Origin of the sequence: Neobacillus sp. 114, assembly GCF_030127045.1 — a bacterium.
In the GTDB taxonomy this organism is placed as follows: Bacteria; Bacillota; Bacilli; order Bacillales; family Cytobacillaceae; genus Neobacillus; species Neobacillus rhizophilus.
In genome coordinates, this window is the sequence record NZ_CP126144.1 from 6,098,570 (window position 1) to 6,329,255 (window position 230,686).

Below are 230,686 nucleotides of genomic sequence, written 5' to 3' on the forward strand. Positions count from 1 at the left end.
AGGACGAGCAGCTGAAATTGAACGGCCTGGACAGGGCTCGCACCTGCAATGATTTGGCCGCTCATCATCCCAGGGAGCTGAACTAGTCCAATCGTTTTTTGACTCTCAATGGTCGGAATCATACTTGCTTTGATGGAGGTCATCAACTGGGTGTGGACGGCCTGTTTAGGTGTTCCTCCAAGAGATAGGATCAGTTCTGTCTGGTCCTGATGGGACTCGGTCTCCGCAATAAACCGATTAAGAAACAGGATGGCCAGCACCATTCCATTGCCAATCATCATTCCGCTGATTGGAATGATATATTGGGCGGTATGGGGTGTAATATTAAACCCCAGTAAGATGCTTTGCGTTAACACTTCGATAAAAATTAACGTAACAGCAATTTTCCACGTAATTCCTTTAATTGCTGCTCCTTTTTTACGGGCATTCAAAGTCGCTGCAATAATCATAACGGCAACCATCAAGAAAATATAAAGAATACTTTCGGAATCGAACACAAATTTAAGAATATACCCAACAACAAGCAATTGGATGATGGAGCGGATGACGGCGATCGTCGCATCTTTTTCCAGCCCAAGGTTCAAGGTCTTCGATAATACGATCGGAATAAGAACGAAAATGAGAGAAAAGATTAAGGCCATGGCGCTCATCCCAATTCCCCCTTCACAAACTGCCTTACTCGCTCATTGCTTGGCGATTCTAATAATTCACTTTTTCCCGTTTCAACGATTTCCCCTGCCATCATCACCCATGTATAGGTCCCGACATGTAAAGCCTGTTTTAAGTCGTGTGTGATCCAAACAATCGTCACGCCATACTTCCGGTTGATTTTGACAATCAAGTCCTCAATCTCCTTCTGCGAAACTTGATCGAGAGACGAAGTAATTTCATCCAGTAATAATATTTGCGGATGATTCACCAACGTGCGGGCAATCGATACTTTCTGACGCTGCCCACCTGATAATTCCCTACTGTTCCTTTGTAGAAAATCCTCTGACAAACCCACATCATTTAATAAATCTATGGCTTGTATATCTGGAAGCCGTTTCCCTTGCAGTTCCAGGGGCAGTGCCAAATTTTTATGTACACTTCCATCAATCATCGGTGCACTTTGAAGTGCCATCCCGACCTTCCTCCGCAACTCCACGGGGTCATAATCATGTATGTCTTGGTCATGAACCATAATATGTCCATCGTTTGGCGACAACAGCCAATTGCACAACTTAAGCAGCGTCGTCTTCCCAGCCCCCGAAGGGCCCACCAAAGTCGTAATCTCCCCATCATAAAAAGCCCCTGAAATATTCCTCAAAATTGGCTGACCATCAATAGAGTAATTGACATCTTTAAATTGTATAGCTGGTTTCATTCTGTTCACTTCCTTATGAAGCATGGGGACGGTTCTCCTGCCTCATATTTATTCTGGCGACAGGCACCTCTTAGGCAATCTTACCAAAAACTCACTCCCGTTTGCTAGTTCACGCTTTGCTTCTATTGTGTGTCTCGACAGAAGTGGCTTAATGAAGCAATAGGAACCAGGTTAACGAGTTCGGTTTTAGAGCACAAAAATAAAAGGTTCAAATCATATGCGATTTGAACCTTTTATTTTTGTAGATTTAATTTTATAAAATAACTGAACGTTGATTTCGCTGTGTTTGAAAAATAAACGTAAAATTCCGTTTATATTGGGAAATATCCCTATTTCCCTAAAAATAAAGGAAGTTTTTTCGTTTATATGATCCAAATCTTTAGATTTTGTCTTATTTAGAGCAATTAATCGGAATTTATTCGCTTATATCTGCTTTTTAAGCTTCCTTTTTTACATTAGCCGAAATTTCTTCGCCTATGAATTCTTATACCTAGATGAAAATCAACAATGAATAATAACAGCTAATTCTCCAATGCAAGTTATGCAGATATCTTTTCACAAGGACGGTTCTGATCGGCTCAAGAACCGTCCCCTCGGTCACATCCCTATGATCACTTCCCGCCTGGGTTTACTCCAAATGCATAATCAGGAATCGCATCATACACGGCAGGGTCTACATTCTCAATGGAACCATCGGCCAAGCTGTTGAGGACAGCCATGACTGGCACTTTCGCTGTTTCCTTCAGCATTCCGTTTTGCTTTTGGCCCAATGTCTGCGTCTGACCTTTGATTTCAATTAGCATCGTAGCCGTGCCATTTAACTGAATCGCCCCCAAACCTGAGCCAGGATAGTTCACCTGAGGGTATTTTTGAATGGCGCCAAAAGATGAGTTTCCGCGTTGCAAGGATTCATAAGCAACGGCGTTCACTTTTTTGCTGAGTGTTTCCACCGCTGGATCGACCGTATACGTTCTTCCACTAAAAGGATCGGTGTATGGCTTCGTCGTAAATAGGCCTAACAGCTGAATAGAAACAGAACGGCTGTCTTCTTCCGATAATCGGTTGAATCCACGGTGATGAATGTCGATGGCGACATCCGGATCAAATTCCTTTACCAGTTTAGTCAAGGCGCGTGTTTCCGGCGAGAAGACCAGTGCTGCCTGTGAGCCGTTGTTTGTACTTGAGCTATTCAAGATAGCCGCCACTTTCTGCGGATCTTTCTTTATCTCTTCGTTTACGTCAAAGTCATAATTGGGGTTGAAATCCCGGTTCAGGTCAAACCCCGGAATGCCATAAACAACGGATCCATTATTATTGACAGCCCGTTCACTTCCAATTGCATTGTAATACCAAGGAGCTTTTGTACCTTCCGGCAGACCTAGTTTTACTGGATCAAATGTTTGATGGGAGTATCTTGTAGGGTAAGGCTTTCCTTCATATTGATTGGCGGTCCCGTCCGGATTGATACGAGGGACGAACCAAATGTTCAGCTTGTCCAAAATTTGCCCAGCTTCTTTTCCGCCGGCAGAAAGTTTTTGGATTAATTCGACTGCCGCTTCCGTACCAAGCGGCTCATTTCCATGGATTTGCGTATAGACCAATACGCGTTTCTTGTTTGGATTATTGTCTCCCAGCTTTGCCACATATAGCGGGTAGCCGTCGTTTGATGTTCCAAATTGCGAAAGCTGTACTTTTCCTTTGGATGCTTGCACCAATTGCTTCAATTTGGCTTCCAATTGCTCATTCGACATCAAGCCTTCAAAGGAAAGATTTTGCTGGTCCTGCACCCAAGGTCCGTTTGGTGTAGTCGTTGGTTCGGCAAAAACCGACGTTGCCCCCAAAACAATTGTCGAGGCCAATACCCCGCTGGAAATTATGTACCCAAGTCGTTTCTTCTTTTTCATACTTATCCTCCTGGAATAATTTGATTATTCAAAATAATAACACGATTATAGTTATCAATAAACTACTAATCTGTAAAATTTTGATAATAATAAATAAATAGAACCAAATGCCTACGTCGATAGAGTAATCGAGAAGATAACAGGATAACAATCATGACTTTTGTCGCTCAAGGAATTTAATGCAATTAAAATCGAAGCACAGGAACCGTCCGTGACCACTGAAAAATGCATCTTAAGAAGCTGAAGCGCTGCTATTCTTGAGCTCTCAGGAAGAATAGTAGCGCTTATTTTTACCGGTGGGCTACTTTCCTGGCGCTCACGGGCAGAATAGATCGCTTATTTTTACCGGCCCCCTACTTTTCTAGCGCTCACAGGCAGAATAGATCGCTTATTTTTACCGGTGCCCTACTTTCCTGGCGCTCACGGGCAGAATAGATCGCTTATTTTTACCGGCCCCCTACTTTTCTAGCGCTCACAGGCAGAATAGATCGCTTATTTTTACCACGGCCCTTCTTTTCTGGCACTCACGGGAAAAATAAACCGCTTATTTTTACCGATGCCCTTCTTTTCTGGCGCTCACGGGTAAAATAGACCGCTTATTTTTACCAGGGCCCTACTTTTCTAGCGCTCACGGGCAAAATAGACTGCTTATTTTTACCGGCCCCCTACTTTTCTAGCACTCACGGGCAGAATAGACCACCTATATTTACCAACACCCTTCTTTTCTGGCACTCACGGGCAGAATAGACCGCTTATTTTTACCAGGGCCCTACTTTTCTGGCACTCACGGGTAAAATAGACCGCTTATTTTTACCGAGGCCCTACTTTCCTGGCGCTCACGGGCAGAATAGACCGCTTATTTTTACCGGGGCATTACTTTTCTGACACTCACGGGCAGAATTGGACGGCCCCCAATTCTCATTCCCCTTTAACCCCATGCAACAATACCGCTTTCAGGCAAAAATCCTGTGGAACCCCCTCCTCATTGAAGGTAATTTGAAATGTATCCCTGCATATTGGCGTGGCGTTCTCGAGTATCGATAGAATTTTCTTTTGTGCGTCAGCTGATGTACCTGCCCTTTCAATCCAGCTAGCGTATTCAAGGGGCAAATTCCACTTTAATCGCTCCGAATAATATAATGAGTTTTCAACAAACATTTCCCGCCATTCAGAAAGGGAGCTTTCACGTACTTGTGAGGGATCGCGGAGCTTATTTACTGTGTTGATGAAATGATCGAGAACCTTGTCCTCCGGGGCGTAATGATCAACAAGTAAAAAATGCCCTCCCTTCTTCAGAACACGAGAAATTTCTTTCACCGCTTTTCGTACATTTGGAAAGTGATGGGCTGCATAACGGCAAGTAACGATATCAAACATTGCATCAGGAAAAGGGAGAGACTCGGCGTCTGCCTGCTGGAATGTTACATTTTCGCAACCTCGTTCCTTCGCATAATCTGTCGCCACCTTCACCATTTCTTCCGTGATGTCGACTCCCATGCACTTCTTAACGAACGGTGCAAAGGCGAGCGCCGTATGCCCGGCAGCTGTGCCTATATCGAGTACGTTTTCCTCACCTGTTAACGTTACTGCTTTAACCATTACGTCCAGTTCCTGACCTGCAGCAAACAGCTTCTCGTCCCGGTATTTCTCGGGATTTTTTGCAAACTGCTGCTGGACCGTATTTTTCGCATCTGCCATCGTTCATTCCCCCTAAAATTAACCTGTTCTTACATGTATATTAGCGAATAGACACGTATTCGTCTAAGATATATAATCTATGAAAGTCATAGATTTAAACTATGGAGTTGGTATAGATGGAGATACGCTTATTACAGTATGCAGTGGAGATCTATCGAAAAAAAAGTTTTACAAAAGCAGCCGACAGTTTACATATCGCCCAGCCGTCGTTGAGCCAGCAAATCCAAAAGCTTGAAAAGGAAATCGGGGTCCGTTTATTTGCACGCGGACAAGGAGGAGTTATTCCAACACCTGAAGGCATACGTTTCATTGAGAAAGCGCAGCAGATCTTAAGGCAGCACGACGACCTTTTACGTGAGATGCGCGAAAATAATGAGGGCATCGGATCTGAATTGACAATCGGTGCTCCTGCCGTCACAGGTGGTCACGTGCTGCCATTGCTAATAAAAAACTTTCTGAAGCAATACCCGCAAATGAAGGTGCGTCTTATTGAGGAATCAACCGAGGAATTAGAAAATTTAACAACTCGGGGTGAAGTGGACCTGTCGATTTTGCCTTTACCGATAGAAAATAACCAGTTGGCCACTCGTCTGATGCTGACAGAACCATTGCTGCTTGCTGTTCCACGAGAAGAAAAAGACTGGATGTCGGAACAAATCCGCCATTTCGTTCGTTCTGCGGCTGAACATGACCAAGTCACGGAGGGAACAGTTCCTTTGGCAGAGATGTCCTGCTCAACGTTTATCTTATTAAAACAGGGATTCGGCTTTCGGCGGATTGTGTTGGATCTCTGCGCTGACAGCGGATTTCAGCCGCAAATTGATTTCGAAACAAGCAATATTGAGACAGCTCAATCCCTTGTCGCATCCGGATTGGGAGTGACAATTGTTCCAAAAATGGTCATGCGGCAACATGCAAATTTTAACCCGTTGTATATACCACTTCAATCACACCCGACTCGAACTGTTGTATTTGCTTATTTAAAAGAGCGTTATCTAAGTCTGGCGGCAAGGGCATTCATGGACGTTTATGAATCGCAAAATCCGGTACCATAAAACAAAAAAGATGCACCGAATGATACACCTTTACAAATCTGGCTCCATATGTTTTCTAATCCAATCAAACGAAATATAGGTGCTAAAAATTTTCCCTTTCCCCCATTTTCGTTACTTGGTCAAAGGCTCATTATTCCGGAATATAGGGCAAGTCACCACTTTTAGGAACAGTTAAGACATGTTCTTCTGTATAAGCGACGAATGACCCCGGACCGAACTCCCGGCCAATACCGGATTGCTTCACGCCGCCAAATGGAAAGCGGATATCAAATCCTTGTAAAGCGGCGGTATTAATCATGGTAACACCTGCCTGAATTTGGCGCGCAACCCGAATGGCGTGTTCTTCTTCACCCCAGACAGAAGAAGTAAGGCCATACTCAATTTTATTTGCTTCTGCAATCGCTTGTTCCTCGGAATCATAAGGCAAGATCGGAACAGCTGGACCAAATTGCTCTTCTAATACAATGCGGCTATTGTAATCGGCCCCCAGGACCAGTGTCGGCTGTAAAAAGTAGCCCTTGTTAAAGAGCTCTTCATCAACAATTCTTCCTAGCTTAATGATCTCACAGCCATTATTTTTCGCATCATCCACGAGACTTTGAACAAATTGAACTTGTTTTGAATTATTGACGGGTCCAACTGTAACCTCGGGGTTGAGTGGATCTCCTATGCGAATCCATTTATTTGCCGCCTCAATGTATTTTTTGACAAATTCATCATAAATTGAGCGATGAACGTAGACTCGCTTTGCAATCATACAAATTTGACCGCCGGTGAGGAAGTTTGCGATGACCATGCGCCGTAAAGCTTTTTCATCATTAAGATCAAAGTCTTCCAGAACAATCCCCGGATCATTGCCACCTAACTCCAGGGTGATTTTTTTTATGGTGTCTGCGGCAGCTTTCATAATGGTTGACCCGGTTTTCGTACCTCCGGTAAAGGCAACCTTCAGTATTTTAGGATTGGAGGTAAGTTCCGCGCCAACTTCACCTCCGCCATGCACGATGTTAAGGACACCTTTAGGAAATTCAGCAGCAATGATTTCTATAATTTTATGAATCGCAAATGGCGCAAACGGAGAAGGTTTGACGACCATCGTGTTCCCGCAGAGCAAAGCCGGGACGACTTTTACTAATGATAATATAATTGGATAGTTCCATGGAGTGATCGCACCAACAACCCCAACCGGGTCATGCGCGACAATCACCCTTCCGTTTTCATCCTCAAAGACGTAGTCTTTAATTTGTTCCTTGACGATGCCGCTTTGATAATCCATCCAGATCGTTGAAATCGTGATTTCACCCTTGGCATCATACAAAGGCTTCCCGTGCTCACGAGCTAAAAGAACACTGAGTTCATCCATTTTTGCTTTGATTTTTTCGGAAGCTGACTTCATCATGCTGATTCTTTCATCAACAGAAGTCTTGGACCAGGTTTTAAATGCCTCCGCAGCAGCATCAATTGCTGCTTTTGCTTCCTCAAGTGTATTGTCCGGATAATATCCTACAATTTCATCCGGATTCGCTGGATTTTCTCGTGGAATATGCTTACTCGACTCAACATTTTGCCCATTAATATAGGCATTGACTGTAATAGGTGAGCTATTGTTTGCAGGCACTGAATTTTCCCTCGTTTCATTTTAGGTTTTTACTACTTTAAGCTTTTCTTATTTGTTGAAAACTATTCAATAAAAGAACGAGAGGGACTTGCATAATTTTGCAGGAGCTCAATATGTAGATAACATAAAGAAAAGGCATCTTTTCTCGATGCCTTCTGTATTTATTTAGTTATGCTTGATGTCTCTTAATCATATCGACGAACGCATCTACGAAGGATTGCAGAAATTTAACCGTTCCTTCATCTTTAATCTTGCCACCTTCATCCAGTAGATCAGCTACATTTCCAATATAAGCTTCAGGTTGTTGAAGTGTTGGCATATTTAAGAATACTAGTGGTTGACGTAAATGGTGATTAGCACCAAAACCACTCAATTTACCAGGAGATTGGCTGATAATGGCGGCTGGTTTACGATCCCATACACTTTCACCATAAGGGCGAGAACCAACATCCAATGCGTTCTTTAATACAGCTGGTACAGAACGGTTATATTCAGGAGTAACAAATAAAACGGCATCCATTTCTTTCATCTTTTTACGGAAGGTAGCATATTCTGATGGAGCGTTGTTTTCATCGTCATAATCCTGATTATATAAAGCCAAGTTTCCTATTTCTACAATTTCCGGATTATATCCTTCGGGAAATAGAGGGGCAACATTTGCTGCAAGTTTTTTTGAAAAAGATTCTTTCCGAAGACTACCAATTAAAATAGCCACTTTTGTCATGTTAAATTTCCTCTCTGATTTTTTTAAATGGGACTTAATAACATAGATTACCTATTTATTATCTCTTGGAGTTTTGGGATTATTCTTTCAAAAAGATTGCTTTTGTCCCCTCAATGGCTACAAATATTTCTCCATGATCACGTAGGATTTACCCTGTTTTATAAAGCTGGAGTTTGTTTCTTTTAAGCCGAATTTTTTATAAAAATTGACTTTGTTTTGTCTGGCGTTACACCAGATTTTCTTCACATCATTGTTCTGTGCTTCCTTTATAACATAGTCCAACAAAGTGCTTCCGTAGCCCTTACCTTGTTCTTGTTCAAGAGTGGCAAATTTGCGGAACTGACATACTCCATTGTTGATAAAAAGGGAGATGACCGAAATCAAAATAGACCCTTTAAAAAGACCATAATGAATACCTAGATCATCATCATCTAATTTTATATAGTCAAAGGGCTTTTCCGGCCACATAACTTGATGCCTTAATTCCCAAACGTCTTCCTTATCTACTTTTCTAATTGTAATTTCCATAGTCCTCTCCTTTATTGCTTCACTATAAATATGATAGTAACCTTTTTTTAGGAAAATTAATCTTAAATAAGATTGAGTAATGCCTGTTGGGTAAATCTTTATAAATACAAATATTTATTTATATTTGGCCACTCGTCTGATGCTGACAGAACCATTGCTGTTTGCGGTTCCACGGGAAGAAAAAGACTGAATGTCGGAACAAATTCGCCGTATCGTTCGTTCTGCAGATGAAAATGACCAAGTCTCGGAGAGAACAGTTCCTTTGGCGGAGTTGTCCTGCTCACCGTTTATATTTATTAAAACAGGGATTCGGCTTTCGGCGGATTGTGTTAGATCTCTGTGCAGACAGCGGATTTCAGCCGGAAATTGATTTCGAAACTAGCAATATCGAGACAGCTCAATCTCTCGTCGCATCCGGATTGGGAGTGACAATTGTACCAAAGATGATTTTAATCCATAGTATATTCCGCTTCAATCACACCCGACTCGAACAGTGGTATTTGCTTATTTGAAAGAGCGTTACTTGAGTCTGGTGGCAAGGGCATTTATGGACGTTTATGAAATGGAGCGACAGGAAACTTCCAGATAATTTTCCGTATTCTCCATTGTTAACTAGGATTATTTGAAGATGTAAAACGTCAAAAAGAAGCTGGTTATACAACCAACTTCTTTTTGTTCTCTCTACCTTTAATAGAAAGATGATTGATAGAATTAGTTACTTTCCTAGCGGATTGTTAACGTACGATCGGTTTCACGTCCAAAGCCATCTACTTCTATACGGTCTTTGTAAACCTTTAAAATAGAATATGCATTTGTATCAGCCGTATCTACCATTCCCTTAAGGTTTAAATAGTGAATCCCATTTTTATAACCATAATTCCCTGCATGGTTATGTCCATTAATGTATGCAACCACATTGCCGGCTGCCTCGAGTTCTGCCATGACGGCATCGGAATTCCACACATTATGCTCATTGGCAGGGTAAACTGGCATATGGGAGAACACAACAACTTTTTCATGGGCTTGAGCCGCTTTTTTGAGCACATCGCGAAGCCATGTTAGCTGCTCTTCGCTGACTCCACCATTCCAGGTTTGGGCGTTGATTGCGTTCTTTTCCTTTAACGAATTATACATATCTTGGGCCTGTTGATATTTTTCAGATCCTGCAGGATTGGCGTAAAGGCTAAGGTCATTGGTGTCAAGCGCGATAAACCGCCAGTTCTTGTATTTGAAATCATAATATTGATTCGGCATTTCTAGTATATCAGTGACTTGGTCTGTATATACAGGAAAGTCATGGTTACCAAGCAGATGATATTTCGGACCCTCAATCGTATTGAAGTATGGAAGGATGGTTGAGAAGCTGGAAAGATTACGGTCGATTAAATCACCGGTTTGCATCGTAAAATCTACATCTTGCTCGTTAAATGTTTGTGAGGCCTCCATCAGCTTGTCAATAGAGTTGCGGTAAAAGCGGGTTCCGTTGTCGTTACAGTCACAGTACTGAATATCCGGAACAACCCCAATTGTAAACTTTGGCTTCTCTTCAGTTTTTGCGAACGCTGAGGAAACAGGGCTGACAGCGGTAAGGGAAATCCCAAGGGCAGCAGCGGCTGCCAAGCATTTTAGCTTCACACCTAGTTTCTGTTTTGTTTTTTGTCGATTTAACATAAAAAATCCCCTTTCCATTTCCAATGACAGGAAGAAGTTTGATTAGTTTTAATAATAGACTATTAAAATATCGAAAAGGGAATATTTACAATCTCTTTAAAGTATCTTTAATTGTTTAACACACTCTAGTAAATCTCTTTAAAAATAATAGTACTTTTTTATCTTTACTTTTGTAGTTGCTAGGTAAAATTACAGTATAGGCACGGGGAAGGTTCAAATTAGACCACAAGGACCTCCCCCACGGTCCGGTCACCTCGCGCACCGACGGTTTGCTTAATCACTTCCTGCCTAGGCTTACTCCCAATGCATAATCAGGAGAAAAAAGACACTTCCGGCTGGTCTGGGTCCACGATTTGAACGCAGAAATCCTCTGCCTTTTTCGGGGGGGCGATTAACCGGTATCGGTTTTGTCGAAGAAACATATATAAACTGGACATTGAGTGACAGGCACCTTCCAGAAAATCTCCAATTAACAGCTTGTTTCGTTAAAATTATGTTTTTCTATTGGAATCCGTGTAAAATGGTTTTAATAATTATCAACATGAGGTGGTTACTATGGCTTGGAAAGTTAAAAGTTCAACTAAGGATAAGGTAGACCGTTTTCAAATAACAATGGATCAGGTCGTTCTCCCAAATGGGGAGGAAAAGGCGTTTTCCTATATAGATTTTGCTAAAGGTGTGTGTATCCTCCCGATTACGGATAACAATGAAATCCTCTGTATAAAACTATATCGCCACGCCATGAAAAGCTGGCAATGGGAGCTGCCAGCGGGAATGATTGACGATCACGACCCTACTCCTCTGGAAACGGCAAAAAGGGAACTAGAAGAAGAAACAGGCAACAAAGCTGAGCATTGGCTGGATCTAGGAAGCTTCTACCCTTCTCCAGGCTCTACAAGCGAGGAGATTCATTTATTTGCAGCTGCAGGGTTAACAGCAACGAAGCAAAACCTAGATAACAGCGAACAAATTGAAGTACATAAAGTCTCGATGAAAGATTTAAATAACCTAGTTAAATCTGGTGAATTCAAGCACGGCGCAGGGCTGGCGGCTATTTTGCGATATAAATTAATTGTGGATTAAACAGGAACATTAATTTAGTGCTATGACTCAAAAGATCCAAATTTCATCTATTTCTATAAAAAGTAGTAGAGTAAGAAACTGATTTCAGAGGGATAGCCTTTCGGCTATCTCTTTTACTTTCAGTTCCTCCTCATCAAACCGTACGTGAAGTTTTCCCTCATACGGCTTTCCGACGTTCTTCTTTCTTTGGCTTTACGGAGACTAACTAGCCAATTTCACTAATAAATGACCAATTTCTTTTCGTACGTCTATTAAATTCCCATGTTTCATACGACTATTTCTTTTCTTGTTATAGAATAATGTTAGGCGTTCTAACACATACCAATCAATCCGATTAAGCCATTTCTTTGCATTAAGTGATATGAGATAGTAATTTTTGAAACCTTGTAGTTTCTTGTTTAATCCGATCACCAAGTCATGAATATCCATGTACAATTTTGCCCTTGGCTCAGTGTATGCCTTAATTTTTGCACGCATTTTCTTCATTGCGTTCTTTTTCGGGATGTGTGACATCACAAATAATGTGTAACCGCCTTTCCGACGGATTGGAAACTTCCTATTATGAAATCCTAAGAAGTCAAAACCCTCTATATCATCCCAAAGATGAACCAATCTTGATTTATCTCGATTAATTGAAAGGTCCAGTTTTCCCATTATTGCTTGAATAACTTTAATGCTTTTAAGTGCATGTTGTTTAGTGTTGCACATGATGACGAAGTCATCCGCATACCTGACCAGTTCACCTAAATGATTAAATCGCTTCTCCCAAATTTTATCCATTGTGTTTAAATAGATATTCGCTAACAGCGGGGAGATAACACCACCTTGCGGTGTTCCAGAAATCGGATTTCTAATCTTACCTTCTTCCATGATGCCCGCCTTCAGCCACTTACGAATTAGCTTTAGAACTCTGCGGTCACTGATACGTTGTTCGACCAATTTCATCAATTTATCTTGGTTGATGTTATCAAAATATCCTTGGATATCGACGTCTACTACCCAAAAACATTTCTTACTCGCTTTTCGTATCTTTGCCATGGCTTGATGAGCATTACGTTTAGGACGAAAACCAAATGAGCAATCATGAAAGTCAGCCTCAAAAATAGGTTCAATAACCATCTTAGTAGCCATTTGTGCAACTCTATCTTTAATGGTTGGGATTCCTAATGGACGTTTCTTCCCGTCATCCTTTGGTATGTAGGTTCTTAGGACTGGATTGGGATGATATCTGTTCTCTTTCAACTCTAGGTAGAGTTCGTTCAAGAACTTCTTCTCTCCGTATTCCTCGACGATATTTACAATCGATTGTCCATCTACGCCCCCACTGCCTTTCTTTCGTTTCACACGTTGCCAGGCTTCCCATAGGATATCAGGACGATAAATTTTGTCATATAAAGCATGAAATCTACGGCTAGTGTTTTCCTTGGCACAAAGATATAACGTCTTCCAGAGTTCTTGAGCTTTTACTTTATTGGTGTAGTTAGCCATTTTCTTGGCATTCACTGACTCTTACCTCCTTCCAACATATGAACGAAGTAGGGTATTGGCTTTTGCCGTCCTTCCCTAGACAATGTTATGTTGTCATTGTCATCATTGGTACTATGACCCCCTCCGACTCCCTCTCATCCATTCACCACTTCGTTTACACTTATAGGTTTCTGCTTTACTTTCGTATGAAAGTGACGAGGAGGGTATCCCCAGTTCCGTTAATTACTTTCCTAACATGTCGCTCCCCTTACCCCGAGAGATTCCTTGGTGCTGCTTTCCCAAGTTCTTCACACCTTCCATGGTCTTCGCCCATATACTCAAGGCTCGACTTCTCTTTAGCCACCGACGGTGGGTTCCTTTGACGAGACGGCAGGAATCACTTAATGTTACAACCTGTTAGTTTGCTCGCACTCTGCTAGAGAGTTACTTTGTCACAGGGCTTCAACCTTAGAGTTTCTTCACCAGTTGCCTGTCAGCTACTGAGCGTCTTGGTACTTACTCAGATTGGACTTTCACCAATTAGCAATTAACGGCTTGCTGGGCACGCAATAAAAAAAAGAGATTGATTAACTACAATATGTAGTTAACCAATCTCTAATCAATACACTCTCTCTTTCAGCACCTCGAACCATCCCCATGGTTAGTGCATGGCTACACCGGTGCACTTATATTCGTCTTGGTACCAGATTCATAGCCTAATTCATTTACCATTTCAGTGAGATGGAGAAACTGTGAGGCTGTTTTCATTTCATATGTTTCAAGGGCATCCTCCAACACGGTTTCATAGATTTCCTCTATTTCTTCATCCAATGTTCTCTCATAATTAACTACTTGTTCAAGTGAAAAATAACCGCGCTTCCACCCATTAACAAATGCCATGAAGAAATGTTGTTCGTATATTCTGTCGGCAAACATCGATGTTGAAAATTTCCTATACTCTTCGCGAGAGGTCCACTGAACCCTATCAAGCATTTCTTTTAATATAGGGCGACATTGTTTATATAAATCTGGAAGAAATGGAGTTACTAATGAATCTACATAATATCTTTGTTTTGCATAATCGTACCTTGTTTTAGAATTACCTTTTATTTGACTCGTACTATTAGTGTAAGACGTATCTTTTATGGCTGATTCATCATCTTTTTTCAAATTATTATTTACTTTATTTTCATGAATGTATATACCATTCTGCAGAAAGTAGTTATCTGTAGACTCAACAACAACTCTTCTTGTACCAAAGAATAGTATGAGTCTGCCAGGTGTACTGCTCTTTTTAATATCTGTAATTTTTTGTTCTTCTCCAGAACTAAGTTTGATCTTGTCATTAACTCTCAGTGAGGCTGCTGAAATTTTTTTGCGATTTAACGCTTGATTACTAGATGGTTCAGAACTCAAGTTGCTACGGCTTCTTTCTTTATTTCCTGTTACTTCGTTATTTCCGTAATTTCGCCAATAAAAACTACCATCTGCTTCTCTTAATATATTACCGGATTGCAAATAACTATTTAACATGTTTACTTCCAACAGTATTTCTTCAACCTCAGAAATAAGAGATTGTGAGATCTGACCTTTTTTCTCCCATTGCTTTAATAAATGAATGGCATATTTAGTTTTTTCTTCAATACTAGAGCCTATTTGAGCGTCCGGGTAAAGCAACTGGCCTTTATATGCAATATCCTGTACTATTATTTCTTCATGTCCGTCAAAGAAAAAAATATCAATTTGGTTTCCTAATGTTAGGATGCCATTTGTATATGTTTTAATTTCTTTTCCGCCCACCTTAAGTAAACCTTCAACAGCATTGATTTGTTTAAACTCTGAAGAAGGATCTCTAGGCATTAAAACAGATGACTGATCTCCATAACTCAACCATGAAAAACCTTCTTCATCGGAATGTACTATATTTCCATTGCGAATATATTTATTTAGAATATCAACCTCTAAAACAATACTTTCCGCTTCTAAAACTAACGATTGGTCGATTTGGCCAAAATTAGACTTCTTCTTTAATGATTGAATAGCATAATCTGCTTTACCTATATAATTTAAACCTTGTGGTGCTTTTGAATAGAGCGATTCCTCATACAATTCAATATCCGTAATGGTAACTTCCCTGCTACTTTCAAAAAAAGTAAAACCTATTTTTTCAGCTAATAAAAGAGATCCAATGTTATAAGTTTTTATCTTTTTATTATCTACTGTAAGAATACCTTCAACGTCATTTATACGCTTATAGTTTCCAACTCGTTTTCCCTTTTCCACTTTTGAATCTTGACCTAACTTTGGTAGAATGACGAATGCAAAATATAATATACCAGCCATAACAATGAAAAACAGCACTAGATAAGCCTCCTAATTAAACCTTTATTCCAATTTCCTACTAACAAAAAAGTCTCCCGACTGAAAAATAACCTAATTTTTAATTACGAGCCTCTAGGGCTATTCCTTTTTACCTATTTCATATTATAGCAGGAAACTAACCTTGTTTTAATCACTGGGTATAATTGGAGTTTAGGAGCAGAAAAAGAGTGGATGTAGAACAGTCTTTAGCGATTCCTATAAATGAACCAGCATAAAGAAACTATTAATCTTTTAAAAACCAATATTCAAAAGATTAATAAACGTAAAGGCTTGTCTGAGTAACAGCCCAAAAATGAAGCAAGAGAACCGTCCCCATGCATCATTTATTTGCAGCTGCAGGGTTAACAGCAACGAAGCAAAACATAGATAACAGCGAACAAATTGAAGTACATAAAGTCTCGATGAAAGATTTAAATAACCTAGTTAAATCTGGTGAATTCAAGCACGGCGCAGGGCTGGCGGCTATATTGCGATATAAATTAATTGTGGATTAAACAGGAACATTAATTTAGTGCTATGACTCAAAAGATCCAAATTTCATCTATATCTATAAAAAGTAAATAAAAAAAGAGATTGATTAACTACAAAATGTAGTTAGCAATCTCTAATCTTATCATGAAGATAATATTGTATAAATAGATCTTGGGCGCCCCTTCGTTAAGGGGGTCTCTTGACCTATAATTTTGGCAAGGCCATGTTTTTCTAAACCTAGCAAAATTCTTCGTGCATTGCGAGATGTCATCTCCAATTGCTCTGCAACTGAAGATGCAGTAAGACTAACATTGGATTGGCTTTGGATATATAAAAGTTTATTGAATGTCGATATATTCACTCCTGCCTTCTCCAACCTATTGCTTAAATCTTCATTTTCCGTACGATATCCATAAACAAATGAAGTATCTTGATTTGTCAACTCGTGAATTTTACCTTGCTCATCAACCGTTACAATGATATGACCATTCTTTTGTTGAGCGTGATATTGTGCCAAGCTGGCATGTTTCTCTGCAGAAAAGGATGTAGTCCCATAGCCAATCCCTATAGATACGGTCAAATCGGACAAAATTCTTAACTTTTCTAACAGATTCAACCCACTCAATTCATTTGCTTCAATTTCTCCCCGAGTAGAGAAAATGGTAAACGTCCCTACGCCCTTTTGAGAAAAGGAACCAAAGATCTTTCTGGTATAGTCTAAAATAATTTCTTGGCATTTTAAATTCAACTGGTGCACATCATAGGCCATTAGCCCTTCCCCTTTTAGATGAAATAGTTCATCCACTTGAATCATGACCACGGCAATTTGAGACTTTTTAAAGTGGGATAATTGGCCATTCTTAGTAATACGGTCAAATGCCCTCAAAATTGATGTTCTAGTCGGAGCTAAACGAAAAGATGGCACCTGCTTATTTTGAAGCTCCTGGTATACAGAATGAAGTGCTGTAACACAAACATCTACCTTTTTTTGTTCATATAAGGATGTATGAAAGGAAACAATTTCTTGGTGAGTTAGACTAGAAACAAATGGCAACAACTGAGTTTGGCTGCTTTCAATGGATAGATCTTGGTACGTTTCCAACAACTCATTTTCTGAAATAGTGTCGAAACTGACTCGTTCCAATTTATAGCCAAAATTATAGGCTATATCAAGCAGAACCGTAGAAAGACTCATCCCGCTTAATTCCAAAAAGTACCCATTTTCAATGAGGCCTTTTTCTTTTACCATATTATAGGTCATTTCCCCTGTAAAAAGCCAAATGTCCACCATTGCTGAATTCTTTTTTACAATTTCAATGGTTTCTTCAAAACTAGAATATTGTAGGGGAATCACTTCTAGGTTGTACTTAGTATCTTCCAAGACTTGTGAGACCAATTTTTGAGTATCTTCTGGCCCAACAACCCCGATTCTTTTCTTTTTCATATAACCATCCTCTTTACAGACCCATTGCTGGCAGTTATTTATTCTGTCTCGTTCCCTTATGTTTTAATATATGCCCCATAAAGTTTAACATAGTCATAGCTGCTACACGAGGCGTCCCTCCGGTCGGATCGTATTGCGGAGCCACTTCAACTAAATCAAAGCATACAATTTCTCCCTTTTTCGCCAATCCTTTTAAAATATCATTTAGAAAATCAAAGGAGAAGCCTCCTGGTGATGGTGATCCTGTTCCCGTGGCAAGAGAGATATCAAAGCAATCAATATCAATGGTTACATAATATTTATCGCCTTCTGGAATTTTAGCTATTATTCCTTCTACCCCCATTTCCATGGATTCTTTAGCTGATATTAATACACTATTGAATTCCTTAGCAGCATCAAAGTCTTCCTTCCGGCTGCTGCCTAATCCTCGCAAACCGATTTGAGCCATCCCCTTGATATGCTCCATTTCAGACATGCGTCGCATAGGACTTCCATTTCCCCATCTTTGTCCTCCGGGAGCATCCGACCAATCAAGGTGCGCATCGAGCTGAACCACGGTTACCGATCCCTCTGGTTCAAGTGCGCGGGCAATCGGGATTGAAATGGAATGATCGCCGCCCATAATGGCTGGTATGGCACCCTTTTCCCGAATCTTGCGGACAGCCCATTCGATACGGTTGAATGATTCTTGAATGTCACCATGAATGACATCCGCATCACCGCAATCTACAATTTTAAGTGGAGCTGCAAGAAATACTTCATCAAGCTCCGGATCATAGAATCCTGCATCTCCACGACTATAATGAGTGGAGACCTCCCTTATGCGGCGCGGGCCAAAACGGCATCCTGTTAAAAATCCTACCCCTAAATCATAAGGTACACCAAGGACCGCCATGTCTGCATCTAGTTTTTCTAAATCATCACAAATAGGGTATTTTGCAAATGAGCATATTCCTGTTATAGGCATGTTTATCTTATCCATTATTAATTCCTCCTGTTAATTGGTTAGCTGTTTGAATACTCCCCATGTAGGGCATATGGTTAATTTGTTTGGTATGTTCAAATCACTTCTTACCTTGATAGTTAAATATTAAACTTTTAATCTATTTTCCAAATTTCTTGACCATAGAGAAAGGGGATAACAAATGATGAAATACCCCGCTAAAACTAGTGTATATAGCATAAAAACGGCTGTATTATTGCTGCCCATCATCGTAATCCGCTCAATCGTAATTTGAGCCGACTTTAAAAACTCCACATTCCCGATTAGCACAGTCAAAGAAGTGGATTGGACCAAGTTGGTCAAAACTCCAATAATAGAAGGTAGCACACGCTTGGTCGCCTGGGGGATAATGACATACATCATCGTATCAACATAATTTAAACCAAGAGCATAGCTTACTTCTGTTTGTGTCTTTGGAATCGATTGGATGGATCCACGGACTGCTTCTGCAACATTGGCAATCGCCCAAAGGCTTAATCCAATAAGAGCAGACAAAAAGTTAGGAAGTTGAAAACCTATGGTCGGCAACAGGAAAAAGACTAAAAATAAAACAACTAAAGTCGGGATACCTCTAAATACGTCAATGAATATTTTACTGGCTAAGCGAATAACTGTATTTTCAAGTGTCCGTAACACTCCGACGATCACCCCAACGAGAACAGACACTACAACACAGCAAATACTCAGCCAAACAGTATAGCCAAATCCCTTTAACAGAAACGGCAAGCTTTCTATTATGGCATTCATAGTCATCCTGCCTTTCCATAAGTTTTATTTGCCATTTCTTTAAAACTAGATAATGCCTTTTTGGCAGATCGGCGTTTAAAATCTAATTTGCGTTCAATTAACGCAAACAGAAAGGATAGAACCCAGACGATTAGGAGGTAGATGATCCCTAATGACAAAAACATTTCGATATATTTGAAACTAACCGCAACCGAATTGAGTGCAGTAAAGGTCAATTCCAAAACGCCAATACCAGCCAAAAGGCTTGAGTTTTTAACGACAGACATGGCCGTATTACTAAAAGACGGGAAACTTACTCGAAATCCAATTGGAATGATAATGTGGCGATACACGTGGTACGTGTTCAAACCAAGAGAATATCCCGCCTCATTCAAACTCTTTGAAACAGATTTAAATCCCCCCCGGAAATTCTCGATGGCATACGCTCCTCCCCATAAACTAAGAGCAACAATTCCCGTTACGGTTCCTGACAATTTCAATCCGATAAATGGAAGGCCAAAATATAAAAAGAAAATTTGAACAAGCAATGGCGTATTTCGAATGAGCTCCACATAGCCGATGATAATGGGGCTAAGAATCGGCACCTTCAAAATGCGAATAACAGCACCCGCTATGCCAATCAAAAGTGAAAGAACCAAGCTGGCAAAACTTAATAATAAGGTCATTTTCAGCCCTGTCATTAAATACGGCAGCTGGTCTATGATAAAGGCAATATCAAATTTCAACGGTCTATCACCTTCCTTTCATTTATTTCAATACGTTTCTTAGGAATGCTTTGGTCCTATCTTCTTTAGAATTTCCAAACACTTCCTCTGGTGTCCCCTCTTCGACAATGACACCCTGGTCCATAAAGATGATTTTATCGCCCACTTCTCTTGCAAAGCCCATTTCATGGGTGACGATTACCATTGTCATACCGCTTTTAGCCAGATCCTTCATGGTTTCAAGAACATCGTTAACACGTTCTGGGTCAAGGGCTGACGTTACTTCATCAAACAACATTACTTCGGGCTCCATCATGAGTGCTCTTGCGATCGCGACCCGTTGCTGCTGGCCGCCAGAAAGTTCCTCCGGATAAGATTCCGCTTTTTCCTTCATGCCTACCTTGTCAAGGAGGGAATATCCTAGCTCCATTAATTCATCTTTTGACTTGCTTGTTTGAAGCTTCGTGGGAGCAAGTAATAAGTTCTTCATTACACTGAGATGAGGAAAAAGATTGAAACTCTGAAAGACCATGCCTACTCTTGTTCTTAGTTTTTGAATGGGAATATCCATAAAGGATTGATCATCCAAATAGATCGTTCCCTCATTAATGGACTCCAAACGATTAAGGCAGCGTAACAAAGTGCTTTTTCCTGACCCACTTGGACCAATAATAACCGTAGCCTCTTTTTCTGAGATTGAGGTCGTGATTCCACGTAAAACGGAGGAGTGGTCAAAGCTCTTGTGTACATTTTCTATTTTCATTTTTGTTTTCGTCATCAGACCCTTCCTTTCTATTAAACTATTACCCGAAAAGAGGACTCATATAAGCAGGGCTCCCCTTTTCGGGCCCATCTTGATACAATAATTCACTTAAGGTCTAGGTAATAATTGAGGAGTGTTTTTGAATTCTGGGAACCAGTTTTTGAACCATTTGTAGAAGAGGTCTTGTGATGAAACTTCCTTGATGGCAGCATTTAGCCAATTTAAATATTCTGTATCCCCTTTGCGAACGGCAGCAGCAATAGCCATTGGTTCGAATGGTTCTCCCACTATTTTATAGGAGGAATCCTGATCAACAATTTTGTAAAGCACAGATTCATCTTTAACCATCGCCACGCCACGATCATCTTTAAGCGCTTGCAATTGCTCAGCAAGTGTTGTTAATTGCAGCTGTTGGGCAGAAGGCACGGCTTTTTGAAGAGCTAAAGCCTCTGTAGAACCTTTTAATGTAATGACTGTTTTACCTTCTAAATCCTTTAATTCCTTAATGTTACTATCCTTCTTCACCAGCGTTAAGTTGGATGTACCAAAATATGGATCTGTGAAATCAACTACCTTTTTCCTTTCGTCTGTCGCAGCTAGGGATGCAATCAATAAATCAACTTTTTTTGAATTTAGGAACGGTATACGATTATCACTTGTAACCGGGACAAACTCAACAGCATTAGCATCTCCAAATGCAAATTCAGCTAATTTCTTGGCAAAATCAATATCATATCCAACATTTTTCCCGCTTGCATCCATAGAACCGAAAGGCGGAAAATCTACCTTTACCCCAATAACCAATTTTCCCTTTTTCTTAATGTCATCTGGCAAGTCAGGGAGATTGCTGGCTTTACGATCAGCAGAAGAACTCTTATCTGAAGGACTGCTGCTAGTAGATTCTGAATTGGAACCACAAGCAGTAAGAATCAAAAAGGCAAAAATAACGATAAGATTTAAAACGAAAAACGGTTTTCTCATGTCTTACCCCCTCATTTTATTTCCTATTTAAGGAATATTTCCGTAAATATACCGTAAATAAAATAAAAAAAATCACAATTCCTTCTCACTATTCACTTCATACAATTGCAACATCAATTTCTACCAACCGTTTCGGCAATGTCAGCCTGTATACTACAATTCGGCCTCAAGATGATGACTTTCCTCTCCCAAATGTTTCGGGAAAAAATCTTTAGTTTTATACGTTCGAAAGCTCTGGTACTTTATACTTTTTGCCCCCCTTTTCAATATGATTTAAAACATAATTAGATATTATGTTATAGACAAAATATTGTCAATATTATGATAAAATAGTAATTTTATAATTTTCCGAAATAGTTTAATGGAATTATCTAAACACTTTTTAGAATATGCAAAAGAAAAATGACTAATGGTGCACTCGAAAATTAGCGCCTGATGTGATATGTGCAAGCCCCATCGCCTTAAAGTCATCGCTTCCCAGATAGCTGAATCACTAATAACCTCTTCCCCTTTAAGGTCTGATATCGTACGGGTCAAAGAGATAATTTTGATTTGGACGCGGTTGCTCCAGTTTGCTTTACGGCAACGTTCAAATTAAGTCTTTTTACTTTTTCCACGGCCTATATTGACTGACATCCAAGAACTTTCGATGGATTTCAACAAATTGTTGAACCCGTGCAACCTAATCAAACGTTTATGTAATCCGATTGAAATTTTTTTCGCTGGCAGATTTTTCCCTACGCTAATACGGAAATGCTTGTCGGTCAGACAAACGTTTGAGTAAAGTGAGCCACAACCTTGTTACGTCAATGTTTCTGCTGCCTTTTCCAAAAAAATATTGATGAATGTTGCAAGATTATGGCGGTTCACTTCTGGCCCATGGTTCATAACCTCAGGAAATCACTAATTTTCACCAAAGTCTAACACTGCTTTTCCCATTTAAACGTTTGGTTAAAAGCTAAAAAACTATCGATATTATAACCTTTTACTCTCAATTCCGGTAAAAAATTTGGCATTTAACCAAACGATTGTTTAGGAACTGTGTGAATTTTCCCCTTAACTGGATTTATATTGATTTTGGCAGCAGAAGAGTGTCGAAGTCTTGTAAAAAGACTTAAGATGTAACCCGACTCCCACACCTCAGTCCAAATCAACTGTCATATCATACATACATTTTAATTTTTATCTGAAAGCCTACATATGACATAAGCATTCTGCCGACTTCTTCCCATGAAAGTGGCTACCCATCGATAATCAATAGGAATTTAAACCAAGCTATTGCAATACTTCTCCCTCCCTTGCTCCTCTGTTCCGTCGTAATAGTTTAATAAAATGATCCATATTCATATAACCTGGCGTTTGGTAGTTTCGGTATTCGGGTGGTGACAGGCACCATACCTGATTAGTAAAATAGAAGTGTACCTTGTTTGTGAGGGGGAAGCAAATGAATCCAGTCCGAATGATACAATCCTTTTTTAATACCGAAAGTCTCCAAAAAGCTTCGATCGCTACTATTAAACCGGGACAGCTGATTTATGGAAGAGTGGAGAAACTTTTACCTAATAATACAGCCGTGGTCCAGATTGGCAATTTAAAATTATATGCCCACTTAAAAACAGCATTATCTGATATGAATGGACATTGGTTTGAAGTCCAAGCTAACGAAAGAGATGAAATTCATTTAAAAGTTGTAGAGGGGGATGGGCAACAGCTCAGCCAGCCGTCCATCCAATCATTATTAAAGCAATTGAAGCTCCCAGAAACGGCTATTAATGTAAACCTATTACAATTTTTTTCATCAAAAAATTTGGCATTTACAAAAGAACATCTCATTAAAGCTGAAAGCTGGATTAATAAAAATACAGATTTCCCCAAAGCGGCCAAGGCGATTGAATTTATGATAAAAAGCGGCTTACCGTTTACAAAACAAATCTTTCAATCGTTAGTTGCTGTTCAAAATTCAGAATCCTTCTATAGTCAATTAGAACAAGCAGGAGTCTATTTAGACGATCCGAAATTTGCATCATTTAACTCTATACAACAATTAAAACAGAGGATTTCTACTATTTTAAGGAATCATCCAATTGATGCTCAGAATCTCCAAGATTTATCGAAGAACATTCAGTTAGACTCTGGGTTAGAAGTAAAACGAATGCTCAAATACTTGATCCAATCATTGGGGCTTGAATATGAGAAAGATATGAAATCATGGTTGAAGGACCATCACCCGTCATCAGAATCGCTTAATTCCTTAAAACCACTATTAATGAAAGCTATGACTGAGCTTGGGAAGAATGGAAAGGAACTGGAACCGATTTTAAATAGATTAACCGGAATGCAATTAATCTCTCACGAATTTAATGAACATGTGCTGCAAATGATAATGCAGCTGCCTATATCATTTGGAGAAAAGAAATCGGATTTAACCCTTCAATGGACCGGACGTAAAACCAGCAAAGGGCAAATTGATCCCCATCATTGCCGAATCTTATTCTTTTTAGATTTACAGAATATCCATCTTACTGTGATTGATATGCAGATTCAAAATAAGGTTGTTCATGTGAACATCATAAATGATAAAAAAGAAATGGCCTCAGTCGTTACGAATTTTAAACAAATCTTAAAAGAAAACCTAGAAAAGATTGGTTATCAGCTTTCCTTCATAAAAGTTATTCCATCTTTTGAAAAAACTAAGATAGACTCCCTTCAGATGGAGCCTATCAATTCCGTTATCGAGTTGTACAATGGAGTGGATATAAAAATATGAGTGAACAAGAAAAATTCAAGCCATTACAGGCTGTCGCGCTTTCCTATCATGCAAGCAATCAGCATGCCCCAAAGGTTGTCGCCAAAGGCAAAGGGAATGTGGCCAAAAAGATTATCGAAACAGCAAAAGAACATAAAGTGCCAATTCAAGAGGATTCTACATTGGTCGAGTTATTAAGTCAGCTGGAGATAAATGAGACAATTCCAGAAGAACTGTATCAAGCAGTAGCAGAGGTTTTTGCCTTTATTTACTTAGTTGATCGGCAATTTTAAAGCAGGATACGGCTATTATCATTTTTGCGAAAAGCTAAACCCTTTTATACAAGTATTACAATCCGAGAGATGGTGCTCATCCAAACCTGCTAATTACTTTCCATCTTTTTATAATTGCAAGGCGGCAGCAAAAAAGATGCTACTGCCCAACCTCTCGACTAGTAAGGGAATGTGGGCGGCGCTAGGAACAAAAAAAGCAGAGAGTTCCTGTTCTCTCTGCAATAGTTTACACCCTCTAAATTTGACCGTTCTTTAGCGCTGGCACATAAGTGTTTTAAGGCAATACCATCCTGGTACTGACATTGCTTAGATAAGTGCTCGGAATATCTGATTTAGTACACCTTATAAAGGTGAATGACTTTACGTTGGGATCCCCATGAAATCCATTTTTAAACTCTATCACGATCTGATTCGCACTTTGAATAATGATGGCGTCCCCTTCAGTATCATATAGTTTATTACCCTCTAGTTTGATGGAATTCCGCCGGAGACCGTCTTCCCAGAAGGAGGAAAACATGGTATAGTAATAACTTTTCGCAAGGTAATATACTAAAAATGAATTTTTACGACTGTCGGAAGAGTTTTCGTTAATAACAGCATAATTCAGATACCTAGAATCAGCATCATTCAGACTGACATTTTTCCAATAACCTTTCACACTGGACATTAACGTGATCATCTGCTCGACATCACGATCTTTTTGGGCTTGATCTGCCGAACTGTCAACGGCTTCATTATTAGCTTGATTGGCAGAATTAGAAGATCTGGTTCCAGTAGTATTGTCCGACTTACTAGGTTGTTGGAAGCCTCTTGGTACCACTATGGAATCATACGCCGCTTCACTGCTGTACTCTCCTGATACCGCAAAGACAGCAAACCAGTATTCAGCTCCTGTGGAGGTAATGGGAATAACGATGGATGTCTCTTTAATAGTAGATACCTCTTCGTAATTTCCAGTATTTTTTTGCATCATCACCTTAAACTGAGTATCCATACCTGGAGTAGACGGGTAGCTCCAACTTAAATGGATTGTTCCGGAATTTTCATCAATCTCAGCATTTACTTCGCTTGGTCGTTCGAGTACCAGCTTTGTTACAACCGAAATCTTGACCTTCTTTTCTGCACCCTTAAACGAACTTATGCTAATTTCAACTTCCCCGGGTTTAACACCCTTAACCTCTCCCTGATCTGTCACAGTGGCAACTGAGCTGTCGGAGGAGCGATAGCTCAACGGATAATACTCTCCATCTTCAGGAGTTGTTTTTACAACGGGTTGCAATGTTAATTTCTTACCAACTTGGACCTTTACATCTTCAGGAAGGTTAAACGTAATATCCTCCACTTTTGCATACGAATAAATGCTTACACTGGATTCTTTGGTTCCAGCCATCACGGTAATCTCTACTTCACCAACACCAAGTGCTTTAATATTTCCATTGTCATCTACTGAAATGATATCAGGTTGATTGGATTGGTATGTAACCTTTGGCGATTTTGCTTGATCATAATTCATTTTTAAATTGACACTAATATTCGACGTATCACCTACAACCAGCTTAGTGTCGGATGCACCGATTGTAAGATCTGAAATTTCCGGGTTTACCACTTTAAAGGGAGCGGATGCAAGAACCTTTCCCCCTTCTACCAATTGGACTGATGTAGAGCCCAATCGCAATCGCAATCCCTTGATTTTGCCTTCGCTAGTCACTTTAGCTATTTTTGGGTTATCAATTTTGTACTTTATATCTGGTTTCTTTGCATACAAAGGGAATAGGCGGTAATGATGGCTAACCTTCATGGTTTCACCAATAAAAAGGATGTCATCCGTTTCTATTGTTTCTCCATACACAATCGGTTTTACCATTCCGGTGGCAAACGTGACAAATTGGCCGATGAAAAATATCACCACCACCGATACTGCTGTAATCAACACCATTTTCAATCTTTTTAAGGAACGAACCCGTTCCTGATTCACTGGAGCAAAAAATTCTGGATTAATGGCCGCGGCCCTATTAAAATATCGATTTGCCTTCGTAAACCGCTTTTCATGATCATAGATTAATCCTTTTGTGTACAATGCTTTTGCATCTTGAGGCTCCTTCTCAAGTATTGAATCTAAGACCAGCATGCATTCTTCATATTTGTTCAACTTGTACAATACATCAACCTTTAATTGCAGGAGCTCCAGATGAAAAGGATAGGATGCCAGTCCCTTCTCAATCCAGTTCTCGGCATCAGAAAAACGGTTCAGATTCATGTGAACATCAACGATTTCAGTAAAAACAGCAAGTATAGCATTTCGGTAACTTGCTGCTTTCGTATAATGGGAAATGGCACTTGAGAACTGACCCTGCGCTTTATAAATCCGTGCGTTCAGGAGACATAAATTGGAATCCTCACCATACTTATCTTTCATGAGCGCAGTTAATCCAAAGGCATCAGCGTATTGTCGGTTTCGCAAAAAGTCCTCTGCCATACGTTTAAAATCTTTTTTCGATGCTTTTCCTGACTGATATACCTTCAACAAGATGGAAGGAATCCCATTCTGTGTGAGAATGTTTGAAGAATCAGAGATCTGAAACCGAAGGAACTTATCCAATCGTTAAGGAAAAGATGATTGAAACCTTCGGTGAACAAAATATTCAGATTAAACTTAAAACCTTTAATAACGCGTCAACCCAATTTATTAGCAACAATATAATAAGTGAGCTTTCTAAAGAAGATGCTGATTTAATCATTTTAGAGCCATTTATTTTACTTTAATAACGGGAAAGTAAGTATGGAAAAAACCTTAAAAGATGCACAAAAGATTATTGATGAGATAATAAAAAGAAGCCTGAAACTGGTTTTATTCTTCAACCATCCTATCCGCTTTATAAAGCAAAAATATACCCTTTACAGGTTGAAGGACTTAAAAGTTATGCAGAGGTAAAGAAGATTACCTATCTTGATCATTGGTCAGCATGGCCGGATGCAAACACAGAAGACTTTAAAGACTATCTAAAGCCCGACCAAAGTGCACCTAGTGAAAAAGGAAATCAAGTGTGGAGTGATTATTTAATAAAGTTCTTGATTAGTCAGTAGGTTTAGATTCTCTAAGTATAAGCGGGCGAATGTTCGCTTATATTTTTTTGCAAAAAATGATGTTTTCCGTAAAACAACAACAAAAAAACTGCTGGATTCTATTCCAGCAGTTTATCTATTAATATGGAGACATCAAATGTTTAAGGTCCGCTTTTAATTCCTCGATTAATTGAGCAAGGGATATTTCATTTTCTCGCATGGCCCTGTCGTATGTTTTTTTGACAATCTCTGAAAAGTCAGCCTTCATGCTGATGTTTTCTACATTCTTCTCCACTCCGACCTGTCCCTCCATCATCTCATTGTTTTTCATAATAATAGAAAAGTAGCGGAATGTAAATAGATTTCCAGTTGATTTTTGTAGCAAATTTGTGAATATTGTAGAATTTTCTGCAGTAGGTGCTCTTTTTTGTTAATTTCTCACAAATTTTTTGACTTTCGAACAAAAAATTAGCAATCTATGGTAAAATACATAGAAAAATAGAATAAAAGAGGTGACTGCTACGTGAGTAAAACCGTCGTTCGGGCTCTGTCGACAACCGCCCTTCTCTCCATCGCCTATGCGGGTGCGGCCCATGCGGATACATATAAGGTTCAAAAAGGCGACACCTTATCGAAAATCGCCAATACATATAAAACGACTATAAATGATATTAAGTCGTTAAACGGGTTAAGTTCTGATCTCATTTATGCTGGACAAACATTGCAGATTCCGGGTCCTGGGGCTAGTGCAGCTCCTGCTCCTGCACCTTCTCCATCTGTGCAGCCAGCGGCTACTGCTACTTATACAGTTGTGAAGGGTGACGCCCTAATTAAGATTGCCAACCGCTTCAGCGTGACGGTCGGCGAGCTTCAACAGTGGAACAGCCTTAGCGGCACGTTGATTTTTCCGGGACAGGTTTTGAAGGTATCAAATCCCAATGCTGGGGGTGCTCCGGCTCCTCCGCCTGTGGTGGTTGTACCGCCGCCGGCTCCTTCGACTCCGGCTCCGGCCCCTAGTGCGGCTGCGACGCAGGATTATACGATTGCCCCAGGCGACAGCCTGAGCAAAATTGCGCTAAAATTCGGGACTACCGTGTCGCAATTGAAGTCTTTGAACGGGTTAAGTTCTGATATGATTTATGCCGGACAAACACTGAAGGTCCCTGGGCAGAGTGATGCGGCACAGCCATCAGCTCCAGCCGTTCCCGCTGCACCAGCGCCGGTGACCCCGCCTCCAGCGGCATCGGACGTTTCCGATTATGTGATCAAAAGCGGTGATACACTTGGTGCCATAGCTGTTAAATTTAACATCACTGTTCAGGATCTGAAAGCGCTGAACAATTTAACTTATGATATGATTTATGCCGGCCAGACGCTAAAGGTGCCAGGCCAGACTTCGGTACCGGCGCCAGCTGGTGATTTGGGCACGCAGATGATTTCCGTGGGTAAAAGCTTAATGGGCATCCCGTATGCCTGGGGCGGCAGCACGCCGTCCGGCTTCGACTGCAGCGGCTTCATTTATTACGTGGCCAACCAAGCCGGCTACAAAATCGGCCGCACTTCCGCTGCCGGCTACTATGACCGCTCGTATTATGTCGACCAGCCTAAGGTTGGCGATCTGGTCTTTTTCCAAAACACCTATAAACAAGGTATCTCCCACATCGGGATTTACCTGGGCAACGACCAGTTCATTCACGCTAACGACGGCACCGGCGTGACGATTTCCAATTTAAAAAGCACGTATTATGCATCGCACTTTGCTGCGTTTAAGCGGCTCTATTAAACTAGTTTGCAAGCCAGCCCTGTTAGTTATGGGGCTGGTTTTTTTGTTTGGAAGTAAGTTGGGGTTTTTGGAAAGTAAACTATTGAATTTGGAAAGTATTTTGTTGGAGTGGGTAGTAAATTGTCTATTTTGGAAAGTATTTTTATAAAGAGGGAAAGTATATCCAAAAATAGGTAATTCCGAGAAGTCTCCCCCACTAACTTTAAACGATTTGGAACCATATTCTACACGCTCCTCCTATTTAATTACCATTGGGATTTACTCGTCACTTTATCGGGTTTATTCGTCTATTTTGCAGATTTACTCGCCAGATTTTGTTTTTTACTCGCCTAATTTCAGGATTTACTCGCTAAAATTTGCATTTTACTCGCCTGACCTATTTTTCGACAGCTAAAAAGCCAGGCGGGCAGCCTGGCTCTGGTAATTTTCCATCTAATTAAGTTGCTCGCATCTTCTTCCTTTTGTTTTTCCGATATACATTGTTTTCCAAAAGCTGCCCGATTAATCCCATCACCAGGCCGAAGAAGATTCCGTTGAACACTGGAGCGTCGAAAAGCGGCAAACTTTTCAATATGGGGCCGTCATGCCAGAACAGGCCGAAATCCATCCCGAGGACGATTCCGAGAAAAAATCCTGACAGATAGGTCCTGTTCTCCACATTTCCTTCCAGTTTCTGATTATTCGTCTTGGCCGTGTTGTAGGCGTGCCAAATGGCGAAGCCATAAAGTGACGGATAAAACAATCCCCAGCTGTAATCGATAGGTGGCTTGGCCTCCGGCAGGTTCCCATCAAATGAGAAGATTATGGCAAGATTTAATTTCGCTTTCACATTGATGACGAATTCCAATATCAGTAACGTAAATCCCATTATATAATCGCGGTTGTAAAATTGGCCGAACCCCGGCAGCACCGTCGACCACAACATCGCGGCATAAGGAGATCTATATTGGTGGGTAGTTCTCATTCGGTCTTCCTCCCATAAGAAGTATATTTATATAATTTCAGCGCAGAAGTGGAAATCTCCTTCTAAATTCACAAATTTTGGGAATTTTGACATACAGCTTTCTACTACTTAGGAAGTAGTACCTAAGGTGTAAAGAGAAAAATTTATCAGCATCGGCAAATGACACCAAGATTGGTGCAGTGTTTGCTTGGATTGTCCTCCCCACGTGGACAATTTCTATGGCCAAGTGCCTTACACTTTTGTGGGAGCGACTGACACCCTTTTTGGGGAAATGACACTGTTTTTCTAAGAGCATTGAGCATTTGCTCCTCGTGTTGCGGATTTTTGGGTATAATAGAGGAATATGGATTTTTTGGGTAAAGGGAGCGATGCCTGTGAACGAGGTGTTACAGGGGCTTGCGGATGAGTTGAAAGATTTGCTAAATGCGAATGCCGCGGATGATGCACGGCTGGTTCAGAAGGGGATGATGCTGTACCGGCAGGGTCTGGTGACGCAGCTTCGCTTTGAGAACGGGGAGTATACGGCGGTGGTGCAGGACGTATCGCCGGCGAAGGTGCGGTTGGACCCGGAGTTTTTGGGGATGAGTGATTGTTCTTGCCCTGGTGACGAGCTTTGCCGGCATCAGTTGGCCGTGTTTTTTGCGGCCTACTCAAAGGAAGCGAGTGTTTCGGATTGGCTGGCGGAGTGGCGCGAGCCTGTGCGGGAGACGAAGTCGGTGGCGAGCTGGGGTCTGCAGGCTGCGAAGGATTTGGTGAAGGCGGCTGGGCTTATGAAGCCGGACTATGACCGCTGGGTGCAGTCGTTTGAGTCAAGTTTTGATGCGCTGGTTGCCTCTAAAAAACATACGAACCCGTATGTGGTCTCAGAGCTGTTTGTGATTCATATGAAGCGGGTCGGGGCAAGTGCGCCGGTGGAGAAGGAATGGCGCCTGCTGTATGAGCTGGTTGCGTCGGTCGTGTCGTTTCGAAAGCTTTTGGTGTTGAGCGAAGAGCTTGGTTTTGATGAGTATACGGTTCGCCGCGCTTATGGACATTGTTTTGAAAATTTGCTCGAGGATACGGCCGATTTTGTGGAACGGTTGGTCGTGCAGACGATGCCATTTGCGTTTGATGAGTTTATTGAGCGGCTGCGGGATGAGTCGTTTGAGGTCTTGACGTGTGTTGCGGGGTATGAAATTGACCGGGTATATATGCACCGCCAGTTGTGGACCGAGCTGTTTCGGAAGAAGGAGTGGCGGCAGGAGGAAGCTATAAGGATTGGCGCACGGCTGAAGGCGCTTGAGGAATCGGAGAATCCCCTGCCTTTTTCGGCTGCCATGATTCATTTATATTTCCTGCTTGGGAATGATGATCTGGCGTTGAAGCTTGCTGGCGGTGTGCCGGATGTTCGGTTTGTACCTTATATGGTGTACTGGATTGATTATTTTACAGGTGCGAAGCTTTGGCGCCGCGTGGAGCCTGTGATTGAGATGTTTTTGGGCAGGTTGAAGGAGTATTTGGATGGGCTTGAGTCCTATCAGAGCTGCTCTGCTTTTGTGCGGAGTGTGATGCGCTCCATCGCCCCGTATTGCTCGGAGAACGGAAGGCTAGATTTGTATGAGCGGGCTTTATTGGTGTCACTCCCCTACAGCTTTGCAGATTATGAGTATTTGTTGTTTGAGCGCGGCGATTATGACCGCTGGGGCGAGCTCCAGGCATTTGTCGGGCTGGATTTTTATGATTTGCCGAAGGACCGGGTGAAGGTCGTTGAGAAGGAGCGGCCCGAGGTACTGCTGGGGATGCTGCATCAGACGGCGCAGCGGGAGATTGACCAGAAAAATCGTTCGAGTTACCGGGCGGCGGTGCGACACTTGAAAAAGCTGCGGACGCTGTATAAGAAGCTGAAGCGCGTTGATGACTGGGAGTATTTTATTGAGGGTTTATTGGAACGAACGAAACGTTTGCGGGCTTTTCATGAGGAGTGTCAGAGGAGTAAGTTGATATAGGGCTGGTATCAGGCACCCTTCGTGGACATTTGTTCGAGTGGGGTGGACAGTTTGGGGGCTTGGGCTCTTGATTTGTTGTCGGGAGCAGTGCCTTAGACTTTATGCGAATTTGAGGATAAAGCAGATGATTTCGATTCGCCAATAGAACATGAAAATTCGCCAATAGAAGGCCTAGATTCGCCAATAGAACTCGTCAATTCGCCAATAGAATGCGAAAATCCGCCAATAGGATGTAGTTTTTTGCGGACGAAGAACTTTTTTGCTGAAAACAGGTAACATATAAGGCTTTTTTGCAGGCAATTTTAGATTAACTTACATACATTTATTTTTAAAATACCTTTTTTAAAGAAAAAGGTATTAGAGGGCCGCCTTCTAAAGGGTACCTCCTATAAAGGAGCACGTTTTCCATGCTTAAAACCAGGTTTTTGAAATTGCTGACAACTAAATTAGGTGATGATCGGTTTCTGCTGACTGCCCAGGATGAGCGCGGCCGGGTTTTGATTCCCTCTAGGTGGAAGAATCTTGTCTTCAGCAGCCACGAGGAGAGTTTTTTCGGGACGGTACTAGAGGAGACAACAGTGGATGGTGTCGAAGGAGTGGTGGTGAACGGCTGGCAGCTTGTGTCGCTTTTTGCCAAGGAGTCGTTCAACCGCTTTATTGAATGGGACTGGAATGAAGAGTCCGAGATTTGCTTGGCGGCCGCCAACTCCATGTACGAGGGCATTGTCGAAAAAGACTGGCACCCGGACTTTTCCGTGTGGGGCCCGGACGGTGAATTCCGCTGGAAACTGCCAGAGCGGGTCAAAGATGAATTTAATCCCGAGTTTTGGGAGCAAATGGTGCATGGGGACGGTTCTCGTGCATCATCAGAGGCAGATGAAGTGAGGCATGAGAACCGTCCCCATGCCTCACCTGAGCCGGAGGCTGGCGAGGAAGCAATGGATGCACCGGCCCACACCGCTCTCTACTATATTTCCAATTTATATAACAGTGCGCTGGATTCTTTTTTGACTAGGAATAATGCAGCGAAGGAGCTGTTTGGACCGAAGCTTGATTTATTGAAGAAACAAAAGCTGTCGGGCTTGGAGCTGGCGCGTTACTTTGATGAGGAAAGCTGGCTCGAGTGGGTCGGAATCAAGGAGAGCGAAGCGCCGTTTACGATTGGCTTGCGGCTGGATGAGCCTGAAGACGGCGAAGGAGACTGGAGCCTGGATGTATTTTTGCGCGGGAAGAAAAATGTCGATGAGATTGTCGATGTCGAGGATGTGAAGCGGATTCCAGCCAGATGGCGGCCGTTTTTGGATAAGGTTGACCGTGAGCAGGCCCGCTGGGTACGGCTGTTTCCGTGGCTGGGCGATGGGGCTTCGACGGATGTGGACGACGAGAGCAGCCCTGCGGCTTTGAAAACGGAGCTCACCGAGGAGGAAGCGTGGATGTTTTTGACAGACGCGAGCGAGACGCTGCTGGCGCTGGATGTAGAAATCCTCCTCCCTTCCTGGTGGCAAGCGATGAAAAATGCTAATTTGCGTGTGAAGGCGTCTCTTAAGGGAACGTCAAGCCACCGGCCTTCGTTTGTCGGGCTGGATGCGATGCTCGATTTCAACTGGCGTTTTTCGATGAATGGTGTCGATTTGTCCGAGGATGAGTTCCATCAGCTTGTCGAGGAGAAGCGGCGGCTCGTCTATATTCGCGGCCGCTGGGTGAAGCTCGACCCACAGTTTATTCGACAAATTCAGGATTTGATGAAACGTGCCGAAAAAGAGGGCCTACAGGTTCGCGATTTGATTGAGCAGGAGCTAGTGAATTCTGGTGAGGGCAGCGAAGAGGAACTAGAGAATCCGAAGGCGTTCGCGAAGATTCAGATTGAGCTGAACCGGCAGTGGAAGCAGATGGTGAAACAGCTGTCGGAGACGAATGAGATTCCGCTCGTGGATGTGCCTGAGGGCTTGAACGGAGAATTGAGACCGTATCAGCAGCTAGGGATGAGCTGGCTTTGGTTTTTACGGCAGTACGGGTTTGGTGCCGTGTTAGCCGATGATATGGGGCTTGGGAAGACAATTCAGTTGATTTCTTATTTGTTGAAGGTGAAGGATGAAGCTGGGGACGTGGTGAAGGTGGTTCCGGGAGAAGTTGTGGAAGCGCCAGTTGTGGCTGATGACCTAGTTGAGGACAATTCGCCGGATAGTCAGGCCACGGCATCAGACACAGAAACCGCCCCCTCCTCCCTGCCTATTGCACCCGCGGATACAAAACCGCGGCGGAAGAAAAAAGACGATGCCGGCCCTGCCAAGGTACCAACAAACGCATCGTTAATCATCTGCCCTACTTCCGTGCTTGGCAACTGGCAAAAGGAAATTGAGCGGTTTGCTCCGGAGATGAATGTGTACCTCCACTATGGCTCGAACCGACTTAAAGAGGGTGGCTTCACGGAAAAAGCCCGAGATGTGGATATCGTGTTGACCTCCTACGGGCTGAGCCATCTTGATTCCGAGGAATTCGAGTCCGTTCAGTGGAGCACAATTGCCATCGATGAGGCGCAGAACATTAAGAATGCCCAAACGAAGCAATCAAAAGCGGTTCGAAGATTGCGCGGCCGCCATCATGTGGCCCTGACCGGGACACCGATGGAAAACCGCTTGTCCGAGCTGTGGGCCATTTTTGATTTTACCAATCATGGCTATCTCGGCAGCCTAGGCCAGTTCCAGAAACGGTACATCATCCCGATTGAAAAGGATGAAAAGAAAGATAAAATACAGCAGCTGCAGTCTTTGATTCGGCCGTTCCTGCTGCGGCGGACGAAAAAGGATGAGGAAGTCGCGCTGAACCTGCCTGACAAGCTGGAACAAAAGGAATACTGCCCGCTTACGGCAGAGCAAGCATCGCTTTATGAGCAGCTCATTCACGATACATTTGAGCAGATTGAAAAATTGACCGGTTTTGAACGCAAGGGGTTAGTCTTGCAAATGCTGGGCCGTTTGAAGCAGCTGTGTAACCACCCTGCCCTCTACTTGAAGGAAAAGTCAGCGAGCCGGGAACTTCTTGAGCGATCGAACAAGTTGGAGAAGCTTGTCGAGCTGGTAGATTCGGTTTTGGACCAGGGCGAAAGTTGTCTGATTTTCACCCAATATATCGAAATGGGCGAAATGATTCGGAGTACGTTGAAGAAGAAATTTGGCATCGAGGTGCCATTTTTAAACGGAAGTGTGCCGAAGACGCAGCGTGATACGATGATTGAGCGATTCCAGAACGGGGAGTTCCCGGTGTTCCTGCTGTCGTTAAAGGCGGGCGGAACTGGGTTAAATCTGACGGCGGCGAACCACGTCATCCACTACGACCGCTGGTGGAACCCGGCCGTTGAAAACCAAGCAACTGACCGGGCCTATCGGATTGGCCAATCCCGCTTCGTGCACGTGCACAAACTAATCTGCACCGGCACACTCGAAGAAAAAATCGACGCCATGCTGGAGAAGAAGCAATTTTTGAATGACCAGATTATCCAGAGTGAAAACTGGATTACGGAGCTTTCTACGGATGAATTAAGGGATTTGGTGCATTTGGGGTAATTTGGTGGTGTCTAGTCGCGTCAGGCACCGCGCGTGGACATTTGTCCACTTGGGGAGGACAGCGGCTATAGAGGCCGCTGTTTTTTTATTTCGTTTCTGTAAGTATAAAGCTCCTAATTTTTGTTAGGTTAAGGTGGCTCTTTGTTTTTTAATATTCCATAAAGCACTACACAACAATTATGTGAATTATTTAACATACCATTATACAGAAACTAATTCTAATTATTAAAAATGTCATAATTGAAAATGACTGAATAAATAGTAGGAGTAGTTATATGATGAATACAGAATGAAAGGATGGAAGGATGGAATCAATGTGATCCCATCCTTGGTCTGTTTTTGTCAGGATTCCTTAAAATCATGTGCTCCTATTCCACTTTAAGTGTCTTTTCTTTTCCTGTAAATCCTCCACGTACTTTAAGGACAAGAACTTTTGCGTCAGCAGGGACATCAAAAACAATCTCACCTTCTTGTGTTAATGTAAGTGGTCAACCAACCATTGTAGTCGTTGATCTAGTTACAGGAGCTATCCCCCCCTCTGCACTGTTACAGTAGTTGTCGCAGTTACAGGAGCTACTCCATCTGCAATCGCAGTGGCAATATTTGTAACAGTAGGTCCTGCAGAACCTAGCACCCTTACTACAACCGTTATCGTGGCAGAACTTAAAGGAGCAAGTGAAGGTGTTGTGAAGGTTACCAATGTTGGGTTTCCGGGTGGTGTTTGAGTAACGGTAAATCCTGGAGCATTACTTGACACAAAATTGGTACCTGCTGGTATCGGCTCGGATACCAGTAAATTGGTTAGGGGTGCGGTTCCCGTATTTGACACCACAATGGTGTAGGTAAGCAGTTGCCCTACCGACACAGGATTTGGCGCTGCAGTTTTCATCATTGTCAGGGTACCAACCCCTGGAGTTGTGGTGATAGTTGGGATTAAATCTAGGATATTTTCAAACTTGAACTCCAACAGCATTTCTTTCTTGATGACGTCACGAAGGGTCCTTTGAACACTTGCATCAATATCAAGAAGATTAGTCAACGTAACGGTTGCAGGAGAAAATGTAGTTCTTGTTGGGGTTAATGTACCAAGAACAAGTTGAAGTTTTTCAGCTTCTGCATTCAAAAGGTGAGCAAGAGCCAACTCCTCAAGAGCAACGGAAGCCAGTAACAATGGAACAGTTTGCCCCACACTAAGCGAAATGGTAGGCGTTATATTCGGTATGCCGGGTAAAGACAATACTCTTCAACTCCTTAAAATTATAGTCCTTGACATTCTACTCGATTTTTTTTAATGAGTCTGTGCAATTGTCCCTAAAATGGATAAATTTCTTATATCTTCATCGGCCCAATGCCCGATCTCCTTTTGCTAAACGTACTGGACTTACTGTTGATGAAGTTAGAAGCATAGCAAAATCTAAAGAGAACTAAACATACTCAAAGTTTGAAAAGAAAAACAGCCCTTATACATGATAATGACTGTTCTTCCTTCCTAAGCCGCCAATATCGTAACAAAAATGTCAATGGATTCTTCCATTCTTACAAATGGTTTATTCCAAATCCAATGAATAATTCGTTCCAATATGAATGCTTCAAACACTTTTATAAAAAGGAAACCCATTAAAATCAAAATTATTTTAAACGACCATTTTGTATATTTCTTTCTCTCTATTTCCAAATGAGTTCTCTCCCATTTCTACTATCATTAAACAGATTACTAAAAACAATAGGACAATATCATTTGAAGATTTTGGGTTTTGGGAAAATCAGAACTTTATTGACATTTAAAGCTTATATGTTATCTTTTACTTATAACAAGGAAATGGACACAGTTACTGACGACATTTGTGGAAATGACCACAGGGAAGCTGTGTTTTATATAGTGTCGGGTCGTCTGGGCAGAGATAAGGATTATTTCCTTATCTCTTTTTTATTACATTTTTTCAGGAGGGCTTGTAATGGAAAAAATCATTTTGGATGGAAATGTCGTTGCACAAGAAATTAAAGAAGGCTTGAAAGCACGTATTGATCTTCTAAAAAATAAAGGTATAACCCCATGCCTCGCAACGATTTTAGTTGGTGATAATCCCGCTTCAGAGACCTATGTAAGAATGAAAGGAAATGCTTGCAAAAGACTGGGCATAGAATCTATTCGTGTTCATTTGCCTGAAGAAACAGGGACATTGGAGCTGATAGAAACGATTAAAGAATTAAATAACGATCCCTCGGTTCACGGTATTCTTTTGCAGCATCCCGTTCCTTCGCAAATTGATGAACGTGCCGCTTTTGAAGCCATTGATATTCGCAAAGATGTGGACGGCGTCACAAGTGCAGGGTTCGGACAGACGGCATTAGGCTTTGGAGAATACCCCTCCTGCACACCAGCAGCCATTATGAAAATGTTAGACTATTACCAGATTCCAATTGAGGGTAAACATGCTGTCGTAGTGGGGAGAAGCCCTATCTTAGGGAAACCTGTTTCTGCGTTACTTCTTAATGCAAACGCGACCGTAACGACTTGCCATTCAAAAACAGCCAATTTACCTGAAATCTTAAAACATGCTGATATTGTTGTGGCAGCGGTTGGACTGCCTAAATTTATTCAGGGAAGCTGGTTAAAGCAGGGTTCCGTTGTATTAGATGCAGGTTACAATAAAGGCAATGTTGGGGATATTGATTATGACACATGTTACGAAGCGGCAAGTGCCATCACTCCTGTTCCAGGGGGTATTGGTCCAATTACCATTGCGACCTTGTTGAAACATACGGTTGATTCCGCAGAGAAACTGTAAGTGACAACACACATCAAAAGACCCGGCACGCTCCAGTACCGGGTCTCTTGATTACAAGAAATTTATTTTTCAAAAATTAATTTAAAATAATTAGCTTGACGGTTTTTCTGCCCCAGACTCTTGCTTCTGCACTGTTTGGTTTGAGAACGTCGATACGGTGGCCTTTGATAGCGCCGCCAGTGTCTCCAGCAATCGCTTCGCCATAGCCTTCGACCCATACACGTGAACCAAGCGGGATAACAGACGGATCGACTGCAATCAATTTCATATTTGGATTGGCCTCGATGTTGTAGCCCAATTTCGTTATCGAGCCTGAATCTTCATGGCTGTAAGCGGTTGCGGTAACGTACATTTCCTTGCCGCTAAGACTAGCGCTAGAGGTATCCTGCGCTGGTGCGGAAGCTGCGCGTGCGCTTGCCTGCTGCTGAGCAATTGCCGCTTGAATGCCGGCCATTTGTGACTGAACTTTTGCTTTGTCCTGCTCGGCTAGAGCCAATTGTTGCGTAATTTGATTATATTTATCCTGCATGGCCGTTAGGACTTCCTGACGCTTTTGCAGGTTTTGATCTAGTTCGGATTGCTTGTTGGCAAGGACGGTTTTCTGCTCCTCTAAAACCTGTTCCTGCTTATCGATTTCCTTTTTATCGTCTTCAATTTTCTGAAGGTCTGCCTTTTGGGCGTTCAAAATATCTTTGTCAGCATCCATCAATGTCGAGACTGCGCTTGCACGCTTAATGAAATCGGAGATGCTGTCAGATTCTAAGAATACGTTCATGACGATATTGAAATTGTCACTTTGCTGCATGGCCACGGCCCGCTTTTTCATGATGTCTTTACGGCCGAGAATTTTATCCTCCAGCGCGACAATCTCTTCTTTCTTTTGTTCAATCAGCTTGTTCACTTCGTCGATTTTGGCCTGAGTTTGGGCCATTTCTTCTTGGTTCTTTGTAATATATGCATATATTGAATCTAGTTCTTTCTGAATTCCTTGTATTTCTTGATTAACAGCTTGCTGTTCTTGTTTTTGCTGATTCACAATTTGCTGTTTTTCCTGGAGCTGCTGTTGAGCATTGCGAAGTGCTTCACTGCTTGTTTGTGCATATGTAACCATGGTGCCGCCTGATGCGTATGTAGCGATTGCAAGTACTACTAGTAAAATACGCTTGATCGTCGATTGCATATACTCCCCTCCTCGTTATACTATTTATAACAGACAAACTTGCCAGTTATGTTACAAAAATATTAAAAGAATATCACAAATCGACTTATTCATGATAAAAATAGCTGTTTTATGGCAAAAAAGTGTCATAAATCAAAAAATTGGGTATTTATTGGAAAATTGTAGGTAAAGGTGTCGGGCACCGTACGTGGACATTTGTCCGTGTGCGGTGGACACCTCTGTTGAGGCGAAAGTCCTGTATTGGGGTTGAAATTTACCTTTTTTAAAATTTACTCGTCGATTTCGTGAGATTACTCGTTAAAAATTAGGATTTACTCGCCAACTTTTGACTTTTACTCGCTGAATTTCATGATTTACTCGCCTCAATCTAGATTTTACACGCCGGACCCCCATCTCAAGCGTACCCCAACTACCTAAAAAGCCAGGCGTCCAGCCTGGCTCAGGTATTTTTTCAATGACCTTTTTTGGGTGATTACCATTTATTTGGATATACTTTCCGATTTGGTGAGTTTACTTTCCAAATGGGGCTAAATACTTTCCACTTTCATCATTTTTCTACCACTTTATGGCCAAATACTTTCCAAAAAACCTGATTTACTTTCCAACTTGATTTTCAGAGGGAATCCCTCCCTAAAAAACCAGGCGTCCAGCCTGGCTCAGGTATTTTTTCAATGACCTTTTTGGGGTGATTACCATTTATTTGGATATACTTTCCAATTAGGTGAGTTTACTTTCCAAATCGGGCTAAATACTTTCCACTTTCATCATTTTTCTTCCACTTTATGGCCAAATACTTTCCAAAAATTCTGATTTACTTTCCAACTTGATTTTCAGAGGGAATCCCTCCCTAAAAAGCCAGGCGGCCAGCCTGGCTCAGGTATTTTTCGATGACCTTTTCGGGGTGATTACCATTTATTTGGATATACTTTCCGATTTGGTGAGTTTACTTTCCAAATGGGGCTAAATACTTTCCACTTTCATCATTTTTCTTCCACTTTATGGCCAAATACTTTCCAAAAAACCTGATTTACTTTCCAACTTGATTTTCAGAGGGAATCCCTCCCTAAAAAGCCAGGCGGCCAGCCTGGCTCAGGTATTTTTTCAATGACCTTTTTGGGGGGTGATTACCATTTATTTGGATATACTTTCCGATTTGGTGAGTTTACTTTCCAAATGGGGCTAAATACTTTCCACTTTCATCATTTTTCTTCCACTTTATGGCCAAATACTTACCAAAAAATTGATTTACTTTCCAAACTGTTTTTTCAGGGAGATCCACCCCCAAAAAAGAAAAGGCAAAAGACTTGGCCAAGTACTCGCCATCTTTTGCCCTTTTAAGGTGGTTCCCGCTATAAACTACAATTTTCGAAGTATTCCTCCTTGTAGTTTAAAACAATCACTAGTATCTTTAAGTTTCTTTTCCGCCGACGCGGTACGCCGTTTTATCCTTATTAATAAACTTGTTTTTTCAAAAGGGAAATATCGAAGGGCTGTCACTTTGGTTCCTTCCACCAATACAAAATGACTTAAAATCTCAAAGATTTCCTCCTCTAGGATTTCATTTTCACCTACTAGAATCTGTATTTTATTTTCGATGTATATTATTTGGAAGTCTTGATCACAGAAGTTAATGGGCATTATCCCACCGTTTTCAAGGGGGATATATTGGTATGAGGGGTTCAAAGTTGTGTTAGATAACTGACGTGAAAGTATAAATACGTCAATAAAATTAGGTTTTCTTTTTAATCGCCATTCCTTGCTGCTAATTTGTTCACCCACTATTACTAAAAAAGTTTTTTCCATGAAAAACCTCCAGATTTGACATATATCTACATCGTTTCATATTATTCGACAATAATTTTAATATTCCTTTTCAGCAAAATTGGGAAAATCACATTTTTTTTAATCACCGTGCACTTTTTGCTCGGGGATTTGAATCAGGGCGATTTCCCACAGGCGGAGCCAGGCTTTCTCGCTAAGAAAACCCTGGAGAATCCCGATTTGGCGATTATTTATGAGTTGCTTCAAAAAGAACCTGAGTTAAAGAAGGCCCTGGTGGAGCTACACTTAATGGCACCCAAGCGCCGGGCGTTTTATGCGGATATGATTGCAAGCCTCGTTAGAGCTAATAAACGGCATAGGGATAAGATTTAGTGATAGGAAAAATCGAAGAAGCCGCTGACACGAGATCAGCGGCTTCTTTTTAAAAAACAGGGGGTTTTGCTATTAGTATGGCCAAATTGTGGGTTTTTATACCAATCCTAAACTGAACGTTAAAAAAACCTCTAAAAGATGGAGGCTTTTTATAAAAATAATATCAAATTAAGCCACGCTTTTTACTTTTATTTAAGCTTGTAATTGTGTCCATAATAATTCGTGTGTTTTGTTTGAATTGTCTGTTCTGTTGTTCAAAGTACCTTTTACTTTCGTCAACAGTACCGGAGGCTATAAGAATAACTTTTTCTTTTTCAAATCGAATTTGATTTTCGCTCATTAGTCTAATCCTCCTAACAATTTAGTGACAAACCCACGATATAACTGTGATTCTGAATTAAGTATAGCATCAAACACATCTTTTTGAAACCGTTCCATGATTTCTTCTGTAAAATCATCAGAAACCGGGTAATGTAAGCACAGTATATACTTAGAAGCCTTAATCGTAAAATATAATAATTGTTTTTCTGGCTGATAAAATAATTTATTTTCCAAGGAATCTAAATATGTTTGCACCACAAATGAAGTGTTATCTGCTAAAGAGTAGCTCCTGTTGTCATCACCTGCTATTCCTGTTGCCTCAAGTAAAATTAGTTCCTGAGAGTCAGGAAAAATTTTGTACATCGTAATTCCACAGCAAGGTTCAAAATAACCTATATTCTTTTCAAAGACTGTACCTTTTTTATAAAGAATATCCCCACCATCCATTAATGCTTGAATATGAGCAAGGAAAAGCCTACAGTTTGTTATTTGCCCCTCTTTAATAAAATCTAACAGCTTAAAAGAAAATTCCGTATGTTTTTGATGTAATGAAGCATTCTGAATATGCTGGTGAATAATCGGCTCAATCGCTAATAGCGTTCTAGCTTGTCGGAATAAGTCACTTAAGTATTCTTTAATTTTTTCTAAGGGCGCAATGCCGAGATTAAGCGGTTCAAAATAATTACCTTTAGTTACTAAATCGTGTATGAATCCAAAGACATAAGAATCAATATGGCTATTACTAGGGTATGATGAATGACCTTTCCATATTTCTTCAGCAATCTCACTATAAGAATCAGGATGTTGTCCATTCACCTCAATATATTGTTGTATTTTTTCTTCAAATTGGCTGTTCATTCTCCAATATAAATCAGATACACTCCGTTCTATAAATGGAATAACAGTTTTATTTTCATTATTTGCTCTTAAAAATTCCAGGTGTGTTACGGTCGCCCCATATTCCTGATAGTAACTGCCTCCCTTATTTGAAATAAGCAGGATGAAGATATCACTTTCTGAAACAGCTTCTAAACAACGCTGTACAGACTGGGCTCGCGGCCAAGGACCTATGTTTCTTTCATACATAACTGGATGATGAGCCATCCCTTTTAATTCATCAAATAACTGGTTTCTAATAGGACTTAAACTATCTTGTCCCACAGAACTTATGAATATTTTTAAAGGATTAGACATATTTTCCTCCAATATCAATTGCTAAATTATTTATTTCGACAGTAACATGAGAATTCCTATAACAGATTAATAAAATTATTAATGGATAAGCAGAGCAACGTAGGAGAATGTTCAATCATATATTCTTACAAAAAAATCCCGGCAAAAACGCTGCCGGAATACCAAAAATGAGGCTGGTTCAGGAGAGATGTTTGATTCTCTTTTTCAACGGGGGCAGTTCGGGGAAATTAGTTGAGAATCGCGAACGACAGGCTTTCCGAGAAAACAGGCAGAGGCGCCGCTGCCTGCATTTACTTTTACCAAAATCTCCGCCAATCCAAGGTCGCCAAAATAAGCCCACCTACGAGTAAATCCGAATCGGGCTGCGCTCCCTTTTTTCCTGCTGCTGTTCCTTGATCAGCCATTCCAGCTGGCTGACCCGCAACTGCAGGCTGTCGACCTTTTGATTGGCCTTTCCAACCATTTTGATTAACGTTTCGAGTAACTGCTCGAGGTTGTGGACGTATTCTTCTTCATGAGCACCCAATGTTGAGTTCCTCCTTTTTTCCACCTCTTAAAATGGTAATGATGCAGCAACGGATTCGGCTGTTGGGGCTGGCCCAGGTGCAGAAGCTTGGGACTGGCCGGACACCGTTGAAGTTCCGGTTGAGGCCGCTGAACTAGTTCCAGGGGGATTCGAACCCACCCCACTTGCAGACTGTCCTGAATACGCCCCACCATTCGATGCTGAAGACCCAGCTCTAGATTCACCGGCCCCGGCAACCGCCCCCTGCGGCTTCGTACTCAAAAACCGAATCGTTTCCGCCACAACCTCCGTGACGTATACCCTTTTCCCATCCCGCCCGTCATAATGGCGGGTTTGCAGGCGTCCGGTGATTCCGACGACCGCCCCTTTTCGACAATATTTGTACGTGTTTTCGGCGGCATTTCGCCACAGGGTGCACTGCACAAAATCTGTGTCAAATTCACCATTGTGATTGCGGAAGTTCCTGTTCACCGCAAGGGTAATGTGCGATACCGGCGTTCCCTCCGTCGTTTGATTCAATTCCGGGTCCCTCGTCAAGCGGCCAACCAGCGTTACTTGATTAATCAAGGTATCATCTCCTCCAACATTTGATGATTTCATCTTAGACCCGGGCCAAAGCAAAGTAAAATTGCGATACGGCCCGTTTAGAGGTCGATGTTTCTCGAAAAAGCAATTTTCGAGGAGGTTTTTGTCACGGACGGGGTTAATTTTTTACAAATAAATTAAAAATCCTATTTCGGTCAAATATTTTTCGACATTTGCTTCTTTTTTGCGTATGTTATAATTAGGAAAAAACAAACAGGAGGTTGGTAATGAAGACGTTTAAATTATTCTCGTTGGAAGTTGTGGAAAATGACAAATCGGTTGAGGTTCCGCTCGAAGACGGCCTGATTCTCAATAAAGAAGATGAACGCTCCACCTGGTTGATTGAGGCGTACACTGATCTCTCCCTGTATGATTACTTTAAAAATATATCTGAGCAAAACCGCGAAGTGATTGTCGAGGCCGTTATTACGAAGAAGGAAAACACACCCGCTTATTTTCAAACAAAAATCGCTTCGCTTACGAAATTCGAAAAGCATACCGGCGTTCTGTTTTTAGGCCACCTGCGCCGCAACAAAAGCGACTATTCCGAGCTTCTGCTCGACAGCCTCATTCAAAAAGGGTTACAGGGCGACGCCCTTCTAGCCGAATTCAAGGAGAAAATGAAGAGCAAGCCGAAGCTGAAGGTCAAGAATACCTAAAGTGTATACCAGTCTTCGGGCTGGTTTTTTCTTGGAAAAATTATCTTGCTTTTTCGACAAAATCTCACCATACTATTGGTAGATGGAGAAATTTAGGAGGGAGGCAGCAGAAAGAGATGAGTTGGACTAGTTGGATTGTTAATGTCATTATTGCGATTTTTTTAGCAGTGGACGCCCCGAAGCGCGGTAAGAGGCAATGGCTATGGGCGATTTTGGGATTTTTCTTTGGGGCCATCGCGCTTGGAATTTATTTAATTCAGACCGGACGAAAGGTGCTTGGCTGGATTATCACGATTTTGGCCATTATTGTTTATATTTTGATTTTCATTTTTGCTATTCTCGCTGCAGCTTTAATGATGACGGGATTTTCATAAAAAAAGGGGACAAGGCGCTACCGTTCTAGCGCCTGTCCCCCTTTTTTATTCGTCTTTGTTGTCGCGGTCTTTGCGGTCGATATCATCCTCGATAATATCTTCCTGCTTGGTGTTATTGTCCTTTATCCAGTCCTTGTCAGTCGGTGTGTTCTTGTCCTCAGACTCTGGATAATGGTTGCGTCGGTCCATCGGATTGTCATTTAAATCATTTTGCAATCGGTTATTTAGGTTGTCGTTCCGATTGTTCAGGTTGTTTCTGTCGTTTAGGTCGTTCCGATTATTCATGTCGTTCCGATCCAAATTGTCATTCAAATTGTTATCGTTGACCCTCGGCGGCGGTGGGTTAATGTCATTCCTTGCATTATTACAGCCAACCAGCATCATCGCCGACAATACAGAACCGGTGAGCAGCATACACAGCTTCTTCTTCAAGCAAAAAACTCCTTTCGACTTTCATGTTATTGCCTAACACTTATAGCTTTCCCGTTGTTTTTTAAAATTTGAATGGAATTTTTTTGAATGTAAAAAAGGCCGAGGTTGTCCCCCGGCCTTTACTCGTCATTTCTGTGATTTTACTCGTCAACTTTAAAGATTTACTCGCCTAATTGTGGGATTTACTTGCCAACTTTAAAGATTTACTCGTCTAAATTTAAATTTTACTCGCCAAACCCCACTCAAACCCTAAATAATTTATTCCTTCTTTTCCCCAAGCGCAAAGGTAATTTCCGCTTCGCAGGCGATTTCGCCGTCAACAGTTGCCACGGCTTTCCCCTTGCCGATTGGTCCGCGCAAACGTACCATTTCCACCTCAAGGCGCAGCTGGTCACCCGGCTTTACCTGCTTTTTAAACCGGCAATTGTCTATTCCTGCAAAAAACGCCAGTCGGCCGCGGTTTTCTTCTTTTTTCAAAACTGCAACAGCCCCGACCTGCGCGAGTGCTTCAACGATTAAAACCCCAGGCATGACCGGATAATCCGGGAAATGACCGTTGAAAAATTCCTCATTTGCGGAAACATTTTTAATGCCGACCGCTCTTTTTCCCTCTTCCACCTCTAAAATTCGATCCACCAGCAAAAATGGGTAGCGGTGCGGGATAATTTCTTTGATTTCGTTAATATCAAGCATTTTAGTTTAGTACCTCCTACTAGGAACAGATATTTATTTCTATTGTACTATTTGTGATATGTAAAAGGGAAGGGCTAAGCCCTTCCCGCTTTATTTTTTATCAATTAAATCTTGAATATGTGTCCAAGTAGATTGCTTAAAAACATCGGCTGCATTGCCGCCGCCAAGGATGCCGTAACCGACAGCCGCCCCAGCCACAAGGCTGACAAATAATAACACCACCAAGAGTACGAGGCGAAGCCAGATTGGAATAAGCCGCACTCTGATGCGGGCATGGTTCTTCGGTTCTGCTTCCGCTGTTTTTCTTTCTTTAGCAGCGGCATCGTCCACCTGTTGCAAGGCATCTGTCTTTGCCTTTTTATATTCCTCTCGCGATTGAAATTGATGTTGTTCTACATTATTTACAGACATTTTAATTTCCCCTTTGAATCCCGTACTCCTTATTGAAAAGGATGTTGCCAACAGGATTAGAGTTAATACTTATTATAACCACACACGATGCTCATTTTATTCTATTATAAAAAATTATTCATGATTATACATTAACTTTTTGCGAGAAAAAGTAAATTGATGTAAAAAAAGCTCAGAAATTGGGGTCAAGCTGGGGTTAAAGGGGTGTTTTCTGGAAGTTAATTTCCAATACTTTCCGATTTTGAGGATTTACTTTCCGATTTGGAAATTTACTTTCCATTTTGGGTATTTTACTTACCTATTTTTGTGGTTTACTTCCATTTTTAGTCCATTTACTTTCCAGATTCCATTTGAGGCACGAGAACCGTCCCCATGCATCACAATGAGTGAAGCACGAGAACCGTCCCTATGCATCAAATTGAGTGAGGCACGAGAACCGTCCCCATGTATCACAATGAGTGAAGCACGAGAACCGTCCCCATGCATCAAAAAAAGCCCAATGACCCAGGCTTGTCCAGCCGTTATCATTAGACTTTTAAAAATTGGTAAGAGGTCTTACCACATTTAGATTTATTATCCTAGTTTACCGCCTGGAATTCGGTCGATGTTATCTAGCATGATGCCTGTTCCGATGGCAACGCAGTCCATTGGATTTTCCGCTACTAAAACAGGTACCTTCAGCTCTTCCGCAAGCAGCATGTCGATGCCGTGTAGCAATGCGCCACCGCCTGTCAAAATGACGCCGCGGTCAATGATGTCGGCTGAAAGCTCAGGTGGAGTACGTTCCAGAACGCTTTTGGCAGCCTGTACAATAACTGACACAGATTCCCGCAATGACTGCTCGATTTCCTCTGAACGAACGGTGATCGTGCGAGGCAGACCGCTGACCATGTCACGGCCGCGAATTTCCATTTCCTCGGAACGAGAGCCTGGGAAAACAGTAGCGATGTTGATTTTGATGTTCTCAGCTGTGCGCTCACCAATCAACAGCTTGTATTCGCGCTTGATGTGGTTCAAGATTTCCATGTCGAACTTGTCGCCGGCCATTTTGATGGAGGAAGAAGTCACGATATCGCCCATTGACAGAACGGCCACATCCGTCGTTCCTCCCCCAATATCCACTACCATGTTGCCGCTTGGCTGGAAGATGTCCATTCCCGCGCCAATCGCCGCCACTTTTGGCTCTTCTTCTAAATAAATCTTTTTCCCGCCGCTTTTTTCGGCAGCTTCCTTAATTGCCTTTTGCTCAACACTTGTGATGTTCGTTGGGCAGCAAATTAAGATGCGCGGCTTTGATAAAAAGCCTTTAACGTTCAGTTTATTAATAAAATGCTTCAGCATTGCTTCTGTTACATCAAAGTCTGCAATAACGCCGTCCTTTAACGGGCGAATTGCGACGATGTTTCCTGGTGTACGTCCAACCATGCGGCGCGCTTCTTCGCCAACCGCCAAAACCCGGTTTGTGTTTCTGTCGATTGCAACTACGGAAGGCTCGTTTAATACGATGCCGCGGCCCTTCACGTGGATCAACACGTTGGCTGTTCCTAAATCAATCCCAATATCCCTTGCAAACATTCTCTTTCCTTTCCTCCTCAAGACGGATTCCTTCTACCTAATTGTCTATTCTATCACATTCATTAAAATATCCATAACATTTTAAAACAATCAATGTAATTTTTTGCTGAATGTTGTCGGAATCGGAAATTCTTTGAGAAGGTGGGACATTTTTTTGTAAAAAAAAGAAATGGTGTAAGGCACCAGTTCTTAATTTTTGAAAAATTTGCTTGTTTGGTGGTTCGGCTTATTTGACAGCCTCCCCTTCTTTTTCTTCTTTCTGGTACTTCATTTTGGTCGCCTCGCCGCCCCTTAAGTGACGAATGGATTTATGATAATCTAGAATTTCTTTCACTTCGTTTGCAAGCTCAGGATTAATCTCAGGTAGTCTCTCTGTAAGATCCTTATGGACTGTAGACTTGGATACGCCAAACTCCTTCGCAATGACGCGAACCGTTTTCCTCGTCTCCACGATATACTTCCCAATCTTGATAGTCCTCTCTTTGATGTAATCGTGCACACTCTCGCCCTCCCTAAATTGGATGTGAGACGTGTGAAATGAGACCCGCTTATCACTTCGACTGAATACTGCTTCCGTGCGAGCTGCTGACTGGCTCTGTTTGCGCTTACGCGAAATTCGAAATGTCCCCGGCTGATGTCAAGCACCAAATTTCGCCCTTGCATGTCACACGGCAGAAAGTTTTCACTTTCTGATCATACGATGAATAATCATGTCCCCGGCTGGATACCCGCTAACTTCAAACGACTCCTCACCTCAAACACTCTCTTTGTATAAAGGTTTGTAACATTGTATTAGCTTGGATACGGGTTTATGCACAAAATACACAAACGGGACAAGGCATTGGGCTATTTTTAGAAAATTCAAATATCATGTGGTTTTTCGACATTTAGGCAAAAAGCCCCAAACCCGCGCCACGTCTATGGTCTGTATGGAAATATTCGTGGGCCGCTCGTTATTTCCCGAGAAATTTGTCGGATGAAAAATATATGTGTTTGATGTGTTTATGTTGTGAAAATTTGGGGTTTTGGTAAAAAAACATTGAAATGTGGTAAGTAACATTGAAAAAGATGTAAGTGAAAATGAATTTGTTTCAAGCTTTTTGTAGAGTCCGTGATATTGGATTGTTTTTAATATTATATAATGTGGTTAAGTTATTTAAGAAAGGATTTTACGACAGTGACACCTTTTACGGAAAAAGTTATTTCGATAATAAAAAATATTCCTTCGGGGAGAGTCATGACATACGGACAAATTGCGGGGCTCGCTGGAAGTCCCCGCGCCGCCCGCCAGGTCGTCCGCGTCCTCCACTCGATGAGCAGGAAATACCGCCTGCCCTGGCATAGGGTTGTCAATGCCCAAGGAAAAATTGCCCTGCAGGATGACGCGGGGTACAACGAACAATGGCTGTCGCTCGAGGCCGAGGGCGTGGCAGTGGGTTTGAATGGGGTTATTGATTTGGAAAAATATCAGTGGCGGCCTGTTCTTGAGCACTCGGATTCCCCTTGAAAAAATGGGGTTGGAAAGTAAATAAGGTACTTTGAAAAGTATTTGGCCAGAAAGTGGAAGTAAAATCATGAAAGTGGAAAGTATTTGTACCCTTTTGGAAAGTAAACGCACCAAATCGGAAAGTATATCCAAATAAATGGTAATGGTCCCAAAAAGATCATTTAAAAGTTACCTTTTTGGGGTGGTTTAGTCGCTCGAGATGGGGGTTGGCGAGTAAAATCTAGATTCGGGCGAGTTAAACCTCAAATCCAGCCAGTAAATTTTTAAAAGGTATTTTTAAGATCTCATATGTTACCTGAGCCAGGCTCGCCGCCTGGCTTTTTGGTGTGAATTCCCCCCTGAAAAATAAGTTTGGAAAGTAAATCAGGTATTCTGGTAAGTATTTGGCTAATAAGTGTAAGTAAAATCACCAAAGTGGAAAGTATTTGTACCCTTTTGGAAAGTAAACGCACCAAATCGGAAAGTATATCCAAATAAATGGTAATAACTCCAATAAGGTAATTGAAAAGTTACTTTTTTGGGAAGTTCAGTCGCTCGAGATAGGGGGTGGCGAGTAAATTATGAAATCAGGCGAATAAAAATCAAAAGTTGACGAGTAAATCCTAATTTTCCACGAGTAAACCCACAAACAAAGCGAGTAAATTTAAAAAAGGTATTTTTCAATGGCCACAGATCTCCCAAACAAGGTACTTTCCTCACAAAAAAGCACCCGACCCCCAGGCCAGGTGCTTCCGCACACAAACTTATTTCCATTTCATATAAATATTCTTCACCATTCTCACCGGAATCCCCGATCCGCCCCGGTCTTTAACGTTCTCGACCATCATGGCCACCATCAGATTCGGCGAATTGACATTCCAGCCGATAAACCAGCCATTCTCGAGCCCGGTTTCGCCCTGTTTCTGTTTGAATTCCGCTGTTCCAGTTTTTCCAGCAAGCGGCTTATCGGCCATTTCCGCAGCATGAGCAGTCCCGCTTGCATCACCAACAACCTTGCGAAGGTCCGCTGCAATCAGGCCGGCGTTTTCCGGAGAAACAACGCCCTCCTTCAGCACCTGCCCGCGCTTCTCTTCATCCAACAAAATCGGCTTAATCATATTGCCATTATTGATAAATGGCGTATAAGTGCTCATTAAATGAACAATACTCATCTGCACCTGTCCCTGGCCATAACCTGAGTCGGCTAGCGCAATATCGCTGCCCAATGAACCAATTTTTGAAGCCTCAAGCGGATACGCAAACGGCAGCTGTTCCTCAAAGCCGAACTTTTTCAAACCATCAGAAAAGCCATCTTTCCCCATTTTCAACGCTACCTGTGCAAAATAGATATTATCAGAAAACACCAACGCTTTTTCGAGATTGATTGGGCTGCCTTCATGCACCCGGGTCACAAAATAGCCACCCCAGGACGCATCCTTCTGCCATTTTGGCCCTAGGATCTGGACGCCCTCGTCCGGCTTAATCGCACCGCTTGCGAGCCCCACAGCAGCCGTTATCGGCTTCATCACCGAGCCCGGTGCAAATGCCTGTTTAAAGCGCGTTAACAGCGGCTGGCGGGCATCGTCCTGGAGTGCCTTCCATTCGTCCGCAGAAAAGCCCAGCGCCGCCTGATTCGGGTCAAACGATGGGCTGCTGACGAGCGCCAGTGTTTCCCCTGTCACCGGGTTCATCGCAGCCGCCGTCCCGACTTCGCCAGCCGGGGCCCCAGCCCCTGCAGTCCCAGCACCACTAGCACCGGTCCCGCCAGCCATTTCCGCATACACCATCGCCTGCAAATCAGCATCAATGGTCAGCTTAACATTTTTTCCATCGGCAACCGGCTTTTCGGCAAGCACTTCCTCGCCGCCGGCATTTTTCTTAATCACAATCTTCACGCCGCTCTGGCCCTTCAGCTGCTCATCCAGCACCTGCTCCAGGCCGCGCTTCCCGATCACATCACGGCTCGTGTAGCCCTTGTCCTTCCGCTTCGCCAGCTCATCCGCGGTAATCTGCCCAACATAGCCAATCAGCTGCGCTGCGGCCTCTTTGTACGGATAAATGCGTGCGTCCACCTTGCGCGTCTTCACCGGCTCGAGCGCCACCAGCTGGGCAACCCGCTCAGAGTCATCCATCGACACTTTCTTCAAAGGCACAAACATCCCCGGCTGTACCCAGCTCGCCTTCAACGCCTTGTCGACCTGATCCGGCGTCATCTTCAACAAAGAAGCCAGCTGCTCCATCACCGGCGCCGCAATGTCCCCGGCCGTCACTCCAACCTCGTACACCTGGCCGTTCACAGCCAGCCCCGTGCCGTTTCGGTCAACGATTTCGCCCCGTTTCGCCGGAACCGTGCTCAAGCTCAGCTTGTCGCCCTCCTGCATTTTTGGAAAAATGAAACCTGGATTCCAGTCCACAAACCAGTTTTCCTTATCGTCCTTGCTTTCCTTTTTCAACAGGGCTTCTTGCGTGAAATTAATCGGCCCCGCAACACTATTCATTTTGGCAGTAAAAGGATACTTGGCTTGTTCCTTATCCTTCTGTTTATCATCTTTTGGTTTCTTGAAATCAATCTTAAGGTCAGTAATCTGCAAATCGTCGTAGATTTTCTTGTATCGGTTCGTAAAATCATCTTTGGAGATTTTCTTTTTAGCATCATTCGAAAGGTAATTATACATGTCAGCAAACTTTTGCTTATTCCATAAGGCTATGTACTCCGAGAATCGGTCCTGCGGCGTCGGCTCCTTGCTGCAGCTGGCAAGCAAAACACCCAGCATCACGGCAAGCAACAGCCCGGCAACTTTTTTCAAGACAAACCCCTCCTTTAATTTCCATTTTAACATATACCAATGGCGCCATTCTAACCTATATGCTTGGCCCCCCTCATCTAACGCAAAAAAGTCGCCTAAGCCTTATTTTCGGGACAAATCTCCTAGATTTTTTTTATAAAACCTTAACGCTTTGTTCATAATTTATTCATATCTCCGGGGTAAGATAAGAGTGTGAAAAGGACAATCTCAGTTACACTTTTTCATAACCCCCCCTTTTAATATATCGTGTTGGATCCGGCAATCGGCCGGGTCCTATTTTTTTGCGGAATCTGGCAGGCGGCCAGATTCTTTTTTTGAAAAAAAGCACAAAAAAAAGAGGAAAGTATCCCCTTCCCCTTACTTACAGTTTCAATATTAAGAATTTGTCTTTTCTTTTGAGTTAGTGGACTCGTCTTCTTTGGTCTTGCCGCCGTCCGTTTCCTTATCGGAAGACTGGTCGTCGGAGCCAGCTGGATCCTCCAACTCCTGCTGCTTTTTTTCGCTAGGAGTTTGCATGGATTCCTTGCTGTTTGAAGGAGTCACTTCTTGTAAAGTGCTTACCGGTTTGTCAATATACTTACTAGGGTTAACCGCGACGCCATCTTTACGAATTTCAAAATGGACGTGTGTTCCAGCTTTTTCATTGAACATGCTTTGCCCAGCCTTGGCAAGAACATCTCCCTGTTTCACCTTTTCGCCAACTTCAACTTTAATGTCTTTCACGGACTGATATTGTGTTACAATACCTTTGTCGTGTTCAATTTCGATGACATTTCCAAGCACCGCGTCTTCTTCAACACGAGTGACAGTTCCGCTGAGTGATGCCAATACATCAAACGTTTCGCCATCCTTCATGGTGATGTCGACACCAGTATTCGGGTTGTATGTGTTCTCGTAGAATACTAATGCGGCTTCCTGGTCTTCAGCTTTTGCACTGAAATCATAGAACTTTGTCTTGATGACAGCTGATGCTGCATCCTTCACCGGCATTTTGACGTTTTCTAAAGCCGAGTTAACTTCAACTGCAGGCGGGTTGGTCTTTTTGCCAGTTATATCAGTAGACTTATAATCGTATTTGTCTGAGTCTCCTGCACTGGACTGGTACCAAAGAACACCTGTTAAAATGATTGCTGCACTTGCGATATAGATGGCTGGAAATACCCAACGCTTCTTGAAAAAGCGTTTTACGCTGGAACTTTGAGAAGATCGTTTGTTTTCTTCCTCTCTCATTTTCATCACCTCAGCAATCATTCTGAACAGATAACTAGAATTATATACACTAGTCTGAAAAAAATTTTATTTTTTGTAACTGCCTGCGTTTTTATGCATCTTTTTTGAAAAATTTTTAGGGGGAACGTTTCATGAAAGCTTTAAAATGGGTGCTGCGGGTCCTGCCCGCGCTTTATATGGCAGCCATCTTTATTCAATCGAGCCTGCCGTCGGACCACTTCGTCAAGCTGCCCGATTCGAACATTGACCATACTATTAAAGAATCATTGCATTTAATAGAGTTTGCGATTTTATATGTGTTACTAGTGCTTGCCTTTTTGACGTTTAGGCGTGGTGAAAAGGCAGAGAGCAGCGTCGCATCCGAAGGTGACAGGACCGTCAGAAACGTGACCGTCGCTGGTTTCAGCTTTACTCCAGGCTGGAACTTGGCCTGCGCCCTGTTCGCTGCCTTTTACGGCATCAGCGACGAAATCCACCAATCCTTCTATCCATACCGCTCTGCGTCGTTGTTTGACCTGGTTAAGGACTTCCTAGGCATCAGTGTCAGTTACTACTTTATTCGCGGCGCGCTGTTTAAGGGTAAGTTTGCAGGGCTGGCGAAGCTGCTCGGCCGCGTTCGGTCTGTTTCTTAAACCACTGCTGGTTGGCGGTGGTTTTTCTTATTGTAATACCGGATGATGGTAAACTCGGTCTTTAAATGTACCACTATGGGGGAAATCTGCGGCGGTTAGAAAATGGCTGGCCACTCTTATCGAATCTATATGGAGAAACTCTCTTAGCTCGGAATTTGTGATAGTCGGTTTTATTAATAGGAAATAATCGTTGATGGCTGGAATATGGGCGGTTTTCGATTTGGCGTTACACTTTGGGCACCACCAGGTACCGGAATGATAAATCATTGGCAGAAAGCGGCAATCGGGGCACTTCACACCAGTGGGGATTTCTTTAGGAGACAGGTGAAATTGCTTTAATATATCGGGATTATCGGGAGTGTGCTTCGATAGTAGTAATTTATTTACTTTTTTTAAATCCTTGGAGCTTAGCTTCTCTATCTTATGAAATTCTTTAATTTGTTCTATTTTTTCTATTAAAAATTCACTATTACATACTTTCCGAAGAATTTCTTCGTTCCCGTGCTCTGCTGTAATCAAGGTTTTTTCGTTACTGTTTACAAAAAGATAATGAATTGGAAGGTTTGGAAAATGGTGCTCTAGCAGCCACCCGTTTAGCTTTCGCGCCTGGAGCTTGGCCTGCAGCACCGGATTCTTTATCCTTTCCTCCTGGCCATTTTTTCGCCAAAACGCTTGATTTAACTCTCTTTTAAAATGAATTTCTCCGCTCCTGTTTTTCACTTCCAGTGCAAGGCCAAACATCGCACACAAAAGCAGGATGTCAATTTGAAAGTAATACTTTCCATAAAGCAGGCGGATATCATGGTAAATCTGATAGTCGGCCTCGGGAAGCATGCTCAAGTAAAAGTCCACAGATTTCTCGCCATGATACCCTGCCATCCTATTTTTGTATTCGTGAACCAAATCCGGCCAATCGGGGTGATTGGGATCCATCCTTCCATCATAAAGTGCTTGTAATTTCTTGATTCGCAATGACATTTCACAAGGCTTTGCAAACAATTGGACCACTCCTTTCAATTTGCTCCTACATTTCCCCTTTCACTTGCCAATTTCCTGCAAAAATCGACATAAACTTTTGAACTTTTTATGGCGTTTTTATCCGATTAGGTCTGGCCCGAGGTGCCTTTTCAATGATACTTTTTTGAGATATTACCATTTATTTGGATATACTTTCCGATTTGGTGTGGTTACTTACTGATTTAGAGCACTTACTTTCTACTTTAACGATTTTACTTACACTTTTTGATCAAGTACTTTCCAAACCCTTTTAGAACAGTACTCCCTTCCAATCACCACCCCAAATCAGCTAAAAGGCCAGGCGGCGAGCCTGGCCAGGTATCTTTTCAATGACCTTTTTTGAAATATTACCATTTATTTGGATATACTTTCCGATCTGGTGTGGTTACTTACCGGTTTAGCGCACTTACTTTCCACTTTAACGATTTTACTTACACTTTTTGACCAAATACTTTCCAAAATTCCTATTTTACTTTCCATCCCCCTTTTAAGAGACACACCCTTTCAAGCGCCACCCAAAACAGCTAAAAAGCCAGGCTGCGAGCCTGGCCCAGGTAACTTTCAATTACCTTTTTCAAAACATTTTCCATTTATTTGGATATACTTTCCGATTTGGTGTGGTTACTTACCGGTTTAGCGCACTTACTTTCCATTTTATCGATTTTACTTACACTTTTTGATCAAACACTTTCCAAATTTCCTCTTTTACTTTCCAACCCCTTTTTAGAACTGTACTCCCCTTCCAAGCGCCAACCCAAATCAGCTAAAAAGCCAGGCGGCGAGCCTGGCCAAGGTAACTTTTCAATTACCTTTTTCAAAAAAATTTCCATTTATTTGGATATACTTTCCGATTTGGTGTGGTTACTTACCGATTTAGAGCACTTACTTTCCACTTTAACGATTTTACCTACACACAAAAGCCAGGCGCACCCACACGCCTGGCTTCCACACACACCCTATTTCTTCGCCGTAATCGTCGCCAGCATGTTCTCCGCCGAGGTAACCTCGACACCCTTGTAGTAGTACTGGACGATATCTTTGTAGTTTTTGCCCTCCGCTGCCATTCCGTTCGCGCCGTACTGGCTCATGCCCACGCCGTGGCCGTAGCCGCGTGTGGTGATGACAATATTTCCACCCTTTCGCTCCCATGAAAAATCAGACGATTTCAGATCCAATTTTTCACGGATATCCTTACCGGACAGCACCTTCCCGTTAAAATCAACCTTCGCCACGCGCTTGCCCTCAGTTCTGGCGACAATTTTTCCAAGCGCTGTGCTCGACCCGATCTTCACACCAAGCCGTGATTCAAACTCTTTCACGGTTATAACCTTTTGATTCGTGAATTTAGGGGATTCCTTATCCCACGGACTTGTGACGCTGCGCAAATACGGGATGTTGCCGGACCAGTAGTCCTCCGAATTCTCCGTAAAGCCGTTGCTCGTTGAGAAGAAGGTCGCATTAATCGGCTCGCCGTTATAAGTCAAAATCTGCCCGCTGGTCGACCGGACAGCCTCTATAATCTTTTTCTTCTTCCAATCATAATCCTTGCCCCAGTTTTTTCTTTGCTGCGCGTCATCTATGTAAGCCTGGTGGAGCTGTGGGGTATCGGTTACCTGCGACCCTTTTGGAGCCCCCATCGTGTCATTTTTCAGCAGCCGGTTCACAATATAGGTTCGTGCCGTCAGCGCCTGGGCCTTGAGCGCCTCCTCATTGAAATCTGCCGGCATCTCGGCAGCGACTACCCCGACAAGGTAATCTTCCAGCGGGGTTTCTTCAATCGCGGATTTGGCGGTGCGGAAGACGGCCACGTCAATGGCTGAGTCAGAGGATGGAGAAGTAGTTTCCTGTGCTGCCGGCTTCTTGGCGAGATCCTCGCCCAGCTTGCCGCTCGCCTTCTCGCTCGAAAAAGGCAAAACTAACACAGCGGGGATAATCAGTGTCAAGGCAATAAGAAATGCTGCTAGTACGATGAGTGGTTTGATATTTTTCATGATTGTGCCTCCAGTTTGTAAATTCACAGCCCACTTGCTCCTGGGATGCGTCACATTACAACATATGGGGACGGACAAGCATTTATTACCTTTTTTTATAAAAACAAAAAAGGCCAGCTATCGCTTAAAAAGTTATCCACAAATCACAGAGTTATTAGACTTATCCACATTGTTGTCAGGCGAAATTGGGTATAATTCCAAGTTGTTTATAATGTATACCGGAACCTCTTGTTAATAAACGCAATTTTTAAAATAAAAAAAGGACCTCTTGTGGATAAGTCCACCAAAAGCACAACACCCCTAAAAGTAACACAAAAAAACAGGACCCGTTATTCCAGGCCCCGTTGCTTTGGTTGTGTTCAGTTGTACCCTTAAATTAGGATTTAAGCTGAGTATAGAACTAAACACCCGCGGCATTTAGTCCAAACTAGAATGAACTATGCACGCCCCTTAGGCATTTAGATCGGTAACATATTTTCCAAGTTCGATAAAGGTTTCATCTGCTTCCTTCACACGCTCGATGTCGGCACCTAAACCAGCCAGCTTCTCGTGGAAATTCACGTAGCCGCGGTCCAAATGCTTCAATTCAGTTACACGTGTTACACCTTCAGCAACCAGCCCGGTTAAAATCAATGCAGCTGCAGCACGAAGGTCTGTTGCCGCCACTTCAGCGCCTTGTAAGTTAGAAGGACCATTTAAAATCACAGAACGGCCTTCAATTTTCACATCGGCATTCATGCGGCGGAATTCCTCAACATGCATAAAACGATTTTCAAACACAGTTTCCGTAATCATTGACGTGCCATCTGCACAAAGCAGCAAAGCCATCATCTGTGACTGCATATCCGTCGGGAAGCCTGGATGCGGCATGGTCTTGATGTCAACCGCCTTCAAGCGCTCCGGTCCAATGACACGGACGCCATCCTCTTCCTCGATAATCGTCACACCCATCTCTTCCATTTTCGCAATCAATGAAGAAAGATGTTCCGGAACTGCACCCTTTACAAGCACATTTCCTCCCGTAATCGCAGCCGCCGTCATAAACGTACCTGCCTCGATCCGGTCCGGAATAATATTGTGGTCCGCGCCAAACAACACATCGACACCCTCGATGCGAAGCGTACCAGTGCCGGCACCCTTCACGCGCGCACCCATTTTATTTAAAAAGTTCGCTAAATCAACAATTTCTGGTTCTTTTGCGGCATTTTCAATCGTGGTTGTACCCACAGCAAGCGTTGCAGCCATCATAATATTTTCAGTAGCCCCAACACTTGGGAAATCTAAATAAACTTTTGCTCCACGCAGACGGCCATCAACCTCCGCCTCGATAAAGCCATTGCCCACCTTGACCTTCGCACCCATGGCTTCAAAGCCCTTCAAATGCTGGTCAATTGGTCGAGATCCAATCGCACAACCGCCAGGCAAAGCCACCCGGGCACGGCCATTACGTGCAAGAAGTGATCCCATGACAAGCACAGACGCGCGCATTTTGCGAACATACTCAAAAGGCGCTTCCTCTTTTAACACTCTAGATGCATCAACAACAACCGTATTATTATCAAAAGCCACTTCAGCGTTTAGGTTACGTAGCACTTCATTAATTGTAAATACATCGGAGAGTGTCGGTACATCACGTATCACACTTTTTCCATCACTTGCTAATAATGTTGCAGCGATAACAGGCAAAACGGCATTCTTTGCACCTTCTACTTTAACCGTTCCGTATAGCCTTTGTCCGCCGCGGACGATGATCTTTTCCAAGAGTATTCCCCTCCGCGTCCATTTTCTCTATATTAATATTCAATCGTAATGATAGGGGTTCCTACTACAACCGTAGTCGGACCGCCCAATCCTTCGGAGCGTAAGCCAATTTGTAAATTCATGTTATTATTTTTCAAGTCAATCGCATCTGTAAACAACGGCGACATGGCCGAAACAGACATGAAATTCTCCTCTTTTAACGCCTCGATCTCTTTAGCTTGAAAGCCCGACATCAATTCACTCGCCGTCTTTTCTAAAGCCTTATCAATCTTATCACTCACAACGCCCTTCATACAAGAAAAAACTGTTGGTTTACCACGAAATATGTCATTTAGCCTATTTTCAAATTGACTGCTCATGATAAAGGATTTAGAGGCTTCGTTCCACTCATTGCCCCTTACACTATATACTATATACGCAGTCGTAGGTTGTTTTGTGCGGGTTGCCAAGAATTGAAGCTTTTCTGAGTGGTGGTTAGATGCTGTGGATACTGCCGTCATTTCCCAAGTCTCGCTTGTTGTCCTCTCCGTCCAACGCCAGTCGGGAAACTTTTTCCGTAAAACATTCGCGTATTCCTTCACGTCAATACCAGCCGCCTGCTCCCTTGCATAAAAAGACCAATCCTGAAGCATAATATCTTCGGCCTGAAAAACAGCTGCCATTTTTCCAAGATCCTTTTGGAAAGATAACTCCCGGACACGCGTCTCGCCTTGTGTCTGTTTATGGTTCGTGCCGACGCTCGTTTCTCCCTTAAAAAAAGATGCGATTTTCAAATCCAGGCCGCCGTTTGCCTCAGTGGTTCGGTTCCCCATCACAACCAGAATAATACTAAAACATGTAATCAGGCATATATAAGTGAATCTGTTTCTGTTCATTCTCTCGACTCCCCCTTATTACCATTGTTTCCAAGGAGGGAGAGAGCATACTTGGGAATTCTCGTCACTTTTAGACAAAATCCCGTTTTTTATCTATAGGTGGTAAAACGTCTGACAAGTTTCAGATTATTTTTCCACATAAATTTGATTGTACTCAATCTATAACCATTTTGGAACCTTTAATTTTTTTCCAATTAATGTTTTATTGAAACATTAACGGTAGTTGTCTCGACCATTGCAGGTAGTCAAGGAAAAAGTTACTAACTGATGATCCGATGAAGATTGCCAATAATATGTACAATAAACGTGCTTGAAATACATGGTTCGGCTTCAGCAGTTTATCCAGGCGAATCGCCTGCAGGGCCCACCAGGAAACCGCGATACACACCAAATGAGACAGAATGCTGACTAACGCAATTTGCCCAAAATCATCCATCTATACCGCCCTCCCTTTCACACCCTTCCTATTCTACCACACTGGTCATTTTATTTCCTTTAATTGAAGATTTTTCCCATAATAAATTACCTGCCTAAGCACGATTGAACCTCTCAAAACGTGTTTAGGCAGGTAATTTAAGGATGGCCAATTTACACCTCATTCCATATCTGCTGTAATCTTAGTGGTACATACACCCTTTCTCCATGAATTTCTCGATGAATGATGGGCTCCTCAATAAATTGCTCAAAATGGAGTCTTGCCCGACTTTTGCGTCTTGCTTTTGTGCGTTCTCCCATTAATCTTTCAAATTTTATCGATGAGTGTTTCATAAAAATTCTCCCTTCCCATTTTTTTGTGAGCCGTCGCCCTATTGAGTAGGGCAACAGCTCTTTTTCTTTAACTCCTTAAGCTGATTTAGCCGCAACGACGATGACTTTTCCTCGGTCCAAGTCCTCTTCATAGCGCTCCGCCTCAAGCGGAGACATCCCTAATGATTCTAGTTTGGCACGCAGTTCATCTCCCCGCTTTCGAAACACGTTGGCAAAAGATTCAATGACGCCTTGCTCCTTGACGCCAATCTCATTAATATCCAGAGAGTCAGTTAAATCCTGAAATCGAGTCTTATCATGGGCCAATAAATAAATTTCATCTTTTGAATATCCCTGCATGATTAATTCATCAATTTCCCTTTTTGCTTGTACGCCATTTTCTACTACTTTAATTGTATTCATGTTCCATTCCTCCTTTTAACGTTGTACAGGTTATATAACCGTCCTATGAAAAATTGAAACCTATTTTTTTCGAATTTTTTTGAAATGAGGCATGGGGACGGTTCCTGTGCCTCACTTTGTGATGCAAGAGAACCGTCCCCGTGCATCAAAATTTTTTGGAAGTAGGTTACTCCGATTCAAAGCACGGGTATATAGAAAGCGGAGGTGGTTTAGATGAGGAAATTATCATGTAAATATTGTGGAAACAAAGAATTCTACGTTCTAAGTGTAAACGAGACGCTGTGTAAATGCGGGATGCGCTTAAAGAAGTTTAGTGATTATCACACTGAAAGGGACGCTAAGTGGGAGCAGCTTTTTCGAAAGGATCAAAAGCGCAAAGCCGAACTCATCTTAAAAATCAGCCTGTTAACTCGTGAGATAGACAGCTGCCTTGATAATCGGGATGAGTCGCGGTTTCAAGAACTGACGGAAGAATTAAAGACCTGTTGGCGAGCCCTACATATAGGAAGAAATCATTCTGAAAAAGTGTAAAGGAGGCATAGGGACGGTTCTTGTGCCTCACTTTGTGAAGCACGAGAACCGTCCCCATGTTCACTAAATGGTTTCATTTTCATTACAAACGGGTATTTAGTCTATATCTCATTGAAAGGGGAGATTACTTTATGGGTTTTATTTGGTCATTAATTATTGGAGGCGTAATCGGCTGGCTGGCCGGACTGATTCTTGGGCGTGATGTACCGGGAGGCATTATCGGTAATATTATTGCCGGTTTTATCGGCGCTTGGCTTGGATCGTTTCTGTTGGGGAGCTGGGGACCGGTAATTGGCGGCTTCTACGTCTTTCCGTCCTTAATCGGCGCAGCGGCTCTGGTCTTTATCCTCAGCCTGATTCTAAGAAACGCCAAACATTCTCATTAATATAGTAAGAAAAAAGAGACTGTCACAGCTCGACAGTCTCTTTTTTGCATTTTCACCCCGCCCCATTACCTTTTCGATAAATTCGTTCCTGGGCATTGAATTCTTTATAATGCAAGCCTTTTGGCAAAAACAGAATCGACTCCTTGCTGCCGAGTCCAAGGAAACCGCCGGTCGCCAGGCTGCCGTAAAAAAGACGGTGGACCTGCTGCTGGAGGCTGTTGTCAAAATAAATCATCACGTTTCGGCAGAGGATCACATGGAACTCATTAAAGGAACCATCCGTGACCAAATTATGCTGGGCAAAAATCAGGTTCTCTTCCAACAGCGGTTTAAAATAAGCATATTGATGGTCGGTCGTATAGTATTCCGAAAATGCCTTACCCCCGCCTGCTTTCAAATAATTTTTCGTATATTGCTGCATTTTTTTAAGCGGGAAGGCGCCTTTTTGGGCAGCCTGAAGCGCTTTTTCGTTCATATCAGTTGCGTAGATTTTCGTTTTTTTCGTAAGCCCCTCTTCGTGCAGGAGAATGGCCATCGAATAGACCTCTTCTCCCGTTGCGCAGCCCGCATGCCAAATCCGGATTTCGGGAAGCTCCCGCAAGAGCGGGATCACTTCCTCGCGAAACGCCGCAAAGAAGCTGGGGTCGCGGTACATTTCCGTCATCCGGATTGACAGATCATTCAAAAGCCGCTCCAAACAGCCAGGTTCGTGGAGAACTTTTTCCAATAGGGCGGTAATCGTCGGCAGCCGCTCTGCTTTCATCCGATTCATTACCCTCCTCGTCAATGAGGCCCGGACATACCCCCGAAAGTCGTAGCCATACATCTGATACAGCCCCTCGATTAGCAAATTCAGCTCGACTTCCTGCACCTCCGTTAAGGTAAACGGTTCGGTCTCAGGTGATGGTGTATCGCTCGTATCGCTCGGCGATATGCTCATTTTGTTACTCATCCGTATTCACCTGCTCTGTCAGCCATACCCGCATGAGCGAGAACAGCTGCTCAATATTTAACGGCTTCATGATATAATCGGACGCCCCCGCTTCTATGCACTTGTCGCGCTCGCCCTTCATCGCCTTGGCTGTTAACGCAATGATTGGCAGGCGGTGCAGACCGAGTTCATCGCGTATCACTTTCATCGCCTCATAGCCACCCATCACCGGCATCATGATATCCATAAAAATCAAATCAAAATCGGCCTGATCACACAGAAGGTCGATCGCCTGTTTTCCGTTTTTCGCAACTTGTACGGTAATCCCCTTGCGCTCAAGCGCCGTGACCAGCGCGTAAATATTGCGGCCGTCATCCTCGACAAGGAGAACCTTTTTTCCATGAAACAGCTCGTCATCGGTGCCATGCTCTGCCTCAATCATATCGCCGTCCGCTACAGCCTCATCCTGAAGCGGCTCCTGGACAACTTCAACCGCACGGCTTGCTGCCACTTCCTTGAGCGCCGTCAACATCTCCTGCTCCGGCGCCGGATCTGTCAATAGTTCATGTTCAGACTCCCGTGTGCTTGGGATATACAAGGTAAACGTACTGCCCTTCCCAACCTCGCTGTCAACCTCAAGGGCGCCGCCAAGCAGGCGGGTAAATTCACGGCAAATCGATAAGCCAAGCCCGGTGCCGCCGTATTGACGATTCGTCGTCCCGTCCACTTGCTGAAACGCTTCAAAAATAATCTGCTGTTTATCATGCGGGATTCCGATTCCTGTATCGGCTACCGATATGGCCAGAACCGGACCGCCACAGTGCAGCTGCTCCGCCTTTTCCGGAGGCGATACGGCAATATGGACTGTCACTGAGCCCTGCTCCGTAAATTTGAACGCATTCGATAATAAATTTTTTAAAATTTGCTGCAGGCGCTGGCCGTCTGTGGAAATCACCAGCGGCACGTTCGCATCTGTCAGGACCTCAAACATCACATTCTTTTTGGCTGCGACCGGATCGAACAGGCTTTTTAACATCTGCGGCAATTCGGTCACATTCACCTCGTCTGTCAGGATCTCAATTTTTCCGGCCTCAATTTTTGATAAATCGAGAATATCATCAATTAACCTTAACAAATCGGCGCCAGCCGTGTTCACAACACGGGCATATTCCTCAATCTCGTCTTGGTCCATGCCGCCATTTTCCATCAGCATTTGTGACAAAATCAAAATACTGTTCAGCGGCGTCCGTAGTTCATGCGACATATTCGCCAAAAAGTCGGTCTTGTACTGCGAGCTCAATTGCAACTGGCGCGAATAATCCTCGAGCTCATCCTTCGCCTTTTTCAGATCGCGCGCCCGCTGTTCAGCAAATTGTTTCTGCTCTTCCAAATATTCGTTGACGTTCTTCAATTGTTCCTGCTGCATCTGCAATTCTTCGGACTGGGCCTGCAGCTCTTCAGATTGTGCTTGAAGTTCCTCGGTCATGACCTGCGATTCCGATAGCAACCTTTCGACCTCCATCCGACCGAGTACATTGGAAATCGATGAGCCGAATTTGTCCTGTAAAAGGTCGAGCAAGGTTAGGTGCTGCGAGAGGAACGGCTTCAGTGCTGCGAACTCGACAACTGCTTCGACCCGGCCCTGATAGATAATCGGTGCCACCAATAAATTTCGCGGTGACGATGTCCCGAGGCCGCTCGTCACTTTCATATGATCTTCCGGCAAACGGTCAATTAGAAAAATCCTTTGGTCGAGCGCCGCCTGGCCGACGAGCCCTTCCCCAAAGCGGAAGCTGGGCTTAACGCCAGCCTCATCGGAGACTGCATAGCCTGCGACTTTGACGAAGTCGACCTCGCCGCCTTGTTCCCGGCGCAGATAAACAACGCCGTAACAGGCTTCAAGCAGCGGTGCCAGCTTATTGATCACCCGCTGCGCAAGCTCATTAATATCGGTAATTCCCTGATACAGCGTCGAAATATCAGTCATACTTTTCTGCACCCAGTGCTGTTTTTCGAGGCTGCTGAGCAGGTGGTTCATGGCCTCCGCAAGCTCCCGCGTCTCATCGTTCGCTTTGACGCTGATTCGTGTCGTTAAGTCTACCTTCGAATCAGTGATGTTCTGAATCGTTCTGACGACTTGCTTGATCGTTTTGACAATGGAGTTTGACAACAAAAACGCTGTTGCGATGGTAATGAAGGTTACTAAAATGATAATGCCATATAAGATGATTTTTAAATTGTTATTATTCTGAAGGAGATCGTCCGTACGCTTTGACGTTAGCTGCTTTTCTTTTCCCAAAAAGGAATCCAACTGGGTGCGAAGCTGATCAGTCACCTTTTTCCCGGTTTGTTCCTTAAAATGCTTGGCCAGTGCCGCTTCGTTGCCTGCCTTTTTTTGATTGATGGTAAATTCGCCGGTATTCGTGACCCAATGTTCAATCACCGGTCTCATTTCTTCCAAATTTCGCTGCTGACTGCTGTTTTCGTCGAGCAAAGAATGGAGCTTGTTATAATTGTCGAGCCAGCGGCGGTTCCCCTCGTTATACGGCTCGAGGTACTCCTCCTGGCCGGTTAACGCATAGCCGCGGATTCCAGTTTCCATATCGAGGACATTTTTTTGAATCTGATTTGCCAGGTCATGGACCTCAATGTCGTGCTGCGAAAGGAATTTTACCTCATTTTGCAGTGCGCTCATCCGATTCACCACAACGAGCAGGGACAGCACGAGGCAAATCAGAATCGTGAAATAGCCTGTGATAATTTTTGCATGAATGCTGAAATTGACGCCTTTCATTGCGCCACCCCCTGTGTTTTTTCTCTAAAACTATCATATCGTTTCTCTTACATCCACCCAATGAGTCGCAGGTCCCGTGGTGAGACAGGACGATGGTCCCCTTTAAACATTTAATCGTTTCATCTGCCTGTTAGAAGGGTAATTACTAAGTATCACCATGAAATTGGAGGTTATTAGCATGACAAAAACAAAAGACAAAACAACGCGACTATCAGATACGATGAACAAGCAGGTGGCCAACTTCTCAGTCTTGTATATGAAATTGCATCATTACCACTGGTACGTAAAAGGAGAGAATTTCTTCACACTGCATGTAAAATTTGAAGAATTGTACAACGAGGCGGCGCAGCATGTCGACACCATCGCCGAGCGGATGTTGGCCCTTGGTGCCAAGCCGGCATCCACACTCGAGGAAACGTTGAAGCGGGCATCCATTAAGGAAGCAATGGATGAAGAATCCGCAAACGACATGGTTCAGACATTGGTTGATGATGTGACCACAATTTGCTCAGAGCTAAGCGAAGGCATCACGATGGCCGAGGACCAGGAGGACGAGCCAACCGCAGACTTATTCACGGAAATTCGCGCCTCGTTGGAGAAGCATGGGTGGATGCTGAGGGCGTATTTGGCGTCGTAACTATTGGATATTCCGCTCACAATTAGCGGATAGTGGACAAGCTGGCGAGTAAAACCTGGATTTTGACGAGTAAATTGGGAAAAGTGACGAGGAAAAGAATAAATTTGGCGAGTAAACTGACAAAGTTGGCGAGTAAATCTGTTATTTTAGCGAGTAAACAAAAAATTGGGAATCTACTTTATTAGCTTCAATAAGGCCACCAACTGGCGGATAACTATTTTTACCTGTGGCATAAGGAAAGGGTGTCGGTTTATGGCCGGCACCCTCTCATTTGCCCGCCCATCTAATTCGCAGAAATCATCACCAGGCACAGGTCATCTTTCTGCTCCTTCAACGGCTTCGCACCCGGCAGCAGCTGCTCGAGCAGGCGCTCCGGATTGTCGTTTTGCCGCAAACCGCTGATCAGCTTTTCCCATGCGTCCTCGTACTCCTCCTCCAGCCATTCAGACAGCCCGTCGGTAAACAGCAAAATCCGCGCGTCTTCCTTATAAGGAATCACACCCGTGGTTACCTCTATTTTTTCAAAAAAACCAATCGCCGAGCAGCCTTGGTCAAGCTGCTTCACTTCCCCATCGATCAGCGCAAGACCTGCTGGATGCCCCGCATTCACGTACTCGATCGTCTGTTTTTGCGTATCCAGGACAAAATAAATCGCAGTGAAATAATAGTTTATCAGACTTTCAGGCATATGGAGCTGATTCATACGCCGATTGAGCTCCTGCATCACGGCCGCCGGGTCGCCCATTCCTGTAATCGCGTCCTTTAATGCAGAATATATGTACATACAGACAAGTGACGAGGAAATACCGTGCCCCATCATATCAAGCAAAATAACCCCATAGCGATGGGGGCTGATTTGGTACCAGGCGTACAGGTCGCCGGCCAGTTCAAAGGAAGGCCTATAAACGGCAGATATCGTCACATCTTCGTTCTCAAGCGGACTGCCAAGCACACTGCGCTGGACCTGCTTGGCCAAATCCAGCTCGAATTGAATCCGCTTATCTCGTTCCTTGCGCAAGTTCATCTCATGTTTCAGGCGCAAGACCGACCGAATCCGGGCCAGCAGTTCAACCTTGTTGATGGGCTTCATAACATAATCGAGCGCTCCGGCATCCATTGCTTCGGCCATTTTATAGGAATCGCCCATAGCCGAGACAAAAATAATCGGCAGGTCGTGGAAACGCTCATTGGCTAGAATCGTCCGGCATGCCTCGATTCCGTCGATTTCCGGCATCATCAAATCCATAAGAATTAAATCAACCGGAACCTCACGGGGTCGTCCCGCATCCAGCTGCAAATAGTCATATAATTCTCGTGCTGATGTCAGCAGCACCAATTGATCGTAACCCGCCTTCTGCAGGATTTTTTCTATAATCATCAGGTTCGTCCGATTATCATCGACAATTACAATATTCATAGATGTTCCCCCAAACTATTGATGCTGCTGGCGCCTGACCCCGACTGTTTAACGCGTCTCTTCATCAGTGGTCTGACTCCCCAGGGCCTTGCGCAATTTTTCAAGTGCCTTCTTCTGCAGCCGGGAAACGTGCATTTGCGAGATTCCCATTAATTCTCCGGTTTCCCGCTGGCTTTTGTTTTCGATAAACGCGCAATGAATAATCGTCTTTTCCCGCTCAGAAAGAACATCAAGCGCGCTTTCAAGCAGAAGCTTCTGATCAACTTTTTCAAAGCCTTCATCAGGAGCGCCGACAACATCCAATACGGTCACCGTACTGCCATCCGAGCCTGCTTCAATCGATTGGTCGACAGAAGATGCCTGATAGCTCTTGCCCATTTCCATCGCCTCCAGTACTTCCTCCTCGGTAATCTCTAGATACTCGGCAATTTCATGAATCTTTGGTGACCGCTGATATTGATTGGTCAGCTCGTCCACCACCGTTTTAAGCTTCGGCCAAACATCCTTGACGCGCCTCGGCACATGCACACTCCATGTTTTATCCCGTAAAAATCGCTTCATTTCCCCGATGACGGTCGGGATCAAAAAGGACTCGAACGGACGACCGATGCTGGGGTCGAATCTTCTGATTGCGGACAACAGTCCGATCATCGCCACCTGCATGATGTCCTCATCGAAGCTTTTCCCCTTTGAATATTTCCGTGCAAGGCTTGCGACCAAAGCCGTGTAATGCTCCACTAAGATGGTCTGGGCTGATGGACTTTCATTTTCTTGAAATTCGGCAATTAACGCCTCGATTTCTTCCTTAGTTCGTTTCATGGTTTGCGATGGCTGTGTCATGATTTTCACGCTCCCCGCCCAAATACTTCGCCATGAAGACCGTCACTCCGGAATGATTCAAAACTCGGACTTCATCCATCAACGTTTCTATTAAAAATAGTCCTAACCCTCCCTCTGTCAATTGCTCCACAGTACTTGATTCAGTGTAAGGACCCAATTCATTTTTTGTCTGGATAAAATCAAAGCTCTTTCCACTATCGGCCACCGCTATTTCCAGCTTGTCGTCGTAGATGCCAAAGCCGACAATCACCTCGCCGCCCTCGTCCTTGCCGTACGCATGCTGTACCGCATTTGTGACCGCCTCGCTCAAGGCGATTTTCAGATCTTCAATTTCCTCATATGTATACCCCATCCGGCTGGCAATTCCTGATAACGTCAAACGCATTACACCAACATACTCCGGCTTTGCTGGAATCTTCATTTCAATATAATCCATCATATCGCTCTTCCCCTATCCTCTAATTTCCATTACATGACTCAATCCCGTAATTTGAAACAGCCGCTTCAGCCGCTCTGACATTTCAATCAGTCTAAGCTCGCCGCCATTATTTTTCAATTGCTTGAACAAGCCGACGAACACGCCCAGTCCGGTACTGTCCAAATACGTTACATCCTTTAAATTTACGGTAATCACTTTATTTTTTCCGTCGGCGAGCAACGCCAATTCCTCTCTAAGCTTTGGTGCCGTAAACGCATCAATTTCCCCTGCCGCTTTAACTACCACTTCATTCTCATTTTGCTGCTTGTCTATCGTTAAATTCATCCATCCTCACCTCTACATGATTTATAGGGTATATACCCACGTTGTTTATATCTGAAACCTATTTTTTAAAAAATTTTTTTCTAGTATTATACCAAAATATGCTAAAAGGCCGAATCGAGCGGATGGCCTAGATAAATAGTGGGATATCCGCACAAAAAAACACGCCCCAATGACGTGTCTTATTTAAAAAACGATCCTCTCTTTTTCCCTTTCAACAAGTCCCCGGTCCAGCCTTTCATTTTTAAATAGCCATATAATAAGGCTGTCGATACCACAATCAACACGAGCGACAGAATATAGCCAAAGCGCCACTCAAGCTCCGGCATGTGCTTGAAATTCATCCCCCATAATGCCCCGAAAGCCATGACCGGCGTAAAAATTGTTGTCATCACTGTCAATGTTTTCATAATTTCATTGCCGCGATGCGAGGAGATGACCTCCTCCAAATTGATCATCGCATCAAGCTCGTGCTCATATTCACCAAGCAGCGCCATCGCCCGCTCGATTAGCCTGCAAGTGCTAGCATACACCTCGCTGCTGCAATGAAGATTGATCTCTTCAATCGCCATCCGCAGCTCTTTGATTGGAATTAACACGTTCTTCGCTACCAATAATTCGTGCCGGCGCGTGTAGAGCAGCTCGAGAATCTTCGTTTCATTTCGTTTTCGTACACCCCAAATCAACGTTTTGAGCGCCACTTCAAACTTATCAATCTCCACGAGCAATCCGTTGACAATTTCCCCGAGGAAAAATAGACAGCCGTCGACAGCGTTTTCCGCGCTGCCCAACTGCTGTTGTATTTCTCCCTGCTCATCCCCCGGCAATTCCAGACCGACCGTTATCAGCAGATCCTTTTTCAAATAAAAATGAAAGATTTTAAAGTCCCATTCCTCACTAAAGTTTTGTTGATAAATCAGCGATCCTTTCAATACCTTTTCTCCGTTTTCAAGACTGCCGATCTTGACATAGTTGGTTTGATTTTTACGGGCATGTTTAAGCCAGGCATCCGAAGCAGGATCTCGAGGAAGCGGCGGATTGATATTCTCCAGCTCCATTTGATGCAGCGCAACCCATTTCCAGTTGTGTTTGCCAAAGTAAGTCTCCAAGCAACTCGCTCCCTTCACTGAAACTCCTATTTTCTTTTTCTCCCCAAAAATTAGCCGCTCCAAACAGGTTTCATCTGTACAAGCTGTGGGTATGCATATAGAAAATCGATAAGGAGGTTTTAATATGAAACGAGTTGTAGGTATAGGATCGTTAGTGGCAGTAGGAGCTGGGGCCTCGGCGGCTGCGATGTGGCTATCAAATAAACCGAACCGCCTCAAAGCGGAAAGCTTTCTAAGAGACATGAAGCGAAAAGTGCTACCGACAGTCTTTGAAAAAGCGGAACAACTCCCAATCCATAAAGGCGGCCACCCACACCCGCACGACATCGAAGACAACAAAATGGTCGACGAAGGCGCCATCTACTCCGTACAATTCTACAACGAAAAAATGCAATGATGCATGGGGACGGTTCTTCTGCCTCATTTTTGGGGAAGAAACAGCAGAATCGTTCTCAAGTCCCATCGAACTTTCATTATTAGCCCATTAAAACCAAATTCAAGGCTTATCAAAAAGTGAGACAAGGGGAGCTCCCCTTGTCTCATTCTTCTGTCTTAACTGGAGGTGACCATGATCGCTTGCATTAAAAAGTGCGGCACGAGAACCGTCCGAGACCACTGAAAAATACATCCTACGAAACTGGAGCGCTATTTTTCTTAGGCGGCTAAACGGAGTACCTAAATGGCATATTTTTACCGGTGCGACACTTTTCTTGTGCACACGGGTAGAATAGATTGCTTATTTTTACCGGTGCGGCACTTTTCTTGTGCACACGGGCAGAATAGACCAGTTTATTTTTACCGTCGCGGCACTTTTCTTGTGCACACGGGAAAAATAGACCGCTTATTTTTACCAGTGCGGCACTTTTCTTGTGCACACGGGCAGAATAGACCGGTTTATTTTTACCGTCGCGGCACTTTTCTTGTGCTCACAGGCAGAATAGACCGCTTATTTTTACCGTCGCGACACTTTTCTTGTGAACACAGGCAAAATAGACCGGTTTATTTTTACCGTCGCGGCACTTTTCTTGTGCTCATGGGCAGAATAGACCGCTTATTTTTACCGGTGCGACACTTTTTCTTGCACTCAGGGCAGAATAGATGGCTTTTTAAAAATATTTCCACTCTCAACCAAGGCCGTTTTGTCTTTAAGAACCCCTACTTTGGAATGTTTTTCAGCGATCTCGAACCGTCCCCATGCCTCACTTTTGTACCTCCAAATACATGATGTGGGATCCGTTTGCTTCATTAATCTTGAAGAGCCAGCCTTGTGTTTCAAGGGTGGCACCTGCTCCGAGTTGGGGGGCGTTGTGTTGGGTGAGGAACCAGCCGCCGATGGTGTTGACGTCTTCGGCCGCCAGGCTTGTGTCGAGAAGCTGGTTGACGGACGCAATCGGAACTTTGGCACCTACAATATAGTGGTTTTCCGCTACCTGCTGAATGTCCGCGACCTCATCAGCATCAAATTCATCCCGCACCTCGCCGACAATTTCCTCGATGATGTCCTCCACCGTCACCAGTCCCGATGTGCCGCCATATTCATCGTGCAAAATCGCCATATGAATCCGCTCCATCTGCATTCTGACCAGCAAATCATGAATCGGTATCGTTTCAATCACGGTAATCACCGGCTGGATGTACGATTTGATTTTCCAATTTTCATAGAGGCCTTTATTCATCAATTTCGCTGTTAAAAATCTTTTTACATTCATTACTCCGGTTATATGATCTTTATCGCCTTCCATAACGGGGTAGCGGGTGTACCCCTCTTCCTTCAGCTTTCGGAGCACCTCCTGAACGGACTCATCAACGGAGATGCAGCTCATTTCCATCCGTGGCACCATAATTTCCTTGGCGGTCCGCTCATCAAATTCAAAAATATTACTGACATATTGGAACTCATTCTGGTTAATCTCCCCCTGTTCCAAGCTTTCCGCCAGCAGCAGGCGCAGCTCTTCCTCTGAGTGAGCAAGCTCCTGCTCCGTCGCTGGCTTGAAGCCAAACAAGCCAGCGAGCGCACGGGCCGAGCTGTTCAGTGCCCAAATAAAGGGATGCATGATTTTGCTGAACAGAATCATCGGCCGGGAGAACAGCAGCGCAATTGCTTCCGCTTTTTGGATCGCGACGGTCTTGGGCGCCAGTTCGCCGACCACTACATGTAGAAAGGTCACCAAAACGAAGGCTAGCACAAAGGCTAGAAAATGCGAAACAGATTCATTTAAATGCAAGACGCTGAACAACGGATGCAGCAATTTTTCAAAGGTCGGCTCCCCTAACCACCCGAGTCCGAGCGCGGTAACGGTGATGCCGAGCTGACAGGCCGAAAGGTATTCATCGAGCTTGGTAACGACCTGCTTTGCCGGCAACGCCCCCTTCTTCCCGGCCAGCACTAATTCGGCAAGCCGCGACGGCCGTACCTTGACAATCGCAAACTCCACCGCCACAAAAAATCCCGTCAGCAAGATTAAAACCACGATTAACAATAATTTAAAGATCATCATAGCCGACTTCCCCCTCCCTACAAAAAATCATTTTGGTATATTCACCAAGCGAAAGCCGCCTATAGGCTACCCATCCCTCGATTTTTCCTCGGTTTCAGGCACCAATACCCTTTATTGGCTACCCATCCTTCGATTTTCCCTCGGTTACGGGCACCAATACCCTTTATTGGCTACCCTTCCCTCGATTTTCCCTCAGTTACGGGCACCAATACCCCTTATTGGCTACCCTTCCCTCGATTTTCCCTCAGTTACGGGCACCAATACCCCTTATTGGCTACCCTTCCCTCGATTTTCCCTCAGTTACGTGGCACCAATACCCCTTATTGGCTACCCTTCCATCGATTTTTTCTCCATTTCGGGCACCAATACCCTTTATCGGCTACCCTTCCATCGGGTTTTTCTCCATTTCGGGCACCAATACCCCTTATTGGCTACCCTTCCATCGACTTTTTCTCGGTTTCGGGCCAATACCCTTCATTGACTACCCTTTCCTCGACTTTTCCTCAGTTACGGGCACCAATACCCCTTATTGGCTACCCTTCCATCGGTTTTTCCTTGGTTACGGGCACCAATACCCCCTTATTGGCTACCCTTCCATCGATTTTCCCTCGCGTTCGGGCACCAATACCCCTTATTGATAACAATCTTTTTGTAAAGATCCTTGAAAAATAACAATCCGAAATCGTCGCATCGATTCCGGATTGTGATCTTCCATTATTGGTTATTTCCTCCTTGGTCCAGTTTGTTATCAAGCTTGCGTAAATATTTTGCCGCAAAGTCTTTGCCGCCAAGACCAAATGACAGACCGAATGCCAGGGCCAAGCCGCCTAAGAGGAGGATAAACGCAGCATTGACAATTGAATGGGCCACGCCAAGCTGGTCGAGCGCCATAAAGACGGTCACCGCAAACACAGCGTACTTGGCAACCACCGCCAGCGTGCGGGCATAACTTTCCTTGACCACATTTCTAACAATGCGCTCAACTAGGTTCCCGACGTACAAGCCAACCCCCAGAATCACATGGGCAGCGAACAGCATAGGCAGGTAAGCCAGCACCGCCGACGCAAGGGTCACTAAGAAGTCTAAGCCGACTATTTGTAATGCTTCCACGGTAAATAACAGGACAATCACAATTTTCACAACCATACCGACAAGCTGGGACAGGCTGTACTTCGCTGACTCAGGACCAACAGCACCACCAATACCCAGTTGGTGCAGCAAACCATCAAACCGCAGCCTCCACAGCATTTGCGCCACCAGTTTTTCCACCCACTTGCCAAGCCAGATCCCCGCCAATATCAGCACCACTGCTACTGCGATATTGGGAATCAACGCCGCCACTTTTTCCAGCATCGCAATCGCCGGAGCAGAAACCCCTTGCAGGTCCAATTTTTCCAAAGCGGTAATAATCGTAGGAATCAAGATTAAGATAAACACAATATTTCCGACGATCCCAGCAAGGTCCAGGCTTCCCTTCATTCCTAACCGCTCGCCAAGCGTTTCACTGCCAATGCTTTTTAAAAAATTCGTTAAAATATCGCGGACCAATTTCGCCAGTAGCCACCCTATGAACACAATCAACGCAGCGGCAAACAACTTCGGAATAAATGATAGGAAGGTTGTCAGAATTCCGGCGACCGGCTCTGATACCCCCTCCATTTGTAAGGCGCCGAGCACCCCTGGCAAGAACAGCAGCAAGACGAAATAGAACAGTGCTTTGGCGATTTTCGCCACTTTTTCGCGGCCATCGATTTCGGTTTTGGCTAGCTTCCATTTGGCTAACCGGTCTGGCAAATGAAGCGCCGTCGCCCCTTTTTCAAATGCCTTGCGCAGGACAGTCGCGACGATCCAGGCAAACAATAGAACTAATGCAGCTTTTAATACATTGGGTATCGCGCCGGTAATCGACGACAGCATATGGACCAGCGGCGATGCAATATAGCTTAAGTTCAACATATTAAAGAAGATAATCCAGACAAACACCAGTAATAGGTAGTAAATAATTTTTCCAATGATTTTTTCTGAAGAATATTTTCGGCTTCCGTAGCCTGAAAAAAGCTTGTCATCGAAGCTCGTTTTCTTGAGGGCGGCTTCGGTCACTTTCCCTATTTTTTTGGCCGCCAGCCAGCCTACTATTAATAGAAGTAGTGCGAGGATTAAGATCGGCAGCCGATCCGTGTATATGTACCACTCGGCCAACATGTCCCTTACGTTCATATTCATCTCTCCTTTTTGTTTGTCGTGCTCTGATACGTATTTAACCCCGTTTGGAAAAATTGAAACCTCTTTTTCTAGCAGAAAAGTTTTTCAAAAAAAATGTTTCATCCCTTTTTTCGCTGGGAATATAAATGGTGCACGGCAAACGAACCGAAAGTTGGTTCATAAAAATTTTTGGGAGGGAATGAAATATGTTGAATCGCAAGAATTTAGCCGTTACCGGAATGGCTGCGTTATTGACATTTGGCGGGTTGGCCGGCTGCGGCGACGGTGTCGACCAGGATAATGGCCTTAGCGATGGCAAACAAAAGGATCAGATTGATAACGATACAAAAGCCAGCGCCAAAGGCACCATGCAGAAGGCAAAGGACAATATTAAAGAAGCAATGAAAGATGTCGAGCAGGAAATGAAGGAAAAAAGTCAAAATTAAAGTTTTTCTAAAAAAATGTTTCACGGTAAACCGATTAGGGAAAGCAACAAATTAAAGGAGGTAAAAAACAATGAATAAAGAGAAGGTAAAAGGCAGTGTTGATCAAGTGAAAGGTGAACTAAAAGAACAATGGGGCCGTTTGACGGATGACGAGTCCAAAGTCGTAGAAGGAAAAGTTGATAAGGCGAAAGGAAAGTTAAAAGAAGGATATGGTGAAGTAAAGGACAAGTTTTCGGACTAATGTATGCCTGGCATCTAGTAATCTATTTAAAATAGAGGAGGAAGCAAAATGGACAAGCATATGAAGAATGTAGTTGGTGTATATGATACAGAACAGGAAGCGATTCATGCCATTGATCTACTATTAAATCAAGGATACCACAAGGATGAAATCTCTGTGATTGGGAAAAACGTTAACCATGTTGCAAGGGACACAGGTACAGCCATGGAAGAAACAGCAGCGGCCGGAGCGGCTGTCGGCAGCGCCCTTGGCGGAATACCCGGGTTACTCGCGGGAGCTGGCGCACTAGCAATACCTGGCGTTGGTCCTTTTATCGCAGCTGGACCAATTGCGGCCGGGCTGATGGGAGCCGCTGCCGGCGCTGGCATTGGCGGTTTGACCGGTGCTCTTGTAGGAATGGGGATTCCCGACGACAAGGCGGAGTCCTATGAAAATTCAGTTAAAGAAGGGAAAATAATAGTGTTGGTTGAAAAGCACATTGATAATCGAAATGACCGGAACTATTTACATGAGGATACCGAGCTTGATCACCCGCCATTAGTTGGAGTAGATGGGCGGAATCGTAATCGTAAGGAAGATGGATTAATTAAAGAGGGGCCGCCGTTTCCAGGTTCAAGCTATAAATTTAATGAATTCGGCTCAAACATGGAGGAAGAGTCGTCACTAAAAGATGACCGCAACACCTTAAAGAAAGCAAACAACAGCTCAATGGCCCAGGATTATTCTGAAATGAAGAAGCTTGGCCGTGAAATGGAACAACAACCTACAGAAGAAAAGCTCCGAGACGAACATCTTAAACCAGACCCGCTGCAATCAACTAAAAAAGCTTAAGATTCATTCACCCACTACCATCTACCATCCTAAAAAAAGAGGCATCTTTGCCTCTTTTTTTGTGTGCAGCCAGATGATGCACGGGGACGGTTCTCGTGCCTCATCTCATTGTTGAGACACGAGAACCGTCCCCGTGTCTCATTCACATGCCCCCCTCCCCCATGTATAAGGAAACACTTAATGGAAAATAGTAAACATGCGTGAATTAATTTCCAAATGGGTTCTTCCTTTTAAGGGTGATTGGATGAAAGTTGAAAAAATCAGCCGGTTGCAGCTTTTTTACTTAATGACTGGGTTTGTATTAGGAACTGCGATGATTTTAGGGCTTGGCCATGAGGCAAAACAGGATTCGTGGATTTTTATTCTGATTGGTATGTCTTCCAGCCTGATTATAATGGCCGTCTATACTCAATTGGCTTCCTATTATCCGGGTGATTCTTTGGCCCAGATGCTTCCTAAGCTTCTCGGGAAGTTTCTTTCCTATCCAATCATCCTGTTGTATATTTTCCATTTTACCTATTCGGCTGCCAGAGGGAGCAGGGAATTGGGGGAATTGATTGACTCGACCATATTAAGTGAAACCCCGTTGGTTATTATCATCGGAAGCTTTATGGCACTGATGGTGTATTGTCTGCGGGGCGGAGTGGAAACGTTTGGCCGCATGGCCGAAATCGTCTTTCCAATTTACTTATTTTCTCTCATTCTGATTTGGATTCTTTTATTTAGTGTCGACCAATTTAGTTTAAAAAACCTCACTCCCATACTTGGAAATGGTGTAACACCGGTTTTAAAAAAAGCAGTCCCTACCGCAATCAACTTTCCATTCGGCGAAACCATTGTCGTCCTGTTGTTTTTCCCGTTTTTGACCCACAATGGGCCGGTTCGAAAGATTTGCATGTCCTTCCTTCTTGTAGGAGGCGTCCTGTTAACGATCAATTCCATCATGCTGATTGCGATATTGGGACCGGAAATTTACAACTTCGACCTTTTTTCACTGCTCTCTGCGACGCAGATGGTTTCCGTCGCCGATTTCCTCGAGCGATTTGATGCTCTTGTTATTTTATTGATGGTATCTGGCGTATTTTTTAAGGTTGGTGGTTTCATATTAGCGGCAGCTATTGCCACTTCTCATTTATTCAAATTAAAACAAACCCGTTCTGTCGTGCTGGGACTTGGTACCATCATTGTCCCTTTATCGACGATAACCGCGTTAAGTTATGTTGAACATTTAGAATTTGGATTTAAGTTTTATGTCCCATATGTCCATACCGTTTTGCAAATTATCTTGCCGATTCTGTTTTTATGTATTGCCTTCATTCGTAAAAAACTAGGGTCTAAATAGGTGGTGCCGCCTTTGAGATTTTTCAAGCGACAAAAAAAATTACCAGCTCTTCTTCAGGAGCAAAGTGAAAATAATCCATTATCAGGAAATCTTGAGGAAGACCTTCATCGGTTTAAACAGCTTTTTGAAGGGGCTGCTGATTTTAGTTATCGAGAGCTGCAAATAGGTTATAACTATTCAGCCGTTGTTTTATACCTGAATGGATTGGTTGATATGGAAAGAATGGAACTGAATGTCATCCAGCCTTTGATAAGCCGAAACGAGGAACTGCTCCAGCATCCTAAGCCTGCCCTTGACCAATTTAAGGGCGTTCTGAATGCATCTCAAGTGGTTCAGGTAGAAACGTTCCAAACAATCGTGGACCAACTTTTGGCAGGCGGCACCATTGTCTTAATTAATACGTTTAAAAAAGTGCTTGTTATCAGCGAACAGAAATGGGAGCAGCGCTCGATTGATGAACCGGTTTCTGAAGCGGTTGTGTTGGGCCCGCGCGAAGGGTTTACGGAAAATATCCGCACGAATACCAGTATGATTCGCAGACGTTTAAAAACAACGAAACTGAAATTGGAATATTTGAAGTTAGGAAATCTCTCGCAAACGAATGTGGTCATTACCTATCTAGAAGGTATTGCAGATGTCTCCATTGTGGAGGAGGTTCGCAGCCGATTAAACATGATTGACATTGATGCGATTGAGGACAGCAGTTATATTGTTGAGTTTATTGAAGATGAGCCGTTTTCCGTGTTTCCCCAGGTGTTACAAACGGAACGGCCCGACCGGCTGGCTGGCAACCTGCTTGAGGGAAGAATCGGTATCATCGTGGACAACAGCCCGTTTGCCCTGATTGTTCCGGTCACTTTTTTTCAAATGATGAACTCTCCAGAAGACTATTATGGAAGGTTTATCATGACAACGTTTATTCGCTTAATCCGGTACTTATTTTTATTAATTGCCTTATTATTTCCTTCTATTTATATTGCTGTGACCACGTTCCACCAGGAATTACTGCCTACCAATCTTTTGTTCAGTGTCGCAGCCTCAAGGGATAAGGTACCCTTTCCTGCGGTTATCGAAGCGTTATTGATGGAAATCACCTTCGAGGCGCTGCGTGAGGCAGGGCTGCGCTTGCCAAGACCCATCGGTTCGACAGTCAGTATTGTCGGTGCGTTGGTCATTGGCCAATCAGCCGTTGAAGCGGGAATTGTTTCCGCTCCGTTAGTCATTGTGGTCGCAACGACAGGGATTGCCTCATTCATGTTTCCGAGTTATCCATTGACAGGGGCCATCCGGCTTCTTCGCTTCTTTATGATTTTTATGGCTGGGACGCTTGGTTTTTATGGTATTCTTCTCGGCGTTTTCTTTATCTTGGCTCACCTTGTACAGCTTCGATCGTTCGGTGTTCCCTATCTTGCACCGCTCGCTCCGTTTCATTTTAACAATATGAAGGATATCATCATTCGCGTCCCTTGGTGGAAAATGAATGAACGGCCGCATGAAACAGGAAAAAGCAATTTGAAGAGGATGAATTATAAACCTCGTAAATACTAGTTTGTTTTTTTAAAAAAGGGCAGGGATACGAATGAACGTGATGAGACTGTTTTTCCTATTGGTCATAACCATGTTTCTGACAGGCTGCTGGAACCGTATTGAGATTAATGATATTGCCATCGTGACGGCAATTGGATTAGACCTTGTGGAAGACGATAAGGTCCATCTCTCCCTTCAAATAGCCATTCCATCGAAGCTGGGTTCGACAACAGGAAGCGGCGGAGAAAGCGGCAAAGGTTCATTGGTTATTTCCGATACCGGTGTCACGATTTCTGAAGCATTCCGAAATATTCAAGGCAAGCTTCCAAGACGGATTTTCTTTTCCCAAAGCCGGGTTCTGTTAATTGGCGAGGATTATGCCAAAAAGGGCGTCTCCCCGGTTATCAATTTCCATACAAGGTACAATAAAACGCGAATCAACAGTTTTATTATGTTTACAAAAGGCGAAGCATCTAAAGTCATCAATAGCATGCCAAAGTTTGAGAATATTTCCGCCGAAGAAATAAAAGAACTTAACAAGCTGAACATTGGGCTGAAAGTTTATATACGAGATTTTCTCAATATGCTTCTTACAGATGGCTTGGAGCCATACGGACCACTGTTTACATTAGAGGCATTGGAAGTAAAACCGAAAAATAAATCAGAGCCCGTCCAAAGCATCAAGGGAACGGCCGTGTTTAAAGGGGACAAGCTAATCGGCTGGATGGATCAATTGGAAACCCGGGGTCTTTTATGGCTCAAGAATGAAATAGAATCAGGGATTGTTTCCATTAAAATACCGAAGGAGCAAGGCGGAGGAAATATCAGTATGGAAATCCTTAAAACAGATACAAAGTTGGAACCAAAACTAAAAAATGGTCATTTACAAATGAACCTAACAGTCTCCACTAGATTGAATTTAATAGAAAATGATTCGCAGTTAAATTTATTTGATACAAAAGTAATCAAGGATTTGCAAAATAAAGTGGATAAAGAAATTGACGGACGTATTCAAATGACAGTTGATAAAGTCCAAAAGGAGTATCAGTCTGACATTTTAGGATTCGGGCAAGCGGTCTACAGGAAATACCCGAAACAATGGAAAACCAGCTATCAAAAGAACTGGGATCAAGAATTTCCGGGATTGGCGGTCACCATCCACACGAATTCTATTATAAAAAGAACCGGTGTAACTAAATAATTCCAAAAGGGGACATGACCATGCTCAGGTATCTTTTCATTACTCTCATTTTTGTCACAATATTTATCTGGGAAACATCAAAGTTATTGGGAAATAAAGAAATAAAAGAACTAATGATCTTCTCTTTTCTAACCTTAGTCGGATTCGTGTTATGTATCATTGGGGTTATACGGGATCTTATTTGAAAAGGATACGGATTGTTTGGGCCCTAGCCGCTAACGAATCGGTATCCTTACTTTTTTGATATTTACTTTTCGGTGGTCTGAAATATTCAGCCTTTTTTTCACATTTAGTCTTTATTAAACAGATATTTTAAGCATCATATCAATTTTTTTACACAACCTCACCCAGTCAAAATGATCAATGGCATCTTGCTGAGTACTATAACACACGGTTTTTAGCAGCTCTTGATTGTTACATGCTTCAATCATCCTTTGAGCTAATTCAGCACTATCACCAACCGCATGTAAAGAGCCGTATTCAACCTGGCGATTTTTTAATTTATCCTGATCGTCCAATGGATTTACTCTTAGTTCAAACTTTAAGGCTGCATCCCGGCATCCATCAATATCCGAGGTTATCAAATAACATCCATGCGCTTTCGCCTCAGAAAAAACATTTGCAGATGCTTCACTAATAGAAGGTAAGGAAAATATTTTTGCTTTACGAAACCACTCAGAGAGGATCTTTTTATCCTGTATATAACCTAAGAAGGTAATTCTGTCATTCAGATCAGGATTTTCTTGTAAATATTTTTCAACATACGGCTTAAATGATTCCTCAATACTCCCCGCTAAAACAAGCCTCCAACTGTCAGGTATATGTGGTTTTGCTTGCTTGAATGCTTCTAGCAGTACATTAGTTGCCTTCTGAGGGGTTCCTAATCTGCCTGCAGTGAGAATGATATTCTCTTTCTCCTCAAATGCAAATATTTTGGTCAAATGATTCTCTTCACAGCCTAAGGGATAATAACCGTTTGGTATATAATGGACAGGCACTGGCCATTTTTTATTTATATATTCCACTATTGATTCACTTGTGATCAAATCGCAATTTTTAAGAAATTTTACAAACTGCGCAGCCATCGGTGTATTATTAATCCATGAAATATTTGCGTCCAGCTTCAGATAGACCTTGCCGGCTGGGTTCAGTTCTTTATATCTTTCAACAGCATCAAAATAAAAGGGATAAATCCCAAATACATATAAAATATCAATCTTTTTGGCGTTATTTTCGATATATTTCACCATATCTTTGCAGCAGTCAATTAAATTCGAACTATACACCGTTTGTAATATGTCGTCCGGGTGGTAATAAAAAGATGGCTCTATATAATCAAACTCGATATCCTCAGTGAAAAAGCTTAACGAAGGGTAAGAGATATGGGTATCACTTGGTTTATAGGTGGCATAGACTGCTTTATAGCCAAGATATTTTTGCATTATATATGGGATAATCCCAACATCCTTCGTTACATGCACATCCATAAAACCCGGCACTAGCATATAAAATGTTTTTCTATCATTCATAAATACACCCGCTTATTTATTTAGATCCTTTTCAAAATCATATAATGCTTGAAACCAACGGTTGAGCAGTGTCCTTGTTTCTTCTATATTGAATTTTGTCTTTGGATCATCACTTTGTTTATAGTCAATCATTGTCTCTACATATTTATCCTTAACAGCTATAATAGCTTTCTTTAAAGCTCCATAGCCTGCTGTGTACGCTAAATCAGTGGAGGTCAATTCACATTTTGAGATTTCCATCCCTATATCCTGCTGCAGCAACTCAAGCGTATGACTCTCTGTTTGATTGAGAGTATTAAGGCCGTTTAAACCTCGCTCAATCGAATGCCCAACCTCTATCAGCTGATTTATGGTATCTCGTTCAAATCGATAACAATATTCCTTTAAAATATTCTCTTTAAGTTCCTTTGTAACAGTTATTCTCCATATTTGCGAATTTCTAATGGGTTTTTCATAATGATCATCAAATAATTCCTTCAAAGCAAAGATTACACCCGTGTGATAGCCCCCTTCTGTGATCTCATCATCAGTATATTTTTTATTTTGTAGGTGAGGAGGCAGCTGATGAAAATAACAATCACAATGATAGCCGATTAAAAGACCGCCAGTCTTGACTTTTTTTATAGACTGTACAATCTCTGAAAGGAGCGTTCCATATCTTTCTTCTTTAATAAAAATACAATCAAAATAATCATTTTGTAATGTCTTAATGATTTTCGAGGAATCACCAATTAAAGGTATAATCTGTTCCGAAACACCGCCGCTTTTCATCTCTCCGTTAAAGCGATCATACGTGTCTGAGATTTCAAGCAAGTTAACTGATTTCTGGTCACTCCCGCCCCATTTGTGGCAATAAAAAAGTATATTGTCATCGGAGAAAAGCTTAAGTGTTTTCGCTTGAAAATATGCCGTTAATCCAAATTTACCCAGCTCAAGCATTCTTATATTTTTTCCATTGGTTTTTAGCAAATAATCAAACATGGAGCAAACGATTGATAGTATATCAATCAGCATGACATTTTCGGCTTTTAGCTTGGATAATTGTTCGAAACTTGTGATGATATCTACTAAACCTTCCATATAATACTTGGTATACTTTTCTGTTAAATTGATCCCAAAATCCGCCAACACGTTTTTTTGACCGAACTCGTTTAAAACGAATTCATTTTTGTGGCCATCTATTCTAAATCCAATTTCAGACATTTTTGCAGCACCTCTTTTTCATTACATTTGATATTTTTCTCTAATGTTCCCCCTCTGCTGTAATCCCCTCTATCATTCTAGTGAACTTTCAGCCTCATATTGGTCTATCTGCTGGACACAGAGTTCCTTTAAATCTTTACCTTCCAAATAACCGGCAACCCATTGAATCGTTGCATCCAAGGCCTTATCCAAAGTCCACTTTGGAGTCCAATTAAGCTCATTTATTGCCTTGGAGCAGTCCAGTTTCAGCATATTTGCTTCATGCCAATGATCCTGTCTAATCACCTGATAGCCTGGGTGCTGATAAGGCCATCTGCCAAGCATTTGTTTGACAATCCACTCAACTGGCCTGGCATCGCTGTCTCTAGGGCCAAAATTCCAGGCTTGCGCATATTCCTTGCCATCCAAAAATAAATGCTGGCAAAGCAGCAGATAGCCCGACAATGGCTCTAGCACATGCTGCCAAGGACGAACGGCATCAGGATTCCTGATTTTGATCTGCTCTCCTTTCGTCAAAGCTCTGACCAAGTCAGGAATTAACCGATCTTCCGCCCAATCACCGCCTCCGATTACATTACCTGCCCGCGCCGTAGCCACCTGTGTTTCAGTGGATTCCAAAAATGATCGTCTATACGCCGAGGTAATCAATTCTGAGCACGCTTTACTGCTGGAATAAGGATCAAATCCTCCCAAAGGCTCACTCTCACGGTATCCCCAATGCCATTCCTGATTTTCGTAACATTTATCCGTTGTTACATTCAAGATGACACGTACCGAACTGCAGGTTCGTGCGGCCTCCATTATATTTACAGTCCCCATCACATTGGTTTTATACGTCTGGACAGGATCTTCAAACGATTTCCGAACCAAAGGCTGTGCCGCCATGTGAATGATGATCTCTGGTTGTGCCTTTTTCAGTGAAAGTCTCAACTTTTCCAAATCGGTTATATCACCGATCACCGACTCCACCAAAACATCCTTCACTTTCCCCTGCTCAAACAAAGATGGAGTCGTGGGAGCAGGCAAAGAGTACCCTGTCACCTTTGCCCCCATGCTATGAAGCCATAGGCTTAGCCAGCTGCCTTTAAATCCCGTATGACCTGTAAGAAACACATTCTTTCCTGCCCAGAAGCGCCGACTTATTTTGCCTGTTTTCATTCAATTCGCTCCTGACTTTAATAAAAAATTCCTTTCATACATCTATTGTTTAGGAGGCTGATAATCCATTTGGTACAGCAGCACATTGTTTAGAAATAATGACTTCAATTGTTCCATTTGTATTTCTTCGCTACTACCAAAAAGATGGGTCAAAACGTAGCTAACCTTCTCTCTCTCAGGACTAAAATGTGATAGAAAATTATTTATTGAAGATAATTCAAACCCATATTTCCTTGCCTGCATGCCAATCATGTCAGGAAAATAAATTTTGTGATTGAGTTTGGATGATTTGGAAGTAATCATTATTTCGTACAACGTGTCTATGTTTAGGGTATTGTTGACCATAAATATTAGTTTCCCGTTACGATCCATAACCGTGGAGAGCGATTTGAAAATGGTATCCAAATCATCAGAGTAAACATCCAGAGGTTTTTCAATGAAGGCAAGGTCAATCTTGCCGTTAAGCTCTTCTGGGAACCGATGTAAATTTTCGAGCACAAACACATTTGGTGAAATAGTATTTAAATCAACAACATATTTTGAATCTGTTGTGCAAACTGACAACTGGGGTTTAATGCCATATTTTGACCATAAACGGTTTTTTATTTGCAGCAAGGTGGCTCCGCATTTCACATCCAACCCTAGAATAGACTTAACACCCGCCAGTTTCCCAAAGTCTATCTGCGTGTAAGCCGGATTAATGTGTGCATTCGACCAAGAATCAAAACCGTATCTCTCTAAAAAGGTTTGTCTTCCTTCTTCCAAAGAATTTGTCTCGTGGTCACTGGCGGTGGTTATGCTGCCATAATGGTGTGTTGCTGTATCTGCACAATAAACGAGTTTGTAGCCGGCGCGTCTGATTCGAAAACTGAGGTCGTCGTCTAGAAATTCGCCACGGTAATAGCGGGTATCATAATAGCCAATTCGTTCCAAAAGAGCTGTCGGGCAACACAGAACATTGGGCAGCAGAACCACTCGTTCTTCCCATTTTGAAGGGTCACTTACATTGTATTCTCTGGCCTTTTCCTGAAAATCCTCTATGGATATGAAGGGGATGGATATTTGCTGATAATTGGAGATAGAGGTCGTACCTGGCGACACAAAACCAATTTCGGAATCGGCTTCAATACAAATAAGCAAATTTTTCAACCAGTTCGGTGTAAAAATGAAGTCGTTGCACACAGCAGCGCAGTATTTACCTTCCGCCGCCATCAAGCCCATGTTAAAGCCTTTCACAAGGTGCACATTGTACTTCAAATAAATCACTTTTGCTCCAGGAATCGATTCAAAATATTCCTTTGTTCCATCCGTGGAACCGTTATCCACCAAAATTAATTCGTAGTCCACATCATCCATGTTCGCTAAAATACTTTCCAAACAATCGCGGGTATATTTGAGATTATTGTATCCAAGCAGAATGACGCTGACCTTTATGCGGGCTTTGTCCCCTCGTGCGACAATTTCGCCATGATCAACGGTTCCTAATTCCGGATAAAGACGTGGGTAGTCATGCTTGTTAACGAAATTCTCTACGATATAAGCGATTTCGAACTCTAAAATCCGGAACAAAGAGCGAAAGTGATACTTAAAATCATATTGAATCCCCACTGAATTTTTGTTGATAACATGCTGCTTTAGCTGTTCCATGTAAAAAAGAATATTTGCATTGATTTCTTTTACACGGTGAGGAAGGGACACGCCGGCCGTTAGGTTTTGAATGGTTTCCAGACCTTCCGCCATGGTATCCAATATATTTAAATCCGACTCACTTAACTCACCACGATTAAGGCAGCTCTCCAGCTTACTAATGCCCTCATTGGCATCCTGTAACATATCGAGCAGCTGTTTTGCTGTTGAATTATCCACGTATTTCCCCTCCTTTAAAAAATGATTCCATCCCTGCCCAAATCAAAGTTTTTCCACTTTCTGTCTTTCTCTGAAATAATAAGATCATCCTTAACAGGCCAGTCTATTCCAAATACTTCATCATCAAAGCGAACTCCAGACTCATGAGAAGGACTATAATACTCACTGACCATATAATGGATGGCCGCGTGATCCGTCAGTGTCAGGTACCCATGAGCAAAACCTTTTGGAACATATAAAGACAAGCGATTTTCCTGAGATAATGTTATTCCAAACCATTTCCCAAAAGTAGGGCTTTGACGGTTAAGGTCAATGATCACGTCGTAAATGGACCCCTGAAAGCAAGAGACAATCTTGTCCTCACAGTATGGCGGAAGCTGAAAATGCATCCCTCTAAGCGTCGCTTTACTATGGTTAAATGCCATATTAGATTGAACCACATCAAAGGAAATTCCATGATCAGCCAACGTTTTTTTGCAAAAGCTTCTGGCAAAAAAACCGCGGCTGTCCTGAATCGGCTCCATTTCAATCAATACAGCCTGATGCAGGGGTATTGGCTTAACAAACATGCTTACTCTCCTTATCGCTTAAAAATTTCCCAAAAACCCTTAGTATCTTTTGGAAAGGGCATGATTAATAACTGCCCTCTTCAAATGTCAAAAGCGTTCCTGTGAATCCAAGTTGAGAAAGTTGATCTTGTATTTGTCGTTTATGTGAATTAGCAAATAGAATAATCATATCGAATTGACCAACATGCTCAGATGTCGGCTTTACAATGGGAATGCCTGCAATATTATGTCCATGCTTGTTTCGGTCGCTATCAAACATGCATGGAATACTGATTCTCCCCTCAAGCATAGCGAGAAAGCAGACTGATTCCGCTCCCGCTCCCCATGCTGCAACCCTGGCATTGACTGGAATTTTTGAAACAAGCTGATTAAGTGCTGCTTGCCTTCTTGTGCTGAAGGTATCGGCTGGTTTAGGAACGTTTTTTACATATAATTCTAGCAAGTTGGGATCTTCACTTTCCTGAGCACACACAACTGTCAAACCTGCCCGCTTCGCCATTGCCGTGAGACTAGTTACAGAAAAGTACTGGATATGATCCGTGCATAAATTATTATATAAGCGTTTTTCTACTATCCGTTGTCCATTGGGCACCTCGACTAGGAGAATGCCGTTTTCATTCAGTAGCCGGGCAGCTTGAGCAAACAAATCCCCAGGTTGTTCAAGGTGCTCAAGTACCTCGATGATACTTATGGCATCAAATCCAGATTCAAAGATTAATCCTTCATGGAAATAATCATTTATTACCGAAAAGCCTTGCTGCTGGGCGCTCAACGCGCTTGTTTTAGATGGTTCCACTCCGTAGAGTTCTTCAAAGTGTTTCTCCGCCAGCTTAAGATAATGTCCGACACCACAGCCAATATCCAAAAATCGCTTACGTGCTGGAGCAAGCATCGCCAAACGCTCGACTTGCTGTTGGCGGACTCGCTTAAAGCTTGATCCCCAAAAAGAGCCCATGGAATAATCCTGGTAATACTCTTCACTTATAAAAGAAGGAATCTGAGTGTGTCCACATGTGGCACAATGATAAATTTCCAAATCTCGCAAATGAAGCAGATCTGAATTATATACATTCATCAACTGGTGTGGAGCTTTCTCATACTTTTCCTCAAAGGTACTTATTTGACCGCAAATACAGCAGTTCATTGTCCTTCACTCCTTTCCAGACCTGGTGAGAAGTACATTGATCATTTCCTTTACAAAAGTCTCCAGTTCGTCTCTTGGTGCTAGGTTTCGATCATCGTACATGCTGGTAAATTCAAAAGTACCCTGATGATCGGACCCTTCAGGACGAATGATTCGGACTGGCAAATTAAAAATCTCCAATGCCACCTTCTGCACTAGAAGGGCATATTGCCAAACGCTCATGGTTTCTTTCCCATACGCATGGAAAATACGCCCCTCCGGTCTTTGCTCCAATATCCAGAGCACTTTCTTGCATACATCCGAAACTCCGACAAAATTACGGAGCTGATTGCCTGGAGTCAAAAGTGTTATCGTTTGGTTCTCTACTGCTTCCCTGCAAAATAAAAATGGAATCAGGTTCCACCGTTTGAATGTTTCACAGCTTACTGGGACGCCAAAAAGATTAGATGGCCTAACAATCCATCCATTCACTTTATTAGAGCTGTCAAACATCTGAACAGTCAGTTCCGCAGTACCATGCGCTAATCCATAATCATTTCGCGGAGTAATAGGTGTATTTTCTGTCAATCTTCCTTCCTGTGAACCAAAAACATGAAAACTAGAAAAATAGATAAAATCCTTGACATGGTTATTCGTGCAAAAATCAAGCGCGGCATGCACTCCCGTCGCATTTTCCGACAGAGCACGATAAGGATCTGTTTTATATATGGCTTCATTCGGAGATACCGTGTGGATCATCGCATCGATTCCAGTGCTTTTCAGGGATGCCACCTCATATGGTGAGGTGAAGTCCATTTTAAGATCTCCGTTCATCGTTCTTGTGGCGGTCAACACCTTAAATTTAAGATTTCTTAATACCCGGGCCAAGTGAAGAGCTATATAACCGTCCGCACCGCTGATCAAGACTGTTTTTTGCCTCATGTTTCTACTCCATCAAGCGGAATCGGAACATTAAAAAAGGTCTGCGCCCAAGGTTTTCTGCTCTGTTCTACCACATGCTGCCCAGTTTCCGTATGGCGAAAATAAAGTGATCCGCTGTTCAGGCTTTTATTTCTCAGCACAGCGTTATTTCCTATTGTTACATGATCTCCGACCTTGCAATCCCCAATAATGGTGGACTGTGGGGCCAATGCCACTCCTTTGCCAAGAACAGGATACACTCCGTTGATGGCACCGACTGTACATCCTTGATAGCATACAAAAAAATCACTGTAGGACGCCTTTCCCAATACGATACCGCCGCCATGCACAATAAGGAATATATCGGGCATCTGGGCATCGAACATACAGACTACACCGTTTAGAGTCTTGTTCAGGTAAAATATTTTGGAAGCAAGTTCCGTGTCACCAAATTCTTTCCATGCAGAATTAGACAAGTACCATAAAAACAGCGTGTATTGATCGGAATGCAAATGGGAGAAAAAAGTGGTTCCGTTGTCATGGAATGATTTTAACGAGACATGCCGAAAACAGTACTCGGTACGTTCCAATGCCTGGTGTATAGACTGAGTGAACCGTTTTTCCTTCGGAGACAATCGGTTGTCGGGAAAAAAATGTTTCAACTGATGAAACACATATGCCTGCAAATCATCAATGGATAATGACATTTTCAACATGATCAACTCCATTCAATGACTTATTCCTGGCTGCCAAAAATCTAAACCTGACCATCATTCCATACCTTCCATGGAGCCTTTTTATTTTTCCACATTTCTTCAAGAAGAATCTTTTCACGAAGAGTGTCCATTGGCTGCCAAAAACTATGATGTTTATAGACGTTTAGTTCGCCTTCCCGTGCCAGATCTTGCAGAGGCCCCTGCTCAAAAATGGTTGTATCTTTGTCCTGAATATAGTTGAAAACTTCAGGCTGGCAAACCATGAAACCGCCATTAATCCAACCGCCATCACCTTTAACCTTTTCCGTAAACCCAATTACCTGGTCACCATCCAACTCCAATCGGCCAAACCTTCCATCTGGCTGAACAGCTGAAATAGTGGCAAGTTTCCTGCTCTTTTTATGGCAGAGAACCAGCTGATTGATGTCGATATCGGCCAAACCATCACCGTACGTAAGCATAAAAGGTTTTTTCCCTACATAAGGCTCAATCCTCTTAATGCGGCTTCCGGTCATGGTGTTAAGGCCGGTATCTACTAACGTAACTTTCCACGGCTCTACCTTATTTTTATGAATTTCCAGTGTGTTCCCAGAGGTAAAGTCATATGTGATAGCTTCGGACATATGTCGAAAGTAATTTGCAAAATATTCTTTTATGACATAACCTTTGTATCCTAAACAAATCACAAATTCATGATATCCGTAATGTGAATAGATCTTCATGATGTGCCACAATATGGGTGCCTCACCGATCTCTACCATTGGTTTGGGCTTTAGATCCGATTCTTCACTGATCCGAGTTCCCCTGCCGCCTGCCAAAATAACTACTTTCATATATGATCCCTTTCTAAATGAACTAGACAATAATTTTAACTTCAAATTAACTTATGATTCATAGAGCCATTTTGCCTCGCGTGCTTGAAAAATTGGGTCCTGACGGCAGTTTTCAAGGTCATTCATCCACCCAAAAGAATAAATTCAGATTTGCACTCTGTTTGTCATCAGAAATAGGTTAGTAGGTTTAATCCTTATTGCTTTCAGGCACAAAAAAAAGGAAGAGGTTCCTGGAACCACTTCCTTTTTGTCAGCCGGTCAGACGGCAGAAGGTGTATTTTTTTTAACTAGGCTCTGTTAAAACTGAATGTTGATTTCGCTGTACTTGAAAAATAAACGGAGAAAATTCGCTTAAATTGGGAAATACCGATATTTCCTTAAAAATAAGGGATGTTTTTCCTCTTATCTGATCAAATTCTTTGGATTTTGTCTTATTTAGAGCAGTTAATCGAATATTTACGCTTATATCTGCGTCTTAAGCTTCCTCTACATACATTAGCCGAAAATTCTTCGCTTATTAATTGTCATACCAAACCGAAAATCAACAATTAATAATAACAGAGCCATTAACTAAAGAAATCCTGAACAATATCCAGGTTATTATGCATAAAGTCGAGCGCAATGTTTGGCATGATACCGAACAAAACCGAACCAACCACTGCCACAATCAACACAACTACGATTCCGAACGGCAGGTTGAACTTGCTGCCTTCACCCTCTCCTTCAGAAGCGGCCGGAGCCGGACGGAAGAAGATTTGTGTCATGACGCCGAAATAATAGAAATACGATACCACCGTCGTGGCAATCATCACCGAAGCCAACACATAATGTGGCTGGCCGGCAAAGGCTCCCACAAAAATGTTTAACTTACCGATGAAGCCCGCTGTTCCCGGGAAGCCAGCCAAGGAAATCAACAAAATTCCCATTGTCACGGCCAACCACGGTGAGCGGCGGTACAAGCCGGCAAAGTCCGCAATCTTCGTAGAACCTGTTTTTTCCGACACCACCTGGATGACTGCGAATGCGCCCATGTTCATGAACAAGTACGCCAGCAAATAGAACCAGATGGAATAAAACATATTCGATGTTAAAGTTGTTACGGCTACTAATAAATAACCAGCGTGCGCGATACTTGAGTACGCGAACATCCGTTTAATATCAGACTGCCGTAGTGCCACGACGTTACCGATAATCATCGTAGCGGCTGCGATCACAGCAAGGTAATTTTGCATATCCAGCAAGATTGGAATAGAACCAGGCCCGTTCGTTGCTGCAGATCCGAATACCGTTAACAAAATCCGCACGACAATCACAAAACCGGCTGTCTTTGAAACAACGCTTAAGAACGCTGTAACAGGAGTCGGCGCACCTTGGTACACATCCGGTGCCCACATGTGAAACGGAGCGGCTGCCAACTTAAATCCTAAACCAACCAAAATCATCAAGAACGATAAGCCAAGCAGGTATGCTTGCTGCCCGTCCATTAGCATCGACAGCTGGCCTGCGATTTCTAGCAAGTTAGTCGAACCAGTCAGTCCGTACACATAGCTCATCCCGAATAAAGCAATTGCGGACGAAATACCGCCATTGATGACGTATTTCATCGCAGACTCGTTGGAGTTTAACCTATCCTTCTGGATGCCCGCCAAAATATAAGATGGTATCGATAACAGCTCAAGGCCGATGTAAAGGGTGATTAAATCGCCACTTGAGGTCATCACCATGGCACCTAATAATGCTGATAATAATAGGTAATAAAACTCGCCCGTATATCTTTCCAAGCCATCGGTGGCTTTGTAGCTAGTAGCCAAGAACAATACCAGCGCCCCGCCGCCTAAAATCAGCAGCTTAAACGCGATCGCAAAGCTGTCGAGGCGGAACGTGTCATGCAGAATCGACTCGACGTGACCGCCGGCCATGCCGAAGACCGACACCATCGCCGCAAGGATGGCCGCAATGCCAATCCAGCCGAGGATTTTTCGGTCCATATGTTTTGGCATAAACAGATCCATTATCACCAAGATTGCAATCACAGCAAGGATGATGAATTCCGGTGTCATGATGCTCCAGTTTAACGATTGAAATTGATCAAAACTCAATCCTAATCACCCTCCTAACCCAAGCATGATAGTCTCAAGTGTGGCTTGAAGCGGTGAGCTTAGAACACTTGGGTAAACACCAATTAACACAATTAACGCTGTCAAAACCACAACCGGCACGAATTCCACGCCCTTCAAATCAACGAAGCCAATGAACTCGCGGTGCGCCTTACCAAACGTCATGCCTAAGACGGCACGAAGCAGGTACGCTGCGGTCATGATGATGCCGATAGTTCCGACTGCGGCAAGCCATGGCAGTTCTTTGAACAGTCCAAGGAAAGCCATGAATTCGCTGACGAATCCCGACATGCCCGGCAAACCAAGCGATGCCATCGCGCCCGCCAACAAGAAGCCGGCTGCAATCGGCATGCCCTTTGCTATACCGCCGAGGTTTTCGATAAGCGACGTGTCGGTCCGCTCGTATAAAACTCCCACTAAGAAGAACAATAAAGCTGAAATCAAACCGTGCGATACCACTTGAAAAATCGCACCTTGGATGCCGGCTTCATTCATCGCCGCAAGTCCGATTAGCACGATACCCATGTGGGAAATCGACGAGTAAGCCAAAACCATTTTAAAGTCGGATTGAATGAACGCCAGGAACGCACCGTAAAGCAGGTTGATCACGCCCAGAATGGCAATCAAAGTTGCAAGCGTTTCGAATTGCGCTGGAAAAATCCCCATCCCGAAACGGATTAAACCGTACGCACCGATTTTTAATAGAATCCCAGAGTGAATCATAACCACGGATGGCGGTGCCTGCACGTGAACTTTCAACATCCAGCTGTGCAGTGGGAAAATCGGCAATTTCACGCCAAACGCAATTAATAAGGATATCAATAAACCTAGTTTCAAGTCGCCAGACAATGGCGCACTTGGGTCGGCCATGATTTTTGTTAACAGGTCGATGTTGGTCGTGCCTGTTTTTGCAAAAAGAATCATGATGACGATTAACAGAACCGCTGAACCTAATCCGTTATAGATTAAGAAACTGTAAGCTGCTTTTTCTTTTTCAAAATAACCCCATTTTCCAATAAGGAAGAAAGTTGGGATAAGCGTAATTTCGAAAAAGATGAAGAACAGGATTAAGTTTTCCGCTGTGAATACGCCGAGCATGCCGACTTCTAAAAGAAGGAACAGCATGAAGTAGCCTTTCCATTCTTTTTTCACATACCTTGCTGCAATGGCCGCAAGTGTTGCAACAACGGCAGTTAACACGACGAGCAGCAGTTGGAAGCCGCTTAAGCCAAGCTCATAATAGACTGAAAATATTGGCGCATCGCCGCTCATGCCGCGGAATTGAATCCATTCATGTCCAATTGTGAAGTCCGATAATTTTTTTCCGGCAAGATAATGAGCGTACGCTGCAAGCGCTAAGGCCAGTGCCGGCAGAGTGGCCAGGAAGCCAACGAACTTGATCGCTTTTTCCTGCGTTTTTGGCATAAAGGCTAGAACGACAATACCTAGTAAAGGGGAGAATACTAGTGTTGTCAGAACCCACGATAAATTCATTTCAAGTACCCCCCTGTTAATGCGAAGATGACTGCGAGTACCGCAAGTCCGATAAAGGCCACTGCTCCGTAGGTTTGCACCTGACCATTCTGCATTTTCGAGCCTGTTCTGCCAAGCCCTTGTACGAACCCGGCCACACCCTTGACGATACCTTCTACTAAGAACACGTCAATGAAGCGCAGGAAGTAGCTGAACCCTTTGACAAAATTAACGACGATTAATTGATAGAATTCATCCACATAATATTTGTTCAGTAAAATCGTATGCAGTGTGCCGCCTGCGCCGCTGAGCCAGTCGCGTGCGACAGAGCGCTTTCCGTAGATTAACCATGCCAGGTAGATTCCTAATAAGGAAACGACCGTAGCGGCAATCATGATCCAGGCTGGACCTTCGATATGGCCGTGGCCAAGTGCCTCGTTGCCGTCAACAAGCCAATCGCCAAGGAACGAACCGAACCATGGTGTGTTCACATAACCGCCGATGATAGCCAGAACGCCAAGGACAAGCATTGGCAGGGTCATCAAAGATGGTGATTCGTGAACATGTTTTTGTTCGCCGCGCGCTTCGCCGGTAAACACCAGGAAGAATAGGCGGAACATATAGAATGCGGTAAAGAACGCCGCGATTAACGCTAATAGGAATAGCACCGGATGGCCGCCTTCCCATGCTGCGACTAATATTTCATCCTTACTGAAGAAACCGGATAGTCCCGGTACCCCGCTGATGGCGAGTGTTCCGATTAAGAATAACGGACCAGTAAATTTTAATTTTTTCCAAAGGCCGCCCATTTCCTCGATGTTCTGAGTGTGGACCGCATGGATCACGGAACCGGCTGCCAAGAATAGCAATGCTTTGAAAAATGCGTGTGTCATTAGGTGGAACACACCAGCCACATAGCCGGCGGAACCAAGTGCGAGCATCATGTAGCCAAGCTGTGAAACAGTCGAATACGCGAGAACGCGTTTAATATCCGTCTGCACAAGGCCGATGCTGGCTGCGAAAATCGCGGTGAATGCACCAATTGTCGCTACAGTCAACAGCGCTGTTTGGCTCGCTTGGAATAGCGGGAAAAGCGCAGCAACCAAGTAAACCCCGGCGGCAACCATTGTAGCGGCGTGGATTAAGGCCGAAACTGGTGTCGGACCTTCCATCGCGTCTGGAAGCCATGTATGAAGCGGGAACTGACCAGATTTACCAACCGCCCCGATAAAAATTAAGATCGCTGTTAAGGTAATCATCGTTTGTGAGACAGCGCCAGCCTCAACCGCTCTGAAAATTTCGCTGTACTCAAAGCTTTTCGTTTGCCAGAAAATCAGAATCATCCCGATAAAGAGACCAACGTCCCCAATCCGGGTCATGATGAAGGCTTTCTTTGCCGCTGCCTTCGCTTCTTCTTTGTAAAAATAAAAACCGATTAATAGGAACGAACCGACACCGACTAGTTCCCAGAAAATATATGTTTGGAGCAGGTTCGGCGAAATGACGAGACCGAGCATCGCAAACGTAAATAATCCTAAGTATGCATAGAACACTGGAAAGCGCTCGTCCCCATGCATGTACCCTTTGGAGTAGGTATGTACAAGAAAGCTGACAAGCGATACGATAAACAGCATTAATGCATTTAATTGATTCACTTCAAAGCCCGCTGTTAGATGCAGATCTCCTATCGTGAGCCAGTCAAACTTGGTGATGTAGGTTGGCTCTGTAAAGCGTTCGAATAACACGAGAATTGAGAAAACAAGCGATGCTAACGTAAGCAGAATCCCCACATACGCACTCGCCTCCCTCAGCCGCTTACCGATGAGAAGAAGGATCAAAAACGATAATAGCGGGAAAAGCGGTATAAGCCATGCATTTTCCATCATTATCATCCTTTGTCTGGGTGGTTGAATGCCCCACCCGGAATTAGTCGAAATTGGCGTCATGTCTGCCGTGGGCGGACAAATGTCCACACGCGGTGCCTGACACCCTTAGTGTGCTGTGCACTATTGTTACAGTGGCAACGCCCGCCTGACCGGGCCCATCTGCCACTTTTAGTGTTTCATTTGGTCCATTTCGTCAATATTGACAGTTTTCCTGTTACGGTAAAGCGACATTAGGATAGCCAGACCTACTGCCGCTTCGGCAGCAGCGACGGCCATTGCGAACAACGCGAAAACCTGTCCGGTGATGGACGGTGCCATTCCGTATTTGCTGAACGTGACGAGATTGATGTTCACAGCATTCAGCATCAACTCAATGGAAATCAACACGATTACGGTATTTCTTTTTGTAAGCGCACCGTATAAGCCAATGCAAAATAAAATGAGTGCTAGTGCCAGGAACGCTGAAGCGGGGACTGAACTCATTTGCTATCCCCCTCCTTATCCTCTCGTTTTGCTAAAATAATCGCTCCGATCAGAGATGCTAATAGTAAAACAGATACAAATTCAAACGGAATAATATATTTGCTGTATAATGCTTTACCAACTTCCAGCGTGTTGTTTTCATGCAGGTTTGAAGGAACCTGATCGATTGGGAAATTGTAAATGCCAACGTAAACGGCAAACGCAAAACCCACAACACCTAGGAATAATAAGATCCTTCTCCACTTGCTGCCATTAGAGGCACTTTCACCCTCATCATCGTACGGCTTCGTTAACATGATCCCGAACAACATAATGATCGTAATCGCACCGGAGTAAATCAACACCTGCACTGCTGCCACGAATTCGGCATTGAGCAGAATGTAGATTCCTGCAATGGCCACGAATGTGAAGATTAAGGCCACGACCATGTGTACGACTTTGTTCAGATTCAGTAAAAGCACGCCGCCGATGATCGCCACAAGCGCAAGGGCCATAAATGCGAAAAACTCGCCTGTTAATGTCATGCTTTATTCACCTGCCGTACGTTTTCGTCGTTCTCATCCAAATATTCAAGGTTCTTAAATAACATGTCCCGGCTGTATTCCGCCAGCTCAAAGTTATTGGTCATAACGATGGCCTCTGTCGGGCAGACCTCTGTACAAAGATCGCAAAGGATACAGATTTCAAAGTTAATATCGTATGTGTCGATGATTTTCCCTTTTTTCGTCGGGTCCGGATGCTTCTTACCCGTTAATTGAATGCAATCCGTCGGGCAAATGTTCGCACACTGATTACACACGATACATTTTTCCGGATAAAACTTCTGAATCCCGCGGAAGCGGTCCGGAAGCGGCAGCGGCTCATTCGGATAATCATAAGTAACCTTCTCACGAGACAACTGCTTCAGGGTATACTTCAAGCCTTTAGCTAATCCAAGCACGTTTTTCACCCCTTTAAAAAATTTTCACTTCTATTAATTTGTGGTGCCCATAAGCGGTGCCTGACACCCATTTCTTTTTTTTTAAAAAAACAACGATTTGATAATGGCAGTCAGCATGATGTTTGCGAGCGCCACTGGCATTAAGATTTTCCAAGCGAACTCCATGAGTTTGTCGGCGCGCATCCGTGGAAATGTGCTTCGGAACCACAAATAAAGGAACAAGATCACGCAGAACTTTAACGCGAACCATACGGCTCCCGGGATAAAGTCAAGGAATCCGAATGGGGCCATCCAGCCGCCAAAGAATAATATAGTAATTAAGGCAGTCATTGCGAATAAATACACATATTCTGCCAGCATGAAGAAGGCCCAGCGGAAACCGGTGTACTCGGTATGATAACCGGCAACAAGCTCGGACTCTGATTCCGGAAGGTCAAACGGTGTCCGGGACAGTTCCGCAGTCGAAGCGATTAAAAATACGATAAACCCGATTGGCTGCAGTAAAATAAACCAGCCGTGCTTTTGGGCATGCACGATATCATTTAAGTTCAAACTGCCCGATAATAAAATAACGCCAAGAACGGACATAACAAGCGGAATTTCATATGAAATCATCTGCGCTGTTGCCCGTGCGCCCCCTAACAGGGAATATTTATTGTTGGAAGCCCAGCCTCCTAGTAGAATTCCGAAAACCGTCAATCCGGATACGGCTACATAGTATAGCAACCCGACGCCAAGGTCAGCGAACTGAAAACGGTCCGTAAACGGAATGGTTGCCAGCACCATGAATGATGGTGCAAACGCGATGACCGGCGCCAGAATAAACATTGGACGGTCAGCCATTTTCGGGATGATATCTTCTTTTAATAAAAGCTTTAAAACGTCGGCAACGGTTTGCAATAGTCCAAAGCGTCCGCCGAGCTGGTTCGGACCGTGGCGAAGCTGAATGTAACCCATGACCTTCCGTTCCGCTAAGATTGAGTACGTAACGAATCCTAATACGACTAATAGTAAGACAAGTCCAAAGATAAAGAAGAAGATAAAGTTAAACCAACCTGGACTTGACTGGAGCATCTCTTGTATCATCAGCCGTCCACCTCTCCAAGGACAATATCAATCGCGCCTAAAATAGCAATCATGTTTGCAATGTTTTCTCCCTTTAATAGCTTCGGAAGAATTTGCAAGTTATAGAAAGATGGTCTTCTAAACTTTAAGCGGTACGGTTCTTTTTTCCCGTCGCTATAAATATAGCAGCCAATTTCCCCGCGCGGCGATTCAATTCTGACAAAAGCTTCCCCTTTTGGCGCCTTGATGATTTTTGGCACCTTCGCCAAAATCTCGCCTTCCTCTGGGAACTGCTCAGCAGCCTGCTCTAAAATTTTCAACGATTCCTCGATTTCCGCCAGACGGCATTGGTAACGCGCCCAAGCATCACCGCTTTCCTGAACCGGAACATCAAAGTTGAAGCGATCGTAGATGGAATACGGCTCGTCTTTGCGCAGGTCCCATTTCACGCCGGTACAGCGCAGGTTAACACCGCTCAAGCTGTATTGCAGCGCGTCTTCCTTCGAATACTTGCCAATCCCTTTTACCCGGTTTAGGAAAATCTCATTCCCTGTCACCAGGCTGTGGTAGCCAGCCAGTTGTTCGCGCATATACGGAATAAATTCTTTTACTTTTTGAATCCAGCCCTCCGGTGCATCCCACTTGACGCCGCCGACACGCATGTAGTTGAACGTCAAACGTCCGCCTGAAAGCTCGTTCAGCATATTAATGATCATTTCCCGCTCGCGGAAGGCGTAGATAAACGGTGATGTTGCCCCAAGGTCAAGCAGGTATGTACCCCACCATACCAGGTGGCTCGCTACCCGGCCCAATTCCATCGCAATCACGCGCAGGAAATCCGCCCGTTCTGGAATCTCGATGCCCATCATCGTTTCTACTGCGTGACAGATCACGTAGTTGTTGGTCATCGCCGACAGGTAGTCCATCCGGTCGGTGTATGGAATAATTTGTGTATATTGCAGGTTCTCAGCCAATTTTTCAGTCCCGCGGTGCAGGTAACCGATGACAGGCTGTGCTTCGGTAATGATTTCCCCGTCGAGTTTAACGACAAGCCGGAATACGCCGTGCGTACTTGGATGCTGAGGACCTACGTTAAGCATCATTTCTTCTGTTTTGATCACTGGTTACACCTCCACATCATACGGCTCATAGTCTTTTCTCAGTGGATAGCCAACCCATTCTTCGCCAAGCATAATCCGGTGCAGGTTTGGATGCCCGGTAAACTTGATGCCAAGTAAGTCGTATGCTTCACACTCAGGCCAGTCAGCGCCCGCCCATACTGGCTGCAAGGATTCGATGATCGGCTCATTCCGGTCAATCTTCACCTTGAAGGCGACGGATTGGCGGTTTTTGTATGAGTATAAGTGAACATAAATTTCCATATGTGTTTCAAAGTCAGTTCCGTGCAGCTCTGATAAATAGTCGAAGCCTAACAGCTCATTATATTTTAAAAATTGTGCAAGCTTAAAGTAGGCTTCCCGCTTCACCACAAGGGTTGGAACATCCTTCGATAGTTTATTAATATAAAAATCTTCTAAAACTTCGGAACCCATGTTTTCTTCGATTACTTTAACGTACTTATCAAGGTACGGCTGGTTCGGAGATGGCTTCGCCTCGGCTGCTGGCTCGGCAGCTCCTGCTCCGCCTTTTGCTGCGGCCGCTTTGGCCTTGGCTGCTGCTACAGCGGCTGCTTTCGCTTTCGCTGCGGCAATGGCTTTTGCTTTTTCATCATCGCCTGCTGGTGCATCTTCCGCTCCGCCTTCACGTTTTGCTTTGGCTGCTGCCGCTGCTTTGGCCTTCGCTGCTGCGGCGGCCTTTGCTTTTGCCGCTGCTGCGGCTTTCGCTTTGGCGTCGTCTCCGCCTGCTTCTGCGGCAGGTTCTGCGGCTTGGTCTGCACCGCCAGCTAGCTCCATTGCTTTCCGTTTCGCTGCTGCGGCCGCTTTTGCTTTCGCTACAGCTGCTGCTTTTTTCTTCGCTAGGTCATCGGCGTCGCCGCCTGCTCCTGCGTCTGCTGCTTCCGGTGCTTCTGGTGTTGCAGCAGGTTCTGAGGCCTGGTCTGCACCACCCGCTAGCTCCATCGCTTTCCGTTTCGCTGCTGCGGCTGCTTTTGCTTTCGCTACAGCTGCTGCTTTTTCTTCGCTAGGTCATCGGCGTCGCCCGCTCCTGCTTCAGGTACTCCAGGTGCTGGTGCTGCGGCCTCTGCTGCTGGCTCTTCATCCGCGATGCCTTCACGTTTCTTCTTCGCTAACGCTGCTGCTTTCGCCTTCGCAGCGGCTGCGGCTTTTTTCTTCGCTAAATCATCAGCGTCGCCTGCTCCTGAACCAGCTGCAGGTGTCGCTTCAACCGGTGTTTCCTCTTGCTTTGGCGCAGCTGATTCAGCCGGCTTCTGTCCGGCTTCCCGGGCAGCTCGTTTCGCTGCCGCCTCGGCCTTTGCCTTTGCCACGGCCTCTCGCTTTAATTGTTCGAGATCCTTTTCCCCGCTCATTTATCAGGTCACCTTCTTCCCAGTCTTCGCTTCGTAACGAATTTTTTCCTTCAATTTATTGATTCCATAAATTAAGGCAGCTGGGTTTGGCGGGCAACCTGGGATATACACGTCAACCGGCACAATCTGGTCAACACCCTTGACAACGGAATACGATTTTATGTATGGTCCGCCTGCGGTTGCGCATGACCCCATCGCGATCACCCATTTAGGTTCCGGCATCTGGTCATATAAACGGCGCAAAATCGGTGCCATTTTTTTCGTAACTGTTCCAGAAACGATCATACAGTCAGACTGACGCGGTGACGGACGGAAAAACGATCCGAACCGGTCCAAGTCGTAGTGAGCCGCACCCACGCCCATCATTTCTATCGCACAACAAGCCAGACCAAATGTCACCGGGTACAGCGAACTGCTTCGCGCCCAGGCCTTCACTTGCTCCAGCGAAGTCATAAACACATTCTGTTTTAACTCCTGCATCTCCAAATCGGTAACGCCATCTAGTTTTAGATCCATCGTAGCACCTTCTTTTTCCAAGCATACACTAGGCCTAATAATAGCAAGAATACGAAAATTAACATTTCGATCAATGCGAAAACGCCTAGCTTATCATAGGCAACCGCCCATGGATATAAAAATACCGTTTCCACATCAAAAATAACAAACATTAGGGCAAAAATATAATAGCGGACATTGAACTGTACACGGGAATCGTGAAATGGCTCAACACCGCTCTCATATGTGGTCAACTTTGCTTCGCTAGGTTTGTGCGGACGCAAAAGCTTACCTAAATATAATGCCACCACCGGCAGCAACACCCCGAGACATAGGAACACGAAAACTATCAGATAATTATTCTGATATACATTCAAAAGTTCCATGCCTATCCCCTCCAATGTTGTAAATTTTCATTAATTAGATTGTAACCGAATTCATTATAGCATTGTTACAAACCCATGTCGACAAGCCAATCCTTTAATTTGGAAATCTATTCACAAACTCAATTTCCAAAATTAGGATACCTAAAAATAGCTCTTTAAAAAAGTATTCTATTGAGTAATTTTCTGGGTACTTGGTCCTCTTTATCACCCACAATGCCTCTCGATTCGACAACTACCCCTATTTAAAACCAAAATCCCGCCCATGTCAGTGAGGTTTGTCATTTTTAACCCAAACCTTTTTGAAAAATTGCTTTTTGATTGGTATTTCACATAAAAATTCGTCCTGGCTCCGCAGTTTGTACTTCCCGCTCAATACATTCATATTCCTAAAATCAAAATTCATTCATTTTAGCTTGGAAAGCAGACTTTTATAGCGGGTAATTTCCAGTTAATTTACAATACTTTCCGCTTTTGAGTACTTACTTTCACTTTTTAGATATTTACTTTCCTGATTGGGCCATTTACTTTCCATTTATATCAGTTTACTTTCCAATTCAATCAATTTACTTTCCTCTTCATAAAACTCACCATATTCTTTTGATGCATAAGAACCGTCCCCATACCTCAATCCGTAACCCCCAACAAAAATAAAAACCCCTCCGACCGGCATCTAAGGCCGGCCAAAGGGGTTGGATTCATTGTATTTACATATAAGTACGAGAACCGTATTTTACAACCGGTATTATAAATTATCGATTTCCCGCCACATTTATACGGTTAACCGCGCGGCGCAATGCCGATTCAGCACGTTTGAAGTCGACATGCTCCTGCTGCGCCTGCTGGATACGCTGTTCGGCACGTTCCTTAGCACGCTGCGCACGTTCTATATCGATATCTGACGCCTTTTCTGCAGCCTGGGCAAGAACAGTTACCTGTTCAGGACGGACTTCTAAAAAGCCGCCGCTGACAGCGATTTGTTCTTGTTTGCCGCCAGCCAATTTCAAACGGACAGCACCGATTTCCAGTGGTGCCACCAATGGAATGTGACCTGGCAAAATGCCTAGCTCGCCGCTTTTTGCTTTTGTACTCACCATTTCCACATCTGATTCATAAACCGGACCATCGGGAGTTACAACACTGACTTTAATCGTCTTCATATTTTACCCCTCCCTGAAAGGTTAGACCTCTACGCCCATGCGTTTTGCGGCCTCAACCACTTCTTCAATGCGGCCCACAAGACGGAATGCATCTTCTGGAAGATGGTCATATTTACCTTCAAGGATTTCTTTGAATCCTTTAACTGTTTCTTTAACAGGTACATATGAACCTGGCTGACCAGTGAACTGTTCAGCAACGTGGAAGTTTTGTGATAAGAAGAACTGGATACGACGCGCACGGGCAACGACTAACTTATCATCATCAGAAAGTTCGTCCATACCTAGAATCGCGATGATATCCTGTAATTCACGATATTTTTGCAATGTTTGCTGTACTTGACGAGCAACATTGTAATGCTCTTCTCCAACAATATCAGGTGATAATGCACGAGAAGTAGAAGCAAGAGGATCCACCGCAGGGTAGATACCCATTTCAGAAAGCTTACGCTCAAGGTTTGTTGTTGCATCTAAGTGAGCGAAAGTTGTCGCCGGAGCCGGGTCAGTATAGTCATCGGCCGGTACGTAAATCGCTTGGATTGATGTAACAGAACCTTTATTAGTTGAAGTAATACGTTCTTGCAATTTACCCATTTCAGTAGCAAGTGTCGGCTGGTAACCAACGGCAGATGGCATACGGCCAAGTAACGCAGAAACCTCAGAACCTGCTTGTGTGAAACGGAAGATGTTATCAATGAACAATAACACGTCTTGTCCTTGCTCATCACGGAAATATTCAGCCATTGTCAAACCAGTCAAGGCAACACGCATACGTGCTCCTGGCGGCTCGTTCATTTGTCCGAATACCATCGCTGTTTGCTTGATAACGCCGGAATCTGTCATTTCGTGGTAAAGGTCGTTTCCTTCACGAGTACGCTCACCTACACCTGCGAATACAGAAATACCGCTGTGCTCTTGCGCGATGTTATTGATTAATTCCTGGATTAATACGGTTTTGCCTACACCGGCACCACCGAATAGACCGATCTTACCACCCTTAATATATGGCGCAAGAAGGTCAACTACCTTGATACCAGTTTCAAGAATTTCAACCTCTGTTGAAAGATTTTCATATGTTGGTGCTTCGCGGTGAATGGAATCACGGCGTGCACTTGCTGGGATTTCATCTTTTAAGTCGATTGCTTCACCTAGTACGTTAAATACGCGGCCAAGTGTTGGCTCCCCAACTGGTACGGAAATTGGCTTACCAGTATCTTCTACTTCTAAACCGCGGGTTACACCATCAGTAGATGCCATCGCGATTGTACGAACAGTATCATCACCTAAATGAAGGGCTACTTCAAGGGTTAGGTTAATATCTACTTCAGATGCATTTTGCGCTTTTCTTACGACTTTAAGCGCATTATAGATCTCAGGAAGATGACCATTTTCGAACTTAACGTCAACAACCGGACCCATAACCTGAAGAACATGTCCTTTGCTCATCATTTTTCCCTCCTAACTTACTCTTTGCAAAAACTATCAAATTGGCGCTAAACACCAAATACTTACTATTCTAACGCTGCGGCACCGCCGACGATTTCCGTGATTTCCTGCGTGATCGCCGCTTGGCGGGCACGGTTGAAGCTTAATGTCAGGCCGCGGATCAGTTCGTGCGCATTGTCGGTTGCGTTACGCATTGCGGTCATCCGGGCAGCGTGTTCACTTGCTTTACTGTCTAACAGTGCACCATAAATCAAGCTTTCCGCGTATTGTGGAAGAAGGACTTCTAAAATCTCTTCCGCACTTGGCTCAAACTCATAGGAAGTGAGCTTGTGAGAAGTTGAAATATCCGTTAATGGAAGCAGCTTCTTCTCATTTACTTCCTGCGAAATTGCACTGATATAGTGGCTGTAATAAACATATAATTCATCGAATGTTCCATCAGAGAACATGCCGACAGTTGTGCTTGCAATGTCTTTAATATCTTGGAAGCTCGGCTGGTCGTTAACCCCGATAATGTCAAGGACAACGTTGTAACCCCGCTTCACAAAAAAGTCACGCCCCACTCGGCCAATCGCAATAATCGCAAACTCGTCATTGGATGTATGACGGCTTTTGATTGTTTGATGGACACGGCGGATTACGTTACTGTTAAACGCACCAGCAAGACCGCGGTCGGATGTGATCACGATGTAGCCTGTCTTTTTTACAGGACGATGGGTCAGCATCGGATGACTCACGCCGCCTGCACCAAGGGCAATCGATGCAGTAACTTCCTGAATTTTTTCCATATAAGGCACGAATGATTTTGCGTTCATAACACCGCGATTCCACTTCGCAGCAGAAGTCATTTCCATTGCCTTTGTAATTTGACTTGTCTTTTTCGTCGAATTAATCCGCGTTTTTATATCGCGTAATGAAGCCATTAGGTTCTCACCACCCTCATTCAAAGAATGTCAGGCGATGGCTAAAGACACCGGGTCCGAAACCATCGCCGCCGTTCATATTGCTAGACCTTATTGCTCAGAAGCAGCAAACGTCTTTTTAAAGTCGTTGATTGCTTTAGCCATATCATCGTCTTTCGGAAGATCCTTCGTAGTCGTGATTTGGTCTAACAAATCTTTACGGTTGTGGTCTAACCAGCTATGGAATTCTCCTTCAAAACGGCGAATATCCTGTACTGGAATATCATCAAGGAAACCGCGAGTTAATGCATATAGAATCATAACTTGCTTTTCAACAGATAGCGGCTTGTTAAGATCCTGCTTTAGAACCTCAACTGTACGCGCACCGCGGTTAAGCTTTGCTTGAGTTGCCTTATCAAGGTCAGAACCGAACTGAGCAAATGCTTCTAATTCACGGTAGGATGCAAGGTCAAGACGCAATGTACCGGCAACCTTTTTCATTGCCTTGATTTGCGCAGAACCCCCTACACGGGAAACGGAAAGACCTGCGTTGATCGCTGGACGTACGCCAGAGAAGAAGAGGTCGGATTGTAAGAAAATCTGTCCATCAGTGATGGAGATAACGTTTGTTGGGATATAAGCAGAAACGTCACCTGCTTGTGTTTCGATAAATGGCAATGCTGTGATAGAACCAGCGCCAAGCTCATCATTTAATTTCGCAGCGCGCTCAAGTAAGCGTGAGTGTAAGTAGAATACATCCCCTGGATATGCTTCACGGCCTGGAGGACGGCGAAGTAACAAGGAAAGCTCACGATAGGCAGATGCCTGCTTTGTTAAATCATCATATACGATTAATACGTGCTTACCGTTGAACATAAATTCTTCACCCATTGCAACCCCTGCATATGGTGCTAAGAATAGCATTGGAGCAGGCTGTGATGCAGATGCAGAAACAACGATCGTGTATTCTAATGCGCCATTTTTACGAAGTGATTCAACGGCGTTACGTACTGTTGATTCTTTTTGTCCAATCGCAACATAGATACAGATCATGTTTTGACCTTTTTGGTTGATGATTGTATCGATTGCAACGGATGTTTTACCTGTTTGACGGTCACCAATGATTAACTCACGCTGTCCACGTCCGATTGGCACTAGTGCGTCAATCGCTTTAATACCAGTTTGCAGCGGCTCATGAACGGATTTACGAGCCATAACGCCAGTTGCTACTTGCTCAACAGGGCGGGTTTTCTTTGCATTGATTGGACCCATGCCATCGATTGGTTGTCCTAATGAGTTAACTACACGTCCAATTAGTTCCTCACCAACCGGAACCTCCATGATGCGTCCTGTACGGCGAACCTCGTCACCTTCTTTGATGTCAGTGAAAGGTCCTAAGATAATGATACCAACGTTATTCTCTTCAAGGTTTTGCGCCATACCCATAACGCCGTTTGAGAATTCAACAAGTTCTCCGGCCATGACATTGTCAAGACCATGGACACGTGCGATACCGTCACCAACGGAGATAACAGTACCAACATCGGTCACTTGAATTTCTGCCTGATAGTTTTCAATCTGTTGCTTTATCAGGGCACTGATTTCTTCAGCTTTGATGCTCATGAGTTTCACCCCTATTCTACGATACTTTTCGTACACATTTTACTTTGAGAATTGTCCAGCTCCAGCTCCCAGCGGCTAGTGTCCTTCGCTCTTCTCCCTACGATAAGTCAAGCACGAATGCGCTATCGCTCTTCGTGTTTCCTTTATCTCAGTCGAAGCGCTCCAGGCCATACGCCGCTAAACGGTCGCTTCCGCTTTTCGTTTTAGCTTAACAATTTACGTTCTAAACGGCTTAGCTTGCCGCGTAATGATCCATCATATATACGGTTTCCGATGCGAAGCATAACGCCTCCGAGCAAATCGGAATCCACGATATTTTCAATTCGTAATGATTTCTTCCCAATCTTAGCTGCAAATGTGGCAGAAATAGCTTCACGCTCCGCGTCTGAAAGCGGGCGGATGCTGGTAACTTCCGCTTCGGCAATGCCGAGTTCATCATTTGTCAGCTCCGTGAATTGATTCACAACTTCCACGATTTCGCCTTCACGATGACGTTCGATTAGGATCAATACTGTATTTAAGACATATTGATTAACAGATGTAAAAGCGTTTTTCACAATCTCTTTTTTCTTTTCAATAGGAAGCTTCGAAGATTTGAGAACAGCTTTTAAATCAGGATTGTATTGTAAAACTTCCTTGACTACACGAAGTTCTTCTTCCACTGTACTTAGAATCTGCTGTTCCTTTGCAATTTGAAAAAGAGCCGACGCGTAGCGTTTTGCTACTAGTTGGTTGCTCATCGCCCTTCTCCTGCCTCTTTAATATATTCGTTAATAAGCGCATCTTGGTCCGCTTGAGATAATTCTCTTTCAATTACTTTAGAAGCAATTAACACAGACAATGAAGCCACTTGTTCGCGAATAGCGGCAACAGCTTTTTCTTTCTGCTGTTCGATTTCAAGCTTGGCAGCATCCTTTTGGCGTTCCGCTTCTTGTCGGGCCGCTGCGATGATTTCCTCACGCTGGATATCGCCTTGCTTTTTCGCACTTTCAATTAAGCTCTGTGCTTCTGCACGGGCTTCTTTTAAAAGATTTCTTTGTTCTTCTAAAAGCTTCTTCGCTTCTCCGCGGCTTTCTTCAGCTGCGTTGATTTCACTTGCAATATGCTCTTCGCGCTGTTTCATGATGCCCATTAATGGACCCCACGCAAACTTTTTCAGCAATGCCAAGAGGACAATAAACACGATCAGTTGGAAGAAGATATCTCCATAATTAACGTGGCCGCCCGCTTGCTCGGCTGCACCTAATACTAAACTGCTTGTTAACACCCTGGGTTCACTCCTTTCAAGAGTTGCTCACACTAGAAATGCATAAACGAACATAAATGAATGGCGAAGTTAGATGAATGTCTCTTCGCCATCTGGAGTTTTTTAATTTTAGCGGTTTAAGACCATGAACGCGATAACAACGCCGATGATCGGTAATGCTTCTACTAACGCAACCCCGATGAACATTGTAGTTTGTAGTAAACCACGTGCTTCTGGCTGACGAGCGATACCTTCAACTGTACGTCCTACGATAAGACCGTTACCAATACCTGCGCCTACTGCTGCTAGACCAATTGCAATTGCTGCTGCTATAAGATTCATTATTTTGTTCCTCCTTAAAATGTATAAATATGTTTTATTTTTTATAAAAAAATATATTAATGGTCATGACTCACTTTGTGTGCCATATAAACCATCGTTAACATAGTAAAGATGTACGCTTGGATGGATCCGACGAAGATCGAGAAGCCTTGCCATACAAGTGTTAGCGGAATAGCGGCGATTGTGCCGGCGATTCCTTGGTGTGCTAATCCCGCTGCCAAGAGCGATAGAAGCAATTCACCAGCGTAAATGTTACCGTAAAGACGCAGACCAAGCGTCAATGTGTTCGCAAATTCCTCGATAATCTTTAACGGGAATAAGAATTTCATTGGAGTGAAGAAACCTTCTCCATATCCTTTTGCGCCCTTTAGCTTGACGCCGTAATAATGGGTTAGACCCAAAATCATGACCGCTAGGGTTAACGTAATAATCGGGTCAGCTGTCGGTGATTTCCACCAAAGCTTATCGTCAACGACGATTGCGAAAGGAAGACCCAGCATATTTGATACAAAAATATACATGATTAATGTAATCCCCAGGATGTGGAATCGCCCGCCTTCTTTCCAATCCATTGTGCTGTTGATGATGCCTTTTACAAAGTCCATCACCCATTCCATAAAGTTTTGCATCCCCGTAGGTTTCATTGCCAGCTTGCGGGTTGCTAATACGGCAATAAGAAAGACAATTGCACTTGCAATTGTGATCATAAGAACGTTTGCCCCGTTAAACCAGAGACCAAACAATTCAAACTCAGGAGCCCCATGATGCATATAAACTCACCTCGCTTCCCTTCACTTTTGAGCATGCAGAGCATGATAAAAATAATCTATCATAATGACAATATAGGATGTCATTAGTCCCAAAACAACACTGACTATTTGAAAATAATCAGGGTATTCTAACGCAATCATTACCGCAATTGCTGCGATCGCCATTCTTTGCAGCGAGCCCAATGATTTGACCTTTTTTCCTGCCGAGACGGCTTTGTCGAATTTCTCTGTTTTTCTCACTAACATCCAAAGCATAATGAAGCTAAAGCATGTCCCAAGGATCAACCCAAGGAAAGCCGTTTTGTATGTAGTGAAGCCCCAGCCAAGAACATAGATGGACAACAAGTAAAACATCCATTTTCTCTGCCTGTTGTACATTTCTCTGAAATCTGGCATTGTTATTTATCTCCTGAATAGAAATGGCGGATTGAGACAAGCATAGAATAAACCCCTGCCGCAAGACCCAGGAGCAGTCCGATTATTAAGAATATTGGTTCTGTACCCCACTTTTCGTCCAGCCATCTTCCGGCAAAAATGCCAATAAGGATGGAGCCGACCAGCTGGGAAACAATAGCAGACATTAAAGCCATGGCTTGAAAAGGATTGCGGTTCTTTTGCATAATAAAATCATCCTCACTGTCTAGAGAATGAAAAACAAAAAGGTGATTATGATAAATCATGCGAGGGATTTTGTCAAATTAAATTTCGATGAAAACCCTACCATCCACACCCTTTGTTAGCATACAATAGGCACCATGCATTGTCAATGAATTTACGTGAATTATTCCACAAACAATTTCCCAATTTTTTTGCGATTTGGAAGTGAAAGTTAACACTCTTATTGTATTGTAATTTTTGAAGTTTTTTTGGCTATTTTGTGTCCATTTTGTGAACACTTGATTCTGACTTTTTAAAAAATTTCCCAAAGGTTAAGTGGAATAACGGGCAGCATTCTCACCTCGATTGCCGCCCCAATTTTTTGTCTTAATTTTTATAAATTGAAATCATCGTTTCAATAAAATCCTCTTTGCCGGCCTTTTTGGCGAAGACTTTGGCGCGGTAGGTGCCTTCGAATGGGAGGTCTTCAGCTTTGAAGGATTTACGGATCAGTCCCTTCTTTACATCGGTGCTTGTGTCGAGAAAGCCGACAAAGCGGTAATCGTCAGGGTTGAATAGGGCGATTCCAAACTCCTCCGCTCCCCCCGGGACGTAGACCTCGTACTGGTAAGTACCCGGCTCATCTCCTTCTGCAAAATCAAAGCCCATAACCCTTGGGTAGCCCGGCTCCTCGAGAACATACAAAAACGGTATATGGATGGACTGGCTCCCGGCATGCAAGGTTAGAAAGCCATCGTGAATTTTCCCTTTAAAAATCTGCGGGTCGACGGCAAGCTCCACGATAATGTCGCGTGACTCCTCTGGATCCAATGTGAAAGCTAGCGGGAAGCGCCACTCCAGGCCGTCGATGTGCTGTGGAATGTCAAACGTGTAGCGTCGCGGTTTGGCGCTGATATTTTCGACTTTTAATTGGGCTTTATGAACATTTTTCAGGCTGCTAAACTTTCCGAACCGAATGCTGCCCGGCATGACCAGCGATTCCGTCTGGATCGCATCATCCACCTGGATGCGGCCGGCCCCCTGCTCGTACGTGCGGTAATAGGGACCAGGGGTAAGTTGGGTTTTACCTTTGTTGATGCCGCCGATTGGATCAATTCGGATTGGTTTGCGGGTTGTTTCTCCCAGGCTCGTGCTGCTTGGCTCTCCAGGTTCCTTTGTCAGCGGTTTGGCGGTATTCATCAACGCCGCCTTAATCTGCTCCGGTGTCCAGTCCGGGTGGGCCTGCTTGATCAGTGCGCAGGCGCCGGCCACATGCGGTGCTGCCATGCTCGTCCCCTGCAGGCTTAAGTAGCCGCCGGGAATTGTCGAATTGATGGCCACCCCTGGGGCGACAAGGTCCGGTTTGATATCCCATGTATCCGTGACGGGCCCTCTGGAACTGAAATCGGCGAGCTGGTCAATTTCCTCGTTTACTTTGAGTCTTGCCGTCAAGCTGGTGTTTTTTAATTTTTTTCGTAAAAATTCACCCTCGCTTTTGGTAATCGACCCAATCGGTATTGCAGCCGGCGCATCGAGATTGCCGATGAAGGTGCCCTTAAGATTGTTAGCGACCACCACCGCCTTGGCCCCCGCTTCATGGGCATTTTTTGCTTTTTCCGAAAAAGTCAATTCGCCGCGCTTCATTAGAACGATTTTCCCCTGAACGTTCTCGAGTTCGTTCGGTTGGCCGATGCCGCCGTCGACGATTGGAAGCGTCCGGTCAAGTGACCAATCCCCCGACCCCTCCATCGGCTGGACCCGAAGCAGATTTTGCATTCCTTCTATTAAAAGCTGAGGGATTTCCATTGTCGGCGTCGAGGCTCCAACTGAAATCGCCTTCGCGGATGTTCCAGGAGAACCGACCGTCCACACATTCGGTCCGGAATTCCCCGATGCCGCGACCGCGACGATCCCATTCTCAACAGCACGGTCAAGCGCCTGGCTGATCGGCAGGTCGGGACCGTTAATGCTGTTGCCAAGCGAAAGGTTCATGATGTCGACCTTGTCCTTGATGGCCTGGTCAATCGCGGCCAGCACCTGCTCCGTCGTCCCCCCGCCGCCTGGACCAAGTGCGCGGTACGCAACGATTTTTGCCTCCGGGGCCACGCCTTTAATTTTTCCATTGGCGGCAATAATGCCAGCGACATGGGTGCCGTGGATGGTCGCTCTGCCTTGCATGAGAGTTTCCATTGGGTCTTGGTCGTTATCGACAAGGTCATGGCCGCCCGCATAATTCCGGGCGAGATCCGGATGGGTGTAATCCACCCCGGTATCGATTACCCCGACCGTGACGCCGCGGCCAGTCAGCCGTTCATTCTTTTTTGAAAAAAAGCCGCGTGCCTCCTCGCCGCCAATGATTTTCACACTTTCCTCGGTCTCGACCCGATACTCTGTAACCGGGGAGACATGTTGGATTTGAGTTTGCTGGCGGTTCTGGGTCTGTGCCTCTAAACGGGCGATTGCACTTGGCGGCCCTTGAATCGAGAAACCGTCAATGGCCTTCTGGTATACGCGGCGCAGCTTGATGTCTTTATAGGGCGCGAGCAGCTGCTTGATTTCCTGTTCTGTTTTCGGATGATCAAGCATGACGATGGCGACAGTATCCTTTATTGATTTTTGGATTGGGGGATGAATTAGGATTTTGGTCGGGATGCCGGTGGTCCCAATATTTACAGTTCCGAGCGCAAGAAGCATTGCAAGTACCAATTTCATGTGAAAATCCCCCTTTTTTCCATATCGTTTTCTTTGGGAGGGGAAAGTATGCAGGTCGACTTGGATTATGGCTCGTTATTTTTGTTGCGTATTTACAATTTTTGGATTTGCTTTCCGATTTTTTGGTTTACTTTCCTAATTAGGTCGGATACTTTCCACTTTTATCATTTTACTTACACTTTTTGGCGAAATACTTTCTAATATCCCTATTTTACTTTCCACCCCCCTTTTTCACGCGGAATTCCACAGATAAAGCCAGGCGTACAGCCTGGCTCAAGTAATTTTTAATGACCTCTTTTGAAAATTTCCCATTTATTTGGATATACTTTCTGATTTGAGGCTGTTACTTTCCAAATTGGAACGAATACTTTCCACTTTTATCATTTTACTATCCATTTTTGGCGAAATACTTTCCAAAATCCCTATTTTACTTTCCAACGTCATTTTTCACGCGGAATTCCACACAAAAAGCCAGGCGTTCAGCCTGGCTCAGGTAACTTTTCAATTACCTTTTTCGAGAAGTTTCCATTTATTTGGATATACTTTCCGAATAGGAGCATTTACTATCCAAATTGAATCGGATACTTTCCACTTTTATCATTTTACTTACACTTTTTGGCGAAATACTTTCTAATATCCCTATTTTACTTTCCACCCCCCCTTTTTCACGCGGAATTCCACACAAAAAGCCAGGCGTTCAGCGCCTGGCTCAGGTAATTTTTAAGAATTATTTCGTCCCAAACAGCCGGTCTCCAGCATCGCCAAGTCCTGGTACGATGTAGCCGTGGTCGTTTAACTTCTCGTCAAGGGCAGCGATGTAAATGTCGACGTCAGGGTGTGCCTCTTTAAGAGCTTCAACGCCTTCTGGTGCGGCAATCAAACACATAAATTTGATATTTTTGGCTCCCCGCTTTTTCAAGCCATGAATCGCTTCAACGGCTGAGCCGCCAGTTGCGAGCATCGGGTCAACTACGATAAAGTCGCGTTCTTCAACATCACTTGGAAGCTTGACGTAATATTCAACCGGCTTTAGCGTTTCCGGATCGCGGTAAAGACCGATATGGCCCACTTTTGCAGCCGGGATTAATTTCAAGATTCCGTCCACCATGCCAATACCAGCGCGCAAAATTGGCACAAGGCCGATTTTTTTACCAGAAAGAATCTTCGATTTTGCCGGACATACAGGTGTTTCAATGTTTGTTTCTTCAAGCGGCATGTCTCTTGTGATTTCAAACGCCATCAAGGTTGCCACCTCGTCGACCAGCTCGCGGAATTCCTTTGTTCCCGTATGTTTGTCGCGTATGTAAGTAAGTTTATGCTGAATCAGTGGATGGTCAAAAACGTATACCTTCGCCACAATGATCGCCCCTTTACAAAAATTTAATTTTAGCAGTCGTCTCATTTTACAGAAAAAAAAGCCCACGAGCAACTCGGAGCGCAATGTTTGATTTTTCAAAAAACGACACAAAGGACGGTTCTCTTGCCTCACTAAAGTGAGGCAGAAAAACCGTCCCCATGCATCATATTTTAGTATTCTGGATAAAGGGTAAATTTGCTTGTTAACGCGTCAACTTGTCTCCGCGCTTCTTCAAGCTTTGCTTCATCTTCGTGATTTTTCAATGTGAAGGCGATGATGGAAGCAATTTCGTCCATATCATCTAAACCAAAGCCGCGGCTTGTTACAGCAGCTGTACCAATGCGGACTCCGCTTGTCACGAACGGACTGTTTTGGTCGAAAGGAATGGTGTTTTTATTAACAGTAATGCCGACTTCATCGAGCACTTTTTCAGCGACTTTTCCTGTTAAACCAAGGCTTGTCACATCCACAAGCATTAAGTGGTTGTCCGTACCGCCGGAAACAAGCTTCAAGCCTTCTTTTTGCAGGCTTTCCGCTAAACGCTGAGCGTTCGCCACGATTTGACCAGCATATTCTTTAAAGCTGTCCTGAAGCGCTTCGCCAAATGCAACGGCTTTAGCAGCGATTACGTGCATAAGCGGACCGCCTTGGATTCCAGGGAAGATCGACTTATCGATTTTCTTGCCCCATTCCTCAGATGTTAGAATCATCCCGCCGCGTGGACCGCGAAGGGTTTTATGAGTAGTAGTTGTGACGAAATCAGCATATGGCACTGGGTTTTGGTGCAGACCTGCCGCAACAAGACCAGCGATGTGCGCCATGTCGACCATTAGGTACGCGCCAACTTCATCAGCGATTTCACGGAACTTCGCAAAATCGATTTCCCTTGGGTACGCGCTGGCACCGGCAACAATCATTTTTGGCTTATGCTCAAGGGCTTTTGCACGAACATCATCATAATCAATACGGTGTGTTTCTTTGTCGACACCATATTCAACGAAGTTATATTGAATACCACTGAAGTTAACTGGGCTTCCGTGTGTTAAGTGGCCGCCGTGGGATAAATTCATGCCAAGCACGGTGTCACCTTGCTGAAGGACGGTGAAGTAAACGGCCATGTTTGCCTGTGCGCCGGAGTGCGGCTGAACGTTCGCGTATTCCGCTCCAAAAATTTGCTTGGCGCGCTCACGAGCTAAATCCTCAACAACATCGACATATTCACAGCCGCCATAGTAACGGCGTCCAGGGTAGCCTTCTGCGTATTTATTCGTTAAAACGGAGCCTTGGGCTTCCATTACAGCTTCACTGACAAAGTTTTCGGAGGCAATCAGTTCAATTTTAGAACGTTGACGGCCCAATTCTTGCTGGATTGCTTGAAAAACCTGTTCATCGGCTTTAGGTAAATGCTTCATGATTCATTCCCCCTCATATGTAAATAAAAAAACGTTAGAAAATTCCCTCTTTATTGTAACATGTTTTTTGGTTATGTAAACACGTAAGATTCTATTTTTAACATTTTTATTGTTCGTGTTTCGTATAACAAATAAGATAATCACGCCTATAATCGTTCGTGTTTTTGAGGTTCCTAACTGCAGCTCGAATTAGCGTCGGTCCGTTCGTAAACCGCGCGGGCCCCGCCGATAAGTTTTGGTCTTGTTTTAGCCAGCGTCACATGGGCATGTCCCAAGAACTTCTGTTTAACACGGACGGGGACGGCAACATGTTTCAGGTGCATGCCGATAAGGGTGCTGCCTATGTCAATACCTGCCTCCGCCTTTACAAACTCGACCACTACGGCGTCGTTCATTTTTTCAAAAGCAAATGTTGCCATCGCTCCGCCTGCCTTCCGGACTGGGACGACCGAAACCTCTTCGAAGCCTCGCACGAAGGCAACCGACCGTTCCACCACGATTGCCCGGTTCAAGTGCTCGCAGCATTGAAAGGCTAGGTGAACTCCGGTTTCTGTTTGAAATTTTTGCATTTGGCGAAAAATCATTTCGGCTACTTCAATCGTTCCGGCCGTTCCGATGCGCTCGCCAATAACCTCACTTGTGCTGCAGCCGATCACGAGAAGCTGCCCCGGCCTCAAGGATACCTGCTCCTTAAATTCCGTTAAAATTGCTTCAAGTTCGTTCTCCCATTGCTGAATCATACCCTTTGACCTCCCATCATTCATGTTCCAAGGGACCTATCCCCGCCACTTTAATGTTTTACTCTATTGGGGAATCTTGCCCCTGCCACTCCGCCGCTTAATCCGATGTGGTACCTATTGGTGTTTCTCCTCATAATCCGAGATTTTACCGACACGGTTGGCGTGACGTCCGCCTTCGAATTCGCCAGTCAGCCATATTTGGGCAATATCACGGGCCAGTCCAGGACCGATGACGCGTTCGCCCATCGCCAAGATATTGCTGTCATTGTGGGCACGTGTTGCTTTTGCACTAAAAGTATCGTGCACAAGTGCACAGCGGACACCCTTCACTTTATTGGCGGCAATGCTCATGCCGATGCCTGTCCCGCAAATTAAAATCCCGCGGTCAAACTCGCCGCTTGCTACCTTTTCCGCAACCGGAAGCGCATAATCCGGATAATCAACAGACGACGCACATTCACAGCCAAAATCCACATACTCAATCTTTAATTCCTCCAGCAAGCTGGCAATTTCCTTCCGAATATTCATGCCTCCATGGTCTGACGCTAATGCTACTTTCATCTCAAAAATCCCCCTATTCCAACATCAATCTGTACTTAATTTTGACATACCGTGCGAAAAATATAAAGCCATACTATTCAGATATGTCGGGCAAAAAAACGGTTTAACCGCCAGCTGTTCATAAAAAAAGCCTTACCTAATAGGCAAGGCTTTTTTTTAAATATGAAGTTTATCTTTTATTTTCCAGTTAATGCTGTATATGCGTTTGCTTCGCCCTTGCCATATAACTCATCGTGGCCTTTTTTACCTAAATCCAAGGCAGTCTTTTCAATCAATGCCTGCACTTGAGCTGGCTTATATTCCGGATGGGCGGCTTTGATTACACCAGCAATACCAGCGACCTTTGGTGCGGCCATGGAGGTGCCGTGTAAGTAAGCGTAGCCTTTGTTATCGACCATGGTAGCATATTTAGGCAAATAAGTCGGCCACGTTGAAAGCGCACGATAAGTAAAATCACGTTGCCCCAAATCACGTGATGTATCATACACAGGACCATTATCTCCGCCCGGTGCTGCTACATCAATAAAACTATTGCCATAGTTTGAATAGAATGCCAGCTTATCCGTTGACCACTTGTTGGAGGAAGAAACGGTAATGACGCCAGGAGTACCGCCTGGAACTTCAAATGTTACCCCTTTAAAAACAAGATTTTCATCGCCATAATTTGCATTCATATAATCAGTAAGCGACTTTTTGTCAGCATAATTTACAGAATCATTCCCTGCAGCAGCGACGATCGTTACATTTTTCTTAACAGCGTACTGAACGGCGCGCTTCCATAGAAGGATATCCGCGATATCAGAATAACGAGTGCCTTCATAGGTATATTTCAAATTGTCGAATCCACCAAGTGACATATTAATAACATCGACACCATCATCGGCCGCTTGAACGATGGCCGCAACAATCGGTGCAGTAGGTGCACTGCCGGATGCATCAAAAATACGGTAGGCACGGATTCCTAAATTCGGGCCTACCCCTTTTACTAATCCATTCCCAGCGATGGATCCTGCCACATGGGTACCGTGTCCGTTTGTATCGGTTACATTGTTCTTATCGATATCCTTTCCACTATAACCACCTTCTGGGACATAGTTGACACCGCCAATAAAGTTCGCCTTTAAATCAGGATGATTAGCATCGATTCCGGAGTCAATAATGCCGACCACGGCCTTATGGGTACCGCCTTTACCGCCTGATTCTATTGCAAACGATTTTCCTTCATTCGTTAAATGGCGAATATCCCACTGCGAACTCCAATATGTACCATCCTTATCTGGAGTGATATCCACCGGTTTTCCATCCGCCCCTTCCGGATTTCCATTTTCAAGTTTATAAGTCCTCTCAACATTCGCCGCGCTAATTTTTCCGCTAGATTTAAACTGGCTAAGGAAAGCAGGGTTTGCAGAGCGGACTTCCAACGCGCCGATTTCCGGGACTGCCCTGATTACTTCTCCGCCGGCACTCTTCACTTCAGAAAGATAGTTTTTCGGTAATGACTGATTAAATGCAATCAGATAGTTTTTACTTTCTGCCTTTGTGCTGGCAGATGTGTGCAGGTTCGTAGAGAAAGTTACTAGAGACATGGCCAAAATACTGCTGGCCGCAATGGCCATCATTCTTTTTTTCTTCTTCAAAAGCAAAACCTCCCTATATTTGTCCTAACATTCTCCATTTTAAATCTATCAATATCTATTTGAAACAAATTCTCATCGTAAAAGAACGACAGCATTTTTTCACAAATTGCAGAGTTTGTCAGAAGGAACCCCATAGAGAAAGGCCAAGAGCAAGACACTCCTGACCTTTTCTATGGCTTTATTTTTTCAATCGCTTTATCAATCAGCTTATCGAGTTCTCGGTAGGTGGCTTCATAGATGGCGAGGCTGCCGCCGTACGGATCGGTGACGTCGTGGTCGAACTCTTCACCGGTAAATTCCTTCAATGTGAACACTTTTTCAATCGCCTTTGGGTACTGCTGCTGGATGGCGAACTTATGCGAGGTTGTCATCGTGAGAATCAAATCGGACCAATCGACCTCATCAGCGGACAGCAAGGTGGAGCGGTGATTTTGCGCAATCTTTTTGGTGGCGAGCACCTCTTTCGCGTTCGCCGAGGCATCGCTGCCGCTTGCGGCGTAAATTCCGGCGGACTTAACCTCGATTCCGTCAAGCTGTTTATTTTTTAAAATGGCCTCCGCCATCGGACTTCTGCAGGTATTTCCTGTACACACAAATAGTATTCGCTGCATATGTACGCCCCCTTCCCCACCTATTATAGAACAATTTTCCACGTTCAAACCGTTGCAAATGTCCCTTATACAAAAATTTCTTATAAAAACACAGCCATCAGCTTAATGCCAAACGCTAGTAAAATCGCTCCCCCCAGTGCCTCACTGTACGCACCGAGCCAGCCCCGGACCTTTTTTCCCAAAAGCAGGCCAGCCCATGTCTGCAGGGTGGCCATGACACCAAAACAGACGAGGACCAAAACGGTTTTGGCCCCATAAATGCCTAAGGTAAGCCCTACGGAGAAACTGTCCATGCTTACACTCAATGCAAAAAATAAAAGGCCAAAGCCAACCGGCGTAATCACCTTTTCATCATCGTCCTTCAGGCTCGACCAAATCATCTGCACCCCTAAAATGATTAAAAGCAGACCGCCGATAAACGAGGCCAGCGCTCCAAATTGTTCTGATAAAAATCTTCCTGCTGTCATGCCGGCGAGCGGCATCAACACATGAAAGATGCCAATGATAATTCCTATTTCAAATATTTTTCGAAGCCGCAGTTTGTACATCCCCATGCCAAGGCCGACCGAGAAAGCATCCATTCCTAGAGCCGCTGCCATCAACATGAGTGTCATAATTTCCCCAACCACATCAGACATTCTGACTTCTCCCCTTTGGACTAACTATTTCAGCATATGCACGTCCAAATCGGTTTAGAAGCCAAGCTGGGAAATTGAGCGGAAGCCTTTAAAAAAAGACCAGCCCTCCATTTAAGGAGAACTGGTCTAGGCGCTGATTACAATCTATTCAAAAATCACTTTATTCCCCGCCGCTTTTTCCAACCGGTTCATAATGGCGTATCCCACGCCTTCATACGGGAACATTTCGCTAAAAATCACATCGACCTGCTGCTCATTGAATCGACGGAGCACATCGTAGAGAGTGGCAGCTACTGTCTCGAGTTCAGCGCGTCTCCCACAGGCGAGGACGACATCGGCTTGGTACTCGTCCGCATGTTCTTCTGTCGTCAGCACCCCAACACGCAAACCTTCCTCACGTTTTTCGGCAGCAAGCCCCTGCAAAAATCCCCGGGTGCCTGACACCAAATAGAGCGGAGCATTTGGCGCGTAGTGGCGGTACTTCATGCCCGGCGCCTTCGGTTTTGCCGCTTCATTTTTTAAAGCCGGGTCGATATGGACTTCGCCGACCACGGCCTCTAACTGCTCCTTGGTCACCCCGCCTGGCCTTAATATGACCGGAAAGGTTTCTGTGCAGTCAATGACAGTGGATTCGACACCGACTCCGGTCGGACCTCCGTCCACCACGCCGGCAATTTTTCCTTCGAGATCATCAAGGACATGTGCGGCCGTTGTCGGGCTCGGTTTCCCTGAGGAATTCGCACTTGGTGCGGCAATCGGCAGACCACAGGTCCGTAGCAGCGCCAGTGCCACTGGGTGGTCCGGCATCCGCACTCCAACCGTCGCGAGACCCGCGGATGCTTTTTCCGACAGCACGCCTTCCTTCATTTTAAAAATAATCGTCAGCGGCCCAGGCCAAAATTTTTCCATAAGGATTGCCGCCTTTTCAGGTACCTCCGCCACAAAGCGGTTCAACTGTTCCTTTTCAGCAATGTGGATAATCAGGGGATTATCCGCGGGCCGCCCCTTTGCTGCAAAAATTTTCGCCACAGCCTCATCATTCTCGGCATTCCCGGCCAACCCATAAACTGTCTCCGTCGGCATCGCAACAACTTCATTTTCCTTTAAAAAATGTGCGGCATCCACAATATGTGGATTACTTTCTAAATTATCCACATACTTATCCACTTTCCAAACTTTTGTGTTCATGTTATCCACCTTCAAAACCTATCTCGTTTTTTATCGAATTTTGACGAATTTCGGCGTATAAACTCATATTTTTCGCATGATACGTTTGAAAGTATAAAAGAAGGCAGACCTAAACACAAGTGATATCCACAAATTGTGCATAACTTACCGGAAAAAGTGGATAACTTTGGCGTTATATCCACAATATTATATCGTTAGTCTCAAAAACAACGAGTTATCCACATTTAAAACGTGTCGAATGTGTTCAGATTGATAAAACCCGACCGGCAGTTCCCCGCGCCCAATCTTCTCAAACCCCATCAGTTCAAAAAACGGCAACGCCGCCCCCTTATTTGTAGCCAAAAATAAACTTTCCATTCCCTTTTCCTTGGCTAGCTGCACCATTTGGTCAAATAGAACGAAGATTTCCTTTTCTGCCTGCCCCACGGAGACAACCAGCGAGCGCAACAGTCCAAACTGTTCACAAACCTCCATTCCAAGCGATCCGACCAGCTCTCCCTGCTCGTCCTCTAGCAGCAAAAACCATTCTATCGTTTCATCAGTCAGCCCATCTGTCCCAAGATTAGCCCTCGTAAGAAAGCTTATCAGCCTTTCCAAATCCCCTTTAGTCGCCTTGCGAATCAACGCCTGCATCCCATCCACCCCATTTTTTCAGATTCTACTCTATGAATATGAAAAAATAGAAAAAGTAGAACAGGTTGGGACTATTTTCTAGCATATTTTTTAGTAGTCCCAAAGCATCTATAGGACATTTCCTTCCTTCTCCTACTTGGTTTTGTCCTTTAGAATGCTTCTATCGGACATCCTCTTTTCTCCTCTACACAGTTTTGTCCTTTAGAACGCTTCTATTGGACATTTCCTTCCCTCTTCTACCTCGGTTTGTCCTTTAGAACGCTTCTATTGGACATTTTCCTCCTCGCCTATCCAGTTTTGTCCTTTAGACGGCTTCGTCTGAGCATTATAGTCCTTCCCTGAGCATAGGCACTTTTATTATTCACTGAGTGTTCCTCATAAGCACAAAAAAACAGCCCCCTCTCAGAGCTGTTAGTTAAAAAGCTTATTCCACATCTCAACCACAAAGAATTTCACTTTTACCGGCTGCTCATCCTCCGAAACGTAAACTGGCTTATCCTTCTTAACCGGTTTCTTGACCACAATGGCTTCTGCTTTTTCTGAATCTTGCTTCTCCACCACAGCGGCTTCTGTTTTTTCTAATGACTCCTGCTTCTCCACCACAGCGGCTTCTGTTTTTTCTAATGACTCCTGCTTCTTCACCACAGCAGTTTTCGTTTTTTCTGAACCATGCTTCTTCACCACAGCCGTTTCCGTTTTATTAAAATCCCGGCCCTTCATCACAGGTATATCATCTTCATTTGTATCCCCATTTGTACGAGCCTCTTCAAAGTCCGGCCGTTCTACCTCTGTTTTCTTCTGTTGAACAACCTTTTCCTTTTTACCTTCCACAGACTTTGTTTTCACATCGGACCGCTTCTCTTCCAACTGGGCGACCGAACTAGCATCCTCTTTCGCTTCAGCAACAGCAGCCGTTTCTTTTTCCTCAAACCCCTCACTGACAGCTACCCCATTTGAAAAATCTAGGAAGCATAGCGGCGGGTACAGCACGCACCACCAGTTCGCCCCTTCACCCGCGCCCAACGTAATTAACACTGCCTGATACTTTCCTGCCGGATACAAAAACTGACCATACAGCTTTGTCGGAAACTGCACCTTGCCAAACTCTACGTTCACCGACTGATCCGAACCCGATTCACTGACCACTTTTTCCGCAATCCCTTGAATCTCTGGCAGATGACCCTTGATCACCTTACGTGCCTCTTCCATCGAAGTTAAATCCTGTACCCACAGTGTAATCTGTGCATTCACCGCATCACGAACCTTGCGCTTAATCGCCTGATCCTCTTCAAAATCGCTGTTGGCGAGAATCCTTAATCGAATCGCCTCGCCCGGAATCACAATCGATTCCTTCTGTGCCGCTTCTGTTTTTGGCATATATAAATTTAGCATCGTCGCTAACGATAAAACCACCAAATATCCCCAAACTACCAGTTTCCCTCTCATCTCTAGCACCGTCCCTTCCCTTTGCCTTACCATTGTGGACAAAATGCCAGAATCTTAAACTATTAAATTTTACTATTTTTAAAATCAAAATTGGAAGAATATGTTACAATCTACATAATGCCATAAAAAAGGGGACCTACTTATGAGCTATGATGCCCATATCACTAGAGCGGAAGACTGGCCAGAGAGCGAGGAATATCCCATCACTTTGGACGAGCTGAAGGAATATTTCCAGACAAAAAAGGATTTTCACTACTCAACCTCTTTTTCAAGCACCGGCCCCGTTTCCTTAACCATCGCCGGCGAATTCTTTATCTGGAATTATGGGTGTCCCCTTCCATTTTTGGAACGGTCGTCTGATTGTCGCCAACCCTGATAATGAAATCCTTGCCAAAATGAAAGAAATTGCACTCGATTTAAACGCAAATCTTCTGGGAGACGAGGGAGAATCCTATTAAAAAAACGAATGGACCCTGCTCGTCCATTCGTTTTTTCTTTCCTACCTATTCTTGAGCACCGAAGCCAATCTCCGCAAACACCATCCGGTCCTTGCCGTTAATATCATTCACAACCTCGACTTTTACATCCGCAAATGCTTTTTGAAAAAGCTCCGCTACCGCTTCGCCCTGACCGGCCCCAATCTCGAAACATACCAGAGCGCCCGGCGAGAGCACTTGCGGCAGCTCTAGCATAAAGCGGCGGTAAAAATCCAAGCCGTCCACTCCTGCGAAAAGTGCTCGGTGCGGCTCATGATCCGTCACCACCTCGGACATCTCAGCCATGTCAGCAACTGGAATATACGGCGGATTCGACACCACCACATCCAGCATCTCACCGCCTGCAATATACGGCTGCAGGAGGTCTCCCTGGATAAAATGGACATCTGCGCCAAGCCGGCGGGCATTCTCATTCGCCACCTCTAGAGAGGATTCAGCAATATCTGTGGCAGTTACTTTTAAAGACAGCTGCTCCAGTTTTAAGGTAATAGCAATTGCTCCACTGCCCGTTCCAATATCAGCAAGCTTAATTTCCTCGCGCCCGCCAAATAGCCGGTGGATCCGCTGCAATGTCCCGTAGACCAGCTCCTCAGTTTCTGGTCTTGGTATGAGCACCTCCGGCGTAACCACAAAGGTCCGCCCGTAGAACTCCTCCGTCCCGATAATATATTGCACCGGAACTCCCGAAGCGTGGTCGTGGACTGCTTTTTCAAAAAGCTCCCACACCTGCGAGTCTAGCTCCTCACGCACATTGGCAAACAGCTGCGACCGCGTCATCCCGGTAAAATGCCTTAGCAGCAATTCTCCCGCGTTCTCATCCCGGCCTGCTTCAACTAAAAAAGAAGAAGCCCATTTCAGAGCTTCGAATACCTTTTTACTCATTTGTTGCATTTTCCAATCTTCTCGCTTGGTCATCGAGCACCAATGCCTCAATAATCTCTTCCAGCTTGCCCTCAATAATCTGATCCAGCTTTTGAATCGTTAAGCCGATTCGGTGGTCAGTCACCCGGTTTTGCGGATAGTTGTACGTACGAATCCGCTCAGAACGGTCACCTGTACCAACCGCTGATTTCCGCACTTGGTCATACTCAGCCTGCGCTTCCTGCTGGAACTTATCATAAATACGCGCACGCAAGATTTTCATGGCCTTGTCCTTGTTTTTGTGCTGGGAACGCTCGTCCTGAGAGGTCGCTACAATACCGGTCGGAATATGCGTTAAACGAACCGCTGACATGGTGGTGTTAACGCTCTGTCCGCCGGCGCCGCTCGATGCGAACGCATCAAAACGGATATCCTTTTCGTTAATCTCGATGTCAAATTCCTCAACTTCCGGCAAAGCTGCAACTGTCGCTGTAGATGTGTGAATCCGGCCGCCAGACTCGGTTTCCGGCACACGCTGCACCCGGTGCGCACCATTTTCAAATTTCAATTTAGAAAAGGCGCCCTGTCCGGTTATCATAAAAATAATCTCTTTGAAGCCGCCAAGCCCAGTCTCGTTGGCATCAATCACTTCCGTCTTCCAACCCTGCGCTTCCGCATATCGTGAGTACATGCGGTATAGCGTGCCGGCAAACAATGCCGCCTCTTCGCCGCCCGCTGCACCGCGGATTTCCATGATAACGTTCTTGTCATCGTTCGGGTCCTTCGGAACCAGCAAGATTTTTAACTTGCCTTCAAGCTCTTCAATCTGCGCCTCAAGCTCGCTGACCTCTTCCTTAACCATGTCGCGCATTTCCGCATCCAGCTTGTCCTCAAGCATGACCTTTGCGTCCTGCAGCTGGGATTTCGCTTCCTTATACTGGCGGTACGCTTGTACAGTCTCCTGCAGGTCCGCCTGTTCCTTCGAATAATCACGAAGCTTTTTAGAATCATTTATAATTTCCGGATCGCTTAACAGCTCATTGAGCCTTTCGTAGCGGTCCTCTACCGATTGTAGACGATCAAACACAGTCATTCACCTCAAATTAAATTCAAAACTTCTATCTAAACACCCGCAACACCGGGCCGAAAATTGTCCATAACATTCTAATTATAGTATAGCTAAAAACTCGCGTCAATGTGATGCATGGGGACGGTTCTCGTGCATCAAAAAATACAATGCTATTATCGGAATTGATTCTTCAGGAAAGTAAAATTGGATATTTGGAAAGTATTTGCTCAAAAAGTGTAAGTATAATCGTCAAAGTGGAAAGTATCCGCTCTGAATTGGAAAGTAAACTCCCCATATCGGAAAGTATATCCAAATAGAAGGAAATATCCCCAAAAAGGTCATTAAAAAGTTCCCTAGGCCAGGCTCTCCGCCTGGCTTTTAAGCTATTTTGGGTGGTTGTAAGAAGGGGGAACTGTGTTTTAAAAGGGTTTGGAAAGTAAAATAACAAATATGGAAAGTATTTGATCAAAAGATGTAAGTAAAACTGCCAAATTGGAAAGTAACTGCCCTAAATCGGAAAGTAACCACAACAAACCGGAAAATATATCCAAATAAATGGTAATTGTGATGCGCGGGGACGGTTCTCGTGCATCAAAATGTCTCAATGAGTACAGATGAGTAAAATACCACTTTTTGAAAAGACCCTATATACCCTTCCAACCCCCAATTCCATCAAAAAAAACATGCCCTGTTCCCAGAGCATGCCCATTATCTCCTATCTTCCTGTACACGAACCTCAATATTATAACGCGGCAGCGCACGCATCAGTTTCTTATGCAAACGGGCCTCCGCATCCCGTCTGTCACCAGCAGAAAGCATGCCCTTCTTGTAAACCCGTACCCACATTCTGTCTCCATTAATCCAAACAGAATCCGTCACAAATTCATGCGTGTCAGTAATCACCTGCTTTGCCTTAGCAATATCGTTGCCCTGATTATTGGCGCCGGCTTCACTGCCGCTTCCAGTCCCCGTCAGGTCAAGGAAGTTCGGGTTTTGGTTGGTCACATCGTCCTCCACCATATGCTGGTCGTTGATATCGTGATTGGACACAAGATTCCTCGTCTGCCGGTCGCCGCGCAAGTCATTAGCCGCATCATCATCAGCACTACGGCCATTTTGGCAGCCCGTTGCCAACAAAAGCATGATACCCACGACAAACATCCACTTTTTCATCGAATTACACCTCCATGGTACTAGCATGCCCTGCCACACGCACCCGCCCCCGAGTGAATTCTTTCCAACCATAAACAACAAAAGGGCGCCAGGCACCATGCGAACATGGCAACCCAGACACCCTCCAAAACCAAGCTTTAAAACCTTATACCCCTTCTTCAACCACCAAACGCACTGACGCCGTTTTTGGCACTTCATGATGATGACGGCAACGCGGTTCATAAGCCTCAGCAGCCCCCACCAAAATAACCGGATCATGGTAAGACGCCGGACGTCCGTCAATCAACCGCTGTGTACGGCTAGCTGGCGACCCGCACACCGTACAAACAGCCTGCAGCTTTGTCACCGACTCGGCAATCGCCATCAACTTCGGCATCTGCCCGAACGCCTCACCGCGGAAATCCTGATCAAGCCCCGCCACAATCACACGGTGGCCGGAATCCGCCAGCTGCTGAACAACCCTTACTATGCCTTCATCGAAAAACTGCGCCTCATCGATCGCGACAATATCCATATCCGCTTCCACATGATGCAAAATCTCGATCGAATGGGAAATCGGCTTCGCCTCAAAAGAAGTGCCATTATGGGAAACAACAGACTGGTCATGATAGCGATTATCGATTTTCGGTTTAAATACAGCTATTTTTTGTTTAGCAAACTGGGCACGCCGGACGCGCCGAATTAACTCCTCTGATTTTCCAGAAAACATACTGCCGCAGATAACCTCAACCCATCCGCTTTGCGTCATAACATACATAAACGGCGACTCCTTCCTAATCACGAAACCATCTCTATTTATAATATACAAAATCAATTATTTTAAAGAAACTGGCCATTTGGCCAATAAAAAACAGGCAAGCCAATGTTGCATCTTGCCTGTCTTTGCGCGAATTATTGTTGATTCTTAAGACCGTATTTTTTGTTGAAACGGTCAACACGTCCGCCTGCTTCAGCGAATTTTTGACGACCAGTATAGAATGGGTGGCACTCAGAGCAAGTTTCAACGCGGATCTCGTTCTTTACAGAACCGCTTTCGAAAGTGTTGCCGCATGCACAAGTCACCATAACTGATTTATAATTTGGATGAATTCCTGCTTTCATTCTTTTCATCTCCTTCCGCCCTGAATCATTCGAAACAGAGTTATATACAGTGCTTGTCTTAACAAGTCACAGAATTACAAAAAACACACTGACCACATTATAACAGCCAGACTAATTGTTTGCAAGCTGGGATTTTCAGCCTTTTTGAAAAAACAAAACCAAAATATCGAATCCATCCAGGGACCTCGCAGCCGCCTAAAACCTAAGAACGGCGCGCCTTAAGCTCCTCACCAAGCTGATCGAAGAACTCTTGATTGGACTTCGTCTGACGTAATTTTTTCAAGAAACGCTCGGCAAAATCTGGGGAATCTGACATTGATTTACGAATCGCCCATAACTTATCCAAGTGATCCTTCGGAATAAGAAGCTCTTCCTTACGCGTTCCGGAACGGCGGATATCAAGCGCAGGGAACACACGGCGTTCTGCAAGCTGTCTGTCAAGGTGCAGTTCCATGTTACCGGTACCTTTAAATTCTTCATAAATGACGTCATCCATACGTGAACCAGTATCAACCAGTGCTGTCGCAAGGATCGTCAAGCTGCCGCCCTCTTCAATATTACGGGCCGCACCGAAGAATCGCTTCGGACGGTGGAATGCCGCTGGGTCAATACCACCGGACAACGTCCGTCCGCTTGGTGGAATCACCAGGTTGTAAGCCCGCGCTAAACGCGTGATACTATCCATCAAAATAACAACATCGCGTTTATGCTCAACTAAACGCATTGCCCGGTCCAAAACAAGCTCTGCGACCTTGATATGATTCTCGGGAACCTCATCAAACGTCGAGCTAACCACGTCACCGGCAACGGAACGCTCGATGTCGGTCACCTCTTCCGGACGCTCGTCGATCAACAGCACGATTAACTCGACATCAGGATGGTTCGTCGTAACGCTGTTGGCGATTTCTTTTAACAGCATTGTCTTACCAGCTTTCGGAGGAGCGACAATCAGACCGCGCTGGCCAAAACCAACTGGTGCCACAAGGTCCATAATCCGTGTTGATAAGGCTTTTTGTGTTGTTTCGAGCTTCATCATCCGATTCGGATATAATGGTGTCAATGCCGGGAAATAGACGCGTTCTTTCGCAGATTCCGGATCTTCACCGTTAACGGCTTCTACATGAAGCAATCCGAAATAACGCTCATTTTCCTTCGGCGGACGAACCTTACCGGATACCTTGTCCCCATTGCGGAGGTCAAAGCGGCGAATCTGCGATGCTGAAATATAGATATCTTCAGAGCTTGGCGAATAGTTGATTGGGCGCAGGAAGCCGAAACCCTCTGACTGGATGATTTCCAGAACGCCTTCCATGAAGAAATAGCCCTGCTGCTCGGCACGGGATTTTAAAATCGCAAAAATCAATTCTTTTTTCGTTAATTTGCTGTAATAGGTCACTTTATATTCGCGCGCAAGCTCATAAAGCTCCTTCAGCTTCATATTTTCTAAACTTGAAATCGTTAATTCCAATGTGTACACCACGCTTTTAAATTTTTCCTTCATATCCGCTGTCGATTAGGAGCGAGAAATGATAGTAAGATAATAGAGTTGAGGAAATGAATAGAAGTTGATAGAAATGAATAGATTGGCAGAAAACTTGCATGATAAAACAATCTCTATTTTACCCTCTCAGCGAAAAGTTAATCAACTTATTTTTCAAACATCCCTTATTGGAAATATTTTCTTGAAGGAATCCTCATGGAGAATGGGGAGATTTCTGCAAATTTCGGGTGGTGGAAGGCACCACCCGATGTTCGCTACCTATAGTACTAAATTTGGTTTTTTGTTTAGGCTGTGTCGGCCGTCGATGAAACGAACAGTTCCGGACTTTGCCCGCATTACAACAGAATGGGTGGAAGCGTGAGAGCCCTTGAACTGGACACCGCGCAACAGTTCCCCATCCGTTACGCCTGTTGCCGTAAAGATAGCGTCGTCGCCTTTGACCAGGTCCTCCATGCGGAGAATGCGGCTCACATCCAAGCCCATTTTTTTGCAGCGTTCAAGCTCAGCATCATTTTGCGGCAGCAATTTGCCGATCAGTTCACCGCCAAGGCATTTCAAGGCGACCGCTGAAATAACACCCTCTGGTGCACCACCTGAACCGAACAGAATATCGACACCGGTGTTATCAAACGCCGTATTGATGGCACCAGCCACATCGCCGTCATTAATCAGCTTAATTCTGGCGCCTGCTTCGCGAATCTGGGCAATGATATGCTCATGGCGCTGACGGTTCAGTACAGTCGCAACCACGTCTTGAATATCTTTATTTTTTGCTTTCGCGACAGCCTTGAGGTTATCAATGACTGGAGCGTTGATATCAATTAGCCCAACTGCTTCCGGTCCGACTGCGATTTTTTCCATATACATATCTGGAGCATGGAGCAGGCAGCCATGGTCAGCCACAGCGAGAACAGCTAATGCATTCCAACCGCCGGACGCCAAAATATTGGTACCTTCAAGCGGGTCAACGGCAACATCGACACGAGGCCCGTAGCCATTTCCAAGCTTTTCTCCAATATAAAGCATTGGCGCTTCGTCCATTTCCCCTTCACCGATGACAACGGTTCCTTTCATCGGAATGGTGTCAAACACATCGCGCATCGCCGAAGTGGCTGCTCCATCTGCTTCGTCTTTTTTACCGCGGCCCATCCAGCGTGCGGAAGCAAGCGCTGCTGCTTCAGTCACCCGGACAAGCTCCATCGTTAAACTTCTTTCCATTGTTCTCCATCCCCCATTTTTTTCTGATGAGACTTCGTTCCTTTATAAGTATATCTCATTATGTGTTTTTAAGGTGCTCTAATTCTTCCTGTGTTAATGCCTCCCGCCAGACAGTGGCGCCAAGGCCGTTTAATTTTTCAACCAGGTTGCTGTAGCCGCGGTCGATGTGGTCGAGACCGGTTACTTCGGTGATTCCTTCCGCCATCAGACCGGCAATAAACAGTGCTGCTCCGGCACGGAGGTCGCTTGCCTTGACTTTGGCGCCGTGGAGTTGAACAGGTCCGCTAATAATAGCAGAGCGTCCTTCCACTTTAATGTTGGCGTTCATTCTTCTTAATTCATCAATATGCTTAAATCGGGCACCATAAATAGTGTCCGTTACCACACTTGAGCCCGCTGCCTTTGTTAACAAGGCTGTAAATGGCTGCTGCAGGTCGGTTGGAAAGCCCGGATAGACAAGCGTTTTGATATCGACGGCTTTCAGGTTCGAAGGGCCGTTGACAAACACCTGGTCATCGCCGGATTCGATATTCACTCCCATTTCCCGCAGCTTGGCAATCAACGACTCCAAGTGCTGCGGAATCACGTTATCAATCAGCACGCCCTCGCCTATTGCTGCGCCAAGAATCATATAGGTTCCGGCCTCAATCCGGTCTGGAATGATCGTATGGCGGCAGCCATGCAGGCTGTCCACCCCATCAATCCGGATGACATCGGTACCGGCCCCTTTGATTTTTGCACCCATATTGGTAAGCAGAGTCGCGACATCAATGATTTCTGGCTCTTTGGCGGCGTTTTCAATTATCGTCCGGCCTTTCGCTCTTACCGCTGCCAGCATGATATTAATCGTTGCTCCGACACTGACTACGTCCAGATAAATCCGAGCGCCGCGAAGCTCGTCCGCGCGCAGATAAATAGCTCCCTGCTCGTTCGTGATCTGAGCACCAAGCGCTTCAAAGCCTTTGATATGCTGGTCAATCGGTCTTGGACCCAAGTGACAGCCGCCAGGCAGACCAATCACTGCCTTTTTGAAACGGCCGAGCATCGCGCCCATTAAATAATAGGAAGCACGCAGCATTTTCACCTTGCCGTTTGGCAGCGGCATCGAAATCATCCTCGATGGATCGACTGTCATTTCATCGTCTGTAATATTCACTTTGCCGCCGATTTCCTCAAGTAAGTCCTTCAAAATTTCAACATCGGAAATATCAGGCAGTCCTTCGATTGTAACGGGTGATTCTGCTAAAATCGTCGCAGGTATAAGGGCAACGGCACTGTTTTTGGCACCGCTGACCCTTACAGTGCCCTTTAATGGATATCCGCCCGCAATTTTAAGTTTTTCCATTTTCGACTCCCTTCTAAGCCTATGTAAACATTGATTTATCGATTGAATGGAATGGTACTTTTTTGATCGAGACACAAGTCTGTTTTTTCATTACCGAGCTTTTCTAGCAGACTGCCCGAAAAAAAGCACCTTTAAACCAAAACAAGGCCTCTGGTATATTTTTCCAACATTATAAGTCAAATTCCGACAGGTTGTCTAATTTATAGTTTACACGAAAATTATATTTTCATGTATGGCAAATAAAAAAATTTACACGAAAATGGAAAAACGGCGGAACCATTATGCCTTTTTACAGGGATTCCAGCATTTTAGAAAGGCAGAAATTGCCATATAAATCTTACGCTTCTTGGCGGTTATTCCAATCTTTCAAGAAAGCTTCAATCCCTTTGTCAGTTAGTGGGTGCTGTGTAAGTCCCATCAATACTTTGTATGGAATGGTCGCGATATGCGCGCCTCTTAATGCTGCCTCCGTAACATGCAGCGGGTGGCGGATAGACGCCGCGATGATTTCCGTTTTAATGTCATGAACTGCGAAAATATCAGCAATCGTGGAAATAAGGTCTAAGCCGTTTTGGCCGATATCATCCAGTCTTCCCAAGAATGGAGATACATAGGTTGCGCCGGCACGAGCAGCAAGCAGAGCTTGGTTCGCATTGAAGATTAAGGTTACGTTTGTTTTGATGCCTTCTTTTGAAAAAGCATGGACCGCTTTTAGACCGTCCATCGTCATTGGCACTTTAACGGTGATATTTGGGGCAATCGCAGCAAGCTCACGGCCTTCTTTGATCATGCCTTCAGCATCAAGGGCGATCACTTCTGCGCTAACTGAACCAGGAACAAGAGCGGTAATTTCCTTTAAACGGTCGTGAAAGGAAACGCCTTTTTCTTTAGCCACAAGGGATGGGTTTGTCGTAACACCTGCTAATAAACCAAGGTCATGCGCTTCGCGGATTTCTTCTAAATTGGCTGTATCAATAAAAAATTTCATGTTGCTTTCCTCCATTTTCGACTAAATTTTCAATATACTTTGAACACACGGAAACCGCCCTATTGGTAGGGCGGTTCTATTTTATCATAACTGCAAAAAACTACAAAAAAGCGCTTCTTAGGCTTTGCCTGAAGAACCGAATTCGCGCATTTTGCCAATTACGGTTTCTTTGATGGCATCGCGAGCAGGGCCTAAGTATTTGCGTGGGTCATATTCATTTGGTTTATCCGCTAATACTTGACGAACGACTTTCGCAGATGCGATTTGGTTCTCAGTATTCACGTTAATTTTCGCAGTACCTAAAGAAATGGATTTTTGGATATCCTTTGTTGGGATTCCAGTACCGCCGTGCAGCACTAATGGCACACCAGTCAAGTTGCCGATTTCTTCCATTTCCTTGAAACCAAGGTTTGGTTCGCCTTTGTAAGGACCGTGAACAGATCCAAGTGCTGGTGCAAGCGTATCAATGCCTGTACGTTTTACAAGCTCCACACATTCCTGCGCGTCAGCATAGATGATGCTTCCGGAAACATCATCCTCTTGTCCGCCAACAGTTCCAAGTTCTGCCTCAACAGAAACGCCTTTGGCATGAGCATATTCTACTACTTTAGAAGTAATTTCAATGTTTTCTTCAAATGGGTGGTGGGAAGCATCGATCATAACGGAAGTAAAACCGGCATCAATTGCTTCTTTACATTTTTCAAAGCTTGAGCCGTGGTCAAGGTGGATTGCCACTGGAACCGTAATTTTATAATCTTCCATTAATCCTTCTACCATTTTCACAACGGTCTTGAATCCGCCGATATAGCGGCCAGCGCCTTCAGAAACACCAAGAATAACTGGAGATTTTTCAGCTTCAGCAGCTAGAAGAATGGCTTGTGTGAATTCTAAGTTATTAATGTTAAACTGCCCAACAGCATAGCCTTCTGCTTTACCTTTGTTGAGCATTTCTGTCATGGAAACTAATGGCATATCTCTTCCTCCTTAAATTCGGTCGGTATCTTTCGGAAATGAGTTTATCCATATTGATTTTTCCCATCATATGGCTGATTATGTATCGTTCCCAAAAGATAGCAGCCAATCAAATTTTCACTATGTATCATATCAAAAGAAAGTAAGAATTGCTATTAATCTATCAGCGTTTTGCAAAAGTGTCATAATGAAAACGCCGTCATTCCACTGGATAAATGAAAACTCGCCGATTGGCGAGTCCGATAGGACGAAGACAGAGGCGTAGTTGAATTTATGCGTTAGGAAATTATAAATTTTAGAAAAATTTATAATTTCCTATTAGCTGAAAAAAAGCAAACGATAACGTTGCTTTTTTTCATAAAAATATATTAATTCGTTTTTTGCGGGATATGTTTTCTGACGGCGGCACGGATGTCGTCGATATCAAACGGCTTGGCAAAGTGGGTGATGGCGCCAAGGTCTTTTGCTTCCTGGATCATGTCCAGTTCACCGTAGGCGGTCATAATGATGACACGAATGTCCGGGTCGAGCACTTTCATTCTTTTTAAAATTTCAATCCCGTCCATGCCTGGAATTTTCATATCCAGCAGCACAAGGTCCGGGTCATGTGTTTTCACAATCTCCAGCGCCTGCACTCCGTTGGCAGCCTGAAAGGTCTGATACCCTTCTTTTTGAAAAACCTCATTCAATAAAATGCGGATGCCAAACTGGTCGTCAACGATTAAAATTTTCTCCTTCATTCTTCCACCTCTTCCCTCATTTAATAGACTCAATATGTATATATCATTATTAAATTCTCCCTCCCGAGAAAAAAATCCTGCATCATTTTAAGAAACTGCACATGTTATTTTATGGAATTTTAATTATTTTGGCATTTTCATAAAAAGGTCTATAATATTAGTGCATATGAGGAGGGTTTTTATGTTAAAAATGTTCACTACCCAATTAACGGGTTTATTTAAAAGAATAGAGGAAAAAGAAGAGTTTGCGTTTGAGGATGCCGCCCGCCTGCTTGCCCAAGCCCCTGTCGGCGACGGCTCTATTTATATTTATGGTGAAAAAGAAATGAAGGCTGTTGCAGCTGAAGCTGTGGATGGTGCTGAGCCTTTAAAATCAGCAAGAGCTTTGTCTATGGAGTCTGTGGCTGACCTGGATATCGCCGATCGTGTCTTGATTTTCGCGCGGATTTCTACGGATGAGGCACCTTTGTCGATTGCGAGTCAACTTCAGGAAAAAGGGATTCCGTTTGTGGCTGTTTCGACTGCGGTCGATGAATCTACGGGTGGACTAGCGGAAATTGCTGATGTTCATATTGATTTGCGACTGACAAAAGGCTTGCTGCCGGACGAGTTTGGGAACCGAATTGGGTATCCATCCTCGATGGCAGCCTTGTTTGTGTACTATGGATTGAAATTTACGATTGAAGAAATTATAGCGGAATACGAAATGTAAGCGAAACGGTCCTTGTAATGAGGGCCGTTTTGATTTACTCGCCTAAAATTGAAATTTACTCGTCAAATTTCATGATTTACTCGCTCATTTTTTACTTTTACTCGCCAAATCCTTTACTCGCCACTCCCCATTTTTAGCCCCCAAAAAACAAAGACCAGTCCCGTACCCGGATAACTGGTCTTATTTTTTCAAAAAAATTATTTCTGTATAGTAGCCTTAATAAAGTCACGGAACAATGGCTGCGGGCGGTTTGGTCTAGAGATGAATTCCGGATGGAACTGGGATGCCACGAACCATGGGTGATCCTTCAACTCAATGATTTCCACTAAACGGCCGTCTGGGCTTGTCCCGGAGAAAACAAAGCCTGCCTCTTCCATTTCCTGACGATAATGATTGTTGAACTCATAACGATGGCGATGGCGCTCGTAAACGACATTATTTTCGTACGCTTCATGGGCTTTTGTTCCCTCAACAACACGGCAAGGGTACAGACCAAGACGTAACGTTCCGCCTAGGTCCTCGACATCCTTCTGCTCTGGAAGCAGGTCAATGATCGGATGCTGAGTTTCCGGTACGAACTCAGAAGAATGAGCATCTTTGTAGCCAAGCACATTGCGGGCGAATTCAATAGTCGCCAGCTGCATGCCCAAGCAAATACCAAGCAATGGCTTTTTGGACTCACGCGCATAGCGGATCGCTTCCATTTTCCCTTCGACACCACGGTCGCCGAAGCCGCCTGGAATCAGCACTCCATCTACCTCATCAAGAAGTTCCACCACATTTTCGCTAGTCACTTCTTCAGCATTAATCCACTTAATTTCTACATCGGAATCAAACGCGTAACCAGCATGCTTCAACGCTTCAACTACGGAAATATAGGCATCCTGAAGTTCCACGTATTTACCGACTAACCCGATGCGAGTCTTGTTGGCAAGATTCAGCACACGGTCAACCAGCGCTTTCCACTCAGTCATATCCGCTTCCCGAGTTTGTAACTTCAAATGGTCGCAAACGATTTGGTCCATGTTCTGCTCCTGCAAAGCAAGCGGAATGGAGTATAGCGTATCGGCATCACGGCACTCGATGACTGCTTTTGCATCAATATCACAGAATAACGCTAGTTTATCTTTCATATCCTGAGAAATTTCCATTTCAGTACGAACAACAATAATATTAGGTTGAATGCCAAGGCTGCGCAGCTCTTTTACGCTGTGCTGGGTTGGCTTTGTCTTCATTTCGCCGGCCGCTTTAATATAAGGAACTAGTGAACAGTGAATATACATTACGTTTTCACTGCCAATATCGCTCTTAATTTGGCGGATTGCCTCTAAAAACGGCAGGGACTCGATATCACCGACCGTTCCGCCGATTTCCGTAATAACCACATCAGCGTTTGTTTCTTTACCGGCACGGAACACGCGGTCCTTGATTTCGTTAGTGATGTGCGGGATAACCTGCACGGTCGCACCCAGGTAGTCGCCGCGGCGTTCTTTGCGAAGGACAGTGGAATAGATTTTTCCAGTTGTCACGTTGCTGTACTTGTTTACGTTAATGTCGATAAAACGCTCATAGTGGCCCAAATCCAAATCCGTTTCCGCACCATCATCGGTTACGAACACTTCTCCGTGCTGATACGGACTCATTGTTCCCGGGTCGACGTTGATGTACGGGTCTAATTTTTGAGTGGTCACGCTTAAGCCGCGATTTTTCAATAAGCGTCCTAAAGATGCGGCGGTAATCCCTTTTCCAAGCGATGAAACGACACCGCCAGTTACAAAAATATACTTTGTCATGTAAATATTCCCCCTCAGATACAGTTTGTGCATTATTCAGAATGTTAAAGGGTATTTTTGCAAAAATTATTTTTCTGCTGCTCCAAAAAATAAAAAACCCCATAAAAGCTGGGTTTTTATCAAAATAAAAAGCGCTCCTCTTACGCATTGTAAGGGAGCGCGTATACATTCGTTCGAATGGTCCTTTTTAAGGAGCCCAAACAAGATGATACAAGGGGCTGATGAAAAAGTCAAGCCTCATACCTGACTCATTTCACCAAATGTGAGGTAATCAGAGTTAGAGATCCTCGTCCTCTTCCACATCTTCTAGTTCAAGTTCTTCTTCCTCTTCCAGGTCATCTTCAAGTTCTTCATCATCTTCGAATTCAAGTTCTTCGTCATCCTCAAGAACATCATCTTCCTCTTCGAATTCGTCGTCGATTTCATCAATCTCGTCAAGGTTCTCCTCTTCATCGTCAAGGAGATCATCTTCCTCTTCAAAGTCATCGACATCGTCGTAGTCTTCGTCATCGAGTTCTTCAAATTCGTCGATTTCATCGATATCCTCGTCTTCGACAACCTTCTTCTTCTTCTTCTTCGATTTGACGACTGCGACAACTTCTTCCTCCTGAGTATCAACCGGATACCAAACGCGAAGTCCCCAGCGGTTTTCACCTAAAGTTAAGAATCGGCCATCGATATTTAAATCGGTGTAAAACTGTGCCAGACGAGCACGCATTTCTGATTCAGAAATGCCCGCAGCCTTGGAAATTTCCTTCACTAAATCGGCGAAGGCGACTGGCTGCTTACTATTTTTCATAAATTCATAAGCCATTTCGATGAGCGATAATTCTTGCAGCTCCTCTTTTGAGTACATTGCTAAACTCAATATCGGCACTTCCTTTCTCTATTTAACACTCTTATGTAGAATGAATAAGGGCTAATCTTTCGTTGTCTAGCTCCAGCGCCTAGGGGCTCGGGGTCATAAGCCAATCCGTCCTGAAGGTTAAAAAACAACCTTCATGCCGGCTCGTCTTATGCCTGTCGCCCCTGGGCAAGGCGCTTCCGCTTTTCTATAAAAATACATATTCTTCATTATAAACAAATTCTAGAGGTTTATGCTAGTTCTAGCTGTTTGTTTTACTTGATTTTTTCCTTTTTTGGCTTCTCTTCATTCTTTTTAATCTGTTCTCTTACTATTTTTAGCTCTTTAAGAGATATGTACAAAAAGAAGATGGCCAGCAACAGGAACGAAACAGCACCTAGTTGCAGTTCATAAAGATAATATAATGGCCAGGCCGTAATTATTAAAACCATGATTATATGATTTACTCTCATAAGCTGACACCTGCCCATAACCTCTGGAGGTAAAATACTATATTGATTATATAGGATATATCATAATATTGGAAAATATTTTTAAAAAAACAAAAAAGGGGAAGTGCCCCCCTTTTGATTAACGCCTCCACTCATTACATATTTCGGCGATACTGTCCGCCTACTTCGTATAGGGCGCGTGTGATTTGGCCGAGACTCGCGACTTTGACGGTTTCCATAAGTTCGGCAAAGATGTTTCCGCCGCTTGTGGCTGCTTCCTTCAACCGCTTCAGTGCTGCAGCTGATTCAGCTGCGTGCGCTTCCTGGAAGGCACGCAAATTGTGAATCTGCAGCTTTTTCTCCTCTGTCGTCGCCCGAGCCAATTCCATATTATCAATCGCTTCCTCGGATGGAGGATTTGGATTCAAATACGTATTCACACCGATAATCGGCAGTTCGCCCGTATGTTTTAACATTTCATAGTGCATTGACTCATCCTGAATCTTGCCGCGCTGGTATTGGGTTTCCATTGCACCCAGGACGCCGCCGCGGTCATTCAGCCGTTCAAACTCTTGAAGTACCGCTTCCTCAACTAAATCAGTCAGCTCTTCTACGATAAACGAGCCCTGAAGCGGATTTTCATTCTTCGTCAAGCCGTGCTCCTTAGTGATAATCATCTGAATCGCCATTGCCCGACGCACCGATTCCTCGGTCGGTGTCGTAATCGCCTCATCGTAGGCGTTCGTATGCAGCGAGTTACAGTTATCGTGCAGCGCCATCAATGCCTGAAGCGTGGTGCGGATATCATTAAAATCGATTTCCTGCGCGTGCAGCGAACGACCTGATGTCTGCACATGATACTTCAGCTTTTGGCTGCGCTCGTTGGCACCATACTTGTCGCGCATCACGGTTGCCCAAATGCGCCTCGCCACCCGGCCAATCACCGTGTACTCCGGGTCCAAGCCATTCGAGAAAAAGAACGACAGGTTTGGCGCAAAGTCATCAATGTTCATGCCGCGGCTTAAATAGTACTCAACGTAGGTAAAGCCGTTAGACAAAGTGAATGCCAGCTGCGAAATCGGGTTCGCACCCGCTTCGGCAATATGGTACCCGGAAATCGACACAGAATAATAGTTACGCACCAGATGGTCGATGAAATATTGCTGGATATCCCCCATCATCCTTAAAGCAAATTCTGTTGAAAAAATACATGTATTTTGGCCTTGGTCTTCCTTTAAAATATCAGCCTGAACCGTACCGCGGACAGTTTTCAGCGTATAGGCTCGAACTTCAGCAAATTCTTCGACAGTCAAAACGCGGCCTAGTTCAGCTTCTTTGCGTTTCACTTGCTGGTCAATTGCCGTATTCATGAACATCGCGAGGATGATTGGCGCTGGACCGTTGATCGTCATCGAAACGGATGTCGATGGGTGGCAAAGGTCGAAGCCATCGTACAGCTTTTTCATGTCATCTAACGTACAAACACTGACGCCGCTTTCGCCGACTTTACCGTAAATGTCGGGACGGTAATCCGGGTCTTCCCCGTATAGGGTCACCGAGTCAAAGGCGGTGCTGAGGCGTTTTGCCGAATCGTCCTTCGATAAATAGTGGAAACGGCGGTTCGTCCGTTCTGGTGTGCCTTCGCCGGCAAACTGGCGTTTTGGATCCTCCCCTTCACGCTTGAACGGGAATACCCCTGCTGTGTACGGGAATAAGCCCGGCAGGTTCTCACGATACACCCAGCGCAGGATTTCACCGTAATCCTTGTATTTCGGCAAAGCCACTTTTGGAATATCAAGCCCTGATAAGCTCTTTGTTTTTAAAATTGTAATGATTTCTTTGTCGCGGATTCTCGTGACGAACTTATCTGCGGAGTACGCTTCTTTTGTTTTTTCCCAGCCGTCAAGAATACGCTTTGACTCTGGTGTCAGCTGCGCTTCGGTTTCCTGTTTAACCGCTTCTAGAGCTGCCACTACTTCCGGCTGACCCTTCACAGCTTCGATAGCGCCTTCCAACTGGAATAATTTCCGGGAAATATTCGCCTGCTGCTCCGCTTTTTTATGATAGCCGCGAACCGTCTCGGAAATTTCCCGTAAGTAATAGCGGCGGTCCGTCGGGATGATGATGTTTTGCTTTTCAACCTTCGCCTCTTTGCTGTATGAAGTCACCCAATCGGTCGCAGCCTTTTCATTGATTTTTTCAACGAGAGCCGCAAATAAAGCATTTGTGCCAGGGTCATTGAACTGGCTGGCGATTGTGCCGTACACTGGCATTTCGGATGGATCTTTTTCAAAAAGCATATGGCTGCGCTGGTACTGCTTCTGCACCTGGCGTTTTGCGTCCTCGGAGCCCTTACGTTCGAATTTATTGATAACAATCAGGTCGGCAAAGTCAATCATGTCGATTTTTTCAAGCTGGGATGGTGCCCCGAACTCGCTGGTCATGACGTACATTGCAACATCGCAAATTTCCGTGATGCCGGCGTCGCCCTGGCCGATTCCGCTTGTTTCGACAATCACCAAGTCAAATCCGGCTGCCTTCGTGACCGCTACGGCGTCTTTAATGGCCAGCGATAATTCTGATTTCGAAGCCCGTGTTGCTAGGCTTCGCATAAAAACGTTCGGTGAAAAAATCGCATTCATGCGGATGCGGTCGCCAAGAAGCGCACCGCCCGTTTTTTGCTTGGTTGGGTCAACGGAAAGGATAGCAACCTTTTTGGCTGGAAACTCGTTGATAAAACGGCGGATCAACTCGTCGGTCAGCGAGCTTTTTCCAGCCCCGCCCGTACCGGTGATACCGATAACCGGAATCGACTTCTCAAGCTCCTTCACTTTTTCAAGAACCTGCTCAGCCGTTGCAGCCGCCTCATTTTTTTGGTCCACATGATTTTCCGCAATTGTAATCAGCTTGGCAACGGCATTCATGTCACCCGTCGGCAGCTTTTCGATTTGCTCCGGGATATTTTCTGAAGAGACTGTTGAAAAATCACACTCTTGAATCATGAGGTCAATCATGCCCTGTAAACCGAGCTTTCGGCCGTCTTCCGGTGAGAAGATGCCGGAAATGCCGTACTCTTGGAGTTCATTGATTTCTCTTGGGATGATAACGCCCCCGCCGCCGCCATAAATGCGGATATGTGGTGCGCCTTTTTCTTTTAATAGGTCGTACATGTATTTAAAGTATTCAACGTGCCCTCCTTGATAAGAGGAGATCGCGATACCCTGGGCATCTTCCTGAATGGCGGCGTTGACCACTTCCTCGACCGAGCGGTTGTGGCCAAGGTGAATGACCTCGGCCCCGCTTGATTGAAGGATGCGCCGCATGATATTGATGGAAGCATCATGGCCGTCAAACAAACTCGACGCGGTCACAAAGCGAATATGATGCTTCGGCTGATATTTTCCGGTTGTACTCATCTCAATTTGGCCCCCTTGTTTTTTAAAATTCGTAAGTAACCCTCGTTTTGTCCTTAACCGTCCCTTTTTTCCCCAAGCCCTTTAAAAATAAACTCCGTCTGCAGTTCAATGTATTCGTCCAGAGTAAACAGCTTCCGGAGCGCCCAGCGGCGGAAGCCCCACATTTGCCCTTGGACAAAAATATCGTGGGCGATGATTTTGATTTGTTTTTCCAACAGTTCTAACTCGCCATTCTCCACACATTTAAGGAGCATATTTTCAAACATGGCAACCATCTCTAATTCCTTTTTTAACACATATGGAAGAGCGTCCTTTGATAAGGATTTTACTTCCTGATACATAACGAGGATTTCGTCCTGCAATTCATCCATAACATGGAAAAAGTTTGAGATTCCCACTTTTAAGCTCTCTAATGTCCCTTGCTTGTGATCAAGGTTCTCCTCCAGCTGCTCCTTCACATGATCATAGATGCTGTCGCAGACCAGATATAAAATATCTTCCTTCGTCCGGATGTACTCGTACAACGTCCCGATGCTAAATCCCGCTGCTCTGGCAATTTCCCGGGTCGTTGTCCGATGAAACCCTTTCTCTTTAAAAAGTGCAACGGCCCCTTTGATCATTTGGTCGCGCCTCTTTTGCACGAGGCGCTCATCTTTGACTGAGGCCTGAACCTCCCGTTTATTCATCGCGCTCGAACCGCTCCTTGTCTAGCTACAGCGCCTAGGGGCTCGAAGGTCTAAAGCCAATCCGGCAAGAAGGCTAAAAGTGAGCCTTCTCGCTGGCTCGTCTAGCCTCGTGCCCCTGGTCAAGGCGCTTTTAGCTTTTCGTTTTACTTCGTAATCATTCTAGAAATAACAAGGCGCTGAATTTCCTGAGTGCCCTCGTAAATTTGCGTGATTTTTGCATCACGCATGAAGCGTTCGACCGGATAATCCTTCGTATAGCCGTAGCCGCCGAACACCTGAACTGCTTCTGTTGTTACCCTCATCGCGGTATCGCCGGCAAACAGCTTTGACATGGCGGACTCTTTGCCATATGGGAGGCCGTTGGACTCAAGCCATGCTGCCTGATAGGTTAATAGTCTGGCAGCTTCAATATTCGTTGCCATATCGGCAAGCTTGAAGCTGATTCCTTGGTTCGCAGCGATCGGCTTGCCGAACTGAACGCGTTCCTTTGCATAGTCAACTGCTGCATCAAGAGCGCCTTGAGCAATACCGACTGCCTGCGCCGCGATGCCGTTGCGGCCGCCATCCAGTGTCATCATCGCGACTTTGAAGCCTTCGCCCTCTTCACCAAGTCTATTTTCAACCGGAACCTTGCAATCTTCAAAAATAATTTCTGTTGTCGGTGATGAACGAATGCCCAGTTTCTTTTCTTTTTTCCCAACAGAGAATCCCGCGAAATCCTTTTCAACGATAAACGCTGTTGTGCCGCGCTGCTTGTTGGATGGATCGGTTAGTGCAAATACGACATAAATGTCGGCCTCGCCGCCATTGGTGATGAAAATTTTTGAACCGTTCAGCACGTAGTGGTCGCCCTCAAGGCGTGCCGTCGTTCTCATTCCGCCTGCATCAGAGCCGCTGCCTGGCTCGGTCAAGCCATAAGCACCTATTTTTGAGCCTTCAGCCAGCGGACGAAGGTATTTTTGCTTTTGCTCTTCATTACCGAACTTGTAAATTGGCCAGCTGGCAAGAGATGTGTGTGCGGAAAGGGTAACTCCAACAGACGAATCGACGCGGGAAAGCTCTTCAACCGCGATACAGTAAGCAAGATAATCACTGCCGATGCCGCCGTACTCTTCCGGCCATGGAATTCCGGTTAAGCCAAGCTCCGCCATTTTGTCAAAAATCTCCCGGTCAAAGCGCTCTTCTTCATCACGCTCAGCAGCCGTTGGCGCAATTTCGTTTTGCGCAAAATCGCGCACCATTTTGCGAATCATTTCATGTTCTTCGGTTAATTTGAAGTTCATTTTGGGTGTCCTCCTTAGTTTTATCTACAAATATTGATGGGATATCTACAAATTTTTAAATATATCTACAAAATTTTAAAGGGATATCTACAATTTTTAAAATATATCTACAAAATTTCAAAGGATATCTACAATTCCATCCTTAAAGATGCTTGCTAATCACAATCCTCTGAATCTCGCTTGTGCCCTCATAAATCTCCGTCACTTTGGCATCGCGGAAGTAGCGCTCAACCGGGTAATCCTCTGTATAGCCGTAGCCGCCGAAGACTTGAATCGCCTCGGTCGCCACCTCCACTGCTGTTCTTGTTGTAAAAAGCTTCGCCATGGACGCCTCCATGCCGCATTTTAATCCCTGCCCACGCAAATCAGCAGCACGGTAAACTAGTAATCTAGCAGCCTCTACATTTGTCGCCATATCAGCGAGCTTGAAAGCAATCCCCTGCTGGGCAGCAATCGGCTTGCCGAACTGGTGGCGCTGCTTAGCATATTCGGTTGCGGCCGACAGTGCGGCCTCGGCAATCCCGAGCGCCTGGGCAGCAATTCCAATGCGGCCGGCATCGAGGTTGGCCATCGCGATTTTAAAACCTTCGCCCTCAGCACCAAGCAGGTTCTCGGCCGGAACGCGCATATCCTCAAAAGTAAGCTGCACCGTTCTCGAGCCATGCAGGCCCATCTTTTTCTCGTCCTTGCCAATCACCAGTCCAGGGGTATCTTTTTCAACAATAAAGGCCGATACCCCTTTGGCGCCCAATTCCGGATTTGTTTTTGCAAAAACGATGTAAACGTCGGCCTCGCCGCCATTGGTGATGAAGACCTTGGAACCGTTAATTACAAAATGGTCGCCGTCGCGAACCGCTCGCGACTTCATGCTGGCAGCATCCGACCCGGCGCTCGGCTCCGTTAAACAGAAAGAGCCTAAGTATTCACCAGCGGCCAGCTTTGGTACGTACTTTTGCTTCTGCTCCTCCGTTCCAAAGTAAAGAATCGGGTTCGTGCCGACGGAGGTGTGCACTGACAAAATCACGCCCATTGTCGCACTGACCTTGGAAAGCTCGTTGATGGCGATGATGTAGGAGGTGAAATCCATCTCAGCGCCGCCGTATTGCTCTGGAACCGGGATGCCCATTAGGCCAAGCCCGCCCATTTTGCGGAGAATCTCACGAGGAAATTCCCCTTTCTCCATTTTTTCTATAAACGGCGCAACATCAATGGCGGCAAAGTCGCGCACCATTTTGCGCATCATTTCTTGCTCTTGTGTGAATGTAAGATTCATGCTGAACTCCCCTTTTGGAGAAAGTAGTGTGACCGTACTCATTTTTAATGCCCCTTTCTCGAGGATTCTGTATTCTTTGCTTGAATCTTGCTACCCCTATTTTTAAGACCCCTACTGCTATTCTTGAAAAAATTATCTCCCGAGTAGACCATATCGTTATCTCTATCTTTCTATATTTGTAATATTTAATGTCCGCCAATGGATAGACAGTTGCAAAGCTAAATTCTGTTATTCGTATACGTAAAATCCACGTCCGGTTTTCTTACCTAACCAGCCTGCTTTTACATATTTACGCAGCAGCGGGCATGGGCGGTACTTGTCATCGCCAAAGCCTTCGTGCAATGTTTCCATGATGTAAAGGCAAGTATCCAGTCCGATAAAGTCGGCGAGCGTTAACGGCCCCATTGGGTGGTTCATGCCAAGCTTCATTACTTCGTCGATGGCTTCCTTCGTGGCAACGCCCTCGTATAATGTATAGATCGCTTCGTTAATCATCGGCATTAGCACGCGGTTGGCTACAAAGCCAGGGAAGTCGTTTACCTCTACAGGCACTTTGGATAACGTTTTTGTCATGTCCTCGATGACTTGATACACTTCATCTGCCGTTGCCAAGCCGCGGATGATTTCCACCAACCTCATAACAGGCACCGGATTCATGAAGTGCATACCGATGACCTTTTCCGGGCGCTTCGTTGCTGCCGCGATTTCCGTGATAGGCAGCGAGGAGGTATTGCTTGCTAAAATCGCATGCGCCGGCGCAATTTCGTCTAACTGCGCAAAGATTTTTGTTTTGATTTCCATGTTTTCAACAGCTGCTTCGATGACAAGATCCACGCCGGATGCGTCTTGCAGGTCTGTTGATGGAGTCAGGTTGCTAAGCACCTCTTGCTTTTGCTCCTCGGTCATGCGGCCCTTATCTACATTGCGGGATAGGTTTTTGTTGATAACCCCTAGTCCGCGCTCGACAAATTCCGATTTTAAGTCATTTAAGACAACCTTGTAGCCCGCTTGTGCACAAACCTGGGCGATTCCCGAGCCCATTTGGCCAGCCCCAATTACCATTACCTTTTCAACTTTCATGTTTTCCCCTCCGATTTGGCGGCCGGAAAACAGAAACCGGCCGCGACTTTTGTTTTCTTTTTTTCTATTCAACAGCGTAGAGTTCCTTCCCTATTCGAGAGTAAGTTAGCTCTATCCGAGAGTATTTCTCCCTTATGCGAGAGATAAGCCATTCTATCTGAGAGTATTTTCCCTTATCCGAGAGATAAGCCACTCTATCCGAGAGTATTTTCCCTTATCCGCGAGTAAGCCTCCACTAGTTATCTCTTCGGCACCTCAATCATAATCGCATCGCCCTGGCCGCCGCCGCTGCAGATGGCCGCGATGCCAATCCCGCCGCCGCGGCGCTTTAACTCATGCAACAAAGTAATGATGATGCGCGCTCCGCTTGCGCCAATTGGATGGCCAAGGGCAACCGCACCGCCGTTGACATTGACCTTTTCCGGATCCAAGCCGGCGATTTGACCGCTCGCCAGCGCTACGGCCGCGAACGCTTCGTTGATTTCAAACAAGTCAATTTCCTCAAGGCTGCGGCCAGTTTTTCGTAAAATTTCATTGATGACAAGTCCTGGTGTCTGTGGGAAATCCTTGGCTTCGACTGCGATCGCCGCCTGGCCGATGATGACCGCTTCTACCTGCCGGCCTTCACGCTCCGCACGTTCCTCGCTCATCAACACGAGAGCACCGGCTCCATCATTGACCCCTGGTGCGTTTCCGGCTGTGATGGTACCTTCGCCATTAAACGCCGGTCCAAGCTTCGCTAATTTTTCCAAAGAGGTATCTTTCCGCGGCGCTTCATCGTGCTTGACTACAACCGGCGCTCCTTTGCGCTGCGGTACTTCTACGTTCACAATCTCTTCGGCAAACTTGCCGCTCTCGATTGCTTCAATGGCCCGCTGGTGGCTTCTTAATGCCCACTCATCTTGTGCCTCGCGACTAAGCGACATCTCTTCAGCGGTCGAGTTCCCGTACGTTCCCATGTGCACGCCGGTGAAGCTGCAGCTTAATCCGTCATGAGTCATCAAATCCTGAACCGACGCGTCGCCCATTCTTAGGCCCCATCTTGCTTTTGGCAAAATATACGGAGCATTTGACATTGATTCCATACCGCCTGCCACGATGAGTTCCTCGTCGCCAGCACGGATGATTTGGTCAGCCAGTGTTACACTGCGCAGACCTGATGCACAGACCTTGTTGATTGTTTCAGTCTTGACTTCCCATGGAAGCCCGGCGCCCCGCGCCGCCTGGCGGGATGGGATTTGCCCTTGTCCCCCCTGCAGGACTGATCCAAAAATCACTTCTTGCACGTCTTCTGGATTCACATTAGCACGCTGTACCGCTTCTTTAATGGCTATACCGCCCAACTGAGAGGCGCTAAAGCTGCTCAATGCCCCGCCGAATTTACCAAAAGGCGTTCTAACCCCGCTTAAAATAACCGTTCTACCCATTCGAAACATCCCTTTCCCCTGTTTTTATTTCAAAAAACAATTATGCCTTTTCCCAATTTTCAGTCACTGATACATAAAAAATGGGAGCGTGCTGATTTCATCATCGACTGAACGCTCGCTCAACACTGTTGCAAAAACTAACGCAGGTCCAGGGGACTACCCTGCCCACGCATTTAATTAAAAAGGAAATGTAAGCGTTTTAATCTACTTATTCTATTTTACAAAAAAAATAGCAGAAGTTGAATTGTTTTACACAAAATTCCTAAAATTTTTCTGCGTATGCAATCAACCTCTGCTATTTTAAAATTCAATTTTCAGTCTTACGATGCCACTGCCACAGGTTCACCGCAGACGGCTTTTTCAAGCAGCTCGGCCACATCGTAGGTTGCAACCTTGTCTTCAACCTCTTTGGCCTTCGTACCATCGGAAAGCATTGTTAAACAGTATGGACAGCCAGAGCTGATGACGGATGGGTTCACCGATAATGCTTGCTCTGTACGTGCCACGTTGATGCGGTGTCCAGTTTCTTCCTCCATCCACATCAAGCCTCCGCCGGCACCGCAGCACATTCCCTTCTCGCGGTTCCGTTCCATTTCCACTAGCTTTACGCCTGGGATAGCCTTCAAGATTTCACGCGGTGCATCATAAACGTCGTTGTAACGTCCCAAGTAACAAGAGTCGTGGAACGTAATCGTTTCGTTCACGGCATGCTTCGGCTTCAAACGGCCATCGCGGACTAGTTCAAAAAGAACCTCCGTATGGTGGTAAACCTCAGCCTGCAACCCGAAATCAGGGTATTCGTTTTTGAAAATATTGTAGGCATGCGGGTCAATTGTCACGATTTTCTTCGCTTCTGCCTTTTCAATTTCAGCGATATTATTATTCGCAAGTTCCTGGAACAAGAACTCGTTACCTAAACGGCGGACTGTGTCGCCAGAATTCTTTTCTTTGTTACCTAAGATAGCGAACTTCACGCCTGCTTCATTTAATAGCTTCGCAAACGACAACGCAATCTTCTGGCTGCGGTTGTCGTAAGAGCCCATTGAGCCAACCCAGAACAGGTACTCGAACTCTTCGCCAGCTTTGTTCATTTCTTTTACAGTTTTAACTTCAACGTCTTCACGGGCTTCGCGCCATGTTTCGCGCTCTTTTCTGTTCAAGCCCCAAGGGTTGCCCTGACGCTCGATGTTAGTGATCGCGCGCTGTGCATCAGCGTCCAATTTTCCTTCTGTTAAAACTAGGTACCGGCGAAGGTCAATAATTTTTTCAACGTGCTCGTTCATAACCGGACATTGGTCTTCACAGTTACGGCAGGTTGTACAAGCCCAGATTTCTTCTTCGGTGATGACATCGCCAATCAAGCTTGGGCTGTAGACGGAAGTTGCAGCTGTTTCAGACGCGCCTTGACCAGCTGCGGCAAGTGCAATTTGGTTGCCCTTTGTATTCGCAAATGCGAAGGTTGGCACCCATGGCTGCTTTTGCGTTACAGCCGCACCATAGTTGGTAAGGTGATCACGCATTTTCACGATTAAATCCATTGGCGACAGCATTTTGCCTGTGCCGGTTGCCGGACACATATTTGTACAGCGGCCGCATTCTACACAAGCATAGAAGTCCATCATTTGCAGTTGTGTGAAGTCTTCAATTTTTCCAACGCCAAATGATTCGGCAGTTTCGTCCTCGAAGTCAATCTTTCTCAATTTACCTGCCTTATCCAAACGATTCAGGTAAACGTTTGCAGGACCGGCAATTAAGTGAGCGTGTTTTCCTTGCGGCACATATACTAAGAAGGCCAATAAGAAAATCAAGTGCAGCCACCATGCCACATAAAAGATGGACACTGCTGCTGTTTTACCAATACCGGCGAAGATAATTGAAATGAGAGATGCCACTGGTTCTGCCAAGGAAGTTTCTTCACCATGCCAGATGATGCCCATTCCGTTTCCTAATAGCACCCAAATCATTAAGCCGCCGATAAAGATTAAGACAAGACCAGATTTAAAGCCCCTCTTTAAGCGGACAAGTTTCTCAACATAACGACGATGAAATGCCCAGAAAGTTGCCACTAAAATGACTAAAGTGACGATCTCCTGGAAGAATGTAAATGCCGGATAAAGCGGTCCAAGCGGAAGGTGGGAGCCTGGTGCAATCCCTTTCCAAATAAAATCGATCGCTCCAAATTGAACAAGAATGAAGCCGTAAAAGAACATAACGTGGATGGCACCACTCTTTTTATCCTTTAAAAGCTTCTTCTGCCCGAATACCATAACCCAGATTTTTTGCAGACGTTCTTTGACATTGTTGTCAAACTCTTCCTTTTTGCCAAGCTTCATATATTCGATCCGTGTTTTGACAACATAGACGAACAAGCTGAGCGCGTAAGCGGTTACGGCCAAGAAGGCAATAAGGTTGACCCATAAAAGTCCATTCATGAAATAAGCCCCTTTCGTTGATTTCTCCTCTAAGTTTTTTACTTGTTGTTAAAAATAACAAATTTTCTGAACTTACCTTAACTCTATTATAATATGAATGAGCATTCAGTCAATCCATTTTTACTAACTTATAGAAATGTTTGTTGTTGGAAAAACTAACGAAACTGATTGGAGGAAGGTTTTCCAATGAATTTTTTAGTCATTTTTTTCGGAATTGTCTTACTTTTCATTATATGGCTTATTCTGGACTTTTGTCTAGGGCGACAGAAGCATCATTCTTCTGTAAGAAAAATGGAAACTCCCATCCTGCATGGTGATTTTGACATTTTTACTCATGGCAAGGAGCTATTTCACGACTACTTTTCCGTGCTGCGCGAGGCAGAAAGACATATCCATGTATTGTTTTATATTGTAAAGGATGATGTCTTTAGTCAGGAATTTCTTTCAATTTTAAAAGAAAAAGCACGGACCGGAGTTGAGGTTCGCTTGCTGCTGGATCGGCTTGGCAGCTGGAAAGTAAAAGGAGCGGCGATAAAAGAGCTGCGCGCGGCGGGGGTAGAGTTTGCCTTCAGCAATCCGGTGAAGCTCCCCTATCTTTTTTACTCGATGCAGGTCCGGAACCACCGTAAGATTTCGATTATAGATGGGCGAATTGGCTATCTTGGCGGGTTTAATATTGGAAAGGAATATATTGACGAAGACCCAAGCCTTGGCCCATGGCGCGATTATCATCTAAAAATCGGCAGTGAAAGCGTCAATTTTTTACAAAGTGAGTTTCTGATGGATTGGGAACGATGCACGGGAGTTGATTTGCAGGGGGTGGCGAAGTATTTCCCGAAATTGCCTAAAGGTGACGTCCGCCAGCAATTTATTCCAACGGAAGCCAATCAGCTGGAATGTATGTTCATCAGTCTCATCCAATTGGCCGAAAAATCGATTACCATCGGCACACCTTACTTTATTCCAAGCAGGAAGATTTTTGCGGAGCTGCAGAAGGCGGTGCAGCGGGGCGTCTGTCTGACAATCATTGTACCGTCAGTTTCTGATCACATACTCGTGAAAGAGGCGTCGTTCCGCTATTTACGGACGCTGCTTCGGGAAGGCGCATTGGTTTATCAGTATAATAAAGGTTTTTACCATGCCAAAACTATCGTCATTGATGACAAGGTCGCCGACATCGGTACCGCGAACTTTGACAAACGCAGCCTCTTTTTAAACCAAGAAATCAATTGCTACATCTACGACCCAAACTTTATTGACCGAATAAAGGACATACTGGACAAAGACATCCACGATTCCACCCGGCTCACACTCGAGCAACTGAACAAACCAAACTTGGCCAGATCTATGAAGGAAGCTGTTGCTGGGGTGGTTTCTTACTTTTTATAAGGTGGCAGGCACCGCTTGTTGACAGTTGGGGTTGAACTATTTCTATGGGAGGTGGGAGTAATGAGAATTCGCTTTGGGTATGTTTCGCATGCGATTAGTTTGTGGGATGCCTCACCGGCCAAGACGCTTACCTTTGCTCGATATCAACAGCTGAACTCTGAGGAGCGGGCGGCCAAACTCCGCGAGATTACGAAACAAAATCTGAACCATACACTGAGGATGCTGCATTATAATGTGGCTCATGAGCTGGAGCTGTACCGATTCTCCAGCTCAATTGTTCCGCTTGCCACCCACCCGGAGGTGCGCTGGGACTTCGTCGCCCCATTCCGCAGCGAGTGGCAGGAAATTGGCAACCTTGTAAAAAAGCACAACCTAAGGGTCAGCTTTCACCCGAACCAATTTACCTTGTTTACTTCGCCAAAGCCGCAAATTACGGAGAACGCGGTTATCGACATGACCTACCATTTTCAAATGCTGGATGCCATGGGAGTTGCGGCGAATTGCCTGATTAACATCCATATCGGTGGTGCTTATGGTGACAAACAGCAGGCCCTGGCCCGTTTCCATCAAAACCTGAAAGCCTTGCCTGCTCATATAAAAAATATCATGACCTTAGAAAATGACGACAAAACGTATACTGCAGAAGAAACGCTGGCTGTTTGCGAAAAAGAAACGATTCCGTTCGTTTTTGATTACCATCACCATATGGCCAATCCTTGCACCAAGCCGCTTGAGGAACTGTTGTCGCGCATTTTCCAAACATGGTCTCATAGGCCGAGCCTCTTGCCGAAAGTACACATCTCCTCCCCGAAGTCGGAAAAAGAATACCGCTCCCATGCGGATTTCGTAGACCCAGAGTTTATCATGCCATTTTTGAAAATGCTGAGAGAGTCTGGCCGGGATGTTGATTTCATGATTGAGGCAAAAGCGAAGGATCAAGCCTGTTTGAAATTGGTGGAGGATTTAAGCAAGATTCGCGGCTTTAAGCGGATTAGCGGAGGTGCCCTTGAAATTAAATAACACCAGTAAAAAAGAGTCCCCGCCCCGCGGAGACTCTTTTATTCTTCAATTAAGTTTAAGACAGGAACGTCCTGCTCATGTTCAGGGTCCGTCCTGGAATATATCCGCGCCATTTTCGATGCTTCGTCCACATGCTGGATAATGACCGGCGTTCCCTCATAGGTCACATTAATCATATCCGCGGATTCCAAAATTTCCTTCGCTCTTCCTACATTCATGCGTTCGGTCCACTCCTCACAAATAAGTACACTATTACTATTTGCATTTTTTTGGAGGGTATTCATACTTTTTGGCATTTTTATGGAAAAATCACCCTCAATAAAATGTCCCGATTCATTTACTTTCCGTTTTAAGGCGTTTACTTTCCAATTCTGGAAAAATACTTTCCACTTTTCAAAAATACTTTCCATACTGCGGACTTTACTTTCCACTTTTTCAATTTTACTTACACATTAAAATAATTCTAAAAAGGTCCCCTCATATCGAAGGAACCTCATTACCAAAACCTATTCAAAAATTACATTTTTTCCGGTGCTGAAACCCCAATCAACGCCAGCGCATTCCGTAACGTAATCTGCACAGCGTTCACCAATCCGAGGCGTGCCTTAGTCCGCTCAGGCTCACCGCTTTCCAGCACCTTTTCCGCATTGTAAAAGCTGTGGAACGTCGAAGCCAATTCAAAAATGTAATTAGTAAGCCGGTGAGGCACGCGCTTCAACGCCGCTTCGCCAACCGCATGCGGGAACTCGCCCAATTTTTTCAACAAATCTACTTCCTTTTCGGAAGCAACCACTGAAAAATCAGCACCGGAATCAACTGCAAAACCCTGCTCCTCGCCAGACCGCAAAATTGAACAAATCCGCGCGTGAGCATACTGCGCATAATAAACCGGATTTTCATTGGACTGCGACACTGCCAAATCCAAATCAAAGTCCATATGGGTATCCGAGCTGCGCATCGCAAAGAAATAACGCGTCGCATCGAGGCCGACCTCATCGACTAAATCCCGCATGGTGACAGCCTTTCCAGTCCGCTTCGACATCTTCATCTTCTCGCCGTTTTTATACAAGTGAACAAGCTGGATGATCTCAACCTCGAGCGCCTCGCGGTCATAGCCGAGCGCCTGGATCGCCGCCTTCATACGAGGAATATAACCGTGATGGTCCGCTCCCCAAATGTTGATCAATTTTTCAAAGCCTCGCTCGAGCTTGTCCTTATGATAGGCAATATCCGGCGTTAAATAGGTATATGATCCGTCCTGCTTAATCAGCACGCGGTCCTTGTCGTCGCCGAGGTCGGTCGAACGCAACCAGGTTGCCCCGTCCTGCTCATAGATATAGCCGCTCTCCCGCAATGCCGCCAGCGCCGTGTCAATTTTTCCATTTTTATAAAGGGATGTTTCTGAATACCAAACATCAAAGCCGACACGGAAGTCCTCAAGGTCCCTTTGGAGCTTTTTCATTTCGTATTTCAAGCCATACTCTCGGAAAAATTCAAACCGCTCCTCTTCCGAAACATTTACATATTTGTCGCCAAACTCTTCCGCAAGCTTCTTGCCAATCCCCACAATGTCCGCTCCGTGGTAGCCGTCCTCTGGCATTTCTTTTTCCAAACCAAGCGCTTGGAAATAGCGCGCTTCAACAGAAAGCGCCAAGTTATTAATCTGATTTCCCGCATCATTGATATAGTATTCGCGGGACACATCATAGCCAGCCTTGGCTAAAATGTTGCTTAAAGAATCACCGACCGCCGCACCGCGAGCATGTCCTAAGTGAAGGTCGCCCGTTGGATTCGCCGACACGAATTCCACTTGGATTTTCTGGCCGCCGCCAACCGTGGTCTCGCCATACTTGTCCCCAGCCTTCAGAATCGTCGGAATCAGCTCAGTCAAATACGAATTATTCATGTAAAAATTAATAAACCCCGGCCCGGCGATTTCCATTTTCTCAATCGAAGCCTTGGAACGGTCGAAGTTCTCCACAAGGGCCTCTGCAATCATCCGCGGCGCCTTCTTCGCCACCCTTGCCAGCTGCATCGCCATGTTGGTCGAATAATCGCCATGTGCCTTCTCCTTCGGGGTTTCGAGAATCACATCCGGAATCTGCTCTTCGGACGCAAGCCCTGCCTTCAGCACCGCCGCCCGAATTTCCTCCTTAATCTTTTGTTGAACCTGTCCCACAATATTCATTTTTGTTCCTCCTGAAAACTTATTTCTAAATGGTATGTACCGGCAGGCGACTCCTGTATCGCAAAATCATATAGAATGCTGATTTGTCCGCTGCCATTTTCGTATGAATAGTCCAGCTTCCGCGTCGAGGTCGTTGTCTCAAATGTCCCAAATGTCAGTTCATAACTGCCGCGCAGCTTCCGATTCAGTTGAAAGGGCAGGCGCATCTTCAAAGGGCCGCTCCTTAAAATCAGGGCCTCGTCTGCTGCCACCTTCACAATCGTGCGAGCATTACCTTCCTCCAGCACTTCCTCATACTGCAGGTAGGATGCCTGTTCTTTTTGAAAATACCGGCCGAACACCACCAGTTCAAACGTCTCCTGCTCATCAATCGTCGTCTTCACATTAACCTTTACCGGAATCTCCATGCTACACTTCCCTGTTTCTTTTTAAGCTAATAATAAAGTATAAGGGCAACTACGCCTCATGAACCGCCCTTAGGGGCTCGCCAATCGACGAGTTTTCTTTAAAAAGGAACCTTGATAAGCTCATTTTCTCTGTCCATGTCTATAACATTGACTTACACGCCGTTTCGCATACTTTTTCTATTATAAACATGGTTAACCCACAAATCAAAAGATGCCAACCCAAAAAAGGGCAGGCATCTTTTAGGGGGTCAGTCCCCCGCTACTTTAACGCGTTACTCTATCGTGGGTCTGACCCCCACTATTATTTCACCCAGCCAAGCAGCATTTCACGAATCAGTTTGCTAGCAGTGTTGGCTGTTTGCTCGGATACATCATAGATTGGCGCGACTTCAACAAGGTCGCAGCCGACCACGTTTACCTCAGAACGGGCAATGGCATGAATCGATGCAAGCAGCTCTTTTGAAGTGATTCCACCCGCATCGACCGTACCGGTTCCAGGAGCATGCGCCGGATCAAGGACGTCGATATCGATCGTGACATACACCGGGCGGCCGGCAAGCTTCGGCAGGATTTCCTTTAACGGCTCAAGCACTTCAAACTTGGAAATATGCATGCCGTTCTGTCTGGCCCAATCGAATTCTTCCTTCATTCCGGAGCGGATACCGAAAGAATAGACATTTTCCGGTCCAATATGCTCAGCGATTTTACGAATTGGTGTAGAGTGCGATAACGGCTCACCCTCATAATTTTCACGCAGGTCGGTATGAGCATCCATATGAATAATCGCTAAATCCGGATATTTTTTAAAAACAGCCTTCATAACCGGCCAAGAAACAAGGTGCTCCCCACCCATGCCAAACGGGAATTTACCAGCAGCCAATACCTGGTCAATAAAATCTTCAATAATATCAAGGCTCTTTTGCGCATTTCCAAACGGAAGCGGTATATCTCCGGCATCGAAATATTTTACTTCATCAAGCTCACGGTCAAGGTACGGGCTGTACTCCTCAAGCCCAATCGACACCTCGCGAATCCGTGCCGGGCCGAAACGGGAACCCGGGCGGTAGCTTACCGTCCAGTCCATCGGCATTCCATATAATACAACCTGACTCTCCTCAAAATTCGGGTGGCTCTTAATGTACACATTCCCCGAATACGCTTCATCAAAACGCATCAAACATTCCTCACTTTTTATGTTTTAATAAATAGTTGCTCCAAAACATTTGTATCCCTAGGCACGGAGACCTCTCTACGTGACCGTTTTCCTTAGTTTCCACCCGGTTTGGGCACGTACAACCTCTCTACGTGACCATTTCCCCTGGTTTCCACCCGGTTCATCACGTATAACCTCTCTACGTGACCATTTCCCCTGATTTCCACCCGGTTCGGTCACGTATAACCTCTCTACGTGACCGTTTCCCCTGGTTTCCACCCGGTTCGGGCACGTATAACCTCTCTACGTAACCGTTTTCCCTGATTTCCACCCAGTTCGGGCACCTATAACCTCTCTACGTGACCGTTTCCCCTGATTTCCACCCAGTTCGGGCACCTATAACCTCTCTACGTGACCGTTTCCCCTGATTTCCACCCAGTTCGGGCACATACAACCTCTCTACGTGACCGTTTCCCCTGATTTCCACCCAGTTCGGGCACATACAACCTCTCTACGTGACCATATTCCATGGTTTCCACCCTGTTTAGACACGTAGACCCTCTCTACGTGCCTGTTTTCAACTTTTTCTTACTCAATCGGGCACGTAGAATTACAAACTAAAAAAAGATATAACCTATTTCAACAAATCCCCCACAAACTTCGGCAAAACAAAGGCCGCCTTGTGGAGTTCTTTTGTGTAGTATCGTGTTTCAATGTCGTGGAAGCGGTCGTCGCTGACTGCGAGCGGATCGTATTTTTTCGATCCGATGGTGAATGCCCACAGGCCGCTTGGATAGGTTGGGATGTTGGCAACATAAAGGTTGGTCATCGGGAAAATTTCACGGACATCGCGCTGCACATTGCGAATCAAATCGGCTTTAAACCACGGGTTGTCTGACTGGGCCACGAAGATTCCGTCTTCCTTCAATGCCTTGGAAATCCCGGCATAGAAGCCCTTTGTAAACAGGTTCACGGCGGGTCCAACCGGTTCAGTGGAGTCTACCATAATGACATCGTATTCATTTTCACTATTGGCAATATGCATAAATCCGTCATCAACGCGGACATCCACTCGAGGATCGTCCAGCCAGCCGGCAATCTCCGGTAGGAACTTCTTCGAATACTCGATTACTTTCCCGTCGATATCGACAAGCGTCGCCTTTTTCACACTTGGGTGCTTCAACACCTCGCGGATGACGCCGCCATCACCGCCGCCGACAACCAGCACATTCTCCGGATTCGGATGCGTAAATAACGGCACATGTGCGACCATCTCATGGTAAACGAACTCGTCTTTTACCGAAGTCATGACCATGCCGTCTAGCAAGAGCATGTTGCCCCACTCGGCGGTTTCTACCATTTCCAGCATTTGAAACTCGGTTTGTTCTGTATGTAAAGTTTTATTCACTTTCATCGTGATCCCAAAGTTCTCGGTCTGCTTTTCCGTAAACCAAAGTCCGCCCATCTAACCATCTTCCTTTCCTCTTTTTTCTGCCAATAAGAAAGTATAAACTTTCTTAACGCATAAGTGCAACTACGCCTCTGTCTTCGCCCTAAGGGCTCGCCAATCGGCGAGTTTTCTTTAAAATAAACACTTCAAACTTATACTACCCAAACTATTGAATTACAATCACACGAAAAAGTCTAGCAAAAATGTTTCAAATTCCTGCAAAAAATTGTTTAAAAAGAGTCTATTTTTTCAATACTATTACTATCGGTTTTTTCCAAAATCCAAAATTTCCCGTCAGAAAAGGAAAGACGGGCTCACAAAAAAATAGGGGGTGAAGTTAGCATGGAAATCATGACGAATCACGGTTTTCGAAAAACAGTTAAATATTTGCGTGCTCTAATCATCATCAGTTTGATTGGCATGATTTGTATGCTTGTGCTTTTCCTCGGCGTCCTCGCCTATGCGAAAATACTAGGTCCGCCGCCGCTCGCCGTTCCGCAGTCAACATTGTTTTTTGCCGACGACGGTACACTGATCGGCGAAAGCAATAACGGCCAAAAGCGTTATTGGGCGAAGCTTAACGATATCTCTCCGGATCTCGTCAATGCGACCGTCGCGATTGAGGATAAAAATTTTTACGAGCATCATGGGTTTGATTATAAGCGGATTGCCGGGGCAGTTCTAGCCGATATCAAGGCATTCGCCAAGGTTCAGGGGGCAAGCACGATCACCCAGCAATACGCAAGGAACCTTTTCCTTGAGCATGACAAAACATGGACGCGAAAGCTGACCGAAGCCTTTTATGCGATCCGCCTCGAGATGAACTATTCTAAACAACAAATTCTCGAAGGCTATTTAAATACGATTTATTACGGCAACGGCGCTTATGGGGTCGAAGCCGCCAGCCAATATTATTATGGTAAAAAAGCGGCCGACCTTTCGCTGGCAGAAGCAAGCCTGCTCGCTGGCATTCCGAAGGGGCCAGGCATCTATTCACCGCTCCGGTCTATCGAAAACGCGAAAGCGCGGCAAAACATTATTTTGCAAAGCATGGTGAAAAACGGATACATCAAGAAAGATGCAGCCCAAATTGCTGCCGGGCAGCGCCTTGTTTTTGTGGGCGAATATCCGACGCACAAAGCTAGGACCGCCCCTTATTTCCAGGATGCCGTCAAAAACGCCTTGAAAAATCAGCTTCATCTCGATGACCGGACCATCGCCCTCGGCGGCCTAAAGGTCTATACGACGCTGAACATGAAGCAGCAGGAGGCGGCAGAGCAGCAGGTCAATCGGTATGTCTCAAAGTCCTCGGAAATTCAAGTCGGCCTTGTCGCGATGGATCCGAAAAACGGCAATGTCAAGGCAATGGTCGGCGGCCGGGATTATGAAAAAAGTCCGTTCAACCGGGCCGTCCAAGCGGTCCGCCAGCCAGGCTCGACCATCAAGCCGCTCCTGTATTACGCGGCCCTTGAGCACGGCTTCACCCCATCGTCAACGATGCGGAGCGAGTTTACGACCTTCCAGTTTGACGATGGCCAGGCCAATTACACGCCGCATAACTTTAACAACAAGTATGCTGACGGCGAGATTACCCTTGCCCAGGCCCTTGCGGTTTCGGATAATATTTTTGCTGTAAAAACCCACCTCTTTTTAGGGGAAGAAACATTGATTGATACAGCGAAGAAATTCGGCCTGTCGACCAAAATGTCGAAGGTGCCATCACTTGCGCTGGGCACCTCAGGGGTACGAGTGATTGAAATGGCGAACGCCTACAGCCTGTTTGCCAACGGCGGCAAAAAGGTCAGCCCGAACTTGATTACGAGAGTGGAAGACTTTAATGGCAATGTTATTTTTGAAAAGGAAAATAAAGAGGAAAAAGTGTTGGACCCAGCCAAAGCGTTCGTAATGACGCAAATGATGACTGGTGTGTTCGACCCTAAGCTTAGCGGCTATGCAAGGGTTACGGGAAGCACCATCATCAACGACTTAACCCGCCCCTATGCTGGAAAATCAGGTTCAACGGAAACGGACAGCTGGATGATCGGCTTCTCGCCGCAGCTGGTGACAGCCGTTTGGGCTGGCTATGATATCGGCAAACCGCTAGATGTGACTGCCGAAAAAACGTATGCGAAAAACGTGTGGGCGAATTTCATGGAGGAGGCTCTGGACGGCAAGCCAGTCAAGGCTTTCAAGCCGCCAAAGGAGGGCGTCATCGGGCTATATGTTGACCCAACAAACGGCAAGCTTGCAACCAAGGATTGTCCGGTGCGCCGCTTCACCTATTACGTGACTGGCACCGAACCGACCGAATACTGTACCGAGCATCTTGGTAAAGGCGGCTCGAAAAAGCATGACAAAAATGGCGATGACCAAAAAACCCCATGGTACAAACGCATCCTTCCATGGAGTTGAATGAACGGAAAAAGCTCCGGGGCAGCCCCGGAGCTTTTTCCTGTCCTAGTCTTACAGTGTTTTCACACTTCTTATAATACTACCCATTTTTGAAAAAAACTACAAGAGTTTCACATCTTTTATTTTTGTAAAAAAATGTTCATAATTAGCGTTAAAAAGGGTCTTGTTTTTTCCAAAAATATACTATTCAGCCTGCAAGCCGTTTTTCAATTCATCGGTCGAATTGTTCCATAAATCTTCGTTATGACCGCGCAGGAAATCGGCTAGCACCTTTTTCGATTTGTCGTCCATATGGTCGACGATAATGTGGCGCTTCAGTGATTTATCCATGCGGTTGACGTGCTCCGGCAGCGACTTGTAGCCGCGGCGGATTTCCCGATCAACAGTCATGTAGCAAGCAGTTACCCCAGCATAATAAGGACCCTCCGGCTTACGGTCAACCGTCACCCACACAAGCCAATATGGCTTGCCGTTTGGCACCTCGTCCTGATTCGGTAGGAATTTGATCCCTTTTTCGACGACGCTGCGGGCATGCATCGCGCCGACATCAATCTCCGCTTCACCTGCATTGACGTCAATAATGACCGGCGATACATTATCAAGGCTCAATGCACCCTTGCCATAGCCCTTGTGCCCGTCTGTCGGGTCGCTTTTAATAATATTAAAACCTATTTTTTTCTTGTTTTCTTCCATTGATGCTATAAACCTCCTTTAAAAAAACAAACCGTAAAAGAAATTGCTTAATCCACCTGTCACCCAGGGAATGACCGCGCTGAAAATCGGCTGAATCGTATAGTTGTCGAGCGGTGTGATGACTAATATCAGAAAAATTAATATCCCATACTGTTCATATTGTGTCATTTTGGCACGGACTTCATTGGGGGCCAAATCTTCCACAATCCGGTAGCCGTCGAGTGGCGGCAGGGGAAGCAGATTGAAAATGAACAGTACCACATTGAGCTGAATAAAAATTTCAAAAAAATCATATAAACGATCTGGTGCATTGACCCCAAACCGGTTCAGCCCATAGGCGATAATAAAGCCTAGGCAGGCCAGCACCAAATTGCTCAACGGTCCGGCAGCCGACACAAGGACCCCGGCTAGGCGCGGCTTTTTAAAGAAAAAGCGGTTAACCGGAACGGGACGGGCCCAGCCAAAGCCGGCGATAAAAATTAAAATCGTTCCGAATGGGTCGAGATGCTGCAGCGGATTTAAGGTCAGTCGGCCTTGCTTTTGGGCGGTAGAATCGCCAAATTTATAGGCAACATAGGCATGGGCAAATTCGTGAAATGTAAAGGCAAATACAAGCGTAATGGCCACATAGGGAATCAGCTCCAACGGGTATGCGAGAAATCGGTCCAAAGGCGTTTCTCCTCTCTCGTGAAAAGACAGCTTATCTGCCGTTCTATTTTTCTTTAAGTATACATGAAACCGCTTGGAAAAAGAAAACCAAATGTGCCGACGATTCTTGCACATTTTGGCCGTTTGTGAAACACTACAATCAGTACCCATAAAAAGGAGGATTTTAGTATGCCATACGTAACCGTAAAAATGCTAGAAGGACGCACTGAAGAGCAAAAGAAAGCGCTCGTTGAAAAAGTAACCGACGCCGTCAGCGAAACCACTGGCGCACCAAAAGAAAACATCACCATCTTCATCGAAGAAATGAGCAAAAACCACTACGCAAGAGCGGGAGTTCGCTTCAGCGACAAATAAGGTGTCAGGCACCGCTTGTTGACATTTGTCCGCCTTGGGTGGACACTACCCGAATAAAACCAATAAAGTGTGAATCCGCTAGGTCTTGCTTTGGATTCACACTTTATTTTTTATGTTTATAGTTTAAAGTCGTTTTTGGGGCTTTCGAGCTGTATTTTTTCGAGTTCGAGCCTCATTTTTTCCGTTTCAATTAAGTAGTTTTGGTGCTTTAACTTTTCAAGTTCCAACTCGTCCTTTACCATTTTGGCACGCAATTTTGTCTTTTGGACTGATAATCCGCCGACAATTGCGACAATCGGAATCGTAAATACCATTATGATTGCAATCAATCCTGCAAATTCACCCATACTCCAAAACCCCCATCACCACTATTATAGTAAAATTGTACCAAACCTACACAAAAATGGATACCAAGAGCTACAAAAATCCCAATAAAAAACGCCCAGGCATCCTGCAGCAAGCGTGGGCGCTTCAAACTTTATTTAAACTTCCTGTATTACCTTTTCTCTAAGTGCCTCAATATACCGATAAGCCTCATCGATTTCTTCCACCGTATAGCGCTGGCTGCTTTTTAGAGTGAACACCTTCTGGGCCACTTCTTCCTTTGGAAGATTATCAAAATATAAAACCGTCGAAACCAGCTCAAGGAATCTAGCATTCTGGGCATTCATATCGTTCAGGCAATCCTCCAAGCAAGGCATGTCCACTTCGTTTAGACTCAAAAACTCCTTGCCTGAATCGGTCAATTTATAGCGATATTGATAATATCCGCCCTTTTTCTCTTTTACTTCATTAAGAAAACCCATGTTGCAAAGTTCCTCCACGCGGGTGGTCAATTCCTCGGAGTATGGGCCGTAAAAATGAAATTGGAAGCGATCTTGAAACGGAAAATCAATTTTTTTGGCAATATATATCATCTTCTGCAGTTTTTTCCTTCCGATAATTTCACCGGAAACTAGAATTGCCTGCATCAGTTTGGCATGGTCTTTCAGCAATTTTCGTCATCTCCTACTCCATTTAACAATTCTCTATTGTAAAAGGGCGCGAATTTTCTTTTTCCACTCTGCCCCGCTGGCAGTGTCCTCAAGAAAATCAGCCGGATAGTAAAGCTTGTGGTCCGTTCTGCGTTTTCCCGAAATCGCATCGACGATTTCCGATTCGCGGGAAAGCTCCCGCAAGTCCCCATTTTTCATCAACAGGTGAATCGGCAGCCGTTCCTCTTCCTCGCCTGGACGGTAAAAGTCATACGGCAGATCTGATGAAGAATCGACCACCAAGTAATATTCGGGGTCAATTCCTGCTTTTTCAAAAAGTACCGTTAATTCGGCAAGCTTCTTGTATTCCTTGGCAGGATCAAATTCGGCATACTTAAATAAATTCCGATTGACAAAGCGTCGGCAGAGGTCGCTTAATATAGGGTCGACCTCCTCCTGCCAGATCTGAAAATAAAACATAATCACAGATTCATCTAATTTTAAATAGTCTTCTAAAGTCACTTGCTCCGTGAAAAAAGAGATAAAGTGAATCGGTTCATGTTTAAAAGAATAGTTGTTCTTAAATAATTCCTTGGCACGGTGGAGGATTTTTGTCAAAATAACCTCGGCACTGCGTGAGACTGGGTGGAAGTATACCTGCCAGTACATTTGGTAGCGGCTCATGATATAATCCTCGACCGCATGCATGCCGCTCTTTTTAATAACGACCTGGTCCTCGCGCGGGCGCATCACCCGTAAAATCCGCTCCATGTCAAACTGCCCGTAGCTTACCCCCGTAAAGTAGGCATCGCGCTGGAGGTAATCCATCCGGTCGGCGTCAATTTGACTGGAAATCAGGCTGACGACCATCTTCTTTTCCGATGTTTTCGCGATCACTTCGGCAACCTGCTCAGGAAACTCTGGGCTTACCCTTAGGAGGACTCTGTTTACCTCTGTGCTTCCGAGGATAATTGCACGGGTAAAATCTTCGTGGTCAAAGCCGAACACCTTCTCAAAGGCGTGGGAAAACGGACCGTGGCCGAGGTCGTGCAGCAAGGCAGCGCAAAGGGTGAGCAGGCGGTCATCGTCATTCCATTCCGCCCTTCCTTCGAACACATCATCAATGATCCGGCGGACAATTTCGTAAACGCCAAGGGAATGGTTGAATCGGCTGTGTTCGGCACCGTGAAAGGTCAAAAAGGTCGTCCCCAGCTGCTTAATGCGTCTTAAACGCTGAAACTCCTTCGTCCCGACCAAATCCCAAATCACCCGGTCGCGGACGTGGACATAGCGATGAACGGGGTCCTTAAACACTTTTTCTTCGCTCAATTTTTCCGCCGAATACACCATTGGCTTCCCTCTTCCTGATCTTTCTTGATTCTATTATATCCCCATCAAATGGGTAAATCATCCAAAATTCAACAATTTTCTTCAGTATTTTTCGACAATACTGCTACGACAATAATGGTGACAGTATTGGTGCCTAGCACCGGCCGCGGACATTTGTCCGCATGGGGTGGACACCAGCCAGACCGAACAAAAAGAAAAATCACCTTGGCACAGTGTTCGAAGGTGATTATTTTAATTTTTTATTGACTTTTTCCATTAATTCCTCTTCTGTCAGAGCCGCGAGCGGGCGGTTATTGACGAAGGCGAAGGTCTTTTTCCGGCCTGGTCCGCAATAGGACTGACAGCCAATTTTAATCTCGGCCTCCGGGTCAATTTCTTTCAGACGAGGGATCAATGTCTTTAAATTTACGGCCTGACAATCGTCGCACACACGAAATTCATTGGACATCTTTCTTACAACCCTTTCTACATAAACAATCTATAAATAATAGTTTAACCAACTACCATATTGAAATTACAAAGCGAAAAGTTCCATTTTGAAAAAACTTTATAAAACCTTGGTCCGTACATTGAACTCCTAAGGTATTTTACATTTTCTCTGTTTTCAATGCAAGTTGCAAAGTTTAGCAATCATGGTTCTACTTCTCAATAAACCGCTACACTACCGCCGCCAAACCGGTACACCCAGAGCAAATCATCCAATCGCTGCTTTATATTTACCTATTAGCAAAAAAATCTATTATCCTTTTAACCATTTTGGTATAAAGCCTAGAAAACTTGTCCATCATAAGACTAGAACTTTTTATAATTTCGCCGGAATTTGCCCGGCAAATCATGTGGAAATTATGTTAGGGAGATGAAAAATATGAAAGTTCGTCAAGATGCATGGACAGATGAAGACGATTTGCTATTGGCTGAAACCGTCCTCAGACACGTGAGGGAGGGCAGCACCCAGCTGAACGCATTTGAAGAGGTAGGTGACAAATTGAACCGGACCTCCGCAGCCTGCGGCTTCAGATGGAACGCCGTTGTCCGCCATCGCTATGAAAAAGCGTTGCAGTTAGCGAAAAAACAGCGCAAACAAAGACAAAGAATCCTAGGAAAGGATCAAGGCGGCAAGAAAAAGCTTCTCTACAATCCGCCGGTTCCAGTCTCCGAAGATTTAGGAGTTTTAAACGTTCAGAGTGAAGTGATGCCTGAGGCTTCTGCTGAAATGCAGGACATGACGGTTGAAATGGCAGTTGAAGCATTGGTGCAGACGCAAGCGCAAACTGCGCCGGTACAGACCTACAGACCAGCCGTGACAGCATCCGCATCAGGTCTCACAATGGATACCATCATTGCTTTCTTGGAAAACTTTAAACATTCCAATCTGCAAAATGATGTATTAAAAACTGAGAATGAAAGATTGAAAAGAGAAATTGCTGACCTGAGACAGCAAAATGAAGAATTGAGCGCGAAAGTCAGGGATCTTGAGGATAACCGCGAAACGATGCAAGAAGATTACGAGACCCTCATGAAGATTATGAACCGCGCCCGCAAGCTTGTTCTTTTTGAGGAAGAGGAACGGCCGGCAACAAAGTTCAAAATGGACCGTAACGGGAACCTCGAAAAGGTAGCCGAATAATTCTCTAGACAGAAAGCACAGGGAGAGAGACGCACAGCATCTTTATTCAAAAAAAGCCGTACATCCTTTACAAAGGGTATGACGGCTTTTTTGCTTGGAAAAATTGGCTCCACGAACCGCCCGCCGCCGTGCCACCACCACTCCGGTTCACCCCGGCGGTCCCCCTACATCTCCGCCAGCTTTTCATTTCGCTCGACAATTCTCTGGTAGTAGCCCGGCAAAAGCTCCAGCTCGTATTCATTTAACGGGCCTGCAAACAGCAGGTCACTGTTATTTTTCAACTCCGTTAACAGCCTGAGCATGACGTCCCCTATGCTAAGTTCAACTTTGAGCAGCTCAGAAAGTGAAGCCATGACTTCCGGAACGATTTCCGGATACGCGAACCTAGTTTGCTCATTTCGTTTGGCTTTTCTGTAAAATTCGCGAACGAGTTCGGCGCGTCCCGACCCACTGCCGTTTACACAAAGGTAAATCTGGACAGCAACCCCTTTTTTCAAACGGCGCTGCGAGATGCCGGCAAATTTTTTCCCGCCGATGCTGAGGTCATAGCTGCCTGGGCAGTAGGAACCGACGATTTCCCTCGCTTCAATCTGCTGAGTGAAATCAGCAAACATACGCTGGATTAGCACCCACATCGCGTCATAGCCGCGGTTGATGTCGATTCCTTTTTCCGCCTCCGGAAGGATCAACGAAATGTTAAGGACCCCTTCATCGAGAACCACGGCAAGTCCGCCGGAATTCCGGACGATAGACTGATGGCCCTTTTTATGTAAAAATTGAATGCCCTCCTGTAAGAATGGCAGTTTTGTATCTTGTATGCCAAGGACGATGGTGTTGTGATGCACCCAGGCGCGCGCTGTTGCCGGGGCCTGGCCCGCACCAACCGAGGCACACAGCGTGTCATCGATGCCAAATGACTGAAGCGCCTGAAAATGCGGCCCTACCGAGGACTGGTCAATGATCCGCCACTGTGGCTGTCGTAATAAACCTTCCATTTTAGTTGCTCCTTGTACAGTATGATGGAGTTATTTTATCAAAATGCTTCGGGAAAAAATAGTTTGGGATATCTCAAAGGAGGATATCGACACATTTCTGTGCTATATCAACACATTTCTGCAACTTATCTACACAAATTTTTCAGATATCTACAATTTCCACGATATATCTACACATTTTCGCAAGATATCTACAAATTGATTCAACCCGAAAAAAAGAGCCAGTCCAAACCTCGGACAAGCCCTCAAAATATCATTACAATCCCTGTGCCGCCGTAATCAACGCCAGCTTATAAACGTCCTCTTCGTTACAGCCGCGGGAAAGGTCGTTCACCGGCGCGTTTAGCCCCTGTAAAATCGGGCCGACTGCTTCAAAGCGGCCTAAGCGCTGGGCAATTTTGTAGCCGATATTTCCTGCTTCCAAATTAGGGAAGATAAATACATTTGCATCACCCTGCAGCACGGAGCCAGGTGCTTTGCTTTTTGCCACAGAAGGGACAAAGGCAGCGTCAAATTGGAACTCCCCGTCGAGCACAAGCGACGGTTCGCGGCGTTTTGCCTCTTCCACAGCAGCCACAACCCGTTCTGTTTCCTCTGATTTCGCAGAGCCCTTCGTTGAGAAAGATAGCATTGCCACGCGCGGCTCAAGATCAAACATTTCCGCCGTTTTTGCGCTTTCAATCGCGATTTCCGCCAAATCCATGCTGTCCGGCGCAATATTGATCGCACAATCGGCAAACACATATTTCTCATCCTCGCGGACCATGATAAACACGCCGGAGGTTTTCTTCACGCCAGCCTTCGTCTTAATGATTTGCAAGGCCGGGCGAACGGTATCAGCAGTCGAATGAGCCGCACCGCTGACAAGTCCATGTGCTTTATTTGTATATACCAGCATTGTGCCAAAGTAGTTTTCATCTAATAAAATCTTGCGGGCATCCTCTTCGGTTGCTTTTCCATTGCGGCGTTCCACAAAGGCAGTCACAAGTTCATCCATTCCCGCGTAGCTCGCTGGGTCATAAATTTCTGCGGCATCCAAGGATACGCCAAGCTCCTGGGCTTTTGCCTGAACCTGTTCAATGTTCCCCACCAGAATTGGCGTAAGCAGGTTTTCCTCCGCTAAGCGGCTGGCCGCTCTGACAATCCGCTCATCCATGCCTTCTGGAAAAACAATTTTCAAGCCACGTCCGGAAATTTTATTCTTCAATCCTTCAAACAAATCCACACCTAACACTCCTTTTAAAAAAACTCCTTTAAATCAGCATACTTTACCAAATTATTTTTTCAAGCGATGTTCATCACAGACAACGCTTCCACGGAGAAGTTTTAGTTTTCAAAAAATAAGCACTCTACTTTTTACTATTCTCTTTATTTCATAAAAATATCCTCTAAAGGTTTATTTGGGGAAACCTTGGTCAAACTATGGTATAGTTATGGTTGTTTAAGAAGAATGATTACATAGGAGTGATTTTAATGAGTGAAGCAGCACAAACGCTTGATGGCTGGTACTGCCTGCATGATTTCCGCACTGTGGACTGGACCACCTGGAAGATGCTTTCTGAAGATGAGCGCCAAGCGGCGATTCACGAGTTTTTAAGTCTGATTGAAAAATGGAACACCACCCAAGAACGCAAAGAAGGCAGCCATGCTTTATATACAATCGTCGGCCAAAAGGCAGATTTTATGATGATGATTCTCCGCCCGACAATGGAAGAACTGAACCAAATTGAAACCGAATTCAATAAAACCAAATTTGCCGAATTCCTCGTGCCGGCTCATTCTTATGTGTCCGTTGTCGAGCTCAGTAACTACCTGCCTGCAGGAGAGGATCCGTACCAGAACCCACAAATTTTGGCACGCCTATATCCAACTCTGCCAAAAACCAAGCATGTCTGCTTCTATCCAATGGATAAGCGCCGCCAAGGCAATGATAACTGGTACATGCTGCCGATGGAGGAGCGCCGCAATATGATGCGCAGCCACGGCATGATCGGCCGCCAGTATGCAGGCAAGGTCCGCCAAATCATCACCGGTTCCGTCGGTTTCGATGATTACGAGTGGGGCGTAACCCTGTTCGCGGACGATGTCCTGCAGTTTAAAAAACTTGTTTATGAAATGCGTTTTGACGAAGTCAGCGCCCGCTACGGTGAATTTGGGGCATTCTTTGTCGGCAACCTGTTAGAGGACGAACGCATCCCGAATTTCTTACACGTATAACTCGTTTGTTTAAAAGCTCCCAACACATAGCTGGGAGCTTTTTTCATTTGCACCTCGTCCTAAAGTCATATCTCCAAACTTTCCCTCATACTAATAAAACAGCGAGAAGTAGGAACCAATTTATGGTTCGTGAGTATGTATAGACTGTTGGGCTTTTTATTTATATTTTTTTAGGAGGGAATAAAATGAGCCAATATTACAATCCTCAAGGATTTCAGCCTTATACTGGCGGTGGAGCCGGAATGCAAGGGGCCCAGCCAATCTCTGGCGGGCAGGGATTTGTTCCCACTCAGTCGGGAGGATTTCCGCCGGGAGGAGCTGTTCCGCCAAGGCCGCCAGCCGGAGGCAGTTCCGTTCCAGGCATGCTGCCAATTGAACAATCGTATATTGAGAATATTTTACGCTTAAACAAAGGCAAGCTTGTATCTGTATTTGCTACATTTGAAGGCAACACACAGTGGAATGCCAAAGAATTCAGAGGAATTATTGAGGCAGCCGGCCGTGACCATGTAATCTTAAGCGATCCGCAAAAAGGCACCCGCTTCCTGATTCCAATGGTAGCCGTCGATTACATCACATTTGCTGAAGAAATCGAGTATGACTATCCTTACGGCGCAGGTCCGCAATTAGGTACTTACCCGCCAAGATAAATAGAAAAGCGGCAGCTCCTTGACCAGTCGCTGGAGCTAGACAGATGAAAAAAGCATTGAGCTCATGTCTCAATGCTTTTTTTCATGATTAAAATTGTTTTACCGCTCCAAGAATCATCAATACCCAAGCCGCTAGGAAGCAAACGCCGCCGATTGGGGTGATGGCGCCAAGCGGGCCGATTTTTGTTAAGCTTAATAGATACAAGCTGCCACTGAATAAGATGATACCAACAAGCATTAACCAGCCTGACCAAGTAAATAAAGAGCTAGTTGCAGCTTTTCCAAGCAGCAGGCCAATGATTAAAATGCCGGTCGCATGAAACATTTGATAAGTAACGCCAGTCTTCCAAATCTCAAGATAATGAGCATCTAATCTGTCCTTTAGGCCGTGTGCCCCAAAGGCACCAAGTGCGACCGCCAAAAAGGCATTAATAGCGCCGATAACAATAAAAGTTTTCATATTTTTGTTCTCTCCTTTTGTCTAGCTGCAGCGACTAGCCCCTCTGTGGTCTACAGCCAATCCGTCAAGAAGGCTTGTATTATGCTTGGCTACAGAAAGCTATTGCTTTCTGTACGCATTAAGGGCAACTAAGCTACTGGCTTTGCTAACTTGCCAGCAGCAAATTCGCCCTATATCGGGGCTGGTCAAGGCGCTTCCGCTTTTCTATTTAAAAATCAAACAACGAATCGCCGTTTGCCTCATCGTCCAGTTCCAATTTTTTTGGCTGTGTTAATGATGCCGGCTGTTGAAAAATCGGCTGCTGGACAGCGGGCTGACAGGCTGCTGGTTGAAAAACTTGAGCTGTAGTCGCTTGCTGAATAGGAGCAGTCGCAGGCTGCACATCTCGTCCGGTCTGCTTTTCTTCCAATATCAATTCGCATAATATTTTAATAGAGTAAACCCTTTCCCGCAAGCTTTCTTCCTTATGGCTGGCCCGTGCCTGATTCAGTTCTTCTTCCATTTTTGCTAATAGTTTTTGGACTGATATATTCACGTTCTAATACCCCTCATTTTCGGTCTCTGTTTTATTCTACATGAGTATCGGCTTTTTTTCGAAAAAATAGACTTTCACAGGCTTTCGACATATTTCAAATGTTCCACGTGAAACTTGTTGAAATTTGTAAGACCCGCACCTTCCAAGGTACGGGTCCGTTAATTTATCCTAATATTCTTTGATAGACTGTCTTCGCATGGGTCAAATCTTTTGTCCCGTGAATGAGGGCCCGGCCGTCTTGGAAGATGACCATCCGCTCCTCGCCCATTTCAACTGACACTAAATATGGATTGCCTTTTACAGTGTAGCCGAGCGTGCTAAGCTGGCCGGCAAGCTGTTCTAGTGAGATTTTCCCAGACTTTGAAGGACGGATTTGCACCGTATCGCGGCCGCACAGGACAGTTGTCTTTGTCATATTTTCACTGTCGAGATAAGGATATGTCCGATCCTCGCCACAAGATAAGCATCCTGCAAATTTTGCCTTCGACATTTTCAAGCTCGTATATTGATTTCTCCATAAATCGAAGCTGACGAAGGTCTGCCGCACTGCATCCCAATCCTCGACCAGCATCTTCAATGCCTCGGCCGTTTGATGGGCAATGACCATTTGCACAGCCGGAGAAATAATGCCGCCTGTATCGCAGGTCATTCCCTGAAGCGGAATGGTCCTCAGTAGGCAATTTAAGCACGGCGTTTTACCAGGAATGATGGAAAAACTCATCCCATAACTGCCGACGCAGGCCCCATAGATCCAAGGAATGTTGTATTTCTGGGAAACGTCGTTCATCGCCATCCGCGTTTCAAAATTATCCGTCGCATCAAGCATCAAGTCGACTCCTGCCGCTAATTCCTCCAACAGTTCCGGGGTGGCGTCACCAATGATGGCATTGATTTCAACATCTGAATTAATTGCCTCTAGCCGTTTTTCTGCGGCGGCGGCTTTAGGCAGTTTCTCTGCCACATCCTCTTCTGTATAAAGCTGCTGGCGCTGCAGATTACTGGCTTCTACATAGTCCCGATCGACGATGGTTAATCTGCCGACGCCGGCCCGGGTCAGGATTTCCGCATTTCCCGAACCAAGGGCCCCGGCACCGATAATCAAAACATGCTTTTTGCTTATTTTTTCTTGGCCTTCCTTGCCGATGCCGGGAAAAAGGACTTGCCTTGAGTAGCGTTCGTTCATAAAGATCCCCTTTCTAGAAGAAAACTCGCCTTTTGGCGAGCTTTTAGGGCATTAAATTACAAATTTTAAAGAAAAATTGCTTTTCTAAATTGCATTTTATTGAATTACCGATTCATCTCACAGTCTATTGGCGAATTTTTGGATTCTATTGGCGAATCCAGACGTTCTATTGGCGAATTTCACATTTCTATTGGCGAATCTGACCACTCTATTGGCGAATCGATAAATCAGCCACCGCTAACCGGAGGAATAAACGCGATCTCATCTCCATCCTGGATGACTTCATCATTAGAAGCAAACTCTTCATTAATCGCAGTCATGACCGTGTCCATCCGCGGCAGGTCGTACTTCTCAGAGAGCTCCGCCTTCAACTGCGCCACTGTTTTCCCGCTGGCATCCAGACGCAGAAACTCCTCACCAACCGCATCGCGCAAATGGGCGAAAAATAAAATTTTATTCACTTAAATCACCTTCCTCAGGCTTTCCGCTCGGATAGGCCTTCGTTTCGAGCTGGTTGCCGACCCATTCCTCGCCGTCCTCCCAGTGCTCCTTCTTCCAAATCGGGACAATTTCCTTAATCCGTTCAATCGCATAGCGGTTCGCTTCATAGGCATCAGCCCGGTGCGGCGTCGACACCGCGATCACCACCGCGACATCGGTAATATCTAAGCGCCCGACCCGATGAGTAATCGCAACTTGAGAGCCCGCCCAGCGTTCTTCAATCTCGCGGCCAATCTGCTCCAGCTTTTTCACAGCCATCGCTTCATATGCTTCATAGATTAAAAACAACGTCTTTTTCCCATAGGTCAATTCCCGGACGGTGCCGATAAAGGTAGTAATCGCGCCTGCTTCGCGTTGGACCACCTTGTCGATGACCTCCTGTATATTAATCGGTTCTTTCGAAATCTCGTAAAACTTCAATTATTTCACCTCTTCAGCCAAGCGCTTTGGCTCGGCGTTTTCCACCACTTGATAGCCGCCGATTTTCTCCACCTGAGCCTTGAAGGCAGGGGAATGGATGATTTCTGCTAGCAACTTGAACTGTTCGCTTTCGTAAAAGCTTCTGGTCATAACTAAATCGTATTCCTCGTCGGAAACCGGAACGAACTCCAAGCCCATTGCCTTTGCCGCTGGATAAATGCCGAGGCCAGCGCCACAAGCATCACTCTTCACTTCCGCAGCAACTGCTAAATGAGAGAACATTTCGCGGTCATAGCCCGCTATTCCCTCCGGCTCAAGGCCCGCTTCCTCCAGCAGCATATCAAACAAAATCCTCGTGCCGGCGCCTTTTTGGCGGTTCACAAAGTTTGCTCCCTTTTCCACCAAATCACGCACGTCACGGATTTCAAGCGGATTGCCGGCCGGCAATATCCAGCCCTGCTTGCGCTTCAAAAATGGATACAGGACAACCTCCTGCCCGGCTAACAACCGGCGTACATATGATATATTATATTGTTTTGTCTCAGGGTCAAGCAAATGAATCCCCGCTACATGGGCCTCGCCTTTTCGGATTGCCATAATGCCTGCCATGCTGCCTACATGCGAGGAGACAATTTTCATCTCGGTTCGCACCTGCTTCAGCGCCGATGACAACAGGTCTATCGTCAAATCGTGGCTGCCCGTAAACATGATGGCATTTCGAATTTCCTCTAGCGGCCGAAGCAACTCCACTTCCGCCAGCTCGCCTTGTTCATAGCCGATCACATCCGGCGGCACCACCAATAATCCGTCCGCACGTACATAAGACATCGTCACCCCAGCTGCTCTTGTCAGCGGATTAGCGACAAACTGGCCATTCACAAAGCCGATATTCATTCGCACAAAATCCTCAGCGCCCATCGACGAAACGATACGCCGGCCAAGCTTGACGGTAACCTTCTGCCGCTCTGGCTCCGGCACACCCAAGTACTTGCAGACAAGCGGCCGTGCGAACCATTCCAGCGCCAGATAAGCCGAAACCGGATATCCCGGTACACCAATTACAACCGTTCCATTAATCTTACCCAATATAACCGGCTTGCCAGGACGTGCCGCAATGCCATGAGTATAAACTGTACCAAGCTCCTGAATAATATGAACGGTATAATCCTTGCGCCCCGCCGATGATCCGGCATTGATGACGATAAAGTCCGAAGTCTCGGAAGCATTCAAAAGCGCTTCTTTAATCTTCTCCGGCTCATCCTTGACAATCCGATGCAAGCGCGGCTCGCCGCCCCACTCTTTGATAAAATTGGCAAATACCGTCCCGTTAAATTCAACAATTTTCCCAGGCGCCATCTCCTGCCCGGGCTCGACCAGTTCATTCCCGGTCGGAATCACGGCCACAACTGGTTTTTTCACAACCGCTACCGAAAGCAGCCCCGAAGCAATCAGCACGCCCAAATCAGCAGGCCGCAGCACATGCCCTTGCGGAAACAACATTTCCTCCTGAACGATATCCTCGCCAATCGGCCGGATATGCTGCCAAGGGGTTGCCGGCTCGATGATTTCAATCGTATCATCGTCCAACACCTGGACATGCTCAATCATAATCACTGCATTAAACGGCGATGGAATCGCATTTCCCGTATCAACGTGAACAAATTGCACCCCAAGCTTTAAATGGAGCGGGTTTTGCTCATGAGCCGTGTACGTGCTTTCCGCTACAACCGCGACCCCATCCATCGCCGAGGCATGATAATGAGGAGTCGAAACCGGCGCAAAAATTGGTTCTGCGGTCACACGGCCAAGCGCGTCTACTGTCGGTATCAATTCTTTTTCCGGAGTCACCTCAAAGGCAGCAAGAATCTCATCTCGCGCCTCGAAACGCGGTTTATCTTCCAAGTAAATTTTCCGTTTATACATGACTGTCGCTCTCCTTACCTGGACAGAATCACAGGAACATATTCGCCCTGCGAAACTCCTTCTTTTTCTGAACTGATCTCCACAATGCCGTCACTCTTCACCAGCGTCGTAATCAACCCGGACTTGCCGATAATCGGCTCCGCCCACCATTCGCCGTCCTTTTCCTCAAGCCGTACTCTGATATAATCCGACCGGCCCGGACTTGACGGGATGTTTTTCGTTATTTTTGCAAAAATATGCCCAGGTTTCGGCACGAGATGTTCCCCGGACAACTTCTTTAAAATCCGCTCGCCAAACAGTTTGAAGATAATCATCGCCGACGCTGGATGACCGGGCAGTCCAATCACCGGTTTGCCGTCCGCCATCGCTAAAATCGTGGGTTTGCCGGGCTTAATCGAAATCCCGTGCACAAACACACCTGGCTCACCCAAAGACTGAATGACCTCAGTTGTATAATCCTTCGCACCAACAGAACTGCCGCCCGACATAATCAAGCAGTCCACCTGCTCGTAAAGCTCGCGGGCATTTTGGCTGAATTCCTCATAGTCATCGTGGACAATGCCGCCGTATACAACCTCGACATTCCAATCGCTCGCCAGTCCGGAAATCGTCAAACCGTTAATATCGCGAATTTGTCCGACCGCCAAGGTCTCAGTTTGATAGGGAACGATTTCATCACCTGACGACAGATAGCCAGCTTTAATTTTTCGAAAAACGGTTACATGAGTTATCCCTAAAGAGGCGAGCGCTCCCAGTTCCTGAGCGCGGAGCTTCATGCCTTTTTCAAGGAGAATCTCACCTTCGCGAATATCCTCGCCAGCCCGGATGACATTTTCTCCAGGAGCAATTTGTTTATATGTATTGAGGAGTCCGTCGACATCCTCACAATGTTCAATCATCATCACGCTGTCACTGCCGGCCGGAAGCATTCCGCCGGTTGGAACGTAGACAGCTTGTCCAAGGCCGACCTTTACATCGGGGACCTCGCCCATTTTGACTTCGCCGGCAACGTTCAGGAAGCCGGGCATGGACTCAGAAGAACCATACGTATCTTTCGCGCGGACAGCATACCCATCGACCGTCGAGCGGTCAAAGCCGGGAACATTCTCCTTCGCAGTCACCGGCTCGGCTAGTATATAATGAAGGGCTTGGGAAAGCTCCCTTACTTCTGTTTGTTGGGTTGCCGGGATCATTTCGTCTATCAAGGCAAATGTTTCTTCCACTGTTTTTACTTTGAAAAATTGCATGGTTCTCTTTTTCCCCCTAATGTTCGCTTTCGGCCCACTTTTTCGCGTCTTCGTATTCCTCCGGGTGGTTCATGTTGAAGAAGACCCGCTCTAATTCTGCTTGGCTAAAGCCTGCAAGCTCTTTTTCTGTTACATAAAGGACTTTAAGACGGTCCAGTAGCTGCTTCATGCGGAGATTCCCCGCCGCAATACATTTCTTTGCCTCGCCCGCAACTGATTTTTTAAAAACAGCAAATAATGGATGCTGGTTCCCGTTGATAACGGGGATGACCGCATCATAATTGCCGCATAGTTTCGCTATTGTCTCGGCGAGTTCCCCGGACACAAACGGCATGTCGCAAGCGACGACAAAATTAACATCGCTTTTGGAAGCTTTCAAACCGGCATGGAGTCCGGCGAGCGGCCCCATGCCGGGATAGTCATCTGCGACCATTTCCAGTTCTAAAAATTCATAATCATCAAAATGATTGGTTACCAGAATTATACCATTAAAACGGTGCTTAAGTGTGTCTCTAATTCTTTCAATATTGGTTTTCTCATTAATTTTTAGTAGAGCTTTGTTGGTGCCCATTCGGCTGGATTTTCCGCCTGATAAAATGATTGCTGAAGCGTTCATCGACAGCACCTCTTAATTCGTTATTTTTTTCTCGCCTGCTGAACTAAATCCGTTTTCCTGCGCTACAAAATCGAGATGGATTGAATTTAAATCGATCATGGCAGCGGAAGGTTTTTCTATATATTGCCTTGTATCAATAATTTTAATATAGCCGTTGCACTCCTCGCAAACCTGTATTTGCGAGACAGCATCCCCTTCAATAGTTAAAAATTTGATTTTTTGGTAGTCTTCATTGCCGCAATGTGAACACTCCAGGCGCTTGGCATTCCAATGGGCGAGACAGCGCGGACATTGGCAAACCTTTTTGCCCTCATCCTCCAAAACTGCCAGTCTTACAGGCTCGCCGCAGACAGGGCAGCCTGAACCCGGGACGGCACGGTCAATTTCCGGCTGGACTTTTTCAGCCACTAGTTGAAGATACGGACGGAGTGTGGTTTCTGCTAAGAATTGTGGAATCCATGGTTCCAGTCCATTTTCCTCAGCAAACCTTTCAAAGTAGACGCTATTGAAGGAAAAGGCTTCCTCTATCCAGCGGATGGCCGTTTCTTCATTAAGCAAACTGGCGATATCAGCAAGCTTTGGTTTCAGGTTTGGGCTGCTTTCTATGAGTAGGGCTGTTATTTCCTCTACCCACTGTAAGAATAGTGAAATTTCAAAATCAATCGCCGCGAGCGCAGCAGCAGGTACCCCTGCAGCCAGTGCCGCTTTATCCAGATTAGGCTTGATTGTGTCAGGGTCGATCATCCTCTTCCATTTTTCCTGAAGTTGGACAATTTCCTTTTGCAGGTTCTGGTATTCCTTTGAAACAACGGATTTAATCATCGTTGTTGCACCTCTTTTTTATTAGTTTTTTTGAATTCGCCAATAGAACTGCATAATTCGCCAATAGAATGTTGAAATTCGCCAATAGAACTCAACAATTCGCCAATAGAAAGCTGAAATTCGCCAATAGGACCCCAAAACCACTCAAAAGATTCAATGGGAATGGCTGCCTTTGACAGACAGCCAGCCCCTTTCCTCATAAAATTAAGCGCCTTTTTTATGTTTCGGGTCATCCAAATCAGGGAAGTTACCCTTTTTAACCTCTTCTTCATACCATTCGGTGTAGTGATCCTTTGCCCACCGAGCAGGAACCTCGCCGGTAATGACACCGGAGTAGCCTGGTCTTGAGTTTTTATTAATCACACTCAAGTAAATGTGACCGACAATGACGGCAATTCCAAGAGCGAAGCCGACGTTGTGGAAGAAGTAGCCCCACTGTACTAAAGCCCTTGGGAAAAATTGCGGAAACCACATCGTGAAACCTGAACAAATAACCAAAATCGCACAAAACATCTGCAGAATCGAGTTAATTTTTTCTCCGGCGTTGAAGAAGGTTTGTTTTATATGCTTAAACTTAAAGCCGAACAATTCTTTAACGAAACTGCTGAAGAATTCAAGGTCGCGTTTTTTCCAAGTGATTAATTCCTTCAGCCAAAGCATCAGGAATTTCGGGCTAAAAATCAACAAGATCAAGGTAGGCGTAACAAAGGTGACGGCGAAAATTCGGTGCAGCAGCCGGGCGTTGGCCGGGCCGCCAAACACCGGATACAGCCAGTCAAAGAATTCGGTATACATCGGCAGTGCCGTAATGTACAACGCAAAGAAGGAAATCCCATTGATTGCATGGGCCCAAACAAACGCCTTTGGAAATCGTCTGACTTTCGCCACGGGCTTTTGCGCTTGTTTACTCATTGCTACCACCTCCGTCTTGCTCTTTGCCTTCTTTATTAAACAGCTTGTTTGTCACAAACGCACCGACAAGAGCCATCGTGGTGGCACCCAGCATCATCTTGCCGATTGGCTGTGCGTAATCCTTCCAAGCAACTGCGGAGGTTGGAACTTTCGGATTTTCCGGAAGCCCGTAAACAGACGGTTTTTCTGCTAAAACATAAACGGTGTGTGTGCCGCCAACGCCTTGCGGATTGTAAACCTGAGCATTTGGATAACGGCCTTTGATTTCTTGAACTCGCTTTTCAGCTTTTCTGATCATGGCCTCTTTATCGCCAAATTCCATTGCTCCGGTATGGCAGGTCGTTACACAGGCAGGCTGCAGACCTTCTTCTAAACGGTCGGTACACATCGTGCATTTATGTGCTTTACGGTACTCTTTACCGTTTTTATCTTTATATTCCTTTAGAGAAATCACTTCGAATGGACAGTTTTGTACGCAATAGCCGCAGCCCACACACTTGTCTTGATCGATGACAACGGAACCAAAATCGGTATAGCTGATGGCATTCTCCGGACATACCTTTTCACACGCAGCATCCGTACAATGGAAGCAGGATGAGTGGCGGAACAAGTAATCCAGACCGCCTCCCGCATTCTCATGCTCAATGTACTGGAGGACGTTCCAGGTATCGGCCGTTGTTTTCGGATGGGACTGGGCGCTGCCCTGGAATGCTGTCTCTTCAACAGGAAGGTCGTTCCAGTTTTTACAGGCCACCATGCAGGCTTTACAGCCATCGCATTTGGTAACATCAACGAATTTCACATATTCTTTAGCCATTAGTCAGCCCTCCTAACATCACAGAGGAATGCTTTGTATTCAGGAATTTGCGTGTTAGCATCTCCAATATGCGGAGTCAGGCGGTTAGCTGTATCTCCTGTAACATATCCCTTATAGCCAAAATGCCATGGCATTCCCACTTGGTGCACTACTTTGCCTCTTACTTTGAAAGGCTTATAACGTTTTGTAACCATTGCGTAGGCAGTGATTTCGCCGCGTGCTGAGCTGACAATGATTTTATCTTTGTTTTTGATGCCTTTTTCTTTGGCGAGTTCTTCACTTATTTCAACAAACATGTAACCGGCGATTTCCGACAGCCATTCTTGGTTTCGGGTCATCGAACCGGACTGCCAGTGTTCAGATACCCGGTAGGTTGTCGCTATGATTGGGTAAGTTCCTTTTGAGCCTTTCTTGTTGAAGTCGCCTTCATGAATCACTACGGCAGGGTTTAATTCCACAGATGAGAAGGCATTTGGAACAGGGCTTTCAAATGGCTCATAATGTTCTGGGAATGGCCCTTCATTCATTGTTGGTGCGTAAAGCAATCCTACTCCGTCTTTATTCATCATGATTGCGCCAGTACCGCCTGGTGCTGTTGGCGCTAATGTAGCATTAAAGTCTGGAACGTCGTTGCCGACCCACTTATTCTGGATGGCATCCCACCAGATGATGGCTTTTTCCTTGCTCCAAGGATTGCCGTTTGCATCTGCTGCAGCACGGTTGTATAGAACGCGGCGGTTCATTGGCCAAGCAAATGACCAATTTAGATAGTTATGTCCACCCGTGTCTTTATTGTCGCGACTTTTTGATTTGTTCTTGCCTTCTTCAGGATAGAAGCCGCTATAAATCCAGTTTCCGCTGGTAGTTGTTCCATCAGCTTTTAAGGCACCGAAACCAGGAAGCAGCTTGCCTGTTGTCAGGTCATAACCATTGATTTCCTTGGCAACTAGATCAATGTCACATTCCTCACCTTTGCCAAAATTCCAATCAAGAGCCAGGAATGGAGCAGCTTGTGCACTTGTGTCACCGGCATAGAGCTTTTTAAGCTTAAGTGCCAGCTCATGGATGATGTCAAGGTCTGGTCTTGCTTCGCCCTTAGAATCAATCGCTTTCCAGCGATATTGCATCCAGCGCGAGCTGTTAGAGATGCTTCCTTCTTTTTCAAATGATGCTGATGCTGGGAGCAGGAATACCTCGGTATTGATTTTCGATGGGTCGCTGCCAGCTTCTTTTTTCCAGAAGGCTGCTGTTTCTGTTTCCCAAAGGTCCACAGCAACCAGCCATTTTAAGTTGCCTAGTGCTTCTTTTTCCTTGCCGGCATTCGGTCCGCCAACAACCGGATTTGTTCCCCACAGGAACGCACCGTCAAGCTCTTGATTGTACATCGCTTTGAATAAGAAAATGTGCGAGTAGTTCTTTGACCCTGGTTTAGGTAAATATTGATAGCCAAATTCGTTCTCGGCTGTTGCATTTTGCGCGTACCAAGATTTTAGCAGGCTGACCACAAATTTAGGTCTGTTGCTCCAATAACCTGATGGAGGTGTTTCTTTCTTTAAGTAGCCGTCAAGGGTCGCGTGCTCGGGTACTGATGCTTTAGGAATAGCCAGGTAACCTGTTAGGTTATCCCATAATAATCCAAAGTCAGTGGAACCTTGTACGTTTGATTCGCCGCGCATCGCGTTAATACCGCCGCCTGGCAGGCCAATGTTGCCCAAGAGCATCTGAATAATCGCATAAGCACGGACGTTTTGCGAACCGACTGTATGCTGGGTGGTACCCATTGCATAAAGGATTGTTCCCGCTTTGCCGACTTTGCTTGTTTCACAGAATGTCTTGTAAACCTTTAATAAATCTTCCTTTGGTGTGCCTGTTACCGATGAAACCGTATCCAAATCATAGCGTGAATAATGCTTCTTCAGTAATTGAAAAACTGTACGAGGGTTCTCCAAGGTTGGATCCGTTACCGGTTTTCCATCCGGTCCTGCCGCAAGTGCCCATTTTGTTTTATCATAGGTGCGTTTTGCTTGGTCATAGCCGCTGAATAGGCCGTCTTTGAAATCGTAGCCATCTGCCACGATAAAGGGTGCGTTTGTATAGTTAACAACATATTCTTTGTGAATAAGATTATTTTCGAGTGCATATTTTATCATTCCGCCCAAGAACGCAATATCCGTTCCGGAACGAAGTGGTGCGTAAATATCAGATACTGCTGAAGTCCGAGTATAACGCGGGTCAACACTGATGATTTTTCCGCCGTTTTCTTTTGCTTTTGTCAGCCATCTGAAGCTGATTGGGTGATTTTCTGCAGGGTTTGCACCCATAATTAGCGCGCAATCTGTATGCTGCAGGTCATTCCAGTGGTTTGTCATTGCTCCACGTCCAAACGATGGTGCCAGACCGGCAACCGTTGAACTGTGTCATATTCGTGCCTGGTGTTCTAAATAGACAACGCCAAGCCCTCTCATCAATTTTGAAACCAAATATGTTTCTTCGTTATCGAGTGCCGCGCCGCCAAGGCTGGCAATCTTTTCTGTCCGGTTGACAGTGACGCCATTCTCTGAAACGATAAATGACTTATCGCGGCTTTCTTTTGTACGTTTGGCAATGGTATCCAGCATCCATTCCCAGTCTTTTTCTTCCCATTTATCGCTGCCAGGAGCGCGATAAAGCGGTTTCGTCATCCGCTTTTCAGAAGTGTATAACTGTCTAAGTGTCGTCCCTTTGCTGCATAGCTTGCCTTCGTTTATTGGATTATCCGGGTCCCCCTCCGTATAAACCACTGTGTTGTCCTTTGTATGGACCAAGATTCCGCAGCCGACGCCGCAAAAACAGCAAATGGTTGGTGTTACAGTAGCTTTGGCAATTTTGAATTCCTTTGATTTCGCATAAGCCTTTTGCTCATTAAAGCCCAGTTCAACAATCGCCAATGTGGCAGCGGTTGCACCGGAAAGTTTTAAAAATTGCCGGCGATTTAGGTTCATTTCAACCATTTCCAATCTCCTTCCCAAGAGTAATGAATAGAACATCCCATTTTTTTATGTTTATCTATATAGTTCTACCGGCTGATTCCCCCCTTCAAAGCATCTCTCCAAGAGCGGCTCTGGGTTTACATCATTTTCGACCCTGCCTGCCGCGGTATAGATCATCGCCATTTTCCCTCTTAAATAGCCGATTACTTCTATATTTAAGTACCGCGCCAGCTGGATGGCCTGCTTGGTTGCGGCCGTCCGCGAGCCGATAACAGGAAAGCCGAATTTAGCTGCTTTTGAAAGCATTTCATATGAAACCCTGCCGGTTGTAAGAAGTACAAGCCGATTGGGGCGCAAGCCGTTTCTCAAGGCGTGTCCGATAATCTTATCGACAGCATTATGCCGGCCGATATCCTCGCGAATGGTTATATTTCCCTCTTCATCCACAATGCAGGCGCCATGCATACCGCCTGTCTCCAAATAAAAACGGGAGTTCTGTGCAAATTCACTGCGTTTTTTTAAAAGATAGCTAAGCTGATAGGTTTGATTTGATGTGACCTTATCGAAGTTCTTTACATCTGTCATTGAAAAAAATGTAACGCCCCTGCCACAGCCTGCTGTGTAATGCTTCTTCTTTGAAAAGACCTGCTCCTCATCAAAAGCTGCGCTTAAAGTGACATGGATGCTGCCCATATCTTCATTGATGACGATGGACTCAATATCATTTGCAGCCTGAATAAATCCTTCAGAAAACAAATAGCCATATGTCCAATCCTCGAGATCAAATTTTGTCAATTGGAAAACCGCCATTTCGTACCCGTTAATGACTAATGAAATGGGATATTCGTCGGGACAACTTTTGTGGTTCATTGTTTTCCCACCACCTTTGAAGAGTATTTCTCATTAATAGAGTAATTTTAGAGGAGTTTTTTGAAAGTAATTTTTATCACAATAAATTGATTAAAATAGTAAAAAAGATGGATATTTCACTTTTTTGTCAAACACTTTCGACAGGCGAAAAAAATCAATTGCACCATTGTAAAAGTTTATTTTGGTTGTTTTTTTGCTGTTGAATTATAATAATAGGGTGATAATTAAGCCTTTTTTAGGAGGAGTACATAATGAGCATTAAGAAAGTAATGACAATTGCTGGTTCCGATTCAAGCGGCGGGGCGGGGCTTCAGGCGGACTTGAAGACGTTCCAAGAGCTTGGTGTATATGGTATGAGTGCCCTGACATGCATCGTCACGATGGATCCCAAAGACAACTGGCATCATAACGTGTTCCCAATTGCTTCAGATTTTCTTGAAAAGCAGCTGGAAACCATTCTATCTGTCGGTATCGATGCAATGAAGACAGGTATGCTGGGAACGGTCGAGTTAATTGAAATTGCTGCAAAAACCATCGATGCCCACAAGCTAGAGCGTGTTGTAATAGACCCTGTCATGGTGTGTAAAGGCGAAGACGAGGTGTTAAACCCGGAAACGACTGATGCGATGCGTGAACTTTTATTGCCGCGCTGTTTAGTGGTAACACCAAATCTGTTTGAGGCCGGACAGCTTGCCGGCATGAAAACGCCGCGGACAGTGGAAGAAATGAAAGAGGCAGCTGTAAAAATCTTTGATTTAGGGGCAAAAAATGTTCTCATCAAGGGCGGCAGCAAACTGCAGTCTGAAGAAAATGCCGTCGATCTTCTTTATGATGGCAAGGAATTCAGAATTTACGAATCGCCAAAATATAATACAACCTTTACGCACGGCGCCGGCTGCACCTACTCATCCGCGGTCACAGCTGAACTTGCGAAAGGGAAATCCGTCTTTGAAGCAGTCGAAGTGGCGAAAGACTTTATTGCCGCAGCCATCGAACAGGGCTTCCGCCTAAATGAATACGTCGGCCCAACCTGGCACGGCGCTTACCGCAGTTCAAAAAGCAAAACCGAATACTGCGAAGACTGCGCAGAATAATTTCTTTAAGAGCTGAACATGAAGTTCGGCTCTTCTTTTTTCATAAAAATGTGAAATGATCGGCAACCCCAGTTGATTGGAGCGGAAGGGGCGAGACTCCTGCGGGAGTACGGGACAGGGGAGACCCCGCAGGCGCCAGAGGCGCTGAGGAGGCTCCCCGAACCGCCCGCGGAAAGCGAGCCCCCTGGAGCAGAAATCAACATTTCCCGGAGCATTCATTTCGCATTTTTTATCCAATTTTAGTATGATAGTTACATTCTTAAAGAAAAATATCTCGTAGACTAAATCCTATTTTTTATAAGAAATAACGGGAAGGGAGGAATCAGCTTGGAACTAGTGAACACCAAACAAGTACAGGAAGCCATTAATAGCTTCGTAAATAAAGAAGTATATATTCACCTTGAAACCACAAACGGTGCCTACGCATCACATCGCAATCAATCCTTTTTTTCGGCGGGTGCTTATATCCGCAATGCCAAAGTCCAGTATGAAATAGGGAAAATTACCGGAAAAGGCCCTTATCGGGTGGGCTTAAAAATTAACCTTGGCTGGATTTACGCTGAGGGCATCACTCATTTTGAAATCGATGAACTGGGACGGCTGCTGCTTGCCGGCCATGACAATGAAGGGAAATTAGCCGTCGCATTAGAAATCAGCCCAACTCCATTTGAATAGTGGTTTCATGCGTCAGTCCTGAAAGGAGAATGTAAAATGGAAAAAGAACGCCATGTACTAGTTGTCTTTCCACATCCGGATGATGAAGCATTTGGAGTATCCGGGACAATAGCCACTCACATCAAAAATGGCACCCCCGTTACTTACGCCTGCTTAACCCTGGGGGAAATGGGCCGCAATATGGGGAATCCGCCATTTACCAATCGGGAAAATCTCCCGAAAATCAGAAAAGCGGAACTAAAGGAAGCTGCCCGCGCTTTAGGCATCCAAGATTTACGCATGCTCGGCTACCGCGATAAAACTGTAGAATTTGAGGATGAAGAAAAGCTGGCCGACGTGATGTCAGGCCTGATCGATGAGTTAAACCCATCTTTAATCATCACCTTTTATCCCGGCTATGCCGTGCATCCCGACCATGACGCCACAGGTGCGGCCGTCGTCCGCGCCGCCGCGCGGCTGCCTGAAGCCGCACGGCCGACCTTACACTGCGTTGCCTTCTCGAACGATTGCATCGAAAAGCTTGGCGAGGCCGATATCATTAATGATATAACCCCGGTTGCGGAAAAAAAACTAGCAGCCATCAAGGCACACCGCTCGCAAACGGAGCAAATGTTTGCCGACGTGTCCGAAAAATTAAAAAATCAAGACCCACAAATCATGGTCTGGATCAACAACGAGCGCTTTTGGACGTACAAATTTGATTAAATATACAAAGGGACCCGTCCTTCCGCTTTTAATGCGTGGGCAGGTCCCTTTCCTTTTAATATTCTTTATGAAGCAGGGTACAGAATTTGCACCAATCAAGAATGATGATTTTCCTCGATTTCAAGTCAATCATTTCTTCCTTTTTTAGTTTTGAGAAAACACGACTGATGCTTTCGCGCGATGTGCCAACAACGGTGGCGAATTCCTGTACAGTTAAAGGGATTTCAATCTCCCAGCGTTTGAAGTCCGTGTTAAATTTCCGTCCGAGCCGCTCAAGTGTCTTCACCGTTTTCGCATACACATCAAGCAGGGCCACATCCCTTAACTGACCAGTCATTTCCCTCAAGCCATCACTCATATAGCGGATCATTTGCATAGAAAGCTCCGGATATTGGTAAAGATCCTGCTCGAGTTCCTGCTTATCCAAAAAGAATAGCCTGCCATCCTCGAGCATCGTTGCTGTTGCTGGATAACATTCAGTCTTCTGTGTGAATAGACATGCTTCAGCGAATATATCCCCTTTTTGCTTTAAACAGACAATAATTTCATTCCCGTTCTCATCCTGCTTGGCGAGCTTTACCGACCCATCATGAACAAAAAAGACACCTCTTGCCGGTTCATCCTCTTTAATAATCGGCTCTCCTTTTTTCACCTCAAGCGTTTGGATCCTCTGTTCAATAATGCTCAGTGATTTTGGTGATAAATCTCTAAAAATCACAATCTTGCGGAGCAAGCTCTCTTTTTTTACCTCCTGGATCACAGCTAAATTCGGTTCCACCAATTTTCTAACTCGTTCCAACCTTCCCACCACCTTTACTCGTTTTTTTCCTCTTATTGTAAGACATTTCCATAAGTATTGAAGTGACAAGGTTCACAAAAAACCAAATCGGTAAAACAACACGGGAAATTTGTTTTCACAGAACGTTCATTTTTTTAAAAACGCTTAAAATATAGGATTTTCGGGTCCTTTCACAAATCGTTCATAAAACCTTAAATTCCTGTGACGGACGTCACAATTTTACAAAATACAAACGATTAGGATGAAGCTGTTCAATTGAGAAAAAGGAGGGGGAACAATTTGAAAAAGGCTCTTATTAGTTTTGCTATCAGCGTCGTGCTCGGCTTCGGGCTTGGATACCTCGTATTTGATGTCATCATGGGAAACTCCAGCGACCCTGGTAAGGCGCCGGAAACAGCCCAGGCTGTATCAAAGGAAAAAGCAGCGGATGATTCCAGCAAACCTAAGGAAACAGCCGCAACATCCAGCGCAAATGACGATAATATCCTCAATAAAAAGGGATGCCTTGGCTGCCATAGCGTGGAAGCGATCAACCTAAAAGGCGGTGCCGTCGGACCGGATCTATCCCAAGCCTTTGTAAACGTTGAAGGCAAGCACGGCAAACCAATTGAGGAATTTCTAAAAGCACCGACATCGGCTGTCATGTCAGGCGTTATCGGCAAAAATCCATTAACTGATGAAGAAGAAAAGCAAGTATTAGACCTGCTCAAGCAGGCATCTGAAAAATAAGGTGGTGTTAACCGAATGAAAAAATGGGTACCAATCGCGTCTGGACTACTAGCCGGATTCGCCGCAGCAACAATCTCATTCGCCGATTTCTCGTCAAACGCAAAGACCACGGAAACGGCATCCTCAAGCAACAAGAGCGATGCCGAAAAGGTGTATGTCCCTTTTGGCAAAAAGGATGATTATTATCTATTTGCATCCGGCGGCCACTCCGGCCAAATGTTTATTTACGGAGTGCCTTCGATGCGCCAAATCCGTACCGTTCCGGTATTCTCGCAGGATTCCGCAACCGGTTACGGGTTTGATGAACATTCCAAAAAAATGATGGGTGATTATACATGGGGCGACCTGCACCACCCAGCATTCTCAGAAACAAACGGTGATTATGACGGCAAATACATGTTTGCCACTGATGTCGGCAACAGCCGCGCCGCTGTCATGGATTTAAAAACCTTTACCGTAAAAGACATCTTGAATGTTCCTAATACAAGCGGACCGCACTGTGCAGCGTTCGTCACGGAAAATACCGAGTACATGTTCCTGCCAACCCGCTTTGCCGTGCCGCTTGGGCAGGCCTATGAATCTCTTGATGACTACAGCACAAAATACCGCGGCGTCATGTCAGCCGTTACCTTTGATGAAAAAAATACAAAGCTGAACATTGCCTATCAGGTGGCGCTCCCACCTTGGTCCTATGACCTTTCCGATGCTGGTAAAAAGAGCTCCAAGGACTGGGCTGTCATGACCACTTATAACACTGAGGAAGCAACGACCAACCTGGAAATCAACGCTTCCCAAGCGGACCGCGATTTCATCGTTCTGTTTAACTGGAAAGAGCTTGAGAAAATGGTCAAAGACGGCCAGTACGAGGATGTTGGCGGACAGAAGATGATTTACCCTGAAAAACAAAAAGGCGGCATTTATTTAGTTCCTGTAGCTAAATCGCCGCACGGCGTCGATGTAACTCCAGATGGCAAATACTTCATCGCTTCCGGCAAACTTGCGCCTTCGATGACCGTATTTTCTTTTGAAAAAGCGTTTAAAGCGATTGAAAACAAAGACTTTGCCGGTGAAAGAAACGGCATTCCGATTATTAACTACAAATCTGTGATGGAACGTGAAGTGAATCCAGAAAACGCACTTGGACCGCTTCATACACAGTTTGACGATAAAGGCATGGCCTATACAACAATGTTTATTTCTTCGGAAATCGTGAAGTGGGATCCAAAGACCGGCAAGACGTTAGACCGCGTGCCTGTCCAATATTCACCAGGTCACTCTGTTGCTGCTGAAGGAGACACTGTATCACCTGATGGCCACTGGCTTGTTGCTCTGAACAAGATTGCCAAGGACAGCTACCTGTCTGTCGGACCTTCTCACCCTGAATCAATGCAATTAATTGATATTAGCGGCAAAATGAAGGTCATCCAATCATCTCCGGTGAACCCAGAACCACACTATGCGCAGATGATTAAGGCGGATAAAATCAAGGCCATCAATGTGTATCCGAAGGATGAAAATAACAAAGAGGCTGTTTATAAAAAAGACGAAGCGAAAATTGTCCGCAATGGCAATAAAGTCGACGTCTACGGCATCGCGATGCGCTCGAAGTTCATTTTTGATGCCAAAGCGAAGCGCCCTGATGTGATTGAAGTCAACGAAGGTGATGAAGTTACGATCCATCTGACTAACCTCGACTTTGATGAGGACATTACCCACGGTTTTGCCATCAACAGCTACAACCTGAACATGGAAGTGCAGCCAGGACAGACAAACACGATGAAGTTCACAGCGAAAAAAGCGGGTACTTACCCGATTTACTGTACAAACTTCTGTTCCGCCCTGCACCAAGAAATGACCGGCTACTTCCTAGTCAAACCAAAGCAATAGTGCCTAAAGTTGGTGGTGGGTATCAATGAATGTTGGTACCCATCCCCTTTTACTTAATTATTACTATAAAAGGTGTGGTTAACTTGAATGTTAGTAAGAAGGGAAATAAATTATCTCTTATCTCCGCACTGTTAATCGGTGCTTCGGCAGCTCTCATCGTGGTGTCAATGTTTTTCCCTTGGTGGAGAATGCTATTTATCGCACCGCAATATCCGGAAGGGTTAAATATCATTGTCTATCCAAACAAACTGGAAGGCCAAATTGATATCATTAACGGTCTTAATCACTACATCGGCATGGCTAATTTCAGTGAAGAAAATTTCCCTGAGCTGGGCTACCTGATTTACATTGTCGGAGGTTTAGCAGCGCTCACCCTGATAACAGCCCTCCTCCGCAATAAAAAAGTGCTTTATGGACTGATTGGCATCTTTATGATTGGCGGTGCAGCAGGCATTTGGGATCTTTATTCTGCCCTAAAAAGATACGGCTCCAATCTAGATCCAAAGGCGCCGATTCATATGGATCCATTTGTTCCGCCTATTATCGGTGAAAATACTGTGGCGAACTTTATTACCCACAGTATCTTGGGAACAGGTGTCTACTTTGTTATTGCTGCGTTTATTTTATTATTAATTCCGTTATGGAAGGACCGAAAAGTAAAATGAAAAAATTAACGCTCCTATCTTTCATTCTTTCTCTCTTGTTGTTTATCAAACCTGAGGAATATATGGCAGCCGAACACGGAAGTCTGCAAGCGACGATCGACTCCATGAAAGAGGGAGCGGTATTGAAGCTTGAAAATAAGACGTATGAAGGTAATATAGTCATCACCAAACCGTTGACGATTATTGGCTCAGAACAGACCGTGATCCAAGGAGACGGAACAGGAAACGTGATTTCTGTTAAGGCAGCTAAGGTTCATTTAAAAAATCTTACCGTAACTGGCAGCAGCATGGACCGCAACTCGGCCGAGGAATACGCGGCGATTAAAATTTATACGAACCATAACATCATCGAGCACGTCACTATCCGCAACTCCTTTCACGGCATTTATTTAAGCCAGGCCCATCACAACACCATTGAGTATGCCGATATTAAAGGAATGGGCAAGGGCGAAATTGCTGCCCAAGGTAACGGGCTGCATGTTTATTACGCAAACGATAACCTGTTGGCACACAACAAGATCGAAGGCACCCGTGACGGGATGTTTTTCGACTACGCCAACAATAACAAAAGCTATGACAATACCATCATCAACACCCGCTACGGCCTGCACTACATGTACTCAGATGAAAATATTTTTAAAAGAAATACCTTTACGATGAATCAGGGCGGCGCGGCCATCATGAATTCAAACGGACTAACACTTGAAGACAATCAATTTATCGTCAATTACGGAAACCAATCTTTCGGATTATTACTCTTGCAAGCTAATGACAACTCGATTCAAGGCAATCTTTTTTACATGAACCAGCGGGGCTTGTATATTGACCAGGCAACCCGAAATACGATTCGGAACAACCGAATCATCCAAAACCAAATTGGCATTGAGCTTTGGGCCAGTTCCAATGATCAAATATTTACATTAAACCGAATTTCCGAAAATACCATCCCGGCTGTCACCATCGGTGGCAAGGGCAAAGGCAATGCCTGGAGCCATCATGGCAAAGGCAACGACTGGGGCAGCGCCTTCCCGCTCACCGATTTAAACCAGGACAGCATCGGCGATTTTCCAATAACCTACCACTCTTCCCTTCACCAGCTGCTGGAGGACCAGGAATTAACAAATCTATTTTTAAAAAGCCCTGCCGTGGGCATCTATGAAAAAATTAACGCCACACTGAACGACGATGAAGTTATGTTTAAAGATCCGCATCCACTGGTTTCTAAAGGCGGCAGCCATTCTTCGCTTCTATTTGCTGCCCTCGGTGTCATCGCGGTGCTGATATTGATAAAGGGGAGGGAAACACTATGCATTATATTTGGAAGGAATGGAAAGAAAATATAAGGGGTAAAGGGCTGTGGCTCGCTCTAAGCATCATTGCGCTCATTTCAATCAGTATATTGGTTCGTTCCGCCTCCCTGTCATTTGAAAAAGGCTTTTATATTCTTTTAATCAACTTGTTTGATACGATTATTTACTTTATCCCGATCTTGTGCCTGTTTATCGGAGCGTTTTCTGTTTTTCAGGAAAAAGAACAAAAGACATTGATTATGCTGTTAACGAAAAGGGATAGTTATCCGAGCTTTCTTATGCGAAAAAGCACTGGGCTTTATGCTGTTGTCCTAGTGCCACTCGCGGCTTGGTTTTTCCTATATTTATTAATGTTGAAGTTTCAATTTGCTCTCGATTTTAAAGGCTATCTCATTTTTGCGGTAAGCATTCTCGTAATGGCCGTGATTTTCCTGCAAATGGGGGCAGCGGTCGGCAGCTTTAGCCGCTCACGGATGCAGATTATTGGCTATACGATTTTTGTCTGGTTTTACTTCTTCTTCTTACACGATTTCATCCTGCTATCGTTTTTGCCGGATGTCACCTATGAAAATGTGAAATTCTTTTCGCTCGTCTACTTTTTAAATCCGCTTCAGGCTGTCCGGATGTTTTTAGAAACGGGCATGGGCGTTTACTCGTTCGGCCATATGTCGAGGATGCTGCAGGCGTTTATGTGGACTAAGCCCGCATTCTTTATGCTGGGTAACGGAGTGTTCTGGCTAGCTGTATCATTTGGGGCGGCAGTGCTGTTCAACCGCAAGGAGGGTTATGAATGATTAAAGTGGAGGGCTTATGCCAATCCTTTGGCAAAAAGCAAGTGCTCGACTCCGTCGATCTTGACATCGGCAAGAATGAGATCTGCGCCCTTGTCGGCCGAAATGGCGCAGGAAAATCGACGTTTATTAATAGTTTGCTGGGGCTGTTACCTATTAAACAAGGTTCAATTGCGATTAACGGCGCTGCAGTCTCCAAAAAAAATCATGACTGGAAAAGAACAATCGCCTATTTGCCGGAAAAATTCATGCTTTATCCGATGCTGACCGGTCTGGAGAATTTGACCTTTTTTGCCGAGGCTGTTTCGGGGAAAGCGGATGCAGCACGGGTAGACCAAGTACTTCGTGCGGTCAGGCTATGGGATGACCGGAACGAACCGGTGAAAAAGTACTCGAAGGGAATGCTGCAGCGTCTTGGTCTTGCGATTACGCTTTATCAGGATTCGAGTATTTTGATTTTGGATGAACCTACGAGTGGAATTGATCCGATGGGCCGGAAGGAAATCTTGGAGGTTTTAAGAGGCTTAAAGGACAAAACCATTTTGCTCTCGTCGCACCATTTGGATGAAATCCGCCAGGTTTGTACGCATGTTGCTTTTTTAAATGAAGGAAAGATGGAAAAATATACGGTAGATGAATTTTTAACAACACAGCAATTAGGAGGTATTGGGATATGAGAAATCGTTGGATGCACGCCGTGTTGCTGCTCATGATGATGGTCTTCGCCGCTGTCATGACCGGCTGCAGCTCGGGGCCTGATTATAAGATTGACATCACCAAGGAGCTTTATTATCAAAAGGATAAACCGTCGCCGTTTGAAATTAAAGTAACCGAGGCTGGCAAGGCAGTTACAGGGCTTACGGTGACAGCTGACCTGTCGATGGCAACTATGAACCACGGCACGGTGAAAGTGAAGTTTGCTGAAGGGAAAGACGGAACTTACGCTGCAGATGTGAAGGTTCCGATGAACGGCAAGTTTGAAGCCGCGTTCCTTTTGAAAAAAGATGGGGAAAAAACTGAGAAAGTCATCGAAATCAATGTGGTAAAGCCAGAAGGTGTAGCCAAAATAAATGGACAATGGATCACGGATAAGGATGTTTCTTTTTACAAATTTATTAATCAACTGCAACTGGAAATCAATCGCGATGCAGCCCGGAAGAATTATAGCGGTAAACAACTGGAGGAAGAGCTTGCCTATTTGGATTCACAGGAAAAGGTGCTGGATGACCAAAACAAATTGCTAACGCAAATTATCCGCCTCCGCTCGATGGCGTTGCTCGCTGAGGAAAAGGGACATAAGGTTGAGGCAGCGGAGGTCGATGCGGCTGTAGAAAAGGCGCGTGGACAATATGCGCAATTTGCCTCAGCCCAAGCATTAATCCAGCATTATGGGGAAGGAAAATTCTGGGACGTTGAAAAGCAGCAATACAAGCTAATTGTCCTTGCTCAAAAGGTCCAAAAGGATTTAGTCGACCAAGCAAAAAAAGAAAACCCTAAAGCAGGGGATCAGGAAATCTACTATCAAGCACAAAAACAATATGAAGACCTGCTTGTCTCGCAAATTAACTCGCTTAAGATTGAAATATTATAAAGTGCCAGGCACTACGAGTCTTATGAAGGACATCTCTTGCTCTGGAATCATTAAAAATGGTCTTCATCTCGGCTATGAAGGACATTTATCGCTCTGGAATCATTCAAAATGGTCTTCATGGCTATGAAGGACATTTCCTACTCTGGAATCATCCAAAATGGTCTTCAATCATGGCTATGAAGGACATTTCCTACTCTGGAATCATCCAAAATGGTCTTCATCTCGGCTATGAAGGACATTTATCGCTCTGGAATCATTCAAAATGGTCTTCATCATGGCTATGAAGGACATTTCCTGCTCTCGAATCATCCAAAATGGTCTTCATCTCGGCTATGAAGGACATTTATCGCTCTGGAATCATTCAAAATGGTCTTCATGGCTATGAAGGACATTTCCTACTCTGGAATCATCCAAAATGGTCTTCAATCATGGCTATGAAGGACATTTCCTACTCTGGAATCATCCAAAATGGTCTTCATCTCGGCTATGAAGGACATTTATCGCTCTGGAATCATTCAAAATGGTCTTCATCATGGCTATGAAGGACATTTCCTGCTCTCGAATCATCCAAAATGGTCTTCATCTCGGCTATGAAGGACATTTCCTACTCTGGAATCATCCAAAATGGTCTTCAATCATGGCTATGAAGGACATTTCCTACTCTGGAATCATCCAAAATGGTCTTCAATCATGGCTATGAAGGACATTTCCTACTCTGGAATCATCCAAAATGGTCTTCATCTCTGCTATGAAGGACATTTCTTTACCGAACCCCTTTGAAAATGTCCTTCATCTGGAATTTCCTCCATGATGCTGACACCTTTCCCTATTTATTTCAAATCCCTCAACAAAACTCGGTATAGTTTATCATCTTTTTCGTCAGGTGTACCGCGGCCGTCGGTGTTGTTGCTGACGAAGTAAAGGTATTCTCCATCTACAAACAAATCGCGAATGCGGCCCAGTCCGGTGATGACCGCCGTGGTGCGGCCGGCCGCGAGGTTAAATTCACGGACAGCGTTGCCGCGCAATGCGGCTACGTAAAGTTTCCCATTATAAGCAGCCATCCCTGATGGCGCCCATGTTTCATTCCCAGATTGAAAGAGCGGCGTCACCATTCCCGCCTTCCGCTCCGTCCCTTGAATCACCGGCCAGCCATAATTCGCCCCGGGCTTAATCCGATTGATTTCATCGTGCGCCGATTGTCCATGTTCACTTGCATAAAGCGTCTCACCAATCCAGACCAGCCCCTGCGGATTCCGGTGGCCGTAGCTGTACACATACGAGTTAGGAAATGGATTATTCGCCGGGATAGTCCCGTCCAAATTCATTCGCAAAATTTTCCCGTTGATGGATCCTCTATTCTGCGCTGATTCCGGAACAGTCGCATCACCCGTTGTCACATAAAGCTTTCCGTCAGGGCCTATTTTCATCCTGCCGCCATGATGGTAGGCTGCACTCGGGATGCGGTCCAACAGTATTCGCCCCTCATCCCATTCAGCACCGTTCCAAGTTAACACGACGACCCGATTGAACTGGCCCTGCCCCTCTTCCGAATATGTGTAATAGGCGAAGGCCTGGTGATTTTCTGCAAATTGGGGATCCAGCACAAAGCCGAGCAGCCCAGCTTCCGCTGCCTCAGCCAGCGGTTTCCGTAAAACCACTCGCTGCCGTTCCATTTTGCCGTTTTCGATTTTGGCAATGCTTCCTGTGCGCTCACTGATGTAAAATGTTCCATTTACTTTATCAATTGACCATGGTACAGATAAATTTTCAGCGACAACCTCAATATCAGGCAGAAGGACAATGGCTTCATCGCCCTCTGGTTCCTCTTCTTTTTTTTCAAAAAAGGAACAGCCTGAAAGCAGCAAAATCAAAACTAACACGATGGACCTGGCTTTGTACATTTGGAGCCCCCTTTTATAAAACGTCCAATATTGCCTTTCCTACACCGCTATTTTCATTTGTATCGGTAATCACATCGCACAGCGATTTGATAACTGGGCTGGCGTTGCCCATCGCCACTGCTCGTCCGGCTTTTTCAAACATCGATACATCATTATAATTATCGCCAATCGCCATTGTTTCCGACAAATCTATCCCTTTTGCATTGACGAAGGCCTCAAGGGCAATCCCTTTTTGAGCATTTTTATGGGTGATTTCAATATTTTCAATGCCCGATTTCGTGACCTCAAGCTCGCTAAACTCTTTTATGGCGCTGGCTGCATCGCCAAGCTTATCTAAATCAAAGGAGAATACTAAAAACTTATAAATCTGATACTCATCACTTTCAAAAAGAAGTTCATAATTTTCAATTGAATGAATCAAGCCATCTCTGATTCTTCCTCCCGCCGCGTGAACGACATAGTCCCGATCAGCTTCAGGATTGGCGCTCATCACGATGTCCACGAGAATGGAAACAGCCTTGTCGGTATCGACGGAAAAAGCTCCCTTATTCGTGTATACCTCGAAATAGATATCCTTTTCGTACAATACTGCCGCCGCATCCTTGGCCATTTGTTTGGCAATCGGGGAAGCAGAAATAATCTCTCCTTCTTTTGAGCGGACCTCAGCGCCGTTCACACAAATAACTGGGCATTTCAACCCGGCCGCATTTAAAACATAGGTCGCTTCCTGATACGATCTTCCGGTAGCAACCACCACTTCCACTCCGGCTTCCTGTGCCTTTAAGATCGCCTGTTTATTTTCCTCGGTAATCACCTGCATGGAATTCAATAATGTGCCATCCATATCTGTCGCAATACATTTCATCATGATGTTCTCCTTCATCTCTTTTCAATATTGCCATTCTACCATGAACAACTGGTATTTTCTCCTAATTGGCTCAGTTTAAGTACTTGCTGCCTTCGCGAATACTTAGAGGTGCTAATTGGTGCCCCTCTATAAACCTCCCGACGGATCCAGGATTTGTCTTCGAGTATTCCCGCAACGCCCAGCCAATTGCTTTTTGGATAAAAAATTCTTTGCTTAAGGCGTTCTCACGTATGTATTGATATAGCAGTTCATCATCCGTTTTTTCTTTATATTTCAGTTGAAAAAGAATCGCGGCTCTTCTTAGCCAGAGGTATTCATGGACTGCCCAGCCGTTAATTGTTTCTTCAATTACCTCAGGAAAGACCTGTGCAATTGTTCCAACTGGCTTTGGGGCAATCGCATCGACCGTGTCCCACCAGGATTTCATGGTGATCAACCGCTCCATGAAAGGCAAATCTGACTTGTCCAATTTGTTTAGCGACTTTTCTAAATAAACAAGTGCAGTATATTGATATTCCCGTTCTTCTTTCACCCAAAGCCCCCAAACAAAATCTTGGTTGAAAGGATTCTTTAAAATTCCGGTTTCTTTAAAAAATTGCTTTTCCATTTCTGCTCGTAAAGGTTTCTTAATGCCGAGAAATGGGAAATGCCCTTTCATATATTTTTCCATCGGCCCGGCATTTTCTACATTTCGGTTCTTCTCAAACATCTCGGTTAAGAGTGCAATCTCTTTCAATAAACGACATCCTTTCTTTTTACCTTATTTTTGGTGAAGAAACTCGTGTATAAACTAATAGGCAGACGACAAACTAACATGTGCAGAAGGAGGGATGATGATGACGAAAAAATTTAATAAAGGCAGCCGAAACCAAAATTCAGCGAGCGCCGGCCAGACGTCAGCTGAATTTGCCGCCGAATTCGTAAGCGGCGATAACAGCAAGGGAAACAAACGCAACAAGGACCAGCAAAGCAAAACAAAACAAACCCACACACATAACGGAAATAGGGCCTGACCCCCGCCGTTAACGAATTAACACAGTGGGGGCCTGACCCCAACGCATTAAATCTTATTGCGGGAGGGATCAGGCCCCTTGGTTCTAAGCGTTTACCCCAGCTAATGCATTGATTTCTGAAGCAATTTTAGTCTGGATTTTTTCGACCACTGTGAAGTCCATTGCGGAAATATAAATGGCTTCAAGCTCATCGTGGAGCTCTTTCGCTTTGGCGAGCCAGCTTGTTGCCTCTGTCATTTTGTTTCTATACTTGGTGGAAATTTTGCTGATAAAATCGGCGAATATCTCATCTGTTCCCTGCTCGATTAGAATTTCATACATATCAATGATTTCATCACCGTCGCGGCTTGGGAAATACTCGTGCGGTGCGGTGCTGTCGAAAATGGCAATCCCCAGCTCTCTAAAAATACACATATCGAGGCTATTAGGGTCAAAGCCGCAATGATAGATTTCTACATCGACGCCCCGCTCCTCTGCTGCAGCAGCTAGTTTTTTCAGCATCGTGGACTTGCCGGAGCCTGGTCGCCCCTTAATAAAATAGCGTTTTTGAATATCCTCCGTTAAATTAGGGACAAAATCAACTGCGCCTTTTGGTGTGGCAGCCCCAAGAAAACGGTGGCGAACATCGGCTTGTTTGCTTAACCTCATTTTTCCAAAAAAAGTTTCAATCAGCTTTTTGGTCAATTGATCCGCTTTTTGGAAGTTCATACTGTTTATATAGATTTTTTCCCAATCATCATGAATTTCAAGCGCTTCCTTAAAAGTAGCGTAGGCTGTCGCAAAGGCCTCACTAATTTGATTAGTCAGTTTTTGAATGACCTTTTTTTGCGCACTTAGTGCCTTAGCATTCCATGCTTCACCCAGATTAATGTACTCTTCCACCGCACCAGGTGCTTTTGGCTCAATCACATGCGGGGCAGTTCCGTCAACAATGCCCACCTTTAAAGCCGGAATTATCACACCATCAATGGAGTTATTATCAGAGGAGCAGTGAAGAAGCTCGATGTCATAGCCTTTTTCTACCCACTCCTTGCCGATTTTTTTCATAAGCGACGATTTGCCTGTGCCAGGCCCGCCTTTTAAAATAAACAAACGGTCAAGTCCCTGCAGGTTGGAATCGTACAAATTATGAAATCCCCTGGCGGTGTTGCCGCCGGCAAAATAGTTTTTAACTTTCCCTGCCATTCATTAACACTCCCTTTTTAAAAATCAACATTGCCATTAGGCAATTTCAATCACAAAGATTAAGTTCACCATATCTTATGCTTTTGTTGTTTATAGGTGAATGCCCATGTGAAAAATTGATTTTTTTATAAAGGGAAGTTTACTTTATTACATCTGCCAACTCGGCATCTATGATTTCTTTTAATTGGTTGGGCGCAAGCACGATTTGCATGCCGATTTTTCCGGCACTGACGACGATTGCCTCAATTTCTGAGCAGCTTTGGTCGATGAAGGTTCGGTAGTGCTTTTTCATGCCGACGGGCGAGCAGCCTCCGCGGATGTAACCGGTCCATTTCTGAATATCCTTCACCGGAATCATTTCGACGCTCTTCTCCCCGGCCGCTTTAGCCGCCTTTTTCAGGTTTAATTCCTCAGCAACAGGAATGACGAACACATAAAGGTTTTTGCTTGCCCCTTGAGTGACGAGCGTTTTATAGACCTCTTTCAGATTCCTGCCAATTTTCTCAGCAACCGACACTCCATCAATTTTTCCATCCTTATTTTCGTATGTAAGCACCTCATAATGAATCTTTTGCGCATCCAAAATGCGCATTGCATTGGTTTTGGCCTGTGCCATCCTAATCATCCTTCTAATTTTTCTTTTATTTTAGCAAAAAAAGAGGTAACTTTTTAAAAAACAGGTCTTCGTTATCCAGTTTTCTGGAAATACTTACACCTTTGCTCGATTTACTTTCCTTTTTTTTTAAATATTTGCATATATTTCGGATTTACTTTCCACTTCTTATAAAATACTTTCCAAATATATCACTTTACTTTCCAACCTAAACTTTTTGACGTAGATGGTAATTGGCGGTTGGCGAGTAAATTCAAGAAATCGGCGAGTAAATGGCAAAGTTAGGCGAGAAAAATTAAAAAGGGGGGAAATTACCTGAGCCAGGCTAACCGCCTGGCTTTTTTTAGGGCTGGTCCGGAATTAGGAGGTAAATGCAAATAAAAAGAGAGCCTGCACCGTCGTACGGGCTCTCTCTCCTAACTTTACGAGATTTACTTGAATAGTACTTGTTGCAGGGCAGCATACGCGTTAACGTAGCCAGCGCCGACTTCCCAAGATTCGTAGCCCGGCATGGTGGTGGCGGTATCCTGCAGCACCTGTTTAACCTGGTCAGGGGTTAAGGATTGATCTGCTTCAAGCATCAGCGCCACGATTCCAGCAACATGCGGAGTTGCCATTGAGGTGCCGCTCATCGTTGTATAAAACGGCAGATATAAAGGTTCAATCAACCCTACATCTGTTGTCAGCCCTAGGCTGGAAACCGGGGCAATGACACGTGTCGAAATTATGTCGACTCCAGGAGCGGTAATGTCCGGCTCATCCTTCCACGTCCAAGCCCGTCCGTCCATGGTAAATGTACCGCCAACTCCCTTCGTTCCCCGAGAAGAGAAATCCGCTAATTTAAAGTTCTTATCCCCAGCGGCAACGGAAATGACCCATGGCGCCTTCGCATATGGATTATGGGTGTTTTCCGCCGGCCCTTCATTACCTGCCGCAAATAATACGGAAATGCCATTGTCATAGGCTGCTTTACTTGCGAGATTAATAGGGTCATTCGGATCAAAATCACCCGAGCCGCCCCATGAATTGTTAATAACGCGAATATTATACTTTTCTTTATTGGCAATGGCATAATCAAAGCCGCCGATTCCATCGAGTACAAGCAGGGCAGCACCGGTACCGTAGCCGATTAAATCAGCACCAGGAGCGACACCTTCATACTTTCCGCCTGACATGGCGCCAGTTGCGCCGATAATCCCTGCAACATGGGTCCCGTGTCCAGAGTTGGTATCTGTATTCGGTACATTTTCAAGATATTTAATTGGCACCAAACCGCCTGTCAAGCTATTCAAATTGGCACTGCCCAAGACATTCTGGACGAGATGGCTGCCAAACTGCAGGTCCCCGTGGGTACCGTCCACGCCGCTGTCGTTAATGACTACGCCGACACCCTTGCCTGTTATCGGAAGTCCGCCGTTTGCCTCTGTCATGGCAGTGTCTGCCCGCGCTTTATCAACTCCTGTCATGGCTGTTGCATCGGCATTATAGTATTCGAGGTTCCGATTCAAGTAAATCGATTTGACCCCAGGTGCAGCAGCAAGCTTTTCAATTTGGTCTTTTGTTGCGAAGGCACCGACAATGGGCAGTTCCTTCATCGAGATTCCTTTGGTAATGCCCAATTTCAATAATAGATTTTCATTGTCTTGTGTTGGAGCACCCTCGCCGTCAAAGGTAACAATGACCTGGAGCGGCTGGGTCCCATTCTTAAGTGCTTTCACCAGCCGTGAATCAAGGACAGCTGTCGTGATATCCGCTTTAGCCTTCGGAAGATTTGGCAGAACAAGAGTTAGTAATAAGGCACAGATGACAAAGCCAGTTAACCATCTTTTCATAATACATTCCCCTTTTCTAACATAGACTCCCTTAATTATCTAAAAATTCCACCAAATATCCCATTCAACAAAGAGTCTATTTCTAACAGGAAAAGGTACTATTTTGTAATCCTACCAACGTTTTACCAGATAGTACTTGCAAAATCCTGAAACAGGACAAATGGGCCAGACCAAAAAAAGAGAACCTAGCCCCGATGGCATGGTTCTCTAGCAAACTATCAAATAACTACTACGTCAACGGCACAAGCTGGTTCTGTACAGCATAAATAACGACCTGGGACCGGCTTTTAACGCCAAGTTTCTTGAAAATGTTGGACACGTGGATTTTGACCGTTTTGTCACTGATAAACAGCGTTTGGGCGATTTCTTTGTTATTCATGCCCTTAACCAAGCATAGAAGCACTTCCTTCTCCCGTTCAGTCAGCGTCGAATCCGTAGCCTTTTCTTCCTCAGCTGGCTCTGGTTTAGCCGGAGGCTGGAAAAAGCCCAAAAACTTCTTCGTCATCGATGGGTGGATGACCGACTGCCCGTTTGCCACCGCCCGAATCGCATCGACCACATGCTGAGAAGGGGCATCCTTCAGCAGATAACCGTCGGCCCCTTCACGAATCGCCGACATAAAATATTCATCATGGTCAAACATCGTCAGAATCAAAACCTTAATAGATGGGTACATTTTTTTTATAATGCTCGTTGCTTCAATGCCATTCTTCTCAGGAATGTTAATATCCATCAAAATCACATCCGGCATTACCCCTTTTACCTTTTCAATTGCGTCATTGCCATTGATCGCTTCCGCAATCACCTCAATATCGGTTTCCATTTCCAAAATATTTTTCAACCCATCCCGTAAAACGGCATGATCATCGACTAGCATAAGCTTGATCACGCAACTCACTCCCTTCAATCCCCATTCTTGGCACCGTTAAGGTTATCTCTGTTCCGGCTCCTTCTCGGCTGTCTATCTGCAGTGAGGCCTGAATTTTATCAGCCGATTCATTCATATGTAATATTCCAAAATGCGGGTGCTCTCGGGCCTTGACCATGGCCTGGAAAAGCGAAAAACCCTTGCCATTATCCTTCACCTTCAAAAGCACATTCTCCTTTTGATAGCTTAACAGAATATCAATTTTCGATGCTTCAGCGTGCTTTACGGCATTTTGAAGGCTCTCTTGGCAAATATCAAAAATAATTTTTTCAACCATCGGGCTCAGGTGAAATTCAGGACCTCTGGTCTCTAACTTGATATTCTGCTTATGCTCCCGCTTAACCGTATTTATTTTCGCGGATATCGCCGACAATAGTCCCACCCGTTCTGTTGGATATGGCCTTAACGCATAAATGGATTCCCGCACCTCTTTCAGACTCCGCCTTAGTTTCTCGGTGCTCTCGCCCATTAACCGAAGTGAATCCTCCGGCATCTTCGCAAATTTCCGCTGTGCCGTTTCCAGATTCATAATCGCACCGGCGAGCGACTGGGCCACACCGTCATGGATGTCCCGGGCAATCCGATTTCTTTCTTCTAAAATCAATCGCTTCTCCTGCTCGGCAAACAGCCATCTTGTTTTAATAAGGACTGCCAGCTGATTGGCAAGGGTAGCCGCAGAGCGCATATCCTCCTCGCTAAAACTGTTGGTCCGGCTTCTCCCAAAAACAAACATCCCAACCAGCTCTTTTTCTAAAATTAAGGGGGCATAAAGTATTGACCCTATTTCCTCCTTAAAAAAAATCCCTGCCGGACTCGGGTCTCTTTTGGCATTATGATAAACGGTTAATTTTGTCATTTTATCCAGGGCGGCAGCCGTTTCCTCCGACATCGTTAAATCTTCCTTGACAGGGCCAGCCGCAAATCGGAACAACCAGCCTTCCGGTGGACGTTTCCACAAAATCCATGCTTCCACATCAATAAATTCTTGAAGATTATTTTTTAAAAAAGTTAACCAATCAGACCTGGCAATTTTTTTATTCAGCTCTGATGAAATGCTGAACAATGCCTTCAGCTTTGCCTTTTCCTTTTTTAAATTGGCAATAATTGAGCTTAGCAGGGCCACACAGACCAACGGGATAAAAAAGAAGAAAAAAGAAAAAATATCAATCGTTCCCCGCCTTTGATTTCCCAAAACATGCAACAAAACAATATAACCATAGGAAAAAAGAAAACTATAAACCTCAAAGAGAACTTTCATCTTCCAGATTTTCAGATTATACGTTTGTGGCCTGATAGCAAAAACAAGATCCACAATGAGATTATTCATGAAATAAAAGGGGATGATGAGCAAATTAAAATGGATGATTCCCTGCAGCACCCTTGACAGCCCTTCGATTGGCAACTGTGGATACAGCCACTGGCAAAGCAGATGGGCAATATAAAAACTAATGACCTGCATGGCCGGATTAAAGAAAATAATTCGGAGCGGCCGTCTATTCATAATGTTGGTGGCTGTAACAATAATCCCATAAAAAACAATCGTATAGGCTAAGCCATCCATAAGGTATATGGCATAAACCAATGGAAATGAGATGGTTATTTGGCCTTTCCAAACAGGTACGGGAAACAGTTCAACAATAAAGAGAAACATCACCAGCAGCGTCAAAATCATTGGCTCGCGGGGTACCATTAAATTAAACAAGCCAAATTGAAAATAAATAAACACTCCAAAGACAGAGATAAATTGTAGGAATTGCCTTGATAGCTTCTCTTTTTTTTGCAAAATGCCGATATCGCCCAAAGCTTCCCCTCCAAATCTATGACGATTTACTTAATTTTCTGTTTATTTTAGTTTAATGTATTTATAGATTGAAAACAATATGAATGCCTGTTCAGCCGGCCAAACGTCCGTAAAAATAAGGACCCAACCCGGTCTAATGAACACACTAACCGGACTGGGTCCCTCGCAAACCATAATGGTTTGATATCCACTATTATGTCATAAACCGCTATGCGTTTTCTATTTGGCTAAAGGATTATTCTTGCCTACTACCTTTGTAGTAAATCCGGCACAAAATCACCTAAAATTTGTCACCTGTTTGTCACTCTAACTAACAACTACTATAGTAAACTAAAATAAACAGCGATAATAGTATTAGAAAACCTGTGAATTTCCTCACAAATTCTTTCTTAAAAAAACATTTATATATATACCCCAAAAGGAGTTATTACACTACAAATCAAAGAGGTGTTTCCCATGAAATACGATTTAGTACTGCTGCATGCTCCAAGTGTTTACGATTTCCGAAAAAATCCTTTGCTTGCCGGACCAATCAGTGATGTTGTTCCATCCTCGCCCGTTTTTGAAATGTACCCGATTGGACTGACCAGCATCGCCGACTATTTGGAGCGTTATGGACTCCGCGTAAAAATCATCAATATCGCCAACCGAATGCTAATGAACCCAAACTTTGATGTCGAAAAAAAATTAAAATCGATCAGGGCAAGTGCGTTTGGCATTGACCTGCACTGGCTGCCACATGCCCACGGGAGCATCGAGCTGGCGAAAATCGTCAAGCAGCATCATCCGGATACACCGATTATTTTTGGCGGATTGTCGGCCACGTATTATCACAAGGAGTTAATCCAATACCCATTTATTGATTTCGTGATGCGCGGGGACTCGACAGAAAAACTGATGCTGCTGTTGATGAATAAGCTAGAGACTGGAAATACTCACTTTGCGGATATTCCTAATTTAACGTGGAAAAAGAGCAGCGAGACTGGCTATAATCCGTTAACGTACGTGCCAAAGGATCTCGATGATATCGATGTTCCCGGGTACCGCTACACCATTCGGTCCGTTTTCAAATATAGGAATTTCCTCGACCCGCTGCCATACAATGGCTGGCTTCAATACCCGAACACCGCACTGCTGACAGCACGCGGATGTACACAGAACTGCCTGATTTGCGGCGGCTCGAGGGAGGCATATGGGCAAAACTGCAACCGTCAAACGCTAGCATTGCGGTCACCGAAAAAGCTCGTCGAGGATATTCAATTTATTTCCCGGTTCAGCCGCGCGCCGATATTTATCCTCCATGATCTGAGACAAGGCGGACAAGAATATGTTGAGGAATTTTTTAACCGGTTAAAAAAATTGAAGCTAAAAAACGAAATCGTCTTTGAGTTGTTCCAATATGCAGATGAAGAATTTTTCCGGCTGATGAATGAAAGCGTCCCTCATTACAGCATTGAAATTACCCTCGAAACCCATGATGAAAAAATTAGGAAATATAACGGGAAATTCAGCTGCTCAAATGAAAAGGTTATCGAAACACTGCAGTTCGCGCTCAAAAATGGCTGTAAAAAAATTGACCTGTTCTTTATGGTCGGGATTCCAGGACAAACGTATGAAAGTTCTATCGAAAATATCGACTTTTGTGAAACTATCCACCTGGCCTGTGGGAAGGACTCAAGAATCTTTTACTTCGTTGCCCCGCTCGCACCATTTTTGGATCCGGCGAGTCCGGCCTTTGAGCACCCGGAAATCCATGGCTATAAAAAATTGTGCCAGACACTCGAAGACCATCGCAAGGCCATCACCCAGCCATCCTGGAAACATATGCTCAGCTATGAAACAAAATATATGACGCGAGAGACAATCGTCGGCGCCACCTATGAAGCAGCACACAGGTTAAATGAATTTAAATTAAAATACCAGCTAATTGATCTAGCCGGCTTTCAGGATATTAAAGGGAAAATTGAAAAATCGAAGGCCTATATTAGAAAAATTGACCAAATTCTGGCCCTTCCGACAGAAAAACAGTCTGAAGAGCTGGCTAAGCTTGCCAAGGAAATTGAGGAACTAAACTATTACAGCATTTGCGGCAAGAACGAGTTAAAGTGGGAGGTCCAAAAGAATTATGCTAATTTCTTCTCGCTTGCTTTAGTGGGGCTTGAGCAATTGTATGTCGAATACAAAAGTAAAATTAAGCATTCATTCCAGCCGAAACATCGTTTTCAATTTACACTTGATTCGGAGCAGCAAAAAATTTAAAGGTACCGGAGTTCACTCCGATACCTTTTTTAATGCCCACCTAGGTAGGCTTTTCTAATTTGGTCACTGGCACTGAGTTCTTCAGCTAAACCAGAGGCGACTATTTTTCCTGTTTCAATGACGTACGCGCGGTCAGCGATGGATAACGCCATGTTCGCATTCTGTTCAACCAGCAGGATCGTTGTTCCCGTTTTATTGATTTCCTCAATAATCTGGAAGATTGTTTTGACGAGCAGCGGTGCAAGGCCCATGGAAGGCTCGTCCAATAATAGCAGCCTAGGGCGTGCCATCAGCGCCCGGCCCATCGCGAGCATCTGCTGCTCACCGCCTGACAGCGTACCCGACAGCTGTTTTTTCCGCTCCAAAAGGCGCGGGAACAGCTGATAGATTTTTTCAAAATCCTCCTGGATGCCCTTCTTATCCTTACGTAAAAAGGCGCCTAGCTCCAAATTTTCCTCTACCGACATATTGGCAAACACGCGGCGGCCTTCTGGAACCTGGGAGATCCCGCGCTTCACAATCAATTGCGGCACCTTGCCGGCAACATGCTCGCCTTCAAACACAATCTCGCCAGTCTTCGGTTTCAAAAGCCCGGAAAGGGTCTTTAACAGCGTGCTTTTTCCGGCACCATTCGCACCGATCAGCGTCACTATTTCACCCTGGTTAATATCGAGGGATACTCCTTTTAATGCATGGATATTTCCGTAATAGACATTTATATCGTTGACTTTTAGCATACTAAGAGACCTCCTCGCCAAGGTACGCTTCGATGACTTTTGGATTGTTGCGGATTTCCTCCGGAGTACCATCGGCAATTAGCTGGCCATGGTCCAATACATAGATTCTTTCACAAACACCCATAACAAGATTCATATCGTGCTCGATTAAAAGAATGGTTAACGAGAATTTTTCGCGAATTAACGCAATCAGGTTCATCAGTTCATCAGTTTCCTGCGGATTCATCCCTGCTGCCGGCTCATCCAAAAGCAATAGCTTAGGATTTGCTGCTAATGCCCGGGCAATTTCCAAGCGGCGCTGCTGTCCGTATGGCAGGTTCTTCGCCATTTCATGCTGGACATTATCAAGCTTAAAGATTTTTAAAAACTCGATTGCCCTTTCTTCCATTTCTCTCTCACCGGAAAAATGGGAAGGCAGGCGGAAGATTGAACTGAAAATCGAATGCTTCGCCAGTGAATGATAGGCAACCTTTACATTATCGAGGACCGATAATTCGCCAAACAAGCGGATGTTTTGGAATGTCCGGCTGATTCCCTTTTTGGTAATTTTATATGGCTTATTGCCGTTTAATTTTTCACCGGCCAAAGAAATCGTCCCCTCGGTTGGAACATAAACACCTGTTAACAGGTTGAAGAAGGTCGTCTTACCGGCACCATTTGGCCCGATCAGTCCGACGAGTTCTCCCTGCAAAAGCTCTAGGTTGACCCCGGATACTGCTTTTAAACCGCCAAATCGGATGCCTGCGTTCTCTACTTTAAGCAACTGTGTTTTTGTTCGCATCTTGAGACCCTCCTTGCGCGGATTTACCTAGCTTGAAGAAAGACGTAATTTCCTTTGTTCCCATCAATCCTTGCGGGCGGAACAGCATCATCGCAATTAACACAAGGCTGTAGATAACCATCCTGACTTCCGGATAATTGGCTAGGAACGTTGAAATGATCGTTAATAAAATCGCTGCCAGCACTGCACCAGACATACTTCCTAATCCGCCTAGCACGACAAAAATCAAAATATCAAAGGACTTCAAAAAGCCAAAGTTGGTTGGCTGGATGATGTAAAAGTTATGGGCATGCAAGGCACCTGCCACACCGGCAAAAAAGGCACCAATGACAAACGCCATTACTTTGTAATAGGTCGTATTAATCCCCATCGCATCGGCAGCAATTTCGTTTTCGCGAATCGAAATGCAGGCGCGGCCGTGGGTAGAATTCGTAAAGTTGACAATGATGATAATGGTAATGGCCACACAGGCAATCAGCCATGGCCAGGTAATCAGGTGGGAGACCGTCATCCCGGAAGCGCCGCCAACATAATCAATATTCAAGAAGACAATTCGCATGATTTCCGCAAAACCTAGAGTAGCGATGGCAAGATAGTCGCCTCGGAGCCTTAGGGTAGGAACCCCGATGACTAAACCGGCAACAGCAGCGGCCGCACCGGCAGCCAGAATCGCGACCGGGAAGGGCAATCCCAATTTCATTGTGATAATGGCTGAAACATATGCCCCAACGGCAAGGAAACCGGAATGGCCGATCGAAAACTGCCCGGTAATGCCAATGATCAGATGAAGAGATGCAGCAAGGATAATATTAATTCCGATTGAAAACAGAGCATTTACATAAAAAGGGTTTAATGTCCCGCCATTAATCAGGAACTGTACGACAACTGCAAAAACGACAGCTAAAACAACGGAACCCCAAAAGCCTTTTGCGTTATTTAACTTTTTCATCTCACCAGCACCCCCTAGACCTTTTCCCTGACATTTTTGCCAAAAAGACCAGCAGGGCGGAAAATTAAGATTAAAATTAACACCACAAAGGCTACAGCGTCACGGAATAGCGAGCCTCCAGCCGCGCTGACAAGGGCCTCAATGACACCCAATAATAATCCTCCAGCCATTGCCCCAGGGATAATTCCAATTCCTCCTAGAACAGCGGCAACGAAAGCCTTCAGACCCGGAATGATCCCCATCAATGGCTCAATTTTTGTATAGTACATTCCAAATACCACCCCGGCTGCACCGGCAAGGGCAGATCCGATTGCAAAGGTAGCAGAGATGGTGTTGTTGACGTTGATTCCCATCAATTTGGCTGCATCCTGGTCGTGGGAAACGGCGCGCATCGCCTTACCAATCTTAGTTTTATGGACAATAAATTGAAGAATAATCATTAAACAAAGGGAAACGGCCAAAATTAGGATGGACTGGCCGCTAATCTTAACGCCGAAGATCTCCAGGCTTTTTAATGGAACGATGTTGCTTGGATAAGCCTCAGGCTGGGCGCCGCGAATATAAATGGTGCCATATTCAATGAAAAGCGATACCCCGATGGCGGTAATCAGCGCCGCAATTCTTGTCGCATTCCGAAGCGGCTTGTAGGCAATCCGTTCAATCAATACGCCGAAAATTGCGCAGGCCACCATTGAAATCAATAATGCTGGGAAAAATCCTAAATGGAGAACAGTAATAGAATAAAAACCGATAAAAGCGCCGACCATGAAGACGTCCCCATGGGCGAAGTTGATTAACTTGACGATGCCATATACCATTGTGTACCCAAGGGCAATCAATGCGTAAATACTTCCCAATGAAATGCCGTTGACTAGCTGCTGTATTAGTTGTTCCATGTCGCAACTCCTTCCAGTGGGAATAGGAAATTTTTCCTAATCCTTATAAATTGGAATAGGGAACATGGACATGCTCCCTATTCATTTGATCATTATAAAATTAACTACGGATTAACCTTCGTTTTGAATGTTTGTTCGCCGTCTTTGTACTCTAAGATGACAGCTGATTTGATTGGGTTGTGGTCCTTATCAAGCTTCATTTGTCCTGTTACTAGATCAAGGCCATTTGTTTCTGCAAGAGCCTTTTGAATTTTCTTGGAATCTCCGCCGCCAGCACGTTTGATGGCATCAGCAAGGAAATAAGCAGAATCATATCCTAAAGCGTTAAACGCATCTGGAGATTTGTCCTTGTATTTTGCTTTAAAGGCTTTTACAAACTCTTGAACCTTTTGGTCAGAATCGCCAGAAGAATAGTGGTTTGTAATGAATGTGTTATTCAAAGCATCCTTGCCGGCAAGTTCTACTAGTTTAGGAGAATCCCAGCCGTCAGCACCCATCATTGGCGCATCTAGACCTAATTCACGAGCCTGCTTGACAATTAAACCAACTTCTTCATAATATCCAGGGACGAAGACGAATTCTGGGTTTTTCCCTTTAATATTCGTTAATTGGGCATGGAAGTCTGTATCCTTCGCCACATATGCTTCTTGAGTGACAACCTTGCCGCCTTCTTTTTCAAACTTTTCTTTGAAGGAAGCCGCTAAACCTTTTGAATAATCACTGGAGCTGTCAATAAATACAGCAGCTGTTTTTACTTTTAATTCTTTAGCCGCAAAGTTTGCTGCGACAGTGCCCTGGAATGGGTCAATGAAGCATGTACGGAAAACATAATCATTTAATTTGCCGTCTTTTACCGTTACGTCAGCAGCCGTACCAGTCGGCGTGATGATTGGAACATTGTTGCTTTGCGCAATTTCAATCTGTGCTTTTGTATTTCCGCTTGTTGCTGCACCGATAATGGCTGAAACCTTGTCTTGGCTGATCAGCTTTGTCGCGCCATTAATCGCTTCAGGTGCTTCAGACTTATTATCAACGACAACCAGCTTCAATTTCTTGCCGTCAATTCCCTCTTTATTGATTTCCTCCAGTGCCAGGTCAATACCTTCCTTAATGGACTGGCCATAGGATGCTACCCCGCCAGAAAGCTCAAGGTTGGCACCGATTTTGATTTCGCCGCCCTTTTCATCCCCGCCGCCTGAACTAGTGGATGTGGATGATCCACAGCCGGCCATTACGCCTGCAGCTAGCATAAATGAAGCAAACACACCTGCTAATTTTCTTTTTCTCACGACATTACCCCCTGTTTTTTAAAAGTTTCCCAAATCATTGTGCAACTCTTCCCAAAACATATAATATTCTGAAAACATTGTACATAATAATTAGGGGTTCGTCTAGTACCTACATCCACTATTTTAAAATAATTTTGAAAATAATAATAAAAGCTTATTTCTGGGCGTTTTTACACGTTATTCCGCTAAAGCGGAACAGTATTTATTTTTACTTTAAAAAGCAAACTATTTTTAAATTATTTTGTCTAAATATGGATATATTCCTCGTTTTTCCAGAAATAAAGGACCCTTGAAAAAGGGCCCTCCAATAAATCATTATACCAATTCTTGTTTTTTCGTTTCTTTTCCCAAAAGAAACACTGCCAAAGCACCAATTAAAATGGATATACAAAATATTGTAAAAATGGTAGAGACAGCATACTTTTGAGCCACTAAGTAGCCAACCAATAATGGACCGAGCACACCACCGATACGGCCGATGGCAGCAGCCATTCCGGCACCTGTACCGCGGATTACCGTTGGATACTGCTCCGGGGTATAGGCGTAGAGCCCGCCCCAAGCGCCAAGGTTGAAAAATGATAATAAAATTCCTGCTGCCATTAACAGTGCAGTAGAGTCTGCGGTTCCAAAGAAATAAGCGCTGGCAGCCGTTCCGGTTAGGTAGACAACCAAAACAAACTTCCGGCCAAACCTTTCAATGCACCACGCCGCCGTAAAATAACCAGGCAGCTGAGCTAGCGTCATAATCAACACATACTCGAAGCTTTTAATCAAACTGAAGCCCTTCATCACCATGACACTCGGCAGCCATAAGAACATTCCGTAATAGGAAAACACGACACAGAACCAGACAACCCAAAGCATAGCTGTCTGTCTGCTATACTCTTTTGACCAAAGCTGAGTGAGGTTATGAAGGACGGAGCTCTTTTCCTTCGTTTTAACTGCTGCAAATCGTGGTGAGTCAGGAAGCCCCATCCGCAAATATAAGGCATATAGGGCAGGAATCGCACTGATAAGCAACGCTGCCTGCCAGCCAATCGATGGGATGATGAAATAGGAAATGACCGCTGCAATCAGCCAACCGCCTGCCCAAAAGCTTTCCAATAGAACAACGATACGGCCGCGTTTTTCAGCCGGGACACTTTCGGAAACAAGCGTTGAAGCGACCGGCAGTTCTCCTCCTAAGCCCATTCCAACTAAGAACCGGAGAATTAAAAAGACAGTCAAAGAGCCTGCAAATGCCGATGCACCGCTTCCTATCGAAAATAATAATAAAGTAATGATAAAAACATGTTTCCGCCCGATTCGGTCAGCCATTAAGCCGAAAATTAGCGCACCGACCGCCATTCCAATCGAGTTGATGCTGCCAATCCAGCCCATTTGGCCGGGAGTTAAACTCCATTCTGCCGCCAATGCCGCTATGATGAAGGAAAGCATCCCTACATCCATGGCATCAAACATCCAGCCCATCCCGGCAATACCGAGCAGTTTCGTGTTTGATAACTCCTGTTTCTTTCCTGATTTCATCTTAATAAAATCATTGCCAGAAACACTATTTGTGTTAGCCATCATAAGCCCCCCTCTATTTTCAGAGTTTCTGATATTATTCCCCAGTACGTTTCTTTTTAAGAAAAAACTATAAGCCCCTGTCCTGTCATAATTTTAACAGATGTCTTTACACCAGTCAGCAAAAAAAGAGAAAATCTCAGTTTGAAATTTTCTCAAGCTACGCTTCATGGGTTTCCGAATTTTTAAATTGATTTGAAAACAAGGTAAAATATCTCTCTTCTTTCGCCATCAATTCCTCATGGCTGCCTGATTCAACGATTTCCCCATGGTCAATGACCGTGATAGTGTCGGCATCACGAATGGTGTTGAGGCGGTGAGCAATAATAAAACTAGTGCGATTTTCCATTAAAGACAACAAAGCCCGCTGAATGTGCAGTTCCGTTCTTGTATCAATGCTGCTTGTCGCTTCATCCAAAATCAGCAGCGATGGTCGTGCCAAAATAACCCTGGCAATGGCCAGCAGCTGGCGTTCTCCCTGACTGAGGTTACCGCCGTTTTCCGATAGAAGGGTGTCATATTGCTTGGGCAGACGTTTAATAAAGCCCTCTGCACCTGCCATCTTTGCGGCCTCCTGCACTTCCTCCTGCGTCGCGGCCGGATTTCCGTACATGATATTTTCTTTGATTGTTCCCGAAAAAAGATAGGTATCCTGGAGCACAAAGCCAAAGCTGCGCCGCAGGCTGTCCCTTGTGTAGCTGCGAATATCGCGCCCATCGAGGAGGATCCGGCCCCCGGTCACATCATAAAATCTTGTCAAAAGATTTACAATGGTTGTTTTTCCAGCACCAGTCGGACCAATCAGGGCGGTGCTGGTTCCTGCCGCCGCCTCAAAACTGACGTTTTTTAAAATCGGCACATCAGGGCGGTAGCCAAAGGTGACATTTTCAAACACAACATGGCCATTCGGATTCTTAAGCGGCACTGCGCTAGGGGAATCCGCAGGTTCCTCCTCTTCATCAATGACTTCAAAGACCCGCTCTGCTCCGGCGACACCTGATTGAAGAATGTTAAAAATATTGGCCAGATCATTAAGCGGCCGGACAAATTGCCTTGAATACGTAATGAAGCTGGCGATCGCTCCAACCGTGATGTGCCCTTTGACAGCGAGGATGCCGCCGACAATAGCGACGACCGCAAAGCCAAGGTTATTGATGACATTCATAATCGGCATTAGGAAACCGGACCAAATCTGCGCCTTGAGGCCGACCTCACGGAGCTTGGTATTAACCTTTTCAAATTCCTCGATTACCTTTTCTTCATGATTAAAAGCTTTTACAACCTCGATGCCAGAAATGGTTTCTTCGATATGCCCATTTAATTTCCCCAGCTGAATTTGCTGATTTTTAAACAGGACGCTTGTTCTTTTTGCAATCGTTTTTGTAAGCAAAAATACAAGCGGCACGGTAATCAGGCTGGCCAGCGTGAGGATTGGGCTCAGAATCAGCATCATAATAAGCGAGCCTAGGATGATGATGACTCCGGACATTAACTGTGTCGTCGATTGGGATATCGTGTTGCTGATATTATCAACATCATTTGAGAGCCTGCTCATTAGTTCCCCATGTGTCCGAGAATCAAAGAAAGCAACAGGGAGCTTTTGCAGTTTTTGAAAAAGAGAAGCTCTTAATACTTTGACTATCCGTTGGGCTACCCCCGCCATCAGCCAGCCCTGGAAAAAGGTAAGGACGGCGTCGCCGGCATAGGCGCTGATCAGGACAATAATCATGACTTCAAGAACGGCGAAATCCACCTTCCCGTGATTAAGCGTCATGGCATCGATGGCTTTCCCGATGAGAAAAGGGTTAAGCAGCATTAAAGCTGCATCAATCGTGATAAACAAGAAAATGAGGGAAAGCATTCCCTTTTCGCGGCCAAAATAGTCCCAAAGGCGTTTTAAGGTACCTTTAAAGTTTTTTGGCTTAACCACTGGACCGCGGTGGTGGGCACCCCCACCAGGCCTAAGCGGCGGCGGACCGGGAGGGGTGGTTCTTTGCGGCTGATTTGCGTTATTTGCCATTTTGCAGTCCCTCCCTGCCCATTTGTGAGCGATAGATTTCTTGATATACCTGACAATCCTTGATTAGCTCGTGATGGGAGCCAATACCCGCCACTTCCCCCTGATCGAGGACAATGATTTTATCGGCATCGATAATCGAGGAAATCCGTTGGGCAATCAAAACACAGGTCAGGCCGCTGGCGAATTTTTTTAAGGCGGTTTTCATTTTGGCTTCAGTGGCGGCGTCGACCGCGCTGGTGCTGTCATCCAAAATGAGAATTTCCGGCTGCTTTACCAGTGCCCTGGCAATAGAAAGCCGCTGCTTCTGTCCGCCGGAAAAATTGACACCGCCCTGGCCTATTTTTGTGTTATAGCCTTCCGGTGAGGCCTCGATAAATTCCGTGGCACTGGCTATAGCTGCCGCTGTTTCGATTTCCTGCTGTGAGGCATTTTCCTTTCCCCAGCGGATATTCTCAGCAATTGTCCCGGTAAACAAAATATTTTTTTGTGGAACAAAGGCAATTTTCTCCCTTAGATTTTTCGGGTCTATATCTTTAATATTCGTGCCATTTACCTTTATCGAGCCGCTTGATGCGTCATAAAAGCGGGGAATCAGGCTGACGAGCGTAGTTTTCCCGGAACCGGTAGAGCCGATGATGCCGACTGTTTCCCCGGGAAGAAGGGTAAGGGAAATGTCTTTGAGGACCGGCTCGCCGGCAGCCTCATCATAGGAAAAGGAGACATTTTCAAAATCAATTCTTCCTTTTTCACCGGTTGGAGATTTCATTTTATCGTTTTTCCAAGTAATGTTGACTTCCTCAGAGAATACTTCATCAATTCTTCCCGCTGAGGCCTTCGCCCTGACAAACATGGTAAACACCATGGAAATCATCATGAGGGAAAATAAGATCTGCGTCATGTAGTTGATAAAAGCAATAATATGGCCAACCTGTATCTTTCCTGACTCAACCCCAAAGCCACCCATCCAGAGGACAACGACAATCCCGATGTTAACTGTCAGCATAATCGCCGGGCTGAAAACAGCCATCAGTCGGTTGGCGGCAATCGATTGCTTCTGGAAATGCTCGTTAGCTTTTGAGAATTTAGCTGTTTCTACTTCAAAACGGTTAAAAGCTTTGACAACACGGACACCGGATAAATATTCACGAAGCACACCGTTCACCCGGTCCATGGCATTCTGAACTTTGGAAAACAGAGGAAATCCAAGCTTTAAGTTGATGATGATAAACAATGCCACAATCGGCACCACCACCGCGAGGACGACCGCGAGGTGAAGGTTAAGGCGCGTTGCCATAACCAGACCGCCAATCGCCAGCAACGGAGCTTTTACGAAAATCCGCATCGTACCGTTTACAAACACTTGTACCTGGGTTACATCATTTGTAAGCCTTGTGATGAGGGATGCGCGGTCAAAGTTGTTCAGGTTTCTAAATGAAAGTGATTGAATCTTGCTAAACAGGTCAGATCGTAGTTCTGTTCCAAAATTTTGCGAAACGATGCTGGCCATGATGCTTCTGGTGGAAGCGGCCACGGCCCCAATAGCGGTAATCAGGAGCATTAGGCCGCCCATTTTTAGGACATAATGGATATCTCTGTTGGCAACACCCTCGTCAATAATTTTCGCCATCACGGTCGGCTGCAGCAAATCGCAAATTGCCTCAAAGGTGAGGAATAGAACCGCAATACAAAAGGACTTCCAATACTTTTTTATGTACTTTGCAAAATGCTTCATGAGGTCTCCCCCTGCTCCTAAACTGCCAGACAAATGTAATAAACCTATTATAAATTCGGGCTCTTAAAATAGACAAGCAAAGGGGCCTGCCCCCGCATAGCTTTCGCGTATCGCATTAAAGCAGCGGAGGACAGGCCCTTTTCATTGATTTTATTTTACCGGGCTGAATTCATGAACCCAGACGCGCATTTGCGGGAGCCACGGCATTCCCGGGTGAATGGAAAGAATCGATTGTTTGTATTCTTCCACATTGTTGAAGCCCTCGCGGCGGGCATCCTCATCTGTTAGTTCACCAAGGCTTTGTGAGTAGACTTTATCTACCACAAACTGATGGCCCTCCAGGGTCATGATTTCGCCTGGGTCAGCATAGCGGCCATTGCGGCGGGTCGCTGTTTTTTCACCAGCGATCACCTTCTTAACGTCTTCCTCCATTGTGACCATTCGTTCAACGGAACAGGTTTTCGGTGGTAATGTATTGTTTTCATGTTGAGTAGTCATTTTTAATATCCTCCTTTTTCCAATTCAGTTATTTATTTTAACACTATTGCTATTGTAATAAAAACGAACGGAAAAAAGCAAAGAGAAGGCCGTGAATTAGACTACCTGCCCGCCGGTTTGCCGGTATTTGTCGATGCCTTCTGCGCAACGGTAAGCGAGAGCGCCGACGGTTCCAGTCGGGTTGTACCCGGAATTGTGGGCAAAGTTAGCCGCGCCCACCACAAATAAATTGTCCACATCCCACATTTGTAAATAATTATTGACGGCAGAGGTAGACGGATCTGCACCCATGATAACACCGCCGGTATTGTGAGTGGACTGGTAGGTGGTAATATCGTAAGGTCCCAGCTCCTTCAGCGAATCAATATGATTTGCGCCCATTTCCTTCAAGATTTGTGCGGATTTTTCAGCTAGGAACACAGCCAACTTCCGGTCCTGATCCTCGAAATCAAAGGTAATCCTGATTAACGGGTCGCCGAATGCATCCTTATAAGTAGGGTCCAAGTCGAGATAGTGATGCTTAAACGGCATGGATGAGCCTTGACCGCCAACTGAAAGAAAACGGTTGGCATATTTGAGCGACTGTTGTTTGAACTCTTTGCCCCAAGCTGGCGTGCCCTTCGGAACAGGATTATTTTGAATCGGCCTTAACCCTGTTTGGGTGAGTGATATGCTGCCCCCATGGATAAAGCCCAGGTTTGAATGATCAAAGTTATCGCCATTATAATCGTCAAGGACGATTCCGAGTGACCCGGCACCGGCAAAGGTACTGAATTCCTTATCATTGAAAAAGCCAACCGCATTTCCTTTCATAACTTGATAAGCATAGTTTTTCCCAATCACGCCTGTCCCTGTTGCCGGATCATACGGTCTGCCCAAGTCCGACATAAGCAGCAGGCGGACATTATTAAACACATAGCTTGTCAGGACCACAATATCGGCCGGCTGTTCAATTTCTTCGCCTGTTGTTGTATCGACATATAAAACCCCGGTCGCTTTGTTGCCCGTATGTAATATCCTTCTTACATGGGAATGGGTTCTAATCTCGAAATTTCCTGTTTTTTTGGCAACCGGAATAACCGTGACGACCGGATCGGCTTTAGCCCCGTACTCGCAGCCAAATCGCTCGCAGTAGCCGCAGTATTGACAGGCCGCCCTTGAGATGCCATCTGGGTTTTTATACGATTCTGATAAGTTAGCTGACGGCATCATATAAGGATTCAGCTTCAAGTTCTTTGCCGCTGTCTCAAACATTTTTATAGCCGGTGATTTCTTCATCGGCGGGGTTGGGAATTTATCCGACCGCTTTCCGGCACCGGGATGCGGGTTCTCCTCACCCGAAATTCCGCATGTTTTCTCAAATTTGTCGTAGTAAGGCTCCAGCTGGTCATAGGTAATGCCCCAATCCTGAATAGACATTTCCGCTGGGATTTTGTTTTGCCCATATTTTTCAATCGTTTTACTGCGAATCTCAAAATCATAAGGAAGGAACCGGTATGTCTGTCCGTTCCAGTGAACACCAGACCCCCCTAAACCATCCCCGAGCAGAAATGAACCATACTGTCTCATTGGCAGGGCGCGGATTCTATCGTTGCCCCGGAAGGTAATCGTTTCTTTGGAAAGATCCTGGAATAGATCATAGCGCAGTGCATATCTAAGTTCATCATGAACCATGAAATAATCTTCGGTCTTTCTTTCCTTGCCTCGTTCCAATCCGACCACCTTCAGGCCCTTTTTCGTCAGCTCAGATGCAATAATTCCGCCAGTCCAGCCAACTCCCACCAGGACGACGTCAGCTTTTGGTAATTTTCTCGCCATTTTTCCACCTTCTTTTTTAAAAATAAAATCTATTAATATTGGTACTTGAGCCCTTTGGTTTAATGCTTCATATGGCTTTGCAGGCTTTGCGGTTTAATCTTCTGGAAGTCCTTCTCGATAATCTCGGCATAGGCCATTTGGCTGCCAGGGTAGTTTCGCATTTTCCAGCCATCCATATTTTTATTTCCTCCATATAATGGATCACTGTAAACTCCCTCTAAGGTTGCACTTCTCAGCAGCTGGAAAAAGCCGCTAGGGGATAGGGTCGTTAAATTCACCTTATCCTCTTCAAAATCTTTCAAAATTTTGTCCTGCTCATCACCCGAAAGTTCTTCGAAATTTTTCTTACTTACTGTGTTACTGTAATTTTGCAGCTCACGCAGTCCAATATCAAAAATATCCCTTCGTTTTAAGCGCCCCTGATACCCCTGAACTTTTTCACCGGGAAAAAAGGGTGCCTGCATATAGTCCCTGGCATTGAAGCCCCAATCACCGGCTAACTGGTGATCAATAAAATAGGCAACGCCCAATGCCTTTGCCCCCGGTCCGTTATCATCGTTAGGGAATATTCGTTCGGTGGCAGCTTCGGTAATCCTAAATTGTTCCGGGGTAAAATACATCAGCGCCTGATTGAAATCTTGGTCTTGAGGCGCCGGCGGATTGTTCTTGTTATCATCCTTTCCCCTTGGGACCAAACTGCCCAAGATCCCGCCAACAGCAAGTCCCCCTACGGTAAAACCAGTATTGCGAAGAAATCTTCTTCTCGATAATGTTTCTTGTTTTTCTTTGTTTTCTTCAGCCATGGAACACACCTCCAAGGAAATTAGAAAAGCGGAAGCGCCTTGCTCAGCCCCGACAAGCATAAGACGAGCCGGCAGGAAGGTTGCTTTTTAACCTTCATGACGGATTGGCTTATGACTCGAGGGGCTAGGCGCTGCAGCTAGACAATAGACAACATTATTTGAAAAATACGGCAGTCCGCCGCTATTGCTTGATAATGTTCCCAAAATAAAGCATGTATACTCACAAAAAATCAGGGGATTTTATTTGGTAAAAAGGAGGAAATAATATGAAAAAAATTAGAAACATGTGGTATGTGCCGATGATTGCTGTTCTATTAATTCTTGGCGCATGCTCAGCCCAGCAGGAGCTGAAAGGAAATGCAGAGGATCTTCATCAACAATCTTTAAATGAAAAAGGAAATGGCCATGTCCAAGGCCAAAATAATGTTGACGTGATTCCAAGCGTCGACAGATCGAAGAAACACACTACAAGTACAAACAATCAAACAGCGGGCCTTGGGGAAAATGTTTACAGTTTAATTGGAAGCTCAAGCCTGCATGATGGCGGTATCTCATCCCATTTAGAGTCCAGGCTTGCAGGGCAGGGGATTACCGGTATCAAGGTGTTTGTACTTGATGACACGGTGATTTTGGCAAGGGCGGAGCCAGCCACAACCTCCACCACTTATGATGAAATGCAAAATAAAGTATTAAAAAACACTACCGGTTTATCCGGAAAAGGGACCCTTGACGGTGTCGATGTCAATAAACTAAATACTGACGATAACCTTGCCAAGGCCAAGGATTTAATGAACAAAGCCTTTAACGGCCAAGTTCAGGTTCTTTCCATTACAAATCCAAATGCTCTGCCGCTTATCGACGGAATCAAAGCCAATATCAAAGCACCATCACCATCCTATAGCAAGCTTTCAAGCGATATCATCACATTAGTTAAAATGGCAAACGAAAAATAAAAGGTCTGACTCCCGGCTCACTAGCGGGGGTCAGACCTTTTTTATATGTTTAAATCTTTCTTTTTATAATATATTAATGTGACTGTTAAAAGAGTGATAAATAAAACAGCAGAGATTAACACGTAGACAGTATCGAGCCCGCCGCCGTACATGATGTTTTTGGCTTCAAAGTATTTGAACGGCGTCACGAATTTCAGGAACTCGATGCTTCCATTCAAATCAATGACTACTGATAAAACAAATGTAAGCAACAGGATTCCGGCCGCCAGTGATGCAGCCTTTTTCGGTTTTCTTTTTAAAGCAGAGATGCTACTGCCAATGGCCATAAATAAAAGTTGCAGGATGAACATCCCCATCATGGTGATGGCAATATCACCATTCACCGACTCTCCATCAGCGTATTTCCCAACGATGACAATTGACGATCCCCAAGTAACGAGGGTAAAAATAAAGATATTCGTAAAGGCCGCCAAAAGTTTGGCGGTAATAATTTTAGCTCTCGAAACGGGTTTTACAAACAGGAACTCGGAGGTTTTATCCCGCTCTTCCTTGGCAATGATGGTCGCTCCGAGCATTGCCGCATGAATAGTTGCCATCAATAATAGATAGATAAACAGCATCCCGTAGTAGCCGCTGACCTTATCCATGTCAAGCGCACCAACACCCATCACCACCTGAAGGGACTTTGGCATATCCTGAAACAGGTCATTCAGCGATTGGCCTGATGATGATAACCCTGCGAATTTTTGCATCCCGGAAACCACCATCAGGAAAACGCCAATACACCAAATGATGAGCGATTTCCGATGGGACTTCAGTTCTCTTAAATAGATATTCATTTGCACGAGCTCCCTCCTACACAGCATGGATATCTTTTTTTGTATAAACGAAATAACTCGCCGCAACTGCAAGCAAAATAATCACCGCACCCACAATCATAAATGATGCTTCATAGCTCGAATGTTTTAAAATATAATCATTATTAAAATACTTGAACGGTGAAAAGTAGCGCTTCGCTTCATCATCCGTTGTGGCGCTGATTGCGCCGATAAAATAGAACGCAAACACTGTCCCAAGTGACACGGGCAGCACGGACTTGAGTTTCCGAGCGAGAACAGAAACAATGAAACCAAAGGCAAGAAACATCAGTTGAATGAAAAACATCGTCATCGAAAGCAGAATGAATTGTTTCATACTAAACTCGGCCGTTTTCACCTGGGAGGCAATTACCGTTGCAGCTGCAATATATACAATATTTGTGATGACGAGTGAAGCGAATGCCGCCAGCAGCTTGGCGGTTAACACCTGTTTTCGTGTAACTGGTTTGGTCAATAGAAAATCCGCCGTTTTTTCCCGGACCTCCTTGCTAACAATCGAAGTCCCAAGATTCATGGCCTGAATCGCTCCACACAATATGATAAACGTCAAGGCATAACAATAGAATCCTAGAATCGTAAATAAATTGCCTAGGTTGAGGCCGATGGCTTTCCTTAAAGCTTCCGGATAGCCTTCCAGCAGCTTTTTGAATTCATCGGCATCTTTTGAGAAGGCCGGAAACATGGACATAAACAGCGCAAATACGGCAATTAGCGAAATCGTCCAGATGATCGTCGACTTCCGGTAGGCCTTTAATTCATGAATAAATATATTCATAATTTATTTGGCCTCCTTTTCGTAATAATGAAGGAATATTTCTTCAAGGTCTGGCTCTTCAATCCACAAGTTGGTTATTTCGATTTCTGCGACTTTCCTCAGGACCGCGTTGATATCCCCTCTAAATAAAAAGCTCGTTACATTTCCTTTCCCAGTCAGATTGCTGACTCCATCTATTTGAAAATAATTCTGGTCCAGCGGCACCTTTGTTTCGACTTTAAACTTTTTATAATTGTTTTCTTTTAACGTACTAATCTTTTCAACTGTAACAATCTTACCTTCTTTAATGATAGCCACTCGGTTACAGAGTCTCTGAACCTCACTGAGAATATGCGAGGAAAAGAGGATGGTGGCGCCTTTTTTATTTTCTTCCTCAAGAAGTTCAAAGAATTTCTGCTGCATCAAGGGGTCGAGGCCGCTCGTTGGTTCATCGAGAATGATGAGCTTCGGTTCATGTAGCAGCCCTTGGACAATGCCGACCTTCTTTTTATTTCCCAAGGAAAGGTCATCAATTTTTTTATTCAGGTCAAGGTCCATAATGTCCGCCAATTCCTTGATCCGCTTGCTGCAGTCCTTTTTGTAAAAGCTGGCCGAATACTTCAAGAGGTCCTTTACCTTCATATTGTCGTAATAGAACACTTCCGACGGCAGGTAGCCGATTTCTTTTTTTATTTCCGGAGCAAATTTGATGCAATCTTTTCCAAAAATTGTTGCACTGCCGCTTGTCGGATATATGAGCGACAGGAGTGTGCGGATTGTTGTCGATTTCCCGGCTCCATTCGGTCCGATGAAGCCGAAAATCTCGCCTTCTTCCACGTTAAAGTTGATATCGGTGATTCCCCTTGCTTTGCCGTATGTCTTTGTCAGGTTTTTAATTTCAATTACGTTCATGATTGAGGCCTCCCTTTATTTGGCTAATTCGCATAAATTCGACTAAGCCTCAGCCGGCGCCTATCGGCTTGTCAGTCGGCAAGTCTTCATTTATAAAAGCATTTAATTAAAACCTCGAAATATTCTTCTGCTTCTCGGCTGACCTTTTTGTAATCAATTTTGTGGTCTGGCTGCATCTTTGCTTTATAAAGTTCCTCATCACTCATTTTTTCGAAAGTCCAGGTGATAATTTTTAAGATTTTTTGTATGTCAACGTCATCCCTGAACTTCGACAAATCAATTCCCTCATAAACTTTTCCAAAATTGATGTCGATTAGTTCCTTTTTCTTTTTTTCCATTTCCACTTTAATTTCTGCCGAGTCATCCATTAAGGCCTCCTGCATAAAGTTAAAAAGGTCTGGATATTGCGTCAGCAGATCCATTTTAATCATGATTGCCTGTCTCATTCTCGAGAAAAAGTCCGTATCGGCAAGGTCAACTTTTTTATAAAATTCATCTGCAATGAGCTCATAGCTATATTCAAACAGAAATAGGTACAGTTGCTTTTTGTTCTGAAAATAATGAAACAAAAGCCCCTTCGAGATTCCCGCTTCCTTTACAATTTCATTGGTCGATGCCTTATCATAGCCTTTCTGGGCAAATTCCTTAATTGCTGCATTAATAATTCGGTCTTGTTTTTCTTGATCTAGGTTGAGGAATTTCGAAAACATTTGGGTGTTCCCACTCCTTTGGTTATTAGACGTTGACCGTATCGGTCAATTACATTTTATTCCTATTGACCATTGTGGTCAATAGTGGTCAATCCTATATTTTTTTACAAAAAAATGAACTTATATTGATGGCGATAGTATGGGGATTTGGGGTGTGGTACGATGCGGATGTGCGACAAAATTTTAATGGAGGTGCTCATGAAAGACAGAGATCGATCATTAACGTTAGAAGGTTTGATAGCTACCCAAAACAGGCTGCCACCGAAGCATCCAATGCTTCCTATATTATCTGGCAAGCAGGCTTCCGTAGAGGCCGGGATTGCCGGGGAGGAGCGGGTGGCAGAGATTTTTCGAAAAACTTCATTTTCCTTTCCGCACCACGCTTACCATGATTTACGGCCTTCCTCAGATGAAAAATTTCAAATTGACAGCTTTGGACTGACACCCTGGTTTGGCAATATTCTTGAAGTCAAAAACATCGCCAAGGTCCTCGAATTTAAGGACAATCCACCCCAATTAATCCGAACCCGTGATGATGGACACAAGGACGGATTTGAAAGTCCAGTAGTCCAATTGGAACGAAATTACGAATTATTGAGTGATTGGTTACGGAAGCACAATATCCGCATTCCTATTTACGGTTCGGTTGTCCTGGCCTATCCGAAGCAGATTGTCGCCGTCCCCCCGGCAAAAACGCGGCTTTTATTCCCCAACTTGATTCCCTCATTCATTCGAAACATTCCTCAGCCAGACTTTAAGTTGGATCCAGAAACCTTCCATTGGCTTTCGTCAGAGCTCCTCAAAAGCCACCAACCTTTTATTCCAAAACCGGTCTCAGAGTCTTACAAAATCCCGCGGGGTGATTTTAAAAATGGCGTGCGTTGCGTTGTGTGCAACAGGTTCGGTATGGTGAAGAGTCCAAGGACATGGATTTGCCCTTTTTGCGGTGCAACAGACCATTTGGCTCATCAAAGGACATTATTGGAGTGGTTTTTGGTGGTGAGCAGGACCATTACGAACCGGGAGTGCCGGGAGTTTTTGGGGGTGGAGGATATCTATGTGGCGAATCGCATTTTAAAGGGGATGAACTTGAGTTATGTAGGAGAATCCCGTTACCGAAAATATGTATTTGACCTTAATTATTTCAAAAAATAATTACCCTTTTAATGATACTGTTGGCTTTCACAGGTTGGAGACTGTTATCCGCAACTTGGGGCCGTCTATACGCAAGTTGGAATGCCTCTCGCAAATTGGGGCGCTTATCCGCAACTTGGAGGCTGCTATCCGCAAGTTGGAACGCCTTTCGCAAGTTGGGACCCCTTATCCGCAACTTGGGGGCTGCTATCCGCAACTTGGGACCATCTATCCGCAAGTTGGAACGCCTTTCGCAAGTTGGGACCTCTTATCCGCAACTTGGAGGCCTCTATCCGCAACTTGGGACAGTTTATACGCAAGTTGTATTGCCTTTTGCAAATTAGGGGCGCTTATCTGCAAGTTGGAGCCTTTGTTCATTTATGCGCCCCCCTTCAAAAACGTGTATCCGCTCCCGTAAAGTGATATGATAATCATGAAAATATATAAAAAGGGAGTGTGCTAACTTGAAAGAGGAATTGATTCAACGATTTACTTCCTATGTGAAAGTGGATACGCAGTCGGATGAGAGCAGTGAGACTTGTCCATCAACGGATGGGCAGTGGACGCTGCTGCGCATGCTTGTCGATGAGCTCAACCAAATCGGCATGCAAGAGGTGACCATCGACGAGAACGGCTATGTGATGGCGACGCTGCCGTCCAATACCGATAAAGAAGTGCCAACCATCGGCTTCCTGGCCCACGTTGACACAGCGACTGATTTTACCGGCAAAAACGTCAATCCACAAATTCTTGAAAGCTATCAAGGTGGGGAAATCGTCCTTAACGAGGCCCTGAACGTCATTATGTCGCCAAAGGACTTCCCGAACCTCAAAGACTATAAAGGGCACACCCTCATTACAACCGACGGCACCACGCTGCTTGGGGCCGACAACAAAGCCGGCGTAACAGAAATCATGACGGCCATGGCGCACCTAATTCAAAACCAGGAAATTAAGCACGGTAAGGTCCGCGTTGCGTTCACGCCGGATGAGGAAATCGGCAGGGGGCCTCATAAGTTTGACGTTGCGGCATTCAACGCAAAGTACGCCTACACTGTTGACGGCGGTCCGCTTGGCGAGCTTGAATATGAAAGCTTTAATGCCGCCGGAGCGAAAATCACCATAAAAGGTAACAATATTCATCCTGGTTCTGCTAAAGACAAAATGGTCAATTCGATGAAGATCGCGATGGAATTACATAGCCAGCTTCCGCCGCAGGAGGCACCGGAGCATACAGAAGGGTACGAAGGCTTCTACCATCTGCTGTCCTTTAACGGCGATGTCGAGCAGACTAAGCTCAACTATATCATCCGCGACCATGACAGAGAAATTTTTAATAAAAGAAAAGCGACGATGGAAAGCATTGTCCAGCAGCTTAACGAAAAATACGGCAGTGACACAGTTCAGCTTGAGATGAAAGACCAATACTATAACATGCGCGAAAAAATCGAGCCGGTCAAGCAAATCGTCGATATTGCTCAGGAGGCGATGGAGAGCTTGGATATCAAGCCGCTTATTAAGCCAATTCGCGGCGGTACAGACGGTTCTCAGCTATCATTCATGGGTCTGCCGACGCCAAATATCTTTACCGGTGGCGAAAACTTCCACGGCAAATACGAATTCATTTCCGTGCAAAACATGGTGAAAGCAACCGAAACCATCATTGAAGTCATTAAGCTTTTTGAAAAAAAAGCTTAAAAAAAGAAAGCTAACCGCCACAGGTTAGCTTTTTTTCTACCAATCAACCAGCGCCTCCGCGCACTGCCGCAGGCTTAACACCGTCTCATCCAATTGCCGTTTCAGCTGCTCCCTCGACCACTTACCTTCATCGGCTTGTAAATCTCTTTGAATCAACAAAATCATCCACATCGAAAACACCGCCGAGAACAAATAGTATTCCCGAACAAAAGCCGGACCGTCCAGCTTCATTCCTACCTGCCCAAGATAAAACCCCAGCACCTGCTTCCGAAACCCCTTAGTTACCTTTTTGGGGAAAATCGGATGTGCCATATCCAACAGATGATATAAATCCCAGAAGGGCGTATTCAAATGGGTGTGCTCCCAGTCTAAGATGATTAATTTCCCCTTCACAACAGCGTAATTCCCCAAATGCAAATCCCCGTGTGATAATACCTGAAGCTTTGAAAATATGAAACTATCAAGCTGTTTAAACACATGAAGAACATGTTTTTCAGTGAGCCCCAATTGCGGAAGCACCCTAAGAAGGTCATCCTTATTCTCGCTGACCTCCTCGGCCACCACTTCAATCCGCGGCTTCAACCCATTCAACGGCACATCCGGAAACGACTCCAACGGGAGGTAGTGCCACCAAGCCATCCACCTAACCACACCAAGGACCGTTTCCTCCGTAAACTCATGCGAAAGCGGGCCGAGGTCCTCAAGAATCATCCAGCTTAAATCAGGGTTAACATGCTTGGAGTAAGCCAAAATTTTTGGAAAAATGGCCGGGAATCGGCTGAGGACATGCTCATGAATCCAGGTCTCTTTACCCATCTGGGCGTTATTCGTCAGCGGTTTAAAAATGTAGCTTTCCTTAGGAGACAAATAAAACCGCTCAACGAACCTGCCGTTCATGCCCTGATAAAGGCGTTCCTTTTTTAATATCAAACTGGCATTTAAACTCCCATCCTCATGGACGATATCGTTTGGCAGCGCCATAGACCCACAACCTTTTTAGTAGGTTTTCACTATGAATATAATGCCAATCCCATAATTTGGCAAGTTATTCATCCACGACAACGGGACCTTCTTCTGGAAGGGGAAATAGCTCCGATAATCGCCTAACCTGGCCATCTGCACCCATAAAAACAATATGCTCACGGGTAAATTTTCGGGGAGAATCAAGGCCGCACGCTGCCGCTAGGGCAAACAGTCCCTGGCGGATGCTGATAATATAGTTCATGACCCGCCATTTCTTCTCCTCAGGAACGAGTGCCTCCTGCTGCTTAGGGTCGGTCGTGGTGACACCGGCGGGGCATTTGCCTGTATGGCATTGCAGTGCCATAATGCAGCCATTCGCCATCATAAAGCCGCGTGCTGAATTCACCGCATCGGCGCCAATCGCGAGGGCAATTGCTATTTTATCAGCCGCAATCAGCTTTCCGGAAGCAAATATCTTAAACCGGTTGCGAATGCCATATTCATGGGCCTTGTCAACCACAGCAAGCAACGCAGGGTAAAGCGGCAGCCCCATTGTATCGGCCATCGCTTTATACGTTGCCCCAGATCCCCCCTCGCTGCCGTCCACCGTAATAAAATCAGGATAAATCCCAAGCCTATTCATCGCTCCAAAAAACTCATCCAAAATTAGCTGATACCCCACAACAATTTTTATGCCAACCGGTTTTCCGCCTTCTTCCTGCAATCGTTTAATAAACTCCAAGGCTACCTCAGCATTTCGCAAAAACGCAAAGCGGTTAGGGGAAATAATCGTCTCGCCCTCTTTCACCTTGCGAATGCTTGCTACCTTTGCCGTCACCTTCGCTCCCTCGAGATGGCCGCCCTGAATTTTCGCCCCCTGGCCAAACTTCAGCTCAAAGGCTTTAATCGACGTCTCCGAGGAAATTTTTCTAAATTCCTCCATTGAAAAATTACCCTCATGGTCCCGAAAACCAAATAAACCTGGCCCTATCTGCGCCACGACATCGGCCCCGCCCGCCAAGTGTTCCGGGGCAATCCCGCCTTCACCTGTATTTAACCACGAACCGCCTGCCATTTGGCAGCCATGCCCCGTTGAAAGAATATAATTCTCTCCAACAGAACCATAGGAAGTAGCAGATGCACCAAAGGGGCCGTGGAGCTCCCATGGCTCCCTCCGCTCCACGCCGACCACAATAGCCTCCTCCTCATGAAAAAGCCAGCGTGGAATCTGATCCTCCGCCAAGTGCTCCTTGCGGAAAAATAAACCCTCATGGTCAATTTTGTATTTCATCCCCTCGACCTTTTCTTGATTGTCGACCCTTAATTCTTCCTTTAAAAGAGGGAACAGGCCGTTGGCAATATAGTAGCCGGGCTTCTCAAAGTCACGTTTCGAACCAAAACTGATTAAATCAGTTCGATATTTCGCTGAAAAAACAACCCCTAAATAATCGGCACGGGAAAACGGTCTGGCACCATTATCATCATCAAACCAATACTGCCTCAGCTTTGGACCCAGCATTTCCAGCACATAGCGGATCCAGCCAAAATAGGGATAGGCCCGGATAATCGAGTGCTGCGGCTTTTTTGCCAAATTACGCAGCCATAGGAAAAAGCAAAGCGGCCCGCCAATGAAGACTACCAATAGAACAGTCAAAATTGTCCATAACACCATCAAAAGCCTCCTTATTTATTTGGCATTTGCAGATGTACAGTCCAAAAGCAACAAACGCATACCTAATACATATGTATGATGGTTATGGTAATATCCATGGACAGTCTATTAGCGTCATTTTTTTAAAATTAAATTTGAAATCGGTCCAGCATGCCAAAAAACTCGCTCAAAAACTCATAAAAAAGTTTTTCGGTTGGCAGCAGGCTGCGTTCTGCCGGGATGATGACGCCGACCGTGCGGCTGACGTTAGGCTCTGTAACAGCAATTTTAACCGTTGAGCGGGGGAGACTGTCGATGAGCGTAATTTCTGGAATCAGCGTAATCCCAAGGCCCGCAGAAACCAAGCCTTTAATGGCATCAATATCCTCTCCCTCGAAGGCCACCATTGGCTCAAAGCCAAGTTGCGCGCAGGCATCCACAATGATCTTACGCAAAATAAAGCCCTGAGGAAATACGATAAAGGGTTCATCCCGCAAGTCACTTAACTTCAAAACTCGTTTACTAGCTAGTGGATGGGACTCAGGCAGTAGAGCCACAATGTTTTCGGTAAAAAGCGTTTTCCCGGTAATTTTCTTTTCCTTCTTGGGCACCGGGCCAATCAGCGCCATATTAAACTCTCCCTTTATTACCCCTTCAATTAAATAGGCATAGGATCCCTGATTTAAATGAAACTTCACATTAGGATACCGCTCCCTGAAGGCAGAAATCGTCGTAGGCAAGGTGTAGCCGGCCAGACTGCTGGGAAACCCAATGCGGATTGTCCCTTTCTCAGGGTCGAGGAATTCCTCTACCTCACTTGTGGCATCTTCAATCAGCTTTACCGCCTGCTCCATATGCTTTAAAAACATTTCACCAATCGGCGTCAGTTTGACATTTCGCCCTTCGCGGATAAATAAGCTGACCCCAAGCTCCTCCTCCAGGTTGGAAATCTGCCTGCTGACTGCAGATTGCGCGACGTGGAGCCGATACGCCGCCTCTGTCACATGCTCCCGTTTGGCTACTTCAATAAAATATTTAATCTGCCTTAGCTCCATTTTTTCCGCCCCTTCCAATCAATCTCATTTCTATATTAATTATATCTATTATTAGCATTGATTAGATTAATTTTACATAATAAAATTAATTGACGTGAAAAAATAAAATATTCAGTATTTAGGACATATTAATTATTTTTAAAAAAGGGGTGATTTCATGCAAACTATTGAGCATGTAAAACAGTCAGGATCACAGGCAGCAAGGGATTATGTAAGTGAAGTTTATGAAACGGTGAAGATCCGCAATCCATTCGAGAGTGAATTTCATCAAGCCGTTAAGGAAATTTTCGATTCGCTTGTGCCTGTATTTGCGAAACACCCAAAATATATGCAGGAGGGAATTCTCGAAAGAATCGTTGAACCTGAGAGGGTTATTACTTTCCGTGTTCCATGGGTGGATGATTCAGGCAAGGTGCACGTGAACCGTGGCTTCCGAGTCCAGTATAACAGCGCAATCGGGCCATACAAAGGCGGTCTGCGCTTTCATCCATCAGTTAACGCCAGCATCATTAAATTCTTGGGCTTTGAGCAAATTTTCAAAAACTCTTTAACCGGCCAGCCAATCGGCGGCGGCAAAGGCGGCTCCGACTTCGACCCTAAGGGTAAATCAGACCGCGAAATTATGCGCTTCTGTCAAAGCTTTATGGCAGAGCTTTACCGCCACATCGGCCCAGACGTCGACGTACCTGCAGGGGATATCGGTGTCGGCGGCAGAGAAATCGGCTATCTTT

At 44.8% G+C, this 230,686-nt stretch carries 218 protein-coding genes, 5 pseudogenes and 1 riboswitch (2 of these 224 cut by a window edge); of the genes and pseudogenes, 53 read left to right on the forward strand and 170 right to left on the reverse strand.

The annotated features are described in order from the left end of the window. The 4 genes from QNN06_RS29780 to QNN06_RS29795 form a co-directional block, all read right to left on the reverse strand. Nucleotides 1-650 carry the 5' portion of an ABC transporter permease gene (locus QNN06_RS29780; RefSeq protein ID WP_284036613.1) on the reverse strand. It extends 103 nt beyond the left edge of the window, so 650 of the gene's 753 nt are visible here — the first part of the coding sequence; its start codon is at nt 648-650; its stop codon lies beyond the left edge, outside the window. Next, nucleotides 647-1,366, reverse strand: a complete 720-nt coding sequence (locus QNN06_RS29785) for an ABC transporter ATP-binding protein (RefSeq protein WP_284036614.1) — start codon at nt 1,364-1,366, stop codon at nt 647-649. Before QNN06_RS29785 ends, QNN06_RS29780 begins: the two co-directional genes overlap by 4 nt. Before the next feature lie 611 nt (nt 1,367-1,977). Further along, on the reverse strand, nt 1,978-3,270 hold the full coding sequence (locus QNN06_RS29790; RefSeq protein WP_284036615.1) for a M14 family zinc carboxypeptidase: 1,293 nt from the start codon (nt 3,268-3,270) through the stop codon (nt 1,978-1,980). Nucleotides 3,271-4,188: 918 nt separating this feature from the next. After that, nucleotides 4,189-4,968: a class I SAM-dependent methyltransferase gene (locus QNN06_RS29795; protein WP_284036616.1), complete on the reverse strand. Its 780-nt coding sequence runs from the start codon at nt 4,966-4,968 to the stop codon at nt 4,189-4,191. A gap of 116 nt (nt 4,969-5,084) precedes the next feature. Between QNN06_RS29795 and QNN06_RS29800 the strand changes: the two genes are divergently transcribed. After that, on the forward strand, nt 5,085-6,023 hold the full coding sequence (locus QNN06_RS29800) for a LysR family transcriptional regulator (RefSeq protein ID WP_284036617.1): 939 nt from the start codon (nt 5,085-5,087) through the stop codon (nt 6,021-6,023). A 130-nt stretch (nt 6,024-6,153) separates the two neighbouring features. Here the strand turns inward: QNN06_RS29800 and QNN06_RS29805 are convergent, their stop codons facing one another. From QNN06_RS29805 to QNN06_RS29815, 3 genes are all read right to left on the reverse strand, one after another. After that, nucleotides 6,154-7,641: an aldehyde dehydrogenase family protein gene (locus tag QNN06_RS29805; RefSeq protein ID WP_284036618.1), complete on the reverse strand. Its 1,488-nt coding sequence runs from the start codon at nt 7,639-7,641 to the stop codon at nt 6,154-6,156. A gap of 169 nt (nt 7,642-7,810) precedes the next feature. Continuing rightward, nucleotides 7,811-8,365: an NADPH-dependent FMN reductase gene (locus QNN06_RS29810; RefSeq protein ID WP_284036619.1), complete on the reverse strand. Its 555-nt coding sequence runs from the start codon at nt 8,363-8,365 to the stop codon at nt 7,811-7,813. Nucleotides 8,366-8,482: 117 nt separating this feature from the next. Continuing rightward, on the reverse strand, nt 8,483-8,893 hold the full coding sequence (locus QNN06_RS29815) for a GNAT family N-acetyltransferase (RefSeq protein WP_481819231.1): 411 nt from the start codon (nt 8,891-8,893) through the stop codon (nt 8,483-8,485). Between the two features lie 233 nt (nt 8,894-9,126). On the opposite strand from QNN06_RS29815, the gene QNN06_RS31515 reads away from it, so the two are divergent. After that, nucleotides 9,127-9,405: a LysR substrate-binding domain-containing protein gene (locus QNN06_RS31515; RefSeq protein WP_481819232.1), complete on the forward strand. Its 279-nt coding sequence runs from the start codon at nt 9,127-9,129 to the stop codon at nt 9,403-9,405. 211 nt (nt 9,406-9,616) lie between these two features. Here the strand turns inward: QNN06_RS31515 and QNN06_RS29820 are convergent, their stop codons facing one another. Beyond that, the gene (locus QNN06_RS29820) at nt 9,617-10,564 is read right to left on the reverse strand and encodes a metallophosphoesterase (RefSeq protein WP_284036620.1); all 948 of its coding nucleotides are present in this window, start codon (nt 10,562-10,564) and stop codon (nt 9,617-9,619) included. 555 nt (nt 10,565-11,119) lie between these two features. Between QNN06_RS29820 and QNN06_RS29825 the strand changes: the two genes are divergently transcribed. Next, entirely contained in the window at nt 11,120-11,647 is a 528-nt protein-coding gene (locus QNN06_RS29825; RefSeq protein WP_284036621.1) for an NUDIX hydrolase, read from the forward strand. A gap of 201 nt (nt 11,648-11,848) precedes the next feature. Here QNN06_RS29825 and ltrA read toward each other — a convergent pair whose 3' ends face one another. Both ltrA and QNN06_RS29835 read right to left on the reverse strand, forming a co-directional pair. Beyond that, a complete protein-coding gene (ltrA, locus tag QNN06_RS29830; protein WP_213116059.1) occupies nt 11,849-13,150 on the reverse strand; it encodes a group II intron reverse transcriptase/maturase in 1,302 nt (433 codons plus the stop codon). Between the two features lie 636 nt (nt 13,151-13,786). Continuing rightward, nucleotides 13,787-15,475, reverse strand: coding sequence for a hypothetical protein (locus tag QNN06_RS29835; RefSeq protein ID WP_284036622.1), 1,689 nt, complete (start codon nt 15,473-15,475; stop codon nt 13,787-13,789). Nucleotides 15,476-15,810: 335 nt separating this feature from the next. On the opposite strand from QNN06_RS29835, the gene QNN06_RS29840 reads away from it, so the two are divergent. Beyond that, nucleotides 15,811-15,990, forward strand: a complete 180-nt coding sequence (locus tag QNN06_RS29840) for an NUDIX hydrolase (RefSeq protein ID WP_284036623.1) — start codon at nt 15,811-15,813, stop codon at nt 15,988-15,990. Between the two features lie 119 nt (nt 15,991-16,109). On the opposite strand, the gene QNN06_RS29845 is transcribed toward QNN06_RS29840, so the two are convergent. The 8 genes and pseudogenes from QNN06_RS29845 to QNN06_RS31520 all read right to left on the reverse strand — a co-directional run. Then, on the reverse strand, nt 16,110-17,411 hold the full coding sequence (locus QNN06_RS29845) for a hypothetical protein (protein WP_284036624.1): 1,302 nt from the start codon (nt 17,409-17,411) through the stop codon (nt 16,110-16,112). 34 nt (nt 17,412-17,445) lie between these two features. After that, nucleotides 17,446-18,393 (reverse strand): agmatinase, encoded by a 948-nt coding sequence (gene speB / locus QNN06_RS29850; RefSeq protein ID WP_284036625.1) that lies wholly within the window; start codon nt 18,391-18,393, stop codon nt 17,446-17,448. A gap of 108 nt (nt 18,394-18,501) precedes the next feature. Next, nucleotides 18,502-19,161 carry an amino acid ABC transporter permease gene (locus tag QNN06_RS29855; RefSeq protein WP_284036626.1) on the reverse strand — a complete coding sequence of 220 codons (660 nt, stop codon included), beginning with the start codon at nt 19,159-19,161 and terminating at the stop codon, nt 18,502-18,504. Nucleotides 19,162-19,163: 2 nt separating this feature from the next. Continuing rightward, the gene (locus tag QNN06_RS29860) at nt 19,164-19,886 is read right to left on the reverse strand and encodes an amino acid ABC transporter permease (RefSeq protein ID WP_284036627.1); all 723 of its coding nucleotides are present in this window, start codon (nt 19,884-19,886) and stop codon (nt 19,164-19,166) included. Nucleotides 19,887-19,908: 22 nt separating this feature from the next. Continuing rightward, nucleotides 19,909-20,643 carry an amino acid ABC transporter ATP-binding protein gene (locus QNN06_RS29865; protein ID WP_284036628.1) on the reverse strand — a complete coding sequence of 245 codons (735 nt, stop codon included), beginning with the start codon at nt 20,641-20,643 and terminating at the stop codon, nt 19,909-19,911. A 93-nt stretch (nt 20,644-20,736) separates the two neighbouring features. Beyond that, on the reverse strand, nt 20,737-21,609 hold the full coding sequence (locus tag QNN06_RS29870) for a transporter substrate-binding domain-containing protein (protein ID WP_284036629.1): 873 nt from the start codon (nt 21,607-21,609) through the stop codon (nt 20,737-20,739). Nucleotides 21,610-21,900: 291 nt separating this feature from the next. Further along, nucleotides 21,901-22,182: pseudogene (locus tag QNN06_RS29875) on the reverse strand (magnesium chelatase subunit ChlI family protein); the annotation flags it as partial. Nucleotides 22,183-22,771: 589 nt separating this feature from the next. After that, nucleotides 22,772-22,840 (reverse strand): annotated as a pseudogene (locus QNN06_RS31520) (DUF7713 domain-containing protein); the annotation flags it as partial. Nucleotides 22,841-23,053: 213 nt separating this feature from the next. Between QNN06_RS31520 and QNN06_RS29880 the strand changes: the two are divergent. Together QNN06_RS29880 and QNN06_RS29885 are read left to right on the forward strand one after the other, a co-directional pair. Beyond that, the gene (locus tag QNN06_RS29880) at nt 23,054-24,376 is read left to right on the forward strand and encodes a hypothetical protein (protein WP_284036630.1); all 1,323 of its coding nucleotides are present in this window, start codon (nt 23,054-23,056) and stop codon (nt 24,374-24,376) included. Continuing rightward, on the forward strand, nt 24,373-24,648 hold the full coding sequence (locus QNN06_RS29885; RefSeq protein ID WP_284036631.1) for an EscU/YscU/HrcU family type III secretion system export apparatus switch protein: 276 nt from the start codon (nt 24,373-24,375) through the stop codon (nt 24,646-24,648). The genes QNN06_RS29880 and QNN06_RS29885 overlap by 4 nt, the downstream gene beginning before the upstream one ends. 274 nt (nt 24,649-24,922) lie before the next feature. On the opposite strand, the gene QNN06_RS29890 is transcribed toward QNN06_RS29885, so the two are convergent. Then, nucleotides 24,923-27,175, reverse strand: a complete 2,253-nt coding sequence (locus QNN06_RS29890) for an Ig-like domain-containing protein (protein ID WP_284036632.1) — start codon at nt 27,173-27,175, stop codon at nt 24,923-24,925. A gap of 32 nt (nt 27,176-27,207) precedes the next feature. Between QNN06_RS29890 and QNN06_RS29895 the strand changes: the two genes are divergently transcribed. After that, complete coding sequence (locus tag QNN06_RS29895; RefSeq protein ID WP_284036633.1) at nt 27,208-27,411, forward strand: hypothetical protein; 204 nt, start codon at nt 27,208-27,210, stop codon at nt 27,409-27,411. Between the two features lie 439 nt (nt 27,412-27,850). Here the strand turns inward: QNN06_RS29895 and QNN06_RS29900 are convergent, their stop codons facing one another. After that, nucleotides 27,851-28,006, reverse strand: coding sequence for a YwzD family small protein (locus tag QNN06_RS29900; RefSeq protein WP_284036634.1), 156 nt, complete (start codon nt 28,004-28,006; stop codon nt 27,851-27,853). Between the two features lie 228 nt (nt 28,007-28,234). Between QNN06_RS29900 and QNN06_RS29905 the strand changes: the two genes are divergently transcribed. Continuing rightward, on the forward strand, nt 28,235-29,494 hold the full coding sequence (locus QNN06_RS29905) for a C40 family peptidase (RefSeq protein ID WP_284036635.1): 1,260 nt from the start codon (nt 28,235-28,237) through the stop codon (nt 29,492-29,494). A 436-nt stretch (nt 29,495-29,930) separates the two neighbouring features. Here the strand turns inward: QNN06_RS29905 and QNN06_RS29910 are convergent, their stop codons facing one another. Then, nucleotides 29,931-30,458: a hypothetical protein gene (locus tag QNN06_RS29910; RefSeq protein WP_284036636.1), complete on the reverse strand. Its 528-nt coding sequence runs from the start codon at nt 30,456-30,458 to the stop codon at nt 29,931-29,933. A 368-nt stretch (nt 30,459-30,826) separates the two neighbouring features. Between QNN06_RS29910 and QNN06_RS29915 the strand changes: the two genes are divergently transcribed. Continuing rightward, entirely contained in the window at nt 30,827-32,443 is a 1,617-nt protein-coding gene (locus QNN06_RS29915) for an SWIM zinc finger family protein (RefSeq protein ID WP_284036637.1), read from the forward strand. Between the two features lie 968 nt (nt 32,444-33,411). Next, a pseudogene (locus QNN06_RS29920) lies at nt 33,412-36,006 on the forward strand (DEAD/DEAH box helicase); the annotation flags it as partial. Nucleotides 36,007-36,374: 368 nt separating this feature from the next. Here the strand turns inward: QNN06_RS29920 and QNN06_RS29925 are convergent. The 3 genes and pseudogenes from QNN06_RS29925 to QNN06_RS29940 all read right to left on the reverse strand — a co-directional run. Then, nucleotides 36,375-36,485 (reverse strand): annotated as a pseudogene (locus QNN06_RS29925) (DUF4352 domain-containing protein); the annotation flags it as partial. 47 nt (nt 36,486-36,532) lie between these two features. Further along, nucleotides 36,533-37,243, reverse strand: coding sequence for an alpha-helical endospore appendage domain-containing protein (locus QNN06_RS31310; RefSeq protein WP_349654925.1), 711 nt, complete (start codon nt 37,241-37,243; stop codon nt 36,533-36,535). Between the two features lie 252 nt (nt 37,244-37,495). Next, entirely contained in the window at nt 37,496-37,681 is a 186-nt protein-coding gene (locus QNN06_RS29940; RefSeq protein ID WP_284036639.1) for a hypothetical protein, read from the reverse strand. Between the two features lie 143 nt (nt 37,682-37,824). Beyond that, nucleotides 37,825-37,910, forward strand: a riboswitch (ZMP/ZTP riboswitch). A 51-nt stretch (nt 37,911-37,961) separates the two neighbouring features. Between QNN06_RS29940 and QNN06_RS29945 the strand changes: the two genes are divergently transcribed. Further along, complete coding sequence (locus QNN06_RS29945; protein WP_284036640.1) at nt 37,962-38,795, forward strand: bifunctional 5,10-methylenetetrahydrofolate dehydrogenase/5,10-methenyltetrahydrofolate cyclohydrolase; 834 nt, start codon at nt 37,962-37,964, stop codon at nt 38,793-38,795. 76 nt (nt 38,796-38,871) lie between these two features. Here QNN06_RS29945 and QNN06_RS29950 read toward each other — a convergent pair whose 3' ends face one another. Beyond that, nucleotides 38,872-39,975, reverse strand: coding sequence for a 3D domain-containing protein (locus tag QNN06_RS29950; protein WP_213117197.1), 1,104 nt, complete (start codon nt 39,973-39,975; stop codon nt 38,872-38,874). Nucleotides 39,976-41,331: 1,356 nt separating this feature from the next. Beyond that, nucleotides 41,332-41,778 carry a hypothetical protein gene (locus tag QNN06_RS29955; RefSeq protein WP_217032590.1) on the reverse strand — a complete coding sequence of 149 codons (447 nt, stop codon included), beginning with the start codon at nt 41,776-41,778 and terminating at the stop codon, nt 41,332-41,334. Nucleotides 41,779-41,907: 129 nt separating this feature from the next. Here QNN06_RS29955 and QNN06_RS29960 point away from each other — a divergent pair, with 129 nt between their 5' ends. Further along, complete coding sequence (locus QNN06_RS29960) at nt 41,908-42,129, forward strand: hypothetical protein (RefSeq protein ID WP_284036641.1); 222 nt, start codon at nt 41,908-41,910, stop codon at nt 42,127-42,129. A 163-nt stretch (nt 42,130-42,292) separates the two neighbouring features. On the opposite strand, the gene QNN06_RS29965 is transcribed toward QNN06_RS29960, so the two are convergent. From QNN06_RS29965 to QNN06_RS29980, 4 genes are all read right to left on the reverse strand, one after another. Then, complete coding sequence (locus tag QNN06_RS29965) at nt 42,293-42,469, reverse strand: hypothetical protein (RefSeq protein WP_213117194.1); 177 nt, start codon at nt 42,467-42,469, stop codon at nt 42,293-42,295. Continuing rightward, nucleotides 42,469-43,644 carry a DUF4062 domain-containing protein gene (locus QNN06_RS29970; protein ID WP_284036642.1) on the reverse strand — a complete coding sequence of 392 codons (1,176 nt, stop codon included), beginning with the start codon at nt 43,642-43,644 and terminating at the stop codon, nt 42,469-42,471. Before QNN06_RS29970 ends, QNN06_RS29965 begins: the two co-directional genes overlap by 1 nt. A 340-nt stretch (nt 43,645-43,984) precedes the next feature. Further along, the gene (locus QNN06_RS29975) at nt 43,985-44,170 is read right to left on the reverse strand and encodes a hypothetical protein (RefSeq protein WP_213118011.1); all 186 of its coding nucleotides are present in this window, start codon (nt 44,168-44,170) and stop codon (nt 43,985-43,987) included. A 27-nt stretch (nt 44,171-44,197) separates the two neighbouring features. Next, nucleotides 44,198-44,737, reverse strand: a complete 540-nt coding sequence (locus tag QNN06_RS29980; RefSeq protein ID WP_284036643.1) for a single-stranded DNA-binding protein — start codon at nt 44,735-44,737, stop codon at nt 44,198-44,200. A gap of 245 nt (nt 44,738-44,982) precedes the next feature. On the opposite strand from QNN06_RS29980, the gene QNN06_RS29985 reads away from it, so the two are divergent. Beyond that, nucleotides 44,983-45,414: a YwpF-like family protein gene (locus QNN06_RS29985; RefSeq protein ID WP_213117192.1), complete on the forward strand. Its 432-nt coding sequence runs from the start codon at nt 44,983-44,985 to the stop codon at nt 45,412-45,414. A 116-nt stretch (nt 45,415-45,530) separates the two neighbouring features. Further along, nucleotides 45,531-45,788: a hypothetical protein gene (locus tag QNN06_RS29990; RefSeq protein ID WP_284036644.1), complete on the forward strand. Its 258-nt coding sequence runs from the start codon at nt 45,531-45,533 to the stop codon at nt 45,786-45,788. Between the two features lie 45 nt (nt 45,789-45,833). Here QNN06_RS29990 and QNN06_RS29995 read toward each other — a convergent pair whose 3' ends face one another. The 5 genes from QNN06_RS29995 to spoIIID form a co-directional block, all read right to left on the reverse strand. Then, nucleotides 45,834-46,220, reverse strand: a complete 387-nt coding sequence (locus QNN06_RS29995; RefSeq protein ID WP_213117190.1) for a hypothetical protein — start codon at nt 46,218-46,220, stop codon at nt 45,834-45,836. A 258-nt stretch (nt 46,221-46,478) separates the two neighbouring features. Further along, on the reverse strand, nt 46,479-46,913 hold the full coding sequence (gene fabZ, locus QNN06_RS30000; protein ID WP_213117189.1) for a 3-hydroxyacyl-ACP dehydratase FabZ: 435 nt from the start codon (nt 46,911-46,913) through the stop codon (nt 46,479-46,481). A gap of 90 nt (nt 46,914-47,003) precedes the next feature. After that, on the reverse strand, nt 47,004-47,324 hold the full coding sequence (locus QNN06_RS30005) for a DNA-directed RNA polymerase subunit beta (protein ID WP_213117188.1): 321 nt from the start codon (nt 47,322-47,324) through the stop codon (nt 47,004-47,006). A 573-nt stretch (nt 47,325-47,897) separates the two neighbouring features. Then, entirely contained in the window at nt 47,898-48,899 is a 1,002-nt protein-coding gene (gene mreB / locus QNN06_RS30010; protein ID WP_284036645.1) for a rod shape-determining protein, read from the reverse strand. Between the two features lie 226 nt (nt 48,900-49,125). Continuing rightward, nucleotides 49,126-49,398 (reverse strand): sporulation transcriptional regulator SpoIIID, encoded by a 273-nt coding sequence (gene spoIIID / locus QNN06_RS30015; protein ID WP_007086083.1) that lies wholly within the window; start codon nt 49,396-49,398, stop codon nt 49,126-49,128. Nucleotides 49,399-50,076: 678 nt separating this feature from the next. Between spoIIID and QNN06_RS30020 the strand changes: the two genes are divergently transcribed. Further along, nucleotides 50,077-50,406 (forward strand): MGMT family protein, encoded by a 330-nt coding sequence (locus tag QNN06_RS30020; protein WP_284036646.1) that lies wholly within the window; start codon nt 50,077-50,079, stop codon nt 50,404-50,406. Between the two features lie 743 nt (nt 50,407-51,149). Here QNN06_RS30020 and QNN06_RS30025 read toward each other — a convergent pair. Beyond that, nucleotides 51,150-53,192, reverse strand: a complete 2,043-nt coding sequence (locus QNN06_RS30025; RefSeq protein WP_284036647.1) for a penicillin-binding transpeptidase domain-containing protein — start codon at nt 53,190-53,192, stop codon at nt 51,150-51,152. A gap of 375 nt (nt 53,193-53,567) precedes the next feature. Beyond that, on the reverse strand, nt 53,568-54,422 hold the full coding sequence (gene spoIIQ, locus QNN06_RS30030) for a stage II sporulation protein SpoIIQ (protein WP_213117184.1): 855 nt from the start codon (nt 54,420-54,422) through the stop codon (nt 53,568-53,570). Between the two features lie 131 nt (nt 54,423-54,553). On the opposite strand from spoIIQ, the gene QNN06_RS30035 reads away from it, so the two are divergent. Further along, nucleotides 54,554-55,054 carry a VanZ family protein gene (locus tag QNN06_RS30035; RefSeq protein ID WP_213117183.1) on the forward strand — a complete coding sequence of 167 codons (501 nt, stop codon included), beginning with the start codon at nt 54,554-54,556 and terminating at the stop codon, nt 55,052-55,054. A 27-nt stretch (nt 55,055-55,081) separates the two neighbouring features. Here QNN06_RS30035 and QNN06_RS30040 read toward each other — a convergent pair whose 3' ends face one another. From QNN06_RS30040 to QNN06_RS30070, 7 genes are all read right to left on the reverse strand, one after another. Then, the gene (locus QNN06_RS30040) at nt 55,082-56,053 is read right to left on the reverse strand and encodes a nuclease-related domain-containing protein (RefSeq protein ID WP_284036648.1); all 972 of its coding nucleotides are present in this window, start codon (nt 56,051-56,053) and stop codon (nt 55,082-55,084) included. 974 nt (nt 56,054-57,027) lie between these two features. After that, nucleotides 57,028-58,062, reverse strand: coding sequence for a stage II sporulation protein D (gene spoIID / locus QNN06_RS30045; RefSeq protein WP_217032571.1), 1,035 nt, complete (start codon nt 58,060-58,062; stop codon nt 57,028-57,030). Between the two features lie 450 nt (nt 58,063-58,512). Continuing rightward, nucleotides 58,513-59,823, reverse strand: coding sequence for a UDP-N-acetylglucosamine 1-carboxyvinyltransferase (gene murA / locus QNN06_RS30050; RefSeq protein WP_213117180.1), 1,311 nt, complete (start codon nt 59,821-59,823; stop codon nt 58,513-58,515). Nucleotides 59,824-59,855: 32 nt separating this feature from the next. Continuing rightward, nucleotides 59,856-60,698 (reverse strand): YwmB family TATA-box binding protein, encoded by an 843-nt coding sequence (locus QNN06_RS30055; protein WP_213117179.1) that lies wholly within the window; start codon nt 60,696-60,698, stop codon nt 59,856-59,858. A gap of 202 nt (nt 60,699-60,900) precedes the next feature. Beyond that, entirely contained in the window at nt 60,901-61,134 is a 234-nt protein-coding gene (locus QNN06_RS30060) for a DUF1146 family protein (protein WP_213117178.1), read from the reverse strand. Nucleotides 61,135-61,286: 152 nt separating this feature from the next. Then, on the reverse strand, nt 61,287-61,466 hold the full coding sequence (locus QNN06_RS30065) for a hypothetical protein (protein ID WP_284036649.1): 180 nt from the start codon (nt 61,464-61,466) through the stop codon (nt 61,287-61,289). A 75-nt stretch (nt 61,467-61,541) separates the two neighbouring features. Next, nucleotides 61,542-61,868, reverse strand: coding sequence for a YflT domain-containing protein (locus tag QNN06_RS30070; RefSeq protein WP_213117176.1), 327 nt, complete (start codon nt 61,866-61,868; stop codon nt 61,542-61,544). A 213-nt stretch (nt 61,869-62,081) separates the two neighbouring features. On the opposite strand from QNN06_RS30070, the gene QNN06_RS30075 reads away from it, so the two are divergent. After that, nucleotides 62,082-62,399: an IDEAL domain-containing protein gene (locus QNN06_RS30075; protein ID WP_284036650.1), complete on the forward strand. Its 318-nt coding sequence runs from the start codon at nt 62,082-62,084 to the stop codon at nt 62,397-62,399. A gap of 131 nt (nt 62,400-62,530) precedes the next feature. Continuing rightward, nucleotides 62,531-62,785 carry a GlsB/YeaQ/YmgE family stress response membrane protein gene (locus QNN06_RS30080; RefSeq protein ID WP_217032567.1) on the forward strand — a complete coding sequence of 85 codons (255 nt, stop codon included), beginning with the start codon at nt 62,531-62,533 and terminating at the stop codon, nt 62,783-62,785. Between the two features lie 52 nt (nt 62,786-62,837). Here QNN06_RS30080 and QNN06_RS30085 read toward each other — a convergent pair whose 3' ends face one another. Continuing rightward, on the reverse strand, nt 62,838-63,737 hold the full coding sequence (locus QNN06_RS30085; protein ID WP_261363786.1) for a CheR family methyltransferase: 900 nt from the start codon (nt 63,735-63,737) through the stop codon (nt 62,838-62,840). Continuing rightward, the gene (locus QNN06_RS30090; RefSeq protein ID WP_284036651.1) at nt 63,730-66,510 is read right to left on the reverse strand and encodes a CHASE3 domain-containing protein; all 2,781 of its coding nucleotides are present in this window, start codon (nt 66,508-66,510) and stop codon (nt 63,730-63,732) included. Before QNN06_RS30090 ends, QNN06_RS30085 begins: the two co-directional genes overlap by 8 nt. Nucleotides 66,511-66,667: 157 nt before the next feature. Here QNN06_RS30090 and QNN06_RS30095 point away from each other — a divergent pair, with 157 nt between their 5' ends. After that, nucleotides 66,668-67,147, forward strand: coding sequence for a Dps family protein (locus QNN06_RS30095; protein WP_284036652.1), 480 nt, complete (start codon nt 66,668-66,670; stop codon nt 67,145-67,147). Between the two features lie 283 nt (nt 67,148-67,430). On the opposite strand, the gene QNN06_RS30100 is transcribed toward QNN06_RS30095, so the two are convergent. The 5 genes from QNN06_RS30100 to QNN06_RS30120 form a co-directional block, all read right to left on the reverse strand. Then, on the reverse strand, nt 67,431-68,564 hold the full coding sequence (locus tag QNN06_RS30100; protein ID WP_213117172.1) for a PP2C family protein-serine/threonine phosphatase: 1,134 nt from the start codon (nt 68,562-68,564) through the stop codon (nt 67,431-67,433). A 48-nt stretch (nt 68,565-68,612) separates the two neighbouring features. After that, entirely contained in the window at nt 68,613-69,404 is a 792-nt protein-coding gene (gene sigB, locus QNN06_RS30105) for an RNA polymerase sigma factor SigB (protein ID WP_284036653.1), read from the reverse strand. Beyond that, nucleotides 69,370-69,843, reverse strand: a complete 474-nt coding sequence (gene rsbW, locus QNN06_RS30110) for an anti-sigma B factor RsbW (protein WP_213117170.1) — start codon at nt 69,841-69,843, stop codon at nt 69,370-69,372. Before rsbW ends, sigB begins: the two co-directional genes overlap by 35 nt. A 12-nt stretch (nt 69,844-69,855) precedes the next feature. Next, entirely contained in the window at nt 69,856-70,167 is a 312-nt protein-coding gene (locus tag QNN06_RS30115; protein WP_217032559.1) for an anti-sigma factor antagonist, read from the reverse strand. Nucleotides 70,168-70,346: 179 nt separating this feature from the next. Continuing rightward, nucleotides 70,347-71,273, reverse strand: a complete 927-nt coding sequence (locus QNN06_RS30120; protein ID WP_284036654.1) for a magnesium transporter CorA family protein — start codon at nt 71,271-71,273, stop codon at nt 70,347-70,349. A 124-nt stretch (nt 71,274-71,397) separates the two neighbouring features. Here QNN06_RS30120 and QNN06_RS30125 point away from each other — a divergent pair, with 124 nt between their 5' ends. Further along, a complete protein-coding gene (locus QNN06_RS30125) occupies nt 71,398-71,670 on the forward strand; it encodes a hypothetical protein (protein WP_284036655.1) in 273 nt (90 codons plus the stop codon). An 802-nt stretch (nt 71,671-72,472) separates the two neighbouring features. Here QNN06_RS30125 and QNN06_RS30130 read toward each other — a convergent pair. Both QNN06_RS30130 and QNN06_RS30135 read right to left on the reverse strand, forming a co-directional pair. Further along, entirely contained in the window at nt 72,473-73,771 is a 1,299-nt protein-coding gene (locus tag QNN06_RS30130; protein WP_284036656.1) for a hemolysin family protein, read from the reverse strand. A 714-nt stretch (nt 73,772-74,485) separates the two neighbouring features. Beyond that, nucleotides 74,486-75,988 carry a mechanosensitive ion channel gene (locus QNN06_RS30135; protein WP_284036657.1) on the reverse strand — a complete coding sequence of 501 codons (1,503 nt, stop codon included), beginning with the start codon at nt 75,986-75,988 and terminating at the stop codon, nt 74,486-74,488. A 191-nt stretch (nt 75,989-76,179) separates the two neighbouring features. Between QNN06_RS30135 and QNN06_RS30140 the strand changes: the two genes are divergently transcribed. The 6 genes from QNN06_RS30140 (at nt 76,180) to QNN06_RS30165 (ending at nt 81,561) form a co-directional block, all read left to right on the forward strand. After that, nucleotides 76,180-76,419, forward strand: coding sequence for a hypothetical protein (locus QNN06_RS30140; protein ID WP_213117165.1), 240 nt, complete (start codon nt 76,180-76,182; stop codon nt 76,417-76,419). Nucleotides 76,420-76,489: 70 nt separating this feature from the next. Then, entirely contained in the window at nt 76,490-76,660 is a 171-nt protein-coding gene (locus QNN06_RS30145) for a CsbD family protein (RefSeq protein ID WP_213117164.1), read from the forward strand. A 48-nt stretch (nt 76,661-76,708) separates the two neighbouring features. Continuing rightward, complete coding sequence (locus QNN06_RS30150) at nt 76,709-77,491, forward strand: general stress protein (RefSeq protein WP_284036658.1); 783 nt, start codon at nt 76,709-76,711, stop codon at nt 77,489-77,491. Nucleotides 77,492-77,735: 244 nt separating this feature from the next. Then, on the forward strand, nt 77,736-78,833 hold the full coding sequence (locus QNN06_RS30155) for a GerAB/ArcD/ProY family transporter (RefSeq protein WP_284036659.1): 1,098 nt from the start codon (nt 77,736-77,738) through the stop codon (nt 78,831-78,833). Between the two features lie 12 nt (nt 78,834-78,845). Continuing rightward, nucleotides 78,846-80,381, forward strand: coding sequence for a spore germination protein (locus tag QNN06_RS30160; protein ID WP_284036660.1), 1,536 nt, complete (start codon nt 78,846-78,848; stop codon nt 80,379-80,381). 31 nt (nt 80,382-80,412) lie between these two features. Next, nucleotides 80,413-81,561: a Ger(x)C family spore germination protein gene (locus QNN06_RS30165; protein WP_284036661.1), complete on the forward strand. Its 1,149-nt coding sequence runs from the start codon at nt 80,413-80,415 to the stop codon at nt 81,559-81,561. A 299-nt stretch (nt 81,562-81,860) separates the two neighbouring features. Here the strand turns inward: QNN06_RS30165 and QNN06_RS30170 are convergent, their stop codons facing one another. The 42 genes from QNN06_RS30170 to spoIIR all read right to left on the reverse strand — a co-directional run bounded on the left by QNN06_RS30170 (nt 81,861) and on the right by spoIIR (nt 123,824). Then, on the reverse strand, nt 81,861-83,090 hold the full coding sequence (locus QNN06_RS30170; RefSeq protein ID WP_284036662.1) for a glycosyltransferase family 4 protein: 1,230 nt from the start codon (nt 83,088-83,090) through the stop codon (nt 81,861-81,863). 12 nt (nt 83,091-83,102) lie between these two features. Next, entirely contained in the window at nt 83,103-84,293 is a 1,191-nt protein-coding gene (locus QNN06_RS30175) for an O-methyltransferase (protein ID WP_284036663.1), read from the reverse strand. 72 nt (nt 84,294-84,365) lie between these two features. Continuing rightward, on the reverse strand, nt 84,366-85,451 hold the full coding sequence (gene rfbG / locus QNN06_RS30180) for a CDP-glucose 4,6-dehydratase (RefSeq protein ID WP_213117157.1): 1,086 nt from the start codon (nt 85,449-85,451) through the stop codon (nt 84,366-84,368). 42 nt (nt 85,452-85,493) lie between these two features. After that, the gene (locus QNN06_RS30185; RefSeq protein ID WP_284036664.1) at nt 85,494-87,317 is read right to left on the reverse strand and encodes a glycosyltransferase family 2 protein; all 1,824 of its coding nucleotides are present in this window, start codon (nt 87,315-87,317) and stop codon (nt 85,494-85,496) included. 14 nt (nt 87,318-87,331) lie between these two features. After that, nucleotides 87,332-87,886: a dTDP-4-dehydrorhamnose 3,5-epimerase gene (rfbC, locus tag QNN06_RS30190; RefSeq protein ID WP_284036665.1), complete on the reverse strand. Its 555-nt coding sequence runs from the start codon at nt 87,884-87,886 to the stop codon at nt 87,332-87,334. Between the two features lie 64 nt (nt 87,887-87,950). After that, a complete protein-coding gene (locus QNN06_RS30195; protein ID WP_284036666.1) occupies nt 87,951-89,030 on the reverse strand; it encodes a class I SAM-dependent methyltransferase in 1,080 nt (359 codons plus the stop codon). Between the two features lie 6 nt (nt 89,031-89,036). Continuing rightward, nucleotides 89,037-89,951, reverse strand: a complete 915-nt coding sequence (locus tag QNN06_RS30200; RefSeq protein WP_213117153.1) for an NAD-dependent epimerase/dehydratase family protein — start codon at nt 89,949-89,951, stop codon at nt 89,037-89,039. Continuing rightward, nucleotides 89,948-90,646, reverse strand: a complete 699-nt coding sequence (locus QNN06_RS30205) for an LbetaH domain-containing protein (protein ID WP_284036667.1) — start codon at nt 90,644-90,646, stop codon at nt 89,948-89,950. Before QNN06_RS30205 ends, QNN06_RS30200 begins: the two co-directional genes overlap by 4 nt. A 41-nt stretch (nt 90,647-90,687) precedes the next feature. Further along, nucleotides 90,688-91,479, reverse strand: coding sequence for a glucose-1-phosphate cytidylyltransferase (gene rfbF, locus QNN06_RS30210; RefSeq protein ID WP_213117151.1), 792 nt, complete (start codon nt 91,477-91,479; stop codon nt 90,688-90,690). 566 nt (nt 91,480-92,045) lie between these two features. Further along, on the reverse strand, nt 92,046-93,578 hold the full coding sequence (nuoN, locus tag QNN06_RS30215; RefSeq protein ID WP_261363785.1) for an NADH-quinone oxidoreductase subunit NuoN: 1,533 nt from the start codon (nt 93,576-93,578) through the stop codon (nt 92,046-92,048). A gap of 6 nt (nt 93,579-93,584) precedes the next feature. Continuing rightward, nucleotides 93,585-95,090, reverse strand: coding sequence for an NADH-quinone oxidoreductase subunit M (locus QNN06_RS30220; protein WP_213117150.1), 1,506 nt, complete (start codon nt 95,088-95,090; stop codon nt 93,585-93,587). Next, nucleotides 95,087-96,955 (reverse strand): NADH-quinone oxidoreductase subunit L, encoded by a 1,869-nt coding sequence (gene nuoL / locus QNN06_RS30225; RefSeq protein WP_284036668.1) that lies wholly within the window; start codon nt 96,953-96,955, stop codon nt 95,087-95,089. The genes QNN06_RS30220 and nuoL overlap by 4 nt, the downstream gene beginning before the upstream one ends. 168 nt (nt 96,956-97,123) lie before the next feature. Next, complete coding sequence (gene nuoK / locus QNN06_RS30230; protein ID WP_217032537.1) at nt 97,124-97,438, reverse strand: NADH-quinone oxidoreductase subunit NuoK; 315 nt, start codon at nt 97,436-97,438, stop codon at nt 97,124-97,126. Then, nucleotides 97,435-97,962, reverse strand: coding sequence for an NADH-quinone oxidoreductase subunit J (locus QNN06_RS30235; RefSeq protein WP_213117147.1), 528 nt, complete (start codon nt 97,960-97,962; stop codon nt 97,435-97,437). The genes nuoK and QNN06_RS30235 overlap by 4 nt, the downstream gene beginning before the upstream one ends. Then, a complete protein-coding gene (gene nuoI / locus QNN06_RS30240; protein WP_213147983.1) occupies nt 97,959-98,378 on the reverse strand; it encodes an NADH-quinone oxidoreductase subunit NuoI in 420 nt (139 codons plus the stop codon). Before nuoI ends, QNN06_RS30235 begins: the two co-directional genes overlap by 4 nt. An 81-nt stretch (nt 98,379-98,459) precedes the next feature. Further along, nucleotides 98,460-99,464, reverse strand: coding sequence for an NADH-quinone oxidoreductase subunit NuoH (nuoH, locus tag QNN06_RS30245; protein WP_284036669.1), 1,005 nt, complete (start codon nt 99,462-99,464; stop codon nt 98,460-98,462). Next, nucleotides 99,464-100,564: an NADH-quinone oxidoreductase subunit D gene (locus QNN06_RS30250; RefSeq protein WP_284036670.1), complete on the reverse strand. Its 1,101-nt coding sequence runs from the start codon at nt 100,562-100,564 to the stop codon at nt 99,464-99,466. The genes nuoH and QNN06_RS30250 overlap by 1 nt, the downstream gene beginning before the upstream one ends. A 3-nt stretch (nt 100,565-100,567) precedes the next feature. Further along, nucleotides 100,568-101,521 carry an NADH-quinone oxidoreductase subunit C gene (locus tag QNN06_RS30255; RefSeq protein ID WP_284036671.1) on the reverse strand — a complete coding sequence of 318 codons (954 nt, stop codon included), beginning with the start codon at nt 101,519-101,521 and terminating at the stop codon, nt 100,568-100,570. Nucleotides 101,522-101,559: 38 nt separating this feature from the next. Next, entirely contained in the window at nt 101,560-101,928 is a 369-nt protein-coding gene (locus tag QNN06_RS30260; RefSeq protein WP_284036672.1) for a hypothetical protein, read from the reverse strand. Between the two features lie 3 nt (nt 101,929-101,931). Next, the gene (locus QNN06_RS30265; protein ID WP_213117142.1) at nt 101,932-102,444 is read right to left on the reverse strand and encodes a NuoB/complex I 20 kDa subunit family protein; all 513 of its coding nucleotides are present in this window, start codon (nt 102,442-102,444) and stop codon (nt 101,932-101,934) included. After that, nucleotides 102,435-102,809: an NADH-quinone oxidoreductase subunit A gene (locus QNN06_RS30270; RefSeq protein WP_213117141.1), complete on the reverse strand. Its 375-nt coding sequence runs from the start codon at nt 102,807-102,809 to the stop codon at nt 102,435-102,437. The genes QNN06_RS30265 and QNN06_RS30270 overlap by 10 nt, the downstream gene beginning before the upstream one ends. 749 nt (nt 102,810-103,558) lie before the next feature. Further along, a complete protein-coding gene (locus tag QNN06_RS30275; protein ID WP_284036673.1) occupies nt 103,559-103,966 on the reverse strand; it encodes a F0F1 ATP synthase subunit epsilon in 408 nt (135 codons plus the stop codon). A 21-nt stretch (nt 103,967-103,987) separates the two neighbouring features. Further along, a complete protein-coding gene (gene atpD, locus QNN06_RS30280; protein WP_213117139.1) occupies nt 103,988-105,409 on the reverse strand; it encodes a F0F1 ATP synthase subunit beta in 1,422 nt (473 codons plus the stop codon). Nucleotides 105,410-105,474: 65 nt separating this feature from the next. Next, nucleotides 105,475-106,332 carry an ATP synthase F1 subunit gamma gene (gene atpG / locus QNN06_RS30285; protein WP_213117138.1) on the reverse strand — a complete coding sequence of 286 codons (858 nt, stop codon included), beginning with the start codon at nt 106,330-106,332 and terminating at the stop codon, nt 105,475-105,477. A 90-nt stretch (nt 106,333-106,422) separates the two neighbouring features. Next, on the reverse strand, nt 106,423-107,934 hold the full coding sequence (gene atpA / locus QNN06_RS30290) for a F0F1 ATP synthase subunit alpha (protein ID WP_213117137.1): 1,512 nt from the start codon (nt 107,932-107,934) through the stop codon (nt 106,423-106,425). A gap of 203 nt (nt 107,935-108,137) precedes the next feature. Beyond that, entirely contained in the window at nt 108,138-108,674 is a 537-nt protein-coding gene (locus QNN06_RS30295; RefSeq protein WP_213117136.1) for a F0F1 ATP synthase subunit delta, read from the reverse strand. Next, entirely contained in the window at nt 108,671-109,201 is a 531-nt protein-coding gene (locus QNN06_RS30300; protein ID WP_213117135.1) for a F0F1 ATP synthase subunit B, read from the reverse strand. The genes QNN06_RS30295 and QNN06_RS30300 overlap by 4 nt, the downstream gene beginning before the upstream one ends. Before the next feature lie 108 nt (nt 109,202-109,309). Then, a complete protein-coding gene (gene atpE, locus QNN06_RS30305) occupies nt 109,310-109,522 on the reverse strand; it encodes a F0F1 ATP synthase subunit C (protein ID WP_027323467.1) in 213 nt (70 codons plus the stop codon). A gap of 56 nt (nt 109,523-109,578) precedes the next feature. Then, on the reverse strand, nt 109,579-110,292 hold the full coding sequence (gene atpB / locus QNN06_RS30310; protein ID WP_213117134.1) for a F0F1 ATP synthase subunit A: 714 nt from the start codon (nt 110,290-110,292) through the stop codon (nt 109,579-109,581). Nucleotides 110,293-110,313: 21 nt separating this feature from the next. Then, nucleotides 110,314-110,688 (reverse strand): ATP synthase subunit I, encoded by a 375-nt coding sequence (locus tag QNN06_RS30315; RefSeq protein ID WP_213117133.1) that lies wholly within the window; start codon nt 110,686-110,688, stop codon nt 110,314-110,316. 2 nt (nt 110,689-110,690) lie between these two features. Then, nucleotides 110,691-110,915, reverse strand: coding sequence for an AtpZ/AtpI family protein (locus tag QNN06_RS30320; RefSeq protein WP_213117962.1), 225 nt, complete (start codon nt 110,913-110,915; stop codon nt 110,691-110,693). Between the two features lie 361 nt (nt 110,916-111,276). Then, nucleotides 111,277-113,601 carry a S8 family serine peptidase gene (locus tag QNN06_RS30325; protein WP_284036674.1) on the reverse strand — a complete coding sequence of 775 codons (2,325 nt, stop codon included), beginning with the start codon at nt 113,599-113,601 and terminating at the stop codon, nt 111,277-111,279. Between the two features lie 727 nt (nt 113,602-114,328). Continuing rightward, nucleotides 114,329-114,958, reverse strand: a complete 630-nt coding sequence (gene upp / locus QNN06_RS30330; RefSeq protein ID WP_213117131.1) for a uracil phosphoribosyltransferase — start codon at nt 114,956-114,958, stop codon at nt 114,329-114,331. Between the two features lie 170 nt (nt 114,959-115,128). Continuing rightward, nucleotides 115,129-116,370 (reverse strand): serine hydroxymethyltransferase, encoded by a 1,242-nt coding sequence (gene glyA, locus QNN06_RS30335; RefSeq protein WP_217032526.1) that lies wholly within the window; start codon nt 116,368-116,370, stop codon nt 115,129-115,131. A 173-nt stretch (nt 116,371-116,543) separates the two neighbouring features. Continuing rightward, nucleotides 116,544-117,110, reverse strand: a complete 567-nt coding sequence (locus QNN06_RS30340; protein WP_217032524.1) for a TIGR01440 family protein — start codon at nt 117,108-117,110, stop codon at nt 116,544-116,546. A gap of 114 nt (nt 117,111-117,224) precedes the next feature. Then, nucleotides 117,225-117,671, reverse strand: a complete 447-nt coding sequence (rpiB, locus tag QNN06_RS30345) for a ribose 5-phosphate isomerase B (protein ID WP_217032522.1) — start codon at nt 117,669-117,671, stop codon at nt 117,225-117,227. 176 nt (nt 117,672-117,847) lie between these two features. Then, the gene (locus QNN06_RS30350; protein ID WP_284036675.1) at nt 117,848-119,308 is read right to left on the reverse strand and encodes a S8 family serine peptidase; all 1,461 of its coding nucleotides are present in this window, start codon (nt 119,306-119,308) and stop codon (nt 117,848-117,850) included. A 170-nt stretch (nt 119,309-119,478) separates the two neighbouring features. Next, entirely contained in the window at nt 119,479-119,919 is a 441-nt protein-coding gene (locus tag QNN06_RS30355; RefSeq protein WP_284038006.1) for a low molecular weight protein arginine phosphatase, read from the reverse strand. Between the two features lie 80 nt (nt 119,920-119,999). After that, on the reverse strand, nt 120,000-120,557 hold the full coding sequence (locus QNN06_RS30360; protein WP_284036676.1) for a manganese efflux pump MntP: 558 nt from the start codon (nt 120,555-120,557) through the stop codon (nt 120,000-120,002). Between the two features lie 144 nt (nt 120,558-120,701). After that, the gene (locus QNN06_RS30365) at nt 120,702-121,745 is read right to left on the reverse strand and encodes an L-threonylcarbamoyladenylate synthase (RefSeq protein ID WP_284036677.1); all 1,044 of its coding nucleotides are present in this window, start codon (nt 121,743-121,745) and stop codon (nt 120,702-120,704) included. Nucleotides 121,746-121,931: 186 nt separating this feature from the next. Then, a complete protein-coding gene (locus QNN06_RS30370) occupies nt 121,932-122,378 on the reverse strand; it encodes a GNAT family N-acetyltransferase (RefSeq protein ID WP_213117124.1) in 447 nt (148 codons plus the stop codon). A gap of 411 nt (nt 122,379-122,789) precedes the next feature. Further along, nucleotides 122,790-123,824, reverse strand: a complete 1,035-nt coding sequence (spoIIR, locus tag QNN06_RS31525) for a stage II sporulation protein R (protein WP_481819233.1) — start codon at nt 123,822-123,824, stop codon at nt 122,790-122,792. A gap of 142 nt (nt 123,825-123,966) precedes the next feature. Between spoIIR and QNN06_RS30380 the strand changes: the two genes are divergently transcribed. Beyond that, a complete protein-coding gene (locus QNN06_RS30380) occupies nt 123,967-124,200 on the forward strand; it encodes a hypothetical protein (protein ID WP_284036678.1) in 234 nt (77 codons plus the stop codon). Between the two features lie 127 nt (nt 124,201-124,327). On the opposite strand, the gene prmC is transcribed toward QNN06_RS30380, so the two are convergent. The 11 genes from prmC to QNN06_RS30435 form a co-directional block, all read right to left on the reverse strand. Continuing rightward, a complete protein-coding gene (gene prmC / locus QNN06_RS30385) occupies nt 124,328-125,203 on the reverse strand; it encodes a peptide chain release factor N(5)-glutamine methyltransferase (RefSeq protein ID WP_284038007.1) in 876 nt (291 codons plus the stop codon). Next, nucleotides 125,196-126,269 carry a peptide chain release factor 1 gene (gene prfA / locus QNN06_RS30390; protein WP_213117121.1) on the reverse strand — a complete coding sequence of 358 codons (1,074 nt, stop codon included), beginning with the start codon at nt 126,267-126,269 and terminating at the stop codon, nt 125,196-125,198. The genes prmC and prfA overlap by 8 nt, the downstream gene beginning before the upstream one ends. A 690-nt stretch (nt 126,270-126,959) precedes the next feature. Further along, the gene (locus QNN06_RS30395) at nt 126,960-127,451 is read right to left on the reverse strand and encodes a hypothetical protein (RefSeq protein ID WP_284036679.1); all 492 of its coding nucleotides are present in this window, start codon (nt 127,449-127,451) and stop codon (nt 126,960-126,962) included. A 118-nt stretch (nt 127,452-127,569) separates the two neighbouring features. Further along, the gene (locus tag QNN06_RS30400) at nt 127,570-128,181 is read right to left on the reverse strand and encodes a thymidine kinase (RefSeq protein ID WP_213117959.1); all 612 of its coding nucleotides are present in this window, start codon (nt 128,179-128,181) and stop codon (nt 127,570-127,572) included. Nucleotides 128,182-128,315: 134 nt separating this feature from the next. After that, nucleotides 128,316-128,525 carry a 50S ribosomal protein L31 gene (gene rpmE / locus QNN06_RS30405; protein WP_213117119.1) on the reverse strand — a complete coding sequence of 70 codons (210 nt, stop codon included), beginning with the start codon at nt 128,523-128,525 and terminating at the stop codon, nt 128,316-128,318. 202 nt (nt 128,526-128,727) lie between these two features. After that, nucleotides 128,728-129,993, reverse strand: coding sequence for a transcription termination factor Rho (gene rho, locus QNN06_RS30410; RefSeq protein ID WP_261363784.1), 1,266 nt, complete (start codon nt 129,991-129,993; stop codon nt 128,728-128,730). Nucleotides 129,994-130,284: 291 nt separating this feature from the next. Continuing rightward, on the reverse strand, nt 130,285-131,244 hold the full coding sequence (glpX, locus tag QNN06_RS30415) for a class II fructose-bisphosphatase (RefSeq protein WP_213117117.1): 960 nt from the start codon (nt 131,242-131,244) through the stop codon (nt 130,285-130,287). Between the two features lie 58 nt (nt 131,245-131,302). Continuing rightward, complete coding sequence (locus tag QNN06_RS30420) at nt 131,303-132,589, reverse strand: UDP-N-acetylglucosamine 1-carboxyvinyltransferase (RefSeq protein ID WP_213117116.1); 1,287 nt, start codon at nt 132,587-132,589, stop codon at nt 131,303-131,305. A 337-nt stretch (nt 132,590-132,926) separates the two neighbouring features. After that, nucleotides 132,927-133,577 (reverse strand): fructose-6-phosphate aldolase, encoded by a 651-nt coding sequence (gene fsa / locus QNN06_RS30425; protein ID WP_217032512.1) that lies wholly within the window; start codon nt 133,575-133,577, stop codon nt 132,927-132,929. A 117-nt stretch (nt 133,578-133,694) separates the two neighbouring features. Further along, entirely contained in the window at nt 133,695-134,549 is an 855-nt protein-coding gene (locus tag QNN06_RS30430; RefSeq protein WP_213117114.1) for a class II fructose-bisphosphate aldolase, read from the reverse strand. Nucleotides 134,550-134,917: 368 nt separating this feature from the next. Continuing rightward, nucleotides 134,918-135,289 carry a response regulator gene (locus QNN06_RS30435; RefSeq protein WP_213117113.1) on the reverse strand — a complete coding sequence of 124 codons (372 nt, stop codon included), beginning with the start codon at nt 135,287-135,289 and terminating at the stop codon, nt 134,918-134,920. A 181-nt stretch (nt 135,290-135,470) separates the two neighbouring features. On the opposite strand from QNN06_RS30435, the gene QNN06_RS30440 reads away from it, so the two are divergent. Continuing rightward, nucleotides 135,471-136,001, forward strand: coding sequence for a DUF2529 domain-containing protein (locus tag QNN06_RS30440; RefSeq protein WP_284036680.1), 531 nt, complete (start codon nt 135,471-135,473; stop codon nt 135,999-136,001). A 197-nt stretch (nt 136,002-136,198) separates the two neighbouring features. Here QNN06_RS30440 and QNN06_RS30445 read toward each other — a convergent pair whose 3' ends face one another. The 10 genes from QNN06_RS30445 to QNN06_RS30490 form a co-directional block, all read right to left on the reverse strand. After that, complete coding sequence (locus QNN06_RS30445; protein ID WP_284036681.1) at nt 136,199-137,794, reverse strand: CTP synthase; 1,596 nt, start codon at nt 137,792-137,794, stop codon at nt 136,199-136,201. 277 nt (nt 137,795-138,071) lie between these two features. Further along, the gene (rpoE, locus tag QNN06_RS30450; protein ID WP_217032506.1) at nt 138,072-138,662 is read right to left on the reverse strand and encodes a DNA-directed RNA polymerase subunit delta; all 591 of its coding nucleotides are present in this window, start codon (nt 138,660-138,662) and stop codon (nt 138,072-138,074) included. A gap of 251 nt (nt 138,663-138,913) precedes the next feature. After that, a complete protein-coding gene (locus QNN06_RS30455) occupies nt 138,914-139,111 on the reverse strand; it encodes a hypothetical protein (RefSeq protein ID WP_213117109.1) in 198 nt (65 codons plus the stop codon). Between the two features lie 134 nt (nt 139,112-139,245). Further along, entirely contained in the window at nt 139,246-142,506 is a 3,261-nt protein-coding gene (icmF, locus tag QNN06_RS30460; RefSeq protein WP_284036682.1) for a fused isobutyryl-CoA mutase/GTPase IcmF, read from the reverse strand. A gap of 53 nt (nt 142,507-142,559) precedes the next feature. Then, nucleotides 142,560-143,192 carry a TetR/AcrR family transcriptional regulator gene (locus tag QNN06_RS30465; protein ID WP_213117107.1) on the reverse strand — a complete coding sequence of 211 codons (633 nt, stop codon included), beginning with the start codon at nt 143,190-143,192 and terminating at the stop codon, nt 142,560-142,562. A gap of 143 nt (nt 143,193-143,335) precedes the next feature. Continuing rightward, entirely contained in the window at nt 143,336-144,475 is a 1,140-nt protein-coding gene (locus tag QNN06_RS30470) for an acyl-CoA dehydrogenase (RefSeq protein WP_284036683.1), read from the reverse strand. 142 nt (nt 144,476-144,617) lie between these two features. Further along, nucleotides 144,618-145,748: an acyl-CoA dehydrogenase gene (locus QNN06_RS30475; protein WP_284038008.1), complete on the reverse strand. Its 1,131-nt coding sequence runs from the start codon at nt 145,746-145,748 to the stop codon at nt 144,618-144,620. A 228-nt stretch (nt 145,749-145,976) separates the two neighbouring features. Then, the gene (locus QNN06_RS30480; protein ID WP_284036684.1) at nt 145,977-146,828 is read right to left on the reverse strand and encodes a 3-hydroxybutyryl-CoA dehydrogenase; all 852 of its coding nucleotides are present in this window, start codon (nt 146,826-146,828) and stop codon (nt 145,977-145,979) included. A 239-nt stretch (nt 146,829-147,067) separates the two neighbouring features. Continuing rightward, nucleotides 147,068-148,255: an acetyl-CoA C-acetyltransferase gene (locus tag QNN06_RS30485; RefSeq protein WP_284036685.1), complete on the reverse strand. Its 1,188-nt coding sequence runs from the start codon at nt 148,253-148,255 to the stop codon at nt 147,068-147,070. Nucleotides 148,256-148,575: 320 nt separating this feature from the next. Next, nucleotides 148,576-150,687 carry a heterodisulfide reductase-related iron-sulfur binding cluster gene (locus QNN06_RS30490; protein WP_213117103.1) on the reverse strand — a complete coding sequence of 704 codons (2,112 nt, stop codon included), beginning with the start codon at nt 150,685-150,687 and terminating at the stop codon, nt 148,576-148,578. 186 nt (nt 150,688-150,873) lie between these two features. On the opposite strand from QNN06_RS30490, the gene cls reads away from it, so the two are divergent. Together cls and uvsE are read left to right on the forward strand one after the other, a co-directional pair. Next, nucleotides 150,874-152,076, forward strand: coding sequence for a cardiolipin synthase (gene cls, locus QNN06_RS30495; RefSeq protein ID WP_213117102.1), 1,203 nt, complete (start codon nt 150,874-150,876; stop codon nt 152,074-152,076). Nucleotides 152,077-152,136: 60 nt separating this feature from the next. After that, the gene (uvsE, locus tag QNN06_RS30500; protein WP_284036686.1) at nt 152,137-153,096 is read left to right on the forward strand and encodes a UV DNA damage repair endonuclease UvsE; all 960 of its coding nucleotides are present in this window, start codon (nt 152,137-152,139) and stop codon (nt 153,094-153,096) included. 38 nt (nt 153,097-153,134) lie between these two features. On the opposite strand, the gene QNN06_RS30505 is transcribed toward uvsE, so the two are convergent. From QNN06_RS30505 to speE, 5 genes are all read right to left on the reverse strand, one after another. Next, nucleotides 153,135-153,314, reverse strand: coding sequence for an H-type small acid-soluble spore protein (locus tag QNN06_RS30505; RefSeq protein WP_213117100.1), 180 nt, complete (start codon nt 153,312-153,314; stop codon nt 153,135-153,137). Between the two features lie 299 nt (nt 153,315-153,613). Continuing rightward, nucleotides 153,614-155,284: an arginine--tRNA ligase gene (gene argS, locus QNN06_RS30510; protein ID WP_284036687.1), complete on the reverse strand. Its 1,671-nt coding sequence runs from the start codon at nt 155,282-155,284 to the stop codon at nt 153,614-153,616. Continuing rightward, entirely contained in the window at nt 155,281-155,691 is a 411-nt protein-coding gene (locus QNN06_RS30515; protein ID WP_284036688.1) for a YwiB family protein, read from the reverse strand. The genes argS and QNN06_RS30515 overlap by 4 nt, the downstream gene beginning before the upstream one ends. A 301-nt stretch (nt 155,692-155,992) precedes the next feature. Continuing rightward, entirely contained in the window at nt 155,993-156,865 is an 873-nt protein-coding gene (gene speB / locus QNN06_RS30520) for an agmatinase (protein ID WP_213117097.1), read from the reverse strand. Between the two features lie 613 nt (nt 156,866-157,478). Then, nucleotides 157,479-158,309 carry a spermidine synthase gene (gene speE / locus QNN06_RS30525; protein ID WP_217032497.1) on the reverse strand — a complete coding sequence of 277 codons (831 nt, stop codon included), beginning with the start codon at nt 158,307-158,309 and terminating at the stop codon, nt 157,479-157,481. A 327-nt stretch (nt 158,310-158,636) separates the two neighbouring features. On the opposite strand from speE, the gene QNN06_RS30530 reads away from it, so the two are divergent. After that, nucleotides 158,637-160,706 (forward strand): transglycosylase domain-containing protein, encoded by a 2,070-nt coding sequence (locus tag QNN06_RS30530; protein ID WP_213117095.1) that lies wholly within the window; start codon nt 158,637-158,639, stop codon nt 160,704-160,706. 183 nt (nt 160,707-160,889) lie between these two features. Here the strand turns inward: QNN06_RS30530 and QNN06_RS30535 are convergent, their stop codons facing one another. Further along, nucleotides 160,890-161,399: a YwhD family protein gene (locus QNN06_RS30535; protein WP_213117094.1), complete on the reverse strand. Its 510-nt coding sequence runs from the start codon at nt 161,397-161,399 to the stop codon at nt 160,890-160,892. A gap of 18 nt (nt 161,400-161,417) precedes the next feature. Further along, on the reverse strand, nt 161,418-162,068 hold the full coding sequence (locus QNN06_RS30540) for a site-2 protease family protein (protein WP_213117093.1): 651 nt from the start codon (nt 162,066-162,068) through the stop codon (nt 161,418-161,420). A 168-nt stretch (nt 162,069-162,236) separates the two neighbouring features. On the opposite strand from QNN06_RS30540, the gene QNN06_RS30545 reads away from it, so the two are divergent. Next, nucleotides 162,237-162,422: a 2-hydroxymuconate tautomerase gene (locus QNN06_RS30545; RefSeq protein ID WP_213117092.1), complete on the forward strand. Its 186-nt coding sequence runs from the start codon at nt 162,237-162,239 to the stop codon at nt 162,420-162,422. 116 nt (nt 162,423-162,538) lie between these two features. Here the strand turns inward: QNN06_RS30545 and QNN06_RS30550 are convergent, their stop codons facing one another. From QNN06_RS30550 to QNN06_RS30565, 4 genes are all read right to left on the reverse strand, one after another. Next, a complete protein-coding gene (locus QNN06_RS30550; protein ID WP_213117091.1) occupies nt 162,539-162,769 on the reverse strand; it encodes a hypothetical protein in 231 nt (76 codons plus the stop codon). A gap of 135 nt (nt 162,770-162,904) precedes the next feature. Continuing rightward, a complete protein-coding gene (locus tag QNN06_RS30555; RefSeq protein ID WP_284036689.1) occupies nt 162,905-163,417 on the reverse strand; it encodes a YwgA family protein in 513 nt (170 codons plus the stop codon). Between the two features lie 33 nt (nt 163,418-163,450). Next, the gene (locus QNN06_RS30560) at nt 163,451-164,746 is read right to left on the reverse strand and encodes an HD domain-containing protein (protein WP_213117089.1); all 1,296 of its coding nucleotides are present in this window, start codon (nt 164,744-164,746) and stop codon (nt 163,451-163,453) included. A gap of 226 nt (nt 164,747-164,972) precedes the next feature. Next, nucleotides 164,973-165,194: a YuzB family protein gene (locus QNN06_RS30565; protein WP_213117088.1), complete on the reverse strand. Its 222-nt coding sequence runs from the start codon at nt 165,192-165,194 to the stop codon at nt 164,973-164,975. 417 nt (nt 165,195-165,611) lie between these two features. Here QNN06_RS30565 and QNN06_RS30570 point away from each other — a divergent pair, with 417 nt between their 5' ends. Beyond that, on the forward strand, nt 165,612-166,373 hold the full coding sequence (locus tag QNN06_RS30570) for an RsfA family transcriptional regulator (RefSeq protein WP_213117087.1): 762 nt from the start codon (nt 165,612-165,614) through the stop codon (nt 166,371-166,373). A 164-nt stretch (nt 166,374-166,537) separates the two neighbouring features. Here QNN06_RS30570 and lipL read toward each other — a convergent pair whose 3' ends face one another. Then, nucleotides 166,538-167,368, reverse strand: coding sequence for an octanoyl-[GcvH]:protein N-octanoyltransferase (gene lipL, locus QNN06_RS30575; protein WP_213117086.1), 831 nt, complete (start codon nt 167,366-167,368; stop codon nt 166,538-166,540). A gap of 256 nt (nt 167,369-167,624) precedes the next feature. Beyond that, entirely contained in the window at nt 167,625-168,593 is a 969-nt protein-coding gene (gene pta, locus QNN06_RS30580) for a phosphate acetyltransferase (RefSeq protein WP_284036690.1), read from the reverse strand. Between the two features lie 248 nt (nt 168,594-168,841). On the opposite strand from pta, the gene hemQ reads away from it, so the two are divergent. Together hemQ and gerQ are read left to right on the forward strand one after the other, a co-directional pair. Next, complete coding sequence (hemQ, locus tag QNN06_RS30585; protein WP_213117084.1) at nt 168,842-169,585, forward strand: hydrogen peroxide-dependent heme synthase; 744 nt, start codon at nt 168,842-168,844, stop codon at nt 169,583-169,585. 185 nt (nt 169,586-169,770) lie between these two features. Then, the gene (gene gerQ / locus QNN06_RS30590; RefSeq protein ID WP_213117083.1) at nt 169,771-170,235 is read left to right on the forward strand and encodes a spore coat protein GerQ; all 465 of its coding nucleotides are present in this window, start codon (nt 169,771-169,773) and stop codon (nt 170,233-170,235) included. Between the two features lie 88 nt (nt 170,236-170,323). On the opposite strand, the gene QNN06_RS30595 is transcribed toward gerQ, so the two are convergent. From QNN06_RS30595 to fdhD, 14 genes and pseudogenes are all read right to left on the reverse strand, one after another. After that, nucleotides 170,324-170,695 carry a DUF423 domain-containing protein gene (locus tag QNN06_RS30595; RefSeq protein ID WP_213117082.1) on the reverse strand — a complete coding sequence of 124 codons (372 nt, stop codon included), beginning with the start codon at nt 170,693-170,695 and terminating at the stop codon, nt 170,324-170,326. Nucleotides 170,696-170,903: 208 nt separating this feature from the next. Further along, complete coding sequence (locus QNN06_RS30600; RefSeq protein WP_284036691.1) at nt 170,904-171,230, reverse strand: YwdI family protein; 327 nt, start codon at nt 171,228-171,230, stop codon at nt 170,904-170,906. Nucleotides 171,231-171,393: 163 nt separating this feature from the next. After that, nucleotides 171,394-172,413, reverse strand: a complete 1,020-nt coding sequence (locus tag QNN06_RS30605; protein ID WP_284036692.1) for a thiazole biosynthesis adenylyltransferase ThiF — start codon at nt 172,411-172,413, stop codon at nt 171,394-171,396. Between the two features lie 227 nt (nt 172,414-172,640). Beyond that, entirely contained in the window at nt 172,641-172,874 is a 234-nt protein-coding gene (gene moaD / locus QNN06_RS30610) for a molybdopterin converting factor subunit 1 (protein WP_284036693.1), read from the reverse strand. Continuing rightward, nucleotides 172,867-173,334: a molybdenum cofactor biosynthesis protein MoaE gene (locus QNN06_RS30615; protein ID WP_213117078.1), complete on the reverse strand. Its 468-nt coding sequence runs from the start codon at nt 173,332-173,334 to the stop codon at nt 172,867-172,869. Before QNN06_RS30615 ends, moaD begins: the two co-directional genes overlap by 8 nt. Beyond that, nucleotides 173,335-175,257 (reverse strand): molybdopterin biosynthesis protein, encoded by a 1,923-nt coding sequence (locus tag QNN06_RS30620; protein ID WP_284036694.1) that lies wholly within the window; start codon nt 175,255-175,257, stop codon nt 173,335-173,337. A gap of 14 nt (nt 175,258-175,271) precedes the next feature. Next, nucleotides 175,272-176,504, reverse strand: coding sequence for a molybdopterin molybdotransferase MoeA (locus QNN06_RS30625; protein ID WP_284036695.1), 1,233 nt, complete (start codon nt 176,502-176,504; stop codon nt 175,272-175,274). A 16-nt stretch (nt 176,505-176,520) separates the two neighbouring features. Next, the gene (gene mobA, locus QNN06_RS30630) at nt 176,521-177,120 is read right to left on the reverse strand and encodes a molybdenum cofactor guanylyltransferase (protein WP_284036696.1); all 600 of its coding nucleotides are present in this window, start codon (nt 177,118-177,120) and stop codon (nt 176,521-176,523) included. Between the two features lie 12 nt (nt 177,121-177,132). Next, nucleotides 177,133-177,942 carry a formate dehydrogenase accessory protein FdhE gene (locus QNN06_RS30635; protein ID WP_284036697.1) on the reverse strand — a complete coding sequence of 270 codons (810 nt, stop codon included), beginning with the start codon at nt 177,940-177,942 and terminating at the stop codon, nt 177,133-177,135. A gap of 204 nt (nt 177,943-178,146) precedes the next feature. After that, on the reverse strand, nt 178,147-178,854 hold the full coding sequence (locus QNN06_RS30640; protein ID WP_284036698.1) for a formate dehydrogenase subunit gamma: 708 nt from the start codon (nt 178,852-178,854) through the stop codon (nt 178,147-178,149). Beyond that, nucleotides 178,847-179,671: a 4Fe-4S dicluster domain-containing protein gene (locus tag QNN06_RS30645; RefSeq protein ID WP_213117072.1), complete on the reverse strand. Its 825-nt coding sequence runs from the start codon at nt 179,669-179,671 to the stop codon at nt 178,847-178,849. The genes QNN06_RS30640 and QNN06_RS30645 overlap by 8 nt, the downstream gene beginning before the upstream one ends. After that, nucleotides 179,671-182,076, reverse strand: a pseudogene (gene fdnG, locus QNN06_RS30650) (formate dehydrogenase-N subunit alpha); the annotation flags it as partial. The pseudogene fdnG and the gene QNN06_RS30645, both read right to left, overlap by 1 nt. A 12-nt stretch (nt 182,077-182,088) precedes the next feature. After that, nucleotides 182,089-182,661 carry a twin-arginine translocation signal domain-containing protein gene (locus tag QNN06_RS31530; protein ID WP_481819234.1) on the reverse strand — a complete coding sequence of 191 codons (573 nt, stop codon included), beginning with the start codon at nt 182,659-182,661 and terminating at the stop codon, nt 182,089-182,091. A 51-nt stretch (nt 182,662-182,712) separates the two neighbouring features. Beyond that, nucleotides 182,713-183,510, reverse strand: a complete 798-nt coding sequence (gene fdhD, locus QNN06_RS30655) for a formate dehydrogenase accessory sulfurtransferase FdhD (RefSeq protein WP_213117071.1) — start codon at nt 183,508-183,510, stop codon at nt 182,713-182,715. Between the two features lie 251 nt (nt 183,511-183,761). Here fdhD and pdxK point away from each other — a divergent pair, with 251 nt between their 5' ends. From pdxK to bshB2, 3 genes are all read left to right on the forward strand, one after another. Then, nucleotides 183,762-184,604, forward strand: coding sequence for a pyridoxine/pyridoxal/pyridoxamine kinase (pdxK, locus tag QNN06_RS30660; protein ID WP_284036699.1), 843 nt, complete (start codon nt 183,762-183,764; stop codon nt 184,602-184,604). Between the two features lie 327 nt (nt 184,605-184,931). After that, the gene (locus QNN06_RS30665) at nt 184,932-185,279 is read left to right on the forward strand and encodes a YojF family protein (protein WP_213117069.1); all 348 of its coding nucleotides are present in this window, start codon (nt 184,932-184,934) and stop codon (nt 185,277-185,279) included. A 36-nt stretch (nt 185,280-185,315) separates the two neighbouring features. Continuing rightward, a complete protein-coding gene (gene bshB2 / locus QNN06_RS30670) occupies nt 185,316-185,984 on the forward strand; it encodes a bacillithiol biosynthesis deacetylase BshB2 (protein ID WP_213117068.1) in 669 nt (222 codons plus the stop codon). A 55-nt stretch (nt 185,985-186,039) separates the two neighbouring features. Here bshB2 and QNN06_RS30675 read toward each other — a convergent pair whose 3' ends face one another. Next, nucleotides 186,040-186,783 carry a Crp/Fnr family transcriptional regulator gene (locus tag QNN06_RS30675; RefSeq protein WP_284036700.1) on the reverse strand — a complete coding sequence of 248 codons (744 nt, stop codon included), beginning with the start codon at nt 186,781-186,783 and terminating at the stop codon, nt 186,040-186,042. A gap of 279 nt (nt 186,784-187,062) precedes the next feature. On the opposite strand from QNN06_RS30675, the gene QNN06_RS30680 reads away from it, so the two are divergent. The 9 genes from QNN06_RS30680 (at nt 187,063) to QNN06_RS30720 (ending at nt 194,298) form a co-directional block, all read left to right on the forward strand. Next, nucleotides 187,063-187,512: a cytochrome C gene (locus QNN06_RS30680; protein ID WP_284036701.1), complete on the forward strand. Its 450-nt coding sequence runs from the start codon at nt 187,063-187,065 to the stop codon at nt 187,510-187,512. Between the two features lie 15 nt (nt 187,513-187,527). Beyond that, nucleotides 187,528-189,399 carry a Sec-dependent nitrous-oxide reductase gene (gene nosZ / locus QNN06_RS30685; RefSeq protein WP_213117066.1) on the forward strand — a complete coding sequence of 624 codons (1,872 nt, stop codon included), beginning with the start codon at nt 187,528-187,530 and terminating at the stop codon, nt 189,397-189,399. 83 nt (nt 189,400-189,482) lie between these two features. After that, on the forward strand, nt 189,483-190,064 hold the full coding sequence (locus QNN06_RS30690) for a hypothetical protein (RefSeq protein ID WP_213117065.1): 582 nt from the start codon (nt 189,483-189,485) through the stop codon (nt 190,062-190,064). Then, nucleotides 190,061-191,407 (forward strand): nitrous oxide reductase family maturation protein NosD, encoded by a 1,347-nt coding sequence (nosD, locus tag QNN06_RS30695; protein WP_284036702.1) that lies wholly within the window; start codon nt 190,061-190,063, stop codon nt 191,405-191,407. The genes QNN06_RS30690 and nosD overlap by 4 nt, the downstream gene beginning before the upstream one ends. Continuing rightward, nucleotides 191,371-192,168 carry an ABC transporter permease gene (locus QNN06_RS30700; RefSeq protein ID WP_213117063.1) on the forward strand — a complete coding sequence of 266 codons (798 nt, stop codon included), beginning with the start codon at nt 191,371-191,373 and terminating at the stop codon, nt 192,166-192,168. The genes nosD and QNN06_RS30700 overlap by 37 nt, the downstream gene beginning before the upstream one ends. Next, on the forward strand, nt 192,165-192,842 hold the full coding sequence (locus QNN06_RS30705; RefSeq protein ID WP_217032469.1) for an ABC transporter ATP-binding protein: 678 nt from the start codon (nt 192,165-192,167) through the stop codon (nt 192,840-192,842). The genes QNN06_RS30700 and QNN06_RS30705 overlap by 4 nt, the downstream gene beginning before the upstream one ends. Then, nucleotides 192,839-193,756 (forward strand): FixH family protein, encoded by a 918-nt coding sequence (locus QNN06_RS30710; protein ID WP_284036703.1) that lies wholly within the window; start codon nt 192,839-192,841, stop codon nt 193,754-193,756. The genes QNN06_RS30705 and QNN06_RS30710 overlap by 4 nt, the downstream gene beginning before the upstream one ends. A gap of 56 nt (nt 193,757-193,812) precedes the next feature. Then, on the forward strand, nt 193,813-194,040 hold the full coding sequence (locus tag QNN06_RS30715) for a hypothetical protein (protein ID WP_213117060.1): 228 nt from the start codon (nt 193,813-193,815) through the stop codon (nt 194,038-194,040). A 48-nt stretch (nt 194,041-194,088) separates the two neighbouring features. Further along, nucleotides 194,089-194,298 (forward strand): hypothetical protein, encoded by a 210-nt coding sequence (locus QNN06_RS30720; RefSeq protein WP_284036704.1) that lies wholly within the window; start codon nt 194,089-194,091, stop codon nt 194,296-194,298. A gap of 288 nt (nt 194,299-194,586) precedes the next feature. Here QNN06_RS30720 and QNN06_RS30725 read toward each other — a convergent pair whose 3' ends face one another. From QNN06_RS30725 to QNN06_RS30735, 3 genes are all read right to left on the reverse strand, one after another. Next, nucleotides 194,587-195,660 carry a PQQ-dependent sugar dehydrogenase gene (locus tag QNN06_RS30725; protein ID WP_284036705.1) on the reverse strand — a complete coding sequence of 358 codons (1,074 nt, stop codon included), beginning with the start codon at nt 195,658-195,660 and terminating at the stop codon, nt 194,587-194,589. Nucleotides 195,661-195,673: 13 nt separating this feature from the next. Beyond that, on the reverse strand, nt 195,674-196,528 hold the full coding sequence (locus tag QNN06_RS30730) for a Cof-type HAD-IIB family hydrolase (protein ID WP_217032463.1): 855 nt from the start codon (nt 196,526-196,528) through the stop codon (nt 195,674-195,676). Between the two features lie 70 nt (nt 196,529-196,598). After that, nucleotides 196,599-197,237: a DNA alkylation repair protein gene (locus QNN06_RS30735; protein ID WP_284038010.1), complete on the reverse strand. Its 639-nt coding sequence runs from the start codon at nt 197,235-197,237 to the stop codon at nt 196,599-196,601. Between the two features lie 127 nt (nt 197,238-197,364). On the opposite strand from QNN06_RS30735, the gene QNN06_RS30740 reads away from it, so the two are divergent. Continuing rightward, nucleotides 197,365-197,541, forward strand: coding sequence for a hypothetical protein (locus QNN06_RS30740; RefSeq protein WP_213117056.1), 177 nt, complete (start codon nt 197,365-197,367; stop codon nt 197,539-197,541). 84 nt (nt 197,542-197,625) lie between these two features. Here the strand turns inward: QNN06_RS30740 and QNN06_RS30745 are convergent, their stop codons facing one another. From QNN06_RS30745 to QNN06_RS30765, 5 genes are all read right to left on the reverse strand, one after another. Continuing rightward, nucleotides 197,626-198,726 (reverse strand): PRK06851 family protein, encoded by a 1,101-nt coding sequence (locus QNN06_RS30745; protein ID WP_213117055.1) that lies wholly within the window; start codon nt 198,724-198,726, stop codon nt 197,626-197,628. Between the two features lie 139 nt (nt 198,727-198,865). After that, nucleotides 198,866-199,342 carry a Cys-tRNA(Pro) deacylase gene (ybaK, locus tag QNN06_RS30750; RefSeq protein WP_284036706.1) on the reverse strand — a complete coding sequence of 159 codons (477 nt, stop codon included), beginning with the start codon at nt 199,340-199,342 and terminating at the stop codon, nt 198,866-198,868. Nucleotides 199,343-199,770: 428 nt separating this feature from the next. Beyond that, nucleotides 199,771-201,171, reverse strand: a complete 1,401-nt coding sequence (locus QNN06_RS30755; RefSeq protein WP_284036707.1) for a S8 family serine peptidase — start codon at nt 201,169-201,171, stop codon at nt 199,771-199,773. 229 nt (nt 201,172-201,400) lie between these two features. Continuing rightward, complete coding sequence (locus QNN06_RS30760) at nt 201,401-202,060, reverse strand: response regulator (RefSeq protein WP_284036708.1); 660 nt, start codon at nt 202,058-202,060, stop codon at nt 201,401-201,403. Beyond that, nucleotides 202,035-203,900, reverse strand: coding sequence for a GAF domain-containing sensor histidine kinase (locus tag QNN06_RS30765; protein WP_284036709.1), 1,866 nt, complete (start codon nt 203,898-203,900; stop codon nt 202,035-202,037). The genes QNN06_RS30760 and QNN06_RS30765 overlap by 26 nt, the downstream gene beginning before the upstream one ends. A gap of 456 nt (nt 203,901-204,356) precedes the next feature. Here QNN06_RS30765 and QNN06_RS30770 point away from each other — a divergent pair, with 456 nt between their 5' ends. After that, complete coding sequence (locus tag QNN06_RS30770; protein ID WP_213117050.1) at nt 204,357-206,159, forward strand: TIGR04190 family B12-binding domain/radical SAM domain protein; 1,803 nt, start codon at nt 204,357-204,359, stop codon at nt 206,157-206,159. A 29-nt stretch (nt 206,160-206,188) separates the two neighbouring features. Here QNN06_RS30770 and QNN06_RS30775 read toward each other — a convergent pair whose 3' ends face one another. From QNN06_RS30775 to QNN06_RS30825, 11 genes are all read right to left on the reverse strand, one after another. After that, nucleotides 206,189-206,896, reverse strand: coding sequence for an ABC transporter ATP-binding protein (locus QNN06_RS30775; protein ID WP_213117049.1), 708 nt, complete (start codon nt 206,894-206,896; stop codon nt 206,189-206,191). A gap of 1 nt (nt 206,897) precedes the next feature. Then, nucleotides 206,898-207,677 carry an ABC transporter ATP-binding protein gene (locus QNN06_RS30780; RefSeq protein WP_213117048.1) on the reverse strand — a complete coding sequence of 260 codons (780 nt, stop codon included), beginning with the start codon at nt 207,675-207,677 and terminating at the stop codon, nt 206,898-206,900. Next, nucleotides 207,652-208,626: a branched-chain amino acid ABC transporter permease gene (locus tag QNN06_RS30785; RefSeq protein WP_213117047.1), complete on the reverse strand. Its 975-nt coding sequence runs from the start codon at nt 208,624-208,626 to the stop codon at nt 207,652-207,654. The genes QNN06_RS30780 and QNN06_RS30785 overlap by 26 nt, the downstream gene beginning before the upstream one ends. Nucleotides 208,627-208,640: 14 nt before the next feature. Then, nucleotides 208,641-209,522, reverse strand: coding sequence for a branched-chain amino acid ABC transporter permease (locus QNN06_RS30790; RefSeq protein ID WP_213117046.1), 882 nt, complete (start codon nt 209,520-209,522; stop codon nt 208,641-208,643). Nucleotides 209,523-209,626: 104 nt separating this feature from the next. Continuing rightward, complete coding sequence (locus QNN06_RS30795) at nt 209,627-210,811, reverse strand: ABC transporter substrate-binding protein (RefSeq protein ID WP_213117045.1); 1,185 nt, start codon at nt 210,809-210,811, stop codon at nt 209,627-209,629. A gap of 315 nt (nt 210,812-211,126) precedes the next feature. Further along, nucleotides 211,127-212,338, reverse strand: a complete 1,212-nt coding sequence (locus QNN06_RS30800; protein WP_213117954.1) for an MFS transporter — start codon at nt 212,336-212,338, stop codon at nt 211,127-211,129. 199 nt (nt 212,339-212,537) lie between these two features. Next, complete coding sequence (locus QNN06_RS30805) at nt 212,538-214,397, reverse strand: ABC transporter ATP-binding protein (protein WP_284036710.1); 1,860 nt, start codon at nt 214,395-214,397, stop codon at nt 212,538-212,540. Beyond that, nucleotides 214,387-216,129 carry an ABC transporter ATP-binding protein gene (locus QNN06_RS30810; protein WP_284036711.1) on the reverse strand — a complete coding sequence of 581 codons (1,743 nt, stop codon included), beginning with the start codon at nt 216,127-216,129 and terminating at the stop codon, nt 214,387-214,389. The genes QNN06_RS30805 and QNN06_RS30810 overlap by 11 nt, the downstream gene beginning before the upstream one ends. A gap of 150 nt (nt 216,130-216,279) precedes the next feature. Continuing rightward, complete coding sequence (locus QNN06_RS30815) at nt 216,280-216,627, reverse strand: ASCH domain-containing protein (protein ID WP_284036712.1); 348 nt, start codon at nt 216,625-216,627, stop codon at nt 216,280-216,282. A gap of 96 nt (nt 216,628-216,723) precedes the next feature. Then, on the reverse strand, nt 216,724-218,445 hold the full coding sequence (locus tag QNN06_RS30820) for a GMC family oxidoreductase (protein ID WP_284036713.1): 1,722 nt from the start codon (nt 218,443-218,445) through the stop codon (nt 216,724-216,726). 59 nt (nt 218,446-218,504) lie between these two features. Then, nucleotides 218,505-219,248, reverse strand: a complete 744-nt coding sequence (locus QNN06_RS30825; RefSeq protein ID WP_217032442.1) for a gluconate 2-dehydrogenase subunit 3 family protein — start codon at nt 219,246-219,248, stop codon at nt 218,505-218,507. 266 nt (nt 219,249-219,514) lie between these two features. On the opposite strand from QNN06_RS30825, the gene QNN06_RS30830 reads away from it, so the two are divergent. Beyond that, complete coding sequence (locus QNN06_RS30830; RefSeq protein WP_213117039.1) at nt 219,515-220,201, forward strand: hypothetical protein; 687 nt, start codon at nt 219,515-219,517, stop codon at nt 220,199-220,201. 41 nt (nt 220,202-220,242) lie between these two features. Here the strand turns inward: QNN06_RS30830 and QNN06_RS30835 are convergent, their stop codons facing one another. The 4 genes from QNN06_RS30835 to QNN06_RS30850 all read right to left on the reverse strand — a co-directional run bounded on the left by QNN06_RS30835 (nt 220,243) and on the right by QNN06_RS30850 (nt 223,455). Next, nucleotides 220,243-221,040: an ABC transporter permease subunit gene (locus QNN06_RS30835; RefSeq protein WP_217032808.1), complete on the reverse strand. Its 798-nt coding sequence runs from the start codon at nt 221,038-221,040 to the stop codon at nt 220,243-220,245. 16 nt (nt 221,041-221,056) lie between these two features. After that, complete coding sequence (locus QNN06_RS30840; RefSeq protein WP_217032438.1) at nt 221,057-221,854, reverse strand: ABC transporter permease subunit; 798 nt, start codon at nt 221,852-221,854, stop codon at nt 221,057-221,059. A 3-nt stretch (nt 221,855-221,857) separates the two neighbouring features. Next, nucleotides 221,858-222,745 carry an ABC transporter ATP-binding protein gene (locus QNN06_RS30845; protein WP_213117037.1) on the reverse strand — a complete coding sequence of 296 codons (888 nt, stop codon included), beginning with the start codon at nt 222,743-222,745 and terminating at the stop codon, nt 221,858-221,860. Between the two features lie 86 nt (nt 222,746-222,831). Continuing rightward, complete coding sequence (locus QNN06_RS30850; protein ID WP_284036714.1) at nt 222,832-223,455, reverse strand: TetR/AcrR family transcriptional regulator; 624 nt, start codon at nt 223,453-223,455, stop codon at nt 222,832-222,834. Nucleotides 223,456-223,653: 198 nt separating this feature from the next. Here QNN06_RS30850 and QNN06_RS30855 point away from each other — a divergent pair, with 198 nt between their 5' ends. Together QNN06_RS30855 and pepT are read left to right on the forward strand one after the other, a co-directional pair. Further along, complete coding sequence (locus QNN06_RS30855) at nt 223,654-224,610, forward strand: nuclease-related domain-containing protein (protein WP_284036715.1); 957 nt, start codon at nt 223,654-223,656, stop codon at nt 224,608-224,610. Between the two features lie 443 nt (nt 224,611-225,053). Further along, the gene (gene pepT, locus QNN06_RS30860) at nt 225,054-226,286 is read left to right on the forward strand and encodes a peptidase T (RefSeq protein ID WP_213117035.1); all 1,233 of its coding nucleotides are present in this window, start codon (nt 225,054-225,056) and stop codon (nt 226,284-226,286) included. 36 nt (nt 226,287-226,322) lie between these two features. On the opposite strand, the gene QNN06_RS30865 is transcribed toward pepT, so the two are convergent. From QNN06_RS30865 to gltC, 3 genes are all read right to left on the reverse strand, one after another. Then, a complete protein-coding gene (locus tag QNN06_RS30865) occupies nt 226,323-227,267 on the reverse strand; it encodes a phosphotransferase family protein (RefSeq protein ID WP_284036716.1) in 945 nt (314 codons plus the stop codon). 64 nt (nt 227,268-227,331) lie between these two features. Beyond that, nucleotides 227,332-228,921 carry a glutamate synthase-related protein gene (locus QNN06_RS30870; protein ID WP_481819235.1) on the reverse strand — a complete coding sequence of 530 codons (1,590 nt, stop codon included), beginning with the start codon at nt 228,919-228,921 and terminating at the stop codon, nt 227,332-227,334. A gap of 128 nt (nt 228,922-229,049) precedes the next feature. Further along, nucleotides 229,050-229,955, reverse strand: coding sequence for a glutamate biosynthesis transcriptional regulator GltC (gene gltC, locus QNN06_RS30875; RefSeq protein WP_213117033.1), 906 nt, complete (start codon nt 229,953-229,955; stop codon nt 229,050-229,052). Between the two features lie 157 nt (nt 229,956-230,112). Between gltC and gdhA the strand changes: the two genes are divergently transcribed. After that, nucleotides 230,113-230,686, forward strand: the 5' end (the start) of a protein-coding gene (gene gdhA, locus QNN06_RS30880) for an NADP-specific glutamate dehydrogenase (protein WP_284036717.1). The gene runs 809 nt beyond the window's last position; 574 of the gene's 1,383 nt are visible here — the first part of the coding sequence; it begins with the start codon at nt 230,113-230,115; its stop codon lies beyond the right edge, outside the window.

Bases quoted from the DNA above. Each gene is read 5' to 3' on its own strand.
- QNN06_RS29785 (WP_284036614.1), bottom strand. From the start codon at position 1,366: ATGAAACCAGCTATACAATTTAAAGATGTCAATTACTCTATTGATGGT.
- QNN06_RS29790 (WP_284036615.1), bottom strand. From the start codon at position 3,270: ATGAAAAAGAAGAAACGACTTGGGTACATAATTTCCAGCGGGGTATTG.
- QNN06_RS29795 (WP_284036616.1), bottom strand. From the start codon at position 4,968: ATGGCAGATGCGAAAAATACGGTCCAGCAGCAGTTTGCAAAAAATCCC.
- QNN06_RS29800 (WP_284036617.1), top strand. From the start codon at position 5,085: ATGGAGATACGCTTATTACAGTATGCAGTGGAGATCTATCGAAAAAAA.
- QNN06_RS29810 (WP_284036619.1), bottom strand. From the start codon at position 8,365: ATGACAAAAGTGGCTATTTTAATTGGTAGTCTTCGGAAAGAATCTTTT.
- QNN06_RS29815 (WP_481819231.1), bottom strand. From the start codon at position 8,893: ATGGAAATTACAATTAGAAAAGTAGATAAGGAAGACGTTTGGGAATTA.
- QNN06_RS31515 (WP_481819232.1), top strand. From the start codon at position 9,127: ATGACCAAGTCTCGGAGAGAACAGTTCCTTTGGCGGAGTTGTCCTGCT.
- QNN06_RS29820 (WP_284036620.1), bottom strand. From the start codon at position 10,564: ATGTTAAATCGACAAAAAACAAAACAGAAACTAGGTGTGAAGCTAAAA.
- QNN06_RS29825 (WP_284036621.1), top strand. From the start codon at position 11,120: ATGGCTTGGAAAGTTAAAAGTTCAACTAAGGATAAGGTAGACCGTTTT.
- QNN06_RS29840 (WP_284036623.1), top strand. From the start codon at position 15,811: ATGCATCATTTATTTGCAGCTGCAGGGTTAACAGCAACGAAGCAAAAC.
- QNN06_RS29845 (WP_284036624.1), bottom strand. From the start codon at position 17,411: ATGAAAAAGAAAAGAATCGGGGTTGTTGGGCCAGAAGATACTCAAAAA.
- speB (WP_284036625.1), bottom strand. From the start codon at position 18,393: ATGGATAAGATAAACATGCCTATAACAGGAATATGCTCATTTGCAAAA.
- QNN06_RS29855 (WP_284036626.1), bottom strand. From the start codon at position 19,161: ATGAATGCCATAATAGAAAGCTTGCCGTTTCTGTTAAAGGGATTTGGC.
- QNN06_RS29865 (WP_284036628.1), bottom strand. From the start codon at position 20,643: ATGACGAAAACAAAAATGAAAATAGAAAATGTACACAAGAGCTTTGAC.
- QNN06_RS29870 (WP_284036629.1), bottom strand. From the start codon at position 21,609: ATGAGAAAACCGTTTTTCGTTTTAAATCTTATCGTTATTTTTGCCTTT.
- QNN06_RS29880 (WP_284036630.1), top strand. From the start codon at position 23,054: ATGAATCCAGTCCGAATGATACAATCCTTTTTTAATACCGAAAGTCTC.
- QNN06_RS29885 (WP_284036631.1), top strand. From the start codon at position 24,373: ATGAGTGAACAAGAAAAATTCAAGCCATTACAGGCTGTCGCGCTTTCC.
- QNN06_RS29910 (WP_284036636.1), bottom strand. From the start codon at position 30,458: ATGAGAACTACCCACCAATATAGATCTCCTTATGCCGCGATGTTGTGG.
- QNN06_RS29915 (WP_284036637.1), top strand. From the start codon at position 30,827: ATGCCTGTGAACGAGGTGTTACAGGGGCTTGCGGATGAGTTGAAAGAT.
- QNN06_RS29945 (WP_284036640.1), top strand. From the start codon at position 37,962: ATGGAAAAAATCATTTTGGATGGAAATGTCGTTGCACAAGAAATTAAA.
- QNN06_RS29950 (WP_213117197.1), bottom strand. From the start codon at position 39,975: ATGCAATCGACGATCAAGCGTATTTTACTAGTAGTACTTGCAATCGCT.
- QNN06_RS29955 (WP_217032590.1), bottom strand. From the start codon at position 41,778: ATGGAAAAAACTTTTTTAGTAATAGTGGGTGAACAAATTAGCAGCAAG.
- QNN06_RS29965 (WP_213117194.1), bottom strand. From the start codon at position 42,469: ATGAGCGAAAATCAAATTCGATTTGAAAAAGAAAAAGTTATTCTTATA.
- QNN06_RS29970 (WP_284036642.1), bottom strand. From the start codon at position 43,644: ATGTCTAATCCTTTAAAAATATTCATAAGTTCTGTGGGACAAGATAGT.
- QNN06_RS29985 (WP_213117192.1), top strand. From the start codon at position 44,983: ATGAAGACGTTTAAATTATTCTCGTTGGAAGTTGTGGAAAATGACAAA.
- QNN06_RS29990 (WP_284036644.1), top strand. From the start codon at position 45,531: ATGAGTTGGACTAGTTGGATTGTTAATGTCATTATTGCGATTTTTTTA.
- fabZ (WP_213117189.1), bottom strand. From the start codon at position 46,913: ATGCTTGATATTAACGAAATCAAAGAAATTATCCCGCACCGCTACCCA.
- QNN06_RS30005 (WP_213117188.1), bottom strand. From the start codon at position 47,324: ATGTCTGTAAATAATGTAGAACAACATCAATTTCAATCGCGAGAGGAA.
- mreB (WP_284036645.1), bottom strand. From the start codon at position 48,899: ATGTTTGCAAGGGATATTGGGATTGATTTAGGAACAGCCAACGTGTTG.
- spoIIQ (WP_213117184.1), bottom strand. From the start codon at position 54,422: ATGAGAGAGGAAGAAAACAAACGATCTTCTCAAAGTTCCAGCGTAAAA.
- QNN06_RS30035 (WP_213117183.1), top strand. From the start codon at position 54,554: ATGAAAGCTTTAAAATGGGTGCTGCGGGTCCTGCCCGCGCTTTATATG.
- spoIID (WP_217032571.1), bottom strand. From the start codon at position 58,062: ATGAAAAATATCAAACCACTCATCGTACTAGCAGCATTTCTTATTGCC.
- QNN06_RS30055 (WP_213117179.1), bottom strand. From the start codon at position 60,698: ATGAACAGAAACAGATTCACTTATATATGCCTGATTACATGTTTTAGT.
- QNN06_RS30060 (WP_213117178.1), bottom strand. From the start codon at position 61,134: ATGGATGATTTTGGGCAAATTGCGTTAGTCAGCATTCTGTCTCATTTG.
- QNN06_RS30065 (WP_284036649.1), bottom strand. From the start codon at position 61,466: ATGAAACACTCATCGATAAAATTTGAAAGATTAATGGGAGAACGCACA.
- QNN06_RS30070 (WP_213117176.1), bottom strand. From the start codon at position 61,868: ATGAATACAATTAAAGTAGTAGAAAATGGCGTACAAGCAAAAAGGGAA.
- QNN06_RS30075 (WP_284036650.1), top strand. From the start codon at position 62,082: ATGAGGAAATTATCATGTAAATATTGTGGAAACAAAGAATTCTACGTT.
- QNN06_RS30080 (WP_217032567.1), top strand. From the start codon at position 62,531: ATGGGTTTTATTTGGTCATTAATTATTGGAGGCGTAATCGGCTGGCTG.
- QNN06_RS30085 (WP_261363786.1), bottom strand. From the start codon at position 63,737: ATGAGTAACAAAATGAGCATATCGCCGAGCGATACGAGCGATACACCA.
- QNN06_RS30090 (WP_284036651.1), bottom strand. From the start codon at position 66,510: ATGAAAGGCGTCAATTTCAGCATTCATGCAAAAATTATCACAGGCTAT.
- QNN06_RS30095 (WP_284036652.1), top strand. From the start codon at position 66,668: ATGAAATTGGAGGTTATTAGCATGACAAAAACAAAAGACAAAACAACG.
- QNN06_RS30100 (WP_213117172.1), bottom strand. From the start codon at position 68,564: ATGAATATTGTAATTGTCGATGATAATCGGACGAACCTGATGATTATA.
- sigB (WP_284036653.1), bottom strand. From the start codon at position 69,404: ATGACACAGCCATCGCAAACCATGAAACGAACTAAGGAAGAAATCGAG.
- rsbW (WP_213117170.1), bottom strand. From the start codon at position 69,843: ATGATGGATTATATTGAAATGAAGATTCCAGCAAAGCCGGAGTATGTT.
- QNN06_RS30115 (WP_217032559.1), bottom strand. From the start codon at position 70,167: ATGAATTTAACGATAGACAAGCAGCAAAATGAGAATGAAGTGGTAGTT.
- QNN06_RS30125 (WP_284036655.1), top strand. From the start codon at position 71,398: ATGAAACGAGTTGTAGGTATAGGATCGTTAGTGGCAGTAGGAGCTGGG.
- QNN06_RS30130 (WP_284036656.1), bottom strand. From the start codon at position 73,771: ATGATGATCTTTAAATTATTGTTAATCGTGGTTTTAATCTTGCTGACG.
- QNN06_RS30135 (WP_284036657.1), bottom strand. From the start codon at position 75,988: ATGAACGTAAGGGACATGTTGGCCGAGTGGTACATATACACGGATCGG.
- QNN06_RS30140 (WP_213117165.1), top strand. From the start codon at position 76,180: ATGTTGAATCGCAAGAATTTAGCCGTTACCGGAATGGCTGCGTTATTG.
- QNN06_RS30145 (WP_213117164.1), top strand. From the start codon at position 76,490: ATGAATAAAGAGAAGGTAAAAGGCAGTGTTGATCAAGTGAAAGGTGAA.
- QNN06_RS30150 (WP_284036658.1), top strand. From the start codon at position 76,709: ATGGACAAGCATATGAAGAATGTAGTTGGTGTATATGATACAGAACAG.
- QNN06_RS30155 (WP_284036659.1), top strand. From the start codon at position 77,736: ATGAAAGTTGAAAAAATCAGCCGGTTGCAGCTTTTTTACTTAATGACT.
- QNN06_RS30165 (WP_284036661.1), top strand. From the start codon at position 80,413: ATGAACGTGATGAGACTGTTTTTCCTATTGGTCATAACCATGTTTCTG.
- QNN06_RS30170 (WP_284036662.1), bottom strand. From the start codon at position 83,090: ATGAATGATAGAAAAACATTTTATATGCTAGTGCCGGGTTTTATGGAT.
- QNN06_RS30175 (WP_284036663.1), bottom strand. From the start codon at position 84,293: ATGTCTGAAATTGGATTTAGAATAGATGGCCACAAAAATGAATTCGTT.
- rfbG (WP_213117157.1), bottom strand. From the start codon at position 85,451: ATGAAAACAGGCAAAATAAGTCGGCGCTTCTGGGCAGGAAAGAATGTG.
- rfbC (WP_284036665.1), bottom strand. From the start codon at position 87,886: ATGTTTGTTAAGCCAATACCCCTGCATCAGGCTGTATTGATTGAAATG.
- QNN06_RS30195 (WP_284036666.1), bottom strand. From the start codon at position 89,030: ATGAACTGCTGTATTTGCGGTCAAATAAGTACCTTTGAGGAAAAGTAT.
- QNN06_RS30200 (WP_213117153.1), bottom strand. From the start codon at position 89,951: ATGAGGCAAAAAACAGTCTTGATCAGCGGTGCGGACGGTTATATAGCT.
- QNN06_RS30205 (WP_284036667.1), bottom strand. From the start codon at position 90,646: ATGTTGAAAATGTCATTATCCATTGATGATTTGCAGGCATATGTGTTT.
- rfbF (WP_213117151.1), bottom strand. From the start codon at position 91,479: ATGAAAGTAGTTATTTTGGCAGGCGGCAGGGGAACTCGGATCAGTGAA.
- QNN06_RS30220 (WP_213117150.1), bottom strand. From the start codon at position 95,090: ATGAATTTATCGTGGGTTCTGACAACACTAGTATTCTCCCCTTTACTA.
- nuoL (WP_284036668.1), bottom strand. From the start codon at position 96,955: ATGATGGAAAATGCATGGCTTATACCGCTTTTCCCGCTATTATCGTTT.
- nuoK (WP_217032537.1), bottom strand. From the start codon at position 97,438: ATGAGTTCAGTCCCCGCTTCAGCGTTCCTGGCACTAGCACTCATTTTA.
- QNN06_RS30235 (WP_213117147.1), bottom strand. From the start codon at position 97,962: ATGACATTAACAGGCGAGTTTTTCGCATTTATGGCCCTTGCGCTTGTG.
- nuoH (WP_284036669.1), bottom strand. From the start codon at position 99,464: ATGATACAAGAGATGCTCCAGTCAAGTCCAGGTTGGTTTAACTTTATC.
- QNN06_RS30255 (WP_284036671.1), bottom strand. From the start codon at position 101,521: ATGGAGCTAGCGGGTGGTGCAGACCAGGCCTCAGAACCTGCTGCAACA.
- QNN06_RS30260 (WP_284036672.1), bottom strand. From the start codon at position 101,928: ATGAGCGGGGAAAAGGATCTCGAACAATTAAAGCGAGAGGCCGTGGCA.
- QNN06_RS30265 (WP_213117142.1), bottom strand. From the start codon at position 102,444: ATGGATCTAAAACTAGATGGCGTTACCGATTTGGAGATGCAGGAGTTA.
- QNN06_RS30270 (WP_213117141.1), bottom strand. From the start codon at position 102,809: ATGGAACTTTTGAATGTATATCAGAATAATTATCTGATAGTTTTCGTG.
- QNN06_RS30275 (WP_284036673.1), bottom strand. From the start codon at position 103,966: ATGAAGACGATTAAAGTCAGTGTTGTAACTCCCGATGGTCCGGTTTAT.
- atpD (WP_213117139.1), bottom strand. From the start codon at position 105,409: ATGAGCAAAGGACATGTTCTTCAGGTTATGGGTCCGGTTGTTGACGTT.
- atpG (WP_213117138.1), bottom strand. From the start codon at position 106,332: ATGGCTTCATTACGCGATATAAAAACGCGGATTAATTCGACGAAAAAG.
- atpA (WP_213117137.1), bottom strand. From the start codon at position 107,934: ATGAGCATCAAAGCTGAAGAAATCAGTGCCCTGATAAAGCAACAGATT.
- QNN06_RS30295 (WP_213117136.1), bottom strand. From the start codon at position 108,674: ATGAGCAACCAACTAGTAGCAAAACGCTACGCGTCGGCTCTTTTTCAA.
- atpE (WP_027323467.1), bottom strand. From the start codon at position 109,522: ATGAATCTTATAGCAGCAGCAATTGCAATTGGTCTAGCAGCAGTAGGC.
- atpB (WP_213117134.1), bottom strand. From the start codon at position 110,292: ATGCATCATGGGGCTCCTGAGTTTGAATTGTTTGGTCTCTGGTTTAAC.
- QNN06_RS30315 (WP_213117133.1), bottom strand. From the start codon at position 110,688: ATGCCAGATTTCAGAGAAATGTACAACAGGCAGAGAAAATGGATGTTT.
- QNN06_RS30325 (WP_284036674.1), bottom strand. From the start codon at position 113,601: ATGAAATTGGTACTTGCAATGCTTCTTGCGCTCGGAACTGTAAATATT.
- glyA (WP_217032526.1), bottom strand. From the start codon at position 116,370: ATGAAGCATTTACCTAAAGCCGATGAACAGGTTTTTCAAGCAATCCAG.
- QNN06_RS30340 (WP_217032524.1), bottom strand. From the start codon at position 117,110: ATGATTCAGCAATGGGAGAACGAACTTGAAGCAATTTTAACGGAATTT.
- rpiB (WP_217032522.1), bottom strand. From the start codon at position 117,671: ATGAAAGTAGCATTAGCGTCAGACCATGGAGGCATGAATATTCGGAAG.
- QNN06_RS30355 (WP_284038006.1), bottom strand. From the start codon at position 119,919: ATGCAGCGAATACTATTTGTGTGTACAGGAAATACCTGCAGAAGTCCG.
- QNN06_RS30360 (WP_284036676.1), bottom strand. From the start codon at position 120,557: ATGTCTGATGTGGTTGGGGAAATTATGACACTCATGTTGATGGCAGCG.
- QNN06_RS30365 (WP_284036677.1), bottom strand. From the start codon at position 121,745: ATGAACACAAAAGTTTGGAAAGTGGATAAGTATGTGGATAATTTAGAA.
- QNN06_RS30370 (WP_213117124.1), bottom strand. From the start codon at position 122,378: ATGCAGGCGTTGATTCGCAAGGCGACTAAAGGGGATTTGGAAAGGCTG.
- spoIIR (WP_481819233.1), bottom strand. From the start codon at position 123,824: ATGAGAGGGAAACTGGTAGTTTGGGGATATTTGGTGGTTTTATCGTTA.
- QNN06_RS30380 (WP_284036678.1), top strand. From the start codon at position 123,967: ATGAGCTATGATGCCCATATCACTAGAGCGGAAGACTGGCCAGAGAGC.
- prmC (WP_284038007.1), bottom strand. From the start codon at position 125,203: ATGAGTAAAAAGGTATTCGAAGCTCTGAAATGGGCTTCTTCTTTTTTA.
- QNN06_RS30395 (WP_284036679.1), bottom strand. From the start codon at position 127,451: ATGCTAGTACCATGGAGGTGTAATTCGATGAAAAAGTGGATGTTTGTC.
- QNN06_RS30400 (WP_213117959.1), bottom strand. From the start codon at position 128,181: ATGTATGTTATGACGCAAAGCGGATGGGTTGAGGTTATCTGCGGCAGT.
- rpmE (WP_213117119.1), bottom strand. From the start codon at position 128,525: ATGAAAGCAGGAATTCATCCAAATTATAAATCAGTTATGGTGACTTGT.
- glpX (WP_213117117.1), bottom strand. From the start codon at position 131,244: ATGGAAAGAAGTTTAACGATGGAGCTTGTCCGGGTGACTGAAGCAGCA.
- QNN06_RS30420 (WP_213117116.1), bottom strand. From the start codon at position 132,589: ATGGAAAAACTTAAAATTGCGGGCGGATATCCATTAAAGGGCACTGTA.
- fsa (WP_217032512.1), bottom strand. From the start codon at position 133,577: ATGAAATTTTTTATTGATACAGCCAATTTAGAAGAAATCCGCGAAGCG.
- QNN06_RS30430 (WP_213117114.1), bottom strand. From the start codon at position 134,549: ATGCCATTAGTTTCCATGACAGAAATGCTCAACAAAGGTAAAGCAGAA.
- QNN06_RS30435 (WP_213117113.1), bottom strand. From the start codon at position 135,289: ATGAAGGAGAAAATTTTAATCGTTGACGACCAGTTTGGCATCCGCATT.
- QNN06_RS30440 (WP_284036680.1), top strand. From the start codon at position 135,471: ATGTTAAAAATGTTCACTACCCAATTAACGGGTTTATTTAAAAGAATA.
- QNN06_RS30445 (WP_284036681.1), bottom strand. From the start codon at position 137,794: ATGACAAAGTATATTTTTGTAACTGGCGGTGTCGTTTCATCGCTTGGA.
- QNN06_RS30455 (WP_213117109.1), bottom strand. From the start codon at position 139,111: ATGAGAGTAAATCATATAATCATGGTTTTAATAATTACGGCCTGGCCA.
- icmF (WP_284036682.1), bottom strand. From the start codon at position 142,506: ATGAGTACAACCGGAAAATATCAGCCGAAGCATCATATTCGCTTTGTG.
- QNN06_RS30465 (WP_213117107.1), bottom strand. From the start codon at position 143,192: ATGAATAAACGGGAGGTTCAGGCCTCAGTCAAAGATGAGCGCCTCGTG.
- QNN06_RS30470 (WP_284036683.1), bottom strand. From the start codon at position 144,475: ATGAACTTCAAATTAACCGAAGAACATGAAATGATTCGCAAAATGGTG.
- QNN06_RS30475 (WP_284038008.1), bottom strand. From the start codon at position 145,748: ATGAATCTTACATTCACACAAGAGCAAGAAATGATGCGCAAAATGGTG.
- QNN06_RS30480 (WP_284036684.1), bottom strand. From the start codon at position 146,828: ATGAAAGTTGAAAAGGTAATGGTAATTGGGGCTGGCCAAATGGGCTCG.
- QNN06_RS30485 (WP_284036685.1), bottom strand. From the start codon at position 148,255: ATGGGTAGAACGGTTATTTTAAGCGGGGTTAGAACGCCTTTTGGTAAA.
- QNN06_RS30490 (WP_213117103.1), bottom strand. From the start codon at position 150,687: ATGAATGGACTTTTATGGGTCAACCTTATTGCCTTCTTGGCCGTAACC.
- cls (WP_213117102.1), top strand. From the start codon at position 150,874: ATGAATTTTTTAGTCATTTTTTTCGGAATTGTCTTACTTTTCATTATA.
- uvsE (WP_284036686.1), top strand. From the start codon at position 152,137: ATGAGAATTCGCTTTGGGTATGTTTCGCATGCGATTAGTTTGTGGGAT.
- QNN06_RS30505 (WP_213117100.1), bottom strand. From the start codon at position 153,314: ATGAATGTAGGAAGAGCGAAGGAAATTTTGGAATCCGCGGATATGATT.
- argS (WP_284036687.1), bottom strand. From the start codon at position 155,284: ATGAATATTGTGGGACAGGTTCAACAAAAGATTAAGGAGGAAATTCGG.
- QNN06_RS30515 (WP_284036688.1), bottom strand. From the start codon at position 155,691: ATGGAGATTCCGGTAAAGGTTAATGTGAAGACGACGATTGATGAGCAG.
- speB (WP_213117097.1), bottom strand. From the start codon at position 156,865: ATGCGTTTTGATGAAGCGTATTCGGGGAATGTGTACATTAAGAGCCAC.
- speE (WP_217032497.1), bottom strand. From the start codon at position 158,309: ATGGGCGGACTTTGGTTTACGGAAAAGCAGACCGAGAACTTTGGGATC.
- QNN06_RS30530 (WP_213117095.1), top strand. From the start codon at position 158,637: ATGGAAATCATGACGAATCACGGTTTTCGAAAAACAGTTAAATATTTG.
- QNN06_RS30535 (WP_213117094.1), bottom strand. From the start codon at position 161,399: ATGGAAGAAAACAAGAAAAAAATAGGTTTTAATATTATTAAAAGCGAC.
- QNN06_RS30545 (WP_213117092.1), top strand. From the start codon at position 162,237: ATGCCATACGTAACCGTAAAAATGCTAGAAGGACGCACTGAAGAGCAA.
- QNN06_RS30550 (WP_213117091.1), bottom strand. From the start codon at position 162,769: ATGGGTGAATTTGCAGGATTGATTGCAATCATAATGGTATTTACGATT.
- QNN06_RS30560 (WP_213117089.1), bottom strand. From the start codon at position 164,746: ATGGTGTATTCGGCGGAAAAATTGAGCGAAGAAAAAGTGTTTAAGGAC.
- QNN06_RS30565 (WP_213117088.1), bottom strand. From the start codon at position 165,194: ATGTCCAATGAATTTCGTGTGTGCGACGATTGTCAGGCCGTAAATTTA.
- QNN06_RS30570 (WP_213117087.1), top strand. From the start codon at position 165,612: ATGAAAGTTCGTCAAGATGCATGGACAGATGAAGACGATTTGCTATTG.
- lipL (WP_213117086.1), bottom strand. From the start codon at position 167,368: ATGGAAGGTTTATTACGACAGCCACAGTGGCGGATCATTGACCAGTCC.
- hemQ (WP_213117084.1), top strand. From the start codon at position 168,842: ATGAGTGAAGCAGCACAAACGCTTGATGGCTGGTACTGCCTGCATGAT.
- gerQ (WP_213117083.1), top strand. From the start codon at position 169,771: ATGAGCCAATATTACAATCCTCAAGGATTTCAGCCTTATACTGGCGGT.
- QNN06_RS30595 (WP_213117082.1), bottom strand. From the start codon at position 170,695: ATGAAAACTTTTATTGTTATCGGCGCTATTAATGCCTTTTTGGCGGTC.
- QNN06_RS30605 (WP_284036692.1), bottom strand. From the start codon at position 172,413: ATGAACGAACGCTACTCAAGGCAAGTCCTTTTTCCCGGCATCGGCAAG.
- QNN06_RS30620 (WP_284036694.1), bottom strand. From the start codon at position 175,257: ATGTATAAACGGAAAATTTACTTGGAAGATAAACCGCGTTTCGAGGCG.
- QNN06_RS30625 (WP_284036695.1), bottom strand. From the start codon at position 176,504: ATGCAATTTTTCAAAGTAAAAACAGTGGAAGAAACATTTGCCTTGATA.
- mobA (WP_284036696.1), bottom strand. From the start codon at position 177,120: ATGAACGCTTCAGCAATCATTTTATCAGGCGGAAAATCCAGCCGAATG.
- QNN06_RS30635 (WP_284036697.1), bottom strand. From the start codon at position 177,942: ATGATTAAATCCGTTGTTTCAAAGGAATACCAGAACCTGCAAAAGGAA.
- QNN06_RS30640 (WP_284036698.1), bottom strand. From the start codon at position 178,854: ATGAGTAAACAAGCGCAAAAGCCCGTGGCGAAAGTCAGACGATTTCCA.
- QNN06_RS30645 (WP_213117072.1), bottom strand. From the start codon at position 179,671: ATGGCTAAAGAATATGTGAAATTCGTTGATGTTACCAAATGCGATGGC.
- QNN06_RS31530 (WP_481819234.1), bottom strand. From the start codon at position 182,661: ATGGTTGAAATGAACCTAAATCGCCGGCAATTTTTAAAACTTTCCGGT.
- fdhD (WP_213117071.1), bottom strand. From the start codon at position 183,510: ATGAACCACAAAAGTTGTCCCGACGAATATCCCATTTCATTAGTCATT.
- pdxK (WP_284036699.1), top strand. From the start codon at position 183,762: ATGAGCATTAAGAAAGTAATGACAATTGCTGGTTCCGATTCAAGCGGC.
- bshB2 (WP_213117068.1), top strand. From the start codon at position 185,316: ATGGAAAAAGAACGCCATGTACTAGTTGTCTTTCCACATCCGGATGAT.
- nosZ (WP_213117066.1), top strand. From the start codon at position 187,528: ATGAAAAAATGGGTACCAATCGCGTCTGGACTACTAGCCGGATTCGCC.
- nosD (WP_284036702.1), top strand. From the start codon at position 190,061: ATGAAAAAATTAACGCTCCTATCTTTCATTCTTTCTCTCTTGTTGTTT.
- QNN06_RS30700 (WP_213117063.1), top strand. From the start codon at position 191,371: ATGCATTATATTTGGAAGGAATGGAAAGAAAATATAAGGGGTAAAGGG.
- QNN06_RS30705 (WP_217032469.1), top strand. From the start codon at position 192,165: ATGATTAAAGTGGAGGGCTTATGCCAATCCTTTGGCAAAAAGCAAGTG.
- QNN06_RS30710 (WP_284036703.1), top strand. From the start codon at position 192,839: ATGAGAAATCGTTGGATGCACGCCGTGTTGCTGCTCATGATGATGGTC.
- QNN06_RS30715 (WP_213117060.1), top strand. From the start codon at position 193,813: ATGGTCTTCATCTCGGCTATGAAGGACATTTATCGCTCTGGAATCATT.
- QNN06_RS30720 (WP_284036704.1), top strand. From the start codon at position 194,089: ATGAAGGACATTTATCGCTCTGGAATCATTCAAAATGGTCTTCATGGC.
- QNN06_RS30725 (WP_284036705.1), bottom strand. From the start codon at position 195,660: ATGTACAAAGCCAGGTCCATCGTGTTAGTTTTGATTTTGCTGCTTTCA.
- QNN06_RS30730 (WP_217032463.1), bottom strand. From the start codon at position 196,528: ATGATGAAATGTATTGCGACAGATATGGATGGCACATTATTGAATTCC.
- QNN06_RS30735 (WP_284038010.1), bottom strand. From the start codon at position 197,237: ATGTTTGAGAAGAACCGAAATGTAGAAAATGCCGGGCCGATGGAAAAA.
- QNN06_RS30740 (WP_213117056.1), top strand. From the start codon at position 197,365: ATGACGAAAAAATTTAATAAAGGCAGCCGAAACCAAAATTCAGCGAGC.
- QNN06_RS30745 (WP_213117055.1), bottom strand. From the start codon at position 198,726: ATGGCAGGGAAAGTTAAAAACTATTTTGCCGGCGGCAACACCGCCAGG.
- ybaK (WP_284036706.1), bottom strand. From the start codon at position 199,342: ATGGCACAGGCCAAAACCAATGCAATGCGCATTTTGGATGCGCAAAAG.
- QNN06_RS30755 (WP_284036707.1), bottom strand. From the start codon at position 201,171: ATGAAAAGATGGTTAACTGGCTTTGTCATCTGTGCCTTATTACTAACT.
- QNN06_RS30770 (WP_213117050.1), top strand. From the start codon at position 204,357: ATGAAATACGATTTAGTACTGCTGCATGCTCCAAGTGTTTACGATTTC.
- QNN06_RS30775 (WP_213117049.1), bottom strand. From the start codon at position 206,896: ATGCTAAAAGTCAACGATATAAATGTCTATTACGGAAATATCCATGCA.
- QNN06_RS30780 (WP_213117048.1), bottom strand. From the start codon at position 207,677: ATGCGAACAAAAACACAGTTGCTTAAAGTAGAGAACGCAGGCATCCGA.
- QNN06_RS30785 (WP_213117047.1), bottom strand. From the start codon at position 208,626: ATGAAAAAGTTAAATAACGCAAAAGGCTTTTGGGGTTCCGTTGTTTTA.
- QNN06_RS30790 (WP_213117046.1), bottom strand. From the start codon at position 209,522: ATGGAACAACTAATACAGCAGCTAGTCAACGGCATTTCATTGGGAAGT.
- QNN06_RS30800 (WP_213117954.1), bottom strand. From the start codon at position 212,338: ATGAAATCAGGAAAGAAACAGGAGTTATCAAACACGAAACTGCTCGGT.
- QNN06_RS30805 (WP_284036710.1), bottom strand. From the start codon at position 214,397: ATGGCAAATAACGCAAATCAGCCGCAAAGAACCACCCCTCCCGGTCCG.
- QNN06_RS30810 (WP_284036711.1), bottom strand. From the start codon at position 216,129: ATGAAGCATTTTGCAAAGTACATAAAAAAGTATTGGAAGTCCTTTTGT.
- QNN06_RS30815 (WP_284036712.1), bottom strand. From the start codon at position 216,627: ATGACTACTCAACATGAAAACAATACATTACCACCGAAAACCTGTTCC.
- QNN06_RS30820 (WP_284036713.1), bottom strand. From the start codon at position 218,445: ATGGCGAGAAAATTACCAAAAGCTGACGTCGTCCTGGTGGGAGTTGGC.
- QNN06_RS30825 (WP_217032442.1), bottom strand. From the start codon at position 219,248: ATGGCTGAAGAAAACAAAGAAAAACAAGAAACATTATCGAGAAGAAGA.
- QNN06_RS30830 (WP_213117039.1), top strand. From the start codon at position 219,515: ATGAAAAAAATTAGAAACATGTGGTATGTGCCGATGATTGCTGTTCTA.
- QNN06_RS30835 (WP_217032808.1), bottom strand. From the start codon at position 221,040: ATGAATATCTATTTAAGAGAACTGAAGTCCCATCGGAAATCGCTCATC.
- QNN06_RS30840 (WP_217032438.1), bottom strand. From the start codon at position 221,854: ATGAATATATTTATTCATGAATTAAAGGCCTACCGGAAGTCGACGATC.
- QNN06_RS30845 (WP_213117037.1), bottom strand. From the start codon at position 222,745: ATGAACGTAATTGAAATTAAAAACCTGACAAAGACATACGGCAAAGCA.
- QNN06_RS30850 (WP_284036714.1), bottom strand. From the start codon at position 223,455: ATGTTTTCGAAATTCCTCAACCTAGATCAAGAAAAACAAGACCGAATT.
- QNN06_RS30855 (WP_284036715.1), top strand. From the start codon at position 223,654: ATGAAAGACAGAGATCGATCATTAACGTTAGAAGGTTTGATAGCTACC.
- QNN06_RS30865 (WP_284036716.1), bottom strand. From the start codon at position 227,267: ATGGCGCTGCCAAACGATATCGTCCATGAGGATGGGAGTTTAAATGCC.
- QNN06_RS30870 (WP_481819235.1), bottom strand. From the start codon at position 228,921: ATGGTGTTATGGACAATTTTGACTGTTCTATTGGTAGTCTTCATTGGC.
- gltC (WP_213117033.1), bottom strand. From the start codon at position 229,955: ATGGAGCTAAGGCAGATTAAATATTTTATTGAAGTAGCCAAACGGGAG.